General features: G+C 51.0%; 227 protein-coding genes, 4 tRNA genes and 7 pseudogenes (2 of these 238 only partly in view). 151 read left to right on the top strand and 87 right to left on the bottom strand.

Features of this window, described 5'->3' with window-relative positions; translation table 11 throughout:
• Positions 1–1393 carry the 5' end (the start) of a trifunctional transcriptional regulator/proline dehydrogenase/L-glutamate gamma-semialdehyde dehydrogenase gene (gene putA / locus M4I31_RS14585; RefSeq protein ID WP_085048550.1) on the bottom strand. The gene continues 2570 nt to the left of window position 1, outside the view, so the window shows 1393 of its 3963 coding nt (coding positions 1–1393); the start codon lies at positions 1391–1393; the stop codon falls past the left edge of the window.
• Between the two features lie 421 nt (positions 1394–1814).
• Here putA and putP point away from each other — a divergent pair, with 421 nt between their 5' ends.
• From putP to phoH, 5 genes are all read left to right on the top strand, one after another.
• Complete coding sequence (gene putP, locus M4I31_RS14580) at positions 1815–3323, top strand: sodium/proline symporter PutP (protein ID WP_038639556.1); 1509 nt, start codon at positions 1815–1817, stop codon at positions 3321–3323.
• A 950-nt stretch (positions 3324–4273) separates the two neighbouring features.
• Positions 4274–5107 carry an iron uptake transporter permease EfeU gene (gene efeU / locus M4I31_RS14575; RefSeq protein ID WP_085048549.1) on the top strand — a complete coding sequence of 278 codons (834 nt, stop codon included), beginning with the start codon at positions 4274–4276 and terminating at the stop codon, positions 5105–5107.
• Positions 5108–5165: 58 nt separating this feature from the next.
• Positions 5166–6293, top strand: a complete 1128-nt coding sequence (gene efeO / locus M4I31_RS14570) for an iron uptake system protein EfeO (RefSeq protein WP_085048548.1) — start codon at positions 5166–5168, stop codon at positions 6291–6293.
• Between the two features lie 5 nt (positions 6294–6298).
• Positions 6299–7582 carry an iron uptake transporter deferrochelatase/peroxidase subunit gene (gene efeB / locus M4I31_RS14565; protein WP_085048547.1) on the top strand — a complete coding sequence of 428 codons (1284 nt, stop codon included), beginning with the start codon at positions 6299–6301 and terminating at the stop codon, positions 7580–7582.
• Between the two features lie 521 nt (positions 7583–8103).
• The gene (gene phoH, locus M4I31_RS14560; RefSeq protein ID WP_006685183.1) at positions 8104–8892 is read left to right on the top strand and encodes a phosphate starvation-inducible protein PhoH; all 789 of its coding nucleotides are present in this window, start codon (positions 8104–8106) and stop codon (positions 8890–8892) included.
• 50 nt (positions 8893–8942) lie between these two features.
• Here phoH and M4I31_RS14555 read toward each other — a convergent pair whose 3' ends face one another.
• Positions 8943–9236 carry a YciI family protein gene (locus tag M4I31_RS14555; RefSeq protein ID WP_085048546.1) on the bottom strand — a complete coding sequence of 98 codons (294 nt, stop codon included), beginning with the start codon at positions 9234–9236 and terminating at the stop codon, positions 8943–8945.
• Positions 9237–9610: 374 nt separating this feature from the next.
• Here M4I31_RS14555 and ccmA point away from each other — a divergent pair, with 374 nt between their 5' ends.
• From ccmA to torA, 11 genes are all read left to right on the top strand, one after another.
• The gene (gene ccmA, locus M4I31_RS14550) at positions 9611–10234 is read left to right on the top strand and encodes a cytochrome c biogenesis heme-transporting ATPase CcmA (protein ID WP_085048545.1); all 624 of its coding nucleotides are present in this window, start codon (positions 9611–9613) and stop codon (positions 10232–10234) included.
• The gene (gene ccmB, locus M4I31_RS14545) at positions 10231–10890 is read left to right on the top strand and encodes a heme exporter protein CcmB (RefSeq protein WP_069323296.1); all 660 of its coding nucleotides are present in this window, start codon (positions 10231–10233) and stop codon (positions 10888–10890) included. The genes ccmA and ccmB overlap by 4 nt, the downstream gene beginning before the upstream one ends.
• 36 nt (positions 10891–10926) lie before the next feature.
• Positions 10927–11673 (top strand): heme ABC transporter permease, encoded by a 747-nt coding sequence (locus tag M4I31_RS14540; RefSeq protein WP_085048544.1) that lies wholly within the window; start codon positions 10927–10929, stop codon positions 11671–11673.
• A complete protein-coding gene (gene ccmD / locus M4I31_RS14535; protein ID WP_085048543.1) occupies positions 11670–11882 on the top strand; it encodes a heme exporter protein CcmD in 213 nt (70 codons plus the stop codon). Before M4I31_RS14540 ends, ccmD begins: the two co-directional genes overlap by 4 nt.
• Positions 11879–12355, top strand: a complete 477-nt coding sequence (gene ccmE / locus M4I31_RS14530) for a cytochrome c maturation protein CcmE (protein WP_042309391.1) — start codon at positions 11879–11881, stop codon at positions 12353–12355. Before ccmD ends, ccmE begins: the two co-directional genes overlap by 4 nt.
• Entirely contained in the window at positions 12352–14307 is a 1956-nt protein-coding gene (locus M4I31_RS14525) for a heme lyase CcmF/NrfE family subunit (RefSeq protein WP_085048542.1), read from the top strand. Before ccmE ends, M4I31_RS14525 begins: the two co-directional genes overlap by 4 nt.
• Complete coding sequence (locus tag M4I31_RS14520) at positions 14304–14861, top strand: DsbE family thiol:disulfide interchange protein (RefSeq protein ID WP_085048541.1); 558 nt, start codon at positions 14304–14306, stop codon at positions 14859–14861. The genes M4I31_RS14525 and M4I31_RS14520 overlap by 4 nt, the downstream gene beginning before the upstream one ends.
• Positions 14858–15325 (top strand): cytochrome c-type biogenesis protein, encoded by a 468-nt coding sequence (locus tag M4I31_RS14515; protein WP_077223854.1) that lies wholly within the window; start codon positions 14858–14860, stop codon positions 15323–15325. The genes M4I31_RS14520 and M4I31_RS14515 overlap by 4 nt, the downstream gene beginning before the upstream one ends.
• Positions 15322–16188: a c-type cytochrome biogenesis protein CcmI gene (ccmI, locus tag M4I31_RS14510; protein WP_085048540.1), complete on the top strand. Its 867-nt coding sequence runs from the start codon at positions 15322–15324 to the stop codon at positions 16186–16188. The genes M4I31_RS14515 and ccmI overlap by 4 nt, the downstream gene beginning before the upstream one ends.
• A gap of 225 nt (positions 16189–16413) precedes the next feature.
• The gene (locus M4I31_RS14505; RefSeq protein ID WP_069323301.1) at positions 16414–17577 is read left to right on the top strand and encodes a NapC/NirT family cytochrome c; all 1164 of its coding nucleotides are present in this window, start codon (positions 16414–16416) and stop codon (positions 17575–17577) included.
• Positions 17578–17586: 9 nt separating this feature from the next.
• Positions 17587–20106, top strand: a complete 2520-nt coding sequence (gene torA / locus M4I31_RS14500) for a trimethylamine-N-oxide reductase TorA (protein ID WP_087856998.1) — start codon at positions 17587–17589, stop codon at positions 20104–20106.
• 170 nt (positions 20107–20276) lie between these two features.
• Here torA and M4I31_RS14495 read toward each other — a convergent pair.
• A tRNA-Ser gene (locus M4I31_RS14495) sits at positions 20277–20364 on the bottom strand.
• A 235-nt stretch (positions 20365–20599) separates the two neighbouring features.
• Here M4I31_RS14495 and ghrA point away from each other — a divergent pair.
• The 4 genes from ghrA (at position 20600) to M4I31_RS14475 (ending at position 23528) form a co-directional block, all read left to right on the top strand.
• Entirely contained in the window at positions 20600–21538 is a 939-nt protein-coding gene (ghrA, locus tag M4I31_RS14490; RefSeq protein ID WP_085048539.1) for a glyoxylate/hydroxypyruvate reductase GhrA, read from the top strand.
• A 90-nt stretch (positions 21539–21628) separates the two neighbouring features.
• Entirely contained in the window at positions 21629–22366 is a 738-nt protein-coding gene (locus M4I31_RS14485) for a phosphatase (protein WP_038639608.1), read from the top strand.
• Between the two features lie 23 nt (positions 22367–22389).
• Positions 22390–22944 (top strand): molecular chaperone, encoded by a 555-nt coding sequence (locus tag M4I31_RS14480; protein WP_085048538.1) that lies wholly within the window; start codon positions 22390–22392, stop codon positions 22942–22944.
• A gap of 101 nt (positions 22945–23045) precedes the next feature.
• Positions 23046–23528, top strand: a complete 483-nt coding sequence (locus M4I31_RS14475; RefSeq protein ID WP_038639615.1) for a DUF1097 domain-containing protein — start codon at positions 23046–23048, stop codon at positions 23526–23528.
• Between the two features lie 46 nt (positions 23529–23574).
• Here M4I31_RS14475 and csgG read toward each other — a convergent pair whose 3' ends face one another.
• Genes csgG through csgD form a run of 4 tightly spaced genes read right to left on the bottom strand, consistent with a single transcriptional unit; the run spans position 23575 to position 25920 of the window.
• Complete coding sequence (gene csgG, locus M4I31_RS14470; protein WP_003036082.1) at positions 23575–24408, bottom strand: curli production assembly/transport protein CsgG; 834 nt, start codon at positions 24406–24408, stop codon at positions 23575–23577.
• Positions 24409–24433: 25 nt separating this feature from the next.
• Entirely contained in the window at positions 24434–24847 is a 414-nt protein-coding gene (csgF, locus tag M4I31_RS14465) for a curli production assembly/transport protein CsgF (RefSeq protein WP_016152599.1), read from the bottom strand.
• A gap of 25 nt (positions 24848–24872) precedes the next feature.
• Positions 24873–25265: a curli production assembly/transport protein CsgE gene (gene csgE / locus M4I31_RS14460; protein WP_038639617.1), complete on the bottom strand. Its 393-nt coding sequence runs from the start codon at positions 25263–25265 to the stop codon at positions 24873–24875.
• Between the two features lie 4 nt (positions 25266–25269).
• The gene (csgD, locus tag M4I31_RS14455) at positions 25270–25920 is read right to left on the bottom strand and encodes a biofilm master transcriptional regulator CsgD (RefSeq protein ID WP_069323303.1); all 651 of its coding nucleotides are present in this window, start codon (positions 25918–25920) and stop codon (positions 25270–25272) included.
• A 759-nt stretch (positions 25921–26679) separates the two neighbouring features.
• Here csgD and csgB point away from each other — a divergent pair.
• The 6 genes from csgB (at position 26680) to M4I31_RS14425 (ending at position 30555) form a co-directional block, all read left to right on the top strand.
• Positions 26680–27135, top strand: coding sequence for a curli minor subunit CsgB (csgB, locus tag M4I31_RS14450; RefSeq protein ID WP_032939898.1), 456 nt, complete (start codon positions 26680–26682; stop codon positions 27133–27135).
• A gap of 40 nt (positions 27136–27175) precedes the next feature.
• The gene (gene csgA, locus M4I31_RS14445) at positions 27176–27625 is read left to right on the top strand and encodes a curli major subunit CsgA (protein ID WP_006685125.1); all 450 of its coding nucleotides are present in this window, start codon (positions 27176–27178) and stop codon (positions 27623–27625) included.
• Positions 27626–27686: 61 nt separating this feature from the next.
• The gene (gene csgC, locus M4I31_RS14440; RefSeq protein ID WP_038639625.1) at positions 27687–28019 is read left to right on the top strand and encodes a curli assembly chaperone CsgC; all 333 of its coding nucleotides are present in this window, start codon (positions 27687–27689) and stop codon (positions 28017–28019) included.
• A gap of 149 nt (positions 28020–28168) precedes the next feature.
• A complete protein-coding gene (locus M4I31_RS14435; RefSeq protein ID WP_085048537.1) occupies positions 28169–28489 on the top strand; it encodes a type 1 fimbrial protein in 321 nt (106 codons plus the stop codon).
• A gap of 100 nt (positions 28490–28589) precedes the next feature.
• Entirely contained in the window at positions 28590–29132 is a 543-nt protein-coding gene (gene ymdB, locus M4I31_RS14430; protein ID WP_038639630.1) for an O-acetyl-ADP-ribose deacetylase, read from the top strand.
• Positions 29065–30555, top strand: coding sequence for a phospholipase D family protein (locus tag M4I31_RS14425; RefSeq protein ID WP_369711276.1), 1491 nt, complete (start codon positions 29065–29067; stop codon positions 30553–30555). Before ymdB ends, M4I31_RS14425 begins: the two co-directional genes overlap by 68 nt.
• Before the next feature lie 20 nt (positions 30556–30575).
• On the opposite strand, the gene mdoC is transcribed toward M4I31_RS14425, so the two are convergent.
• Complete coding sequence (mdoC, locus tag M4I31_RS14420; RefSeq protein WP_069323306.1) at positions 30576–31736, bottom strand: glucans biosynthesis protein MdoC; 1161 nt, start codon at positions 31734–31736, stop codon at positions 30576–30578.
• Positions 31737–32006: 270 nt separating this feature from the next.
• Between mdoC and mdoG the strand changes: the two genes are divergently transcribed.
• The 3 genes from mdoG to M4I31_RS14405 all read left to right on the top strand — a co-directional run bounded on the left by mdoG (position 32007) and on the right by M4I31_RS14405 (position 36367).
• The gene (gene mdoG / locus M4I31_RS14415) at positions 32007–33542 is read left to right on the top strand and encodes a glucans biosynthesis protein MdoG (RefSeq protein ID WP_087857802.1); all 1536 of its coding nucleotides are present in this window, start codon (positions 32007–32009) and stop codon (positions 33540–33542) included.
• On the top strand, positions 33535–36063 hold the full coding sequence (mdoH, locus tag M4I31_RS14410; protein WP_038639642.1) for a glucans biosynthesis glucosyltransferase MdoH: 2529 nt from the start codon (positions 33535–33537) through the stop codon (positions 36061–36063). The genes mdoG and mdoH overlap by 8 nt, the downstream gene beginning before the upstream one ends.
• 76 nt (positions 36064–36139) lie before the next feature.
• Complete coding sequence (locus M4I31_RS14405; RefSeq protein ID WP_085048535.1) at positions 36140–36367, top strand: YceK/YidQ family lipoprotein; 228 nt, start codon at positions 36140–36142, stop codon at positions 36365–36367.
• On the opposite strand, the gene M4I31_RS14400 is transcribed toward M4I31_RS14405, so the two are convergent.
• The gene (locus M4I31_RS14400; protein ID WP_038643106.1) at positions 36368–36745 is read right to left on the bottom strand and encodes a MysB family protein; all 378 of its coding nucleotides are present in this window, start codon (positions 36743–36745) and stop codon (positions 36368–36370) included.
• Positions 36746–37434: 689 nt separating this feature from the next.
• Here M4I31_RS14400 and M4I31_RS14395 point away from each other — a divergent pair.
• On the top strand, positions 37435–38766 hold the full coding sequence (locus M4I31_RS14395; RefSeq protein WP_069323363.1) for a sensor domain-containing diguanylate cyclase: 1332 nt from the start codon (positions 37435–37437) through the stop codon (positions 38764–38766).
• 64 nt (positions 38767–38830) lie between these two features.
• Here M4I31_RS14395 and mdtG read toward each other — a convergent pair whose 3' ends face one another.
• The gene (mdtG, locus tag M4I31_RS14390; protein ID WP_038639648.1) at positions 38831–40051 is read right to left on the bottom strand and encodes a multidrug efflux MFS transporter MdtG; all 1221 of its coding nucleotides are present in this window, start codon (positions 40049–40051) and stop codon (positions 38831–38833) included.
• Between the two features lie 155 nt (positions 40052–40206).
• Positions 40207–41127 (bottom strand): Kdo(2)-lipid IV(A) acyltransferase, encoded by a 921-nt coding sequence (locus tag M4I31_RS14385; protein ID WP_038639653.1) that lies wholly within the window; start codon positions 41125–41127, stop codon positions 40207–40209.
• Between the two features lie 220 nt (positions 41128–41347).
• Between M4I31_RS14385 and M4I31_RS14380 the strand changes: the two genes are divergently transcribed.
• Complete coding sequence (locus M4I31_RS14380; RefSeq protein WP_085048534.1) at positions 41348–42400, top strand: rhodanese-related sulfurtransferase; 1053 nt, start codon at positions 41348–41350, stop codon at positions 42398–42400.
• Between the two features lie 48 nt (positions 42401–42448).
• Here the strand turns inward: M4I31_RS14380 and M4I31_RS14375 are convergent, their stop codons facing one another.
• The 9 genes from M4I31_RS14375 to mdtH all read right to left on the bottom strand — a co-directional run bounded on the left by M4I31_RS14375 (position 42449) and on the right by mdtH (position 49193).
• On the bottom strand, positions 42449–43024 hold the full coding sequence (locus M4I31_RS14375; protein WP_038639660.1) for a YceI family protein: 576 nt from the start codon (positions 43022–43024) through the stop codon (positions 42449–42451).
• Position 43025: 1 nt separating this feature from the next.
• A complete protein-coding gene (locus M4I31_RS14370; RefSeq protein ID WP_069323308.1) occupies positions 43026–43592 on the bottom strand; it encodes a cytochrome b in 567 nt (188 codons plus the stop codon).
• Between the two features lie 262 nt (positions 43593–43854).
• Positions 43855–43968 carry a YceO family protein gene (locus tag M4I31_RS14365; protein WP_003036148.1) on the bottom strand — a complete coding sequence of 38 codons (114 nt, stop codon included), beginning with the start codon at positions 43966–43968 and terminating at the stop codon, positions 43855–43857.
• 50 nt (positions 43969–44018) lie between these two features.
• On the bottom strand, positions 44019–45137 hold the full coding sequence (solA, locus tag M4I31_RS14360) for an N-methyl-L-tryptophan oxidase (protein ID WP_085048533.1): 1119 nt from the start codon (positions 45135–45137) through the stop codon (positions 44019–44021).
• A gap of 114 nt (positions 45138–45251) precedes the next feature.
• Positions 45252–45506, bottom strand: a complete 255-nt coding sequence (bssS, locus tag M4I31_RS14355) for a biofilm formation regulator BssS (RefSeq protein WP_003036154.1) — start codon at positions 45504–45506, stop codon at positions 45252–45254.
• Between the two features lie 339 nt (positions 45507–45845).
• Complete coding sequence (dinI, locus tag M4I31_RS14350) at positions 45846–46091, bottom strand: DNA damage-inducible protein I (RefSeq protein WP_006685106.1); 246 nt, start codon at positions 46089–46091, stop codon at positions 45846–45848.
• Between the two features lie 66 nt (positions 46092–46157).
• Positions 46158–47204, bottom strand: a complete 1047-nt coding sequence (pyrC, locus tag M4I31_RS14345; RefSeq protein ID WP_085048532.1) for a dihydroorotase — start codon at positions 47202–47204, stop codon at positions 46158–46160.
• A gap of 105 nt (positions 47205–47309) precedes the next feature.
• Positions 47310–47870 (bottom strand): lipoprotein, encoded by a 561-nt coding sequence (locus M4I31_RS14340; RefSeq protein ID WP_038639673.1) that lies wholly within the window; start codon positions 47868–47870, stop codon positions 47310–47312.
• A gap of 114 nt (positions 47871–47984) precedes the next feature.
• Complete coding sequence (gene mdtH, locus M4I31_RS14335) at positions 47985–49193, bottom strand: multidrug efflux MFS transporter MdtH (protein ID WP_038639676.1); 1209 nt, start codon at positions 49191–49193, stop codon at positions 47985–47987.
• 259 nt (positions 49194–49452) lie between these two features.
• On the opposite strand from mdtH, the gene rimJ reads away from it, so the two are divergent.
• From rimJ to murJ, 4 genes are all read left to right on the top strand, one after another.
• Positions 49453–50037, top strand: coding sequence for a ribosomal protein S5-alanine N-acetyltransferase (rimJ, locus tag M4I31_RS14330; RefSeq protein ID WP_006685101.1), 585 nt, complete (start codon positions 49453–49455; stop codon positions 50035–50037).
• 32 nt (positions 50038–50069) lie between these two features.
• On the top strand, positions 50070–50717 hold the full coding sequence (locus M4I31_RS14325) for a YceH family protein (protein WP_069323312.1): 648 nt from the start codon (positions 50070–50072) through the stop codon (positions 50715–50717).
• Position 50718: 1 nt separating this feature from the next.
• Complete coding sequence (locus M4I31_RS14320) at positions 50719–51642, top strand: Gfo/Idh/MocA family protein (RefSeq protein ID WP_085048531.1); 924 nt, start codon at positions 50719–50721, stop codon at positions 51640–51642.
• A 198-nt stretch (positions 51643–51840) separates the two neighbouring features.
• A complete protein-coding gene (gene murJ / locus M4I31_RS14315) occupies positions 51841–53376 on the top strand; it encodes a murein biosynthesis integral membrane protein MurJ (RefSeq protein WP_038639684.1) in 1536 nt (511 codons plus the stop codon).
• 84 nt (positions 53377–53460) lie between these two features.
• Here the strand turns inward: murJ and flgN are convergent, their stop codons facing one another.
• From flgN to flgA, 3 genes are all read right to left on the bottom strand, one after another.
• The gene (gene flgN / locus M4I31_RS14310) at positions 53461–53883 is read right to left on the bottom strand and encodes a flagella biosynthesis chaperone FlgN (protein WP_069323314.1); all 423 of its coding nucleotides are present in this window, start codon (positions 53881–53883) and stop codon (positions 53461–53463) included.
• A 3-nt stretch (positions 53884–53886) separates the two neighbouring features.
• The gene (gene flgM, locus M4I31_RS14305) at positions 53887–54180 is read right to left on the bottom strand and encodes a flagellar biosynthesis anti-sigma factor FlgM (protein ID WP_003832153.1); all 294 of its coding nucleotides are present in this window, start codon (positions 54178–54180) and stop codon (positions 53887–53889) included.
• A gap of 93 nt (positions 54181–54273) precedes the next feature.
• Positions 54274–54933, bottom strand: a complete 660-nt coding sequence (gene flgA, locus M4I31_RS14300) for a flagellar basal body P-ring formation chaperone FlgA (RefSeq protein WP_038643111.1) — start codon at positions 54931–54933, stop codon at positions 54274–54276.
• A 157-nt stretch (positions 54934–55090) separates the two neighbouring features.
• Between flgA and flgB the strand changes: the two genes are divergently transcribed.
• The 11 genes from flgB to flgL all read left to right on the top strand — a co-directional run bounded on the left by flgB (position 55091) and on the right by flgL (position 64972).
• Positions 55091–55507 carry a flagellar basal body rod protein FlgB gene (gene flgB / locus M4I31_RS14295; protein WP_038639692.1) on the top strand — a complete coding sequence of 139 codons (417 nt, stop codon included), beginning with the start codon at positions 55091–55093 and terminating at the stop codon, positions 55505–55507.
• 3 nt (positions 55508–55510) lie between these two features.
• Positions 55511–55915: a flagellar basal body rod protein FlgC gene (flgC, locus tag M4I31_RS14290; protein WP_006685091.1), complete on the top strand. Its 405-nt coding sequence runs from the start codon at positions 55511–55513 to the stop codon at positions 55913–55915.
• 11 nt (positions 55916–55926) lie between these two features.
• Positions 55927–56625 carry a flagellar hook assembly protein FlgD gene (gene flgD / locus M4I31_RS14285; protein WP_038639698.1) on the top strand — a complete coding sequence of 233 codons (699 nt, stop codon included), beginning with the start codon at positions 55927–55929 and terminating at the stop codon, positions 56623–56625.
• A gap of 26 nt (positions 56626–56651) precedes the next feature.
• Positions 56652–57887 carry a flagellar hook protein FlgE gene (gene flgE, locus M4I31_RS14280; RefSeq protein ID WP_085048530.1) on the top strand — a complete coding sequence of 412 codons (1236 nt, stop codon included), beginning with the start codon at positions 56652–56654 and terminating at the stop codon, positions 57885–57887.
• Between the two features lie 20 nt (positions 57888–57907).
• Positions 57908–58663, top strand: coding sequence for a flagellar basal body rod protein FlgF (locus tag M4I31_RS14275; RefSeq protein WP_038639704.1), 756 nt, complete (start codon positions 57908–57910; stop codon positions 58661–58663).
• A gap of 13 nt (positions 58664–58676) precedes the next feature.
• The gene (gene flgG, locus M4I31_RS14270; protein WP_006685087.1) at positions 58677–59459 is read left to right on the top strand and encodes a flagellar basal-body rod protein FlgG; all 783 of its coding nucleotides are present in this window, start codon (positions 58677–58679) and stop codon (positions 59457–59459) included.
• 57 nt (positions 59460–59516) lie between these two features.
• Complete coding sequence (gene flgH / locus M4I31_RS14265; protein ID WP_016152630.1) at positions 59517–60215, top strand: flagellar basal body L-ring protein FlgH; 699 nt, start codon at positions 59517–59519, stop codon at positions 60213–60215.
• Between the two features lie 33 nt (positions 60216–60248).
• On the top strand, positions 60249–61325 hold the full coding sequence (locus M4I31_RS14260) for a flagellar basal body P-ring protein FlgI (RefSeq protein ID WP_087857787.1): 1077 nt from the start codon (positions 60249–60251) through the stop codon (positions 61323–61325).
• On the top strand, positions 61325–62275 hold the full coding sequence (flgJ, locus tag M4I31_RS14255; protein WP_085048529.1) for a flagellar assembly peptidoglycan hydrolase FlgJ: 951 nt from the start codon (positions 61325–61327) through the stop codon (positions 62273–62275). The genes M4I31_RS14260 and flgJ overlap by 1 nt, the downstream gene beginning before the upstream one ends.
• A gap of 64 nt (positions 62276–62339) precedes the next feature.
• A complete protein-coding gene (gene flgK, locus M4I31_RS14250; protein WP_069323316.1) occupies positions 62340–64004 on the top strand; it encodes a flagellar hook-associated protein FlgK in 1665 nt (554 codons plus the stop codon).
• Positions 64005–64018: 14 nt separating this feature from the next.
• The gene (gene flgL / locus M4I31_RS14245) at positions 64019–64972 is read left to right on the top strand and encodes a flagellar hook-associated protein FlgL (protein WP_038639718.1); all 954 of its coding nucleotides are present in this window, start codon (positions 64019–64021) and stop codon (positions 64970–64972) included.
• A 77-nt stretch (positions 64973–65049) separates the two neighbouring features.
• On the opposite strand, the gene M4I31_RS14240 is transcribed toward flgL, so the two are convergent.
• Positions 65050–66249: an MFS transporter gene (locus tag M4I31_RS14240; protein ID WP_085048528.1), complete on the bottom strand. Its 1200-nt coding sequence runs from the start codon at positions 66247–66249 to the stop codon at positions 65050–65052.
• A 21-nt stretch (positions 66250–66270) separates the two neighbouring features.
• Here M4I31_RS14240 and M4I31_RS14235 point away from each other — a divergent pair, with 21 nt between their 5' ends.
• Positions 66271–67296 carry a LysR family transcriptional regulator gene (locus tag M4I31_RS14235; protein ID WP_085048527.1) on the top strand — a complete coding sequence of 342 codons (1026 nt, stop codon included), beginning with the start codon at positions 66271–66273 and terminating at the stop codon, positions 67294–67296.
• Positions 67297–67336: 40 nt separating this feature from the next.
• Here the strand turns inward: M4I31_RS14235 and rne are convergent, their stop codons facing one another.
• Positions 67337–70564 (bottom strand): ribonuclease E, encoded by a 3228-nt coding sequence (gene rne, locus M4I31_RS14230; protein WP_085048526.1) that lies wholly within the window; start codon positions 70562–70564, stop codon positions 67337–67339.
• A 574-nt stretch (positions 70565–71138) separates the two neighbouring features.
• On the opposite strand from rne, the gene rluC reads away from it, so the two are divergent.
• Positions 71139–72092 (top strand): 23S rRNA pseudouridine(955/2504/2580) synthase RluC, encoded by a 954-nt coding sequence (gene rluC, locus M4I31_RS14225; protein ID WP_167371252.1) that lies wholly within the window; start codon positions 71139–71141, stop codon positions 72090–72092.
• A gap of 82 nt (positions 72093–72174) precedes the next feature.
• Here the strand turns inward: rluC and M4I31_RS14220 are convergent, their stop codons facing one another.
• Complete coding sequence (locus tag M4I31_RS14220) at positions 72175–72759, bottom strand: nucleoside triphosphate pyrophosphatase (RefSeq protein ID WP_038639734.1); 585 nt, start codon at positions 72757–72759, stop codon at positions 72175–72177.
• A 197-nt stretch (positions 72760–72956) separates the two neighbouring features.
• Between M4I31_RS14220 and yceD the strand changes: the two genes are divergently transcribed.
• The 14 genes from yceD to ptsG all read left to right on the top strand — a co-directional run bounded on the left by yceD (position 72957) and on the right by ptsG (position 85573).
• Positions 72957–73478, top strand: a complete 522-nt coding sequence (yceD, locus tag M4I31_RS14215; protein WP_003036239.1) for a 23S rRNA accumulation protein YceD — start codon at positions 72957–72959, stop codon at positions 73476–73478.
• A gap of 16 nt (positions 73479–73494) precedes the next feature.
• Positions 73495–73668 carry a 50S ribosomal protein L32 gene (gene rpmF, locus M4I31_RS14210; protein ID WP_003036242.1) on the top strand — a complete coding sequence of 58 codons (174 nt, stop codon included), beginning with the start codon at positions 73495–73497 and terminating at the stop codon, positions 73666–73668.
• Between the two features lie 122 nt (positions 73669–73790).
• Positions 73791–74870 (top strand): phosphate acyltransferase PlsX, encoded by a 1080-nt coding sequence (plsX, locus tag M4I31_RS14205; RefSeq protein WP_074458481.1) that lies wholly within the window; start codon positions 73791–73793, stop codon positions 74868–74870.
• Positions 74871–74947: 77 nt separating this feature from the next.
• The gene (gene fabH, locus M4I31_RS14200; RefSeq protein ID WP_085048525.1) at positions 74948–75901 is read left to right on the top strand and encodes a beta-ketoacyl-ACP synthase III; all 954 of its coding nucleotides are present in this window, start codon (positions 74948–74950) and stop codon (positions 75899–75901) included.
• Positions 75902–75916: 15 nt separating this feature from the next.
• The gene (gene fabD / locus M4I31_RS14195; protein WP_085048524.1) at positions 75917–76846 is read left to right on the top strand and encodes an ACP S-malonyltransferase; all 930 of its coding nucleotides are present in this window, start codon (positions 75917–75919) and stop codon (positions 76844–76846) included.
• A 12-nt stretch (positions 76847–76858) separates the two neighbouring features.
• Complete coding sequence (fabG, locus tag M4I31_RS14190) at positions 76859–77593, top strand: 3-oxoacyl-ACP reductase FabG (protein WP_006685074.1); 735 nt, start codon at positions 76859–76861, stop codon at positions 77591–77593.
• Between the two features lie 155 nt (positions 77594–77748).
• Entirely contained in the window at positions 77749–77985 is a 237-nt protein-coding gene (gene acpP, locus M4I31_RS14185) for an acyl carrier protein (protein ID WP_000103754.1), read from the top strand.
• Between the two features lie 85 nt (positions 77986–78070).
• Positions 78071–79312 (top strand): beta-ketoacyl-ACP synthase II, encoded by a 1242-nt coding sequence (fabF, locus tag M4I31_RS14180; RefSeq protein ID WP_038639753.1) that lies wholly within the window; start codon positions 78071–78073, stop codon positions 79310–79312.
• Positions 79313–79448: 136 nt separating this feature from the next.
• Complete coding sequence (gene pabC / locus M4I31_RS14175) at positions 79449–80258, top strand: aminodeoxychorismate lyase (RefSeq protein WP_085048523.1); 810 nt, start codon at positions 79449–79451, stop codon at positions 80256–80258.
• A 2-nt stretch (positions 80259–80260) separates the two neighbouring features.
• Positions 80261–81283: a cell division protein YceG gene (gene yceG / locus M4I31_RS14170; RefSeq protein WP_038639759.1), complete on the top strand. Its 1023-nt coding sequence runs from the start codon at positions 80261–80263 to the stop codon at positions 81281–81283.
• A complete protein-coding gene (gene tmk / locus M4I31_RS14165; RefSeq protein ID WP_038639762.1) occupies positions 81273–81914 on the top strand; it encodes a dTMP kinase in 642 nt (213 codons plus the stop codon). Before yceG ends, tmk begins: the two co-directional genes overlap by 11 nt.
• A complete protein-coding gene (holB, locus tag M4I31_RS14160; RefSeq protein ID WP_085048522.1) occupies positions 81911–82915 on the top strand; it encodes a DNA polymerase III subunit delta' in 1005 nt (334 codons plus the stop codon). Before tmk ends, holB begins: the two co-directional genes overlap by 4 nt.
• 10 nt (positions 82916–82925) lie before the next feature.
• On the top strand, positions 82926–83723 hold the full coding sequence (locus M4I31_RS14155) for a metal-dependent hydrolase (RefSeq protein WP_085048521.1): 798 nt from the start codon (positions 82926–82928) through the stop codon (positions 83721–83723).
• A gap of 416 nt (positions 83724–84139) precedes the next feature.
• A complete protein-coding gene (gene ptsG, locus M4I31_RS14150; protein ID WP_003036277.1) occupies positions 84140–85573 on the top strand; it encodes a PTS glucose transporter subunit IIBC in 1434 nt (477 codons plus the stop codon).
• A 55-nt stretch (positions 85574–85628) separates the two neighbouring features.
• Here the strand turns inward: ptsG and M4I31_RS14145 are convergent, their stop codons facing one another.
• The 4 genes from M4I31_RS14145 to M4I31_RS14130 form a co-directional block, all read right to left on the bottom strand.
• Entirely contained in the window at positions 85629–87407 is a 1779-nt protein-coding gene (locus M4I31_RS14145) for an aminopeptidase P family protein (RefSeq protein ID WP_085048520.1), read from the bottom strand.
• Positions 87408–87421: 14 nt separating this feature from the next.
• Positions 87422–88876 carry an AMP nucleosidase gene (locus tag M4I31_RS14140; protein ID WP_085048519.1) on the bottom strand — a complete coding sequence of 485 codons (1455 nt, stop codon included), beginning with the start codon at positions 88874–88876 and terminating at the stop codon, positions 87422–87424.
• Between the two features lie 119 nt (positions 88877–88995).
• Positions 88996–90312 carry a shikimate transporter gene (gene shiA, locus M4I31_RS14135; protein WP_085048518.1) on the bottom strand — a complete coding sequence of 439 codons (1317 nt, stop codon included), beginning with the start codon at positions 90310–90312 and terminating at the stop codon, positions 88996–88998.
• A gap of 208 nt (positions 90313–90520) precedes the next feature.
• Positions 90521–90596: transfer RNA gene (locus M4I31_RS14130), tRNA-Asn, on the bottom strand.
• Positions 90597–90921: 325 nt separating this feature from the next.
• Here M4I31_RS14130 and nac point away from each other — a divergent pair.
• Both nac and cbl read left to right on the top strand, forming a co-directional pair.
• Positions 90922–91839 (top strand): nitrogen assimilation transcriptional regulator NAC, encoded by a 918-nt coding sequence (nac, locus tag M4I31_RS14125; protein ID WP_069323332.1) that lies wholly within the window; start codon positions 90922–90924, stop codon positions 91837–91839.
• 101 nt (positions 91840–91940) lie between these two features.
• Positions 91941–92891: an HTH-type transcriptional regulator Cbl gene (gene cbl / locus M4I31_RS14120; protein ID WP_038639784.1), complete on the top strand. Its 951-nt coding sequence runs from the start codon at positions 91941–91943 to the stop codon at positions 92889–92891.
• 105 nt (positions 92892–92996) lie between these two features.
• Here cbl and M4I31_RS14115 read toward each other — a convergent pair whose 3' ends face one another.
• Entirely contained in the window at positions 92997–93869 is an 873-nt protein-coding gene (locus M4I31_RS14115) for a LysR family transcriptional regulator (RefSeq protein ID WP_038639788.1), read from the bottom strand.
• A gap of 108 nt (positions 93870–93977) precedes the next feature.
• Between M4I31_RS14115 and M4I31_RS14110 the strand changes: the two genes are divergently transcribed.
• The 9 genes and pseudogenes from M4I31_RS14110 (at position 93978) to M4I31_RS14070 (ending at position 102137) form a co-directional block, all read left to right on the top strand.
• Positions 93978–95168 (top strand): MFS transporter, encoded by a 1191-nt coding sequence (locus tag M4I31_RS14110; protein WP_085048516.1) that lies wholly within the window; start codon positions 93978–93980, stop codon positions 95166–95168.
• Positions 95165–97027 carry an FAD/NAD(P)-binding protein gene (locus tag M4I31_RS14105; RefSeq protein ID WP_085048515.1) on the top strand — a complete coding sequence of 621 codons (1863 nt, stop codon included), beginning with the start codon at positions 95165–95167 and terminating at the stop codon, positions 97025–97027. The genes M4I31_RS14110 and M4I31_RS14105 overlap by 4 nt, the downstream gene beginning before the upstream one ends.
• Positions 97017–98357 carry a hypothetical protein gene (locus tag M4I31_RS14100; RefSeq protein WP_038639799.1) on the top strand — a complete coding sequence of 447 codons (1341 nt, stop codon included), beginning with the start codon at positions 97017–97019 and terminating at the stop codon, positions 98355–98357. Before M4I31_RS14105 ends, M4I31_RS14100 begins: the two co-directional genes overlap by 11 nt.
• 15 nt (positions 98358–98372) lie before the next feature.
• Positions 98373–98576: a 2-hydroxymuconate tautomerase family protein gene (locus M4I31_RS14095; protein WP_038639801.1), complete on the top strand. Its 204-nt coding sequence runs from the start codon at positions 98373–98375 to the stop codon at positions 98574–98576.
• 157 nt (positions 98577–98733) lie between these two features.
• A complete protein-coding gene (locus tag M4I31_RS14090; RefSeq protein ID WP_085048514.1) occupies positions 98734–99372 on the top strand; it encodes a 2OG-Fe dioxygenase family protein in 639 nt (212 codons plus the stop codon).
• Positions 99372–100604: an acetyl-CoA carboxylase biotin carboxylase subunit family protein gene (locus M4I31_RS14085; protein WP_085048513.1), complete on the top strand. Its 1233-nt coding sequence runs from the start codon at positions 99372–99374 to the stop codon at positions 100602–100604. Before M4I31_RS14090 ends, M4I31_RS14085 begins: the two co-directional genes overlap by 1 nt.
• A 65-nt stretch (positions 100605–100669) precedes the next feature.
• Positions 100670–101695 carry an AbrB family transcriptional regulator gene (locus M4I31_RS14080; protein WP_085048512.1) on the top strand — a complete coding sequence of 342 codons (1026 nt, stop codon included), beginning with the start codon at positions 100670–100672 and terminating at the stop codon, positions 101693–101695.
• Between the two features lie 48 nt (positions 101696–101743).
• Positions 101744–101836: pseudogene (locus M4I31_RS14075) on the top strand (helix-turn-helix domain-containing protein); the annotation flags it as partial.
• Positions 101837–101912: 76 nt separating this feature from the next.
• Positions 101913–102137: a hypothetical protein gene (locus tag M4I31_RS14070; RefSeq protein WP_085048511.1), complete on the top strand. Its 225-nt coding sequence runs from the start codon at positions 101913–101915 to the stop codon at positions 102135–102137.
• A gap of 103 nt (positions 102138–102240) precedes the next feature.
• Here the strand turns inward: M4I31_RS14070 and M4I31_RS14065 are convergent.
• Together M4I31_RS14065 and M4I31_RS14060 are read right to left on the bottom strand one after the other, a co-directional pair.
• Positions 102241–102316: transfer RNA gene (locus tag M4I31_RS14065), tRNA-Asn, on the bottom strand.
• Positions 102317–102415: 99 nt separating this feature from the next.
• Positions 102416–103903 (bottom strand): EmmdR/YeeO family multidrug/toxin efflux MATE transporter, encoded by a 1488-nt coding sequence (locus tag M4I31_RS14060; protein WP_286516864.1) that lies wholly within the window; start codon positions 103901–103903, stop codon positions 102416–102418.
• Positions 103904–104063: 160 nt separating this feature from the next.
• Between M4I31_RS14060 and M4I31_RS14055 the strand changes: the two genes are divergently transcribed.
• The 9 genes from M4I31_RS14055 to M4I31_RS14015 all read left to right on the top strand — a co-directional run bounded on the left by M4I31_RS14055 (position 104064) and on the right by M4I31_RS14015 (position 110621).
• Positions 104064–104139: transfer RNA gene (locus M4I31_RS14055), tRNA-Asn, on the top strand.
• A 436-nt stretch (positions 104140–104575) separates the two neighbouring features.
• Complete coding sequence (hinT, locus tag M4I31_RS14050) at positions 104576–104935, top strand: purine nucleoside phosphoramidase (protein WP_003030826.1); 360 nt, start codon at positions 104576–104578, stop codon at positions 104933–104935.
• Positions 104936–104937: 2 nt separating this feature from the next.
• Positions 104938–105312 (top strand): YcfL family protein, encoded by a 375-nt coding sequence (locus tag M4I31_RS14045; RefSeq protein ID WP_038639814.1) that lies wholly within the window; start codon positions 104938–104940, stop codon positions 105310–105312.
• Between the two features lie 13 nt (positions 105313–105325).
• Positions 105326–105967: a penicillin-binding protein activator LpoB gene (gene lpoB / locus M4I31_RS14040; protein WP_038639817.1), complete on the top strand. Its 642-nt coding sequence runs from the start codon at positions 105326–105328 to the stop codon at positions 105965–105967.
• The gene (thiK, locus tag M4I31_RS14035) at positions 105948–106772 is read left to right on the top strand and encodes a thiamine kinase (RefSeq protein ID WP_069323338.1); all 825 of its coding nucleotides are present in this window, start codon (positions 105948–105950) and stop codon (positions 106770–106772) included. Before lpoB ends, thiK begins: the two co-directional genes overlap by 20 nt.
• Positions 106773–106782: 10 nt before the next feature.
• Complete coding sequence (gene nagZ / locus M4I31_RS14030; RefSeq protein WP_038639824.1) at positions 106783–107808, top strand: beta-N-acetylhexosaminidase; 1026 nt, start codon at positions 106783–106785, stop codon at positions 107806–107808.
• A gap of 21 nt (positions 107809–107829) precedes the next feature.
• Positions 107830–108372: an alpha/beta hydrolase YcfP gene (gene ycfP / locus M4I31_RS14025; RefSeq protein WP_003030817.1), complete on the top strand. Its 543-nt coding sequence runs from the start codon at positions 107830–107832 to the stop codon at positions 108370–108372.
• 236 nt (positions 108373–108608) lie between these two features.
• Positions 108609–109913 carry an NADH-quinone dehydrogenase gene (gene ndh / locus M4I31_RS14020; protein ID WP_038639829.1) on the top strand — a complete coding sequence of 435 codons (1305 nt, stop codon included), beginning with the start codon at positions 108609–108611 and terminating at the stop codon, positions 109911–109913.
• 168 nt (positions 109914–110081) lie between these two features.
• Positions 110082–110621 carry a glycine zipper 2TM domain-containing protein gene (locus tag M4I31_RS14015; protein WP_003030814.1) on the top strand — a complete coding sequence of 180 codons (540 nt, stop codon included), beginning with the start codon at positions 110082–110084 and terminating at the stop codon, positions 110619–110621.
• Positions 110622–110678: 57 nt separating this feature from the next.
• On the opposite strand, the gene M4I31_RS14010 is transcribed toward M4I31_RS14015, so the two are convergent.
• Positions 110679–112859 (bottom strand): TonB-dependent siderophore receptor, encoded by a 2181-nt coding sequence (locus M4I31_RS14010; protein ID WP_038639832.1) that lies wholly within the window; start codon positions 112857–112859, stop codon positions 110679–110681.
• Between the two features lie 247 nt (positions 112860–113106).
• Complete coding sequence (comR, locus tag M4I31_RS14005; RefSeq protein ID WP_038639835.1) at positions 113107–113742, bottom strand: TetR family copper-responsive transcriptional repressor ComR; 636 nt, start codon at positions 113740–113742, stop codon at positions 113107–113109.
• Positions 113743–113985: 243 nt separating this feature from the next.
• Here comR and bhsA point away from each other — a divergent pair, with 243 nt between their 5' ends.
• The gene (bhsA, locus tag M4I31_RS14000) at positions 113986–114243 is read left to right on the top strand and encodes a multiple stress resistance protein BhsA (RefSeq protein ID WP_029139491.1); all 258 of its coding nucleotides are present in this window, start codon (positions 113986–113988) and stop codon (positions 114241–114243) included.
• A gap of 87 nt (positions 114244–114330) precedes the next feature.
• On the opposite strand, the gene M4I31_RS13995 is transcribed toward bhsA, so the two are convergent.
• The 3 genes from M4I31_RS13995 to M4I31_RS13985 form a co-directional block, all read right to left on the bottom strand.
• Positions 114331–115296, bottom strand: coding sequence for a L,D-transpeptidase family protein (locus M4I31_RS13995; protein WP_085048509.1), 966 nt, complete (start codon positions 115294–115296; stop codon positions 114331–114333).
• A 148-nt stretch (positions 115297–115444) separates the two neighbouring features.
• Positions 115445–118891, bottom strand: coding sequence for a transcription-repair coupling factor (gene mfd, locus M4I31_RS13990; protein WP_085048508.1), 3447 nt, complete (start codon positions 118889–118891; stop codon positions 115445–115447).
• A gap of 118 nt (positions 118892–119009) precedes the next feature.
• Positions 119010–120074, bottom strand: a complete 1065-nt coding sequence (locus M4I31_RS13985; protein ID WP_085048507.1) for an acyltransferase family protein — start codon at positions 120072–120074, stop codon at positions 119010–119012.
• Between the two features lie 261 nt (positions 120075–120335).
• On the opposite strand from M4I31_RS13985, the gene lolC reads away from it, so the two are divergent.
• From lolC to cobB, 5 genes are read left to right on the top strand one after another with little or no spacing between them, the layout of a single operon-like run.
• Positions 120336–121535, top strand: coding sequence for a lipoprotein-releasing ABC transporter permease subunit LolC (gene lolC, locus M4I31_RS13980; RefSeq protein WP_038639847.1), 1200 nt, complete (start codon positions 120336–120338; stop codon positions 121533–121535).
• A complete protein-coding gene (lolD, locus tag M4I31_RS13975) occupies positions 121528–122229 on the top strand; it encodes a lipoprotein-releasing ABC transporter ATP-binding protein LolD (RefSeq protein WP_085048506.1) in 702 nt (233 codons plus the stop codon). The genes lolC and lolD overlap by 8 nt, the downstream gene beginning before the upstream one ends.
• A complete protein-coding gene (gene lolE / locus M4I31_RS13970) occupies positions 122229–123473 on the top strand; it encodes a lipoprotein-releasing ABC transporter permease subunit LolE (RefSeq protein WP_085048505.1) in 1245 nt (414 codons plus the stop codon). Before lolD ends, lolE begins: the two co-directional genes overlap by 1 nt.
• Before the next feature lie 18 nt (positions 123474–123491).
• Positions 123492–124403 (top strand): N-acetylglucosamine kinase, encoded by a 912-nt coding sequence (nagK, locus tag M4I31_RS13965; RefSeq protein WP_085048504.1) that lies wholly within the window; start codon positions 123492–123494, stop codon positions 124401–124403.
• A 15-nt stretch (positions 124404–124418) separates the two neighbouring features.
• Positions 124419–125240 carry a Sir2 family NAD+-dependent deacetylase gene (gene cobB, locus M4I31_RS13960; RefSeq protein WP_069323348.1) on the top strand — a complete coding sequence of 274 codons (822 nt, stop codon included), beginning with the start codon at positions 124419–124421 and terminating at the stop codon, positions 125238–125240.
• 142 nt (positions 125241–125382) lie between these two features.
• On the opposite strand, the gene potD is transcribed toward cobB, so the two are convergent.
• Genes potD through potA form a run of 4 tightly spaced genes read right to left on the bottom strand, consistent with a single transcriptional unit; the run spans position 125383 to position 129210 of the window.
• Positions 125383–126429, bottom strand: coding sequence for a spermidine/putrescine ABC transporter substrate-binding protein PotD (potD, locus tag M4I31_RS13955; RefSeq protein ID WP_085048610.1), 1047 nt, complete (start codon positions 126427–126429; stop codon positions 125383–125385).
• Positions 126430–126456: 27 nt separating this feature from the next.
• Positions 126457–127236 (bottom strand): spermidine/putrescine ABC transporter permease PotC, encoded by a 780-nt coding sequence (potC, locus tag M4I31_RS13950; RefSeq protein ID WP_006684943.1) that lies wholly within the window; start codon positions 127234–127236, stop codon positions 126457–126459.
• Positions 127233–128090, bottom strand: a complete 858-nt coding sequence (gene potB, locus M4I31_RS13945; RefSeq protein ID WP_038639863.1) for a spermidine/putrescine ABC transporter permease PotB — start codon at positions 128088–128090, stop codon at positions 127233–127235. Before potB ends, potC begins: the two co-directional genes overlap by 4 nt.
• The gene (gene potA, locus M4I31_RS13940) at positions 128074–129210 is read right to left on the bottom strand and encodes a spermidine/putrescine ABC transporter ATP-binding protein PotA (protein ID WP_038639864.1); all 1137 of its coding nucleotides are present in this window, start codon (positions 129208–129210) and stop codon (positions 128074–128076) included. Before potA ends, potB begins: the two co-directional genes overlap by 17 nt.
• A gap of 250 nt (positions 129211–129460) precedes the next feature.
• On the opposite strand from potA, the gene pepT reads away from it, so the two are divergent.
• Positions 129461–130687: a peptidase T gene (gene pepT / locus M4I31_RS13935; RefSeq protein ID WP_085048503.1), complete on the top strand. Its 1227-nt coding sequence runs from the start codon at positions 129461–129463 to the stop codon at positions 130685–130687.
• A 96-nt stretch (positions 130688–130783) separates the two neighbouring features.
• Here the strand turns inward: pepT and roxA are convergent, their stop codons facing one another.
• The 9 genes from roxA to M4I31_RS13890 form a co-directional block, all read right to left on the bottom strand.
• Positions 130784–131905: a [50S ribosomal protein L16]-arginine 3-hydroxylase gene (gene roxA, locus M4I31_RS13930; RefSeq protein WP_038639870.1), complete on the bottom strand. Its 1122-nt coding sequence runs from the start codon at positions 131903–131905 to the stop codon at positions 130784–130786.
• Between the two features lie 91 nt (positions 131906–131996).
• Positions 131997–133460 carry a two-component system sensor histidine kinase PhoQ gene (gene phoQ / locus M4I31_RS13925; RefSeq protein ID WP_085048502.1) on the bottom strand — a complete coding sequence of 488 codons (1464 nt, stop codon included), beginning with the start codon at positions 133458–133460 and terminating at the stop codon, positions 131997–131999.
• Complete coding sequence (phoP, locus tag M4I31_RS13920; protein ID WP_085048609.1) at positions 133460–134131, bottom strand: two-component system response regulator PhoP; 672 nt, start codon at positions 134129–134131, stop codon at positions 133460–133462. The genes phoQ and phoP overlap by 1 nt, the downstream gene beginning before the upstream one ends.
• 73 nt (positions 134132–134204) lie before the next feature.
• On the bottom strand, positions 134205–135491 hold the full coding sequence (locus tag M4I31_RS13915; RefSeq protein WP_085048501.1) for a site-specific integrase: 1287 nt from the start codon (positions 135489–135491) through the stop codon (positions 134205–134207).
• The gene (gene xisR, locus M4I31_RS13910) at positions 135491–135706 is read right to left on the bottom strand and encodes an excisionase family protein (protein ID WP_085048500.1); all 216 of its coding nucleotides are present in this window, start codon (positions 135704–135706) and stop codon (positions 135491–135493) included. The genes M4I31_RS13915 and xisR overlap by 1 nt, the downstream gene beginning before the upstream one ends.
• A 66-nt stretch (positions 135707–135772) precedes the next feature.
• Positions 135773–138244 (bottom strand): exonuclease, encoded by a 2472-nt coding sequence (locus M4I31_RS13905; RefSeq protein ID WP_085048499.1) that lies wholly within the window; start codon positions 138242–138244, stop codon positions 135773–135775.
• Between the two features lie 141 nt (positions 138245–138385).
• On the bottom strand, positions 138386–138724 hold the full coding sequence (locus M4I31_RS13900; RefSeq protein WP_225622103.1) for an Rrf2 family transcriptional regulator: 339 nt from the start codon (positions 138722–138724) through the stop codon (positions 138386–138388).
• A gap of 45 nt (positions 138725–138769) precedes the next feature.
• On the bottom strand, positions 138770–138985 hold the full coding sequence (locus M4I31_RS13895) for a hypothetical protein (protein WP_032943037.1): 216 nt from the start codon (positions 138983–138985) through the stop codon (positions 138770–138772).
• A gap of 228 nt (positions 138986–139213) precedes the next feature.
• Positions 139214–139603, bottom strand: coding sequence for a helix-turn-helix domain-containing protein (locus M4I31_RS13890; RefSeq protein ID WP_032949520.1), 390 nt, complete (start codon positions 139601–139603; stop codon positions 139214–139216).
• Between the two features lie 101 nt (positions 139604–139704).
• On the opposite strand from M4I31_RS13890, the gene M4I31_RS13885 reads away from it, so the two are divergent.
• The 12 genes and pseudogenes from M4I31_RS13885 to M4I31_RS13830 all read left to right on the top strand — a co-directional run bounded on the left by M4I31_RS13885 (position 139705) and on the right by M4I31_RS13830 (position 148519).
• A complete protein-coding gene (locus M4I31_RS13885) occupies positions 139705–139920 on the top strand; it encodes a YdaS family helix-turn-helix protein (protein WP_032949519.1) in 216 nt (71 codons plus the stop codon).
• A 2-nt stretch (positions 139921–139922) separates the two neighbouring features.
• Positions 139923–140477, top strand: coding sequence for a toxin YdaT family protein (locus M4I31_RS13880; RefSeq protein ID WP_085048498.1), 555 nt, complete (start codon positions 139923–139925; stop codon positions 140475–140477).
• Between the two features lie 252 nt (positions 140478–140729).
• Positions 140730–141641 carry a DnaT-like ssDNA-binding domain-containing protein gene (locus tag M4I31_RS13875; protein WP_233638889.1) on the top strand — a complete coding sequence of 304 codons (912 nt, stop codon included), beginning with the start codon at positions 140730–140732 and terminating at the stop codon, positions 141639–141641.
• Positions 141553–142098 carry a replication protein P gene (locus tag M4I31_RS13870; RefSeq protein WP_123260993.1) on the top strand — a complete coding sequence of 182 codons (546 nt, stop codon included), beginning with the start codon at positions 141553–141555 and terminating at the stop codon, positions 142096–142098. The genes M4I31_RS13875 and M4I31_RS13870 overlap by 89 nt, the downstream gene beginning before the upstream one ends.
• A 15-nt stretch (positions 142099–142113) precedes the next feature.
• On the top strand, positions 142114–142530 hold the full coding sequence (locus M4I31_RS13865; protein WP_085048495.1) for a PerC family transcriptional regulator: 417 nt from the start codon (positions 142114–142116) through the stop codon (positions 142528–142530).
• 5 nt (positions 142531–142535) lie between these two features.
• On the top strand, positions 142536–142874 hold the full coding sequence (locus M4I31_RS13860) for a DUF977 family protein (protein ID WP_085048608.1): 339 nt from the start codon (positions 142536–142538) through the stop codon (positions 142872–142874).
• A complete protein-coding gene (locus tag M4I31_RS13855) occupies positions 142871–143065 on the top strand; it encodes a hypothetical protein (RefSeq protein WP_085048494.1) in 195 nt (64 codons plus the stop codon). The genes M4I31_RS13860 and M4I31_RS13855 overlap by 4 nt, the downstream gene beginning before the upstream one ends.
• Position 143066: 1 nt before the next feature.
• The gene (locus M4I31_RS13850; RefSeq protein ID WP_085048493.1) at positions 143067–143375 is read left to right on the top strand and encodes a hypothetical protein; all 309 of its coding nucleotides are present in this window, start codon (positions 143067–143069) and stop codon (positions 143373–143375) included.
• A 164-nt stretch (positions 143376–143539) separates the two neighbouring features.
• Positions 143540–144553 (top strand): annotated as a pseudogene (locus M4I31_RS13845) (S49 family peptidase); the annotation flags it as partial.
• A pseudogene (locus M4I31_RS13840) lies at positions 144471–146384 on the top strand (host specificity protein J); the annotation flags it as partial. The pseudogenes M4I31_RS13845 and M4I31_RS13840, both read left to right, overlap by 83 nt.
• Entirely contained in the window at positions 146384–147328 is a 945-nt protein-coding gene (locus M4I31_RS13835; RefSeq protein ID WP_161668461.1) for a DUF6453 family protein, read from the top strand. The pseudogene M4I31_RS13840 and the gene M4I31_RS13835, both read left to right, overlap by 1 nt.
• Before the next feature lie 9 nt (positions 147329–147337).
• On the top strand, positions 147338–148519 hold the full coding sequence (locus tag M4I31_RS13830; protein WP_227409299.1) for a tail fiber domain-containing protein: 1182 nt from the start codon (positions 147338–147340) through the stop codon (positions 148517–148519).
• A 220-nt stretch (positions 148520–148739) separates the two neighbouring features.
• On the opposite strand, the gene M4I31_RS13825 is transcribed toward M4I31_RS13830, so the two are convergent.
• The 8 genes and pseudogenes from M4I31_RS13825 to rluE form a co-directional block, all read right to left on the bottom strand.
• Entirely contained in the window at positions 148740–148955 is a 216-nt protein-coding gene (locus tag M4I31_RS13825; protein WP_201746148.1) for a DinI-like family protein, read from the bottom strand.
• 529 nt (positions 148956–149484) lie between these two features.
• Entirely contained in the window at positions 149485–150543 is a 1059-nt protein-coding gene (locus tag M4I31_RS13820; protein WP_233638883.1) for an acyltransferase family protein, read from the bottom strand.
• A gap of 456 nt (positions 150544–150999) precedes the next feature.
• Positions 151000–151667, bottom strand: a pseudogene (locus M4I31_RS13815) (SOS response-associated peptidase); the annotation flags it as partial.
• A 468-nt stretch (positions 151668–152135) separates the two neighbouring features.
• Positions 152136–153506, bottom strand: coding sequence for an adenylosuccinate lyase (gene purB / locus M4I31_RS13810; RefSeq protein WP_038639900.1), 1371 nt, complete (start codon positions 153504–153506; stop codon positions 152136–152138).
• Between the two features lie 3 nt (positions 153507–153509).
• Entirely contained in the window at positions 153510–154151 is a 642-nt protein-coding gene (hflD, locus tag M4I31_RS13805) for a high frequency lysogenization protein HflD (protein WP_032940122.1), read from the bottom strand.
• A gap of 34 nt (positions 154152–154185) precedes the next feature.
• A complete protein-coding gene (gene mnmA / locus M4I31_RS13800; RefSeq protein WP_003832402.1) occupies positions 154186–155292 on the bottom strand; it encodes a tRNA 2-thiouridine(34) synthase MnmA in 1107 nt (368 codons plus the stop codon).
• A 53-nt stretch (positions 155293–155345) separates the two neighbouring features.
• Positions 155346–155807: an NUDIX hydrolase gene (locus M4I31_RS13795; protein WP_038639907.1), complete on the bottom strand. Its 462-nt coding sequence runs from the start codon at positions 155805–155807 to the stop codon at positions 155346–155348.
• Positions 155808–155816: 9 nt separating this feature from the next.
• On the bottom strand, positions 155817–156440 hold the full coding sequence (gene rluE / locus M4I31_RS13790; RefSeq protein ID WP_069325366.1) for a 23S rRNA pseudouridine(2457) synthase RluE: 624 nt from the start codon (positions 156438–156440) through the stop codon (positions 155817–155819).
• 201 nt (positions 156441–156641) lie between these two features.
• Here rluE and icd point away from each other — a divergent pair, with 201 nt between their 5' ends.
• Positions 156642–157892: an NADP-dependent isocitrate dehydrogenase gene (icd, locus tag M4I31_RS13785; protein ID WP_085049549.1), complete on the top strand. Its 1251-nt coding sequence runs from the start codon at positions 156642–156644 to the stop codon at positions 157890–157892.
• A 99-nt stretch (positions 157893–157991) separates the two neighbouring features.
• Here the strand turns inward: icd and M4I31_RS13780 are convergent.
• A pseudogene (locus M4I31_RS13780) lies at positions 157992–158138 on the bottom strand (integrase); the annotation flags it as partial.
• Between the two features lie 47 nt (positions 158139–158185).
• Between M4I31_RS13780 and M4I31_RS13775 the strand changes: the two are divergent.
• The 11 genes and pseudogenes from M4I31_RS13775 to M4I31_RS13725 all read left to right on the top strand — a co-directional run.
• The gene (locus M4I31_RS13775) at positions 158186–158914 is read left to right on the top strand and encodes a MerR family transcriptional regulator (RefSeq protein WP_085049548.1); all 729 of its coding nucleotides are present in this window, start codon (positions 158186–158188) and stop codon (positions 158912–158914) included.
• Between the two features lie 204 nt (positions 158915–159118).
• Positions 159119–159553, top strand: coding sequence for a nuclear transport factor 2 family protein (locus M4I31_RS13770; RefSeq protein WP_038639921.1), 435 nt, complete (start codon positions 159119–159121; stop codon positions 159551–159553).
• The gene (locus M4I31_RS13765) at positions 159550–160269 is read left to right on the top strand and encodes an SDR family NAD(P)-dependent oxidoreductase (RefSeq protein WP_085049547.1); all 720 of its coding nucleotides are present in this window, start codon (positions 159550–159552) and stop codon (positions 160267–160269) included. Before M4I31_RS13770 ends, M4I31_RS13765 begins: the two co-directional genes overlap by 4 nt.
• Positions 160266–161522 carry an NAD(P)/FAD-dependent oxidoreductase gene (locus M4I31_RS13760; RefSeq protein WP_085049546.1) on the top strand — a complete coding sequence of 419 codons (1257 nt, stop codon included), beginning with the start codon at positions 160266–160268 and terminating at the stop codon, positions 161520–161522. Before M4I31_RS13765 ends, M4I31_RS13760 begins: the two co-directional genes overlap by 4 nt.
• Position 161523: 1 nt before the next feature.
• The gene (locus M4I31_RS13755) at positions 161524–162246 is read left to right on the top strand and encodes a DUF1365 domain-containing protein (RefSeq protein ID WP_085049545.1); all 723 of its coding nucleotides are present in this window, start codon (positions 161524–161526) and stop codon (positions 162244–162246) included.
• Positions 162243–163463, top strand: coding sequence for a cyclopropane-fatty-acyl-phospholipid synthase family protein (locus M4I31_RS13750; protein ID WP_085049544.1), 1221 nt, complete (start codon positions 162243–162245; stop codon positions 163461–163463). The genes M4I31_RS13755 and M4I31_RS13750 overlap by 4 nt, the downstream gene beginning before the upstream one ends.
• Positions 163460–163942: a DUF2878 domain-containing protein gene (locus M4I31_RS13745; protein WP_085049543.1), complete on the top strand. Its 483-nt coding sequence runs from the start codon at positions 163460–163462 to the stop codon at positions 163940–163942. Before M4I31_RS13750 ends, M4I31_RS13745 begins: the two co-directional genes overlap by 4 nt.
• Positions 163942–164469: a hypothetical protein gene (locus M4I31_RS13740; protein ID WP_085049542.1), complete on the top strand. Its 528-nt coding sequence runs from the start codon at positions 163942–163944 to the stop codon at positions 164467–164469. Before M4I31_RS13745 ends, M4I31_RS13740 begins: the two co-directional genes overlap by 1 nt.
• Positions 164466–164996, top strand: a complete 531-nt coding sequence (locus tag M4I31_RS13735) for a DUF3833 domain-containing protein (protein WP_161668039.1) — start codon at positions 164466–164468, stop codon at positions 164994–164996. The genes M4I31_RS13740 and M4I31_RS13735 overlap by 4 nt, the downstream gene beginning before the upstream one ends.
• 13 nt (positions 164997–165009) lie before the next feature.
• Positions 165010–165969 carry a DUF523 and DUF1722 domain-containing protein gene (locus tag M4I31_RS13730; RefSeq protein ID WP_085049540.1) on the top strand — a complete coding sequence of 320 codons (960 nt, stop codon included), beginning with the start codon at positions 165010–165012 and terminating at the stop codon, positions 165967–165969.
• A gap of 306 nt (positions 165970–166275) precedes the next feature.
• A pseudogene (locus M4I31_RS13725) lies at positions 166276–166439 on the top strand (NADP-dependent isocitrate dehydrogenase); the annotation flags it as partial.
• Positions 166440–166692: 253 nt separating this feature from the next.
• Here M4I31_RS13725 and yibB read toward each other — a convergent pair.
• The 4 genes from yibB to M4I31_RS13705 all read right to left on the bottom strand — a co-directional run bounded on the left by yibB (position 166693) and on the right by M4I31_RS13705 (position 169140).
• The gene (gene yibB / locus M4I31_RS13720; RefSeq protein WP_085049539.1) at positions 166693–167550 is read right to left on the bottom strand and encodes a protein YibB; all 858 of its coding nucleotides are present in this window, start codon (positions 167548–167550) and stop codon (positions 166693–166695) included.
• 185 nt (positions 167551–167735) lie between these two features.
• Positions 167736–167978 carry a DinI-like family protein gene (locus tag M4I31_RS13715; protein WP_085049538.1) on the bottom strand — a complete coding sequence of 81 codons (243 nt, stop codon included), beginning with the start codon at positions 167976–167978 and terminating at the stop codon, positions 167736–167738.
• Between the two features lie 200 nt (positions 167979–168178).
• The gene (locus tag M4I31_RS13710; RefSeq protein ID WP_085049537.1) at positions 168179–168718 is read right to left on the bottom strand and encodes a cytochrome b; all 540 of its coding nucleotides are present in this window, start codon (positions 168716–168718) and stop codon (positions 168179–168181) included.
• A 149-nt stretch (positions 168719–168867) separates the two neighbouring features.
• On the bottom strand, positions 168868–169140 hold the full coding sequence (locus M4I31_RS13705) for a hypothetical protein (RefSeq protein WP_085049536.1): 273 nt from the start codon (positions 169138–169140) through the stop codon (positions 168868–168870).
• 236 nt (positions 169141–169376) lie between these two features.
• Here M4I31_RS13705 and M4I31_RS13700 point away from each other — a divergent pair, with 236 nt between their 5' ends.
• Together M4I31_RS13700 and M4I31_RS13695 are read left to right on the top strand one after the other, a co-directional pair.
• Positions 169377–170900, top strand: a complete 1524-nt coding sequence (locus M4I31_RS13700; protein WP_085049535.1) for an EAL domain-containing protein — start codon at positions 169377–169379, stop codon at positions 170898–170900.
• Positions 170901–171067: 167 nt separating this feature from the next.
• On the top strand, positions 171068–171274 hold the full coding sequence (locus M4I31_RS13695) for a hypothetical protein (RefSeq protein WP_038639967.1): 207 nt from the start codon (positions 171068–171070) through the stop codon (positions 171272–171274).
• Positions 171275–171402: 128 nt separating this feature from the next.
• Here the strand turns inward: M4I31_RS13695 and M4I31_RS13690 are convergent, their stop codons facing one another.
• Positions 171403–171693 carry a Bor family protein gene (locus tag M4I31_RS13690; protein WP_038643122.1) on the bottom strand — a complete coding sequence of 97 codons (291 nt, stop codon included), beginning with the start codon at positions 171691–171693 and terminating at the stop codon, positions 171403–171405.
• Between the two features lie 332 nt (positions 171694–172025).
• A complete protein-coding gene (locus tag M4I31_RS13685; RefSeq protein WP_038639972.1) occupies positions 172026–174113 on the bottom strand; it encodes a TonB-dependent receptor in 2088 nt (695 codons plus the stop codon).
• 428 nt (positions 174114–174541) lie between these two features.
• Here M4I31_RS13685 and M4I31_RS13680 point away from each other — a divergent pair, with 428 nt between their 5' ends.
• From M4I31_RS13680 to M4I31_RS13635, 10 genes are all read left to right on the top strand, one after another.
• Positions 174542–176128, top strand: a complete 1587-nt coding sequence (locus M4I31_RS13680; protein ID WP_085049534.1) for an ABC transporter substrate-binding protein — start codon at positions 174542–174544, stop codon at positions 176126–176128.
• The gene (locus M4I31_RS13675) at positions 176128–177102 is read left to right on the top strand and encodes an ABC transporter permease (RefSeq protein WP_085049564.1); all 975 of its coding nucleotides are present in this window, start codon (positions 176128–176130) and stop codon (positions 177100–177102) included. Before M4I31_RS13680 ends, M4I31_RS13675 begins: the two co-directional genes overlap by 1 nt.
• Complete coding sequence (locus tag M4I31_RS13670; RefSeq protein ID WP_069324310.1) at positions 177092–177904, top strand: ABC transporter permease; 813 nt, start codon at positions 177092–177094, stop codon at positions 177902–177904. The genes M4I31_RS13675 and M4I31_RS13670 overlap by 11 nt, the downstream gene beginning before the upstream one ends.
• A complete protein-coding gene (locus tag M4I31_RS13665; protein WP_085049533.1) occupies positions 177898–178692 on the top strand; it encodes an ATP-binding cassette domain-containing protein in 795 nt (264 codons plus the stop codon). The genes M4I31_RS13670 and M4I31_RS13665 overlap by 7 nt, the downstream gene beginning before the upstream one ends.
• Positions 178676–179266 carry an ATP-binding cassette domain-containing protein gene (locus M4I31_RS13660; protein ID WP_085049532.1) on the top strand — a complete coding sequence of 197 codons (591 nt, stop codon included), beginning with the start codon at positions 178676–178678 and terminating at the stop codon, positions 179264–179266. The genes M4I31_RS13665 and M4I31_RS13660 overlap by 17 nt, the downstream gene beginning before the upstream one ends.
• 88 nt (positions 179267–179354) lie before the next feature.
• Positions 179355–180005, top strand: a complete 651-nt coding sequence (zinT, locus tag M4I31_RS13655; protein WP_085049531.1) for a metal-binding protein ZinT — start codon at positions 179355–179357, stop codon at positions 180003–180005.
• A gap of 138 nt (positions 180006–180143) precedes the next feature.
• On the top strand, positions 180144–180782 hold the full coding sequence (gene leuE, locus M4I31_RS13650; protein WP_032940118.1) for a leucine efflux protein LeuE: 639 nt from the start codon (positions 180144–180146) through the stop codon (positions 180780–180782).
• Between the two features lie 173 nt (positions 180783–180955).
• On the top strand, positions 180956–181318 hold the full coding sequence (gene yeaR, locus M4I31_RS13645; protein WP_085049530.1) for a DUF1971 domain-containing protein YeaR: 363 nt from the start codon (positions 180956–180958) through the stop codon (positions 181316–181318).
• Between the two features lie 3 nt (positions 181319–181321).
• A complete protein-coding gene (locus tag M4I31_RS13640; RefSeq protein WP_003832433.1) occupies positions 181322–181504 on the top strand; it encodes a DUF1869 domain-containing protein in 183 nt (60 codons plus the stop codon).
• A gap of 218 nt (positions 181505–181722) precedes the next feature.
• A complete protein-coding gene (locus M4I31_RS13635) occupies positions 181723–182367 on the top strand; it encodes a hypothetical protein (RefSeq protein ID WP_085049529.1) in 645 nt (214 codons plus the stop codon).
• Positions 182368–182419: 52 nt separating this feature from the next.
• Here M4I31_RS13635 and fdhF read toward each other — a convergent pair whose 3' ends face one another.
• On the bottom strand, positions 182420–184567 hold the full coding sequence (gene fdhF / locus M4I31_RS13630) for a formate dehydrogenase subunit alpha (RefSeq protein ID WP_085049528.1): 2148 nt from the start codon (positions 184565–184567) through the stop codon (positions 182420–182422).
• Positions 184568–184928: 361 nt separating this feature from the next.
• Between fdhF and M4I31_RS13625 the strand changes: the two genes are divergently transcribed.
• Positions 184929–185177, top strand: coding sequence for a GlsB/YeaQ/YmgE family stress response membrane protein (locus tag M4I31_RS13625; RefSeq protein ID WP_005120370.1), 249 nt, complete (start codon positions 184929–184931; stop codon positions 185175–185177).
• Between the two features lie 48 nt (positions 185178–185225).
• Here the strand turns inward: M4I31_RS13625 and yoaJ are convergent, their stop codons facing one another.
• From yoaJ to M4I31_RS13610, 3 genes are read right to left on the bottom strand one after another with little or no spacing between them, the layout of a single operon-like run.
• Entirely contained in the window at positions 185226–185300 is a 75-nt protein-coding gene (gene yoaJ / locus M4I31_RS13620) for a protein YoaJ (protein WP_099530266.1), read from the bottom strand.
• 2 nt (positions 185301–185302) lie between these two features.
• Complete coding sequence (locus M4I31_RS13615; RefSeq protein WP_038640017.1) at positions 185303–185401, bottom strand: YoaK family small membrane protein; 99 nt, start codon at positions 185399–185401, stop codon at positions 185303–185305.
• A gap of 47 nt (positions 185402–185448) precedes the next feature.
• Complete coding sequence (locus M4I31_RS13610) at positions 185449–186474, bottom strand: sensor domain-containing diguanylate cyclase (RefSeq protein ID WP_085049563.1); 1026 nt, start codon at positions 186472–186474, stop codon at positions 185449–185451.
• A 186-nt stretch (positions 186475–186660) separates the two neighbouring features.
• On the opposite strand from M4I31_RS13610, the gene M4I31_RS13605 reads away from it, so the two are divergent.
• Positions 186661–186903 (top strand): DUF333 domain-containing protein, encoded by a 243-nt coding sequence (locus M4I31_RS13605; protein WP_085049527.1) that lies wholly within the window; start codon positions 186661–186663, stop codon positions 186901–186903.
• Positions 186904–186910: 7 nt separating this feature from the next.
• On the opposite strand, the gene M4I31_RS13600 is transcribed toward M4I31_RS13605, so the two are convergent.
• Positions 186911–187258, bottom strand: a complete 348-nt coding sequence (locus M4I31_RS13600) for a DUF488 domain-containing protein (RefSeq protein ID WP_038640022.1) — start codon at positions 187256–187258, stop codon at positions 186911–186913.
• A gap of 198 nt (positions 187259–187456) precedes the next feature.
• Between M4I31_RS13600 and M4I31_RS13595 the strand changes: the two genes are divergently transcribed.
• Positions 187457–188164, top strand: coding sequence for a CTP synthase (locus M4I31_RS13595; RefSeq protein WP_085049526.1), 708 nt, complete (start codon positions 187457–187459; stop codon positions 188162–188164).
• A 37-nt stretch (positions 188165–188201) separates the two neighbouring features.
• Here M4I31_RS13595 and M4I31_RS13590 read toward each other — a convergent pair whose 3' ends face one another.
• Positions 188202–189389: a CynX/NimT family MFS transporter gene (locus M4I31_RS13590; RefSeq protein ID WP_085049525.1), complete on the bottom strand. Its 1188-nt coding sequence runs from the start codon at positions 189387–189389 to the stop codon at positions 188202–188204.
• Positions 189390–189488: 99 nt separating this feature from the next.
• Between M4I31_RS13590 and M4I31_RS13585 the strand changes: the two are divergent.
• Positions 189489–190281, top strand: a pseudogene (locus M4I31_RS13585) (helix-turn-helix transcriptional regulator); the annotation flags it as partial.
• Here the strand turns inward: M4I31_RS13585 and M4I31_RS13580 are convergent.
• From M4I31_RS13580 to yeaG, 5 genes are all read right to left on the bottom strand, one after another.
• Complete coding sequence (locus M4I31_RS13580) at positions 190264–190710, bottom strand: DUF441 domain-containing protein (protein ID WP_085049524.1); 447 nt, start codon at positions 190708–190710, stop codon at positions 190264–190266. The pseudogene M4I31_RS13585 and the gene M4I31_RS13580 sit on opposite strands and share 18 nt — an antisense overlap.
• A gap of 136 nt (positions 190711–190846) precedes the next feature.
• Positions 190847–191350 carry a YbaK/prolyl-tRNA synthetase associated domain-containing protein gene (locus M4I31_RS13575; RefSeq protein WP_038640035.1) on the bottom strand — a complete coding sequence of 168 codons (504 nt, stop codon included), beginning with the start codon at positions 191348–191350 and terminating at the stop codon, positions 190847–190849.
• Positions 191351–191394: 44 nt separating this feature from the next.
• Positions 191395–192885, bottom strand: a complete 1491-nt coding sequence (gene dgcJ, locus M4I31_RS13570) for a diguanylate cyclase DgcJ (RefSeq protein ID WP_085049523.1) — start codon at positions 192883–192885, stop codon at positions 191395–191397.
• Between the two features lie 154 nt (positions 192886–193039).
• Positions 193040–194323, bottom strand: coding sequence for a YeaH/YhbH family protein (locus M4I31_RS13565; RefSeq protein WP_085049522.1), 1284 nt, complete (start codon positions 194321–194323; stop codon positions 193040–193042).
• Positions 194324–194525: 202 nt separating this feature from the next.
• Positions 194526–196460, bottom strand: coding sequence for a protein kinase YeaG (gene yeaG, locus M4I31_RS13560; RefSeq protein WP_038640044.1), 1935 nt, complete (start codon positions 196458–196460; stop codon positions 194526–194528).
• A 433-nt stretch (positions 196461–196893) separates the two neighbouring features.
• Between yeaG and M4I31_RS13555 the strand changes: the two genes are divergently transcribed.
• The 4 genes from M4I31_RS13555 (at position 196894) to M4I31_RS13540 (ending at position 199852) form a co-directional block, all read left to right on the top strand.
• Entirely contained in the window at positions 196894–197640 is a 747-nt protein-coding gene (locus tag M4I31_RS13555) for a MipA/OmpV family protein (RefSeq protein WP_038640047.1), read from the top strand.
• A 573-nt stretch (positions 197641–198213) separates the two neighbouring features.
• Complete coding sequence (locus M4I31_RS13550) at positions 198214–198456, top strand: hypothetical protein (protein WP_038640050.1); 243 nt, start codon at positions 198214–198216, stop codon at positions 198454–198456.
• Between the two features lie 10 nt (positions 198457–198466).
• A complete protein-coding gene (locus tag M4I31_RS13545; protein WP_085049521.1) occupies positions 198467–198817 on the top strand; it encodes a hypothetical protein in 351 nt (116 codons plus the stop codon).
• A gap of 180 nt (positions 198818–198997) precedes the next feature.
• Complete coding sequence (locus M4I31_RS13540; RefSeq protein ID WP_085049520.1) at positions 198998–199852, top strand: aldo/keto reductase; 855 nt, start codon at positions 198998–199000, stop codon at positions 199850–199852.
• 62 nt (positions 199853–199914) lie between these two features.
• Here M4I31_RS13540 and M4I31_RS13535 read toward each other — a convergent pair whose 3' ends face one another.
• Both M4I31_RS13535 and gapA read right to left on the bottom strand, forming a co-directional pair.
• A complete protein-coding gene (locus tag M4I31_RS13535; protein WP_085049519.1) occupies positions 199915–200799 on the bottom strand; it encodes a D-hexose-6-phosphate mutarotase in 885 nt (294 codons plus the stop codon).
• A gap of 71 nt (positions 200800–200870) precedes the next feature.
• Positions 200871–201866 carry a glyceraldehyde-3-phosphate dehydrogenase gene (gapA, locus tag M4I31_RS13530; RefSeq protein ID WP_003030697.1) on the bottom strand — a complete coding sequence of 332 codons (996 nt, stop codon included), beginning with the start codon at positions 201864–201866 and terminating at the stop codon, positions 200871–200873.
• Between the two features lie 341 nt (positions 201867–202207).
• Between gapA and msrB the strand changes: the two genes are divergently transcribed.
• Together msrB and M4I31_RS13520 are read left to right on the top strand one after the other, a co-directional pair.
• The gene (gene msrB / locus M4I31_RS13525; RefSeq protein WP_006684886.1) at positions 202208–202621 is read left to right on the top strand and encodes a peptide-methionine (R)-S-oxide reductase MsrB; all 414 of its coding nucleotides are present in this window, start codon (positions 202208–202210) and stop codon (positions 202619–202621) included.
• Between the two features lie 42 nt (positions 202622–202663).
• Positions 202664–202939 (top strand): YeaC family protein, encoded by a 276-nt coding sequence (locus M4I31_RS13520; protein WP_003030693.1) that lies wholly within the window; start codon positions 202664–202666, stop codon positions 202937–202939.
• A gap of 43 nt (positions 202940–202982) precedes the next feature.
• Here the strand turns inward: M4I31_RS13520 and yajD are convergent, their stop codons facing one another.
• Together yajD and M4I31_RS13510 are read right to left on the bottom strand one after the other, a co-directional pair.
• Positions 202983–203327, bottom strand: coding sequence for an HNH nuclease YajD (gene yajD / locus M4I31_RS13515; protein ID WP_003832478.1), 345 nt, complete (start codon positions 203325–203327; stop codon positions 202983–202985).
• Between the two features lie 94 nt (positions 203328–203421).
• Entirely contained in the window at positions 203422–204675 is a 1254-nt protein-coding gene (locus tag M4I31_RS13510; RefSeq protein WP_085049518.1) for a glycoside hydrolase family 18 protein, read from the bottom strand.
• 295 nt (positions 204676–204970) lie between these two features.
• Here M4I31_RS13510 and M4I31_RS13505 point away from each other — a divergent pair, with 295 nt between their 5' ends.
• The 8 genes from M4I31_RS13505 to M4I31_RS13470 all read left to right on the top strand — a co-directional run bounded on the left by M4I31_RS13505 (position 204971) and on the right by M4I31_RS13470 (position 213709).
• Positions 204971–206047 carry a zinc-binding dehydrogenase gene (locus M4I31_RS13505; RefSeq protein WP_085049517.1) on the top strand — a complete coding sequence of 359 codons (1077 nt, stop codon included), beginning with the start codon at positions 204971–204973 and terminating at the stop codon, positions 206045–206047.
• Positions 206048–206073: 26 nt separating this feature from the next.
• A complete protein-coding gene (locus M4I31_RS13500; RefSeq protein WP_085049516.1) occupies positions 206074–207453 on the top strand; it encodes an MFS transporter in 1380 nt (459 codons plus the stop codon).
• Between the two features lie 17 nt (positions 207454–207470).
• Positions 207471–208514 (top strand): NAD(P)-dependent alcohol dehydrogenase, encoded by a 1044-nt coding sequence (locus M4I31_RS13495; protein ID WP_069324293.1) that lies wholly within the window; start codon positions 207471–207473, stop codon positions 208512–208514.
• A 20-nt stretch (positions 208515–208534) separates the two neighbouring features.
• On the top strand, positions 208535–209371 hold the full coding sequence (locus M4I31_RS13490; protein WP_038640077.1) for a ketose-bisphosphate aldolase: 837 nt from the start codon (positions 208535–208537) through the stop codon (positions 209369–209371).
• 4 nt (positions 209372–209375) lie between these two features.
• Complete coding sequence (locus M4I31_RS13485) at positions 209376–210323, top strand: carbohydrate kinase family protein (protein ID WP_085049515.1); 948 nt, start codon at positions 209376–209378, stop codon at positions 210321–210323.
• A 9-nt stretch (positions 210324–210332) separates the two neighbouring features.
• A complete protein-coding gene (locus M4I31_RS13480) occupies positions 210333–211316 on the top strand; it encodes an aldo/keto reductase (RefSeq protein ID WP_085049514.1) in 984 nt (327 codons plus the stop codon).
• A gap of 135 nt (positions 211317–211451) precedes the next feature.
• On the top strand, positions 211452–212210 hold the full coding sequence (locus M4I31_RS13475; RefSeq protein ID WP_032943120.1) for a DeoR/GlpR family DNA-binding transcription regulator: 759 nt from the start codon (positions 211452–211454) through the stop codon (positions 212208–212210).
• Between the two features lie 140 nt (positions 212211–212350).
• Positions 212351–213709, top strand: a complete 1359-nt coding sequence (locus M4I31_RS13470) for an MFS transporter (RefSeq protein ID WP_085049513.1) — start codon at positions 212351–212353, stop codon at positions 213707–213709.
• 37 nt (positions 213710–213746) lie between these two features.
• On the opposite strand, the gene pncA is transcribed toward M4I31_RS13470, so the two are convergent.
• Positions 213747–214385: a bifunctional nicotinamidase/pyrazinamidase gene (gene pncA / locus M4I31_RS13465; protein ID WP_085049512.1), complete on the bottom strand. Its 639-nt coding sequence runs from the start codon at positions 214383–214385 to the stop codon at positions 213747–213749.
• Between the two features lie 14 nt (positions 214386–214399).
• Positions 214400–215416: an asparaginase gene (ansA, locus tag M4I31_RS13460; protein ID WP_038640081.1), complete on the bottom strand. Its 1017-nt coding sequence runs from the start codon at positions 215414–215416 to the stop codon at positions 214400–214402.
• A 200-nt stretch (positions 215417–215616) separates the two neighbouring features.
• On the opposite strand from ansA, the gene M4I31_RS13455 reads away from it, so the two are divergent.
• Positions 215617–216552, top strand: coding sequence for a DMT family transporter (locus tag M4I31_RS13455; protein WP_233638358.1), 936 nt, complete (start codon positions 215617–215619; stop codon positions 216550–216552).
• Complete coding sequence (locus tag M4I31_RS13450; RefSeq protein WP_038640083.1) at positions 216549–217640, top strand: GlxA family transcriptional regulator; 1092 nt, start codon at positions 216549–216551, stop codon at positions 217638–217640. The genes M4I31_RS13455 and M4I31_RS13450 overlap by 4 nt, the downstream gene beginning before the upstream one ends.
• On the opposite strand, the gene sppA is transcribed toward M4I31_RS13450, so the two are convergent.
• Entirely contained in the window at positions 217637–219493 is a 1857-nt protein-coding gene (gene sppA / locus M4I31_RS13445; RefSeq protein WP_069324287.1) for a signal peptide peptidase SppA, read from the bottom strand. The genes M4I31_RS13450 and sppA overlap by 4 nt on opposite strands.
• 174 nt (positions 219494–219667) lie before the next feature.
• On the opposite strand from sppA, the gene M4I31_RS13440 reads away from it, so the two are divergent.
• From M4I31_RS13440 to topB, 3 genes are all read left to right on the top strand, one after another.
• Positions 219668–220219: an NAD(P)H nitroreductase gene (locus tag M4I31_RS13440; protein ID WP_038640085.1), complete on the top strand. Its 552-nt coding sequence runs from the start codon at positions 219668–219670 to the stop codon at positions 220217–220219.
• A 116-nt stretch (positions 220220–220335) separates the two neighbouring features.
• Entirely contained in the window at positions 220336–221379 is a 1044-nt protein-coding gene (selD, locus tag M4I31_RS13435) for a selenide, water dikinase SelD (RefSeq protein WP_085049511.1), read from the top strand.
• Positions 221380–221383: 4 nt separating this feature from the next.
• Positions 221384–223330, top strand: coding sequence for a DNA topoisomerase III (gene topB, locus M4I31_RS13430; protein ID WP_038640087.1), 1947 nt, complete (start codon positions 221384–221386; stop codon positions 223328–223330).
• A gap of 89 nt (positions 223331–223419) precedes the next feature.
• Here topB and gdhA read toward each other — a convergent pair whose 3' ends face one another.
• Positions 223420–224763 (bottom strand): NADP-specific glutamate dehydrogenase, encoded by a 1344-nt coding sequence (gene gdhA, locus M4I31_RS13425; RefSeq protein WP_038640089.1) that lies wholly within the window; start codon positions 224761–224763, stop codon positions 223420–223422.
• 252 nt (positions 224764–225015) lie between these two features.
• On the opposite strand from gdhA, the gene M4I31_RS13420 reads away from it, so the two are divergent.
• Positions 225016–225276 carry a YnjH family protein gene (locus M4I31_RS13420; protein ID WP_170973239.1) on the top strand — a complete coding sequence of 87 codons (261 nt, stop codon included), beginning with the start codon at positions 225016–225018 and terminating at the stop codon, positions 225274–225276.
• Here the strand turns inward: M4I31_RS13420 and M4I31_RS13415 are convergent.
• Positions 225236–225649: a pyrimidine (deoxy)nucleoside triphosphate diphosphatase gene (locus M4I31_RS13415; protein ID WP_162620741.1), complete on the bottom strand. Its 414-nt coding sequence runs from the start codon at positions 225647–225649 to the stop codon at positions 225236–225238. The two genes, M4I31_RS13420 and M4I31_RS13415, sit on opposite strands and share 41 nt — an antisense overlap.
• A 79-nt stretch (positions 225650–225728) precedes the next feature.
• Here M4I31_RS13415 and M4I31_RS13410 point away from each other — a divergent pair, with 79 nt between their 5' ends.
• Together M4I31_RS13410 and M4I31_RS13405 are read left to right on the top strand one after the other, a co-directional pair.
• The gene (locus M4I31_RS13410; RefSeq protein ID WP_085049510.1) at positions 225729–226298 is read left to right on the top strand and encodes a carboxymuconolactone decarboxylase family protein; all 570 of its coding nucleotides are present in this window, start codon (positions 225729–225731) and stop codon (positions 226296–226298) included.
• The gene (locus M4I31_RS13405) at positions 226291–226914 is read left to right on the top strand and encodes a CDP-alcohol phosphatidyltransferase family protein (RefSeq protein ID WP_085049509.1); all 624 of its coding nucleotides are present in this window, start codon (positions 226291–226293) and stop codon (positions 226912–226914) included. The genes M4I31_RS13410 and M4I31_RS13405 overlap by 8 nt, the downstream gene beginning before the upstream one ends.
• Positions 226915–226958: 44 nt before the next feature.
• Here the strand turns inward: M4I31_RS13405 and M4I31_RS13400 are convergent, their stop codons facing one another.
• A protein-coding gene (locus M4I31_RS13400) for a sulfurtransferase (protein WP_085049561.1) crosses the window boundary here: on the bottom strand, positions 226959–227640 show its 3' portion. Its footprint extends 626 nt past the window's final position; 682 of the gene's 1308 nt are visible here — the last part of the coding sequence; its start codon lies off the right edge, out of view; it ends in the stop codon at positions 226959–226961.

The raw sequence follows: 227640 nt of genomic DNA, 5'->3' as shown, positions 1-227640 counted from the left end.
AAACGTCGGTATACACCTTACGGGTATAAACCGGATAGCCTTCCAGACCGTCCATTTGCGCACGTTTGATTTCGCTATCCCAGTATGCGCCCTTAACCAGACGGATCATCAGGCGGCGGCGACTGCGGGTGGCGAGATCGATCAGATAGTCGATAACAAATGGGCAGCGCTTCTGGTAGGCCTGGATAACAAAGCCGATACCGTTCCAGCCCGCCAGTTCGGGTTCGAAGCACAGTTTTTCCAACAGATCGAGGGAGATCTCCAGTCGGTCAGCCTCTTCGGCGTCGATATTAATACCGATGTCGTACTGGCGAGCCAGCAGTGTCAACGATTTCAGGCGCGGATAGAGTTCATCCATCACGCGGTCATATTGCGCGCGGCTATAGCGCGGGTGCAGCGCCGACAGCTTAATAGAGATACCGGGCCCTTCATAAATGCCGCGTCCATTAGACGCTTTACCAATGGCGTGGATCGCCTGCTGGTAAGAAACCAGATAAGCCTGAGCATCAGCGGCGGTTAGCGCCGCTTCGCCCAGCATGTCGTAGGAGTAGCGGAAACCTTTTTCTTCCAGTTTACGTGCGTTAGCCAGCGCTTCGGCGATGGTTTCCCCGGTGACGAACTGTTCGCCCATCAGGCGCATCGCCATGTCGACGCCTTTACGCACTAAAGGTTCGCCGCTCTTGCCGATAATACGGTTGAGCGAGCGGGAGAGGCTGGCTTCGTTATGCGTAGAAACCAGACGACCGGTAAACAACAGTCCCCAGGTCGCCGCGTTAACGAACAGAGACGGGCTACGCCCAATGTGCGACTGCCAGTTACCGTTGCTGATTTTGTCGCGGATCAACGCATCGCGGGTTGCCTTATCGGGAATACGCAGCAGGGCTTCGGCCAGACACATCAGCGCCACGCCTTCCTGCGAAGAAAGGGAGAACTCCTGCAATAAACCTTGTACCATTCCGGCGCGACCGCTGGCGGTCTTCTGGTTACGCAGTTTGTCGGCCAGATCGTACGCCAGCTTATGCGCCTGCTCGGCGATGGGTTGCGGCAGACGTGCCTGCTCCATCAGCATTGGCACGGCGTCGGTTTCGGCGCGGCGGTACGCGGCGGTGATTGCCGCGCGGGAAACGGACTGCGGCAGAATTTGTTCGGCAAATTCCAGGAAAGGCTGATGCGTTTCATTCTGCGGCGTGGTTGACTCCTCGCCCTCATTCGCCGCGCCTGCCAGCAGTGCCGGCAGTTCAGGAAGCGCATCGTCATTTTCCAGTCTTTCAAGATAATTAAAGATGGCTTGTTTAATCAGCCAATGCGGTGTGCGATCGATTCGTGATGCGGCTGTTTTAATACGCTCGCGAGTGGCGTCATCCAGCTTAACCCCCATCGTGGTGGTTCCCATGCCGTTTACTCCTGTTGTACTGAAATACGGGTCTGATAGTTACCGAGAAATATCCACTATGTTGCAACTTTGTGCAACTGTGTTAAATGTGACGTGGTTTGCAAGCTTGAAAATGAATGAAATGTTAATAAAGTTGGTGTTCGTGACAGGGCGAATAAAAATTACGGAATCTTTTTCTCTGCGGTAGTTAACACTTTTCAAAGGTGCAACCAAGAAAAGTGTGAGAGAGTGCAACCTACAGAAAAATGCTATCTACTCTGGATCAATTTTGATGTAAATGGTGTGTTAAATCGATTGTGAATGACCATCGCTTCCGGCAGGATACGGTCGCCTGGTAAACATAGATATCTTTGCCACGTTCCGGCAGGGTAATAAAACGGCAAGCCACGGCATTGCTGATACATAATTTTGGAGAGTTTTGATGGCTATTAGCACACCGATGTTAGTGACATTCTGTGTCTATATTTTCGGCATGATATTGATAGGGTTTATTGCATGGCGTTCAACTAAAAACTTTGACGATTACATTCTGGGTGGACGCAGTCTGGGTCCATTCGTGACCGCGTTATCCGCTGGCGCATCCGATATGAGTGGCTGGTTGCTGATGGGGCTGCCAGGCGCGATTTTCCTGTCGGGGATTTCAGAAAGCTGGATCGCCATCGGCCTTATTTTGGGCGCATGGATCAACTGGAAGCTGGTGGCCGGACGTTTACGCGTACACACCGAATACAATAACAATGCGCTGACGTTACCGGATTACTTTACCGGTCGCTTTGAAGATAAAAGCCGCATTCTGCGGATTATCTCCGCGCTGGTTATTCTGCTGTTTTTCACCATCTATTGTGCTTCAGGGATTGTGGCAGGGGCGCGTCTGTTTGAAAGCACCTTTGGCATGAGCTACGAAACAGCACTGTGGGCGGGGGCGGCTGCGACGATCATTTATACCTTTATCGGTGGTTTTCTGGCGGTAAGCTGGACTGATACCGTTCAGGCCAGCCTGATGATCTTTGCTCTGATCCTGACGCCGGTCATGGTCATTATCGGCGTGGGTGGATTCGATGATTCGCTGGAAGTGATTAAACAAAAGAGCATTGAGAACGTAGACATGTTCAAAGGGCTGAATTTTGTTGCCATCATTTCTCTGATGGGTTGGGGCCTGGGCTACTTTGGCCAGCCGCATATTCTGGCGCGCTTTATGGCGGCAGATTCTCACCATAGTATTGTGCATGCACGTCGTATTAGCATGACCTGGATGATCCTGTGTCTGGGCGGCGCAGTTGCCGTTGGTTTCTTCGGTATCGCTTACTTTAATAACAACCCGTCGCTGGCAGGTGCCGTTAACCAGAACGCTGAGCGTGTGTTTATTGAACTGGCGCAAATCCTGTTCAACCCGTGGATTGCCGGTATTCTGCTGTCTGCAATCCTCGCGGCGGTGATGTCGACCTTAAGTTGCCAACTGCTGGTGTGTTCCAGCGCAATCACCGAAGATTTGTACAAAGCGTTCCTGCGTAAAAATGCCAGCCAGAAAGAGCTGGTGTGGATTGGTCGTATCATGGTGCTGGTTGTGGCCCTGGTGTCCATCGCACTGGCGGCCAACCCGGAGAACCGTGTACTGGGTCTGGTAAGCTACGCCTGGGCAGGCTTTGGCGCGGCGTTTGGTCCGGTGGTTCTGTTCTCGGTAATGTGGTCGCGCATGACCCGCAACGGCGCGCTGGCAGGGATGATCATCGGCGCGGTGACGGTAATCGTCTGGAAGCAGTTTGCCTGGCTGGGTCTGTATGAAATCATCCCTGGCTTTATTTTCGGCAGCATCGGTATTGTCGTCTTTAGTCTGTTGGGTAAAGCGCCATCAACCGCAATGCAGCAACGTTTTGCCGAGGCTGACGCGCATTATCACTCCGCGCCGCCGTCTCGTTTACAGGCAGAATAATCTACCTTTGTCCTCAGGCCCGCCGCGTGCGCAATACCGTTCGGTTAAGCAGGTAAGGAGAACGTTTTACCCTGAATTAGTTTCCGTTCACCTTATGTGCATTGCTTCTCTGATATCGCTATACCTGTGAACGTGCAAGGGAGGCTCACCGCCGCCTCCCTTGCATCCCAGGCTCCCGGCGGGAAAATCGTCGCTGCGCGAGCTATTCGTCTTATGCCGTCTGCCTGTCGGGTCGGGGCCGAGCCTGCGTCCCTGCAGGTCGTCCCCTCTGTCCGCATCCCTGCGGACAGACCCGGTCAGCCGTCAACGCCTCATCGATTTTCAGCCGGACCGGGGTCATCGCTTCAACGCTCTGACTTTCAGTAAAATCTTTTTTGCTGTTCAACATATTCAAATAAAAACACAGGGGGTCAGGTGTGGCTGGTCCGGCTGAAAATTGCCGACGTGTTTCCGTAAGGCCGGGAGAGCCAGCATGGATGCTGGCTCAGGGCGCGCTTTGCAGGGACGCTACCTCGCGCCCGGCCCGGTCGCCTGGAGGAATAAACGGAGGGGACCGCGGAGCGGCAATTTTCCCGCCGGGAGCCGGGATTGTAAAGGGCGTGGCGGAGAACGCCCTTTACACGTTCACAGGAATCGGTGTTTCAGAGAAACGATGTACATGAGGTGAACGGAATCCTTTCTCTGAAATAGCATGTTCATTACCTTCGCGAATACAGGTTGATGCTTTCTGATATAGAGGCGTTAACTTAATGACATTGACGCATGTGGGGGGCTTTTATTACCTACGCTGCAAGCTCGCTATAACCATTACCTGCCTAACCTTTTACATTCAGTCATCATTCTCAAAACATTCTGCTTGAGTTTTTCTTTCCTGTAATGATAATCACTATCACTGTAATTTACTTTTCTTTGCATCAATTGACTGAGAATAACGTTTAAGGGTTCTTCGCATGTTTGTTCCATTTCTAATTATGTTGCGCGAAGGGTTAGAGGCCGCGCTGATTGTCAGCCTGATTGCCAGCTACCTGAAACGGACTCAGCGTGGTCGTTGGATTGGTGTGATGTGGATTGGTGTTCTGCTGGCGGCGGGGTTATGCCTGGCGTTAGGGATTTTCATCAACGAAACCACCGGGGAATTTCCGCAAAAAGAGCAGGAGCTGTTCGAAGGCATCGTGGCGGTCATTGCCGTGGTGATCCTCACCTGGATGGTGTTCTGGATGCGTAAAGTTTCACGCAACGTCAAACTCCAGCTTGAACAGGCTGTCGATAACGCGTTGCAGCGCGGCAACCATCACGGCTGGGCACTGGTGATGATGGTCTTTTTTGCCGTCGCCCGTGAGGGGCTGGAGTCGGTGTTCTTCCTGCTGGCGGCGTTTCAGCAGGATGTCGGCATCTGGCCGCCGCTGGGCGCGATGCTGGGGCTGGCCACCGCGGTGGTACTGGGTTACCTGATTTACCTCGGCGGTATTCGTCTCAATCTCGGGGCATTCTTCAAGTGGACCAGTCTGTTCATTTTGCTGGTGGCCGCCGGACTCGCTGCTGGGGCTATCCGCGCCTTCCACGAAGCCGGGTTATGGAATCATTTTCAGGATGTGGCGTTTGACATAAGCAGCATACTTTCGACGCACTCGCTGTTTGGCACGTTGATGGAAGGAATCTTCGGCTATCAGGAGGCGCCAAGCGTGAGTGAAGTGGCTGTCTGGTTTATCTACCTGATTCCGGCATTCATTATTTTTGCGCTACCGCCGCGTTCAGGCACTACGGCATCGCGTACCGCACCTTAAAAACAACGCGATGCGGAATACTTTTTAGTTACAACATACTTATTCAAAGGACCAGGTTATGACGTTTCATTTTCGCCGTAGTGCGCTGCAGTTGGGTATTGCCACGCTGTTTGCATCCGTTTTTTCTGCACAAGCCGCCGATATTCCGCAGGTGAAAGTCACGGTTAACGATAAACAGTGTGAGCCGATGACGATCACGGTTAACGCCGGGAAAACGCAGTTCATCATCCAGAACCACAGCCAGAAAGCGCTGGAGTGGGAGATCCTCAAAGGCGTTATGGTGGTTGAAGAGCGCGAAAACATTGCGCCGGGCTTTACCCAGAAAATGACGGCCAACCTGCAGCCTGGCGAATATGATATGACCTGTGGTTTGTTGACTAACCCGAAAGGCAAATTGATCGTAAAAGGAAGCGCTACAGCGGATGCCGCGCACAGTGATGCTCTGTTGAGTCTGGGCGGCGCGATTACCGAGTACAAAGCCTACGTGACGGCAGAAACCGCGCAACTGGTAGCGGGTACCAAAGCCTTCACCGATGCGATTAAAGCCGGCGATGTGGAAAAAGCAAAATCCTTGTATGCGCCAACGCGTCAGCACTACGAGCGTATTGAACCGATTGCCGAACTGTTCTCCGATCTCGATGGCAGCATTGATGCGCGGGAAGATGATTACGAACAAAAAGCTGCCGATCCGAAATTTACCGGCTTCCACCGTCTGGAAAAAGCGCTGTTCGGTGACAATACCACCAAAGGGATGGACAAGTATGCCGACCAGTTAAACCACGATGTCCTTGACCTGCAAACGCGTATTAGCGAGCTGGCCTTCCCACCGTCTAAAGTGGTAGGTGGCGCGGCAGGGCTGATCGAAGAAGTCGCAGCCAGCAAAATCAGTGGGGAAGAAGATCGCTACAGCCATACCGATCTGTGGGATTTCCAGGCTAACGTTGATGGCGCGCAGAAAATTGTCGATCTCCTGCGTCCTCAGTTACAAAAATCCAATGCTGAACTGCTGGCGAAGGTGGATGCGAACTTCAAAAAAGTCGATACCATCCTGAGCAAGTATCGTACCAAAGACGGTTTTGAAACCTATGATAAGCTGACCGATGCCGATCGCAATGCGCTGAAAGGGCCGATCACGACGCTGGCGGAAGACTTGTCACAATTACGCGGTGTTCTGGGTCTGGATTAAGCACTATGCAGCAAGAAAATGAAAACGGCGTGAGCGAACCGTCACGCCGACGTTTGTTGAAAGGAATGAGCGCCTTGGGTGGCGCGCTGGCGTTGGCAGGTGGATGCCCGGTTGCCCATGCGCAAAAGCCGCAAAGCGCGCCGGGAACGTTGTCTCCTGATGCGCGCAGTGAAGTGCAGCCGTTTTATGGCCAACATCAGGCGGGGATCCTGACGCCGCAGCAGGCATCCATGATGCTGGTGGCGTTCGATGTTCTCGCCAGCGATAAGGCCGATCTTGAACGTCTGTTCCGGCTGCTAACCCGTCGATTTGCGTTTCTGACTACCGGTGGGCCTGCGCCGGATACGCCGAATCCGCGGTTACCGCCGATGGATTCCGGTATCCTTGGCGCATACATCGCACCAGACAATTTGACGATCACGTTGTCGGTCGGATCCTCGCTGTTTGACGAGCGCTATGGTCTGACACCGCAGATGCCGAAAAAGCTGCAAAAAATGACGCGCTTCCCGAATGATTCTCTGGATGCAGCGCTGTGCCATGGCGATCTGCTGTTGCAGATTTGCGCCAACACACAGGACACCGTCATCCACGCGCTGCGCGATATCATCAAACATACGCCCGATCTGCTCAGCGTTCGCTGGAAACGTGAAGGATTTATTTCCGATCACGCCGCGCGCAGTAAAGGGAAAGAGACTCCGGTCAACTTACTTGGCTTTAAGGACGGTACCGCGAACCCGGACGCTACAGATGCGAAGCTGATGCAAAACGTGGTGTGGGTTACGGACGGGCAGGGCGAACCTGCGTGGGCGCAAGGCGGCAGCTATCAGGCCGTGCGGCTCATTCAGTTCCGCGTGGAGTTTTGGGATCGCACGCCGCTGAAAGAACAGCAAACGATTTTTGGTCGCGATAAACACACCGGTGCGCCGCTGGGTATGCAGCATGAGCACGATGTGCCTGACTATGCCAGCGATCCAGAAGGTGAGGTGATTGCGCTCGACAGCCATATCCGTCTGGCAAACCCGCGTACGAAGGAGACCGAGTCCAGCCTGATGATGCGTCGTGGTTATAGTTATTCGCTCGGCGTGACCAATTCAGGTCAACTTGATATGGGACTGTTGTTCGTCTGCTATCAGCACGATCTGGAAAAAGGTTTTCTGACGGTGCAGAAACGCCTGAACGGTGAAGCGCTGGAGGAGTATGTCAAACCAATTGGTGGCGGTTACTTCTTTGCGTTACCGGGTGTCAAAACCGCAGATCATTATCTCGGACAGAGTCTGCTCGAAGCTTGATATCTATGCCCCGCAGCGCGGCGGGGCTTTTACTGACATCTTCATGAATGAACGAATTATTTTTTATGATCGGTCTGTGAATGAAATAATTTTGTCATCTTTCTGCAAGAGACTGTCTGTAGCGACAAGTCAAAATCAAGTTAATAGCAAGTAAAAATATTGTTGCATTAGCGAAAGATTATGATGTACTTATAAGTAACAGCGGTAGTTCCCGGCGGTGATAGTTGTTCACTATGGAGATCGCGAATGGAAAAGTCCTGTACTGGACACGTTTTTCACAGTAACAGCAGTACCTTACGCGGACGTTTCTCTTCCGGTAGCCACTTCGTCACCGCTAAATCTCTCCCCCTTTCACTTTTTATCCTTGTAACTGACGCCCTGTACGGTGCGCGTAGCCGTAGGTGGCGTCTTATCCAAAAGCAAGCAATGGCTTACAAGGAAGCCAACCCTCAGATGTTCGTGCGCATAATCGTGCCGCCAACGGCGCGTGTGATGTATACCTACAACTCAAGGTGCTATCCATGGGAAGACAAAAAGCAGTGATCAAAGCTCGTCGCGAAGCAAAACGGGTGCTGAGGCGGGACTCGCGTAGCCATAAGCAACGTGAAGATGAATCGGTCACCTCGCTTGTGCAGATGGGCGGCGTAGAAGCGATCGGAATGGCGCGTGATAGTCGCGATGCCACGCCAATCACGGCGCGAAATGAGGCTCAGGCGCACTACCTGAATGCTATCGAGAGTAAACAGCTGATCTTCGCCACCGGTGAAGCCGGGTGTGGTAAAACCTGGATCAGCGCGGCAAAAGCAGCAGAGGCGCTGATCCACAAAGATGTGGACAGGATTATTGTAACCCGTCCGGTTCTGCAAGCTGATGAAGATCTCGGCTTCTTACCTGGAGATGTTTCCGAGAAGTTCGCTCCCTATTTCCGCCCGGTGTATGACGTGCTGGTGAAACGTCTGGGAGCCTCCTTCATGCAATATTGCCTGCGACCTGAGATTGGTAAGGTGGAAATCGCGCCGTTCGCCTATATGCGTGGACGAACATTTGAAAATGCCGTGGTCATTCTTGACGAGGCTCAGAATGTTACTGCTGCACAAATGAAGATGTTTTTGACTCGCCTCGGGGAAAATGTGACGGTGATTGTGAATGGGGATGTAACCCAGTGCGATCTACCCGCCCACGTTCGCTCAGGGCTAAGCGATGCGCTGGCCCGTTTCGAAGAAGATGAAATGGTTGGGATCGTTCGTTTCAATAAAGATGATTGCGTTCGCTCGGCGCTCTGTCAGCGAACGCTCAACGCTTACAACTGATGAGTACGCCGTCTTCAAGGCCCGGGAAACCGGGCTTTGTTTTTGCGGTATTACAGAATATCTTTTAAGGCGGCAGTCGTCATGGTCGCTTCAAATGGGATCAACTCAACTTTCGCGACGCCAGCCTGCTGGAAGGGATCCTGACTCAGATAGTGTTCTAATTTCTCAGCGTCATCACATTTTGCCAATATCACACCACCGGAACGTGGAATTTTGCGGCCTGATGCTAGGAATAAACCTTCCGCATAGCCTTTTTGCAGCCAATCCACGTGGGCAGGAAGTAGGCTATCAACGTCATTCAACGGTTTTATATAGGTTAAAACAACAACATAAATAACACTCATTTTATTGTCCCTGCTTTTTGAAAGTGTATTAACGTAGCATACAACCAGGGAGAGAAAAGATTAATATCAGCACTGTCCTTGCTAAGTTTTAATATTAAAAATGCATATGCAGCATTTATGTCTGTTAATTGTACACTTGTAGGGTGCGGGTGGGTTGGCATGGTTGATGGCTGGCGAAAAAATGGCGGCTATCGCTTAATCGGCGAGTTATTATTAATAATCATGAAACATTCGTGATGAGATAAATATTACGATAATGTTCCAGATCATGAGCGTTTTATATTTTTTAACATATTTGGCAAACTGAAACGCATACTTTCGCTATACTGTAGATCCTTGAATACGCTGCGCTCCCGAACTGGATCCGCTTTCTAATGCTTGAATTAAAAAATATTGCGTGCCTGCGGGATGAACGTCTGCTCTTTTGCCGCCTATCATGTTCTATTCAGCCCGGCGAAGTTGTCCAAATATCGGGGCCTAATGGGGCAGGAAAAACCTCTTTATTACAGCTACTAACCGGATTATCAACGCCGAGCGAAGGGCAGATTTTGTGGCAGGGAAAACCGCTGCATCGGATGCGTGACGACTGGCATCGTCAACTGTTGTGGCTTGGCCATCAGGTTGGCGTAAAAGGGGGGCTGACGGCGGAGGAAAATTTGCGTTTTTATCACCCGCAGGCGTCGTTTGAGATGCGCTGGCAAGCGCTGGAGCAGGTCGGACTGGTCGGTTTTGAAGATGTGGCTGTGGCTCAGCTTTCTGCCGGGCAGCAGCGGCGCGTAGCGCTGGCCAGGCTGTGGCTCAGCCGCGCAATGTTCTGGATTTTAGATGAACCTTTTACTGCGCTGGACGTGGCTGGCGTGCAAAAACTGACCACACGACTGGAGCAGCATGTCGTCCATGGCGGCGCAGTTATTCTGACAACCCATCAACCTTTACGGCCTCTCTGCGTCCCGTTGCGCACGATTACGCTCAATGAGTATGAGGCGGCTGTGGCATGATCACGCAGATTTTCTGGCGCGACCTGCGTCTTGCCTTTCGTAACTGTGCCGAAATTATCAACCCGCTGTGGTTTTTCCTGATTATCGTCACGCTGTTTCCACTCAGTATTGGCCCGGAGCCGCAGTTGCTGCGGCAAATTGCCCCCGGCATCGTCTGGGTAGCAGCGCTACTCTCCTCGCTGCTGGCAATGGATCGGCTGTTTCGTGATGACTGGCTGGACGGTTCGTTGCAGCAGATGATGCTAATGCCAGTCCCGCTTTCGCTGGTGGTGCTGGCGAAAGTCGCCGCGCACTGGGTGGTTTCCGGGCTACCGCTGTTAATCATTTCGCCGCTTATCGCCACGCTGTTCGGCCTCTCCGTTGCGGAGTGGCAAGTGCTGGCGCTTACGCTATTGTTGGGTACGCCCACGCTCAGTTTTATTGGCGCGATTGGCGTCGGGCTGACCGTCGGATTGCGGCGCGGCGGCGTATTGCTCAGCCTGCTGGTGCTGCCGCTGATGATCCCTTTATTAATTTTTGCAACCGCCGCCGTGGGCGCGGCGCAGATGCTGCTGCCGGTTGACGGTTATCTGGCGATTCTCGGGGCCTTCCTGGCAGGAAGCGCCACCTTAAGTCCGTTCGCCACTGCGGCAGCGTTACGAATCAGCGTGCAATAACTCCCGTCATCTCCGGGAATATGAGGCAAAGAAAAAATGTGGAAAGCGTTACACCAACTCGCCATTCCAGAGCGGTTGTATAAGGTCTGCGGGCGATTTATTCCGGCAATGGCTCTCCTGAGCGCGCTGTTTCTGGTGGTGGGCTGCATCTGGGGCTTTGTCTACGCCCCAGCGGATTATCAGCAGGGCGAAAGCTATCGCATCATGTATCTGCATGTGCCCGCGGCTATCTGGTCGATGGGGATTTATGGCTCGATGGCGGTGACCGCCTTTGTGGGCCTGATTTGGCAAATGAAAATGGCGGACAACGCGGTGATTGCGATGGCGCTTCCCGGCGCTGTCTATACCTTCATCGCGCTGGTCACCGGTTCGGCCTGGGGCAAACCAATGTGGGGAACCTGGTGGGTGTGGGATGCGCGTCTGACCTCCGAGCTGGTGCTGCTGTTCTTATATGTCGGCGTGATTGGCTTGTATCACGCCTTTGACGACCGCCGCCTGGCCGGGCGCGCCGCTGGGATCCTCGTTCTGGTCGGGGTAGTCAATTTGCCGATTATTCATTTTTCCGTTGAATGGTGGAACACCCTGCATCAGGGGTCGACCAATATGCAGAAAACCATCGATCCATCTATGCGTATGCCGTTGCGTTTAACGATTTTCGGCTTCTTATTCCTTTTTATTACTCTGACATTAATGCGTATGCGTAATTTGATTCTGCTGCAGGAACGTCGTCGCCCATGGGTGGCGCAGCTGGTTTCCGGGCGCAAGAGCGAGGTTAATTCATGACCAGCGCTTTCCACTCCTGGAGTGATTTCTGGCAGATGGGCGGCTACGCCTTTTATGTCTGGCTGGCGGTTGCCGTGACGGCGCTCTCGCTGCTGGTTGTGGTCTGGCATGCCTGCTGGCAGCGCAGGGCGCTGCTGGCTGACGTACAGCGTCAAATGGCGCGCGAGCGCCGGATGCAGGCGGCGCGTAAAAAAGGAGAGGCGTTGTGAATCCGCGTCGTAAGGTACGACTCTGGCTTGCCTGTAGCGTGTTGGGAGGACTGGCGCTGACGGTCGGACTGGTGATGTATGCGCTCAGCGCAAATATCGATCTCTTCTATACGCCGGGGGAAATCATTTACGGCAAGCGGGAAAATGGCCAGAAGCCGGAACCGGGACAGCGCCTGCGCATTGGCGGCATGGTGATGCCCGGCAGCGTGAAGCGTGACGATAAAACGCTGGACGTGACCTTTAAGCTCTACGATGCGCGCGGCGTGGTAGAGGTGAGCTATACGGGAATCCTGCCAGCGCTGTTCAGAGAAGGGCAGGGAGTGGTGGCACAAGGAACACTGCAAGACGGTACCCATATTCGCGCCAAAGAGGTGCTGGCGAAACATGATGAAAACTATACCCCTCCGGAGATTAAAGAGGCGATGGATGAAAATCATCACCCTGCCGGGAATCAACAAGGAGCCGCGCAATGATCCCTGAAATTGGGCATTTTCTGCTGTGCCTGGCGCTGGGTATTTCCTGCCTGCTCGGGCTGTATCCGACCTGGGGCGCGATGCGCCAGGATACGCGGATGATGGCGCTGGCGAAACCGCTGTCGTTCGCCATGTTTGCGGCGATCCTCGGGTCATTCCTGATACTGGTTTATGCTTTTGTGGTGAATGATTTCACCGTTCAGTATGTCGCCAGCAACTCGAATACGCTGCTGCCGGTATGGTATCGCGTGGCGGCTACCTGGGGGGCGCACGAAGGGTCGCTGCTGCTGTGGGTGCTACTGATGAGCGGCTGGACCTTTGCCGTGGCGGCGCTGAGCCGCAACATTCCCCTGGAAGCATCTTCCCGCGTGCTGGCGGTGATGGGGATGATCTCCTTCTGCTTCCTGGTGTTCATCCTGCTGACCTCGAATCCGTTTGTACGTACGCTGCCGGACTTTCCGATTGAGGGCCGCGATCTGAATCCGATGCTGCAGGATATTGGACTGATTTTTCATCCACCGATGCTGTACATGGGGTACGTGGGTTTTTCCGTCGCCTTTGCTTTTGCCATCGCCTCGTTAATGACCGGGCGTCTGGACAGCGCCTGGGCGCGCTGGTCGCGTCCGTGGACGCTGGCGGCGTGGAGCTTCCTGACGGTGGGCATCGTGTTGGGTTCTGCCTGGGCATACTACGAGCTGGGCTGGGGTGGTTGGTGGTTCTGGGATCCGGTCGAAAACGCCTCGCTGATGCCGTGGCTGGCCGGCACGGCGCTGATTCACTCACTGTCAGTAACGGAGAAGCGGGGTAGCTTCAAGTCCTGGACCGTGCTGCTGGCAATCCTTGCCTTCTCGCTCTGCCTGCTCGGTACCTTCCTGGTGCGTTCCGGGGTGCTCATCTCTGTACACTCATTCGCCTCCGATCCGACGCGCGGCCTGTTTATTTTGGCGCTGCTGGTGATCACCATCGGCGGTTCGCTGCTGTTGTTTGCCATTAAAGGCGGGAAGGTGCGCTCTCGGGTACGTCATGAGCTGTGGTCGCGCGAGTCGCTGCTGTTGGGGAATAACGTCCTGCTGATCGCCGCGATGTTGGTGGTGCTGTTGGGCACACTACTGCCGCTGATTCATAAATTATTGGGGCTGGGTAGTATCTCAATTGGTGAACCATTCTTTAATTCGCTGTTTATCGTGCTGATGATTCCCTTCTCGCTACTGTTGGGGATTGGGCCGCTGGTGCGCTGGCGGCGCGATGAATTGCATAAGCTGCGTAAGCGGCTGCTGGTTGCGGCGCTGGTGTCGATTGTGCTGGCCGTGGTGCTGCCGTGGCTGATGCAGGACCGTATTAAGGCGATGACCGTGCTTGGTCTGCTGATGTCGCTGTGGGCGTTGGTTCTGACGGTGATGGAGGTAGTGGAACGCGCTACCGATCGCCATACCTTCTGGCGCGGGCTAACTCGCCTGGGGCGCAGCCACTGGGGGATGGTGGCTGGGCATGTCGGGCTGGTGGTGACGGTGATTGGCATCGCCTTTAGCCAGAACTATAGCATTGAGCGCGATGTGCGTATGAAGCCGGGCGATAGCGTCGATATTCATCAATATCACTTTGTCTTCCGCGACGTTCAGGACATTACAGGTCCGAACTATTTTGGCGGTGAAGCGGTGATTGACGTCTCGCAGGACGGGCGGCATATCAGCACGCTGCGGGCAGAAAAACGCGTCTACAGCAGCAGCCGGATGGAGATGACCGAGGCCGCCATCGACGGCGGGTTGGTGCGCGATCTGTATGCCGCGCTGGGTGAAGAACTGGATGACGGCAGTTGGGCGGTGCGCCTGTACTACAAACCGTTTGTTCGCTGGATCTGGTTTGGCGGAATGTTAATGGCGCTTGGTGGCGTATTGTGCATTCTGGACCCGCGCTACCGCTTACGTAAATCGCTGCCGGAGAACGCACAATGAACCGCAAAGTCCTTTATCTGCCGCTGGTTATCTTTCTGGTTCTGGTGGCGGCGCTGATGTGGCAACTGCTGCGCAATAGCGACGGCGATGACCCGACGGCGCTGGAGTCGGCGCTGGTTGGCAAACCGCTCCCCGCGTTTCATCTGACGTCGCTGGAGAAGCCTGACGTGATGCTGGACGCGTCCAGTATTATCAATGGTAAGCCGGTGCTGCTTAACGTCTGGGCGACCTGGTGTCCAACCTGCCGCGCGGAGCACCAATACCTGCGTTCCCTCGCGGCGCAGGGTATTCGCATCGTGGGCATTAACTATAAAGACGATCGCCAGAAGGCGCTGGACTGGCTGCAGGAGCTGGGTAATCCGTACGCGCAGGGGGTGTTTGATGGTGACGGTATGCTGGGATTGGATCTCGGTGTCTACGGTGCGCCGGAAACCTTTCTTATCGACGGCAAAGGCATTATTCGCTACCGCCATGCAGGCGATCTGAACGAACAGGTATGGCAGCAGGAAATCCTGCCGTTGTGGAATAAATACAGTCGGGAGGGCAGCGCGTGAGATTTTTGCTAATGACGTTGCTGACGGCGCTGCTGTCGTTTCAGGCGCTGGCGGCGATTGACACTTATCCGTTTAAAAATGAGGCTCAGGAGCAACAGTTCCGCCAACTGACCGCGCAACTGCGCTGCCCGAAATGCCAAAACAACAGTATTGCCGACTCCAATTCGATGATTGCCGCCGATATGCGTAAAAAAGTCTGGCAACTGATGGAGGAGGGGCAAAGCAATCAGCAAATTACCGATTATATGGTGGCGCGCTACGGTAACTTCGTCACCTATGAGCCGCCGGTAACGTTGGCGACGCTGATCCTCTGGCTGCTGCCCGCCTGTTTTGTACTGGGCGGCGCGCTGGTCATTTTCCGTTTAAGCCGTCGCCCGCGGGCAGCGCGGGAAACGGAACTTAGTCCGCATGAGCAGGCGCGTTTGCAAGCGCTTCTCGATGAAAACAAAAGGACCCTGAAATGATCGTCGCTTTTCTTATCATGATGATTTTACTGCTGGGGACGGCGGCACTGCTGTTTATTCCCTGGTCAGGCAGACAGCGCGTTGATCGTAATACGATGAATCATATGATTTTTCGTGCGCGTCTTCAGGAGCTTGATGAAGACATTTCTCCGGTAAATGCGGCTCAGCAACAGCAGTTGGTTGACGATTTACGCTTGAATTTATTGGAAGATTTGCCTGAGTCGCCAAAAACGGATAACAAAAATAGTAGCTATTGGGTGTATATTCTCGGGGTTATTATACTAACCTCTTTATGCGTAGGGGTATTCGTCCGAACGAGTTACGTCCCCCGTGTAATTGAGTGGCAGCAGGTCGTGCAGCAAACGCCGCAACTGATGCAGCGCGTGATGGATCCCCAGGGGAAACCGCTGTCGGAAGAAGAGCTGTTTCGCCTGGCGCTGGGGCTACGTACTCGTCTGCAGCAATATCCGGCAGACCAGCTAAGCTGGACGATGCTCGGTAGGCTACAACTGGTGCTGAATAACCCCGGGGCTGCGTTACAGGCATTTGATAAAGCGCGACAGTTGGCGCCGGGAAATGCGGATGCGCAACTGGGCTATACCGAAGCATTGCTGCACTCTACGGATCCGAATGATAGCCGTGAAGCCCAGCAGTTGCTTGATACGTTGCTTAAAAATAACCATAACGATGTACGGGTACTCAGCCTTGTGGCGTTTAACGCCTTTGAGCATCAACAATATGATAAAGCGATAGCAGCATGGCAACTGATGCTGAAACTGTTACCGCCGGACGATAACCAACGAGAGATCATTATTCGTAGTATCGACCGCGCGAAAAAAGAACAAATCGCTACACTGAAATAATCAAAATATATCAACATTTGCGCGAAGGTTTGTTCGATTTGCAATGTGATACCACGCTGAAATTATCGGCTAATCACCCTCTGATGATTAGCCCGCAGAATCAAACTTCCATAAGCATTGTTGGAGTAGAAGATGACGGTAATCGCTATAAATATTTTTATATAGCGATTGTCATGTGGCAAGGACTATTGCGTCTTTATTTTAGGAAAAGGGTTAAATAATAAGATGAGAAAACTTTCACTGGAACGTTCAGGTAGGCGAAAAATTATATTTATCGCCCTGCTGGTTGGGATCATTATTGGTGTCGTGCTGCTGGCGGGTACGGCAACTATCATGCATAAAACCAGCGACACTGAATTCTGCGTGTCGTGTCATACCATGCAACAACCTCTGGCGGAATATCAGGGCAGTGTGCATTTCCAGAACAATAAAGGTATTCGCGCCGAGTGTGCCGATTGCCACGTTCCCCACCAACCGATCGATTATATGCTGACCAAAATTGGCGCCCTGAAAGATGTCTGGGGTGAAATGACCGGCAAAATCGATACCCCAGAAAAATACGAGGCGCATAAGCTCGCGATGGCCCAGAGCGTCTGGGATGGGTTGAAGAAGAACGACTCGGCAACCTGTCGTTCCTGCCACGACTACAAAGCGATGGATATACTGGCGCAAACGCCTGAAGCCCGTAAGCAGCACCCGGTGGCGATCAAAGAGGGCCAAACCTGTATCGATTGTCATAAAGGCGTCGCACACATTCTACCGAACATGAGTGGCCTGGCGGCAGCAGGGGCGAGCGAACTGGCGAATGCGGCAGCGAAAACGCCGGCAACGGCGACCACGTTGTACACCATTCAAACCCAACCGTTCTGGCTTAGTGAGAAAACAACCGATCATAACGACGGTAACCTGATGGCTTCCACCGAAGTGCAGGTAGTGAAACGTGACGGTGATATGGTACTGGCTGACGTCAAAGGTTGGCAGCAGGATGGCGTCACCGAGGCGTTCTACGCCGCGCGTGGTAAACGCATCATGAGCGCCCTGCTGGGTGAGGAAGCGCGTAAAGCGTTGAAAGTGAACAGCACGGTAACCGATGAAGAGACGAAACAGGTCTGGCATGAAGTCGATCTGCAGGTCTGGCTGCCGGCGAAAAGTCTGATTGGCGATCAACAAAAAATCTGGAGCTACGCCTCCGAACTCATGGCTAACAACTGTACCGGTTGCCACGGTCTTACCGAGTTGAATCGCTTTAACGCCAACCAGTGGATTGGGGTGGTTAAAGGCATGTCCGGTCGTACGTCGCTGACGCAGGAACAGGTTCGTCTTCTGACCCAGTACGTACAAAAACACGCGAGCGACATGCCCGCAGCAGCCGATCAGGACAAAAAATAAGGAGCCATGATGAAAAAGAATAATGACCATGACATGGCGCAGCAGAGCCAGGAAGCAGGTATGAATCTGACTCGTCGCCGTTTTCTGGCTGGTGCCGGAGCTTTAATGGCGGCACCGCTGCTGGCGGGAATGTGGCCACGCTCGGCGCTGGCCGAAGCGATAAGCCAGGCGCTGCCGCAGTTTGTAGCGTTACGCCAGGCGGAAAGCGGCATTCTGACCGGCGCCCACTGGGGCGCGTTTGAAGCGATTGTCCGCGATGGCAAAATGGTTGACGTTCGTCCGGTGAAAGACGATCCGTATCCGAACGAACTGATTACCATGGCACCTTATCAGGTGTATGCCGAAAACCGCATCAAGTACCCGATGGTGCGTAAAAGCTGGCTGGAAGGCGGCGCGAAAGACTGTAAACCAGAGCTGCGTGGCCGCGATGAGTGGGTGCGCGTGAGCTGGGATAAGGCGCTGCATCTGGTGGCCGGTGAAATCAGCCGTCTGCAGAAAGAGCACGGACCGTCCTCTATCTATGCGGGCTCTTATGGCTGGAAAAGCGTGGGGATGTTCCACAACCCAAGAACGCTACTGCAGCGCATGATGAACCTGGCAGGCGGTTTTGTCGGCTACTCCGGCGACTACTCGACCGGTGCCGCACAGGTAATTATGCCGCATGTAGTGGGCTCTGTTGAGGTTTACGAGCAGCAGACCGCATGGCCGAACGTCATTGAAAACACCGAGCTGGTGGTGATGATTGGCTGTAACCCTATGATCACGCTTAAAAACAGCTGGAACCTGCCGGATCACGTCAGCCAGACTGGTTTTGAAGCGCTGAAGAAAAAAGGCACCCGGATGATCTGTATCGATCCGGTGCACAGCGACAGCGCCCGCATGCTGGGTGCCGAGTGGATTGGCCCGCACAGCTATACCGACTGCGCGCTGATGGCGGGGATTGCCCATACGCTGTTGGTGGAAAAACTGCATAACGCTGACTTCCTGAAAACCTATACCGTCGGCTTCGATAAGTTTGAAGCGTATCTGACCGGTCAGGACGACGGTATTGTGAAAGACGCCAATTGGGCGGCGGACATCAGCGGTGTTGACGCCGAGGTGATCAAACAGCTGGCGCGCGATATGGCAAAACACCGCACCATGATCATGGGCGGCTGGGGCATTCAGCGCCAACATCACGGCGAGCAGGCGCACTGGATGATGGTGACCCTGGCGTCGATGCTGGGGCAGATTGGTCTGCCTGGCGGCGGCTTCGGCTTTAGCTATCACTACTCTTCCGGCGGTAGTCCGACCGCGCGCGGCGGCATTCTCGCCGGGATCTCGGCGGGTAGCCCAACCTCTCCGGCGGCAAAAGACATTACACCGTTCCCGGTAGCGCGTATTGCCGATGCGCTGGCGAACCCTGGCAAGACCATTGATTATAACGGCACGAAAGTGACCTACCCGGATATTAAAATGGTCTACGTGGCGGGGGGGAATACCTTCCACCAACATCAGGATACCAATAACCTGGTCAAAGCCTGGCAGAACCCGGAGACCGTGGTCGTCAACGAACCTTACTGGACGGCAACGGCGAAACATGCCGATATCGTGCTGCCGGTTACCACGACCTATGAACGTAACGATTTGGACATGGGCGGCGACTACTCGCAGCTCTACGTCTTCCCGCTACGTCAGTGTGTGCCGCCGCAGCATGAAGCGAAAAATGACTTTGATGTTTTTGCCGGTATTGCCGAAATCCTCGGCGTACACGACGCCTTTACCGAAGGTAAAGATGAGATGTTATGGTTAAAAGGCATGTATGACGACATGAAAGCTCAGGCGCGTAACGCACGCGTGGCGCTGCCGCCGTTTGATATGTTCTGGGCGTCCAACAACTATATCCGCTTCCCGATTCCGGAAGAGAATAAACAGTGGGTACGCTTTGCTGATTTCCGCGAGAACCCGCTGCTTAATCCACTGGGTACCCCGTCCGGCAAAATCGAAATCTATTCTGATGCCATTGCCAAAATGGGCTACGAGGACTGTAAAGCGATCCCGACCTGGATGCCGCCTCACGAGTGGTATCGCGGGCCGGAAGCAGCGAAATACCCGCTGTCGCTGAATACCGGTCACCCGATTAACCGTCTACACTCTCAGCTCGACAACACGCCGCTACGTAAGAAGTATGCAGTAGCCGACCGTGAGGCTATCTGGATCCATCCGAAGGATGCCAGCGCACGTGGCATTAGTGCGGGCGATCTGGTTCGTGCCTTTAATGATCGCGGGCAGATCCTGGTTGGGGCAGTGATTACCGATAACGTCCGTGAAGGGGTGGTGCGGATCAGCGAAGGAGCGTGGTTTGACCCGGCCGATCCGTCACAGCCTGGTTCGCTGTGTAAGAACGGTAACGTCAACTGCCTGACCTTTGACGTCGGTTCCTCCAGCCTGGCGCAGGGGAACTGCGGGCAGATGTCACAGTTGCAGATCGAGAAATATACCGGACCGGTGCTGCAAAATACCGCGCATAATGTGCCAGTAGGCGCATAATCGACAGCCGGTTATAACGAACGGCCCCTCTTGCCAGTGGTGAGAGGGGCCGTTTCTTTTAATTCTCACTATGCCAGCAGTCGAACCCCAGTCGGGGCTTCTCATCCCCCCGCAGGCGTGCAATATGCGAAAAAAAAGCCCGTACTTGCGTACGAGCTCTTCTTAAAATATGGCGGTGAGGGGGGGATTCGAACCCCCGATACGTTGCCGTATACACACTTTCCAGGCGTGCTCCTTCAGCCACTCGGACACCTCACCATATTGTTGTTCCTGTGCTACCGGAACGGGCGCTAATTTAGGGAAATACCGTCCCGGCGTCAATCAACTTTTTGAAAAAAACGTGCATTTACACAAACTTCAAACAATCTGGAGCTTAAATAAGCGGGAATTGTTTTTTTTGCCAGCATCCTAAAATTTGCTACTCTGAGGATCCCTCGAAAAATGATGATAATAAGTGCGAGAAAGTTCCGCATAGCAATGCTCAGGAGACAAAATGGATATAATTTTTTATCACCCAACATTCGAAACAACCTGGTGGATTAATGCGCTGGCAAAAGCAATACCAGGCGCGAACGTCCGTGAGTGGAAAGCGGGTGATAATGCGCATGCTGACTATGCGCTGGTTTGGCATCCGCCGGTTGAAATGCTCGCGGGACGAAAATTAAAAGCCGTATTTGCACTGGGTGCTGGCGTCGATTCCATTCTCAGTAAGCTAAACGCTCACCCGGAAATGTTGGATACCTCGATCCCGCTTTTCCGTCTGGAAGATACGGGTATGGGCCTGCAAATGCAGGAATATGCGGTAAGTCAGGTGTTGCACTGGTTTCGTCGCTTTGATGATTACCAGGCGTTAAAAAATCAGGCGAAATGGCAACCATTGCCAGAGTATACCCGCGATGAGTTCACCATCGGGATCATGGGGGCCGGGGTCCTGGGTGCGAAAGTTGCCGAGAGTTTGCAGTCATGGGGGTTCCCGCTGCGCTGCTGGAGTCGTACGCGTAAATCCTGGCCTGGCGTGGAAAGCTTTGCCGGTACCGAAGAGCTGGGTGCGTTTTTGAGTCAAACTCGCGTGCTTATCAATCTTCTACCCAATACGGCAGAAACCGTGGGCATCATTAACGCTGGTTTACTTAGCCAGTTACAGGATGGCGCTTATGTGCTGAACCTGGCGCGTGGCGTTCATCTCAATGAAGACGATCTTCTGGCATCGCTGGACAGCGGCAAGGTGAAAGGCGCCATGCTGGATGTCTATAGCCGTGAACCGCTGCCGGAAACCAGCCCGCTATGGAAACATCCGCGAGTGGCGATGACACCGCACATCGCCGCCGTTACCCGTCCGGCGGAAGCGGTGGATTATATCTCCCGTACAATTTTCAATCTGGAAAGTGGCAAAGCCGTTACGGGTCAGGTCGATCGCGTACGGGGATACTAATGGAAACCCGGCAAGTGCCTGCCGGGTTTCCGCTAATAAATGGCGGCGATACCTGCTATCCTTGACGGAAAATGACTACAGGAGAGAGTTATGTATCCCGTTGACCTGCATATGCATACCGTCGCCAGCACCCACGCCTACAGCACCTTAAGTGATTACATCGCTGAAGCTCGTCGCAAAGGCATCAAGCTGTTTGCCATTACCGATCATGGACCGGACATGGCGGATGCGCCTCACCACTGGCACTTTATTAATATGCGCATTTGGCCTCGTGTCGTGGACGGCATAGGGATCCTGCGCGGAATTGAAGCGAATATTAAAAATATTGAAGGCGAAATTGACTGTTCAGGTCCGATGTTCACTTCCCTGGATCTGATTATCGCAGGCTTTCATGAGCCGGTTTTTGCGCCACACGATAAAGAGACGAATACGCAGGCGATGATAGCCACTATGGCCAGTGGCAACGTCCATATCATCAGCCACCCGGGTAACCCCAAATATCCCGTCGATATCACTGCGATTGCTCAGGCAGCGGCAAAATACCAGGTTGCGTTGGAAATCAACAACTCTTCGTTTTTGCATTCGCGTAAGGGCAGTGAGGACAATTGCCGCGCTGTTGCTGCGGCTGTGCGTGATGCCGGCGGCTGGGTCGCGTTAGGGTCAGATTCACATACCGCTTTCACCTTAGGAGATTTCGGTGAATGTCGTAAAATACTCGATGATGTGAATTTCCCGGAAGACCGAATTTTAAACGTTACGCCAAAGCGCTTGCTGACGTTTCTGGAATCGCGAGGCATGGAGCCGATCGCGGAATTTGCTGAACTGTAATTGTTACTAACTGGAATATATTAATGAACGAGTTTTCTATCCTGTGTCGTGTACTGGGCTCGCTGTTTTACCGCCAACCGCAGGACCCTTTACTGGTTCCTCTGTTTACCCTGATTAGCGAAGGTAAACTCTCCGCCAACTGGCCGCTGGAACAGGACGAACTGCTGGCTCGTCTACAGAAGAGCTGCGATATGCCTCAGTTGGCTGCGGATTATAACGCGTTATTTGTGGGAGACGATTGCGCGGTGCCGCCTTATCGCAGCGCCTGGGTAGAAGGGGCTAAAGAATCGGATGTGCGTGCATTCCTTTCTGCCCGGGGAATGCCGCTGGCAGATACGCCGGCAGATCATATTGGCACGCTGTTGCTGGCGGCTTCATGGCTTGAAGACCAGTCTGCGGAAGATGAAAGCGAAGCGCTTGAAACCTTGTTTGCAGACTACTTGTTACCCTGGTGCGGCACGTTTCTGGGCAAAGTTGAAGCGCATGCGAATACGCCATTCTGGCGTACTATTGCGCCCCTGACACGTGATGCGATTGGTGCGATGTGGGACGAATTACAGGAAGAGACAGACGAATAAATGTGATTTGAATCACGCTAAACTGCAACGCAATTTATCAACTTGCATAATTTGTGTGCGCGATCTCATTCCAATGCCGTTTTTCTGCTAAGATGCGCGGCATGAACATACTTCTCTCAATTGCAATCACAACGGGCATTCTCTCCGGGATCTGGGGATGGGTGGCCGTTTCTCTCGGTTTACTCAGCTGGGCTGGGTTTCTGGGCTGCACTGCCTACTTTGCCTGTCCGCAAGGTGGGCTGAAAGGGCTGTGGATCTCGGCGTGTACGCTGCTAAGCGGTGTGGTGTGGGCGTTGGTGATTATTAACGGCAGTGCGCTTGCCCCGCATATGGATATTGTCGGCTATGTCATGACGGGAATTGTCGCGTTTTTGATGTGTATTCAGGCAAAGCAATGGTTGCTTTCATTCGTGCCGGGCACGTTTATTGGGGCTTGTGCAACGTTTGCAGGGCAGGGGGACTGGCGACTGGTCGTGCCATCTTTGGCGCTGGGGCTGGTATTTGGCTATGCGATGAAAAATAGCGGCTTGTGGCTGGCGTCACGCCGTGAAAACAGGATATCGCCAACCCCGACCAGTAAATAAAACAAGCGTGAGGCTTCCCTCACGCTTTTTATTCTGTAACGACCCATCAGGATTCTGGCGGTACCGACATATGGCGGTATTTAACCAGGATGTCATTATCAACTTGTTTCTTATCCTGCAAATCCCACAACCCGCGATCTATTCCGTCATTAATCAGGAAGATAACGCCGGTTTCAATTGCTGACATCAGACAAAGCATAACCGGTTCGTTAGAGGTATAACCAATTTCACCCTCCAACAGACGCTGGTAGTCAATGAAGCGGAACACCCCTGCCTGCACTTCATAAGACAGAATGGTTTTGCTGGTATTCACCGATGAGAGGATCTCACCGGTACTGACGTTAACCACACGCAGGTTTACCGCTATCTGGTCAAGCTGGTATTGCGTATCGGCGCCTATACCGAAATAGCGTGCGCCGACACCACCTGATTTTACGTTGCTTTCATAACCAATAATGGACCCTTCCACCATGACGTTTGCGGCGGTCAGAGACTGGAGCGGGATCCGGTTGTTAATGGCAACCGTACCGTTTTCCTGAGCCGCACGAATGATTTTTCGTTCGTTAAGCAAGTTCTGTAACCCCTGACGTTCCAGCGGGACGAACCAACGAGAATCCTTCAATGCGGTGACGAGCATAGCCGTGGCGCTTTGCGGGACGGCGGTAGAGAAGTTACTTGCCGGGTAAGGCTTAAACTGGCCAGTCTCATCCTGAATGTTGTATACCGACACAAATATCTTACCTGTAGGCATGGGCAGATGCGTCAAATCTTTATAGCTTTGGGCTCGGGGCATTAATGTCGGCTTAGCGGCCTCTTGAGGCGGGGCGGTTAAGCATCCGCTGAGTAAAATTACTGCCACCATGATAAGTAAGCGCTGCATGATATTTTCCTTTCGTGGCTCTCATTTAGAAATCGGTTGACTGGTTTTGTAAACCTGACACTTCAATAGTCGAAGTTCTTCCCGTTTTCCTGTCAGTGACATTCAATTGCAGTTGCCCATCCCGGTTGGCGATATCAACGATAAAGTCACTGGTTACCATCCTCCCCGGCTTACCTGTATTGATATTGGTGAGTAAGCCGCCGAGTATTTGCGACTGAATTGCCTGGGTAAAGTTATCCAGTGCTGTTGGGGTTTCGATCCCGTAGTCGCCAGCGCTCGGATCTTTATATGAGTTTTGCGCCTGAGCGCTATTTAACAAAAAAGAGCCGTTGTTTGGATTACCACCAAAGTTAGGGTTGCGGAACTGGAACGTCATGTTTCCGGCCCAACTTAATGGCGAAATTAGCATGAGCAAAACCACTGCATGTTTGACACGCATGAAAGCCTCCGGACAAAATCATGTTTTAGAATTCATCACGCGCTAAATCGCTTGTGCTTAATAGTGTTTGATCTATTTGCCGGCGATTTAATGCTTCCTCAGTTTCTGCCAATGCGAAGACCACTATTTTGTCGAAGTCTCTTTTCGTCGGGAATAAAAAGGTCTGGAAGATAACGTCCTGATTAACCGTTATCGTAATCCAACTTCCCCAACGTGCACTGGGCCTTTCATTAATGGTTAAGTTTCCTGTGTACTTGCTTTCCCACTTGTCACTAAAGGCGCGATAAAAATCATGGCCAATGGAAGAGACAGTGTGGTCAGTTAACAGTCCGGGAACCTCCACCTCTACAGCCGCGTGTAGATTCCCGGCAGCAAAGAACAAATTTGCTGCCACAATCCAGTTCAAATAGCGTTTCATGGCTTTATCGCCTGAGGTTATCATTGGCCCACGAGACCGCCTGCGTACGATTTTTGACAGCTATCTTTTTGAAAAGATTATAAAGATGCGTTTTCACGGTATTTTCACTGATAAACAGCGAACGCGCGATTTCAATATTTGAGGCACCGATACGCAGTTTATTAAGGATCTCTTTTTCACGGTGAGTGAGTAGTGCCGACTCCGTGCTGTTATAACGGTAATTTCCGGAATGCGTGATCAGGTAGCTGGCGAGCTTTTGCGAAAAGTAGCATTCACCGCGCAACACACCTTGCAAGCCGCTGACTACACGTTGTTCATCTTCGGTTGCGTAAAATACACCATTGATATGCGGCCAGTTTTCAATATCCCGATAGGGATAATCATCAGGGGTATTCAACAATAAAGTCTTTATATTGTTGTTTTTTCTGCTTAAATTATCTTGCCAGTAATGGATCAGTTTTTTATCTGCCTCCATCATATCCATTAAAACAATACAGCCGGAGGAAATATCATCCAGAGAACGTTGAATATTATGTAGTTTTCCGGTTAACGCCAGTGATTGCTTTAAATGTTGTAATAACGCAGTTGCCTGCAGAGAAGGTTTAGTGATCAACAATAATGTATGACCATGAATACTATGGACTTCATTAAACATGATGAAACTCCACTTTTTAGTCGCACACCTGACAGCTGCCGCTACTAAAATAGAGGCACCAGAAGTACTGACAGATGTTGCACTGCTGTGTAGAAATAAAATATCGACCCAACGGGGTGAAAATATTAAAACAAATGGACTTCAACTGTTTTCAATCTAGCTATTACAAATCTTAAAGCAAGTGTTAAACATGTTACATAATGTAAATTTATATATTAAAATGTGATTTTTGGGTTTTAATTGAGTTTAGATTTGATAGTAAAGTTGTACATTTCAGCATTATTGCATAGATTTAAAAAATCATACAAATTATGTTATCGCATTGATATTAAACAAATAAATTTATGGTTTGTTAGTTTTACATTCCTAATGAATTCGGATTGTTTCGCCTGGATTTAAGTTGGACAATTTTAGATAGAAAAAAATGATGCTTGTCACGACTTGTACCTATGCCTATCGCAGCACTAAGCTGGGAGGCCCGGAAATCGCGGAAAATGCACTTTTTTGTTACTGCATAGAAATTCACTTGCAGGGTTAAAAAATAAATAGAACCTGTTGTCGCAGCCGTGTTTTTTACTGTTAATTAATACTTTGGTGTGAATCAGGATATAAAAATACCACTGGCGGGTGAGTTATTTAAAATGTTTCAACGGACATACTCTTCATCGTAACGTGACGTTAACAAATGTAAGTCATGTTAACAACAATTTGAGTGGTAACTAATTTAACTTCATGTACGACCAGGTCCAGGGTGACAACATGAAAAACAAGTTGTTATTTATGATGTTTACAATACTGGGTGTGCCTGGGATTGCATCCGCAACAAGTTATGATTTAGCTAATTCAGAATATAACTTTGCGGTAAATGAATTAAGTAAGTCTTCATTTAATCAGGCAGCCATTATTGGTCAGGTTGGCACTGCGAACAGTGCAAATACTCGTCAGGGGGGCTCGAAGCTATTGTCGGTCATTTCGCAAGAAGGTTCTGGTAACCGGGCGAAAACGGACCAGACGGGATCATATAACTTTGCATATATTGATCAGGTGGGTAGTTCCAATGACGCGAGTATTAAACAAGGTTCTTATGGTAATACAGCTGTAATTATCCAGAAAGGCTCTGGTAATAAAGCGAATATTACCCAGTATGGTACACAAAAAACAGCAGTTGTGGTGCAGAGACAGTCGCAAATGGCAATTCGCGTAACTCAACGCTAATCCATTATCGACGTTTAAATCAATCCGATGGGGGTTTACCATGAAACTTTTAAAAGTGGCAGCATTCGCAGCAATCGTCGTTTCTGGCAGTGCTCTGGCTGGTGTTGTTCCGCAATGGGGCGGTAATCATCATGGCGGCGGTAGCAACTATGGCCCAGACTCTTCGTTGAGTATCTACCAATATGGTTCAAACAACGCTGCGAATGCTCTGCAAAGCGATGCGCGTAAATCAGATGTCACCATCACCCAACATGGGCGTGGTAATGGCGCGGTCGTAGGCCAGGGGGCTGATGACAGTACTATTAGCCTGAAACAGACTGGCTTCCAGAACAATGCCACCATCGATCAGTGGAATGCAAAAAATGCTGATATTAGTGTGACCCAGTTCGGTGGCCGCAATGGCGCGCTGGTTAATCAGACTGCTTCTGACTCCAATGTGCTGATTCAGCAAGTTGGTTTTGGCAACAATGCAACAGCTAACCAACACTAATTCAGTTTTCTGACTGATAATAAACAGGGCGTGAGCCCTGTTTTTTTTTCGGGAGAATATGATGCATACATTATTACTCATTGCCGCGCTGACAAATCAAATAACATTCAATACGACCCAACAAGGCGATATGTACACCATTATTCCTCAGGTGACGTTAGCCCAACCCTGCGTTTGTGAGGTCCAGGTCCTTGCCGTTCGTAAGGGGGAGGGAGGACAAAGCCAATCGCAGCAGAAAACAAGCCTTTCGGTCCCCGCTAATCGGCCGATTGAACTAACCAAACTGAGCTTTAATATTTCACCGGGGGATTCGGTCAAAATTATCGTTACCGTTTCGGACGGGCAGTCTCTGCATTTGTCACAACAATGGCCTGACTCAACCAGTCAGCCATAATTTTTGCTGTATTTGCATTAAGGGTGTGGCTGGGAATGCGGCGCTGTTCTATGAATATAGAAACGTACAGCGTTTTTATTTGATCGTAACTCGCAGTGGTGAAGGATCATTCAGATCCCTCAAGGATGACTAATCATTGAGGAACCCTTATGTGCACATTTTTTAAACGTATTTTTAGCGCCAGTTTATGTACGTTATCTCTTTTCACTTTTCCCATAATGGCCCAACAGATCTCGCCCGGCGGCGTTATCCATTTTCGCGGCGCAATAGTTGAAGCGCCCTGCGACGTTAACACCCAACAACAACAGGTCGAATTGTCTTGTATGCGCAATGGCACCACCCGTAATAGTCTCTATAATCATCAACAGGTCACGGCTGCCCCTCAGAATGTGCAGCAAATTGCTACTGTGAAAATGCATTACCTCAATGAACAGAAAAACATGGCGATCCTTAACATTGAATATAAATGAACCATTCTGGCTTAGACATGCAAACTTGTGGTTAAAAAGTGAGATTTCAAGGAAATCCCTGCTGTACACTTGATGAATCGTGTTTTGTCAGGGGGAATTTATGCATTCACGCGTGCATGTGTTACACGGCGATATTACGACGATCGCTGTTGATGTGATCGTCAACGCGGCGAATTCATCGCTACTGGGAGGTGGTGGTGTTGATGGTGCAATCCATCGCGCCGCCGGACCCGCATTGCTGGAGGCCTGCAAACAGGTTATCCAGCAACAGGGAGAATGCCCGACCGGGCATGCCGTTATCACGCTGGCGGGGGCGCTTCCGGCAAAAGCGGTCATTCATACCGTAGGACCTGTCTGGCAAGGTGGAGGGCATCATGAGGCTGAACGTCTTGAAGACGCTTATCTGAACTCGCTGCAATTGGCCTTGGCCAATGGGTATCAATCCATTGCTTTTCCGGCGATCAGTACCGGAGTCTACGGGTATCCCCGCGCCGCAGCGGCAGAAATAGCGGTAAATACGGTGTTAAAATTTATTACCCGTCGTACGCTTCCCGATCAAATATACTTTGTTTGTTTTGACGAAGAAAACGCTCAACTCTACAAGAGACTACTTTCCCGGCAAGGTGACAAGAACACGGACTGATATGACACGACTTGAGCGGGCCATCACGCCACTTTGTGCTAACCACCCAGGAGATTGTGGCATTCTTACGTTGGATGACAGCCTGGATGCCTTTGCTGCTCGCTATCGACTAACAGAAATGGCGGAACGTACACTGGATGTGCAGTACTACATCTGGGAGAACGACATGTCCGGTCTGTTGCTGTTTTCAGTTCTGTTGGCGGCGGCGAAACGTGGAGTGAAGGTTCGCTTGCTGTTGGATGACAACAACACGCCGGGTCTTGATGACACGCTGCGGCTGTTGGATAGCCATCCTAATATAGAAATTCGTCTGTTTAATCCCTTTTCCTTTCGCATCCTGCGCGCCCTGGGCTATTTGACCGATTTTGCCCGGCTAAATCGGCGAATGCACAATAAAAGTTATACCGCTGACGGCGTGGTGACCATCGTGGGTGGGCGTAATATTGGTGATGCCTATTTTGGGGCGGGTGAGCAACCGTTGTTTTCCGATCTGGACGTCATGGCTATTGGTCCCGTTGTCAAAGATGTTGCGGATGATTTTGAGCGTTACTGGCACTGCCGCTCTGTTTCAACGTTACAAAACGTACTTGAGATGTCGGAGTCAGATTCTTCGCAGCGTATCGAGCTGCCTGAATCCTGGTATAACGATGATATTACTCGTCGCTATCTGCATAAGCTGGAAACCAGCCAGTTTATGACCAGCCTCGATCAGCAGTCGCTGCCGCTGATTTGGGCGAAAACGCGTTTGCTGAGTGATGATCCTGTCAAAGGTGAAGGGAAAGCGCCGCGCCATTCGTTATTACCGCAGCGTTTGTTTGATGTGATGGGGTCGCCGGGCGAACGCATTGATATTATTTCCGCCTACTTTGTGCCGACTCGGGCTGGGGTGGCGCAGCTGTTGAGAATGGTAAGGAAAGGCGTCAAGATTGCGATTTTAACCAATTCGCTGGCGGCAAATGATGTGGCTATCGTTCATGCGGGCTATGCGCGATGGCGAAAAAAACTGCTGCGCTACGGGGTAGAATTATACGAACTTAAACCTACCCGCGAACGCGTTTCGGTGGTCCACGATCGCGGATTAACCGGTAATTCAGGTTCCAGCCTGCATGCTAAAACCTTCAGTATTGACGGTCGAAAAGTATTTATCGGCTCGCTTAATTTTGATCCCCGTTCAACGCTGCTTAATACGGAAATGGGGTTTGTGATTGAGAGTGAAGTGCTGGCTGAAGTGATCCATAAACGTTTTATGCAGAGCCAGCGTGACATGGCCTGGCAACTGCGCCTCGACCGCTGGGGCAGAATTAATTGGGTGGATCGCGTTTCCGGCAGCGAACAGGTACTAAAAAAAGAACCCGCCACAGGATTCTGGAAGCGGGTTCTGGTGAAGCTTGCGTCGGTGTTACCCATTGAGTGGCTGCTCTGAACCACGCAATGAGAGAAAAATTAACCAGCGACAGCTTTATTTTTATCTTGCTTAACGGCCGGTTTACCCGAAAAGAGAAACTTCAGCACCGGTATGCGCAAATGGAGTTCGTACAGTATCACCGCAATCCCCACCACAAACAGCAGGCCGCACAAAAAGCCCAGTAGATTCGATGAGATATGCGGTGTGATATACGCGCCAAAAAACAGCGTCAAAGGGTGGTGCACTAAATAGATAAACAGTGACGCGTTGACAAAATAGGTCACGCGGGCCGACTGGAAATTCAGCAAACGGTGGCCAAGCGAAAAGACGACGTTCACCATCCACAGTCCCATGACCATGGTGATGACATATTCGGTTTCATACATCCAGGCATCGCCATTGCCATAACGTTGATTGAGCAGGTAAGCGACAAACGCCAATGCGGCGCCTATCGTGCAGCCACGCGATGACCTGGTAAACAGCGCTTTCAGATTAGGGTTGATAAACGCCAGCGCGCCGAGCATAAAGAAAGGTATATAGAACAGCGTTTGCATAACAATAAAATTAAACATGCCATCGCTGAGAATTGAAGGGTAGAGGATGAAAATCGTCCTTCTGACGGCGGCATAACCGACACCCAATAAAATAAAAATCAGCGTTAATTTGGTCATCGACACAGCAGAGGGGTTAGCACCTTCGCTACGCATCGTCTTATTTTTCATCTGGGTAAATACCCACATGCTTACGGTCGTTAAAACCACCAGAACCAGTAAAAACCACAGATGGGAAATAAGCTCCCATGCCAGCGTGTTGTACTTTTCGTACCCGCTGAGAGTATGCCAGCTGTCTGCTTTGCCCTTCACGTATTGCAGCATGATAAATTGCGGCAGCGTAAGCAATGGAATCGCCGTCAGCATCGGGATTCCCACGCGTTCGACACGCACCTTCCACCACCGCTTTAGCGGATAGCGCAAAAATAACATGTACGAAAAGTAACCCGAAATAACAAAGAAAACCTGCATGCGAAATGCATGGATAAAATCGTTAAAAAGGGTCAACCACCATGACGGCTCTGCGCTGTTCACATGCCATGTATGAGTGGAGTAGATCAAAGAAATATGGAAGGGGATCCCTAACAACATTAGCCAGGCACGGATGGAGTCAAGAAAATATTCACGTGGTGGTGATACAGGGCTCATAGACAGTTACGTATTCTCAGACTTTTCGTCTTATCCCTAAGACGAATAATGGTTACATTCGAGGCCAACCCTACACGAAGTCCAACAACCTGTCTCCAGGATAAGCACGCAAAGTGAAAACAGCAGACAAAGCTGCTTAAAGCATGAGCCAGCGCGCGAACAATACAGGGATTCAGTTGTCGGAATACCCGATTATCCATTAAAATGGATCGGATCAATATAAGCACACAAAGGGGGAAGTGCTTACTAATTATGAAACATAAACTACAAATGATGAAAATGCGTTGGTTGGGTGCAGCAGTCATGTTAACGCTGTACACATCATCAAGCTGGGCGTTCAGCATTGATGATGTTGCAAAACAAGCTCAATCCTTAGCCGGTAAAGGCTATGAGGCGCCAAAAAGTAACTTGCCCTCCGTTTTCCGCGACATGAAATATGCGGATTATCAGCAGATCCAGTTTAATCGCGATAAAGCCTACTGGAGCAATCTCAAGACCCCATTTAAGCTCGAATTCTACCACCAGGGTATGTACTTCGACACGCCGGTCAAAATCAACGAAGTTACCGCAACTGCGGTGAAAAGAATCAAATATAGCCCGGATTACTTTAATTTTGGCGATGTTCAGCATGATAAAGACACGGTAAAAGATCTCGGTTTCGCCGGGTTCAAAGTGCTGTATCCGATCAACAGCAAAGATAAAAACGATGAAATCGTCAGCATGCTCGGGGCCAGCTATTTCCGCGTTCTCGGCGCAGGCCAGGTCTACGGTCTGTCTGCGCGCGGTCTCGCGATCGATACCGCTCTCCCTTCTGGTGAAGAATTTCCCCGCTTCCGTGAGTTTTGGATCGAACGTCCGAAACCGACTGACAAACGTTTAACCATATACGCCTTGCTGGACTCTCCGCGCGCAACCGGAGCGTATCGCTTTGTCATTATTCCGGGTCGCGACACGGTTGTTGATGTTCAGTCCAAAGTTTACCTGCGCGACAAAGTGGGCAAGCTGGGCGTGGCGCCATTAACCAGTATGTTCCTGTTCGGCCCAAATCAGCCTTCTCCGGCAACGAATTATCGTCCGGAACTGCATGACTCTAATGGTTTGTCTATCCACGCTGGCAACGGCGAATGGATTTGGCGGCCGCTGAACAACCCGAAACATCTCGCGGTGAGCAGCTTTGCCATGGAAAACCCGCAAGGTTTCGGTCTGTTGCAGCGTGGCCGTCAGTTCTCGCGTTTTGAAGATATTGACGATCGTTACGACCTGCGTCCAAGCGCCTGGATCACGCCAAAAGGTGACTGGGGCAAAGGTAAGATTGAGTTAGTTGAAATTCCGACTAACGATGAAACGAACGATAACATCGTTGCGTACTGGACGCCGGATCAACTGCCTGAAGCGGGCAAAGAGATGAACTTCAAGTACTCCCTGACGTTCACGCGTGATGAAGACAAGCTTCATGCGCCGGAAAATGCCTGGGTACAACAGACTCGTCGTTCTACGGGTGATGTTAAACAATCCAATCTGATTCGTCAGCCAGACGGTACTATCGCGTTTGTGGTGGATTTTACCGGCGCAGACATGAAAAAGCTGCCACAGGATACCCCGGTTACCGCACAAACCAGCATTGGCGACAACGGCGAGATCGTTGAAAACACCGTGCGTTACAACCCGGTCACTAAAGGTTGGCGTTTGATGCTGCGCGTGAAGGTGAAAGACGTGAAGAAAACCACTGAAATGCGAGCAGCCCTGGTCAATGCCGATCAGACGTTGAGTGAAACCTGGAGCTACCAGTTACCTGCCAATGAATAAGACTACTGAGTATATTGACGCAATGCCGCTTTCGGATATCGAAAAAGCGGCTCTGCCGAAAACTGACATCCGCGCCGTTCATCAGGCGCTGGATGCCGAGCATCGTACTTACTCGCGCGAAGATGATTCACCGCAGGGTTCTGTGAAAGCTCGTCTTGAGCAAGCATGGCCAGATTCTCTGGCGAAAGAGCAGTTAGTTAAAGACGATGAAGGACGCGATCAGCTTCAGGCAATGCCTAAAGCAACGCGTACCTCAATGTTCCCCGATCCCTGGCGTACCAACCCGGTTGGTCGTTTTTGGGATCGTCTGCGTGGACGTGATGTGACTCCGCGTTATCTTTCGCGTTTGACGAAAGAAGAACAAGAGAGCGAGCAAAAGTGGCGTACCGTTGGCACAATCCGCCGCTATACGCTGTTGATCTTAACGCTGGCGCAAACGGTGGTAGCAACCTGGTATATGAAGACGATCCTTCCGTATCAGGGTTGGGCATTCATAAATCCGGTCGACATGATGGGGCAGGACCTGTGGGTCTCCTTTATGCAATTGCTGCCCTATATGCTACAGACCGGGATCCTGATTTTGTTTGCCGTGCTTTTCTGTTGGGTCTCTGCAGGGTTCTGGACTGCGCTGATGGGCTTCCTGCAACTGCTGATTGGGCGAGATAAGTACAGTATCTCCGCCTCAACGGTCGGGGACGAACCACTGAATCCTGAACACCGCACCGCACTGATTATGCCTATCTGTAACGAGGACGTTGACCGCGTATTCGCGGGGCTGCGCGCCACGTGGGAGTCAGTTAAAGCCACGGGCAACGCCGAGCATTTTGATGTTTACATCCTGAGCGACAGCTACAATCCTGATATCTGCGTAGCGGAACAAAAAGCGTGGATGGAACTGATTGCCGAAGTGCAGGGCGAAGGGCAGATTTTCTACCGTCGTCGTCGTCGTCGTGTGAAGCGCAAAAGCGGCAACATCGATGACTTCTGCCGCCGCTGGGGGAATCAGTACAGCTATATGGTGGTGCTGGATGCTGACTCCGTGATGAGCGGCGACTGTCTGAGCGGTCTGGTTCGTCTGATGGAAGCGAATCCTAACGCCGGGATTATCCAGTCTTCACCGAAGGCTTCCGGTATGGATACGCTGTATGCGCGTTGCCAGCAGTTCGCGACCCGTGTTTATGGCCCGTTGTTTACCGCCGGGCTTCACTTCTGGCAGTTGGGTGAATCGCACTACTGGGGGCATAACGCCATCATTCGCGTGAAGCCGTTTATTGAGCACTGTGCGCTTGCGCCGTTACCTGGCGAAGGCTCATTTGCAGGTTCGATCCTCTCCCATGACTTCGTGGAAGCGGCATTAATGCGCCGTGCCGGCTGGGGCGTGTGGATCGCTTACGATCTGCCGGGTTCTTATGAAGAGCTGCCGCCAAACCTGTTGGATGAGCTCAAGCGTGACCGTCGCTGGTGTCATGGCAACCTGATGAACTTCCGTCTGTTCCTGGTTAAGGGGATGCATCCGGTTCACCGCGCGGTGTTCCTGACCGGCGTTATGTCCTATCTGTCAGCGCCGTTGTGGTTCATGTTCCTCGCGTTGTCTACCGCATTGCAGGTAGTCCATGCGTTGACGGAGCCGCAGTACTTCCTGCAACCGCGGCAGCTATTCCCGGTCTGGCCGCAGTGGCGTCCTGAACTGGCGATCGCGCTGTTTGCTTCCACCATGGTGCTGCTGTTCCTGCCGAAGCTGCTGAGTATTTTGCTTATCTGGTGTAAAGGGACGAAAGAGTACGGCGGATTTATTCGCGTCACGCTGTCGTTGCTGCTGGAGGTTCTGTTCTCCGTGCTGCTGGCGCCGGTGCGTATGCTGTTCCATACCGTTTTCGTGGTGAGCGCATTCCTCGGTTGGGAAGTGGTGTGGAATTCGCCGCAGCGTGATGACGATTCCACCCCGTGGGGGGAAGCGTTTATGCGTCACGGTTCTCAGCTCTTGCTGGGGCTGGTGTGGGCTGTGGGTATGGCCTGGCTGGATCTGCGTTTTCTGTTCTGGCTGGCGCCGATTGTCTTCTCGCTGATCCTCTCGCCGTTTGTTTCCGTAATTTCCAGTCGTTCTACGGTTGGGTTACGAACCAAACGCTGGAAGCTGTTCCTGATCCCGGAAGAGTACTCTCCGCCGCAGGTGCTGGTGGATACAGATACCTATCTGGTAATGAACCGTAATCGTACGCTGGACGACGGTTTTATGCATGCGGTGTTTAACCCGTCGTTTAACGCGCTGGCTACGGCAATGGCGACTGCTCGCCACCGTGTGAGTAACGTACTTGAGATTGCACGCGACCGTCATGTGGAGCAGGCGCTGAACGAAACGCCGGAGAAACTGAATCGCGATCGTCGCCTTGTGCTGTTAAGCGATCCGGTGACCATGGCGCGTTTGCATTATCGCGTCTGGAATTCACCTGATAAGTATTCTTCGTGGGTGAATTACTATCAGGGCCTGACCCTGAATCCGTTAGCGCTCAGGAAAAAATAAGCGTTCTGTAATGTGAAAATACCGGCCTGGTGCCGGTATTTTTTTATACTGAATAAAAAGAGTCATGGGGTACCAGATGCGAATAGTGGCAGTGGCGATAATGGTCTTGTTGCTGAGCGGATGCGGCAGCATCATTAGCCGGACCATCCCAGGACAAGGGCATGGCAACCAATACTATCCGGGCATACAGTGGGATGTCCGGGATTCCGCATGGCGCTACGTCACCATCCTCGACCTGCCGTTTTCGCTGGTGTTTGATACGCTGTTGTTACCGCTCGACATTCACCATGGGCCTTACGAGTAGTTATCGTTCATCCCATTCATCAGCTGCGGTCTGACCCTCTTCGGTATCAAGGGGAGGCTCCAGCTGAAATTCACCTTCGTCCCATTCGTGAAGCGTGTTTTCTTCCTGCCACTCCTGACGAATTTCAATCTCATCATAATCACCATCAAAAACGCTTTGCGCCGCTTCACCGCTTAGCATTGGCAGACATTCGCCATCGACATCATCCTCATCGGCAAAGAATTCTGCTTGCCACATAATGTCGCCATCCTGTAGCACGTATTTTTGTACGCTTAGCTGCTGAACACTGGCATCGTCAGCCTCCAGACCTGGGTTATCTGCCAGAAACACTTCACGAGCAGCATCAATAGCCTCTTCCAGCGTGGCATAAAAATACATGTCATTCTTTGCCATAATCTTCTCCTAAGGTGAACAATAAATGGTGATGATTCAATCTATAGACCTCGATCCGCGGAGCGTCAAACCCATTGACTGCAGAGCTAACCTAAATGAATGCCAGCCGTTGGTAGCGACGACAGGGTTTTATGATGACGTCTTCGATTGGTATGGAAAAATTTACAATGCGAGATACTGAAGTTGGCGTAATGGACGACCGCGAATTTGAGAAAAAAAGGTAATGTGTGTGGTTAGCAGTGGCGTAATGAAAATCAAATAAATAAACGATACTGTTATATAAATGAATCTTCAGATTTAATACGTATTTACTCGTGTTTTTGCTTGCGGTAATGCCCATTGTACTGATGAGGGGATGTCTAACCTTATTAAAATAAAGGAAAAAATATTTATTAATGTGAAAAAATCACAGAGGTAATTATTGAGAGATACTGAACTCAAGAGCCGGAAAGGTAATGACTAAGTATCCGCTATGTGCAACATCTGTTAATGGCGTGAGGCGTTTTAAAAAAGGACACATAATAATAGATGATTAATACCAGGTGTTATAAATGGATAAAAAATCATTAAATAATAAATGAATAAATATCACTGAAGTTGTACGGCTATATAGATTGCAAATGCTTATGCTTTATTATATAAAATGCCAACTCAAGAATACTCCTAAGGATGTTATGGAAAACAGTAATTCAAATAACAGGAAGTTGATGGCGTTCTATATAACTTGCTTAATCAGCTATATTCTTGGTGGGTTATGTCTTACGCAGTTTAAATTAACAATACAAAGTGTTCCGCAAACAATATATTTGATTATAATAGTAGGTTTATTCTTTTTATATGGAATTATTTTCCTGTTTATGTTGTTTCAGTATTTATGCAGAAAAGATCTAACATGTCTCATAGTCTTAGGTATGGCTTTTCTTAGCAATAATATTTTCTTTGTGGAAACTATCTATATCGTTCAGGATTTAATCAATGATCACACTTCGATAGAAAAAAGAACTAACGATATCGCTATATTCTATTATTTTCGCCAGCTGAGTTTTATTGCTTTATTATTTGTATCCTTGAAATCTTATAAAGCATCTTCGACAATCCTTGAAACCAAAGAAAGAGAACCATGCTATATAGCGGTAGCATTTTTGATCATGTTGGCTATCGCTGTCCTGGCACATAGCCTGGCCAGTTATAACCCGGGCATGACCCTTGAGATTACGAGCTTAAAATCCGACAACATAACCGTACACTGGCATATTGGCTACATTTACTCTCTGATTGTTGCCTGGGGATTGGTTCTACTCTATTTGGTCATTAAAACCAAAACGCATAACATCTTATGGAAAAGTATCGGCTTACTGTGTTGCTCAGGAATATTAACCAATGTGCTGCTATTAAGTTTAGATGAATATAGTATGTATATTTGGTATATCAGCAGAGGGATTGAGGTGATCAGTACCCTTTGTATAATATCGATCTTAATGTATAACACTTTTATCATTCTAAAAAAAGAAACGGATTCGGCTATCAAAGATGCCATGACCAAAATATACAACCGGAAACTGTTCTATAGATCGTTAAAAGCATCGCTAGCGAAAGGCGTGGTTTGCGTAATGGTTTTGGATATCGACAAATTTAAACGCATTAACGATACCTATGGGCATCAGGAGGGGGATCGGGTAATCATTAGTATTGTTGATATAATCAACAAGTCAGTTAGAGATTCGGATATCTTTGCGCGCATCGGCGGCGAGGAGTTTGCGATTCTTCTTAAGTGCAAGGATAAAGATGAAGCTATTGTCGTTGCAGAACGAATCAGAAGAAATGTTGAGCATGGAACGACTATACCCAATGCATATGATTTAAAAGAAAAGATGACGATCAGCATCGGTGTATATTGTACTAAAGTTGATGATGACTCAGCGGATAAAGTTGTTTCTTATGCGGATGCTGCGCTGTATGACGCCAAAAACTCTGGCAGAAATAAGGTGTGTTACTACTATCATTAAAAGTAAAATGAATACTGCCTGAAAACGCAAAGTTTACTCTTCGGATTCAGGCAATATAGACAAATTATCCAGCGAGCTCGGCACTCCGGCGACGGCGCAGACTATTCCACGAGTAGATCGCGTTAAACAGTACAACCCCCGCGGTCACGCAGAAGACCGCGCGAAAGCCGTAGTTGGCGGATATTGCCGCCCCCATTAATGGTCCCGTTACGTTGCCGATGTCGCGAAATGACTGGTTATAACTGAAAATACGCCCGGCTATTTGGTTGGTTGAGTTATAAACCAGCAGCGTTTGCACCGCCGGGAGCAGAGCGCCGTCGGCAGCACCCAATAAAAAACGCAGAACGCCCAATTGCCAGGGAGTTTGTACAAATGACATCGGGATCAGCAGTAGCACGGAAATAATCAGCGCGACGATTAGAATCTTCTCCGGGCCAATCCGGTCACCGAGTTTGCCAAGCCTTGGGGCACTGATTAACGCCGCTACGCCGGGTACGGAGGCAATCATCCCACTAATGAACGCGATATTACTGACGTTCCCGGCTAACTCCCGCACGTATAACGTCAGGATTGGCGCAATAGAACCGGTCGCCACCTGAATGATTAAGGTAGTGACAAACAGGCTCAGCACCAGTTTGGGGTTTTTTAACGAGGCCACGACTTCGCGTATGTGCAGCATCTCTTTCTTGCTTACCGGCTGAAAACGCTCGCGGATAAAAAATAGCGTCAGGATAAAACAGACCAGCAGTACGCTGGCGGTAATGAAGAACACGGGACGCAATCCATAATGGTCCGCGAGTAGTCCACCTGCCAGCGGCCCTAGCAGTGCGCCGCTGACACCGCCGGTAGAGAGCGTTCCCAGCGCCCAGCCGCTTTTATTGCGTGGAACCTGGGTGGCGATCAACGCATTGGCGTTGGGAATGAAACCGCCGAGCAGACCGAGCAGCGCGCGCAGAACCAGGAACTGCCAGATATTTTGCGCCAGGCCCATCAGTAGCATCACAATAGCCATACCCAACGCGGAACGCAGCAGCATGATTTTTCGCCCTTTGCGGTCGGCAAGGCCACCCCAAAAAGGGGAGGCGATGGCTGAAAACAAAAAGGTGATGCTGAAGACCAGACCTGACCACATGTTCAGGGCGCTATGCCCCGTGACGCCGAGACTCTCGACGTACAAGGGTAAAAAGGGCATGACCAGGCTAAATGCTGCGCCGGTTAAAAAACAACCTATCCAGGCAACGGTGAGGTTGCGTTTCCAGTTTATGGGGGCATCTGAGGGTGACATAACGATCCGCAGTGTGATGCGCTGTATGCGCTATCGATTGAATATAAGTAAGCAGACTAATTATGCGCCCGGTTGATAGTTGCTGCAATGCGGATAGCAGTTAAACCTAAAGCGAGTCAGGAGAGGGTTGCAGCCCACTGGACTGCAACCGGGTTTTAGTACAGGGAAGGGGCGCCTTCAGGACGGGTCTTGAAGCGACGATGCAGCCACATATATTGTTCTGGGGCCATCATGATGCATTGCTCAACGATCTTATTCATCCATGCAGCCGTGGTCTCCGCGTCGTCTAACGGCGGTGAACATTCTGGCGGCAGCATAATCAATTGATACCCTTTCCCGTCGGGCTTACGACGAGGAACAAATGGCACCAGGCACGCATTCGACATGCGTGAAAGCATCCAGGTCCCGGAGGTCGTGGCGGCCTGTTCAACGGCAAACAGCGGCACAAACACGCTGGCGCGAGGACCGTAGTCATGATCCGGCGCGTACCAGACCACTTCGCCTTTTTTCAACGCTTTAATCATTCCTTTCAGGTCTTTACGATCAAGCATTGATTTATTAGAGCGCATGCGTCCCCAGGTCTGTAACCAGTCGAGCAGCGGATTGTCATTAGGACGATACACACCGATACCAGGCTCCTGCAGACCAAACTGACGCGCACCCAGTTCCAGGGTCAGAAAGTGCAGACCGACTAACAGGATCCCCCGCTTTTGCGCCTGAACGTCACGGATATGTTCCATCCCGATCACTTCTGTCCAGCGTGAAATGCGCTTATCGGACCAAAACCAGGCCATCCCGGTTTCCATTACGCCCATGCCGACGGACTCGAAGTTCCTGACGACCATCTGCTGGCGTTCCTGCTCACTCATCTGCGGGAAGCACAGCTCCAGATTACGTGAAACGATTTTTGCCCGGCGTTTCATCAAACGTAACGCCAGACGACCTAATGCACAGCCCAACTTATAAAGTACCGGGTAGGGCAACTGTACGATTAACCAAAGGATGCCAATACCCAGCCAGGTTAACCAATAACGTGGATGCAGTAGCGCAGCCGAAAACTTGGGTAAATTCGTCATGTCTATCCTGTCTTCAAACGACCAATTCCCTGTATTGTCGCATTTTTTCGCGCGTATCAAAAATTTGTGACGGGAGAACGGTGATTAAATCGGCAATTGTTGTTGCGTTTTTATCGTGAAGTAAGAAATGTAGCGTAAAATGTGTGGATGTAAATTGGCGATGTTTGCTTTATGATGCCGCCGATTTTCATTTACTCCCTATTTGCAGGATACGTACACCATGCCAGTGTTACACAACCGCATTTCGAACGACGCGCTCAAAGCCAAAATGCTGGCCGAGACTGAGCCGCGCACGACGATCTCGTTTTATAAATATTTCACCATCGATGACCCGCAACATACGCGTGATGCGTTGTACCAACTGTTCACTGCGCTGAATGTGTTCGGGCGTGTATATCTTGCCCATGAAGGCATTAACGCGCAAATCAGCGTGCCGCAAAGCAACGTGGATGCATTCCGCCAACAGCTGTATGCATTCAATCCCGCACTGGATGGATTACGTCTTAATATCGCCCTGGACGATGACGGAAAATCATTCTGGGTGCTACGCATGAAAGTTCGCGAACGTATTGTGGCGGATGGTATTGATGATCCTGACTTTAACGCCAGCGACGTGGGTGATTACCTGAAGGCGGCAGAAGTGAACGCCATGTTGGACGATCCTGAGGCGGTATTCATTGATATGCGCAACCACTATGAATATGAGGTGGGGCATTTCGAGAATGCGCTGGAGATCCCGGCAGACACATTCCGTGACCAGTTGCCGAAAGCGGTTGAAATGATGCAGGCGCATAAAGATAAAAAAATAGTTATGTACTGCACGGGCGGGATCCGCTGTGAGAAGGCCAGCGCCTGGATGAAACACAACGGATTTAGCAAAGTCTGGCACATTGAGGGGGGGATTATTGAATATGCCCGCAAGGCGCGTGAACAGGGGCTTCCGGTACGTTTCATCGGCAAAAATTTCGTTTTTGATGAGCGTATGGGCGAAAGGATCTCTGAAGATGTTATCGCGCATTGTCATCAGTGCGGAACCGCATGCGACAGCCACACTAATTGTAAAAATGATGGCTGCCATCTGCTGTTTATTCAGTGCCCGGCTTGCGCGCAGAAGTATAAAGGCTGCTGTAGTGAGCTGTGTTGCGAAGAGAGTGAGTTGCCGGAAGAAGAGCAACGACGTCGTCGCGCCGGGCGTGAAAATGGCAACAAAATCTTTAATAAATCCCGCGGTCGTCTGAATACCAAACTGGGTATTCCGGATCCCGCGCAATAAAAATGTTGCCGGATGATGGCTATCGCCTCATCCGGCAACATTTATGCGTTACTTCTGCTGCACACCTTCCACTGAGATAATTAAATCGACTTCCTGTGAAGCAGGGCCGAGGTCGGTGGTGATATTGAAGTCTTTGAGTTTAATCTTACCTTGCGCTTCAAAACCGGCGCGCGTACCACCCCATGGATCGCCACCCTGACCGATCAACTTCGCGTCCAGCGTCACTGGTTTGGTGACGCCATTCAGGGTCAGGTTACCGGTGATATCGAGGTCGTTCCCCTCTTTTTTCACGCTGGTGGAGCTAAAAGTCGCCTGCGGGAATTTGGCCACGTTAAGGAAATCCGCGCTACGCAGATGCTTATCGCGTTCGGCGTGGTTGGTGTCAACACTGTTGGTGTTGATGGTGACGTTAACCTTATCGGCTGCAGGATTTTTTTCATCAAAGGTGAACGTACCGTCGAAATCTTTAAAGGTGCCGTACAGCCAGCTGTAACCCAGATGCTGAATACGGAAATTAACAAAGGCATGCTGTCCCTCTTTGTCAATTTTGTAATCTGCCGCCATAGCCGATCCGGTCGTGAATAACAGAGAGGCGAGTGTCAATCCCAGCAGGTTTTTTTTCATTTTAAGCTCCATAGTCAGATGACGATTTTCCCAACATGCGATTCAGGGTATCGTCGTTATCGATAAAGTGATGTTTCAGGGCCATAAGCCCATGAAGAAGCGATAAAACCACCACGGTCCATGCCAGCCACAGGTGCAGGCTGCCGGCAAGGTCGGCCTGAGCGCCCGCGTTGGCAAGGGTGGCGGGAATATCAAACCAACCAAATACGCTTATCGCTTTGCCATCTGCGGTCGAGATCAGATAACCGCTGATAACAATCGAAAAGAGCAGGGCGTAGAGCGCAAGGTGACCCATTGCCGCTGCGATGCGGGTTAAGCGGGAATAGCTTGTCAGCGCAACTGGGGGAGGGGAGAACAACCGCCAGACAACGCGAATGACCAGTCCCATCATGAGCAGGATCCCGATGCTTTTATGCAGTTCAGGGGCCTGGTGATACCAGCCATCGTAATAACTGAGCGTGACCATCCATAAACCCAACGCAAACATGCCATATACAGCAATCGCCATCAGCCAGTGCAATGCGACAGACACCACGCCATAGCGCTGTGGACTATTAGTGAATTGCATAAGTACACCGTTAGATATTTCAGGAGTAAATGAAAATGGCGCGTAAAAGACATTAATGCAACTAATAAATAACAATGATGATGATATTTATTTTCATATTCAATAAAATTGATTGAATATTGATGTCATCATCAAGGTATTAGAGAGAATGAGCAAAAGGTGGGCATCATTACACGGTGTTGATAGGGTTTTCTTATTCAGTTTATTGCAATGAAATTTAAGTAAATATCAGTTTTTGTCAATTAGTGTCAGTGCGATCTGGTCAGAAAAACATAATATATATCACATCCATAATTGCCAGCAGCGACCATAAAATAATGTAGAGCATAAGATGCTCACGAATATTATTAACCAGATAGTGAAAGATGCGCCGCATCGATGTTATTCCTGTCATTAAAAATGGCCTCACCACGAGGCCATTAATCATTATCGCGTAAAGCGACTCAGCCTGAATGGCGTCAGGTCAAAGGCTGGCGGTTTGTCCTGCGCAAAGTCCGCGGCTATTTCCCCCAGTACGGAGGCAAACTTAAAGCCATGCCCGCTCAGTCCGGTGATGATCAGGGTATTGTCATGTTCAGGTAGCGTATCAATGATAAAGTCTTCATCCGGCGAATTATCGTAAGTGCAGGATGCACCGTGCAGACAACAGCCAATGCCGGGCAGAACTGTACGCAGGAATGGGAAAGCTTCGGAGCCATCGCTGGCTACATCGGCAAACGGCTTGCGCTCTTCGGCTGCGTGAATTACCTGTCCGCCGTTGTGCTTACCAATTTTTAGTTCGTCGTTTTCTGCCGGAAAACCGTAGTACTGATCGCCATTTGGCAACTCGCCGGTAAAGGCCGGGAAGTTATTTTTAACGCTATAGCGGCCATCGGCTTGATACCATGCGAACACTTTGCGCACTGGCTGTATCGGCAGTTCCGGTACTAATGCCTGTACCCATGTCCCGGCGCTGACCAGGGCTTTTTTGGCGTGGTAGTCACCGTCGGCGGTTTCTACTGTGACGCCATCTTCACTATGATGAATAGCCGTGACCGGGCATTTAAACAGCTGTGCGCAGCCAGCTTCATCAGCCAGACGAATCCAGGTTTTAATCGCTAACTCACTACGCAAAAAGCCCGACTCAGCTTCAAACAGACCAATATAATTTTCAGGTACGCGAATCTCGGGCCAGCGAGCCATGATGGCGGCGGCATCAAGATGTTCGACGTTGAGTTGCCACTGTTTCGCGCTTTGCGCTGCGGTAGCTAAGAAAGTTGAATCTGCCGGGCCCAGATTGATAACCCCGGTGCGTACAAAAATCGGTTCTTCATTTTGAGTGGAAAGTTCATCCCACAATGTCTGCGCGCGCAGCACCAGCGGAACGTATTTCTCACCTTCGCCATAAGCATGACGAATTAATCGTGTGTCGCCGTGGTGGCTGCCCTGTTGATGTGGTGGCATATGCGCATCGATCATCAGAACGTTCAGACCGGCGCGAGTGGCATAGTATCCGGCTGCGGCACCCACGGAACCGCTGCCAATAATGATTAAGTCGTATTTCATCCGCTTCTCTCTGCAATCGCGATAGTAGCAGGGTAAATAACTGACCTGGAATATTCAACCGGGAAATAAGAAAGGCACCGTTAAGGTGCCTTTTGATGGTTGGATGTATCAGATTTAATGGCGCTGATACTCATTTACCTGGTAATCGCCGGATTCAATTTTGGCGATTCCTGCTTCTAATATCGAAATAAATTGCCTGGCAACATCGGTGGTTAACCAGAGCGTTTGACCAACTTCAGTCCCATCCGGGTCCGGTCGATTCGGGGTCTGGTAGTGCAAACGCAGCATCAGCGCGTCGTAGCTATCAACGGTGCTGATGTCCCATCCTACAAGCGGATGAGTCTGAATGACTTCATTATTCTTTTCCATCATGCCCCCTAATTCGTGTTACTAGACAACGGTTTTCGAGGTTCAATGCATTTTTTTTCTGAAGCAACTTCAGTATATCAATAAATAAGGGTATTCATTGAAAATTTAAAGAGGGCAGCGCATAAATTTATAGTTTTCAGCGTTATCTGACTAATAAAGCAACATGTCATTCATTTTTTTTTAGCAAGTTGCACAATTATTTTGTTGTTTTGGTTAAAAGATAACCAGGAAATTAATATTAAATTAAATGGCCGCCAGGGGGAGTCTGCATTTTTTTAAAACTGCGTGTAAAAAAAAGCCGGGGCGACCCGGCAAACAAACATCACTGCATATCATTATTTATTCATTGATAAACCAGTCATCCGCGCTTTCCCAGGTCTCCTGCAAGATCTCGCTGATGCGTTCTTTGTCCTCTTTGGTCGCGCCAATTACCGACAGATTGTTAGCTCCGGCATAACGGACGGTAACGTTACCCTCGTTATCCGGAAAATGATGATGAATACGGCGGGAGAGTTCACCTGCCAATGCGTCAATCGCACCGGCAGGCAAAGGTGAAGTTTTGGCAATAGTGACTTCAATACGCATAATAGCCCCCTGTTGAATATACTGTTTATTTATACAGTTATTCAGATCGGTTGGCTACACTTTTTTTTAGCTTTTTACTGACCAGCGTACCGTTTCGCCACCCAGGAAAGGCACCAGCGTGTCATCTGTCAGCGTAATGCTCTCCGGGACATGGTACTCCACGCGTTCAAGCTCAATAAAAGTCTCATTCACCGGCAGACCATAGAATTGCGGACCATTGAGTGAGCAGAAGGCTTCAAAATGGCTCAGTGCATTCATCTCTTCAAATACGGTGGCATAGCTGCCCAGCGCGGTCGGGGCGTTAAAACACCCGGCACAGCCGCAACTGGATTCTTTGCGATGACGGGCATGCGGCGCTGAGTCGGTACCAAGGAATGCACGGCTAAATCCGCTGGCGACCAGCTCACGTAGCGCCTGTTGGTGGACGTTACGTTTAAGGATTGGCAGACAATACAGGTGCGGACGAATGCCGCCGACCAGCATGTGGTTGCGGTTAAACATCAAATGTTGTGGCGTAATGGTGGCGGCGAGAAGCTCGTTACCATCCCGCACATATTCGGCAGCATCTTTAGTGGTGATATGTTCAAACACGACTTTCAGCGCAGTCAACCGCTGACGCAGCGGTTCCATCACCGTCTCAATAAAGCGTGCTTCGCGATCGAAAATATCGATATCCGCATGCGTCACTTCACCATGCACCAATAGCGGCATACCCAATTTTTCCATCCGTTCCAGCACAGGCATGATGGCTTCAATAGAGGTTACGCCATGCGTTGAGTTGGTGGTGGCATTCGCCGGGTAGAGTTTCGCGGCGGTAAACACACCTTCGTTGAAACCTCGCTCCAGCTCATTGGGATCCAATGTATCCGTTAAATAACAGGTCATTAAGGGCGTGAAGTCGTGTCCGGCAGGTACCGCATCAAGAATGCGTTGGCGATAAGCGATAGCTGCATCAACTGTGGTGACGGGCGGTGCCAGGTTCGGCATGACAATGGCGCGGCCGTAAATTTCGCTGGTATAGGGCACGACAGTTTTTAACATGTCGCCATCGCGAAAGTGAAGATGCCAGTCGTCTGGGCGGCGGATCTTTAAAACCTGGGATGGTGCAGTCATCAATATGCTCCGGCTGAGGATTGTCTTTTTTGCCGGAAACAAAGGATAAGCGGAAACGTTTTCGTTTGCACGAAAAAAAAAGGCGCATCAGCGCCCTCTGGTTTATTAGTCGGTGAATGGGATGATGATTTCGCCCGGTTTCACTTCTATACCTTTCGCCAGTTTTTTCGCCAGCGCTTCCCCCTGACTGCTGTCGTCCTGCAGAACATAGGCAGGCTGTTGGTTAAAGTAATTACGCAGCGACTGGTTTAAATACGGCATCAGCGTTTGTAGTACCGACTGCATTTTTTCAGGTGTGACGGTCGCGTCCACGACTTCCATCTCTTGCAAGTAAATCGCGCCTTTCTCTTTATTGAAGACCGGTAGCGCTTTAAGTTTCAGCTTCATGGTGGCTTTCTGACTGCCAAACAGGGAATTCATGTCCAGATTGGCATCACCCGTCAGAGTCACTTTATTAGGCTCTTCACGCCCTATCTGACTGGCGAGATTGCTCAGTACGATGTGTGCTTCAGCGACGCCGGGCAAACCGATATCTTTTGAAAAGTTATTATGCTTCGCCAGCGCCTGATTAATCTCTTGCTCGCTAACCGTATATTGCGTGAGTTGATTACAACCAACCAACAGGCCGCCGACAATCAGTGCAGCGGCAAAAAAAAGCTTTTTCATGGGAGTCCTCAACATGATGCATATGGCGTAATCGTGACACAAAGCATCATCGAGTACCAGCGCCCCGGGCACCAGCAGAAAAAACTGAAAAGTGCTCGTGCGCCGGATTAGCTATCAGGCATCGGGTTCCAGCATGCCGCGCGTCGGGCGTTTGTGGCTGAATTGCCAGCCCAAAGCCAGGAAGGTGATGAAGCCGATAATACCGAGCATCATCCATGGCAATTCAGGCTGCGCCAGGGCTTTGCCCATATCAAACAGCCAGCCGCCGCCGACATAACCAATTGCGCCGCCGATGGCGAGCCCAAGTCGGCTGAAGCCCATGTAACTTCCTCGCGCCCGTGCATTGGCCAGCGAGGCGCTCAGGGTTTCACGCGCCGGTTCGGCGATGATCGAGCCGATATAGAAGGTGCAGATCAGCGTGAATAGCTGCTGTAAATTGCCGACCAGACCGATGGGCATCATGCTCAGAGACATCACCAGCAGACCGGCCATCAGGCGATGTTCCAGGCGAAAACGTTTTTCACTCCAGCGGGCAATAGGGTAGAGCAGCGTTAACGAGAGGCATGCTTCGATGGCATACATCCATTTCACGGCGGCAGGCGAGCCAGCGATGTCGTTCACCATGATTGGCAGCATTAACATGACCTGTACCGCCAGCATGTAATAACCCGCCAGCGTCAGCACATAGGTGACAAAACGTTTGTCATGCATCACGTGGCCCATCCCTTCACGCACCGGAATTTTCACCGTCGACAATTTCCATGCCGGGAGTAGCCAGGCGTTAAACGCCGCGCACAGAACAAACAAAATGGCTCCTGTCGCGCAGACCAGGCGGAAATCGTACTGTAACAGCCAACTGCCAAGTAACGCGCCAACCACGGCGCCTGCGCTATCCTGCATCATCAGGATAGAGAAAAAACGCCCGCGCTTTTCCGGGCGGATCAGTTTGACCACCAGCGCCGAACGGGGAGGGTCGAACAGCGTGCCGCCCAGCCCGGAAAGAAAACAGGAAAACCACAGCAGCCACGGCTCGTGGGCAATACCCATGGTGGCGAACCCGGCGGCGCGCATCAGCATACCGGTGACGATCATCGGTTTCGCGCCGAAACGGTCAGCAATAGCGCCGCCAAAAATACCCAGACCCTGCTGAATAAATTGACGCAATCCTAACGCGATCCCGACCATAACGGCAGCCCAGCCCATTTGGTCGACGAAGCGAATTGAGATCAGCGGGAAAACGACGAAGAAGCCCAGCACGACCAGCATATTATCGATGAGAAGGAAGTATTTACCCAGGTTCCTTGCCTGCGAGACTTGCGACATTTCCCCTCCCGGGAAAAACTCGTCACTCTGGTTAGAGTTTAAAAGATAAGCATCTCCTATTCTGCGGTGTCGTCATCGCTTTTCCCACCCTTGGCGGGACAATATTTTTTTATCAAAAGCCCGTCTTGATAGAGAGTTTTCATCAAAATGTGTGAATAATTCAAAAAATGGCAATTTGCTCTTTTCAAAGGGCATATTTGCACAGGTATAGTATCGCGAATAGCGTATTGAAGACGTTACGGGAAGGAGTAGGTATAGAATGTTTGGCTATCGCAGTAACGTGCCAAAAGTGCGCTTAACCACGGACCGCCTGGTCGTGCGTTTAGTGCACGAGCGTGATGCCTGGCGTCTGGCAGATTATTACGCAGAAAATCGTCATTTCTTAAAACCCTGGGAACCTATTCGCGATGAAAGCCACTGTTATCCCTCCGGCTGGCAGGCGCGTCTGAGTATGATCTCTGAGTTTCATAAACAAGGCACCGCGTATTATTTTGCGCTGCTCGATCCGGAAGAAAAAGAGATTATCGGCGTCGCGAACTTCTCGAACGTGGTGCGGGGATCTTTCCACGCTTGTTATCTCGGTTATTCCATTGCGCAAAAGTGGCAGGGGCAGGGGCTGATGTACGAAGCTTTAACCTCGGCCATTCGTTATATGCAGCGCACGCAGCATATTCACCGCATTATGGCGAACTATATGCCGCACAATAAACGTAGTGGTGACTTGCTGGCGCGACTCGGTTTTGAAAAAGAAGGGTATGCCAAAGATTACCTGCTGATTGACGGGCAGTGGCGCGATCATGTGCTGACGGCGTTGACCACATCAGAATGGACCCCAGGCCGCTAAGTTCCAGGTTAGCCTGAGTAATGGAGAAAACGATGAAATACGAATTAACCGCCACCGAAGCACGCGTGATTGGTTGTTTACTGGAAAAACAGGTCACCACGCCGGAACAGTATCCGCTTTCTGTCAATGGCGTCGTCACCGCCTGCAATCAAAAAACGAATCGTGAACCGGTGATGAATCTGTCGGAATCGGAAGTGCAGGATCAGCTTGATAACCTGGTGAAGCGGCATTTTCTGCGTACGGTGAGCGGCTTTGGTAATCGCGTCACGAAATATGAGCAGCGTTTCTGCAACTCTGAATTTGGCAATCTGAAACTCAGCGCAGGCGAGGTGGCGCTGGTCACCACGCTGTTGCTGCGCGGCGCGCAAACGCCGGGCGAACTGCGAAGCCGTGCTTCGCGAATGTACGAATTCCGCGATATGGCTGAAGTGGAGTCGACGCTGGAAAAACTGGCGACCCGTGAAGATGGCCCTTATGTGATCCGTCTGGCGCGCGAGCCGGGTAAACGCGAAAGTCGCTATATGCACCTGTTTTGCGGTGATGTTGATGAGCCCATCGCTGCGGCAGATGAACTCCCGGTCGCGTCTGGTGATCTGCAGGCGCGCGTTGAAGCCCTGGAAACAGAAGTCGCGGAACTTAAGCAGCGGCTGGATTCTTTGTTGGCGCACCTGGGAGACTAACGTGAATAAATTACGTATCGGTGTTGTCGGTCTGGGTGGCATTGCGCAAAAAGCCTGGCTGCCCGTACTGGGCAGTTCCGCAGACTGGACGCTGCAAGGCGCGTTTTCACCTTCGCGGGAAAAAGCGCTGCGTGTCTGTGAGACCTGGCGCATACCCTACGTTGACTCCCTGGTGAATCTGGCGAAAACCTGCGACGCGGTTTTCGTCCATTCCAGCACCGCGACGCATTTTGCGGTGGTCAGTGAACTCCTGAATGCCGGGGTCCATGTGTGTGTGGATAAACCGTTGGCGGAAAACCTGCGTGAGGCTGAACAACTGGTCGAGCTGGCCGCGCGGAAAAAACTGACGTTGATGGTCGGCTTTAACCGCCGATTTGCGCCGCTGTATCAGGATCTCAAAGCCATGTTGGGCAACGCAGCGTCTGTGCGTATGGATAAGCATCGTTCGGACAGCGTGGGGCCGCATGACCTGCGTTTCACTCTGCTGGATGACTATCTGCACGTGGTCGATACTGCGTTGTGGTTGGCAGGAGGGAAGGCGCAGTTAAATAGCGGTACTCTGCTGACTAATGACGCTGGCGCGATGCTCTACGCCGAGCACCATTTTTCTGTCGATCAGCTACAAATTACAACCAGTATGCATCGGCGTGCCGGTAGCCAGCGGGAGTGCGTTCAGGCGGTGACCGATGGGGGACTGATTGACGTCACAGATATGCGGGAATGGCGGGAAGAACGCGGGCAAGGTGTCGTACACAAGCCGATAGCAGGCTGGCAAACGACCTTAGAACAGCGAGGTTTTGCCGGATGTGCGCGGCATTTCATGGAGTGTGTGCAAAATCAGACGGTTCCTCAGACGGCAGGCGAGCAGGCGCTACTGGCCCAGCGTGTTGTCGAAAAGCTATGGCGGGAGGCGATGGCTGAATAACCGCCTGTAACATCTGGCGGTAGTAATTCATTGTAATCCAGGTACTATATGCCAACTCAAAATAACACCTCTTTTCAACCATAGGCTGGCTTGTAGGCCTGATAACACGCTGCGGCGTCGCCATCAGGCACAGTGACATTGCCGGATGGCGATGTTGGTTATACGGGGTTTTGCCTCAGGGTCTGGAATACAACATAGATGAATTTATTAAAGTCGCTGGCAGCCGTCAGCTCGATGACGATGTTTTCACGTGTGCTGGGTTTTGCGCGTGATGCGATTGTCGCCAGAATCTTTGGCGCAGGGATGGCGACCGATGCCTTTTTTGTGGCCTTCAAACTTCCTAACCTGCTACGCCGAATTTTTGCTGAAGGCGCATTTTCTCAGGCGTTTGTGCCTATTCTGGCTGAATACAAAAGTAAGCAGGGGGAGGATGCTACCCGCGTGTTTGTTGCCTATGTTTCAGGGCTGCTGACGCTGGCGCTGGCCGTGGTGACGGTTGCCGGGATGCTGGCTGCGCCGTGGGTGATTTTAGTCACTGCGCCAGGGTTTGCCGACACCGCCGACAAATTTGCCTTGACTACCCAACTGCTGCGGATCACCTTTCCTTATATCCTGCTGATTTCACTGGCCTCGCTGGTCGGCGCAATCCTTAACACCTGGAACCGCTTTTCTATTCCGGCGTTTGCGCCGACCTTTTTGAATATCAGCATGATCGGTTTTGCGCTGTTTGCCGCGCCTTATTTTAATCCTCCGGTACTGGCGCTGGCATGGGCCGTGACCGTTGGCGGCGTGCTGCAGCTGGTGTATCAACTGCCGCATCTGAAGAAAATTGGCATGCTGGTGCTGCCGCGCGTGAACTTCCGCGATGCGGGGGCGATGCGCGTCGTCAAGCAAATGGGGCCGGCGATCCTCGGGGTTTCCGTCAGCCAGATTTCACTGATCATCAATACGATTTTCGCCTCGTTTCTGGCCTCCGGCTCGGTTTCCTGGATGTATTACGCCGACCGTTTGATGGAGTTCCCGTCCGGCGTCCTTGGCGTGGCGCTGGGGACTATCCTGTTGCCATCGCTATCAAAAAGCTTTTCCAGCGGTAATCATGATGAGTATTGTCGTCTGATGGACTGGGGGTTGCGTCTGTGTTTTCTGCTGGCATTACCCAGCGCTGTGGCGTTGGGTATTCTGGCAAAACCGCTGACGGTTTCTCTGTTTCAGTACGGTAAATTTACCGCCTTTGATGCCGCCATGACCCAGCGCGCGCTGGTGGCATACTCGGTCGGTTTGATTGGTTTGATCGTGGTGAAAGTTCTGGCCCCTGGCTTTTACTCGCGCCAGGATATTAAAACGCCGGTGAAAATTGCTATTGTGACGCTGATTATGACTCAGGTGATGAACCTGGCGTTTATCGGCCCGCTGAAGCATGCCGGGCTGTCGCTGTCGATTGGTCTGGCGGCATGTCTGAACGCTTCACTGCTTTACTGGCAGTTGCGTAAACAGAAAATCTTTACCCCGCAACCGGGCTGGGCCTGGTTTCTGGCGCGTCTGGTGATTTCCGTCGTGGTGATGTCAGCGGTCCTGTTCGGGATGCTCTATATCATGCCGGACTGGTCGCAGGGAACGATGTTGTGGCGTTTACTGCGTCTGATGGCCGTCGTGGTGGCTGGGATTGCAGCTTACTTCGCCGCGCTTGCTGTGCTGGGCTTTAAAGTGAAAGAGTTTGTGCGCCGGACGGCGTAACCGATAATTGCCGGATGGCGGCGTTACGCCGGATCCGGCCTGCAGAACGCGCTGGCCTGAAAGCTGTGAGCGATCAGGCTGGCATTAAATAGAGAATTTTTTCCCGCCGCGGTGCGCAGCAGAGGTTTGACCGTTTGCGCCATACAGCGCCGGCTCCTGGTGCGGTTTCAGCACTTGAATCGCTTGTTGATTACGCTCAATTTGCCCTTCCAGCAGCCATCCGTTGTGCTGGTTGAGGTCGCGCAAATGCTGCGTTTTTTGAGTGATCGTCTGCCAGCGTTCAGCAATCTCATCGTTGGCGCTGCGCGTGGCGTCATGCTCCAGACGGCGCTGCTGCTCCAGATAATCAAGGGTTGCCAGCAAAGAGCTTTTTTCTTCTGTAATACGCTGTAGCTGGCTGCCGTTGATATATCCGGCGGAAAGCTGCTGCTGCTCAGCATCCATTACCGTTTTCAGGTCATTGAGGACGGTTGTCATCTGATCAAGTATTTCTGACAAACGAGTCATACTTTATTTACTCTGTAAGTAGCTCTGTGCCTCGCGAATGAGCGAGTCAGCAATTTTTCCGGTATCCATTTTCAACTCACCGTTACGGATCGCGGTTTTTAATGCTTCGACGCGTTCCATATTGATGTCATTGGTGCCGGGCTGCATCAGTTTGGCCTGGGCGTCGCTCAGCATGACGCTGGTGCTGGTGGTCGCGGTGGTTTTTTCCTTCCGCGCTTTTTGTACCGGCGCATCGCTGGTTTCACGTGGCTGAACGGTACTGACTGGCTTCAATGGTGAGGTACGATCAATGCTCATTTTGTTTATCCTCATCGAGGGGTTACGCTATAGCGGCCCGCTGTAATCATTGGTTGTTTATCTATCGGCACACGCTAAAAAATCTTTAACCTATTATAGGTTAATAAGAATATTCCCATCAGAATCGACGATGCCGCTCACCACCTGGCCGGAAATCATCCGCACTCGCGCATTCTGTGCGACGGCGGCATTGTTCAGCGCTTTACCTTCGGCATTCACCCGAAAGCCATCGCCGTTGGCGATAACCAGTACGCGTTGGCCAGCTTTGATCCGCCAGGCCTGGCGCAACATTGAAAGCTGTATCGGCTGACCGGGAACCAGATCGCGCAGACTCACCGCGTCCTGCACCTGATTCAAATCTAACACGGCGCGCGGCGGCAGTTGGTCCAGCCGGCCTCGCTTTAACGTCACGCTGGTCGGGGTTAGCGCACTGCCCCGGGCGACGGGCGCGGCGGCAACCACGTAGTTTCCCGTGGCCTGCACATTCACCTGCAAATAACGTTTCTCGTTGGCGCAGCGGGCCAGCACGTTCACATTCCCCCACAGTTTCGCGTTGCCTGACACGCTTAATGCGGGTTGCTCGCAACTGGGCAGTAGGTTAGGCGACGTACGGATAGTGACGACCACCTCATCGCTAAATCCGGCCAGACGTTGGGAAAACCATGCCGTCAGCTGTGAATTCAGGTCTTGCGCCAGCGTCATAGGGCTGAACAGCAGTGCTGCCACAACTATTCCACGTTTAAACGTTTGCATCAAAACCTCGCGCTTTTTCAGGTAGTGGCAGGATTTTACCTGTGTGACGCAGTCATCAACGCAACAAATAGCGACGCATTTTGCGTTTATTCCGGCGATAACGCGCGCGTAATGGGATTTAAGCTGTCGGCTGAATTTTGTCATTTGCGGAGGAGATATGCTCGATAAGCTCGACGCCGCCTTACGTTTTCAACAGGAAGCGCTGAATTTGCGCGCCCAGCGCCAGGAAATTTTGGCCGCCAACATTGCCAATGCCGACACGCCGGGGTATCAGGCGCGCGATCTGGATTTCGCCAGTGAATTGAAAAAAGTCATGGTGCGTGGACGGGAACAAACCGGCGGCGTCTCGTTGACGCTGACCTCTGCACAACATATTCCGGCCCAAACCGCTTCTGCTCCCGCTACGGAATTGCTCTATCGCATTCCTGACCAGCCGTCTCTGGATGGTAATACGGTGGATATGGACCGGGAACGTACGCAATTTGCAGACAACAGCCTCAAATATCAAATGGGGCTGACCGCGTTGGGCGGACAAATCAAAGGCATGATGAACGTGCTGCAAGGAGGGAACTAATTCGTGGCGCTGTTAAATATTTTTGATATCGCAGGCTCTGCGCTGACGGCGCAGTCTAAGCGTCTGAACGTGGCGGCCAGCAACATGGCGAATGCGGATAGCGTCACCGGACCCGACGGTCAGCCGTATCGCGCCAAACAGGTTGTTTTTCAGGTTGATGCCGCGCCAGGGGCGGCTACAGGCGGCGTAAAAGTGGCTGACGTTATTGAAAGCCAGGCGCCGGATAAGCTGGTGTATGAGCCGGGTAATCCGCTGGCCGATGCGAACGGCTACGTAAAAATGCCGAATGTGGACGTCGTCGGCGAGATGGTCAACACCATGTCCGCTTCGCGTAGCTACCAGGCAAACGTCGAAGTGCTCAACACCGTGAAAAGCTTGATGCTCAAAACGCTTACGTTAGGCCAGTAAAGGAGACGCACATGTCTGTTGCTGTAACCATGAATGACCCGAGCAATGCAGGCGTTAAAGCCGCTACCGGGAATAGCTCCCTGACGGGCAGTAATGCCGCTGACCTGCAAAGCAGTTTTCTGACGCTGCTGGTCGCACAGTTGAAAAACCAGGACCCAACCAACCCGCTGCAAAACAACGAACTGACCACCCAACTGGCGCAAATCAGCACCGTGAGTGGGATTGAGAAACTGAACACCACGCTGGGGTCTATTTCCGGGCAGATCGACAACAGTCAGTCGCTGCAGGCCAGTACGTTGATTGGTCACGGCGTCATGATCCCCGGCACCACCATCCTGACCGGTAAAGGTACGGAAGAGGGCGCGAAAACCACCACCACGCCGTTTGGCGTTGAGCTGCAGCAGCCAGCAGATAAGGTCACTGCAACGATTACCGATAAAGACGGCAAAGTGATACGCACTATTGATATCGGCGGCTTGAAAGCAGGAGTTCATACCTTTACCTGGGACGGCACCATGACCGATGGCACGGATGCGCCAAGCGGTTCTTATAACGTCTCAATTGCTGCCAGCAATGGCGGAACGCAACTGGTGGCGCAGCCGCTTCAGTTTGCGCTGGTGCAGGGTGTTATTCGCAGTAACGGCGGTAATACGCTGGACCTGGGCACCTATGGAACCACCACCCTCGACGAAGTACGGCAAATAATCTAAGCCCTCACACTTATCAGGAGTAAGTCATGGCCTTTTCTCAAGCGGTCAGCGGTCTGAACGCTGCAGCGACCAACCTCGATGTCATTGGTAATAACATCGCCAACTCCGCTACCTACGGTTTTAAATCTGGTACGGCTTCTTTTGCCGATATGTTCGCCGGTTCTAAAGTGGGCCTGGGGGTTAAAGTTGCGGGTATTACTCAGGACTTTACCGATGGTACTACCACCAATACCGGACGCGGACTGGATGTGGCTATCAGCCAGAACGGATTTTTCCGTATGGTAGACAGCAACGGCTCTGTATTCTACAGCCGTAACGGTCAGTTCAAGCTCGATGAAAACCGCAATATCGTTAACATGCAGGGGCTGCAACTGACAGGTTATCCTGCTACCGGTACACCGCCGACAATACAGCAAGGTGCTAACCCGGCACCGATCACTATTCCGAATACGCTGATGGCGGCGAAAACCACGACTACCGCGTCAATGCAGATCAACCTGAACTCCACTGACAAGGTGCCAAGCAAAACGCCGTTTAATCCAAACGATGCGGATTCCTACAACAAAAAAGGCACTGTTACCGTTTTCGATAGTCAGGGTAACGCCCATGACATGAATATTTTTTATGTCAAAAACGCGCAGAGCAACACCTGGGAAATTCACACACAGGATGCCTCAACCGGCGACCCCGCAAAATCAGCCGGGTTTATGCAGTTTAACGAAAATGGTGCGTTTTTAGGGATTAGCGCTACGGCAACCGGTACGCCAGCAGGAACGGACATCAACATCGAAACAGGGCAAATTAACGGTGCAGATACCGCAAAATTCTCCCTGAGCTTCCTGAACTCTATGCAGCAGAACACCGGTGCCAACAACATCGTCGCCACGAATCAGAACGGCTACAAGCCGGGCGATCTGGTGAGCTACCAGATTAACAATGACGGTACCGTGGTCGGTAATTACTCCAACGAACAGCAACAGGTACTGGGCCAGATCGTGCTGGCAAACTTTGCCAACAATGAAGGTCTGGCGTCTCAGGGCGACAACGTCTGGGCGGCTACACAGGCTTCCGGCGTGGCGCTGCTGGGTACCGCAGGCGAAGGTAACTTCGGCAAACTGACCAACGGCGCGCTGGAAGCCTCAAACGTGGATTTGAGTAAAGAACTGGTGAATATGATCGTCGCTCAGCGTAACTATCAGTCGAACGCGCAGACCATCAAAACCCAGGATCAGATCCTCAACACGCTGGTCAACCTGCGCTAAGCGCCTGACGGGATGGCTTAATGGATCACGCAATTTATACCGCTATGGGCGCGGCCAGTCAGACGCTGAATCAACAGGCGGTGACGGCCAGCAACCTGGCAAACGCCTCCACGCCGGGCTTTCGTGCGCAGCTCAATGCGCTGCGTGCGGTTCCCGTTGAAGGTTTGTCTTTGCCGACGCGTACGCTGGTGGTGGCCTCCACGCCGGGGGCCGACATGACGCCGGGCCAGATGGACTATACCTCACGCCCGCTGGACGTGGCGTTGCAACAGGACGGCTGGTTGGCTGTCCAGACCGCAGACGGTAGTGAAGGGTATACCCGTAATGGCGCCATTCAGGTAAGCCCTACGGGTGAACTCACTATTCAGGGGCATCCGGTAATCGGTGAAGCCGGGCCGATAGCCGTACCAGAAGGTTCCGAAGTCACCATTGCGGCTGACGGGACGATCTCGGCGCTTAACCCAGGCGATCCGGCTAATACGGTTGCGCCCGTTGGGCGTCTGAAACTGGTGAAGGCGACGGGGAATGAAGTGCAACGTGGCGACGACGGTATGTTCCGTCTGACTCAGGCCGCACAGGCTACCCGTGGCGCGACGTTACAGGCCGATCCGAGCATCCGCGTTATGTCGGGCGTGCTGGAAGGCAGTAACGTCAAGCCGGTTGCCGCGATGAGCGACATGATTGCCAACGCCCGCCGCTTTGAAATGCAGATGAAGATTATCAGTAGCGTGGATGATAACGCGGGCCGCGCTAACCAACTGCTGTCGATGAGTTAACACAGGACATTTTATGATCAGTTCATTATGGATCGCCAAAACCGGCCTGGATGCGCAGCAAACCAACATGGATGTGATTGCCAACAACCTGGCAAACGTCAGCACCAACGGATTTAAGCGCCAACGTGCGGTGTTTGAAGATCTGTTGTATCAGACGATTCGCCAGCCTGGCGCCCAGTCTTCTGAACAAACCACACTGCCGTCTGGTTTGCAGATTGGTACCGGTGTGCGTCCGGTGGCAACCGAGCGTTTACACAGCCAGGGGAACCTGTCGCAAACCAATAACAGTAAAGATGTGGCGATTAAAGGCCAGGGCTTTTTCCAGGTCATGCTGCCTGATGGTACGTCAGCTTATACCCGTGACGGTTCTTTCCAGGTGGATCAGAACGGTCAGTTAGTGACGGCGGGTGGTTTTCAGGTTCAGCCTGCCATCACCATCCCGGCTAACGCGCTCAGCATCACCATTGGACGTGACGGTATTGTCAGTGTGACCCAACAGGGTCAGGCTGCGCCTGTTCAGGTCGGGCAGCTTAACCTGACCACCTTTATGAACGATACCGGCCTGGAAAGTATTGGTGAGAATCTGTACACCGAAACGCAGTCATCTGGCGCGCCAAATGAGAGCACGCCGGGGCTGAACGGCGCGGGTCTGCTGTACCAGGGGTATGTTGAAACCTCTAACGTCAATGTGGCGGAAGAACTGGTAAACATGATCCAGGTTCAGCGCGCTTACGAAATCAACAGTAAAGCGGTATCGACCACCGATCAGATGCTGCAAAAACTGACGCAACTCTAAAGTGGAGTCCGGTGGGGTGAGAACCTCACCGGCACACTGATTTTGAAGATGACCGCAATGCGAAAATACGCGCTTCACCCATACCCAATTTTAGCTCTGCTGGTGGTTTCACTGACAGGGTGCGCCTGGATTCCAGCCACGCCGCTCGTGCAGGGCGCGACGTCTGCTCAACCGGTTCCAGGCCCGACGCCGGTGGCGAATGGCTCAATCTTCCAGTCGGCGCAGCCGATTAACTACGGTTATCAGCCGCTATTCGAAGACCGCCGTCCGCGCAATATTGGCGATACGCTGACCATCGTATTGCAGGAAAACGTCAGCGCGAGCAAAAGCTCCTCGGCAAACGCCAGCCGCGACGGCAAGACCAACTTTGGTTTTGATACCGTACCGCGCTACCTGCAAGGGCTGTTTGGTAACGAACGTGCCGACGTAGAAGCCTCCGGCGGCAACACCTTTAACGGTAAAGGCGGCGCGAACGCCAGCAATACCTTCAGCGGTACGTTGACCGTAACGGTCGATCAGGTCCTGGTGAATGGCAATTTACATGTCGTGGGTGAAAAACAGATCGCCATTAATCAGGGCACTGAGTTCATTCGCTTCTCTGGGGTCGTTAACCCGCGCACCATCAGTGGCAGCAACTCCGTACCGTCAACTCAGGTTGCGGATGCGCGTATTGAGTACGTCGGCAACGGCTACATCAATGAAGCGCAAAATATGGGCTGGTTGCAGCGTTTCTTCCTTAACTTGTCGCCGATGTAAGCGAGGTACCCGGTGTTTAAATCTCTTGTTGGAATGGTACTGGTACTGGCAACCGCCTTTGCGCATGCCGACCGTATTCGTGACCTGACCAGCGTGCAGGGCGTGCGGGAAAACTCGTTGATAGGTTACGGGCTGGTGGTCGGGCTGGATGGTACCGGTGACCAGACCACACAGACGCCGTTTACGACGCAAACGCTCAATAACATGCTGTCGCAGTTGGGGATCACCGTACCAACCGGCACCAATATGCAGCTGAAAAACGTGGCGGCGGTGATGGTTACCGCGCAGTTTCCAGCTTTTGGTCGCCAGGGGCAAACCATTGACGTGGTGGTCTCTTCCATGGGGAACGCCAAAAGCCTGCGCGGCGGAACGCTGCTGATGACTCCGCTGAAAGGGGTCGATAGCCAGGTATATGCCTTGGCGCAAGGGAATATTCTGGTTGGCGGTGCGGGCGCGGCTGCGGGTGGCAGTAGCGTGCAAGTTAACCAGCTCAATGGCGGACGCATCACCAACGGCGCGACCATCGAACGTGAGTTGCCCAGCCAGTTCGGCGGCGGCAACACTATTAATCTGCAGCTCAATAATGAAGATTTCACTATGGCGCAGCAGATTACCGACACCATTAACCGCTCGCGTGGCTTTGGCAGTGCGACGGCGCTGGATGCCCGGACCATACAAGTGCGTGTGCCAAGCGGCAACAGTTCACAGGTACGCTTCCTTGCCGACATCCAGAATATGGAGGTGAACGTCACGCCGCAGGACGCGAAGGTCATTATCAACTCGCGTACGGGATCTGTAGTCATGAACCGTGAAGTCACGCTGGATAGCTGTGCCGTGGCGCAGGGTAACTTGTCGATTACAGTAAACCGCCAGGCAAACGTCAGCCAGCCGGATACGCCGTTTGGCGGCGGACAGACCGTAGTGACGCCACAAACGCAGATCGATCTGCGCCAGAGCGGCGGCTCGCTGCAAAGCGTACGTTCCAGCGCCAATCTGAACAACGTCGTGCGCGCGCTGAATGCGCTGGGGGCGACGCCGATGGATCTGATGTCCATTCTGCAATCGATGCAGAGCGCGGGTTGCTTACGCGCCAAACTGGAAATCATCTGATGATTGGCGACAGCAAACTGCTGACCAGCGCCGCCTGGGATGCGCAAGCACTGAACGAACTGAAAGCGAAAGCGGGTCAGGATCCGGCGGCGAATATTCGCCCCGTGGCCCGTCAGGTTGAAGGGATGTTCGTGCAGATGATGCTGAAAAGCATGCGTGAAGCGTTGCCGAAAGATGGTGTGTTTAGCAGCGATTCAACGCGTTTGTATACCAGCATGTATGACCAACAAATTGCGCAGCAGATGACCGCAGGCAAAGGTCTGGGACTGGCTGAAATGATGGTTAAGCAGATGACGCAAGGACAAGCGCAACCTGCTGATGATGCGCCACAGGTACCGATGAAGTTCCCGCTGGAAACGGTGACCAGCTATCAAAACCAGGCGCTGACGCAACTGGTGCGCAAAGCCATCCCGAGGACGACGGAAAGTAATGATGAGCCGCTGTCGGGCGACAGTAAAGACTTCCTCGCCCAGCTGTCGCTGCCGGCAAAACTGGCGAGTCAGCAAAGCGGCGTTCCACATCATCTGATTCTGGCGCAGGCGGCGCTGGAGTCCGGATGGGGTCAGCGGCAAATTCGCCGGGAAAACGGTGAACCGAGCTTCAACATTTTTGGCGTGAAGGCTTCGGGAGGCTGGAAGGGACCAACGACCGAAATCACCACCACCGAATATGAAAACGGCGAGGCGAAAAAGGTGAAAGCCAGATTCCGCGTCTATAGCTCTTACCTTGAGGCGCTGTCGGATTATGTCGGGCTGATTTCCCGTAACCCGCGCTATGCGGCGGTGACCGCAGCTGCAACCGCTGAGCAGGGCGCGCAGGCCCTGCAAAATGCCGGTTACGCTACCGACCCTAACTATGCGCGGAAATTAACCAGTATGATCCAGCAGTTGAAATCGATGAGTGAAAAGGTGAGCAAAACCTACAGCACGAACATCGATAATCTCTTTTAAATAGCTCAAGTCTACCGACCTGCTGCCGATAATAACGAGTATTGAAGGATTACAAGGAACCTCCATGTCCAGCTTGATTAATAACGCGATGAGTGGACTCAGCGCAGCGCAGGCCGCGTTGAACACTGCCAGTAATAACATCTCCAGCTATAACGTCGCCGGATATACCCGACAAACGACAATTATGGCGCAAGCGAACAGCACGCTGGGTGCGGGGGGCTGGGTAGGCAATGGCGTCTATGTTTCTGGTGTGCAGCGCGAGTATGACTCGTTTATCACCAATCAGCTGCGGGCAGCGCAAAACCAGAGCAGCGGTCTGACGACCCGTTATGAGCAAATGTCGAAAATCGACAACCTGTTGTCCAGCAAAACCAGTTCGATTTCGACCTCAATGCAGGACTTTTTTACCAGCCTGCAAACGCTGGTCAGTAACGCCGAAGATCCGGCGGCACGCCAGGCGCTGATCGGTAAAGCTGACGGTTTGGTGAATCAGTTTAAAACGACCGATCAGTATCTGCGCGATCAGGATAAGCAGGTTAATACCGCTATCAAAGCCAGCGTCGATCAGATCAACAACTACTCGAAACAAATCGCCAGCCTTAACGACCAGATTTCTCGTCTGACCGGTGTTGGGGCGGGGGCCTCCCCTAACGATCTGCTCGATCAGCGCGACCAACTGGTCAGTGAACTGAACCAGCTTGTCGGCGTGGAAGTCAGCGTTCAGGACGGCGGCACTTACAACGTAACCATGGCGAACGGTTATTCATTGGTGCAGGGCAGCAATGCGCGCCAACTGGCGGCAGTGCCTTCCAGTGACGATCCTTCGCGTACAACCGTTGCGTATGTGGATGGCGTTGCCGGAGCGGTTGAGATCCCTGAGAAACTGCTGAATACCGGTTCATTGGGTGGACTGCTCACCTTCCGTTCGCAGGAACTGGATCAAACGCGTAACACGCTGGGCCAACTGGCGCTGGCGTTTGCCGATGCGTTTAACACCCAGCATAAAGAAGGTTTTGATGCTAACGGCGATGCGGGTAAAGATTTCTTTGCTATCGGCAGCCCGTCCGTACTGAGTAACGCTAAAAATACCGGTAAAGCAGAATTAAGTGCTGAGGTTGATGACAGTTCGAAAGTGCAGGCTACCGACTATAAAGTTGTGTTTAGCGGCGGCAAATGGCAGGTGACGCGTCTGGCCGATAACACCACGTTTGAAGCTAAACCTGATGCGAACGGTAAACTGGATATTGATGGTCTGAAGGTAACGGTTAAGGCTAATCCAACCGGCGCTAACGATAACGACAGCTTTATTCTGAAACCCGTGAGCAACGCTATCGTTGATATGAAAGTCATGGTGACAGACGAGTCGAAAATCGCCATGGCGTCAGAGAAAAGCACTGATCCTGCTGCAGATACAGGTGCAAGCGATAACCGTAACGGTCAGAAACTGCTGGATCTGCAAACCAAGGCAACTGTTGGTAATAAAACCTTTAATGACGCTTACGCCACCCTGGTGAGCGACGTGGGCAACAAAACGGCGACGCTGAAAACCAGCAGTACCACGCAAAACAATGTGGTCAAGCAGCTTTATAACCAGCAGCAGTCGATTTCCGGGGTAAACCTCGACGAAGAATACGGTAATTTGCAGCGTTATCAGCAGTATTACCTGGCTAACGCACAGGTATTGCAAACTGCGAATGCGCTGTTTGATGCATTGATTAATATTCGCTAAGGGAGAGGGACACAATGCGTATCAGCACCCAGATGATGTACCAGCAGAATATGCGTGGCATCACTAACTCTCAGGCTGAATGGATGAAGTTCGGCGAGCAGATGTCGACCGGCAAACGCGTGATCAGTCCGTCTGACGATCCGATTGCCGCGTCGCAGGCCGTAGTGCTTTCTCAGGCTCAGGCGCAGAACAGCCAGTACACGCTGGCGCGCACCTTCGCGACGCAGAAAGTCTCGCTGGAAGAGAACGTATTGAGCCAGGTAACAACGGCTATTCAGGCTGCGCAGGAGAAAATTGTTTATGCCGGTAACGGTACATTAAGTGATGATGACCGTGCATCGTTGGCCACTGATTTGCAGGGTATCCGCGATCAACTGATGAACCTGGCGAACAGCACCGACGGTAATGGGCGCTACATTTTTGGCGGATATAAAACCGAATCCGCCCCGTTTGCCCAGGCCGATGGTTCCTATAGCGGTGGAACAACAAATGTGACCCAGCAGGTTGATGCTTCCCGTACCATGGTCATTGGTCACACGGGCGACAAAATCTTCGCCAGCCTGACCAGCAACGCTGTACCGGAACCACCGGGTAGCACCCAGGAAAAGAACCTGTTCAAAATGCTGGATAGCGCGATAGCAGAGCTAAAAATTCCTATTGCGGGTGATGATGTGGCAAAGGATAAGGCCGCAGCAGCTATCGATAAAACCAATCGTGGCTTGAAAAACTCACTGAATAACGTGCTTTCCGTTCGCGCAGAATTGGGTACCCAACTGAGTGAACTGAGCTCACTGGATTCACTGGGCGCCGATCGTGCGTTAGGCCAAACCCAACAGATGAGCAACCTGGTGGATGTCGACTGGAATGCGGCGATTTCGTCCTACGTCATGCAACAGGCCGCACTTCAGGCCTCTTATAAAGCATTTACCGATATGCAGGGAATGTCGTTGTTCCAGCTTAATCGGTAAAAACTCTTTTTGAACATATCTTGAAACTGGGTATGTTTGTCTGCCCGCTCCCTTAACACCCAGGAGCGGGCATTTTTTTAGGCTACCGTTGTTTTGCTAAGCGACAGATTTCCCGTCAGCCTTATTACCAGCGCAAGCGCACCGCTGATGGTTGCCAGCGTCACCACACCTTCCCAGTTTGCCAGCGCATAGACCTGACTCCCGAGAACGGAACCCAGCGCCATACCAATGAACACCATAGTAAACAGCAGCGCATTCAGACGGCCCCGGGCCTGAGGCTCCAGGCCATAAACCAGGTTCTGGTGGGCAACCAGGCTGGATTGCAATCCGAGATCAAAACCGACCGCCGAAACAGCAATCAGCAGCCACTGCCCCTGTACTGGCAGGGCGGGTAACAAGAACATCAGTGCGAAAGAGACGGTTACCAGCAAAGCACCTAACTGCGTCACTTTTGCTGCGCCCACTTTATCGGCCAGATGACCCGCCAACGGCGCGGCAAGCGCACCGGCGGCTCCCGCGATACCAAACGCGCCCGCCATAGCGCTACCCATGTGATAATGTTCAGATAACATCACCGCCAGCGTGGACCAGAAAGCGCTGAAGGCTATGGACAGAAAGCCCTGTGCCAGCGCCGCGCGGCGCAATGCGGGATACCGTTGCCAGAGCTGCGCCATAGAGAGCATCAATGACGGGTAGCTCAGTGTAGAATGGGCCGTAAAACGAGGCAGTACCTTCCACATAATTACGGTAATCATGGCAATACTGGCGGCGGCAAGTTGGTACATCTCACGCCAGCCAAACGCTTCACCCACCAGTCCGCTAACGGTACGCGAGAGTAAAATCCCCAACAGCAGGCCTGTCATCACCGTGCCCACCGTTTTTCCCTGTTTGCCTTCCGGCGCCAGAATAGCCGCCGCGGGAACGATATCCTGCGCCATTGTTGCCGCCATGCCCATCAACAGGCTCACTATTAGCAGTGAATGTAACTGCCCGGTAAAGCTGCATGCCAGAAGCAGTAAGGCAAGAGAGATACTTTTCAGCAGGATTAATGTCCGGCGGTCATAACGATCGCCCAATGGTAATAAAAACAGAATACCCAGCGCGTATCCCGCCTGGGTCAGCGTCGGAACCAGCCCCATGCCGGTAATACTTAAGTTCAGATCCTGACCCATTAAAGGCAGAAGGGGCTGGGCATAGTAGATAGCAGCGACACTGAATCCGGCACCTGATGCCAGAACGAAAATGACCCAACGGGAAAGTGCGGTGTGTGTGTTCACAAATGATTCCTCAATCACAGGATGTGCGGCTATTTTTATCCTTCTGCGGGTGGTGCGGTAGCGAGCGCAGTGGTAAAACAGTTATACGTCAGGCGTATGAAGAAACTGGTAATGATAAAAACTGAACGTATAGATAGGGTGGAATTGATGCGCACGTTTGTGCGCATCGTTGAAGCAGGATCGCTTTCGGCAGCGGCAAAACAGATGGGGACAACGCAAGCGACGGTAAGCCGACGGTTGCAATCCCTGGAAACTCTGCTGGGTGTGAAACTGATCATGCGTACCACGCATGCGATGAAATTAACCGACGATGGAGAGCGCGGTTACCAGCACGCCAAAAATATCATCGATGCCTGGCTGGCGCTGGAAGATGGACTTAATGTCACGGAAGATGAACCGGTGGGGACGTTGCGCGTACGGGCGCCGCATGCGTTTGGACAGCAACAGCTTCTTGAGCCGCTGTTGCAGTTTCTTTCGCGCTATCCACAGTTATCGGTGGAGTGGATGCTTAACGACAAAACCGTTGATTTCTTGAGCGATAATATTGATTGCGCGATTCGGGTTGGCGCGGAAGTCGATCCGGCCACGGTTTCGGTTTTACTGGCTGAAGTTCCCCGTAGCATGGTGGTGAGTCCTGTATTGCTGGAGCAATATGGCGAAATTTCGCACCCTGAGCAGTTATCCGCGCTGCCGTGGATTGCAGTGAACACGTTTTTTCAGCATAGCGTTTCGTTGCTACACCAGGCGCGTAATGAACCTGTCACGCTGACTATTTCACCCAGATTAAGTACTGACAGTATTTATGTGGCAAGAAATGCCGCGCTGGCGGGGCTGGGGGTGACGATTGTTTCAAGCTGGATGGTTGAAGAAGATATCGCCAACGGACGTTTAGTTATGCTGCTACCCGAGTGGCGGGCAGCCTCGTTGCCGGTGCATCTGGTTTATCCATGGGCGCGTTACTATCCGACACGGTTGCGCAAATTTTTAGCGTTAATGAAGGATGTGATGCCACAATTAACCGGGATGAAACGCGTAGAGCCGATATAAAAAAGCCGACCCTAAGGTCGGCTTTGAGGTTGATTATGGCTTATTCAACCGGCTGCGGGCGTGTTGCTGGCGCAGTGGCTTGATGCGTGGCGCTGTGTCCACCGGCGGCGCCTTTGCCTTCAAAGGCGAATGGCGGGCGCTGCCAGTCGCTATGACGCGGCGCTTCTGGCACATAATCCGGCGCGGGAGCGCGGGTCATCGGCGCAGTCGCATGGCTGTGAAGGTGCTCGGCGTCAACGCTTGTTGCGACAACGTCAGACTTAACGACTTCAGCTTCTACAACCGGCGCAGCAACAACTTCCTGCGGCGCAGCGACTTCTTCCACAACAGGTGCTGCTTGCGCGACTTCTTCAACCACCTCCGGCTTGGAGACGATGATTTCCGCAGGCTCTTCAGCCGGGGTTTCAGCGACCGGTTGAGCTTCAGCGGCGATCTCTTCAGCTACAGGTGCGTCAGATTCAGCGATAATTTGCGGTTGTTCTTCAACCGGGGTCGCAATGACTTCCGGATGCGTGGTTTCAGCAACGGCAATCTGAGGTTCCGCTACAACTTCCTCTGGCTGCACGGCTTCAACCGGCGCAGGAGTGTCCGCAATGTGCTCAACGGCAGCCGCAGCAACCTGAGGCTCTACTGCGACAGAGGCAGTTTGCTCCTGGTGAATTTCCTGCTCGCGTTGTTCTTCAACCTGCTGATCCTGCGGACGAACGACAGGGTAGCTGATCCATACTTTACCGGACGCCAATTCAGGAGAAGCACAGGCGAAGGTCAGCGGCATTGGCGACTGAGCCGGATAACGCTCGTCACGATAACGACGACGACGCTGTCCACTTACGCGCAGATGGCGAGGGGAACGGCGGGAACGACGTGGCATACCGTTGGAGTCACGCGCTTCGCTGTTGTCTTCCTGCTCAGGTGCGACAACGGCTGGCAGATCAACTTTCGACAGTTCGGTACGCGGAGTCGGTACGGACTGCTCAACGGCTTGAGCGACAACGACCTCAGCTGCCGCAGCGGTAGTTGCCACTTCGGCTTCAACCGCCGTGCTGTCTGTATAACGCACTTTCTGGTTCAACTGACGCTGTTTACGACGGGTCTGAGGCTGACGTACGCGCTCTTCCTGCTCGGTATCCTGCGATTGTTGTTCAGCCAGGTTCAGCTCTTTAACTTCCTGCTGCGCCTGACGCTTGTCATCGTTGCGGCGGCGGTTGCGCTCGCGACGCGGGGTCTGCTGCTCATCACCTGATTTCGCTTTGTCAGCGACATCACTGGATTGCTGGCGATTATCGCGCGCTTCCGCATTTTGCTGCTGGGCCTGACGACGGTTACGACGATTGTCATCGCGATTTTCGCCGTTTTCCGCACGTTCGTTACGGTTGTCACGATCGCCACGGTTATCGCGGTTATCACGACGATCGTTACGATCGCGACGATTATTTTGACGTGGTTTACGGCGGTCCTGCTGACGTTCCGTCTTCTCTTCAGCTTTCGGTGCAGGTTGTTCAACCGGCTTCGCTTCTTCGTTACCGCCGAAGATAGACTTCAGTGCGCTGAAGAAACGGCTAATCAAACCAGGCTGAGAGGCTGTTGCTGCGGTGGCAGCAGCAGCTTTAGGCGCTACGGCTTTAACAGCGGGTTCTTGCACGGTTGGTGCTGGCGGCACGTCTGGCATAGCAAAGGTCGCGAGTGCCGGTTGCTCTGGCTGTTTACGCTCGACATACTCTTGTTCTGACGGCAGTTCCATTGCTTCTTCGTGCAGCTTCGGCAGCAAGTAGCTCAGGGTTGGCGTTTCTTCGCCTTTGCGGACGCGCAGCACGGAATAGTGCGGGGTTTCCATTTGATCGTTTGGCACGATTACACAGCGCACGCCATTCTGACGCGTCTCGATGGCGTTGACCGCAGTACGCTTTTCGTTGAGCAGATAAGAGGCAATCGGCACAGGAACGATAGCGTGAACTTCCTGGGTATTCTCTTTCAGCGCTTCTTCTTCAATCAGACGCAGAATAGACAGCGACAGAGATTCATTATCACGTACGGTACCGGTGCCGGAGCAGCGCGGGCAGACGTGATGGCTGGACTCACCCAGCGACGGGCTCAGACGCTGGCGGGACATCTCCAGCAGGCCGAAGCGAGAAATATGGCTGATCTGAATACGCGCTCGGTCCTGACGCACGGCTTCACGCAGGCGGTTTTCAACCGCACGCTGGTGGCGAACCGGCGTCATATCGATAAAGTCGATGACAATCAGGCCGCCGAGGTCGCGCAGACGCAGCTGACGCGCAATTTCATCGGCTGCTTCCAGGTTGGTGTTGAATGCGGTTTCTTCGATGTCGCCGCCGCGGGTCGCGCGTGCGGAGTTGATATCGATAGCGGTAAGGGCTTCAGTGCTGTCGATGACGATGGAGCCGCCGGACGGCAGACGCACTTCGCGCTGGAACGCGGACTCAATCTGAGATTCAATTTGATAGTGGCTGAACAGCGGGATTTCACCGGTGTACAGTTTGATTTTGCTGCTGAAATCCGGACGACCCAGCGCGGCGATGTGCTGACGCGCCATCTCCATGACTTTCGGGTTATCAATGAGGATTTCGCCAATATCCTGACGTAAATAGTCACGGAATGCGCGGACGATGACGTTGCTTTCCTGGTGAATCAGGAACGGAGCAGGGCGGCTGTCGGCGGCTTTTTGAATGGCTTCCCAGTGTTTCAGGCGGAAGCTCAGGTCCCATTGCAGCGCTTCGGCGGATTTGCCGACACCTGCGGTACGCACAATAAGCCCCATACCATCAGGCAGTTCCAGGCTTGCCAGCGCTTCTTTTAATTCGGTGCGGTCATCGCCTTCAATACGACGGGAGATGCCGCCCGCGCGCGGGTTGTTCGGCATCAGAACCAGATAACTACCCGCCAGGCTGATAAAGGTGGTCAGCGCAGCGCCTTTATTGCCGCGTTCTTCTTTATCGATCTGAACAATGACTTCCTGACCTTCGCGCAACACATCTTTAATGTTGGGACGACCATGGGAGTTGTAGTTAGCGGGGAAGTATTCGCGGGCAATTTCTTTTAACGGAAGGAAACCGTGACGTTCAGCGCCGTAATCAACAAAAGCAGCTTCCAGACTCGGTTCAATACGGGTAATTTTCCCTTTATAGATGTTGGCTTTTTTCTGTTCGTGTCCAGGACTTTCGATATCCAGATCGTACAGACGTTGCCCATCTACAAGGGCGACACGCAACTCTTCCTGCTGAGTCGCGTTAATTAACATTCTTTTCATCGTAACTTACTCATTATTCTTACATTGACGACTAAGCTGCGGGCAGAGTAATGCCTTTCCGGGTGTGAACCGATGGCCTCGTGTCTATTCGCGTCGCCAACCTCACGGTTATCGTCAGCTCAAAGAGGCGCAGAGTGTCGGTTGCCTGTATTTCATACGGAAACACAGCGCAATTATCAGGGGAACAGTCTGGGTGTTACTCTCCAGAAAAGCTTCCTTATTACCGGTAAGGACTGCAACCCGCAGCCCGCTAACTGCCTGAAAGATCAATACGTCTTACGCCATTGCTGCGTTGATGATCGGTCGGGCAAAATTGGGTCATTCCGGAAAAGGTCTTGTTTTAACAAGATTCAACACGGAGACAACCTCATTATTCCACTGCTAACCTTGTTATAGCAAGATGACTTTTGCCATTTATCACCCGGTTACTCACAGTTTTTTCACTTCCGCGTAGTGATTGGTTTAATAACCACCAAATCGGTTATGTCAAACTTAAGTAATAGGGTATAGCAGTTAATATAAGCATAGAAAAATGTGTGGCGCGAATCTTGATGGCTATTTAAAATCGGCCCCCATGAAAACAGAGACTCCAGCCGTAAAAACAGTTGCTATCACTGCCGACGAAGCAGGGCAACGCATCGACAACTTTTTACGCACTCAACTTAAGGGTGTGCCGAAAAGTATGATTTATCGCATTTTGCGTAAAGGCGAAGTGCGGGTGAATAAAAAGCGCATTAAACCCGAGTACAAACTCGAAGATGGGGACATCGTGCGTATTCCACCTGTGCGTGTCGCTGAACGTGAAGAAGAGACTATTTCCCCAAATCTGCAGAAGGTTGCGGCGCTGACTGATGTCATTTTATATGAAGATGATCATATTCTGGTGCTTAACAAACCTTCAGGAACGGCCGTACATGGCGGAAGCGGATTAAGCTTTGGTGTTATTGAAGGTTTACGCGCGTTACGTCCGGAAGCGCGTTTCCTCGAACTGGTGCATCGCCTGGACCGCGATACCTCCGGTGTGCTGCTGGTTGCTAAAAAACGCTCAGCCTTACGTTCGTTGCATGAACAGCTGCGTGAAAAAGGGATGCAAAAAGACTACCTGGCGCTGGTGAGAGGCCAGTGGCAGTCGCATGTCAAAACCGTGCAGGCGCCGCTGTTGAAGAACATTTTGCAAAGCGGCGAGCGTATCGTGCGGGTGAATCAGGAAGGCAAACCGTCGGAAACACGCTTTAAGGTGGAAGAGCGCTATGCGTTTGCCACGCTTGTGCGCTGTAGCCCGGTCACAGGGCGCACGCACCAGATCCGTGTGCATACCCAATATGCCGGGCATCCGATAGCCTTTGACGATCGCTATGGCGACCGTGAGTTCGATAAACAACTCGCGGATACCGGACTGAACAGGCTGTTCCTTCATGCCGCGGCGTTGAAATTCACCCATCCGGGGACGGGCGAAGTGATGCGTGTTGAAGCGCCAATGGATAAACAGTTGAAGCGCTGCCTTGAGGTGTTACGTAGCAAAGCCTGATGCGCGTTGCTTATCAGGCCTGCAATCGCGTTATGCGGCGTAGGCCTGATAAGACGCATCGCGTCGCCATCAGGTGGATTAACTAGGCGTTCAGCGGGTTCATCTCTTCCCGGCGCAGCATTTGACACAATGCGATCAGCGGCAGGCCGATCAGCGTATTGGGGTCGCGACCCTCGAGACGCTCAAAGAGAGCAATACCTAACCCCTCACTTTTAAAACTGCCGGCACAATGTAGCGGGCGTTCTTTGCGCAGGTAATCATCAATTTCCGTTTCGCTTAAATGCCGAAAATGAACGTCGAACGGCTCGACCTCAGTTTGTAAATGTCCGGTAGCTGAATTATAAAGCGCCAGTCCGGTGTAAAACGTCACAATATTGCCACGGGCTTTGAGTAATTGTTGGCGCGCATTTTCTTCTGTTAATGGTTTGCCGGTTATTTCACCATCAAGAACACAAATTTGATCGGAGCCAATAATCAGATGCGCTGGATAACGTTGGGCGAGAGATTGCGCTTTTTGTTGCGCCAGTCGCGAGACTAAATGGCGTGGCGCTTCGCCGGGTAACGGCGTTTCATCCACCTCAGGAGCCGCGCATTCAAACGGAATTGCCAGTTTTTCAAGTAAAGCGCGACGCCAGGGAGAGGTCGAGGCAAGTATAAGTTGAGGCATATTTTTCCCCTCGCATATAGCGTATTGATGAGAGCCATTTTAAACTATGGACTTCGTCCTACAAGCTGGCTGTATTGGCTTGTCTTGAGCGATTTTAAGTCGATGACCCGCAATGTGTGCGAATTATTGGCAAAAGGCAACCTCAGGCTGCCTTTTTCTTTGACTATATGACGTTACAAAGTTAATATGCGCGCCCTATGCAAAAGGTAAAATTACCCCTGACTCTTGATCCGGTTCGTACGGCTCAAAAACGCCTCGATTATGAAGGTATCTATACTTCTGATCTGGTTGAGCGCGTCGCCGATTCTGTGGTCAGTGTGGACAGTGATGTGGAATGCTCCATGTCGTTCGCTATCGATAACCAGCGCCTTGCCGTGATAACCGGTGATGCGAAAGTGTCGGTTACGCTCGAATGTCAGCGTTGCGGGAAACCGTTCCCACTTCATGTTCACACAACATATTGTTTTAGTCCTGTCCGTTCTGACGAACAGGCTGAAGCACTCCCGGAAGCGTATGAGCCGATTGAGGTTAACGAATTCGGTGAAATCGATCTGCTTGCAATGGTTGAAGATGAGATTATCCTCTCCTTGCCGGTAGTTCCGGTGCATGATTCTGAACACTGTGAAGTGTCCGAGGCGGACATGGTCTTTGGCGAATTGCCTGATGAAGCGCAAAAACCAAACCCATTTGCCGTATTAGCCAGCTTAAAGCGTAAGTAATTGAGGAGTAAGGTCCATGGCCGTACAACAGAATAAACCAACCCGTTCCAAACGTGGCATGCGTCGTTCTCATGACGCTCTGACCGCAGTCACCAGCCTGTCTGTAGACAAAACTTCTGGTGAACAACACCTGCGTCACCACATCACTGCCGACGGTTTCTACCGTGGCCGTAAGGTAATCGCTAAGTAATCACGCATGACTCAATGGATTTCCCGCTTCGGTGAGAAAGACAGAGAGCGCACGCGTGATGAAGCTTAGTGAGGCTTTCCCCGGGTAACTGGGGAAACACCTAACCGGGCAGCGACGATACCTTGACACATCTAACCCTGGCGTTAGATGTCATGGGGGGAGATTTTGGCCCTACCGTGACAGTGCCTGCAGCATTGCAGGCACTGAATTCTAATTCGCAACTCACACTTCTTTTAGTCGGGGATCCCGATACAATCACGCCATTACTTGCCAAAGCTGACTTCGAACAACGTTCACGTCTGCAGATTGTCCCTGCTCAGTCAGTTATTGCCAGTGATGCCCGGCCCTCGCAGGCTATTCGCGCCAGTCGTGGAAGCTCAATGCGTGTTGCCCTGGAGCTCGTGAAAGAAGGTCGAGCGCAAGCCTGTGTGAGTGCTGGTAATACCGGCGCGCTAATGGGACTTGCGAAGTTATTGCTCAAACCCCTTGAGGGTATTGAGCGTCCTGCGTTGGTGACGGTTTTACCGCATCAGCAAAAGGGCAAAACGGTGGTGCTGGATTTAGGCGCCAACGTGGATTGTGATAGCACGATGTTAGTGCAATTTGCCGTTATGGGTTCCGTGCTGGCAGAAGAAGTCGTTGGGATTGCTAATCCTCGCGTTGCGTTGCTCAACATCGGCGAAGAAGAAACTAAAGGTCTCGACAGTATTCGGGATGCTTCTGCGGTGCTAAAAACAATCCCTTCCATTAACTATATAGGCTATCTTGAAGCCAATGAGTTACTGACTGGCAAAACTGATGTACTGGTCTGTGACGGCTTTACAGGTAATGTCACATTAAAGACGATGGAAGGTGTTGTCAGAATGTTCCTTTCACTGCTGAAATCTCAGGGTGAGGGCAAAAAACGGTCGTGGTGGCTGCTTTTATTAAAACGTTGGTTACAAAAAAGCCTGACAAGGCGATTTAGTCACCTCAACCCCGACCAGTATAATGGCGCCTGTCTGTTAGGATTGCGCGGCACGGTGATTAAGAGTCATGGTGCGGCTAATCAGCGAGCATTTGAGGTCGCGATTGAACAGGCAGTGCAGGCGGTGCAGCGACAAGTTCCTCAGCGAATTGCCGCTCGCCTGGAATCTGTATACCCAGCTGGATTCGAACTGCTGGACGGTGGCGAAAGCGCAAACTCACGACCGCACAGATAATAGCGCGTTTGTGAAAGCTGTCAGCGTACCAGCGTTTTGCTCGTGGCGGTATATAACCAAAAAGTGACTGAGCGTACATGTATACGAAGATTATTGGTACCGGCAGCTATCTGCCTGAACAAGTGCGTACTAACGCCGATTTGGAAAAAATGGTCGAGACATCTGATGAGTGGATCGTCACTCGTACAGGTATCCGTGAACGCCACATTGCAGCGCCAAATGAAACAGTTGCGACGATGGGCTTTGCCGCCGCAAACCGTGCGCTGGAAATGGCGGGCATCGACAAAGACGAAATTGGTCTGATTGTGGTTGCCACCACATCATCCACACACGCATTTCCAAGCGCGGCATGCCAGATCCAAAGTATGCTGGGGATCAAAGGCTGTCCGGCGTTTGACGTTGCGGCCGCTTGCGCCGGTTTTACCTATGCCCTGAGCGTTGCCGATCAGTACGTTAAGTCTGGCGCAGTGAAGCATGCTCTGGTCGTTGGATCTGATGTTCTTGCTCGTACTTGTGATCCAACCGATCGTGGGACGATCATTATCTTTGGTGACGGCGCGGGCGCGGTGGTACTGAGCGCATCCGAAGAGCCGGGTATTCTCTCCACGCATCTGCATGCTGATGGTCGTTACGGTGAGCTGTTGACGCTGCCTAACGCCGATCGCGTAAATCCGGATAATCCGATCCACTTGACGATGGCGGGTAACGAAGTATTTAAAGTCGCGGTGACCGAGCTTGCCCACATCGTTGATGAAACGCTGGAAGCCAATAATCTCGACCGTTCTGCGCTGGACTGGCTGGTGCCGCATCAGGCAAACCTGCGCATTATCAGCGCGACAGCGAAAAAGCTGGGCATGTCGATGGATAATGTCGTCGTTACACTGGACAGACATGGCAATACGTCCGCGGCTTCCGTACCGTGCGCACTGGACGAAGCCGTCCGCGACGGGCGTATCAAAGCTGGGCAGTTGATATTGCTTGAAGCCTTCGGGGGTGGATTCACCTGGGGCTCCGCGCTGGTTCGTTTCTAGTATAAGGATTTTAACATGACGCAATTTGCATTTGTGTTTCCGGGGCAGGGTTCCCAGACCGTTGGGATGTTGTCTGAAATGGCAGCAAGCTACCCAATTGTTGAAGAAACTTTTGCTGAAGCATCAGCTGCGCTGGGCTATGATCTGTGGGCGCTGACTCAGCAAGGTCCGGCAGAAGAACTGAATAAAACCTGGCAGACGCAGCCAGCGCTATTGGCTGCATCTGTCGCGCTGTATCGCGTATGGCAGCAGCAGGGTGGTAAAACACCTGCGCTGATGGCAGGTCACAGCCTGGGCGAATATTCTGCGCTGGTATGTGCGGGTGTAATTGATTTTGCCGATGCTGTCCGTCTGGTTGAACTGCGCGGCAAATTCATGCAGGAAGCCGTACCGGAAGGTACTGGCGGCATGTCTGCGATTATTGGTCTGGACGATGCCTCTATCGCTAAAGCGTGTGAAGAGTCTGCTGAAGGGCAGGTCGTTTCTCCGGTTAACTTCAACTCGCCGGGTCAGGTGGTTATCGCCGGGCATAAAGAAGCCGTAGAACGTGCAGGTGCTGCTTGTAAAGCCGCTGGCGCCAAGCGTGCGCTGCCGTTGCCGGTCAGCGTGCCTTCTCACTGCGCGCTGATGAAGCCTGCCGCTGAGAAACTGGCCGTTGAATTGCAAAAAATCACTTTCAACGCGCCGACTGTTCCAGTTGTGAACAACGTCGACGTGAAGTGTGAAACTACCGCAGACGTGATTCGCGATGCGCTGGTTCGTCAACTGTACAGCCCGGTTCAGTGGACCAAAACCGTTGAGTTTATGGCATCTCAGGGCGTAGAGCACCTGTATGAAGTGGGGCCAGGTAAAGTTCTCACCGGTTTGACGAAACGTATTGTTGACACCCTGACCGCTTCGGCACTGAATGAGCCGGCGGCGCTGTCTGCGGCGCTAGAGCAATAAAAGAGGAAGCCCATGAATTTTGAAGGAAAAATCGCGCTGGTAACCGGTGCAAGCCGTGGAATTGGCCGCGCAATTGCTGAAACACTCGTTGCCCGTGGCGCGAAAGTTATCGGGACTGCAACCAGTGAAAGTGGTGCGCAGGCCATTAGCGATTACTTAGGTGCAAATGGTAAAGGTCTGATGTTGAATGTGACCGATCCGGCATCTATCGAATCTGTTCTGGAAAATATTCGCGCAGAATTTGGTGAAGTCGATATTCTGGTCAATAATGCCGGGATTACTCGTGATAACCTGTTAATGCGCATGAAAGATGACGAGTGGAACGATATCATCGAAACCAACCTGTCATCTGTTTTCCGTCTGTCAAAAGCGGTAATGCGAGCTATGATGAAAAAGCGTCATGGGCGTATTATCACTATCGGTTCTGTGGTTGGTACCATGGGAAATGCGGGTCAGGCTAACTACGCTGCGGCGAAAGCAGGTCTGATCGGCTTCAGTAAATCACTGGCGCGCGAAGTTGCGTCCCGTGGTATTACTGTAAACGTTGTTGCTCCGGGCTTTATTGAAACGGACATGACGCGTGCGCTGTCTGATGATCAGCGTGCGGGTATACTGGCGCAGGTTCCTGCGGGTCGCCTTGGTGGCGCTCAGGAAATCGCCAGTGCGGTTGCATTTTTAGCTTCTGACGAAGCAAGTTACATCACAGGTGAGACTTTGCACGTCAACGGCGGGATGTACATGGTTTAACCACGATTGAAAAATATTTGCGTTATTAGGGGGAATGGCCTCAAAATAACGTAAAATCGTGGTAAGACCTGCCGGGATTTAGTTGCAAATTTTTCAACATTTTATACACTACGAAAACCATCGCGAAAGCGAGTTTTGATAGGAAATTTAAGAGTATGAGCACTATCGAAGAACGCGTTAAGAAAATTATCGGCGAACAGCTGGGCGTTAAGCAGGAAGAAGTTACCAACAATGCTTCCTTCGTTGAAGACCTGGGCGCAGATTCTCTTGACACCGTTGAGCTGGTAATGGCTCTGGAAGAAGAGTTTGATACTGAGATTCCGGACGAAGAAGCTGAGAAAATCACTACCGTTCAGGCTGCCATTGATTATATCAACGGCCACCAGGCGTAAGTGAACATCTCCAGGCGGTCATTCGACCGCCTGAGTTTTATCTTTTTATCCCACTTGAATTATTTTCCCTCCCTGGAGGACAACCGTGTCTAAGCGTCGTGTAGTTGTGACCGGACTGGGCATGTTGTCTCCTGTCGGCAATACCGTAGAGTCTACCTGGAAAGCTCTCCTTGCCGGTCAGAGTGGCATCAGCCTGATCGACCATTTCGATACTAGCGCCTATGCAACGAAATTTGCTGGCTTAGTAAAGGATTTTAACTGTGAAGACATTATCTCGCGCAAAGAACAGCGCAAGATGGATGCCTTCATTCAATATGGAATTGTCGCTGGCGTTCAGGCCATGCAGGATTCTGGCCTCGAAATTACGGAAGAGAACGCTCACCGTATTGGCGCCGCTATTGGCTCTGGTATTGGCGGTCTCGGTCTGATCGAAGAAAACCATACCTCTTTGGTAAACGGTGGACCGCGTAAGATCAGCCCGTTCTTCGTTCCGTCGACGATTGTTAACATGGTGGCAGGTCACCTGACCATCATGTACGGCCTGCAAGGGCCAAGCATCTCCATCGCGACCGCCTGTACTTCAGGCGTACATAACATCGGTCATGCCGCACGTATCATTGCATACGGTGATGCAGACGCGATGGTTGCGGGTGGTGCTGAAAAAGCCAGTACACCGCTTGGCGTGGGTGGTTTTGGCGCGGCACGCGCGCTGTCTACGCGTAATGATAACCCGCAAGCGGCAAGCCGCCCGTGGGATAAAGAGCGTGATGGCTTCGTGTTGGGCGACGGCGCAGGCATGGTGGTACTGGAAGAGTACGAGCATGCGAAAGCGCGCGGCGCGAAAATCTATGCTGAAGTCGTTGGTTTTGGCATGAGCAGCGATGCTTACCACATGACGTCACCACCGGAAAACGGTGCAGGCGCTGCGCTGGCAATGGTCAATGCACTACGCGATGCGGCTATCGAAGCGGGTCAGATCGGCTATGTCAACGCGCATGGTACGTCTACGCCTGCAGGCGATAAAGCTGAAACCCAGGCAGTGAAATCTGTCTTTGGCGATGCGGCGAGCCGTGTGATGGTAAGCTCAACCAAATCCATGACCGGTCACCTGTTAGGCGCTGCGGGCGCGGTAGAGTCTATTTTCTCTATCCTGGCGCTGCGCGACCAGGCTATTCCGCCAACCATCAACCTGGATAACCCGGATGAAGGTTGCGACCTGGACTTCGTTCCTCACGAAGCGCGTCAGGTGAGTGGTTTGGAATATACTCTGTGTAACTCCTTCGGCTTCGGTGGTACCAACGGTTCTTTGATCTTTAAAAAGATTTAAGTCTCGTCAGGTGATGCGTTAGCATCGAAATAAAACTGAAAAGGTCCGCTTGTCGGGCCTTTTTTTATTCGGTTTTTCACCCTTGTCCTGTGTTACTCATCCTGCCAAACTAGCGGACCAGATATAAGGAGCCTCCATGTTCTTAATTAATGGCTGCGAGCAAAATCTGCTGGCCGTAAGCGATCGAGCGACCCAATTTGGCGATGGTTGTTTTACTACCGCGCGAATTATCGACGGCGAAATTTGCCTCTTTGCAGCGCATCTTGCGCGTTTACAAGACGCTTGCCAAAAGTTGCTGATCGCTTTTGAACAGTGGTCAGAACTGCAAGATGAAATGAAAATGCTGGCTCAAGGACACGCGCGTGGTGTATTGAAAGTCATTATTAGCCGCGGTAGCGGCGGTCGGGGATACAGCGGCGCAAATTGTCTCAACGCCACCCGTATTCTCTCTGTTTCAGCCTGGCCCGAACATTACGATCGTTGGCGCCATGAAGGGATTACGCTGGCGTTAAGCCCAGTGCGTCTGGGGCGTAACCCTATGCTTGCCGGACTTAAGCATCTGAATCGCCTGGAGCAGGTATTGATTCGCTCTCATCTTGAGCAGACGGATGCCGATGAAGCGCTGGTTCTTGACAGCGAGGGATGGGTTACGGAATGCTGTGCGGCTAATTTGTTCTGGCGTAAAGGTAATGTGGTTTACACTCCCCGGTTGGATCAGGCCGGAGTGAACGGCATTATGCGACAATTCTGTATCCGTATGCTGGCACAATCACCGTTCAGTCTTGTCGAAGTGTATGCCGGGTTGGAGGAGATTATGCAAGCCGATGAAATCGTCGTCTGTAACGCATTAATGCCGGTTATTCCCGTGCGTACCTGTGGCGACACGATGTTGTCTTCACGTTTGTTATTCGATTTTTTAGCCCCACTTTGTGAGCACCCGAATTAGTCATGAAAAAACTGTTACTCGTTGTCCTGTTATTGCTGGTTGTGCTGGGCATTGCCGCGGGCGTAGGCATGTGGAAAGTTCGCCATCTGGCGGACAGTAAGTTATTGATTAAAGAAGAGACCATTTTTACGCTGAAAGCGGGTACAGGCCGCCTGGCCCTCGGTGAACAGCTGTATGCGGATAAGGTTATCAATCGTCCGCGTGTCTTCCAGTGGCTGCTGCGTGTGGAGCCTGACCTGTCGCATTTTAAGGCGGGTACCTATCGCCTGACGCCCGACATGACGGTGCGAGAAATGCTGCTATTGCTGGAAAGCGGTAAAGAGGCCCAGTTCCCGTTACGTCTGGTGGAAGGGATGCGCCTGAGTGATTACCTCAAACAACTGCGCGATGCGCCCTATATCAAACATACGCTGAGCGACGATAACTACGAGACTGTCGCTCAGGCGCTGAAGCTGGAAAACCCGCAGTGGGTGGAAGGCTGGTTCTGGCCCGATACCTGGATGTATACCGCCAATACGACCGACGTAGCACTGCTAAAACGTGCGCATCAAAAGATGGTTAAAGCGGTGGATACCGTCTGGGAAGGGCGCGCTGATGGCTTGCCTTATCAGGATAAAAATCAGCTAGTGACAATGGCCTCGATTATTGAAAAAGAAACTGCGGTTGCCAGCGAGCGCGACCAGGTGGCCTCGGTCTTTATTAACCGCTTACGTATTGGCATGCGTTTACAAACCGATCCGACGGTGATTTACGGCATGGGGACACGGTATAATGGCAAATTGTCGCGTGTGGATTTAGAAACGCCAACCGCCTATAACACCTACACCATCACCGGGCTGCCGCCTGGCCCGATTGCCATGCCGGGAGAGGCCTCATTGCAGGCTGCCGCACATCCGGCAAAAACGCCGTATCTCTATTTCGTGGCAGATGGTAAAGGCGGCCACACATTTAACACCAATCTTGTCAGCCATAACCGGTCAGTACAGGATTACCTGAAAGTGCTTAAGGAAAAAAATGGGCAGTAACTATATCGTCATCGAGGGCCTGGAAGGCGCCGGAAAAACCACTGCGCGTAATGTGGTGGTAGAGACACTTGAGCAACTCGGTATTCGTGACATGGTTTTTACCCGCGAGCCTGGTGGAACGCAGCTCGCTGAGAAACTAAGAAGTCTGGTGCTGGACATTAAGTCGGTAGGCGACGAGGTCATTACCGACAAAGCCGAAGTCCTGATGTTTTACGCCGCGCGCGTACAGTTGGTCGAAACCGTTATTAAACCTGCGCTGGCGAGAGGCGCATGGGTCATTGGCGATCGTCACGACCTGTCGACCCAGGCGTATCAGGGCGGTGGCCGCGGTATAGATCAAAACATGCTGGCAACGCTGCGTGATGCGGTACTCGGAGATTTTCGCCCGGACCTGACGCTCTATCTGGATGTCACTCCAGAAGTCGGATTGAAGCGTGCGCGTGCGCGTGGCGAACTGGACCGTATTGAACAGGAATCTTTCGATTTCTTTAATCGTACCCGAGCGCGCTATCTTGAACTGGCTGCCAAAGATGCCAGCATTCGTACGATTGACGCTACGCAGCCGCTGGAGGCTGTGATGGCTGATATTCGCAACACCATTACTCAGTGGGTGAAGGAGCAGGGCGCATGAAATGGTATCCATGGTTACGACCTGATTTTGAGAAGCTGGTAGCGAGCTACCAGGCCGGTCGTGGTCACCATGCGTTACTGATTCAGGCGTTACCCGGCATGGGCGACGATGCGCTGATTTACGCGCTCAGTCGCTATTTAATGTGTCAGCAGCCGGAAGGACATAAAAGCTGCGGACACTGCCGCGGCTGTCAGCTGATGCAGGCGGGAACGCATCCGGACTACTATTCGCTGCTGCCGGAAAAAGGCAAAAGCACGCTGGGCGTTGACGCGGTACGCGAAGTCAGTGAGAAACTGTACGAGCATTCACGCCTGGGCGGGGCGAAAGTGGTGTGGATCCCGGATGCCGCCCAGTTAACTGATGCCGCCGCTAATGCGTTACTGAAAACGCTGGAAGAGCCTCCGGCGCAGACCTGGTTCTTCCTCGCCAGTCGCGAACCTGCGCGTTTATTGGCCACGCTGCGTAGCCGCTGTCGGTTACATCACCTTGCACCACCGGCAGAGTCATACGCTATCTCCTGGCTTACCCGTGAAGTGACGGCGTCACCGGAAGCATTGTTGAGCGCATTACGTCTGAGTGCGGGGTCGCCTGGCGCGGCATTAACGTTGCTACAGGCTGAAAGCTGGACGCACCGCACAGATTTCCTCGCCGCGCTGGCGAACACCCTGCAATCAGGCGACTGGTATATCCTGTTAGCGGCGCTCAACCACGATCAGGCTGCCGCTCGTTTACACTGGCTGGCCACGCTGTTGACGGATGCCTTAAAGCGTTCTTATGGGATTTCCCATTTAACCAATCCTGATGCTCAGGATCTCATCTCTTCTATCGCCGAGCGGTTATCCGTCGCCCAGATACAGGCGATACTCGGTGATGTTTGTCATTGTCGTCAGCAGTTGCTGAACGTGACGGGCATAAACCGTGAACTGGTATTAACCGATCTTATTCTCCGTATTGAGCATTACCTGCAACCAGGCACCGTACTGCCTGTTCCTCATCTTTGAGAGAGACATTATGTTTTTAGTCGACTCACACTGCCATCTTGATGGCCTGGATTATCAATCTCTGCATAAGGACGTGGACGACGTGTTGGCGAAAGCGGCCGCACGCGATGTAAAATTTTGTCTTGCCGTCGCGACCACCCTGCCGGGATACCGCAGTATGCGTGAACTGGTTGGCCAACGTGACAACGTGGTTTTCTCCTGCGGTGTGCATCCGTTAAATCAGGATGAAACTTATGATGTTGAAGACCTGCGTCGTTTGGCCGCCGAAGACGGTGTGGTAGCGATGGGAGAAACCGGGCTGGATTATTTTTACACGCCGGAAACGAAGGTGCGCCAGCAGGAATCTTTCATCCACCATATTCAGATTGGCCGCGAGTTACAGAAACCGGTTATCGTGCATACCCGTGATGCCCGAGCCGATACGTTATCAATTCTGCGCGAAGAAAAGGTGACGGATTGCGGCGGCGTACTACACTGTTTTACAGAAGACAGAGAAACGGCGGGCAAATTGCTGGATCTCGGCTTTTATATCTCGTTTTCCGGCATCGTCACGTTCCGTAATGCTGACCAACTTCGTGATGCTGCTCGTTATGTTCCTCTGGATCGTTTGTTAGTTGAGACGGATTCTCCGTACCTTGCGCCGGTGCCGCATCGTGGAAAAGAGAACCAACCTGCCATGACGCGTGACGTTGCGGAGTATATGGCCGTAGTGAAAGGTGTTGCCGTGGAAGAACTGGCGCAGGCAACCACTGATAACTTTGCCCGCCTGTTTCACATCGATGCTTCTCGCCTGCAATCAGTCCGTTAACTGACTTTTTTTAAAGCTCGTAATTAATAACTAAAGCGAGTAAAGTTCACCGCCACAAAATGGGCGGTGAATAACCAGTTAGACACATTCAGAAACTCATTTTATCGGAATGTGCGAATTTTGCGGCCATTCACAACTGAATTGTGATAGCCGTCAAACAAATACAGACTGAATTATTTTACTCTGTGTAATAAATAAAGAGCACTTAGATGCTCTGTCCACGGCGAGGCTCTCCCCCCTTGCCAATGCGTGAGAACGTAGAATACACAAAATCATTCAAGCGGCATCAAGGCGGCAAGTGAGTGAATGACAGGAGCTTACTCGAGTAAGTGACTGGAGTGAATGAGCGCAGCCAACGCTGAGGCGGTTTGAAGGATGAAGTGTATAAGCACAAATACTCAGGAGCACTCCTAATTATGTTTAAGAATGCATTTGCTAACCTGCAAAAGGTCGGTAAATCGCTGATGCTGCCGGTATCCGTACTCCCGATTGCAGGTATCCTGCTGGGTGTCGGTTCCGCTAACTTCAGCTGGCTGCCAGCCGTTGTATCGCACGTAATGGCAGAAGCAGGCGGTTCTGTTTTTGCGAACATGCCGCTGATCTTTGCCATCGGTGTTGCGTTAGGCTTCACCAACAATGACGGCGTATCTGCACTGGCATCCGTTGTTGCCTACGGCATCATGGTTAAAACCATGGCTGTTGTTGCGCCGCTGGTTCTGCATTTACCTGCTGAAGAAATCGCCGCTAAACACCTTGCTGATACGGGTGTTCTCGGGGGGATTATCTCCGGTGCGATTGCAGCGTATATGTTCAACCGTTTCTACCGTATCAAATTGCCTGAGTATCTCGGCTTCTTTGCGGGTAAGCGCTTCGTTCCTATTATTTCTGGTCTGGCTGCCATCTTCACAGGCGTGGTTCTGTCCTTCATTTGGCCGCCGATCGGTACTGCTATTCAGACGTTCTCCCAGTGGGCTGCATACCAGAACCCGGTAGTGGCGTTCGGTATCTATGGCTTCATTGAACGCTGCCTGGTGCCGTTTGGTCTGCACCATATCTGGAACGTTCCATTCCAGATGCAGATCGGTGAGTACACCAACGCTGCGGGTCAGGTATTCCACGGTGATATCCCTCGCTATATGGCGGGCGACCCGACTGCGGGCAAACTGTCCGGTGGCTTCCTGTTCAAAATGTACGGTCTGCCGGCTGCCGCTATCGCTATCTGGCACTCTGCTAAACCAGAAAACCGCGCGAAAGTGGGCGGTATTATGATCTCCGCGGCGCTGACCTCGTTCCTGACCGGTATTACCGAGCCGATCGAGTTCTCCTTCATGTTCGTGGCGCCGATCCTGTACATCATCCACGCGATTCTGGCTGGTCTGGCATTCCCGATCTGTATCCTGCTGGGTATGCGCGACGGGACATCGTTCTCTCACGGTCTGATTGACTTTATCGTTCTGTCCGGTAACAGTAGCAAACTGTGGTTGTTCCCGATTGTCGGTATCGGTTATGCGATTGTTTACTACACCATCTTCCGTGTGCTGATCAAAGCGCTGGACCTGAAAACGCCAGGTCGTGAAGATGCGACCGAAGACAGCAAAGCGGGTGCGTCCGGCGAAATGGCTCCGGCTCTGGTTGCTGCATTCGGTGGTAAAGAAAACATCACTAACCTCGATGCGTGCATTACTCGTCTGCGCGTTAGCGTGGCTGACGTTGCCAAAGTGGATCAGGCTGGCCTGAAGAAACTGGGTGCGGCGGGCGTCGTGGTTGCTGGTTCCGGTGTTCAGGCGATCTTCGGAACCAAGTCCGATAACCTGAAAACTGAAATGGATGAGTACATCCGTAACAGCTAAGCAGTAAGACGTTGGGGAGAACTAAGGCAGCCTGCGGGCTGCCTTTTTTAATGCATTAATTGGCCTGAACGCGAATGGGCGCAGTGGCGGCGAACAGCCATGGACGGGCTTCTGCGTTTACGCGTGGGGACAATGTCTCTCTGACCTGCTGGTGGTAATCATCAATCCACTGTTTCTCAGCATCGCTCAGCAGATGCAGTTCCACAAGGTTCAAATCAATCGGCACCAGCGTCAGCGTTGAGAAACGGCAGAAGCCCGGACGGCTGTTGATAATCTCCACCTGATTCTCAATGCGGATCCCATATTGCCCGGCCAGATAATAACCCGGTTCGATGGTGATGATATTGCCCGCGACCAGAGGCCAAGGGTTAACTTTTTTGGCAATGCGATGGGGTTGTTCATGGATTAGCAACTGATGGCCCACGCCGTGTCCGGTACCATGATCAAAATCCAGTCCCAAATCCCACAACGCCCGCCGACTAAAGGCATCCAGTTGATGGCCCTGAGTACCGCTGGGGAACTGCAGTGAAATAAGTGACAAGAAGCCTTTCAACACGGCGGTGTAGTGCAAGCGTCGCTGCGGATCCTGTGGGCCAAATGCCAGGGTGCGCGTCGTATCCGTTGTACCATTATGATACTGACCACCGGAATCATTCAGGTACATGGCCTGCGAGGTAATTGGCGTATTGGTTTTTTCGCTGGAGTGGTAATGACACATCGCCGCATTGCTGGCAGAGGCTGAAATCGTGCTGAAACTCTGCTCGATAAATCCCGACTGCTGCTGGCGAAACTCCAGCTGTTTAGCCTGTGCTTCCAGTTCGGTGATTGGATTGCCCGCCGCTTCGCGTAAAGGGACCTCATGCGCCAGCCATGCGAGGAAGTTAACCCAGGCTGCGCCATCCTGTTCATGGCATTCCCGATAGCCTGCCAGTTCAACGTCATTTTTGTGCGCTTTCATTAACGTAATAGGGTCGGGGGCCCACAGGACGTGGCCGCCATGTTCTTCTATGGCAAAACGCAATGCCACCGGAGCGTAGTCTTTATCGACCAGAAAGCGCTTCCCATTTGCCAATTGCTGGCAGCGAGCCAGGAAGCTCTCTTGCGGGGCCAGCGTAAGCGTATCCAACAGCGATGCGGGGAGTTGCTGTGTTTTATTACTATCGACAAACCATTCCAGTTCGCCGCTGCGATGGAGCAGGGCAAATGAGAACGGCACCGGAACCATAGCAAGATCCGAACCACGGACATTAAGCAGCCAGGCAATGTTGTCCGGCAGCGTAATCGCCAGCACATCGGCCTGATGTTGAGTGAGTTGCTCCACGACGCGGGCACGTTTCTGTGCGCAGCTCTCACCGCTGATTTCGAGGGGCATTTCGCGAATGATGCCGCAAGGCGCTGCCGGACGATCTAACCATATCTGGTCGAAGGGATCCTGCTCCAGAGGTACCAGCTCGCAGTGGGTAGCCGACAGCGCTTCAAACTGGCTGTTAACCATCAGCAGCGGCTCAAAGCCGATACGTGTACCCGCTGCAACGTGAGACTGCAAATAGTCTGCCAGCGGTTCGTCGTGTAAATGGTGAATTTCAAAATCATCCAGCGAGACTTCATTGCGCACCTGGACCTGATAGCGCCCATCGACAAATATTAATGCGCGGTCGCGCAGGACCAGCGCGAGTCCCGCTGAGCCGCTAAAACCAGTCAGCCAGGCCAACTTATTATCATGCGGCGTACAATCTTCACTTTGGTGAGCGTCGGCGCGCGGGACAATCATACCATCCAGCCCCTGCGCTACCAGCAGGTTACGCAGGGCGGAAAGAGGAGTTGAGTTGTGCATAGTTACCTCAGGCCTTAACGGAACGGCGGTTCGTTGAATGTACGTAATTTACGGGAGTGCAGTCGATCGCCTTCGGCGCGAAGACGATCGATAGCCCGGATACCTATTTGCAGATGCTCGGAAATGGCGCCTTCATAAAAACGGTTGGCCTGACCAGGCAGTTTAATCTCGCCGTGCAGCGGTTTGTCGGAAACGCAAAGCAATGTGCCGTAGGGGACGCGGAAGCGGTAGCCCTGGGCGGCGATAGTGGCGCTTTCCATATCGATAGCTACCGCACGGCTGAGGTTAAAGCGCAGCGCAGAGGCGGAGTAACGTAATTCCCAGTTTCGATCGTCGGTGGTGACAACGGTACCGGTACGCAGGCGCTGTTTGACCTCTTCGCCGGGCATGCCGCTGACCTCTTTGGTCGCGTCATACAGCGCGCGTTGCACTTCAGCGATGCTCGGAATCGGAATATCCGGTGGGAGTACGGCATCCAGCACGTGGTCATCACGCAAATAAGCGTGGGCCAGAACATAATCGCCAATCGCCTGACTTTCACGCAGGCCGCCACAGTGCCCAATCATCAGCCAGACGTCAGGGCGCAGTACGGCGAGATGATCGCAAATAGTTTTGGCGTTAGACGGGCCGACGCCGATATTCACTAGCGTGATCCCCTGACCATCAGCGGTAATTAAATGCCAGGCGGGCATCTGGTGTTTCTTCCAGGCGAGATCGGAGATGGCTTCTTCTGGCGCTTCGGTTTCGGCGGTGATCCAGATCCCGCCCGCGCATGACAGCGCGATATACGGACTGTCCGGGTCGAGGATCTGGCTGCAGCCCCAGCGTACGAACTCATCGACATAGCGGGTGTAGTTGGTGAACAGCACAAAGGGCTGGAAATGTTCAACCGGTGTGCCCGTGTAATGACGCAGTCGCGCCAGCGAAAAATCCACGCGTCGGGCATCGAAGTGAGACAGCGGAGAAAATTCCGCCGGATGAAAAATCCCGTCCGCCGTTTCGTCACCAATCTGCGACAATTCAGTGGTGGGGAAATGGCGCGTTAATCCGGCGCTCATCGAGCGATCCAACGTCAGTTCTGAACCGTCAATCACATAGGGATAGGGGATTTCATGCTGCGATGGCTCAACGGAGATATGCGCATCATAATCCTGATACAGCAGCGTGAGCTGTTCTTCAAGATAAGGACGAAAGAGCGACGGACGGGTAATGGTGGTGGTATAGCAACCCGCATGGGTAAAACGGCCATAGGCGCGCGTTTTTGGCGGATTAGTGGCGCTGCCATCCCAGGTGACACGAAGTGACGGGTAGACAAAAAGACCGTTCTGGCGGGCGATTACGTCAGGGAGGGTCCCTGTTTCAATATACTTACCAATGGCGCAACGCAGTGATTTAACCGACTGTTCGTACAGCGCGTCCAGTTTATCCAGTGCCTGAGCCGGGGTCAGGCTGGCGCCCTTATTGTTCATGTCTGTCTCCTTGTTCCACAGATATACCGCTCTCCCGATAGTATGTCACAGGAATGTGAAACAAAAGTCAGACGTTAAGGAAGATGGTGCGAAGACCGGATGGCCCTCGCACCGGGGGTTTAACCGTGCTGCTTATCCCGCATCAACAGCGCGGTAGTGGCGGAGATAAGACAACCCGCCATCAGATAAATAGCTACGCTGTGCCAGTCTCCGCCTGAAAATGTCACCAGTGCCGCCGCAATAAAGGGGGTAAAACCGCCGCCAACCACGCTGGCCACCTGATAACCAACGCCTGCGCCGCTATAGCGATAGCTTGCGCCAAATAAACCGGTAAACATAGGCTGCTGTACGCAGACCACCATATCGTGTGCGATGTTGGCCAGCATAATCGCGAAGAACACGATCCAGAAAATAGACTGGGCCTCCAGCGCCATAAAGAATGGGAAGGCGCTTAGCGTCCCGACCAGTGCCCCGGTAATGTAGACGCGACGACGACCAAAGCGGTCAGCAAGCCACGCAAAGCAGGGGATGGTCAGACAGCTCAGCCCGCCGACCAGCAATCCGATATTCAGAAACAGCTCGCGTGGCAGGCCGAGGTTTTGTGTCGAGTAGTTAAGAGCAAATGCGGTGACGATATACATCGTCAGCAGTTCACACAGGCGCAGGGCGATAATTTTTAAGAATGCGCCCGGATGTCGGATTAAAGCCTCGATGACCGGAAGCCGCTTTTTCTCGGGCTGTGGTGCCTGTTGCTGTTGTTCGAACTCGGCCGATTCATCCATTCTGTTACGCATCCACAACGCGCCTAATACCAGCACGATGCTGAACAAGAACGGAAGACGCCAGCCCCAACTGAGGAACTGCTCATCGGTAGTTTGAGAGCTAATCAGCGAGACCAGGCCGGTAGAAAGCAGCAGACCGACGCCGTACCCGACCTGTACACCGCTGCTATAAAAGGCTTTTTTATTTTTCGGCGCGCTTTCGACGGAGAGCAACGCGGCTCCGCCCCATTCACCGCCCACGGCGAAGCCCTGAATGGCGCGCAGCGTCACCAGTAGAACAGGGGCCCACCAGCCAATGGTGTCAAAGGAAGGAATAATGCCAATCAGCGCCGTGGCGATCCCCATCATCCAGACGGTGAGCATCAGCATACGTTTACGCCCAAGACGATCGCCGAAGTGGCCGAAGATGACCCCGCCTAGCGGGCGGAACAGAAATCCGACGCCAAAGGTAGCGAAGGCGGCAAGTGTTCCCATCGCCGGACTGACCTGCGGAAAGAACTCGCGGTTAAAGACTAACGCAGCGGTGATGCCATAGAGCAGAAAATCATACCAGTCGACCACGGCGCCCGCGAAGCTACCAAGCGCAGCGCGTCGGGCACGGTTGAGCGAAGAGGCGTCCTGTTGGGGACCCGTGGAGGTGAGGGTGGAATCCATAGTTATCCTGTCTGTACTGTCTTTTAATTATTAGTATTTGAGTTGGGTTACACACATTGCAGCCGATAGATTACCGGACGTTATGAGATTACCGCGACAGGCATGAAGAGGAAACGATTATATCCCTCGCAGAGGGCAACATGAATAATTAGACGAATGAGAAAATTGAAAAGCAAAAAGCCTGCTCGAAAGCAGGCTTTTCTGAATTTGGCTCCTCTGACTGGACTCGAACCAGTGACATACGGATTAACAGTCCGCCGTTCTACCGACTGAACTACAGAGGAATCGTGTGAACGAGGCGCATATTAGCGAGGGTGATGAGGGTTGTCAAAGGACGAAATACAATTGTGCGTTCGTTTGCTGACAAAATCAGCAAAGCGGCGAACTTTCCGCCTTTTTATGCTTTTGCCCCATTCTGGTGCGTATCTACCTTTTCCAGGGCAGCCACAGTTATCTGTATAAGCGTACAAAAAATGTCGTTCTTCACTTTGCTCCTTACCTGACGCGGCGTCAGCGTAAAACGCCGCTGCAGACGAAACTGGCAAGTATCTTGCAATCCTGATTCACATGACTGCCAGCACGGGTTCTGGTATTCCGACAGGAGGCAAAATGAACTTCAGACGACTGAAATATTTCGTAAAAATCGTCGATATTGGTAGCCTGACCCAGGCAGCGGAAGTGTTGCACATCGCGCAACCCGCGCTGAGCCAGCAGGTCGCCACGCTGGAAGGCGAACTGGATCAGCAATTGCTGATTCGTACCAAGCGCGGCGTCACGCCCACGGAAGCGGGGAAAGTGCTGTATACCCACGCCCGAACAATTTTACGTCAGTGTGAACAGGCACAACTTGCGGTCAATAATGTTGGTCAGACTCTGAGTGGTCAGGTTTCCATCGGCCTGGCACCGGGTACGGCGGCATCATCCATCACTATGCCACTGTTACAAACAGTACGTGCCGAACTGCCCGATGTACTGGTCTATTTGCATGAAAACAGTGGGGCAGTGCTAAATGACAAGCTTCTCAGCGGACAATTAGACATGGCAGTGCTCTATGAGCGCTCGCCCGTGGCAGGCATAAGTTGTCAGCCGTTGCTGAAGGAGGATCTTTTCCTGGTGGGGACGCGTGATTGTCCAGGCCAAAGCGTCGATTTAGCCGCAGTGGCGCAGATGAATCTGTTTTTGCCTCGGGATTACAGTGCGGTGCGTTTGCGGGTGGATGAGGCTTTTTCGCTACGTCGCTTAACGGCCAAAGTCATTGGTGAAATCGAGTCTATCTCGACCTTAACGGCTGCCATTGCCAGCGGTATGGGCGTCACTGTGTTACCCGAATCGGCAGCCCGCGCACTGTGCAATGCAGCAAATGGCTGGATGGCGCGGATTACCACCCCATCAATGAATCTGCCGCTCTCATTGAATGTGTCGGCCATGGGGAGCTTGTCGCCACAAGCGCAGGCAGTCAAGGAGATCCTGTTGTCGCTGGTTAGCCGACCGATGCTGGAAAACCGTGAGCTGCAGCTGGTGAGCTAAAGCTTATTCCCAAGAGGAATAAGATGCAGGTTTTTATTATTTGTTATGCCGGGCATCAGACTTTAACAATAGCGTAATGTCTGATGTGCCCGGAGCGAAAAGTGAATTTCCAGCAACTTAAAATAATCCGCGAGGCGGCCCGTCAGGATTACAACCTGACGGAAGTCGCGAATATATTGTATACCTCGCAGTCGGGTGTCAGCCGACATATTCGTGAACTTGAAGATGAACTTGGCATCGAAATATTTATTCGTCGCGGGAAACGCCTGCTGGGCATGACCGAACCCGGTAAGGCCTTACTGGGCATTGCCGAACGTATTCTGAATGAGGCCAGCAACGTCCGCCGTCTGGCGGATCTGTTTACCAATGACACGTCAGGTGTTCTGACGATAGCCACCACGCATACACAGGCGCGCTATAGCCTGCCCGCAGTGATTAAAGCTTTTCGTGAGCTTTTCCCGGAAGTGCGTCTGGAACTGATTCAGGGCACGCCACAGGAGATCGAAGCGTTGTTGCAAAATGGCGGAGCAGATATTGGGATTGCCAGTGAACGTCTGAGTAGCGATCCACTGCTGGTGGCTTTTCCCTGGTTTCGTTGGCACCACAGTCTGCTCGTTCCGCACGACCATCCACTCGTCAAGACATCGCCTTTAACGCTGGAATCCATCGCCCATTGGCCGTTAATTACTTATCGACAGGGAATTACGGGACGTTCGCGTATTGATGAAGCGTTTGCCCGAAAAGGGTTAGTGCCGGATATCATACTCAGCGCCCAGGATTCGGATGTGATTAAAACTTATGTGGCGTTGGGACTGGGTATTGGGCTGGTGGCAGAGCAATCCAGTGGCGAGCAGGAGGAGGGCAGTTTGACCCGTCTGGATACCCGGCATTTATTTGATGCCAACACCGTCTGGCTGGGGTTGAAACGAGGACAACTACAGCGCAACTATGTCTGGCGATTTATCGAGCTATGCAACGCAGGGTTATCCGTGGATGAAATCAAACGCCAGGCAATGGAGCCGGATGAAACGGTGATTGATTATCAGATATAAAGCGGGCTTTTCAATATCAATTACGTTGCCACTGGCGCTCTTTTGAGTGCGCCAGTCTTCCACTGACTCTGCGGCCTGCATTGCGCCGTTGTCGGTAGCGAAAAATTAAGCCTCGGTAATAAATGAGACAAAGCGATTAAGCACCCGGCTGACTTCTCGGTTTTTAAGCCATATCATCATAGTGTTCACGTTACCTATCTGTGGGGTAATCGTATGGCTACGGATAGGGAAATTATGTTCATACTGTCTGACTACGCTCTCTGGCAACAGGGCAATCCCCATTCCGGCACTCACGCAGCCAAGGATCGCCTGAAAAGAGCCGAACTCCAGGGGATCGGCATAATCGACTCCCTGCAGCCGCAGCCATTGTCCCAGACGGGAGCGATAGTTACACCCCTTAACAAAGACCAGCGGTCTTGTCACTTTGAGGTCCGCGCCGGTAATGACATTCCGGTGCTCTGCCGCCGTCACCAGTACCAGCGTTTCCTGACATAAAATGTGCAATTGCAGAGGCGAATTTTCCGTGTGCAGTGCCTGATGATCGGCAACGAAAGCGATTTCCAGTTCATTGTTCAGGATGTGCTGCACCAGTACCTCCGTGGGGGAGGTTTTCAGGTTTAGCTCAACGGAAGGCATTTCGCGGTGGAAATTCGCCAGTATCGAGGGCAGACGTACCGCTGCGGTCGTTTCCATTGCGCCGATGCGTAACGGTCCCGCCACTTTTGTTCCATGCATGGACAATTCCGCTTCGTGTAACAGGGCCAGAATTTTGTTGGCATAGCGAAGAAGAAGCTCGCCTTCAGGGGTGATGTAGAGACGATTTTTCTCACGGACAAACAGAGATACGTCAAGGCTGGCTTCCAGCTGTTTGAGACGGGTTGTGACATTCGATGAAACGCAGTGCAGACTACGCGCAGCAGCAGATATGGAACCCGTTTCCGCAACCGTTTTAAACAAGTTAAGCGAGGTACTGTTCATAGAAGGCATTACCTAAAGTGAATGTTTTCGTCATTTTTATTAACTTTTTATTATCATTTCCTTATGTAAGATAACAATCAAACTTAATTCGTCTTTTGAGGCCAAAAAATGGATATCGATCACAGTGCTGTTGGCCATCGTCAGCTGAGTACTGCTGTATTTGGTATGATCGTCTTGACCTTAGGAATGGGAATTGGGCGTTTTTTATATACCCCTATGCTTCCCGTTATGCTTCATGAAGGGCTTTTTACCTTTTCGCAATTATCCTTAATTGCCAGCACAAACTATGCAGGTTACCTCGTCGGCAGTCTCCTTTTCTCCTTTGGTATTTTCAACGCAGTCAATAAGTTAAGAATGCTGTTACTGGCTTCAGCGTTACTCACAGCCCTGCTGATTTTTTTGATGGCACAAGTGACTCAGCCTGAAATTATTCTGTTAATCAGATTCCTTGCGGGTGTGGCAAGCGCGGGAATGATGATATTTGGTTCAATGCTGGTGCTCCAGCATACCCATAATCCTTTTGTTATCGCCTCACTGTTTTCAGGCGTAGGAATAGGCATTTTTATCGGTAATGAATATGTCATTGCTGGCGTGTCTTACGCGTTAGATTCACACTTGTTGTGGATTGGTGCTTCCATACTTTCAACGATATTTTTCGTCATCCTGGTAATTTTATTGCCGAAAGATAAGCATATGATCCCGCCGGTAAAAGCAGTCGTAAGTGCGGAACCTGAAATCCAGTGGTGGAATTTAGCCTTACTGTATGGTCTGGCCGGATTCGGCTATATCATTGTCGCTACATATTTACCGTTAATGGCCAGGGGGGTTGGCAACACCTTTTTAGCCGACCATATCTGGTCCATTGTCGGTCTTGCCGTTATTCCTGGATGCTATGGCTGGTTATGGGCCGCGCGTAAGTGGAATATATTATCCTGCCTAAGTGTTAACTTAATTGTTCAGGCGATTTGCGTAGTCATGGCCATATTTATTAACTCACCACTGCTACTAACCATTAGCTGTATTGGTTTTGGCGGCACATTCATGGGGACAAGTTCTTTGGTCATGCCGCTGGCAAGAAAAATAAGGGCACCAAAAAAGATTAACCTTCTTGGCCTCGTTACGCTGACTTATGGGGTCGGGCAGATCGTCGGTCCATTAATTGTCAGTGCCTTCCAGAGCAATAAAAATGGAATGACCTATTCCATATTATTGGGTGCAGCCTCGTTATTTATCGCAGCAGGGATTAGCTATTTACAATACAGTAAAGTTAAATATTCAGACAGTTGGAGCAAAGAATGAAAAAAATGACAGTGGCTATACTGGGTATGGGACCGCGTGGTTTAAGTATTCTGGAAAGGATTTGTGCCCTGCATACAGAGTATGCGATTAATGAACATATGCAGATCATTATTATTGATAAAAATGCCATGGGTGTGGGAGCGCATAGTTTGTCTCAGCCCGACCATTTATTAGTTAATACTGTTGCCTGTCAAATAACATTGTTTGGTGATGCGACCGTAAAAAATGCCGGCCCTTTTCGCCCGGGTCCATGTTTTCATCAATGGGCTAACAATCAGGGTTATCGCAAAGTGGGTGATCGCTATATAAAAAGCGAAACAGGTTTAGCTATTGATGCAAATGATTACTTGCCTCGTCGCTTATTGGGAGAATATTTAAATTGGGCGTATGAGAGAATACTAAAAAATCTGCCAGCCAGTCTGACGGTAACGCAAGTAAATCAGCAGGCAACTAATCTTTTTATTCAGCAAGATAAACGATCAGCCATTGTTTTAGAAGATAATCAGAGGATTGTTGCTGACTTTGTTTATCTGACAACCGGCCATGGCGACAATATGAAAACGTTGGAAGATCATTATGTCGAAAAATTTATTGCCAGCAGCAATAAGCAAAATGAACTGCTGGAATATTATTCCACGCCTTATCCGGTTGATAGGTTAAATAATATTCACTCCCGAGCTAAGGTTATCGTCCAGGGCATTGGGTTGACAGCTTATGATGTTATTTCCCAATTAACGCTGGGACGTGGTGGACGGTTTGTGACAGACAATGGGATGCTTCGCTATCACCCTAGTGGCAATGAACCTGATATTTTTATTTATTCCAGACAGGCTCTGCCTTTCAGCAGTCGCGGCATGAATCAAAAAGGTATTTCCGGTCAATACCGACCACGATTCTTAACTTCAGCCGCAATTAATGAATTTCGTGTCCAGAATTTAATCCATAATGCCACATCAAAAATAAATTTCATCGAACAAATTTTCCCGTTGCTGCATAAAGAAATGTGCTACGTCTATCGATCTACCCTGGAGGGGAAGTGGCAGGAACCCACGACATATGTTGCTGATGTGCATGATGCCGCGGTTATCGATAGCATACTTTATCCTCATCGCAATCAGGAACATGCCTCCCTGGAAGAATATAGCCAATGGTTTATTGATTTTTTACGCGATGACTTGCATGAGTCTGACAAAGGCAACGTCAAGGGCCCAGTGAAAGCGGCGACCGACATTATTCGTGACGTAAGAGATATTTTGCGAGGGGCTATCGATAATTGCGGACTTGACGCGAAATCGCATCAATACTTCATTGAGCAGATCAATCCTGTCTTTAATCGTATTGCTGTAGGTCCGCCGAAACTGCGTAATGAACAACTGTTGGCATTAATGCATGCCAACATAGTTCGTCTGGCAGGAGGAAAGGATCCCCGGTTAATGATGAATGAATATGAGGGTAAGTTCGAGGTTCATTCTGAATTTAAAGATGAGAGTAGCGTAGTGAAAGCTGATGTGTTGATAAAAGCCAAAATTGCTAACTTTTCGCCGTTGCACGACGTTTCAACGTTGATGAGGAATATGACTATCAACGGCATTGTGCGTCCCTTTATGAACGATGGTTATCATCCAGGCGGGCTGGATATTGATATCAATCAGCATCCGATTAACTGCCTTGGGGAAACGCAAGAATCGATTTGGGTGTTAGGCAATCCAGCGGAAGGGGCTAATTTTTACACTTACGTATTGCCCCGACCCCTTGTCAATTCGAGGTTCCTGGTCGATGCCGGGCGCTGTGTAACCGATATGTATCAACAATTGCACCATCGCAATGTTCAGCATGAGGTTGTCATTAATGCAGACTGAGCAAATCCAGACGCACGGTAATCTCTGGCAAAATCTGCAATCCTCAATGATTGTGATCTCATTGGGTGTTTTCCTTGCATCCTGTGTGCTTGCCGGTAAATATCCCGTGATGTCTGCTTTTGCACTCGTTGCGTCAATATTGTATATCCTGTCAACTTTTTCATTCTGGTGGAAAAAATCATCGGCAAGAAGTGGGATCCTCATTTTTATCGCTTCGATGATTTTTCTACTGACAGCAAACAAGAGTGGGGAACTTAACCTCCTCGCTGTTTTTGTACGATATTCAGACGTCATGCTCTTGCTGGTGGGGATTGCATTACTCCGGCAGGTGATGAACGCGATAAATTTTAACGCTGCGCTGGGGGCATATTTACTGCAGAAAAAACCGTCTCGAGTCACATTGTCTATAACGTTGCTGACCGCTTTTTTAACCTGGCCAATGAGCCTTGGGGCCATTCCACTCCTGCTTGATAGCCTGAAAAAAGTGGTTCAACCGAAGTTTAACCTGGCGAAGATTGTCACTCGTACGGTATGTATCACGATGGTTTTAATGCCGACGACTATTGGTGCGGCGGCGGTATGGGCAGCTATGCCGGATATCCCTCATGTTCCGGCGATGCTGGTCGGCATTCCCCTGTTTTTATTCAGTATCCTGTTAAACCAGAAATCGCGTGTCCAACTGGTTGCCGAAGATAGTCATACGGTTTCTGACCGCGGCAATATGACCTCGATTCTTGCTTTTATCGGCTTGTTTTGGGGAAGCTTTATTCTATCGTTGAGCGTGCTGGGGTTGAATCCTTTGCAGAGCATCACTTTCACGGCGGTTGTTCTTTTTATCGTCAGCCATTTTGCGAATCGCAAAAAGCAGTGGGCGCAACAACTGTCTGAATCTGCTCAGGGGATCTCCGGCGAAGTGGTATTACTCCTGGCATGTAGCCTGTTAACATCGGTATGTATGATGTTGTTTGCAAACATCCCGCAAGGCATTACAGCGTTTGTTAGCGGTCTTACAACTTTTCAGTGCTATGCCATTATTTTATTTGTTCTGCCCTTGCCTGGTATCCTCGGTATTCATCCCCTAATTATATTTAGCGTGTCGTGGTCGATTTTTTCCGACTATCTTTCCGGCAGCGTGGTGGATTATCAGATTTGGATTTGCCTTTTTATTGCTACGCAACTGCTATCTCCGGTATCGATAAACGCAATTTTTGCTGCCAACAGCCTTAATGTTTCTCCCGGCAGAACCAGTTTCCAGATGCATTATGGTTATGTTCTGCTGTTTAACCTGTTTGCGCTTAGCTACCTCGGCGCATTATCCACAATCATTTAGTTTACAGGAGTTGTTATGCCCTACGTAAATATTAAGATCACTAAAGAAGGTGTGACCGATAAACAAAAGAAACAGCTGATGGAAGGTGCGACTCAGCTACTGGTGGATGTGCTTAATAAAAACCCTGCTACAACCATTGTGGTTATTGACGAAGTCGATACCGATAACTGGGGGATTGGCGGCGTACCGGTGACCGAGTTGCGTAAAAAAAGTCAGTAATAGTGAATGTGATGGCGGGGAACGTGCGTTCCTCGCCTGATATCCGCAGTCATCGTATTTTGCCTGGATGCAGGTAATGATATTGGCCCTTGCCGGTGTCATAAGTTGAGAAAAATAACCAACATACATTATTGTCTCTTTTCTGAGGATGTCATATATGCATGCTTATCATCATATACGTTTGGGTAATACCTCGATTAATGTTAAAAAAAGCTTTGATGAGTTGCTACCTGATCCCTGGCTTAAAGCTGAAGATGGGAAATTTCGTTTTCGAAGTTATCTTCAGGCAAAAGCAGGGTGTGAAAAATATTTTAGTTTGTGCGAGGCTGGAGTTTTCTTTCAGTCTGAAAAACTTAATACGTATTCAGGTGGTATCAGCAGAAAGTATCCAGAAATAAAACAGGATGTTGCCGAAGAAATTATGAATCTGGTATTTAGCAAATTACTGCCATTGCTACCGAAGGATAACTATAACGTTGGTATTCATCAAATAAGAATTACAACACATGATCGACAGCCGGGCTATCCGGCTCCAGAAGGTATACATCAGGATGGCTTTAAGTTCATTGCCGTCTATTGCAGCGAAATGGAAAATATCGCCGGTGGCGATACTACGTTAATCCCTCATCACGACGGCGGAAATGACGCAACAACCTTCAAAATTCTGGCGGGGGAGGCGATCATTTTCAATGATGTTAATTATCTGCATTATACCGCACCTATCGTACCGCTGTTGCCCGGGAAAGGATTTCGGGATGTGTTTGTCATTACGTTTGATATCGAGAGTGAAAAATAATGAACATCTTACTGTGTCCACCCAAAATTCTTTTACAACACTCGCCAAACGCCTGGCATGAACTCCAGCAATCAACGCCGTTAGTGATAGCCACCTGCGCCAGTCAAAAAGCGGCGATCTTGCATCATATGGGGAATGATTTTACCTTTCTGTTTTATGAAAACTTTAACGATAATCCCGTGGTAGAACTGGATATTTATCATTATGCACGTTCGAACAACGCCAGCGGTATTTACTTCCTGGCTGAAATTGATGTGCTCAGGGCGGCAAGGATCAGCGATCGTTTAGGTTTAACGCAGGGGCGTGAGAATGCGGCGATCCTGTTTCGCGATAAGTTTCTGATGAAATCCCGTGTGCAGCAATATCAGTTACCGATTCCAGCAATGGCTCGAGTGGGAAATGCGACGGCAATGGCCTCATTTATTGCGCAACACGGATATCCCTGCGTGATAAAACCAAATGATGGACGTGGATCTCTGGGGGTGGTGGTTTTAAAAAATGAAGGTCAGTTATTTAAATATCTGGCGCAGATGAAATCCTCTGAATACCATAATCTGTTAATCGAGAAGTTTATTGAAGGTGAGGCTTATCAGATCAACGCGTTGTATCTGCAGGGGAAACCCATATTTATTTCCGCCTCTCGGGCCACGGTATCTTGTCTTGATTTTCTATCAGGGCAAACCTTAGGGCTGGTCATGGAAGATGATAATTCACTACATCAGAAGTTGATTGACTATACAAAATACCTTGCGAAAGAAGTCTTCCCTATTGAGAAAAACACCTTACTTCATCTTGAGGTATTTGTGGATCAGGGCGGTAATATTATTTTCGGCGAGCTTGCCTGCCGGTTAGGCGGATGTTTCGTTAATGAAGAATTAGGTGCGGCGTTTGGCCTCGATCCGCGTATGACATGGCTGAAGGCCTGTCTGAACGAAACGTATCCGCGGGATTTAGCGCAAAGAATACCTGTTATCCGGGTTGGACAACTGAATGTGCCGCCTTCTCAAGGAACCTTACAGGCTATTGCGGATAAATGTCCGTTACCTTTTGTGATCAATTATCGGGCTACAGGTGTTGTCGGACGTCATTACGATGTGATGAAACTGACGAATGGTGAGATTGTCAGTGCCATTGTTGAAGGTGAGTCCAGTCGTGAAATTGAGGAACATCTTGCGATGCTAACGCAATGGGTGATCGATAATACGCATTGGGTTAAAGATACGGTGCACTGAATATATTCATGACGGTGCCGGCGAAAACTATTGTTATCTGAACAACCGGCCTGGAGAGGTACTGGATGAGAGTATTGGCAGGTATTATCCTCTGTTTTCTCGTCGGGCAGGGATTCACTTTCTGTAACGTTCCGCTGGGCATGATGTTTGGTGCCCTTTTTACCGTGCTTATGCTCAAACGTATTGGGTTCTCCGTATCCTCAATGCCGGGGAGTATCACGGTTATCCAGCTTTCTCTCGGAATCTCGATAGGGATTATGTTCAGAGATTTTTCATATGGCGAGCATCGGCAGATAGGCCTTTTGTTTGCTTTGTTATTACTCTGCTTATCTTTACAATTTACCTTGAGTTACTTCTGGTGTGTGCGGCGGTTAGGCTGGAGTAAAGAAGAGGCGCTTTTAGGTGCGGTGCCAGGAGCGATGGCGGCGGTACTGGCGTTAGCCTCCCATATTAAGACGCCGCCACAAAAGATTGTGATCTCGCATTCTCTGCGTCTCATCACCCTGACGTTTCTGGCCGGGTATATCACGCGTGGGGCATCTGCAGATATTCTGGCTGCGACTCCAGCCGTTTTTTTCTCCGGGCACAATCTGCTCTGGCTGACCGGAATGGTATTAGCAGGATATATTGCGGGGAAGTTTCTGGAGCGCTTACATTTCCCGGCACCCTTTATGATAACCTCGCTGGTTTGCGCGGCGGCATTGCACCCTTTATCTTCACAACCACTAATTTTTCCCGATCTCTTTAATCAGATTAGCATGGTGTTGATGGGGATCTTGCTGGGGCATCATTTTACGACTTATTCGATGGCTGAATTTAGTCGTCATCTTTGGTCTTCGGTACAGCTTGTTCTGATTGGACTGGGGGTGACGATAATCATGGCATTTATCTCGGCGCGCTTGCTGGATTATCCCTTCCCGGTGTTGATGCTCTCCTGGGTTCCTGGCAGCGTAGAGTCGATGTCATTTGCCGCGCTGGCGTTAAAAGCGGATGCGAGCTTTGTTATGGCGAATCATATTATTCGTATGCTTCTCATTCATACCGTTCCAGCATTGGTTTTCTTTCGCAAAAGACAGATGAAAGTAGATTAATGTCTTCCTTGAAGAGCAAGGCATTGTTGTGGCGTTGCGGTTATTATTGCGCTTATCCGCCGCTGGCCTAAAGGTGAAGGATTGATTGCTGAAGCGTTAGATGTTGCGTCTGAAAAAATCTGGCCTTCGCGTTATCGCTGATGTCCTTCCGGCGCAGCTTGGATATGGAAGCTGCTCCGCAGAGGTTTTATTAAAATATAATATCCGGAGGTGCTCTATGTATACCACTCGTCTGAAAAAGGTGGGCGGATCCATCATGCTGGCGGTCTCTCCCGCCGTGCTGAAAACGCTGGGGCTGTCGACGGACAGCGAAGTGGGCATGACCATTGATGATGGCTGCCTGATTATTGAACCCCAGAAACGGCCCCGTTATTCGCTGCGACTAGCACAGAACTATAGATATGGCGGCCCGGAACGGCAAGCGTCTGGAACGCATACCTGACGCCGTTGTCAATGAGGTGCTTGCCAGGCTGGATGCGATTCTGTGTTAACACCAGAGACGCAAAAAAGCAAAAAGCCTGCTCGAAAGCAGGCTTTTCTGAATTTGGCTCCTCTGACTGGACTCGAACCAGTGACATACGGATTAACAGTCCGCCGTTCTACCGACTGAACTACAGAGGAATCGTGTGAACGAGGCGCATATTAGCGACACCACTCAGCGATGTCAAAGCCTGAATCGATAAATTCAATCGTTTGCCGAAATATTCCCCATTTCGCCGATTATTCAGGCGCAACAGGTTGTTTTATGCACTTTTCCTGTTGGGGACGCGGGTATTTCCATAACCAGCGGCCGGTCACCATACGCCAGTAAAATAATGCGGCGCGTACGGCCCAGTCGAAGAACATCCCTAACCAGACGCCGACTACGCCCCATCCTAAAACGATCCCCAGGGTGTAACCTACCACAACGCGACAGCCCCACATGCCCAGCATAGATACCCACATTGCGAAACGGGCATCGCGTGCGCCCTTAAACCCAGCAGGTAATACCCAGGAGGCTGCCCATATCGGCATAAATGCCGCATTGAGCCAAATCAGAATGACTATGACCTCTTTTACGTCCTGATCCTGGGTATAAAACGAGGCCATTACGCCAGCAAAAGGGGCGGTTAGCCAGGCAATGGCAGTTAAACCAATGGTCGACAGCCAGAATACATGCCGTAACTGAATTTCGGCTTGGGCAATCTGGCCGTTTCCCAAACGCCTGCCGGTGATGATTGTCGACGCAGAGCCTAAAGCATTTCCCGGTAGGTTGATGAGCGCGGCGATAGAAAATGCAATGAAGTTTCCGGCAATTACGCTGGTGCCCATCCCTGAGACAAACATCTGCGTTAACAGTTTACCGCCATTAAACAGCACTGACTCGATGCTGGCTGGAATACCGATCCCCATCACCTCCCAGATAATGGCGAGGTTGAGTGGCTTAAAATAACTTTTGAAAGTGATACGTAACGCCGGATTAAAACCAATCATCAGTACCCAAATAATAGCGATCGCACCTATGTAGCGTGAAATGGTTAGTCCGAGTCCGGCCCCCACGAATCCCAGTCCTTGCCAGGAAAAAATCCCGTAGATCAGTATACTGCTGATGACGATATTCAGAATATTCATGCCGCCATTAATCAACAGCGGTATTTTGGTATTGCCCGCACCACGTAGGGCACCACTACCGATTAACGCAATAGCTGCCGCCGGGTAGCTGAGCACAGTTAGCTCCAGATAGGTAAGTGCCAAAGCCTTAACGTCTGGCGTTGCTTCACCTGCGACAACGTCAATAATCTGTTGACCAAAATAGTGAATGACTGCAGCCAGCACGGTTGCAAAAATCGTCATGATCACCAGCGATTGTCTGGCAGCAGCTCTGGCCCTGCGACGATCTCGTTTTCCCAGGCTAAAGGCGACTACCACCGTGGTACCCAGATCGATGGCGGCGAAAAATGCCATGATAACCATATTGAAACTGTCGGCGAGACCGACACCTGCCATCGCTTCTTTTCCCAACCAGCTCACCAGGAAGGTACTCAGGACACCCATTAACAGCACACAGGTGTTTTCCAGAAAAATAGGGACCGCAAGCGGAGTGATTTCGCGCCAAAAGAGAACTTTATAACTCTTGCGTTTGGCATACCAGGGCGTGCGGGAAGCGACCTGACGTAAGGCAGCGGAGACGTTCAAAGTGGACCTTAAAGAAGAAAGTTGAAACCTCATTTCAAATGATGAGGGAGAATCCAAAAAGCTGCAAAGTTTTTTCCATTTAAAATGTCTGCAAATGCAACAAACTGTCGAGAGAAGCATCAATTGAGCGTTATTCAGGAAAATGGGGTTTGACAAAAAAAATTTCGCCGCTAAGATTAGCCTCCACAACGATTCCTCTGTAGTTCAGTCGGTAGAACGGCGGACTGTTAATCCGTATGTCACTGGTTCGAGTCCAGTCAGAGGAGCCAAATTTAAAAAGCCTGCTTAGGAAACTAAGCGGGCTTTTTTGCTTTTGTTTAGCTGCCAGGCGCAGTTACCTGGCGAGCTGCTTTTTGAGTTGAGTTATACAGTGTTGTTTTTCCACACTGAGTACCGGCGATTAGCACGCCAGTTGATTGCTCCACGTAATCCCTCTCTATGGGAGAATCATTGAGATTCTCTATAACCACTAACATTCCATACGCATACAGATGATACGGCACAAATGAAGCATCGTTTCAGTATTATGCTTAAGCGATAGCATAGGGAAATGGTTATAAGAGCGGCGCTGACCAGGGTTTTTGCTTAAAAAATCGAGGGTTAAAGTTGAAAGAGCGTGAGTAACTCGCTCATACTCTATACTCGCAGTGTTACCCGGCGTAGCATGGCATAACGCTTGGGCTGTTAATGAAAAAGGAAAACGTCGTGGCAGAAGAAACTATATTCAGCAAAATTATCCGTCGTGAAATTCCATCGGATATCGTGTACCAGGATGAACTGGTCACAGCGTTTCGTGATATTTCCCCTCAGGCACCTACGCATATTCTGATCATCCCTAATATCCTGATCCCCACCGTCAACGATGTGACGGCAGAGCATGAGCAGGCGCTGGGCCGAATGATTACCGTTGCGGCGAAAATCGCGGAGCAGGAAGGTATTGCTGCGGATGGATACCGTTTAATCATGAATACCAATCGTCACGGCGGGCAGGAGGTGTATCACATTCATATGCACCTGTTGGGTGGACGTGCGCTTGGTCCAATGCTCGCACATAAAGGTCTTTAAGCATGACCAGAGGATGCATTGCACTTTCACTGGGCTTGCTGTTGCTGGCAGGCTGTCGCTCACACCCCGAAATTCCGGTCAGTGATGAACAGTCTCTGGTGATGGAATCAACGATTCTGGCGGCGGGCATAACCGCAGAACAGCCCGTGTTAACAACATCTGATATTCAGGCCTCAGCATCCTCGCGACTCTATAACGAAAGACAAGAATCCGTCACCGTGCATTATCGGTTTTACTGGTATGACGCCAGAGGGTTGGAGATGCACCCTCTGGAAGCGCCACGCAGCGTGACTATCCCGGCTCATTCGTCGGTCACACTGTACGGCAGCGCCAATTATCTGGGGGCGCACAAGGTTAGACTTTATCTATATTTGTAAGGGGTGAATCTTGATGATCAAAATGAATCGCTACGCATTGCTTGCCGCGCTGGCGATGTTCCTTTCTGGGTGTGTGGCTCAACGTGAACCCGCGCCGGTAGAGGAAGTGAAGCCGGTACCGGAACAGCCCGCGCAGCCGCAACAGCCAGTACCAGTAGTACCAACGGTGCCAAGTATACCGCAGCAGCCGGGTCCGATCGAACACGAGGATCAAACGGCGCAGCCAACACCGCGCCAACGTCACTACGACTGGAACAGCGCAATGCAGCCGATGGTAGGTAAAATGCTGCAGGCCGATGGTGTCAAAGCGGGTGGTGTTCTGCTGGTTGATAGCGTGAATAATCGTACCAACGGCTCGTTGAACGCTGGCGAAGCGACTGAAACCTTACGTAACGCGCTGGCGAATAACGGCAAATTTACCCTGGTTTCCGCCCAACAACTGGCTGTCGCCAAGCAGCAGTTAGGTCTGTCGCCGAACGATAGCCTTGGAACGCGCAGCAAAGCGATTGGTATTGCCCGTAACGTTGGTGCGCAGTATGTGCTCTACTCCAGCGCATCTGGCAACGTCAATTCGCCGGCACTGCAAATGCAATTAATGCTGGTACAAACTGGCGAGATAATCTGGTCAGGTAAAGGTGCCGTTCAGCAACAATAACAGACTGACGCGCGATGAAGTGCTGTCGCGCTACTTTCCGCAGTATCATCCCGTCGTAGCCAGCCACCACGGCCTGAGCGGCGGGAGCTGCATTATCGAATATCAGACCCACCGTTTAGTGCTGCGCTGCCATCACGACCCCGACGCGCCGGAATCGCATTTTCTGCGCCAATATCATGCCTTAAAACACCTACCGGAAAATCTTGCGCCCCGACCTCGTTTTTATACGCGTGGCTGGATGGCAGTCGACTTTTTTCAGGGTAAGGTAGAATCCAGATTACCGGACGCCGACGAACTTGCTGACTTATTGTATTATCTGCATCAGCAACCCCGACTGGGCTGGCGAATCAGTCTGCTGCCGTTACTCGAACAGTACTGGCAGTGCGGTGATCCGGCGCGTCGTACACCACATTGGTTACGAGCGCTGAAGCGGCTAAGAAAAAGCGGCGAGCCCCGACCTTTGCGGCTGGGGCCGCTGCATATGGATGTCCACGGTGACAACATCGTGCGCGGGGCGTCAGGGTTGCGGCTGATTGACTGGGAATATGCCGGAGACGGCGATATCGCCCTCGAGCTGGCGGCGGTGTGGGTCAGTGATGAACTCCAGCACCAACAGCTGGTCAGCGCCTATGGCCGACGAGCACGCATTGAGCCAACCGTTTTGTGGCGACAGGTCAGGCGATGGCGACCCTGGGTAATCATGCTAAAAGCGGGGTGGTTTGAGTATCGCTGGCGACAAACCGGCGATCAACAATTTATCAGGCTGGCCGATGAAACCTGGCGGCAGCTAACAATGAAAGGATGAGGAGAGCAGTGTGGGCCCAGTAATGTTGGATGTCGAAGGGTATGAGCTGGACGCTGAAGAGCGAGAGATTCTGGCGCATCCGCTGGTAGGTGGGTTGATTCTCTTTACCCGAAATTATCATGACCCGGAACAGTTGCGTGAGTTAGTGCGTCAGATCCGTAGCGCGTCACGTAATCATTTGGTCGTGGCGGTTGATCAGGAAGGCGGACGCGTACAGCGTTTTCGCGAAGGTTTTACCCGCCTGCCTGCGGCGCAATCCTTTGCCGCGCTGCACGGTCTGGAAGAGGGCGGCAAACTGGCTCAGGACGCGGGGTGGCTGATGGCCAGCGAAATGATCGCCATGGATATTGATATTAGCTTTGCACCGGTTCTGGACGTGGGACATATCTGTGCAGCGATCGGCGAGCGCTCTTATCATGCCGATCCGTTGAAAGCGTTGGCGATGGCGACCCGTTTCATTGACGGTATGCATGCCGCTGGCATGAAGACCACCGGTAAACACTTCCCCGGGCATGGAGCTGTGACGGCGGATTCGCACAAAGAAACGCCAACCGATCCTCGTTCAGAAGCAGAGATTCGTGCGAAGGATATGTCCGTGTTCCGGACGTTAATTACGGAAAACAAACTCGATGCCATTATGCCTGCGCACGTTATCTACAGCGATGTTGATCCGCGTCCGGCGAGTGGTTCGCCTCACTGGTTGAAGACGGTACTGCGTCAGGAGCTTGGCTTCGACGGCGTTATTTTCTCCGACGATCTGTCGATGGAAGGTGCGGCGATTATGGGAAGCTACGCCGAGCGTGGGCAGGCATCGCTGGATGCTGGTTGCGATATGATCCTGGTCTGCAATAATCGTAAGGGAGCGGTCAGTGTGTTAGATAATCTGTCGCCGATCAATGCAGAACGTGTTACACGTTTGTATCATAAAGGTTCATTTTCACGTCAGGAACTGATGGACTCGACACGCTGGAAGACGGTAAGCGCCCAGCTCAACCAGCTTCATGAGCGCTGGCAGGAAGAGAAAGCAGGTCATTAACGCACGTTTGGCGAGGATGCGATGATTATCTATTTACACGGTTTTGACTCTAATAGTCCGGGCAACCACGAGAAGGTGTTGCAGCTGCAATTTATCGACCCGGATGTCAGGCTGATTAGCTACAGTACACGGCATCCTAAACATGATATGCAGCATCTGCTGAAAGAAGTGGACAAAATGTTGCAGCTTAATGTGGACGACCGTCCGCTGATTTGTGGCGTCGGGCTGGGGGGATATTGGGCAGAACGCATTGGTTTCCTGTGTGATATTCGTCAGGTGGTATTTAATCCTAACCTGTTCCCATATGAGAATATGGAAGGGAAAATCGACAGACCTGAAGAGTATGCTGACATTGCGACAAAATGCGTGACCAATTTTCGTGAAAAGAACCGCGATCGCTGCCTGGTGATCCTCTCTCGCCATGATGAAGCTCTGAACAGTCAGCGCTCGTCAGAAGAGCTGCATCATTTTTATGAGATCGTCTGGGACGAAGAGCAGACGCATAAGTTTAAAAATATCTCCCCGCATTTGCAGCGCATTAAGGCGTTCAAGACGTTAGGTTAAGCCTGATGAGCGTCTAAAAAACCAGCTTTCGGGCTGGTTTTTTTTGTCCTTAACCTTCCGGTTGTCTATCTTTTCAGCATCAAAACTTGATGCACATCAATTTTGGTATGACCAATGCACCGTTCGTGTTATTCTCACTCTCGAAGGACATTTTCATTATCGTAACTTGTTGTTAATTAAAGGCTATGCCAGTAACTTTTAATTAACAATTGGTTAATAAATTTGAGGGGGTCACGTTGACTACACCATTGAAAAGGATCGTGATTGTCGGCGGCGGTGCTGGCGGACTGGAAATGGCGACGCAGCTGGGTAAAAAGCTGGGGCGTAAGAAAAAGGCCAAAATTACGCTGGTGGACAGAAACCACAGCCATTTATGGAAACCGTTACTGCATGAAGTGGCGACCGGTTCTCTGGATGAAGGTGTTGATGCGCTGAGCTATCTGGCGCATGCCCGTAACCATGGCTTCCAGTTCCAGTTGGGCTCGGTGGTTGATATCGATCGCGAAGCGAAGACCATTACTATCGCTGAGCTGCGCGATGAGAAGGGCGATCTGCTGGTTCCTGAGCGTAAAGTGCCGTATGACACGCTGGTGATGGCGCTGGGCAGTACGTCCAACGATTTCAACACGCCGGGCGTCAAAGAGAACTGTATTTTCCTTGATAACCCGCATCAGGCGCGTCGTTTCCACCAGGAGATGCTGAATCTGTTCCTCAAGTATTCCGCGAATCTGGGCGTTAACGGTAAAGTGAATATTGCCATTGTCGGCGGCGGCGCGACGGGGGTTGAACTCTCCGCGGAACTGCACAATGCGGTTAAACAGCTGCACAGTTATGGCTACAAAGGACTGACCAATGACGCGCTGAACGTTACGTTGGTTGAAGCCGGTGAGCGTATCCTGCCGGCATTGCCGCCGCGGATTTCCAGCGCCGCGCACAATGAATTAACCAAACTGGGCGTACGCGTACTGACGCAGACGATGGTTACCAGCGCTGACGAAGGCGGGTTGCATACCAAAGATGGCGAATACATTGAGGCTGACCTGATGGTGTGGGCCGCAGGGATCAAAGCGCCAGACTTTATGAAGGATATTGGCGGTCTGGAAACGAACCGGATTAACCAACTGGTGGTTGAGCCGACGCTGCAAAGCACACGCGATCCTGACGTGTATGCGATTGGCGACTGCGCTTCCTGCGCGCGTCCGGAAGGTGGATTTGTGCCGCCGCGCGCTCAGGCTGCGCACCAGATGGCGACCTGCGCGATGAACAATATCCTGGCGCAGATGAACGGCAAGCCGTTGAAAGCGTATCAGTACAAAGATCACGGTTCTCTGGTCTCGCTTTCTAACTTCTCTACCGTCGGTAGCCTGATGGGCAACCTCACGCGCGGTTCAATGATGGTAGAAGGCCGTATTGCGCGCTTTGTCTACATCTCACTGTATCGTATGCATCAGATTGCGCTGCATGGTTACTTCAAAACCGGCCTGATGATGCTGGTCGGCAGTATTAACCGGGTGATTCGTCCGCGTCTGAAACTGCATTAATATTGACCTCAGGCGTCGGACAATTTCACGCATCCGACGCCTTCCTTCAGAGTTCTCTGAATCATCTCGCTTTATCCCTGCCTTCCGCTATTTTCATCCGTAATCTGATTGGCATTCCTTACCTTCTGTTGCAAAGTTGTTGCTAATAGCAAAAAAGGAGGAAGTCCCGTGAATAAATCAATGTTGGCGGGTATAGGGATTGGCGTAGCTGCTGCGCTGGGTGTTGCAGCGGTGGCCAGTCTTAACGTTTTCGAGCGTGGCCCACAGTATGCACAAGTTGTCTCTGCAACACCGATTAAAGAATCGGTAAAAACGCCACGTCAGGAGTGTCGGAACGTGACGGTCACGCACCGCAAGCCGGTGCAAGATGAAAACCGTATCGCGGGTTCTGTGCTGGGTGCCGTAGCTGGCGGTGTTATCGGCCATCAGTTTGGTGGCGGACGCGGTAAAGATATTGCCACCGTGGCGGGTGCATTAGGCGGCGGCTATGCCGGTAACCAGATCCAGGGTTCGATGCAAGAAAACGATACGTACACCACCACGCAGCAGCGCTGTAAAACGGTGTATGACAAATCAGAAAAAATGCTGGGCTACGACGTGACGTACAAAATTGGCGATCAGCAGGGGAAAATTCGTATGGATAAGGACCCCGGCGCGCAAATTCCGTTGGATAACAACGGACAGTTGGTACTGAATAACAAAGCGTAAAATAGCATTATCCTGAACATTAGCCCCCCATTCGCTCAGGCTGGGGGGCTTTTTTTATCAGAAGGTTAAGGCGTAGTTCAGACCAAAGGTACGACCCCGGCCCTTGTATTCATACAGTGACGGGCTGCCATAAGTTGGGCTGTACAGCAGTGGCGCACGCTGTCCCCATAGCGTGGTGTACTCTTCATTCAGCAGGTTTTCCACACTGAAGGTCAGCTTACCTAACGGGAGCTGGTAGCTGCCGATAAAGTCCATGGTGTTATAGCCGTCCAGCTTATTGCCGCTGGCGTCACTCAGATCAAATGTTTGCTGGCTCTGTACACGCAGCGACCACGGTTCAGGCGCCCAGCCGACCCATGCGGTTGCTTTAGATGGTGAAGCCAGAGTGACATCCCATTTCTGCCATTTACCGTTTTGTTTCACTTCGGATTTAATGACGTTGAAGTTGCCGCCCAGACTCCAGTCAGTATCGGCGATGAAATAATCTACCGCACCTTCCAGACCATAAATCCGACGATCGTCGGGCTGTACGTTTATGGTCATATCACTGCGGTTGATAACGATCGATTTATCCGAAGTGGAGTAATAAGCAGCCAGTTGCGTACGCAGGTTATCGCCCGTGTAACGCCATCCCAGCTCGTACGAGTTAACTTTAATCCCTTCCAGGCGAGAATCCGCCACGTTGACGCTGCGCAGAAGTTGATAATGATCGCCAACCAGAGAATAGGTACCGTTACCGTAATATTTCCCCGGATCCGGAAGCTCAACGCCTTGAGAGAAGTTAAACCAGGTTTGCTGGCGCTCAGTCAGGTGGGCGAGGATCCCGGCGTTAAACAGGAAGTTATCGTAATCGGTTTTGCCGCCCGGAATGGTATCGGCGGAGTTTGCAAGGCCCGTCGCGATTCCCTGCTGTTGGGCATAGCCAACGAAATCATCAACCCTGTTTTCGGTCCATTGATAGCGTACGCCGCCACTGAGAGTGAAGATATCGTTTATGTCATAGCTGTTTTGCAGGAAAGGCGCGAAGTTGGTGATGCTGTAACCAGGATAACGCCCGGTAGTATAAGCGGTACGGTTGTCCATGCCACCGGAGGGCAGAGAGTAAGCCAGATCGAAGAATTTCTGATTGGAATCGAAGGTTTCATGATCCGCATCGATACCCCACGTCAGTTCCCAGTCATCCATCACCTGGCTGTTGAGAGTGATTTTGGCACCGAACTGGTCGGTATCCTGCTGTGAGGCGGAGAAACTGGTGACCTTGCCTTTGCTCAGCGTAGGGAAGGGGTAGAATTTTAGCGATTCGTCGCGGTAATAGATTTGACTGACCAGGTTCTGACCAAAGAAATCTGCATCGGAATACTGCAGACTGATCAGATGGCGCTCGGTGCCGGGAATACGATCGGAGTTCAGTCCGCTGCTGGTATAAGCTTTACCGTTTCCGGTCACGGCGGACATGTTCTCGCCGAGATCCAGCCCGTAATCTTCATCCCCCTGACTCTTGTAGTACTGGGTAACCAGTTGTAATTGACGGTTATCATCCAGCTCAATCGTCCCGGTGCCCATCACGTCCAGACGATCGGAATGCTGCAGGCCGGTTTGGGTGTTATCCAGCAGCAGAGCATCGTGGTTGCCGTCATACCAACCGCCAAACCGTTGATACGCGACGGACATACGACCGGATGCACGATCGGTTCCTCCACTCACCGCGGCGGCGACGCGTTCGTCATGATCGTTACTGTTATTAAACCCGCTTTTACTGCCCAGTTCGAGTTCGACTTCACGCTCAGGCTGACCTTTTTTGGTGACGATGTTGATCAAACCGCCGGTACTTCCTCCGCCATACAAGGATGTTGCGCCTGAGATGACTTCAATATGAGCAATGTTAAACGGGTCAATGGAGTCAAGTTGACGGCTGTCGGTACGGGAGGAATTCAGACGGACACCGTCTATCAATACTACGATGGCGCGACCGCGCATGTTCATGCCGTAATTGGTTCGTCCCTGACTGCTGACATCAATTCCGGGGATTAACTGAGCAAGAACATCCTTGAACTCTTTACCACCCTGAACTTGCTGTTCAATTTCGCTTCCTTCAATAACCCAGGTCGTTTGCGCCATTTCTGCCACGGTGCGTTGGCTGCGGTTAGCGCTGACGATGAGATTCTCTTCCTCCGCTGCGATAGCCGGTAGGGTTAAGGATAATAAGAGCGGATTGAGCACCCAGAGACGCTTATGCATTTGTATTCCTTTTAAAAAAGTCGGTCTGTTTTTGTTATTGCGGTAGAGAAACCGATAGTTACATTGGGAAACAGGTGTTAAAACAAATGCGAATATTGCTGATAATAATTGTCGTTATCAATACATTTTTTAAAAAAGATCTGCTAATGCGATGAAAACAATAAGGAATGAAGGGTTATTGGTACAAAAAACCGAGGGCTTTTAGCCCCCGGCGGTGTCATCTGTTCGTGGAAGAGAGAGGAGAGAGTTAAGCTTTGATGAGTTCAGGCCACAGCCGCAGGGTGGTGTGTGCGATCTGCATCAGTTTCTCAAATGACGCGCCTTCACGGGCGCTAATCGACATACCCTGTAAAATGCAGTTCAGGTATTCGGCCAGCTTTTGCACGTCGCAGTGGGCCGGAATTTCGTCACGCTGCTGGCGCTGACGAAGGAACTGGGTAAGCGTCTGTTCCTGCATCGCATGGCGTGATTTCACCGTGTGGGCGATCTCGCGGGAAGAGGCCGCCAGCGTCGCGGACGTATTAATCATAAAACATCCTGCCGGAGTATCTTTACTGGTAAAGCAGGTCGCTATGGCGGTGAAATAGTCTTCCAGTGCTGACTGAAGGCTTTTTTCTTCGCAAAACAGCTGAGCTTCGTGTTTCGCCGCGAAGCGAGTTATATAGCGGTCCAGCACGGCACGAAACAACCCTTCCTTGTTGGTAAACTCCGCATACAGCGTGGGCGCTTTCGCACCCGTTGCTTCCACGAGATCGGCGAGCGATGTCGCTTCATATCCGTGCTGCCAGAAGAGTGTCATGGCCTTATCAAGCGCGGCTTCCCTGTCGAACACTTTTGGTCGGCCACGGCTTTTTTTTGCACAACCTGTCGTTTCAGTTGTCATGGCGCCGATGTACCTTTGTTGGGTTTATTGAATAATCATTATAAAAATATTCCCCCCCACACTCCAGCGGATTAGCGATAAAAATAATTTATAGCTATTAGCATGAAAAATAAGGTCTTTATCTTTTATATAATGATCATTATAAAAAAACATTGACGTGTGACCTGGATCACATCTATGATTTACCTATCGATCGTTAAGTTAATCATTACGACACCCATTCATCTGCAAAAGGTCACTATTATGAAAAACGTAAAAACTCTGTTTGTTGCTGCTGTTCTTAGCTCACTGTCATTTGCCAGCTTCGCCGCTGTTGAAGTTCAGGCCACGCCTGCAGGTCAACAGAAAGTTGGTACTATCTCTGCAAATGCGGGGACGAACTTAGGTTCTCTGGAAGATCAACTGGCGCAGAAAGCGGATGAGATGGGCGCGAAGTCTTTCCGTATTACTTCCGTTACCGGTCCTAACACCCTTCACGGGACTGCCGTTATCTACAAATAAGATTTAACCCATCGCAATGCCACTGCGAGTTAAATAAAAAACCCCCGCGGAATAAAATCCAGCGGGGGTTTTTTTTATGGGTAATGTTTACATCGGTTGTTGAGCCACGTCGTGATGACGGGTGACATCGACCGGCATGCCTGAGCGAATCTCCATCGCATGTTCCATGACGGCAGGGTCCGTTTGCGCCGCATTCTTAAAGGTCTGCATTGCGGCGTTCAACACGATCGGCAGCAGTTGCGGGTCATCATTGATCTTTTCTGACAGCGGCTGGTGCACTTCCACCAGCCGCATGCCGTTAGGTTCGACTGAGGCTTTGATCGGCGTGTTAATGATATTGACTTTGGTTCCTGGCTTCACTTGACGGAACAGGGTTTCAATATCACCGTCGCGCAGACGAATACAACCGGAACTGACACGCATACCGATACCAAAGTCAGCATTGGTGCCGTGCAGCAGATAAACACCGCCGTATGCGGCTAAGCGAATTGCGTGATGGCCCATCGGGTTATCTGGCCCGGCAGGGACAACGGCAGGAAGATCGATGCCGTTTGCTTTATAGCGCGCGCGGATATTTGCCGTAGGCGTCCAGGTGGGATTAGCGCGTTTATCGGAAATGGTGGTTACCATGGTGGGCGTCAGCGTATCACCACCTAACTGGCCAATGCCAATAGGATATACGGTCACCGAATTTGTCCCCGGCTGGTAATAATAAAGACGCAATTCGGCGAGGTTGATGACAATACCTTCGCGCGGTGCATCCGGTAACAGGGTTTGCAATGGGATAGTCAAAACGCTGCCAGGGCGAGGCACGAAAGGATCAACGCCGGGGTTGGCCTGCAGCAGCGCTAAAAAGCCGACGTTGTATTTTTTCGCAATAGCTTCGAGAGAACCGCCATTGTCTTCGACAACGTGAACGGCATTCTGTCCCACCAGACGGCTTCCCGGCGGCGGCAGCGGCCAGGTGTTTGCCTGAGCCGGAAATGCTAACGCGAAGGTCGCTGCAAGCGTAAAAAACGCTAACCAGCGAGAGAGTCGTTTATTGTTTAACATCACCATAAATCCATTGTTTTTACGTGGTTTTTATTATGTAAAAGTAAACAAGAATTATGGCCGTTTGCTGTGTCGGGAAGTGCAGGGAAGTGCAAAGAGTTTGTAAATTCACAGGCCGGGAGCGTTATGTGCGCTCCCGGCCTGCTCACTATGCTACGGCGTTTTCTTCAAGTTGGCGCATAAACTGGCGTACCCAGTCGATTCGCGTTTTACGCTCGCTCAGATCCTGCATAAATTTCAGCCGGGTTGGACCGTCCAGACGGAAGTGCTGCGGCTGTTTTTGCAGTAAACCAATCAGCCACACCGGGTTAACGTGGTTTTTCTCTGCAAACTCAATCGTGCCGCCTTTTTCATTGCCTTCAAGCTTTCTGATGCCCAGTTTCTGCGCCTGTTGGCGTAACCGGGCAATATCCAGCAACGTACGGGCCGGGTCGGGCAGCAGACCAAAACGGTCTATCAGCTCGACCTTAATTTCTTCCAACTCGTTTTCGCCTTTCGCACTGGCAATACGTTTGTAGAACGACAGTCGCGTGTTGACATCGGGAATATAGTCATCCGGCAGCAGTGACGGCATGCGCAGTTCAACTTCGGTTTGCTGGCTGGTGAGATCTTCCAGCGACGGTTCGCGTCCCTCTTTGAGCGCATCGACAGCATTTTCCAGCAGCTCCATATACAGTGAGAAGCCGATGCTTTCCATGGAACCACTCTGATCTTCACCCAGCAGTTCCCCCGCGCCGCGAATTTCAAGGTCGTGGGTCGCCAGCGCAAAGCCAGCGCCCAAATCTTCCAGCGAGGCGATGGCTTCCAGGCGCTTTTGCGCGTCGGTGGTCATCGCTTTTGGATGCGGCGTCAGCAGCCAGGCGTACGCCTGATGGTGTGAACGTCCCACACGGCCGCGCAACTGGTGTAATTGCGCCAAACCAAAGTGATCGGCGCGTTCGATGATAATGGTGTTGGCGGTCGGGATGTCGATCCCGGTTTCGATAATAGTGGTACATACCAGAACGTTAAAGCGCTGATGGTGGAAATCGTTCATCACGCGTTCCAGTTCGCGCTCGCGCATTTGACCATGGCCGATACCAATACGCGCTTCCGGCACCAGTTCCGCTAATCTGTCAGCGGTTTTCTGGATATTTTCGACGTCGTTAAACAGATAATAAACTTGCCCCCCGCGCAGAACTTCACGCAGGATAGCCTCGCGAACCACCAGATTGTCATATTCACGCACAAAGGTTTTCACCGCCAGACGACGGGCAGGAGGCGTGGCGATGATCGACAGATCGCGCATGCCGCTCATCGCCATATTGAGCGTACGCGGAATAGGCGTTGCCGTCAGCGTCAGGATATCGACATCCGCGCGCATTGCTTTGATGCGCTCTTTATGACGAACGCCAAAACGGTGCTCTTCATCGACAATCAACAGACCCAGATCTTTTAGCTTCACGTCCGCTTGCAGCAGTTTGTGGGTGCCGATGAGAATATCGATTTTCCCTTCGGCCACCTGCTCCAGAATCTGCGCTTGCTCTTTGGCGCTACGGAAACGGGACAGCATTTCAATACGTACCGGCCAGTTGGCAAAGCGATCACGGAAGTTGTCGAAGTGCTGCTGAGCGAGCAGGGTAGTCGGAACCAGCACGGCCACCTGCTTGTGGTTCTCTACGGCGAGGAAGGCGGCGCGCATCGCGACTTCGGTTTTACCAAAGCCGACGTCGCCGCACACCAGACGATCCATGGCCAGCGGCTGGCACATATCGCTGAGCACCGCGTTGATCGCCTGCGCCTGATCGGGCGTAGTTTCAAACGGGAAACTGTCGCAAAACAGTTGGTACTGCTCACGATCATGCTTAAAGGCAAAGCCCTCTTTCGCCGCACGCTGAGCATAGATATCCAATAGTTCTGCCGCGACATCGCGTACCTTCTCAGCGGCTTTCTGACGGGCGCGAGACCAGGCATCGCCACCCAGTTTATGTAGCGGCGCATTTTCTTCCGCGCCGCCAGCGTAACGGCTGATCAGGTGCAACGATGACACAGGCACGTACAGTTTGGCGTCGTTGGCGTAGGTGAGCATCAGGTACTCGCCGGTGATACCGCCCGCTTCCAGCGTGGTCATCCCGGCATAACGGCCAACGCCGTGCTCCAGGTGCACCACCGGTTGACCGGGATGCAGTTCGGCGAGGTTACGAATTAACGTATCAGGATTGATGGTGCGACGAGAATCCTGGCGGCGGCGCGCCACGCGCTCCCCGAGCAGATCGCTTTCGCAAATCAGCGCCAGGTTGCGTTTGCTATCAATGAAGCCGTGTTCGGCTGCGCCAATCATCAGATAGCGACCATTGTCGACGGCTTCGTCGAGACGCAATATGCGCTTCGGCGCGATTTTGATACGGGCGAGCAGTTCGCCAAGCGCTTCGCGGCGACCTTCGCTTTCAACGGAGAAAATCACCGGACCGGTGAAGCCTTCAAGGAATTTACGTAACGCATCTAACGGCGCTTTTTGCTGCGCCTGAACCGCGATATCTGGCAACTTCTGGAAGCCGAGGTTAGTATTCGCGGCTTTGTTCGCCAGAGTCTCAGTTTTCAGTTGAACACGGGGCCAGCGTTTAAGTTCGGAGAACAGCTCATCTACGCGCAGCCACAGCGAGTGCGGCGGCAGAAGCGGGCGCATCGGATCAACACCCCGGTTCTCAAAACGCGACAGGGTATCAGCCTGGAAGCGCTCCGCACTGGTCTCTATATCGCCGGTATTTACCAATAACGTATTGGCGGGGAAATAGCTGAACAGGGGGGGCAGCGGCTCGCTGAAAAACAATGGCTGCCAGTATTCGATCCCGGCAGGTAACGTGCCTTTGCTGACCTGCTGGTAAATATGTTCGGCGTCGCGTTTAACTTCAAAGGTATCGCGCCACTGGCTGCGGAACAGCTCAATCGCCGTTTTATCGGTCGGGAATTCATGCGCGGGCAGCAAATTAATGGCGTCGACTTCTTCCAGTGTGCGCTGGGTGTCGGTATCAAACAGACGCAGGCTGTCGATTTCGTCATCAAAGAAATCCAGTCGATAAGGTAATTCGCTGCCCATGGGGAACAGATCCAACAACGCGCCGCGCGTGGCGTATTCGCCGTGCTCCATCACCTGATCAACATGGCGGTAGCCCGCGCTGTCCAGTTGTTCGCGCAGGGCGTCGCGCGAAAGCCGCTGACCTTTTTTCATCACCAGCGCATGACCATGCAGATAGCTGTGCGGACAGACGCGCTGCATCAGCGTGTTCACTGGCACAATCAGTACACCGCGCTGCATCGCGGGGAGTTGATACAGCGTGGAAAGCCGCGAGGAGATAATCTCCTGATGAGGGGAAAAGCTATCGTAGGGCAGCGTTTCCCAGTCCGCCAGGTTCATTACCATCTGGTCGGTAAACTGACGAATTTCATCGTGCAGTCGCAGGGCATTTTGCATGTCCGGCGCGATCAGTACGACAGGACCCGCATGACGTTCAGCAATTTCAGCGACCAGCGTCGCGCAAGCTGCGCCGGTCAGTTCGCCTAACTGGCGCTGGTCGGAAGCGCTGGCCGGGAGCGTGTAACGATGTTGTTCAGGCATTCGGTTGTCAGGATCTCGTTTAGATATACATCTGATAAGCAATGTTCTTTATTATCCGTGATCGTTTCTCATAAGCAAATTGATTCGCCCCCTGATGGGGGCAAAAAGCGCGTTAAAATTAGCGCGAGGCCGTCGATAAAGACGGTGGAGAAAAGAGCAAGTCGGCAACGGTTTTTTGCGAAATCTTACGCACCAGCAAGCCAAACAGAGTGCACAACAGCAGGCAGGCGAAGGGATAAACCAGCAGCAGGAGCAACTCGCCGTACGCAGGCCAGGCGGCATGATTGATTTTGGGGATTAGCGTTAAGCTGAACAGCTCAACCAAAATACGGTGGGTGGTATAGATGGCGATAGTATTGGATCCAATCACGCTTAACGGGCTGGATGCGCGCATACCAAAGCGCTGCTCGAACTGATAAAACAGCTTCATGATTAGTACAATAGACAGGAGGGAAAGCAGTAGCGAAATATTTGCCAGCCACGCGACCACGGCGGCGACTACGCTAACCATAAATATGAGCGTATGGCGGCGCAGAGGAACCTCTTTGATCCATACCATCAGCGTTGCGCCAAACCAGGCGCCGAGGCTGTACCAGGGCAGGTTGCGAATCACGCTGTTCATTCCCCACCACGGCGTGGGGAAAAAATTGATCGCCACGCTCAGCACGACAAACAGCGCCAACAGCGGTAATGCCCAGCGGTTGAACATCTTACACAGCACAAAATAGACAATCAGCGCATACAGATACCACAAGCTGGTGCTGGCGGTCAGCATCCCGTGGGTAAAGCCAGCGATTGAACCGGCATACGCGGCGTTGGCGGCATGACTCAGATCGCGTTGCGGAGCCAACCAGTCATTGAGCGAGACTAACGCCAGCCATTGCACGACTCCCCATAGCACCAGTACCCAGGCAATACTCCAGATCCGTTTATCCACACAGGTTGTCCAGGGAACGCTATCGATGTAGCGGCGGATCAAATAGCCTGAAATAAAGAAAAATACCGGCATACGAAACGGCGCCAGGTACAGATTGAGGTAAATCCAGCATTTGCTCAGCATCTCTGAAAGCGGATACTGAAAGGTGGTGAGGTGTGGGTAAAACGTAATGACTGAGTGATATATTACCACCAGACAAATGCATAACCCTTTGATTTGATTAATCCATAATTCTTTTTTATTCATTGAGACAGCGTACCCATGTTGTTTGCTATAGCCTGCCATCCTGCGCAACCCGCTGTACGCTGTAATGCGTAACTGTCTGCATTTTGTTTTTTTTAGGATAAAGATCAGGGACCCGGACTGAAGGGGGAGGGGTAACTACAGCGGATTGATTTATCTATCCTTTTAGGAATAGTGCTGACGAACACTTACGGTTCAGTCATTTACCCATTCCGCTTTCGCTTATATACTCGTGACTTTGCTAACAGCAACCAGACGGATTTCATGTACCAACCTGTCGCTCTATTCATCGGCCTGCGTTATATGCGCGGGCGTGCAGCAGATCGCTTCGGTCGCTTCGTTTCCTGGCTCTCCACCATCGGCATTACTCTCGGGGTAATGGCGCTGGTCACAGTATTGTCAGTGATGAACGGTTTCGAGCGCGAGCTGCAAAACAATATCCTTGGCCTGATGCCCCAGGCTGTTCTCTCGTCTGAACAGGGTTCCCTAAACCCGCAGCAATTGCCGGAAAAAGCGGTGGTGTTGAACGGCGTCAACCGCGTTGCACCCATAACAACGGGTGATGTGGTGCTGCAAAGTGCGCGTAGCGTGGCGGTTGGCGTAATGCTGGGTATCGACCCGGCGCAAAAAGATCCGCTCACGCCGTATCTGGTCAATGTGAAGCAAACAGATCTGCAACCGGGTAAGTATAATGTCATCCTCGGTGAGCAGCTTGCCGGGCAGTTGGGCGTTAACCGTGGCGATCAAATTCGCGTAATGGTGCCGTCCGCCAGTCAGTTTACGCCGATGGGGCGTCTGCCTAGCCAGCGTCTGTTTACGGTGATCGGCACCTTTGCTGCTAACAGCGAAGTCGACGGCTACCAGATGCTGACCAACATTCAGGATGCGTCACGCCTGATGCGCTACCCGGTGGGTAATATCACCGGCTGGCGTTTGTGGTTGAACGAGCCGTTAAAGGTTGACACGTTGAGCCAGCAAACGCTGCCGCAAGGTACCAAATGGCAGGACTGGCGCGAGCGTAAAGGGGAATTATTCCAGGCCGTGCGCATGGAGAAAAACATGATGGGGCTGCTGCTCAGTCTGATCGTGGCGGTGGCGGCTTTTAATATTATTACCTCGCTGGGTCTGATGGTAATGGAGAAGCAAGGGGAAGTGGCGATTCTACAAACTCAGGGGCTAACGCCGCGGCAGATCATGATGGTGTTTATGGTTCAGGGGGCCAGTGCCGGGATTATCGGCGCGCTGCTGGGCGCAGGGCTGGGCGCATTGCTCGCCAGTCAACTGAACAACCTGATGCCCATTATCGGCGTGCTTCTGGATGGCGCTGCGCTGCCGGTCGCCATCGAGCCGCTGCAGGTTATCGTCATTGCGCTGGTGGCGATGGCCATCGCGTTGCTGTCAACGCTTTATCCTTCCTGGCGCGCTGCCGCCACTCAACCCGCTGAGGCTTTACGTTATGAATAAGATCCTGTTGCAATGCGACAACCTGTGCAAACGCTATCAGGAAGGCTCAGTGCAGACCGATGTCCTGCACGATGTCAGTTTTTGCGTTGGCGAAGGCGAGATGATGGCGATTGTCGGCAGCTCCGGCTCCGGTAAGAGTACGCTGCTCCATCTGTTAGGTGGGCTGGATACGCCAACTTCCGGCGACGTCATTTTTAACGGTCAGCCGATGAGCAAACTCTCGTCTGCGGCGAAGGCGGAGCTGCGCAATCAGAAGCTGGGCTTTATTTACCAGTTCCACCATCTGCTGCCGGATTTTACCGCGCTGGAAAACGTGGCGATGCCGCTGCTGATTGGCAAGAAAAAACCGGCTGAAATCACCGCGCGCGCGCGCGATATGCTGAAAGCGGTAGGGCTGGACCATCGTGCCAGCCATCGCCCGTCTGAACTGTCGGGCGGCGAGCGTCAGCGCGTGGCGATTGCCCGTGCGCTGGTGAATAACCCTCGTCTGGTGCTGGCGGATGAACCAACGGGTAACCTTGATGCGCGCAACGCGGACAGCATTTTCGAGCTTCTGGGGGAGCTTAACCGCTCTCAGGGCACGGCATTTCTGGTGGTGACGCACGATCTGCAGTTGGCGAAGCGCATGAGCCGCCAGCTTGAAATGCGCGATGGTCGCCTGACGGCTGAACTGAGCCTGATGGGAGCAGAGTAATGGCTTCGCCTTTATCGTTATTGATTGGCCTGCGTTTTAGCCGAGGTCGGCGGCGCGGCGGTATGGTCTCGCTGATTTCGGTGATTTCTACCGTTGGCATCGCGTTGGGTGTGGCGGTGTTGATCGTCGGGTTAAGCGCCATGAATGGCTTTGAGCGTGAGTTGAACAACCGTATTCTGGCCGTGGTCCCGCACGGTGAAATTGAGGCCGTCAACCAGCCGTGGAACAACTGGCAGGAAGCGCTCGATAAAGTACAGAAAGTGCCTGGTATTGTCGCCGCAGCGCCCTATATCAACTTTACCGGACTGGTGGAGAGTGGGGCGAATCTACGCGCGGTGCAGGTGAAGGGCGTTGACCCGAAACAGGAGCAGCATTTAAGCGCGCTGCCATCGTTCGTGCAGAACCACGCCTGGGATAATTTCAAAGCCGGTGAGCAGCAAATCATCATTGGTAAGGGGATTGCCGATGCGCTGAAGGTGAAGCAGGGCGACTGGGTATCGATTATGATCCCTAACGCCAGTGCGGACCATAAGTTACAGCAGCCTAAACGCGTGCGTTTGCACGTGACGGGCATTTTGCAGCTGAGCGGTCAGCTCGATCACAGCTTTGCCATGATCCCCATGGAAGACGCGCAGCAATACCTGGATATGGGATCCAGCGTTTCCGGGATCGCGCTAAAAGTTAACGACGTCTTTAACGCCAATAAACTGGTACGTGACGCGGGTGAAGTCACCAATAACTATGTTTATATTAAGAGCTGGATTGGCACCTACGGCTATATGTACCGCGATATCCAGATGATCCGCGCCATCATGTATCTGGCGATGGTGCTGGTGATTGGCGTGGCCTGTTTTAATATCGTTTCCACGTTAGTGATGGCGGTAAAAGACAAAAGCGGTGATATTGCGGTATTAAGAACCCTGGGGGCTAAAGATGGTTTGATCCGTGCCATTTTTGTCTGGTACGGCCTGCTGGCGGGTCTGTTCGGTAGTCTGATAGGCGTCGTCATCGGGGTGGTTGTCTCGCTGCAGTTGACGTCGATCATCAACGGCATCGAGGCGCTTATCGGCCATCAGTTCCTGTCTGGCGATATCTATTTCATTGACTTCCTGCCATCGGAATTACACTGGCTGGATGTGATCTACGTGCTGATGACAGCATTAGTGCTGAGTCTTTTGGCGAGTTGGTATCCGGCGCGTCGCGCCAGCAATATTGATCCTGCGAGAGTACTTAGCGGCCAATAACAATAAGAAGGAGCGGTGATGTATTACGGATTTGACATCGGCGGGACCAAAATTGCGCTGGGAGTATTTGATAACCAACGCCGTTTGCAATGGGAAACACGCGTCCCTACGCCTCGCGACAGCTATGAAGCTTTCCTTAATGCGGTCTGCAATCTGGTAATGGAAGCGGACCAGCGATTCGGCGTCAAAGGTTCGGTGGGTATCGGCATTCCTGGCATGCCGGAAACAGAAGACGGTACGCTGTACGCGGCCAATGTGCCTGCCGCCAGTGGTAAACCGCTCCGTGCCGATCTCAGTGCCCGCCTTGACCGCGATGTTCGCCTGGACAACGATGCCAACTGTTTTGCCCTCTCTGAAGCCTGGGACGACGAGTTCACTCAGTATCCGCTGGTTATGGGGTTAATCCTCGGCACTGGTGTCGGCGGTGGACTGGTGCTTAACGGTAAATCTATCACCGGACGCAGCTATATCACCGGTGAGTTTGGTCATATTCGTTTGCCTGTCGATGCGCTGACGCTGATGGGATTTGATTTCCCACTGCGCCGCTGCGGATGCGGCCAATTGGGCTGTATTGAAAGCTATCTCTCCGGTGGTGGATTTGCGTGGTTGTATCAGCATTACTACCATCAACCGCTGGATGCCCGTGAAATTATCGCGCTGTGGGAGCAGGGGGATGAGCAAGCGCGCGCCCATGTTGAACGTTATCTGGATTTACTGGCAGTCTGTTTGGGGAATATCCTGACCATCGTTGATCCTGATTTAGTGGTGATTGGTGGTGGTTTGTCGAATTTTTCCGCTATAACGACGCAACTGGCGGACAGATTGCCACGCCATCTGCTGCCGGTTGCCCGAGTGCCGCGTATTGAGCAGGCGCGGCACGGTGATGCGGGCGGAATGCGCGGGGCCGCTTTTTTACATCTTACCGATTAATACAAAGAGGTTGTTATGCTGTCGCGTCGGAGTCATCGGTTAAGCCGCTTTCGTAAAAATAAACGCCATTTGCGCGATCGCCTGCGTCAACGAATCTTTTTCAGAGACAGAGTGGTGCCTGAATTGATGGAAAAACCAAGAGTGCTGGTACTGACGGGAGCGGGGATTTCTGCCGAGTCAGGTATTCGAACCTTCCGCGCGACGGATGGTCTTTGGGAAGAACATCGGGTCGAAGACGTTGCGACCCCGGAAGGGTTTAGTCGCAACCCGGAACTGGTTCAGTCGTTTTATAACGCCCGTCGTCATCAATTGCAGCAACCAGAAATCCAGCCCAACGCGGCGCATATCGCGCTGGCAAAACTTGAAGCCGAGCTGGGTGACCGTTTTTTACTGGTGACGCAGAATATTGATAACCTGCATGAACGCGCGGGCAGCCAGAATGTCATCCATATGCACGGCGAACTGCTCAAGGTTCGCTGTTCGCAAAGCGGACAGATTCTGGAGTGGACGGGCGATGTGACTGCGGAAGACAAATGCCATTGCTGCCAGTTCCCGGCTCCGCTGCGACCGCACGTCGTGTGGTTTGGTGAAATGCCGCTGGGAATGGATGAAATTTATATGGCGCTGGCAATGGCGGATGTGTTTATTGCCATTGGCACATCAGGCCATGTTTACCCGGCCGCGGGTTTTGTGCATGAGGCGCGGCTGCATGGAGCGCATACGGTAGAGTTAAATCTCGAGCCGAGCCAGGTGGGAAGCGAATTCGAAGAGAAGCATTACGGTCCGGCAAGCCAGGTGGTGCCTGAGTTTGTTGAGAAGTTATTGAAAGGGCTGTGATTTTTTTTGCCGGATGGCGGCAAATGCCTTATCGGGCCTACGCTTCGTATTGATGTAGGCCCGATAAGCGTAGCGCCATCGGGCAGTGATGATGCGCCGGATGGCGACGCTGGCGCGTCTTATCCGGCCTACGGGACGGCAATTAGCGTCCTGCTTTCAGCTTCTGATAATACTCTTCATAAATGGCGCTGGCGGAGCCGACGTCATTTTGCCATTCCCCTTTATTGATGGTATCAGCATCAGGGTAGAGCGTTTTATCGTTCGCCACTTCCGGGCTCAGCAGCTTACGTGCCGCAAGGTTTGGCGTTGGATAACCGATAGTTTCTGCGACTTCTTTCGCCACGTCCGGGCGCAGCAGGAAGTTAATCAGCTTCAGCGCACCTTCTTTGTTTTTCGCATTAGCCGGAATAGACAGACTGTCCATCCAGAAAATACCCCCTTCCTTCGGCCACACCACTTCCAGCGGCGTACCCGCCTGGCGCGCGACATATGCGGAGCCGTTCCACACCATCCCCAGATTGACTTCGCCTTCCATATACGGGTTGGCCGGGTTGTCAGAGTTAAATGCCGCGACGTTAGGCATCAGCTTCTTCAACTCGTTATAGGCGGCTTCAATCTCTTTTGGATCGGTGGTATTGCCGGAATACCCCAGCTTGCGCAGCGCCATCTGGAAGACTTCACGCGCGTCATCGGTTAACAACAGGCTACCTTTGTACTCCGGTTTCCACAGGTCGGCCCAACTGGTTACGCTTTTCGGGTCGATGGCATCGCTGTTGATGCCAATGGCCGTTGCACCCCAGATATACGGAATGGAGTAGTCATTGTTGGGGTCAAACGGCTTGTTGAGCATTTCCGGATCGAGGTTGTGGAAGTTGGTCAACGTCGATTTGTCGATCTTCTGGATCATGCCTTCTTTACGCATTTTATCGACGTAATAGGTAGACGGAACCACCAGATCGTACGCACCGTCTTTATAGGTTTTGAGCTTGGCGTACATGGTTTCATTCGACTCATAGGTCGAATAGATAACCTTAATGCCGGTCTCTTTGGTGAACTGCTCCAGCAGTCCTGGCGGCACATACTCAGTCCAGTTATAGAAATAGAGCGTGTTGTTGTCATTCGCGTGAGCGGCGCTCATGCCCAGTGCCAGAGCACCCGCCGCGAGCAGGTGGCGTGACCATTTTTTCATCATTTAACGTCCCCTGAATTAAGGGCCTTAGCGGCCCTTGGTTTTATCACGTGCAATAAGCTGGCTGGCGATCACCATAACCAGCGACAGAACCAACAAAATGGTCGCCAGCGCGTTTACCTCGGGTGATACGCCGACTTTTACCATTGAGTAGATTTTTAAGGGCAAAATTTCATAACCCGGCCCGGTGACGAAGGATGAAACGACGACGTCATCCATCGACAGCGTAAAGCTTAGCAACCAGCCAGCCGCCACCGCAGGCATTGCCAGCGGCAGAATGATCTTGCGCAGGATAGTCACTTCACTGGCACCCAAATCTTTTGCCGCTTCCAGCATTCGCACATCAAAGCCTTTCAGACGTGAATAGACCGTCACCACCACAAAAGGCAGACAGAAGGTAATATGCGAAAACAGCAGCGACCAGAAGCCGAGCTGAATGCCAATTAACATAAACAGAACCAGCAGTGAAATCGCCATTACGATATCGGGCGACATCATCACCACAAACAGCATGCCGCTGACAAAGGGTTTACCGCGAAAACGGTAGCGATAAAGCGCGACCGCGGTGAGTGAACCGATCAGCGTGGCAAACGTTGCGGAGAGCACTGCCATCGTCAGGGAGTGTTGCGCCGCCTGCAGCAGGCTGTCGTTGTTCACCAGCAGACCGTACCACTTGGTAGTAAAACCTTGCCAGTTGATGCCAAAGCGCGAGCTGTTAAAGGAGTTCACAATCAAAATAATGATTGGAATATACAGATACGCGTAGATAGCGGTCATAAAACCGCCACGAAGCAGTCGACCGATCATTCGAGTTCTACCTTCTTGTTCAGCAAGCGGGAGGCGCGCCAGTAGACCAGCAGCATCAGCCCCATCACGATAGTCAGCGTTATGCTGGTGGCTGCGCCAAACGGCCAGTCGCGAATGTTCAGGAACTGCACTTTAATCACGTTACCAATCAACAGGTTTTTCGCCCCGCCCATTAAATCGGAAACGTAAAACAGTCCCATTGCCGGCAGCATAACCAGCAGACATCCGGCGATAATTCCCGGCATCGTCAGCGGAATAATGATGCGGGTAAAGGTCTGAAGTTTGCTGGCGCCTAAATCGCGTGCGGCTTCCAGCAGCGGTTTATCGAGCTTCTCAATGCTGGAGTAGAGCGGCATCACCATAAACGGTAGCAGGATGTACACCAGGCCGATAATCACCGCGCTGGGGGTAAACATGATGCGAATGGGGGTATCAATAATGCCGAGCCACAACAGAAACTCGTTGAGATAGCCTTTGGTACTGAGGAAAATTTTGAGTCCGTAGATGCGAATAAGCGAGTTGGTCCAGAACGGAACAATCAGCAGGAACAGCAGCAGCGGGCGCACTTTTTCCGGCAGCTTTACCAAAAACCAGGCAAACGGATAGCCGAGTACCAGACAGGCGAGCGTGGCAATCAACGCCATATTGAGGGAGTGGACCAGTACCTCAAAATAGAGCGGATCCAGCAGGCGAGTATAGTTTTCCAGCGTAAAGACCATTTTGACGAAATTAGCGTCGTCACGGGTCAAAAAGCTGGTGCCGATGATCATCAGGTTGGGCAGAAAGACAAATAACACAAGCCAACCGACAATGGTGACGATCACCACACTCTGGAATTTACTTGTGTTCTTCATCAGCCAGTACGACCTCCCAGCTTTCTACCCAGTTAATTGCCATTTTCTGGTCGAGCGAGTGGTCGAAGTCAGGATCGTCTTCATTGAAGAATTCACTGACCATCACCATCTTGCCATTTTCCAGTTCCACAACCGACTCCAGCGTCATGCCTTTGTAGTTGCGTTCACGCACGTAGCCGATAAGACCTTCAATATGATTATCGTCGTTGATCTCATCAACGCGCAGATCTTCAGGGCGCAATAATACGTGCAGTTTTTGCCCAGGCACCACCGCGAAGTTGACGTAAATGTTGCACTCGCGACCTTCCACATTAGCACGAACGCGCTGATCGTCCAGACGCTCAATGACCGTCGCGTTAAACATATTGATTTCGCCGATAAACCCGGCGACAAACAGATTTTTCGGCTCTTCGTAGATTTCGCGCGGCGTACCATCTTGCTCAATCTTGCCATCGCGCATTACCACAATACGGTCTGACATGGTCAGCGCTTCTTCCTGGTCGTGCGTGACAAAAACAAAAGTGATACCAAGCTTACGTTGCAGCGCTTTCAGTTCGTTCTGCATCTGTTTGCGCAGTTTGTAGTCCAGCGCAGAGAGGGATTCATCTAACAGGAGCAAACGAGGTTTGTTGACCACTGCACGGGCAATCGCCACGCGCTGTTGCTGTCCACCAGAAAGTTGATGCGGCTTTCGTTGGGCGAATTCTTCCAGTTGTACCATGCGTAGGGCTTCGGTAACACGAGGAGGGATATCAGCAGCGGGTGTTTTCTGCATGCGTAAACCGAAGGCCACATTTTCAAACACGGTCATGTGGGGAAATAACGCATAGCTTTGGAAGACGGTGTTCACGTAGCGATTTTCCGCCGGAACGTGAGTGATGTCCTGGTTGTCCAATATGATATGACCGGAATCAACCGTTTCCAGACCGGCAATCAGGCGAAGAACGGTTGTTTTACCGCAGCCAGAGGGGCCGAGCAGCGTGAGAAACTCGCCGTTTTTGATGGTCAAATCCAGGCTGGAAATCACCTCTTTGCCATCGAAACTTTTGCGAATTCCCGCTAATTGCACCAGTGGAGAAAGCGAACGCGGTTGTTTATTCAATTTTTTACTCTGTCCCATGTAAACGCACCGGATGGCTGACCGATGCGGGGTTTGTGGTTAACCACCTTGATGACTCTTAATGAGGGCCGTTATTCTACGGCAAACCATGGTAATCGCCAATCCTTGTTGCGAATTACTGACTTAGCCCTATAGTCAGAGGGGATGTCATGGCGAAATATTCTTACTTGCGGGGATAAAAGTGACCTGACGCAATATTTGTCTTTTGTTGCTTATTGATAATGTTGTCACAAAAAGTGAGGGTGACTGCATGGATAAACTACTTGAGCGTTTTTTACACTACGTGTCGCTGGACACCCAATCCAAATCGGGCGTGCGGCAAGTACCCAGCACCGAAGGACAGTGGAAGTTATTACAACTGCTCAAACAACAGCTCGAAGAGATGGGGCTGGTCAATATTTCACTCAGCGAAAAGGGGACGCTGATGGCAACGTTGCCTGCTAACGTTGCTGGCAATATTCCCGCTATCGGTTTTATTTCCCATGTGGATACCTCACCGGATTGCAGTGGTAAAAACGTTAATCCGCAAATTGTTGAAAACTACCGCGGGGGCGATATCGCGTTAGGTATTGGCGATGAAGTTCTGTCGCCGGTGATGTTCCCGGTACTGCATCAGCTTTTGGGTCAGACGCTAATCACTACAGACGGCAAAACATTGCTGGGCGCCGATGATAAAGCGGGCATCGCAGAAATCATGACCGCGCTGGCTGTGCTGATCCAAAAAGAGATCCCGCATGGTGATATTCGCGTGGCCTTTACGCCGGACGAAGAGGTCGGTAAAGGGGCGAAGCATTTCGACGTTGCGGCATTCGATGCGCAGTGGGCCTATACCGTTGACGGCGGTGGCGTGGGGGAGCTGGAGTTTGAAAACTTCAACGCCGCGTCGGTTAATATTAAGATCGTGGGCAACAATGTGCATCCGGGCACCGCAAAAGGGGTGATGGTGAATGCGCTGTCGCTGGCTGCACGTATTCACTCGGAGGTTCCGGCCGATGAAAGCCCGGAAACGACGGAAGGCTATGAAGGTTTTTATCACCTGGCGAGCATGAAAGGGACGGTTGATCGGGCGGATATGCACTACATCATCCGTGATTTTGACCGCAAGCAGTTTGAAGCGCGTAAACGCAAGATCATGGATATCGCCAAGAAGGTTGGCAAAGGGTTACACCCGGACTGCTATATCGAACTGGTGATCGAAGACAGCTATTACAATATGCGCGAAAAAGTGATTGAGCATCCGCACGTGCTGGATATTGCCCAGAAGGCGATGCGCGATTGCGATATTGAACCTGTGCTGAAGCCTATTCGTGGCGGAACCGACGGCGCGCAGCTGTCGTTTATGGGGTTACCGTGTCCGAATCTGTTCACCGGCGGCTACAACTATCATGGCAAACATGAATTTGTGACTTTGGAAGGGATGGAAAAAGCGGTGCAGGTCATTGTACGTATTGCGGAGCTGGCGGCGAAACAAAAATAAATGTAGATGCCGGATGGCGCTTCGCTTATCCGGCCTACGGGATGAGATATTTGTAGGCCGGATAAGCGAAGCGCCATCCGGCGCAGTCACAATGATTTACCCTTCGAAGAACCAATACCCGCTGTTAACCAGTGCGGCCAGCATGGCAAGGAAGGATGGATCTTCCAGCGCATCCTCAAAATTCTCGGCCGTCAGTACGATATGACTGGCAAGGGCTTCAAGGGCAGGACGATGCGGCGAGTCAATTTTCTCACCATTGGCGTAGATATCGTCGCCGATGCGTAATACACGCAATCCACCCAGACGCACTAATACATCCCCTTGCTTCAGGGCGTCGTAGATTTCGTCAGGCTGATACGGTGGCTCTGGCGGGGCAATATCCAGTTCATGACGAGACTGAGAAATAAACTCACCAAACCATTGTTGGAAATGTTCAGGTTGATTAATCAGCCCCAGCATCATTTCGCGCAGCTTGTCCATCTCCTGCGGCAGAACGTCAGCCGGATGATCGCGTGGCGGCAGATCCGGATCGCTGTAATACGTGCTGCCCAGTTCACGCTGCAAAACGTAATCGGCAAATCCGCTAATCAGTTCGCGAGTGTTTGGCGCACGGAAACCCACCGAATAGTTCATGGCGTTTTCCAGCGCGTAGCCTTCGTGTGGGAACCCTGGCGGAATATACAGAATATCGCCGGGTTCCAGCTCTTCATCAATGATGGCTTCAAACGGGTCGACTTGCAGCAGATCCGGGTGAGGGCAGTGCTGCTTCAACTGTAGTTTTTCGCCCACACGCCAGCGACGACGCCCGGTACCCTGAATAATAAACACATCGTACTGATCCAGATGCGGGCCAACGCCGCCGCCGGGTACGGAGAAGGAGATCATCAGATCGTCGATACGCCAGTCCGGCAGCTCGCGAAACGGACGCATCAGCGCCGCGGTTGGCTCATGCCAGTGATTGACCGCCTGCACCAGCAGTGACCAGTTGTTCTCACCGAGATGGTCATAGCTTTCGAACGGACCGTGGCTAACCTGCCATTTACCGTCCTGGTGGCTGACGAGTCGGCTGTCGACTTCGCTTTCCATTGCCAGTCCAGCCAGTTCGTCAGGAGAGAGTGGGTCAATAAAGTTGTTAAACCCGCGTTTTAAGACCACCGGGCGTTTTTGCCAGTGGCGTTCCAGAAAATCGGGCCAGTTAAGTGTGAGTTGGTATTCCATAATGAGCATCCGCAGGCTGGTATCTGCAACCGATTATAACGGATACTTAACCTCAAGCGTGAAGTCAGTACATATTTATTACATGCGACGATTACTCGTCTTTCTGCCCCGGCTGCTGGCGACCAAAAATAACTTCCATGCGCGCGCCGCCCAACAGGCTGTCACCTGCAATAATCTGCCCGTCATACTGTTCGGTGATTTCACGCGCTACCGCCAACCCGACACCTTGTCCTGGTCGTAGCGTATCGACACGTTGTCCGCGGTCAAACACCACTTTGCGTTTGCTATGCGGAATGCCGGGGCCATCATCTTCAACCAGAATATGCAGTTGATCCTCTGATAGTCGCGCTGAAATCTCGACGAACTCCAGACAGTATTTACAGGCGTTATCCAGCACGTTACCCATCACTTCGACAAAATCGTTCTGCTCGCCTACAAAGCTGATTTCAGGTGAGATGTCGAGATTAATGTTAACGCCTTTACGCTGATACACCTTATTCAGCGCCGAAGTAAGTTTATCCAGCAACGGCGCGACAGGATGCAGTTCCCGGCTGAGAAGGGCGCTACTGCCACGCATGCTGGCGCGATGCAGGTAATAGCCAATCTGCTGGGAAATACGGCTGATTTGCTCGAGCATGATGGGCTCCGCGTCGCTTACGTTCATTTTTTCGTTACGCATCGAGCGCATCGTACTTTGCAATACGGCCAGCGGTGTCTTCAGGCTATGCGTGAGATCGGTTAACGTGGTGCGGTATTTGTCGTAGCGCTCACGTTCGCTTTTCAACAGCCGGTTGAGGTTGCGGACCAGACTGGTCAGTTCACGCGTGGTGGCGGGATTCAGCATCTCACGATGATGTTCTTCAAGCTCACGAACTTCACGCGCCAGCGATTCAATAGGCCGCAGGCTCCACCAGGCGGCCACCCATAACAGTGGGATGACTAACAACAGATTAGCGACCAGCACATAAATAAACCAGCTCCAGACCATATACGAGCGCTTTAACTCAATAGGAATGGTATCGACAACCACAATGGTCAGTTGGGGCATTCTGGCGGTGGCTGGGTAGACATTTACCGCTACCGAGTGGGTCATTTCAGCGTCGTCGTCGTCTTCTCTGACTTCTTTTAACTGCTGCTGGGCGGAGTGATCTGCACCCAGCAATGTGCTGGTGGCGTCGACATTGGCCTCAATTTCATGAAAACCATTCGTCTTCAGCCAGTCAGGTTGAATACTCTGGGTCAGCCACGGGACGTTGCGCTGCGCCCACAGCAACTTGCCGTTTTCATCATAAATCAGCGACATTGTGGGGCTTTGCATGTCGAGATTTTCGGGCAACTCGACATTAATTTTACCGTTATCCCATTTCGCCAGGGTATAGAACAGATTGCTCTCGCCGCGCAACAGGCGAAACGTGGTTTTATCAAAGCTGACGCTATAACCCACCAGGGCAACGATGCCGTAGGCCAGTGAGAGCACCAATACCACGCCAGCGGTTGCCAGTAAAAAACGTAGCCGTAGCGATAACGGGAAAAAATGACGCAATAGTTTATTCATTAGCGCAATTCAAAAAGATATCCCTGGCCACGCACGGTGGTGATGACGTCGTCAGGATATTGCGCCTGTATTTTTTTGCGCAGACGTCCCATCAGAACATCAATAGTATGACTTTCACGCAGCTCGGCATCCGGATAAAGCTGCAGCATGAGCGAATCTTTACTGACCACTTTGCCGTTATTGCGGATGAGTGTTTCCATTATGGTGTATTCGAACGCCGTGAGCTTGATAACCTCATCATTGACGGATAACTCGCGGCGAGAGAGGTCCACCTGAAAAGGTGGAAGGGAGATAATCTGCGATGCCAGACCGCTGTTGCGACGCATCAACGCCTGCATACGCGCAACCACTTCTTCAATGTGAAACGGTTTGGTGACGTAATCGTCGGCGCCGGCGCTGAGCACTTCCACCTTGTCCTGCCAGCCTTCACGGGCGGTTAATACCAGAATCGGGAGTGAAACATCATTGCTGCGCCAGCGGCGGATCAACGACAAGCCATCTTCATCCGGGAGCCCTAAATCAACGATCGCGATATCCGGCAGATGTTCATTAAGGTAATAGTCTGCTTCCTTAGCGTCCTCTGCATCATCCACCTGATGCCCTAAATCCTGTAACTGAACCTTGAGGTGGTGGCGTAATAAAGCATTATCCTCGACAACCAGTACGCGCATCATCGTTACTCCCTATATGAACGGTATGAATAGTTTAACGCTGATTATGTGGATTGAAAGCAGCGCTATGAAATTAAATAACTTTTCTCATGCTCCCCTGCCCGTGGGGGCGTCCTGGGGGCAATGCCGTTGGCATCTGATTGTTCAGCATGTTGACCTGATCCTGGTTCATGTCGCCAATCCACTTGGAGTAAACCTCGTACACCATTCGCGCATCTTCATGTCCCATCTGACTCGCTATGAATGACGGGTTCGCTCCGGCCATCAACGTCCAGCATGCGTAGGTATGCCGTGACTGATAAGGATTCCTTTCGCGGATATTGGCAAGTTTAGTGCCTCGCTTCCAGCCATAGGCAATCGAGTTCTTGGAGAAGTAACTGCCTTTTTTTGACGAATATGCTGTCGGTGAAAAAACGAAGCGAAGAGATTGCTGCTCAGTTTTTCCGATCTCCCGATGGTGAAATCGAATTTCTTGCTTCGGATTAGTGCCGGTGACTTCGTATTGTTCCTTCAGTGCATCCAGAGCAGGTTTAAGCAACGTTATCGTCCTTATTCCGGCATCTGTCTTAGGGGGTACAAATACTCGCTTATTCGTCAAACTTCTGGATACGTGGATTTCACCTTTTACCAAATCAATGTCTTCCCATGCCAGGGCGCATATCTCGCCCGGCCTCATCCCCGTATGTACGGCAACAATAATGATTAATGCCTGGCTACGGGGAAGGGCGGCTATCAGAGCCTGGTACTCATGAAGTAAAAGTGGGTCGGGATCATTTTTAGATAACTTGAGTCGCGACACTCCTTCATAAGGAGCATGCAATATAAACTGGCTTCGGTTTGCGAGCTTAAGCATTTCTGATAAAACTGCCATCTGTTTATTGACTGTTGAGGGCGCGCGGCCCTGCCTGGTCAGATTCGGCATTGCCGGGTTAATAATTGTCCCGGTCAATAACTCCTTTCGGTAATGCAAAATATCGGCATGCTCAATATCTACCAGACGGGTATTTTCTCCGACTACACGCAGTAACGTATTTACGACCGAAGTAAGCGATAGCAGTGTTGCACCAGATACCTCTAAGGCTTTGGTGTCTGTAAAAAAATCACTTAGTTCTTTAAACGTGGTAATTTTTTTTGTTGTGATGAACTTCTTAAGCGCTTTGGATTCCGGGAAACGTTCCGCATAGTCGAACTTACCGAGCTGTATTTCACTTGTTATGAGCGCACGAAGATTTCCAGCTTTTTTGATGTTGCTGCTGTTCACCGTCCAGCCGCGAAGGACTTCGCGGCAACGTTTGCCGCGATAGGTAAATGTGATCCGTATTTTTCCATTATGCAGCTCAACGCCGGTTGGAAAGTCCATCATGCATCCTGTACTAATTGGTTAATCTTTGGATAGTTGTACCAAAGCAGACCTTTAGAATTGTCAGTTTCCCCGAGAGATGTCAGATGTTTGAAATGCACGCCTTCGATCCACAAATTCAACCGATAACTTTTAATTTGTCTTTCCGACAAGCCGGTCTTTTCTGTTAGTCGCGCTTCAACCATCCACTCTTCGCTGAAAATGAGTTGCGACATACATAACTCCGATGCCGCCAGCCACAACAGTACATGCTGCAGCTGGCTGTAAGTGAAAACCTAAAATCAGTTTTTTGTCAGGCGCTGCAAGATTGCAGATACGTATTTGACCTGATGCCGGGCGTCAGAAAGCGCATTGTGCATGTCGCCTTCAAGCGGGATGTCGAAGCGCGGGTTGATACCGACAGTTTTACCCAGTTCAACCATCGTCCTTACGTCCCTGTCATTCCAGAACGGAACAGCGAAGGGAGTTTCTGTTAATGCATATGCGCGGCGGAGAATGACGTTATCAAACGAGCATCCATTACCCCACAGCTGAACAGTGTGACTACCGTTAGCAGCATTTTCAGCAATAAAGTCAGTCAGTAGTTCAAGGGTTTCACGCAGCCCCATGGCCTCATCAACCAGAATTGCAGAACGGGCTTCAGATGATTGTTTCAACCACCACTGAATTGTTGACGCATCCGGTTTCATGCCAAACGACATCGATGATTCAAGACTGACAACCTGGTAAAATTCGGCACCAGTGTTACCAGTTGAAGGATCAAAATATACGGTGCCGATAGAGACTATTGGTGCATCAGGACCGCTGCCCATAGTTTCCAAATCAACCATCAGGTGAGTATAAAAAGCGTTCAGGTGATCCGTATCTATATGGTGAACGGGTTCATTATTCAGGGAAGCTGGAGGCTCACCAGTTGCATCAGTGCTTTCCACTGGCAAAGCTGCTGCTTCGCCCTGAGGCACATCAGGATTGGCTTTGATTTCGCTGTTGTCAGTTTTTTCCATCTGCACATCGCTGGTGGTTTCCTCGGTATTGGCTTGATGTAATTTTTCTTCGACGGCGCGCTGGCGTACCTGGTCTACGACAGAAAGCGCTGGCGCCGGCTGGTTACCCATCAGGCCATCAATGGAGAAAACACCGTTGCCCATGTTGGCGATTTCTGGTTGTTCGGCTGTTGCCTTCTGTTCAGCTGTGGACTTCTCTTTAATCTCGTTTTCCCAGCTTTTTTCTGGTACGTGACCGGCTGTCGCCAGGATTTCTTCAGTTGGGTGCTGGTGGTCGGTTTCAGTCAGGTTTTTGTTGATGTAACGGCTCAGCAGTTCCGGGAAATGGTGAGTGTTTTCTTCTGCACTACGAATAAGCGCGAAAATAGCGGCGCGGGAATAATCCAGGATGCCAGCGCGTTTGCGCAGGGCGGCGGACCACTCTTTGAACGGGCTTTCGTTTTTAGAAATGATCTCTTTTGCACGACGGAAAACGCCACCAGGAATATCGTAGATGTTGAAATCCATTGGAAGTGTGGCCAGCGCAATATCAATGTCCAGAGTATCCAGCGTGTGGACAAGTTCCGGGTTGCGATCGGTCTTATTGCCTCCACCAGCGTTGGTTCCGGAGTCAGTGCGCTGAATCTGCGACACACGATTGCCCTTACACCACTCTTTAACCAGCAGTCCACGGTCAATGTGTTCAGTGTTGAACCAGGCCTTAAAGAACTGAATAATGGTGACTAGATCAACTCGTTTTCCATCAACCGGAAAAACGGTTTTCAGCGCGCTGACAATCTTCCAGATATCGATCTCTGGCGCCTTCCTGAATGGTTCTACATTCTCGGCGGCAAGCAGCAGGTTCTGCACATAGCTGTTATCCACATCCAGCTCGAGTTCCTGAATGGTTTTCTTCTGCTCAGTATCAATATGGTAAGCATATTCATCAGAAATAAACTGAGCCAAAAGGCGCTGGCGTAGCGGGAGAGTCGCAACTGTAATAAGCTCTGGCGTTACAGGTGGAGTGTCATGTTCATCACCCGCAACTCGTGCTTTCTTATTATTAACCCACTCCTGAACGATAAGATCCCGCTTTTCTGGTTCTTCAATCCATTCGGTAATAAATTGCTCAAATGAAGCAACGGTATAGACCTGCTCACGGTCAAAAACTTCTTTTATTGCATTTGCCAGCTTCCACTCAACATGAGCAGAAAGCTCTTTCACCGCCGGCACATTCGCAACGGCCAGTAACAGGTTTTGTACATAGAGATCATTTTCGTCCAGTACCATTTGTCCGATCTGGATGTGCTGCGCTTCACTGATTTCCTTCTCTTCAGTGTCATTGACCAGGTGCGCAATCAGTCGCTGAGACAGGCGCAGGCGAGATATGGGGCGGAGCAACGTTGGTGCATCGCTGGTGGGTTCATTGGCACTGGTAGTTTCAGGTTTTTGCTGGCAGGAAGTCTCCTGATTCTCATTATCAGGCTTCTGTTTCAGTTGCCACGTTTGCTGGTCTTCTGCCAGTTCGTAACGATCGCACCATGTGGCATCAAGTGTGCTTTCCTCAGGAAGATCGTCAACAACAAACCAGTTGGTGCGGACAGGTAATTGATAGTCGGCGCCACGACCGACGGCAATATCGTTGTCTTCGAGAATATTGAGGATTTCGCGTTCTGCACGGGAATCTGATTTCGCAGAGAACCAGCAAAATAGGTTTTTTGCCTCAGTTGCTTTCGCTTTGGCTTTAATAAGATACGCATACGTTAACATTGCGTTCGGGCTCCATAGGATTGTAAGATACCCGGCAGCTGATGATCGCCGCCTAAGGTAGTGGTTATTGGTCAAAACTCGTTCCGGAAAGCTTTGGTCGGCTGACCGGGTACTTAACCCGCCTTGCGCGGGTTTTGTGCTTTATGGGGTAGGGGATTTTCCCTGCGCCAGTTGTGCGACGGGGACCCACTCCAGAGCATTCAGCACGGGCTCAAATGAATCAGGCGTGTGAGTAACGGCGCGAACGACGTCAGCCACACTGGGGTTTGCTTTGCTAAGGTGGTACCCGCCACCAGCGCCACGCTGGCTGGTGACGATTTCACTGCTGCGCAGCTTCGAGAAAATCTGCTCGAGGTAAGACACAGACAGCTTTGATTCTTTACTGATAGATGCGATGGAAACAGGGCTGCCGTTGTAAATTCTGTTGAGGATGGCAACGACCTGAACAGATGCCACCACACGTTTCATTCCAAACTCCATAGTCACTTCCTTACTGATGCTGGCAACAGCCATTGGTCAAACTCGTTATGAACGAACTGCAGTCTGTTGGTCGGCAGACGGGTCGCCCTTCTGGGCAAGCGTGTAGCAAATCAGTCGAATGATTACTTCAATGCGATTTAGATGTACGGCCTGACACCGCACTGGTTTACGTGCGAAATCGATCATGGATTTATCCTCTTGCGTTGCCCTTGTCGCCAGGCTGGCGGAACGTTGAACCTGCTGCGTGTTAATACTTGTCATCTCATCCGGTGATTCGTATGCCGCCGGCAACTACTTCGTGGGCGTCCTGCCTCGATGACGTTTTCGATAGAATGATTAAATCATTGGTTTAATGTTTGTGTCAATCATCAATTGATATAGAGGCAAACATTTGCTTTATCAGTCGTGAAAAACTAAGGGGAGGGAGATTCTGACAAAAGGGCGAAAAAAAACCGGCAAACGCCGGTTTCAATGGATGGGAATAAACTCTTAGTTCACATCGTTAGCCTTAAAACGACCACGAAGATATTTCTCAACGTAATCATCAATTTCCTTTAACCGCAGTGCAAAGGTATCGATCATTCGCTCTTGCTCTGCCTCTGGTAGCTGCCTAAACAAGTTAAGCATTTTGCTCTCGTTAGGCTTGAGACCTGAATCTTCTGATACTTTCTCACCTAACAACCAAGTAACGGACACGTTGGCGGCTTCCGCAATTGCTATGGCGGACTTCTTACTGATAACTCCCTTCTTAAACCACCCATTCACAGCTTGAGGCGTAACTCCTGCAATGCGAGCCATATCAGCTTTGCTGATCCCTCTTTGAGTAATTTCTTCTAAGCGGGCTACCAGTTGGTTATTGAGATCGTCAGTGTTTTTCATACACCCATTGTAAATGTTTGGTTTATAGTCACAATAAATTTAAAGTTTGCAATTGATGTAAACCTATGGTTTATTACTCCCAATTTAAAAAGGAGATAGTTATGACAGCCATTGATAACGCAATTCGACTAGCTGGCTCGGCCAATAAATTAGCTTGCACGATTGGTGTAAGCGGAATGGCAGTAAGTCAGTGGAAAGCAAAAGGTACTGTTCCTTCGTCACGGGTACTTCAAGTCTTTAGCGCTACAGGGGTTACCCCCCACGAACTTAGACCCGACTTATACCCAAATCCAACGGATGGATTACCTAAGGAGTGACCATGCAAACCATCTCTTTTAAAAACCATACCCCGACGATGGTGCGAACTCAGAAAACAAAAAATCAGTTTTCTGTTTGTCGCCGGGATTGGATGAAGTGCAAAAAAATCTGGGTTGCCGTTCGTGAATGGGAATCGACATTACCAGGACAGGCACAGGAACGGATCACTCAGCTGGTGGCTGAAGAGTGGGCCAAAGCAGATGGACGGGGAATTGCTGTTAATAAGCAGAATTTATTCCGGTATCTGAAAAACGAAGGGGGGTCAGAAAAGTATACGGCTTACGTTATGCAGCTGTCAGGTTCAATTATTGCTGCTATGCCAGTTCAGATCGCCAGAAAGCACGGGTTAAGTAATGCGAGCACAGAAGCAGAGCTGGTGGCGAACGCTATCAAAGAGTGCAGTGAGGCACACCATGCGAAATTAATTGGCGCGCCATTACAAAAGCTCGAGAAGGAGATTCGTGAGGCGGCAATCGCATTGTTCAACATGTTACCTGCTGACGCGGCGGGACCACTACTGGCGAGTATAAGCGCCGTAGCGCCGCAATTGTTTTAATCGAGTTTTGACCAATGACCATTATTACTGCAACTCGCGGGGTGAAGTATGCCTAATCCTTTGGCTAAGGCCATGCCTAAGAGTAAGGCTAGTAACGAGCCTTACCGTAAGGTGAAGATCACCATGTGGGATGATCCTAAGTTTCGAGCCTTATCACCACTCCCGCCAAGTGGGCAGAGTCTGTTTATTTACCTGCTTACGGGTCCATTCACAGGGATTATTCCCGGGCTGTATAAGGCGGGAAGGGCGGCTATGGCTGAAGAATTAAACTGGGATGTCGAAGCCTTCGACTTAGCCTTAGGCGAAGCCATAGCGTTAGGCATGGTGGAAGCAGATCTTAAAGCCAGAGTTTTTTGGTTGCCTAACGCGGTGAAACATAACCCTCCAGCATCAGTGAACGTGATCAAATCATGGGCAAGATCGTTTGAATTACTGCCTGAATGTTCACTGAAAGATAAAGCATATGAAGCTCTCAAAGTCGCCTGCTACGGGGTTTCTGACGCTATGGGGACGGCTTTTGATAAGGTTTTCGCTTTGCCTAAGGATAAGGCTAAGTCTTTGGCTAAACCTTTGCCATCAGGTATCCAGAAAGCAGTTAGCAGTAAACAGATCTTAAACCCCTCTCTTAACGCGGGCGCGATGAAAAATCCGAATGGGGATGAACTGCCATCCCCGGTCATGCCCCGATACCTGGACGGTGTTGATGAACCGATCGGGAAATTCAGCATGACAGATAGCTGGCTTCCCTCCAGAGACTTCCGACAGCGCGCTGCATCGTGGGGTATCTCCCTGCCTGAACCAGATTACCTTCTGACTGAACTCGCAGAATTCACCGCGTATTGGGAGTCGGAAGGGAAAGTTTTTACACAAATCCAGTGGGAACAAAAATTTGCCCGACATGTAGCCCGGGTGAGAACGCAGGTAAAACCAGAAACCGGAGGTAACAGTCATGTGGGAGCAGGATCAGAACCAACAGCATCCCGGGCAGTTCAGCAAATTCAGTCAGCACACGCAGAGTGGCGCCGCAGGAATGGACTTGATGGCGACGGAAACAGCCTGGCGACTGTGGCAGGTCATGGGGGAGGTGTATTCGAACCGATGGACCCAGAAGAACGGGGCGGAGCCTTCGCCTATCTGGATAGCCCAGATAGGTTCGATGACTGAACCTCAAATTCGGCTGGTCTGTCAGCAGTGCATGGAGCGCTGTGCGATGGGAAATACATGGCCGCCTGACCTGGCAGAGTTTGTTTCTCTGGTTTCAGTGAGTGGAGCGAATCCATTCGGACTGACATCGGAGCAGGTTATGACGGAATACCGGCGCTGGCGCAATGAGTCATATCGGTATTCAGGAAGCGATAAATATCCATGGCCTCAGCCCGTGCTGTATCACATCTGCATCGAAATGCGCAGAACGGGCGTTGAACGACAAATGACAGAGGGGGAACTGAAACGACTGGCGGAAAAGTTACTTACGAAGTGGTCGAAGCATGTTGGTAACGGACTAAGTGTGCCACCAATTCGACGTCAACTGGCGGCGCCGCACCATCCGGCGGGACCAACGCCAGCGCAAATACTGATGGAAGAATACAAACGCCGCAAAGCGGCAGGTTTAATTAACTAAAACGAGTATTGACCAATGACCATAGAAATCTCTCAGAAAGACCGGGTAGCGATAGTGGTGCGCCAAACCCCGAACTGCGTATTACGTGACGTATGTGAAGCACTGGATATTCCATCCGGTACCGCTGGTAAGTTTCTGCGCGCGCTGACTGTCAGTGGCACAGTCCTGCGCACTCACAACGGAACTCAGTATGTTTATAACATCGCTCCGGATGCAGAATTACCTGACGTAAAACTGCCCTTCATGGAAGAGAAAAGCGATCCGGTTGAAACGCAATTAGCGGAGAAAATGGCGAAAGACCTGAAGTCCAGAGGACTCTGGCGGCGTGCGGCACAGGTATATACCGACATGTTAGACATTGCCCGTAGTTCATCTGAAGTGTCACGTATAGCGCAGCAACGTAATGAATGTCTGCGTATGGCCCGGAGATGATTAGCATGCCAAGACCAAATACACCAGAAGAGCAGGCGGCACTTGTTCGGGTGATCATCGAAGAGGTGAAAATTCGTGGGCGCTTAACCGTTAGCGAGGCATCACAGATGTTATCGCTGCACCGTCAGACTGCTGAGAAGTATTTCCGCGTAGCAGCCGAACGCGGCGAACTCATTCGTTATGGTCGTCTTGGTTTGTTCAGGGACCAGAAGGCTGTGATTGATTTCGATCTCCAGCGTTTTTCATGCGGCTCAAGTAAGTCTGCGATTGAATTACCAGCCGATTTTCGGGGAAGTGCGGTTATGCGCCGGGTTATAGATATCGTAGGGAGAATGCCAGAATGACAAACGAAAAACGGGCCTTGAATTATGACCCAGCCGATCCCGACAAGATGCGATTACCAATGGGCTTAACATGTGGTAATTGCCACCATATCCATCGTTGTAAAGCAATTTATGGACACACGAAGTCGGACACGTATTGCGATTGGTCACCATCGCGATTTATCGCTGGCATCGGCGTGAAGGGGGAGTGAGATGGATAAATTAATCAAACCTACCACCAAAGGAAAATATGACGGTTCATGTGATTATCTTTGCTCGGACGATGCGCGATTTATTGTAATGCGCGGCGATTATACAGAAGCGGAAATAATTCAGGCTTCGGTGTCACAAGATGTAATCGACTCGGATGGCGCGGAGGATTTTGCAAGTAGCGCCCGATATTACCAGTGCTGGTACAAAGTTAGCCCAATAGGTGGTCAGGATGGCTATTCAGGCTGGCATCATCCTAGTGACACGCCGTGTCGCCGCGCATATTTCGCATCAGTTTTGCAATGGGATTAAGGAGGACCAACCCATGACAACTAACAACCACCCGGCGCACGGTCCTGTATCACTCGAGCGCCTGCACCAGATACGCGAAATACTCAGTAAAGCAGCAGCACAAAGCGATGGCGGCAATCTCGGCTACGCAATGGCTGATGCAGTGAAGGTTATTGATGAGGTCAGACGGCATTCTTCTGGATATGGATACGCCAGGTGGAATGGTGGCGGGTGCTTTTGACTGTGCGGACATCATCGCCCGCATGCGGGATATCAAACCCATATGGGCGTTAGCCAACGATATGAACTGCAGCGCTGGCCAGCTGATTGCCAGTGCGGCATCGCGTCGGCTTGTGACGCAGACGGCCAGAACGGGATCCATCGGGGTCATGATGGCCCACAGCAATTACGGCGCCGCCCTTAAGACCAGCGGCGTTGAGGTCACGTTGATTTACAGCGGCGATCACAAGGTGGACGGGAACCCCTACGAGAAATTACCCAAAGAGGTGCGTGCAGATTTTCAGGCGCATATAGACGCTACCCGGCAGATGTTCGCTGAAAAGGTGGCGGGTTATACCGGCATGTCGGTTCAGGCCGTTCTTGATACTGAAGCAGCTGTGTTTTCAGGCCAGGAATCAGTAGATAACGGCCTGGCGGAACAGCTGGTCAACAACATGGATGCGCTGAACGTTATGCGCGATGCAATTAACAAACGAACGATCATTTCCCGAGGAGGAAGCATGAAAGGTACTACTGCATCCGCAGATACCACTCAACCAGCAGCATCTGCTGACCAGACCGTGACCACCGTTGACGTGCCTGCTGCGGTCGTTACTGACCCTGCAGCGGGTGCAACTGTTGATATCAGCAGCCAGCTGGCAGCGGCGGTCGCAGCCGAAAACGGTCGCATTATGGGGATCCTGAACTGTGAAGAGGCGAAAGGGCGTGAATCACAGGCGCGCGCGCTGGCGGAAACGCCAGGGATGACGGTCGAAAGTGCCCAGCGCATCCTTGCCGCGGCTCCTCAGAGTGCCCAGGCGCGTACGGATACCGCGCTGGATCGTCTGATGGAAACCGCACCCGGCACCGTAACGGCAGGTAGCGCTTCTGCCGAAGCGGGTAGAAATGACAGCCATCGGCTGCACCCGGCAATCAGAAGCGAACCGAAAGGGGCGCTGGGGTATTCTCACCAACAATAAGGATCGCGTTGTTTCGTTTGATGTTGGCCTCGACGGAAACATTCCGCAGCCGGGATACATCATCGCCGTGTCAGATGAGCTTCTGTCCGGCAAAGTTATGGGCGGCCGCATCAGTGCTGTTAACGGTCGCGTGATAAAACTTGACCGCGTAGCTGATGCAGCAGCAGGCGATCGCCTTATTCTCAATCTTCCCTCCGGTGCGTCACAGAGCAGGACTATTCAGGCGGTTAACGGCGAATCAGTCACAGTTACCACGGCATACAGTGAGACACCACAGGCCGAAGCTGTATGGGTGGTTGAGTCAGACGAGCTCTACGCCCAGCAGTATCGTGTTGTCAGTGTCTCCGATAACAATGATGGTACCTTCTCTATTACCGGCGCATGGCATGACCCGGATAAATATGCCCGTATCGATACCGGAGCCATCATTGACCAGCGGCCCGTGAGTGTAATCCCGCCTGGTAACCAGTCGCCGCCGGCTAACATTGTGATCAGCTCGTTTTCAGTGGTGCAGCAGAATATCAGCGTCGAAACCATGCGTGTGAGCTGGGACCAGGCGCAGAATGCTATCGCCTACGAGGCACAGTGGCGCCGCAATGATGGTAACTGGGTAAACGTGCCGCGCAGCTCCACCACGTCATTCGATGTTCCGGGTATTTATGCCGGGCGCTACCTCGTGCGTGTACGCGCCATTAATGCCGCTGAAATATCCTCTGGCTGGGGCTACTCCGAAGAGAAAGCGCTGACGGGCAAGGTGGGAAATCCACCGAAACCTGTCGGCTTTGCGACAACGCCGATCAACTGGGGGATTCGCCTGAACTGGGGATTCCCGGCTAATACCGGGGACACGCTGAAAACGGAAATTCAGTACACCGCGAACAGTGATTTCTCAAATCCTCTTTTGCTGTCGGATGTGCCTTATCCGTCTGCCGAATACACTCAATTGGGGCTGAAGGCTGGGCAGGAATTCTGGTACCGCGCACAACTGGTAGATAGAACGGGTAATGAATCCGGCTGGACCGACTGGGTTCGTGGTGAATCCAACGCGAATGCTGACGACTACCTGGGCGATATTGCCGATGACTTCCTGACGTCTGCTGATGGTGACCGCCTGACAAGCGACATTGATACCAATCTGGAAGCTGCGTTGCAGAACGCGCTGGCCAACCATGCAACCGTGGAACATCAGTGGGCGCAGTACGGCGAGGTGCGCGCGGATATTCTGGTGGTCAAAACGACCATCGCCGATGTGAATCAAGCGATGGCGGAAATGTCCACCCAGGTGCAGGCGCAGTTCAATAATGTAACTGCCGCGCTGGAGGATAAGCTCACCGCCGTGGTTGATGCGACAGGAGCATCTGCAATTTACACCCTTAAAACCGGCGTCCGGATTAACGGCGTGATGTATAACGCCGGGATGTCGATTGCAGTGCTGGCCGAAACGGGTAAGCCAGTAGTCACCCGAGTCGGATTTAACGCCAATCAGTTCGTCCTGATGAGTGGCAGCGGTGATACACAATACTCTCCGTTTGCTGCTGTTAATGGTCAGGTGTTTATCAGTTCTGGCTTCATCCAGGATGGCACCATTACCAATACAAAAATTGGTAATTACATTCAGTCTACCACCTGGGATGGTTCCGGTAATGTTGGTTGGCATATTAACAAATCAGGCTATGCGATATTCAATGATGTCACTGTCCGCGGTGCAATTTATGCCAACAACGGTAATTTTGCATTTAACGGCACCAATAACACCGTCGTCATCAACGGTAATGGACTAACTGTCAATTTATCTGGCGGTGGCAGAGTTGTCGTAGGGAGGTGGTCATAATGCCGGAAGGGATATTAATCGACTATAACGATGGACGTCCGGTAATGGCAATTACTGCGGGGCTGCGTGCCCCAAGTTTTTGCACAACCTTCTCGGGCTGGTCATCCCAGTCAATGCAGTACCCGGTCAATACACCGCTTGTTCCCGGCTCACTGGCTATCGTGGTGCCCACCAATCCGATTTATATCTATTCCTTTGCTGAATTTGACGTGGCCATAATGACAGGGGTCACACGAAACGGGGACGCGGGGGTCATCATTGGTGCTGAGACAATCGGTGGTAAAGCCCTTACTCCGGATTGGTCAGGCTACGTCATGGAGCTGCTGCCCGCGGCGACTTATAACGAAGGGCTGTTTATTTCAAACTCGACAGACTTTACCGCCGTCTCCAATCAGGCCGCGCTGATGACCTGCGCTTATTCCGGGCGCATTACGGTTAACGGCAGTGCTCCGCTTCCGATCAGCGGTATTCCTTTCGGTAAATGGGATAACCCGAATGTGTCTGTAGGGTTTGATGGCAGCAACATCATCGTTCGCGATATTTCCTACTCCGGGCGGGACGACGTGGCCGGAACGGCGACGATTGACCTGGTGATATTCAATCAGACAGCACCTGTCGGCGGCGACGGTATCACAATGACCAACGCCGCAGGCCAGGTCACGTTCTCCACGCTGAAACGCCCTTTTGTGTATGACCGACAAATCCAGATCACCGATGCCTTTCAGGATATTGGCGGCGGGTTCTGCCAGATAGTCTATACCGGCGTTCAGGTACGCATGCTCAGCGGATGGGGAAATATCAGAACTAAAGGCGTGGTCATGTCAGGCGGTAGCGTCAGGTCAGCCTACAACAAAGTATTTGCGGACCGCCACTCTGGTTCATGGGATATGACCCGAAACAGGAATATCGCCATGCCCATTCTTATTCTTCCGAACATGTACTGAGGAAAAACTATGTCAGCAGGAACCTTAACTCTGACGAATAACTCTGCCCAGGTATCAGGGACAGGGACTTCATTCACTACCGAACTGACCGCTGGCGATTTTATTGTTGTCTCTGTCGGCGGCGTCCCCTATACGCTCCCGATTAAATCAGTGGAAAGCGGTACAGCGTTGACGCTGGTCAGTAATTTCACCGGGCCAACACAATCTGGTGCGGCCTGGTCTGCCGTTCCTCGTGTGGCGCTGAACATGGTTACTGCCGCGCTGGTGGCTCAGAGCGCAGAAGCGCTTCGAGGCCTGAACTACGACAAGCAAAACTGGCAGCAGTTTTTCACCGCTGACAGTGATGTAACGATCACTCTGCCTGACACCAGTCAGACGACAGGTCCATCAGCGAAAAAGTTGATCAATAGTGTGGTCAATAAAGCAGATAAGGTTAATGGTGTTGTTCCGAAAGAGCAGGGAGGTACCGGACTTACTCAGCCATTTGGCGATAAAGCGGGACAATTTTGTCAGGGCAATGACTCCCGGCTCAATTCTGTTAATGGAAAGTCCGGGGGAAAAATAACATCAACGATATCAGTGCTCGGAGAAAGTAATTCAGTAAAAGAGACAGCTTCTGAACCCGTTAATGGTGTGACGATTAACGGCGCATCGGTTCTTTCCGTGCATAATATTGCCGGGGTGGACCGGGTTGTAGCGAGCATTGAGGCGCGATACCAGTGGGGGCAACCCGTCTCCGACGCATATATCAATTGCGGATTGCTCTCTGCGCAAGGAGGATGGATCTCAGGATCATCGTATCGATTTAGTGGCAGTGGAGATGCGACCGCCCCTGGCTCCTGGGTCAACGGTGCATCAGACGTCCGCGTTAAGCTTAATGTGAAGCCCATTCAAAACCCCAAATCGACCATGCGTAAGATAACGGCGGCGACCTGGAATCTTGACATTAAGGGGCAGGAAGGCAGATTCGGCATTGGTGTTCTTGCCAACGGTCTTTATGATGATTACCCGGAAGCATCAATAAATGTAGGCGATAAAGAATTGTCTGACGGCACGATTATAAGTGATGTTCTTTCTGTGCAGGCTGGTGATTCTGGGGTACTGGCTGCGGTTCATCATGCAACGATACTTGAGTTGATGGATGACGTGGATGAGCTTAAAAAAATAATTTTATCTTTAAAGTCAAAATAGCAATTATCAGCCACATTGGGGCTATCAATTAAACATTGCAGAAACAAATTACTGAACTTCAGGGCAGAAGAGTGTGATGTCTTTCTTGTGATATGAATTACCGCAACCACACCGTATGCAAGAGCATGATTGCGGCCGACTGGTTACCTTACAATATAGCGAGTTGGGTGGTTCCCAGTCGCAGCGGATTGTACTTAAGCAATATGACTGTTCAAGGCGTTTAATCTGAAACCAGCCACATATCAGCTTCTTCAAACATTTCCTGAACAGTACGGCTTATCTGTTCTTTCTCATGCTTGCTGGCGTCAGTGTTGATCGCCGGCAGTGTCACCATCGGCATAACCCGAACATCAGCATCGGGGAAGATCCGGTGAACCCTCTTGGTCAATTCGCCCAGAATGATATCTTTTGCACTGGGCAGACCATCAAAATTCATTTTGCCATAAATGAGTTCCACGAATATGTTTTAACTTCTTTTTAATGTGTATATTTATAGTGTTAATGTAAGTGAGTTTATCATGATGTTTTATTCACCAACTGAGGTCCGCCAGGCAGTAGCGCTGCCCTTATTCAGTGACCGCATCCCCTGTGGCTTTCCCTCGCCAGCAGCAGACTACTTTGAAGAGTACATTTTACTTAACAAACACTTCATAGCGCACCCTTTCGCTACTTATATGATGATAGAGGAAACCAATTATGTGTGAGCTGAAATCATTCAGGGGGTAATGCTGTTCGTCGATTCGCCTAATTAACCTTGCGATGTGGTGCAGATTGTTTTCGAAGTTAATGATGAGTATAAAAGTTAAGCATCACAGGAAATATCCTCAACCGCATCAGACTACCGTCGCGATAAGAGATCACCGAGCGTCCAATAACTAAATTTATGATAATTACATACATCATAAGCATCTAAGAATTGGTAAGTTAAACGATAATTATGTATAAAGGGGCTTAGCCCCTTTATTTCATTTGATATATATTTTACTTCTTATCTTCCTTACTATTGATATAAGAATTAAAGGAAAGGCAATGCCGAATGTAAAATATGTTATTGTTTCAATGGTTGATCCATTTGATGGGCCTTCAATGCGATGAAGATCATCAATTTGCTTGAGCCCTACAATGGTTAATATGAGAGTGGCTATCTTGAAAAAAAAGAAGTGCATAGCGAGGATGTGCACGGTATTCTCACCTATTGTCGTGAAAATCCTAACAAGGATGTTAGATTTTATGTGGTAAGAAATACCAATCACGAAGGAGATGCTAATAAGCGATAAAAAAATAAAGCAATACGGATCAATGCTTCCATATAAATACATTGTTGGACGTAATATAATGTAACTAAATACTACTGCGATTAGCGCTGGCAGCATAGTGTTTATGTTGCCCAAAAGTTTGAACCCAAATTTTTTAAACGCATAACCTATGTAGAAAAAAGGCAAGTACACAAAGTATTGCGCGTTTGGAATGTGAGAATTTATATATGGATTCTCGGCGATTGCATTGCTTTTTACAATCCACCAACCAATGAAGAATAAAATTAAAACTGAAGACTCAATTAGAAGTTTATTCTCTTTAGTTACTCTATTAAGCCAATAGAAAACAAACTGCATTAAAATCAATACTGGTATGAACCACATCGCACCCGCAAGTGCTTCAGATGGTATTGTTATAGACCGTATAAATGCAGTCACATAATCATAAAGTGAGTAATCAACGTAATTTGTAGGTTGAAATCCATACTCAATGAGTAAATTATGCGCTGCTATTATTATTGCAGAGTAAATAAGATATTGATAAATGAGTTTTGACCTGCTTTTTAAAAATTTACTAAAGCTGTCAGCGTACTTATCGTAATTAAAAAAATAACCTGAAAGCAGGAAAAAACCAGCAACATGATAGTAATAGAATACTTCTCCAAATGGGAAGTTTGCAATGTGTCCAGCAACAACAGACATCATCATAATGCCTTTGGCTATATCAAGGCTTCTGTCTCTGTTGGTACTGCCGGATGGAGTTTGCAATAATTCTGGCGTTAGATTATGCATTTTGTATAAAAAGTGGATTTATCAGTGCGTGAAATCTAACATATTAGCATGGAAAAAAAAATAACTTACGGCTTGTGAACAGAATCAACCTCGCAGAAAATTTACAAACATGAAGAACACATCTTCATTACTAACATAGAAGCGAGGTGGTTAAGTAGAAGCCAGCTTATGTAAGTCAACCATCTTGATTAGTGCTTCATTCATACTTACTGTATATAAAAACAGTTATCAATAGGGCGTATGATGCAAGTTGCAGCCCGGCGAGTCAGACATGACGGCCTTTAGGCATCAACAGCAGCTCGTGTCTGGTAGAGGCTGCTGGTGGTTATGCGATTTTCCAGCCTGACCGGGCTCTTGGTGATGGCAGGCGCTTTTTGTTATGCGCTTTAGGCGTCTGCAGTTCGCTGTTGTTATGGGGGCGCTTATAATTGAAGAGATAGCTTCTATTAACTCTGCCCCCTGATTTTCACATTTCCCACGGCGCGCGATACCACATGCCATATAAATTTATCAGCCGGCACGGAACCGTCGGCTGCAATTTCCGCCGCTTCTTTCCCTCCAGTGCCCTGTCTCATCCATTCGCGAGCGGCTTCTGGTGAAAGTACCAGAGGCCGCCTGTCGTGAATATCTAACAGCCCTTTGTCGGCCGCAGCTGTCACTATCAGAAAACCTTCTGCCTCATCTCCACGTTCGAATGGTATGCTGCCGATCGCTGCCATAAAAATCGGCTGACCGTCTGCCCGGTGAATAAAGTAGGGTTGTTTCCTGTCGCCTTCCTTTTTCCACTCAAACCATCCATCAGCAAAGCAAATTGCGCGGCCATGCTGCCAGAGTGGTTTAAACATTCTGCTGGTGGCCGCAGTTTCAGACCGTGCGTTAATGAGCGGCGGTTTATCCCACCAACCGGGGGCGTATCCCCAGATAACTGGATCAAGATGCAACTGCTCATCACGTTCGCTCAGAAGCAGAACTTTTGTTCCAGGTGCTACGTTGAATCTTCCGATGGGTTCTGGATCGTATGGAATGTCGCGTTCTGATTTATCAGCGAGCAAGGCAAGATAATCTTCACGCGTCATTGACTGTGCAAAGCGTCCACACATAGAAACCTCCAGCCATATGTCAGACTGAAAGTATAGGATATTGACTAGAATGATAGGATTTGAAGCTCCACACCACCAATATTCCATTATGGCTTTTAGCTTCTCGAAGTTGCTAAATGGCCGATAGACCTCTACCCATTTTTACTTTTTTGGGGGCAAATTTGGGGGCAAAAATCAGTTTGGGGCATGATTTGGGGCGATGAAATGGCTTACATTGCCCGCAATTGTCCAAGACGGTTTTTTATTAACTGATTGATTTTATAATAATTAACTGTATTTACTGAATTTACAAAATCAATTTTATAGTTTAACGCTGATTATGTGGCTGTGGGGATAAACATTTAATAAACCGGGGGAAGGGAGGCTATCACTGGCGAAAAAGCCGGAAGGCGCTGACGCTTATCCGGCTTCAATATAACATCAACTGGAGGCCGGAACTGACGAAACCGCCGTCCGGCACAAACCAGATTACTTCAGTTCATCAACCATGGTGATGGCGCGACCAATATAGTTGGCTGGTGTCATCGCTTTCAGGCGAGTTTTCTCGTCTTCCGGCAGGGCCAGGCCATCGATAAACTGTTTCATACCTTCGGCGTCAACGCGTTTACCGCGCGTCAGCTCTTTCAGCTTCTCGTACGGTTTTTCAATGCCATAGCGACGCATTACGGTCTGAATAGGTTCGGCCAGCACTTCCCAGTTATGGTCCAGTTCATCAAGCAGATGCTCGCGATTGACTTCCAGTTTGCTCACGCCCTTCAGCGTGGACTGATACGCGATCAGCGCATAGCCAATACCGACACCCAGGTTGCGCAGAACGGTAGAGTCCGTCAGGTCGCGCTGCCAGCGGGAAACCGGCAGTTTGCTCGCCAGGTGTTGCAGAACCGCGTTAGACAGACCCAGGTTACCTTCGGAGTTTTCGAAATCGATTGGGTTAACCTTGTGCGGCATGGTGGAGGAACCGATCTCACCGGCGATAGTTTTCTGTTTGAAATGGTTCAGCGCCACGTAACCCCAGACATCGCGGTCAAAGTCAATCAGGATAGTGTTGAAACGGGCGATGCAATCAAACAGCTCGGCAATGTAGTCGTGCGGTTCAATCTGCGTGGTGTAAGGGTTCCACTGGATGCCCAGCGACGTAACAAACTCTTCGCTGAACTGATGCCAGTCTACTTCCGGGTAAGCGGCGATGTGGGCGTTATAGTTACCGACGGCGCCGTTGATTTTACCGAGAATTTCGACCTGGTTAAGCTGGCGGTACTGGCGCTCCATACGGTAGGCCACGTTCGCCATTTCTTTGCCCAGCGTGGATGGGGTGGCGGGTTGACCGTGGGTACGGGAGAGCAGAGGGATATCGCGATACTGTACGGACAGATCTTTCACTGCGTCGATAAGCTTACGCCAGTACGGCAGGACCACTTCGTCGCGAGCGGTTTTCAGCATCAGCGCGTGAGACAGGTTGTTGATGTCTTCTGACGTACACGCGAAGTGAATAAACTCGGAAACGGCATGCAGTTCCGGGATATCAGCCACTTTTTCTTTCAGGAAATACTCAACTGCCTTCACATCATGGTTGGTCGTACGCTCAATGGTTTTGATGCGCGCAGCATCTTCTTCATTGAAGTTAGCGACGATCGCATCAAGGAAACCGATTGCGTCGGCAGCAAAAGCAGGAACTTCCTTGATCGCTGCGTGCGCGGCCAGTTTTTGCAGCCAGCGTACTTCAACCTGTACACGGAATTTCAGCAAACCGTATTCGCTGAAAATCCCGCGCAGCGCGCTGACTTTATCGCCGTAGCGTCCATCGACAGGGGAAACGGCGGTCAGTGAGGATAATTCCATAGATCACAACTCCGGGGTTAAATGAGCAAGAATTTGTTTTGCCTGAGTCGTCAGGCGATTACGAGAAAACATGAGTTGCAGACGGCCTCCACCAACCTGATGCCAGAGCACTGCTGCACGAATGCCAGCCAGTAGCGAAGCGCGTACTTTGGCCTGAACCTGCGGGCTCTGAAGGATGGCAGGAGAACCCGTAACCTGAATACGCGGGCCGAGTGGGCTGATGACGTCAACATAAATGCCGGCCATTGCGCTCATCAGCGTTTCTGACTGCAAATCAAAATGGTCCAACTGGCGCTGCAAGCCGTTGATACGGTCTCCCAGCGTGTCCATAGCGCCTTTGGCAGCTGACAGCTTACGCTCCAGTACCATCAGGCTTAACGTGTAGCGGGTGAGTTCCGCATTCAGCCCCTGACGACTGCTGGCGTTGAGCACGCCGAGCAACGTTTCAAGGCCAAGTCGCAGGTTAGCTTCACTCCCGCCAAAAACCCCAAGCGTAGAGCTGGGGTTCATGTCGATGATACTGTTGAGCGAAACGTGTAACGCATCGGCATCACAATGCCCCTGGTGCGCCAGTTCTTGCACCAGGCGTGCCGACTGGCATATACCTGCCAGGGCGAGGGTGATGTCATAATAGTTCTTTGCCACGTTCACTGCTTCCTTGTATCAAATGTGTAAATAATTAGACCGGCAAAGGCAGGCGTTGTTCGATAATTCCGCCGCCGAGGCAGACTTCGCCATTGTAAAAGACAGCCGACTGACCCGGCGTTACCGCCGCGACAGGTTCGTCGAAAATGACTTCAATACGTTCAGCATCCAGCGCTTTAACGGTGCACGGAATGTCGGTCTGACGATAACGGGTTTTCACCGTGCAGCGCATGGTGCCGGTGAACGGTTCGCGATCGACCCAATGCAGCTGTTGCGCCACCAGACCAACGGACATCAGACGTGGGTGTTCGTGACCCTGAGCGACAACCAGAATGTTGTTCTCAACATCTTTATCCACCACATACCATGGATCTTCCGTCCCTTCTTTTGTACCGCCAATGCCCAGACCTTTACGTTGGCCCAGAGTGTGGTACATCAGCCCCTGGTGCTGGCCAATCTCTTCACCGTCAACGGTGATGATTTTACCTGGCTGAGCGGGCAGGTAGCGACCAAGAAATTCGCGGAACTTGCGTTCGCCGATGAAGCAGATACCGGTGGAGTCTTTTTTCTTGGCCGTAATTAGTCCGAGATCTTCGGCAATTTTACGCACCTGTGGTTTTTCCAGTTCGCCAACCGGGAACAGGCTTTGCGCGATTTGCTCATGGCCGAGCGTGTAGAGGAAATAGCTCTGGTCTTTATTGCCATCGAGCCCTCGCAGCAGGCGGCTTTTTCCGTCGACATCCGCGCGGCGTACGTAGTGACCGGTGGCGATGTAATCGGCACCTAAATCTTCGGCGGCAAACTCAAGGAAGGCTTTAAATTTGATTTCTTTATTGCACAGAATATCCGGGTTCGGCGTACGACCCGCTTTGTACTCTTCCAGGAACAGTTCAAAGACGTTGTCCCAGTATTCTGCAGCAAAGTTAACGGTATGCAGTTCAATGCCGAGTTTGTCGCAAACAGCCTGTGCATCCGCGAGGTCGGCAGCCGCTGTGCAATATTCCTCGCCATCGTCCTCTTCCCAGTTCTTCATGAACAGGCCTTCTACCTGATAACCCTGTTGTTGCAACAACCAGGCAGATACGGAAGAATCGACACCGCCGGACATGCCGACGATCACTTTTTTTGGGCTTTCAGACATAGGAATACTCACGACATTGAACTTCAAGGCGGCATATTCTAGCACGCAGCCCTTTACTTGACACCCTCTGTAAACGGCCAGTTAAATTCGCCGATCGTTGCCAGCGGATAGCGCTCTCCACTCTGGTAACAGAGAATACTCTCGGCAACCAGCGGCGAGCGCAGATTTGGCGCTGAAAGAATCTCTTCTGCGCTGACCCAGCGACAGCAATCTATATCACTGTCATGAGGTTCAGTAGCGCACATATTGGCAAGTTCGATAGAAAACAGAAAACGTAAAAAGGGCGTTTTGTCCGGCGCAATCCATTGATGCATTCGAATGAAGTGCTGCGGTTGTGCGTTGATGCCTGTCTCTTCCCATAGCTCACGAGCGGCGGCCTGCACCAGAGTTTCGTCCGCTTCCAGGTGCCCGGCAGGTTGATTCCACAAAGCTTTGCCGTTGATGGTTTCCTCAACCACTAAAAATTTATCTTCTGCATGCACAATGCAGGCGACCGTGACGTGTGGTTTGAACATACAGCTTCCTTATACAGTTGCATCCCGCCATTCGCCGTTAGCGAGATTTTCCAGTGTGTAATCGCCCATGGCATAGCGTATGAGGCGCAGCGTAGGAAACCCAACATGCGCCGTCATCCGACGTACCTGACGGTTGCGGCCTTCATATAAGGTGACTTTTAGCCAACTGGTGGGAATATTCTTCCGTTCACGAATGGGCGGGTTTCTCGGCCACAGCCAGGCAGGTTCTTCTACCATTTGAATTCCTGCGGGCAGTGTAGGGCCATCGTTGAGCGTTACGCCAGTGCGCAGGGCTTCCAGCGCTTCGGGCGTAGGTTCACCCTCAACCTGAACATAATAAATTTTCCCTGTGCGCTTGCCGGGCTGCGTTAACCGCGCCTGTAATGCGCCATCGTTGGTCAGCACTAAAAGCCCTTCACTGTCCCGATCCAAACGACCCGCAGCATACACGCCTTGCACGGGAATAAAATCTTTTAACGTTTTGCGTCCCGCTTCGTCAGTAAATTGTGGCAAAACATCGTAGGGTTTATTGAACAAAACCACGCGTTTTGGCTGGTTTTCTTTACGCTGTTTAGTGACTTGTCGTGAGCTGAATCGCTTAACTTGGTGATTTCTAAAAGAAGTTTTTTGCATGGTATTTTCAGATTATATCAATTGCCGCATTATAGCCTAAGAACGAGTGTCTTTCATGGCGACGAACAATAGGGTAGTATTGACACGATCATTACAAATCATTAACAAAAAATTGCTCTAACGCAGTCGTGCAGCAGGACGCCAATGCACATGCAGCGCGATGACAGACGAGCAAACCAGAAGCGCTCGAAGGAGAGGTGAATGGAAAGCAAAGTAGTTGTTCCGGCGGAAGGTAAGAAGATCACCCTGCAAAACGGCAAACTCAACGTTCCTGAAAATCCGATTATCCCGTTCATTGAAGGCGACGGTATCGGCGTTGATGTAACCCCACCGATGATCAAAGTTGTCGATGCTGCTGTCAAGAAAGCCTATAAAGGCGAGCGTAAAATCTCCTGGATGGAAATCTACACCGGCGAGAAATCCACTCAGGTTTATGGCCAGGACGTCTGGCTGCCTGCTGAAACTCTTGATCTGATTCGTGAATATCGTGTTGCCATCAAAGGTCCACTGACCACGCCAGTTGGCGGCGGTATTCGCTCTCTGAACGTTGCTCTGCGTCAGGAACTTGACCTGTATGTCTGCCTGCGCCCGGTGCGTTATTACCAGGGTACGCCAAGCCCGGTTAAACACCCTGAACTGACCGACATGGTTATCTTCCGTGAAAACTCCGAAGATATCTATGCGGGTATCGAGTGGAAAGCAGACTCCGCAGATGCTGAGAAAGTGATTAAATTCCTGCGTGAAGAAATGGGCGTGAAGAAAATTCGCTTCCCGGAACATTGTGGTATTGGTATCAAACCGTGTTCCGAAGAAGGGACCAAGCGTCTGGTTCGTGCGGCGATCGAATATGCCATCGCGAACGATCGCGATTCTGTTACCCTGGTACATAAAGGTAACATCATGAAGTTCACTGAAGGCGCGTTCAAAGACTGGGGTTACCAGTTAGCGCGTGAAGAATTCGGTGGTGAATTGATCGATGGCGGCCCGTGGGTGAAAATCAAGAACCCGAAATCCGGCAAAGAAATCGTGGTTAAGGACGTTATCGCCGATGCGTTCCTGCAACAGATCCTGCTGCGTCCTGCTGAGTACGATGTGATTGCTTGTATGAACCTGAACGGCGACTACATCTCTGATGCGTTGGCAGCACAGGTGGGTGGTATTGGTATCGCGCCAGGCGCGAACATCGGTGACGAATGTGCGCTGTTCGAAGCGACCCATGGTACTGCACCGAAGTACGCAGGCCAGGATAAAGTGAACCCAGGTTCCATCATTCTGTCTGCTGAAATGATGCTGCGCCACATGGGTTGGACCGAAGCGGCTGACCTGATCGTTAAAGGTATGGAAGGCGCGATTAACGCCAAGACCGTAACCTATGACTTCGAACGTCTGATGGACGGCGCTAAGCTGCTGAAATGTTCAGAGTTTGGTGACGCGATCATCGAAAACATGTAATCCAGATTCTGGGTTGTGTGAGAACGGGAGCCGTGAGGGTCCCGTTTTTTATGCCTGTAACATTGTTCCCCAAAACGTTTCCCCAAAAACCAGGCGTGCTCACCCTGTTTTTACTTCGACAACAGTCCAATCCTTACCCCTGTCGTCGTGATATTTGTCTGTCATTTCTCTTGATTTATGTTCCAATAATTTCTGGATATCAATCCCTTGTGTTTTATATCTTCTTTCTGCAAGTGATTGTTGCTCGAGGTTCGTAGTATATTGAAAGTATTCTTGGTTATTCGGTGCTCTGTATGTCCTATTCCATCGGTGAATTTGCGCGGCTTTGTGGAATAACCGCCACAACGCTGCGTGCCTGGCAACGTCGTTATGGACTTCTCAAACCACAGCGTACGGATGGTGGGCACCGGTTGTATAGCGATGACGATATCCAACAGGCGCTTAAAATTCTCGATTGGGTGAAAAAAGGCGTACCGATAAGCCAGGTTAAACCGTTGCTGTCCCGCCCTGGTGCCCGGCGAACGAATAACTGGCTCGCTCTGCAAGAGAGTATGCTGCAGCGCCTGAACGAAGGGAAAATAGAATCTCTGCGCCAGCTTATTTATGATGCCGGCCGCGAATATCCCCGCCCTGAACTGGTGAGCGAGGTGCTGCGTCCTCTGCGAAGCCAGGTATCAGCTAACGTGCCGGCTATCATGACGCTGCGTGAAATCCTTGATGGTATTATTATTTCTTACACCTCGTTTTGCCTGGAAGGGGATAAGCGTGCGCCGGGCGATAACTACCTGATTACAGGCTGGCATCTTACCGACCCCTGCGAGATCTGGCTTGAAGCGCTTGGTCGCACTGGACAGGGACATCGCATTGATGTGCTTCCTGTACCGCCCGCGATGCTTGCGCCTGAAATTTTCCCCGATCGCAAATGGCTGTTGGTGACGTCCAGCAAACTCACCGTAGCGCGCAAAAAACAGATAGACCTCTGGCAACAGCAGGTCAACTCCCTCGAAGTGATCCCGCTTTAATCCTCTGTCATTACCTTTCTTGTGTGTTGATTGGCCACTACCTTAGTGGCTTACGAATAAATTCTCTCAAAAATAATAAATTTTAATTTGTTGAATTAAATGAATTTATAATTATTTTTTAGTATAAACTTGGACAAATTAAAGTATTTGTGTAAGTTTTAATTATACCGTCTACGTAATGTGGTTCACACAAGGGTAAGAGCTATGCGCGCACCGCCATCCGTTATCGACAGGTTTGTGGATTACTACGCCAGTTTGGATCGCCAGCCCGTCCCCGCGCTTGCCGGGTTGTACGACGTGCACGCGGTACTTGTCGATCCCTTCGGGGAACATAACGGGCTGTTTGCCATTCAGCGCTATTTCTCGCATCTCCTGGCGAATGTGAACGCCTGCCGTTTTGCCATTGACCCTCCACTGTGTGAGACCGGGCGGTTTGCCGTGACGTGGACAATGTACTGGTCGCATCCGCGTATTGCTGGCGGAGAAATACGATCTTTGCCGGGATGTTCAATGGTCGAGACACATGGCGAGAAGATTTTTCGCCAGCGTGATTATTACGATGCCGGTGAGATGCTCTATGAGCATCTGCCGCTGTTGGGTTGGGCCGTTCGCCACGTTAAAAGGAGGGTGCGCGCATGATGACTGTCCTCATTACTGGCGCAAGTTCTGGGATTGGCGCCGGGCTTGCAAAATCATGGGCCGATGACGGCTGTCACGTGATTGCCTGTGGCCGCAATCCCGAAAGGCTGGAACAACTGCGCCAATCCCACGCCAACATCACAGTACGCCTGTTCGATATGACAGACAGGGACGCCTGTCGCCAGGCGTTGGCGGACTGCAAACCCGAACTGGTTATTCTCTGTGCCGGAACTTGCGAATATCTCGACCACGGCTGGATAGATGCAGGGAAGATTGAACGGGTGATGGCGGCGAATTATCAGGGCCCCATCAACTGCCTGGCAGCGCTTCAGCCGCAGTTAACTTCCGGCAACCGCGTGGTGCTGGTCAGTTCGATGGCGCACTGGCTGCCGTTCCCACGGGCGGAAGCCTATGGTGCGTCTAAAGCTGCGCTGACCTGGTTTGGCAATAGTTTGCGTCTGGACTGGGAGCCAAAAGGTATTGCCGTGACCGTCGTTTCGCCAGGATTTGTTGATACCCCGCTTACCCGTAAAAACGATTTTCCTATGCCCGGGCAGGTGAGTGTAGAGCAGGCGGTGAAGGCTATTCGCCGTGGCCTGGCGAAAGGAAAAAAGAGTATTGCCTTCCCGACAGGTTTTGGCGTGTTGCTGCGTCTGTTGGCCGGGCTGCCTGAGAGTCTCCAGCGCGCGTTGCTGCGCAGGATGGTGCGTTCATGAAAATTGCTATCATTGGCAGTGGTATTGCCGGATTAACCTGCGCCTGGCGTCTGGCCGGACATCATCAGGTGACGCTTTTTGAAGCGGCGTCGACCCCTGGCGGCCATACTGCGACGGTAGATATAGCGACTCCACAGGGGAATTTCGCGATTGATAGCGGCTTTATCGTCTACAACGACCGAACTTATCCGCGTTTTATGGGCTTGCTGAGTGAACTCGGTATCCAGGGGCAAAAAACGCAGATGAGTTTTTCGGTGCATAATACGCAAAGCGGTATGGAGTACAGCGGTCATACGCTGACTTCCTTGTTCGCCCAACGTCAGAACCTGCTCAAACCCGCATTTTGGGGAATGCTGAAAGAGATTGTCCGTTTTAATCGTCTGGCTAAACGGGCATTGAATGATGTCGATGCAAACGCCACGCTACAGACCTTCCTCGACCAGCACCACTTCAGCGCGTTCTTTGCGCGTCATTATATTCTGCCGATGGGCGCAGCCATCTGGTCATCTTCGCTACAGGAGATGCGCCGTTTTCCGTTGCCGCTGTTCTTACACTTCTTTGAACACCACGGCCTGCTGGATATCTGGCATCGTCCGCAGTGGTACGTGGTGCCAGGCGGATCGCGCGAGTACATTCGCGTTATGCTGGCGAAGCTGGGTGAGCGTCTGGCATTGCACCTCAATGCGCCTGTTCAGCAGGTTATTCGTCACGACAGCGGCGTCAAAATCCAGTTGGCAGGATCAGTACAGACGTTTGATCAGGTGATCTTCGCTTGTCATTCTTCGCAGGCTCTGGTCGTGCTTGGTGATGCCACCCCCGCAGAACTCGACGTGCTGGGCGCAATTAGCTGGCAGCGTAACGAGGTCGTATTGCATAGCGATCGCCGCTGGTTACCGGTACGCGAACGCGCGTGGGCAAGCTGGAATTACCGCCTGAGTGGGCAAGATCGCGCCAGCGCCTGCGTCACCTATAACATGAATATTCTCCAGGGATTACCCGAAGGAAGCCCGCTATTCTGCGTGACCCTCAACCCGGACACCCCTATTGACGAGCGATACGTCTGGCGACGCTTTGTCTACGAGCACCCATTGTTTAATCCCGACAGCTGGCGCGCGCAGGCGCGCCGCACTGAGATCAACGGCCTGCGTCGGACCTGGTTCTGCGGGGCTTATTGGTACAACGGCTTTCATGAGGATGGCGTGCGTAGCGCGCTCGATGTAGTACACGGCATTGCCGCAGGAGAGGGGGGCTAAGATGAACAGCTGCCTGTACCACGGTGTTTTGCGCCATCGCCGCCTCCAGCCAGCAACACACCAGTTTAGTTATCAGGTGTTTATGGCGTGGCTCGATTTAGATGAACTCGCACAGCTTCCGGGCGTGGGCGTGAAACGTAATCGCTTCGCCGCGGCCGCTTTTCATGATGCGGATTACCCGCTGGGGGCACCGTTAAGAGAGAGCTTGTTGAATAAGCTTGCCTGCCTGACGGGCGAACATCCCGGGGGGCGTGTAATGCTTCTGACACAGCTGCGCTATTTCGGTTTTCATTTTAACCCGGTCAATTTTTACTACTGCTATGACCGTTCACAGCGTCTGCGCTGGGTACTGGCGGAAGTCCGCAATACACCATGGAATGAGCGACATTACTACGCTGTAGACGCACAGGAAAAGCGTCCGTTGGAAAAAGCGTTCCATGTATCGCCATTTAACCCGATGGATATGGTCTATCACTGGCGATTTAACCCGCCGGGTAAAACGCTGCATATGCATATCGAAAACCACCAGGCAGAGAAGATTTTTGATGCCAGCCTGATGCTCAAACGCGAGCCGTTGACGCAGGCGAGTTTACGCGCGTTTCTGCTACGACTGCCGTTAATGACGCTGAAAACGGTGTTCGCGATTTACTGGCAGGCGTTACGCCTGTGGCTCAAGCGAGTCCCTCTCTACAACCATCCCGTCAGCAGGAGTGAACGATCATGACCGATCCCGTCTTTGCGCTTGAACCTGATGTTCCGCGCAACCTGCGTGTGGCGCGTTGGCTTCTTTTCCGCATGCTGAGCGGCCTTCGCCAGGGTTCAGTCACGGTGCGGGAAGGGGAGCAGACCTTACACTTTGGTGATGTTTCAGCTGAATTACGCGCTGACGTACATATTCTCTCGCCCACGGTGTACTGGCGGGTGCTGAAAGGCGGAAGTCTTGCGGCGGCTGAGGCCTGGATGGACGGAGAGTGGGAAACGCAACAGCTCACGCCGTTACTGCAAATATTTGCGCTTAACAGCACCCTACTGGGACGCCTGGAAAGCGGTTTTCGCCTGCTTGGCCGACCCGCCGAGCGTTTACGTCACTGGACGCGTCGCAACCATCGGCAACAAGCAAGAGAAAACATTGCCGCGCATTACGATCTCGGCAATGTATTTTACGCGCACTTTCTTGATGAGGATTTACTCTATTCCAGCGCCTTATTCACCCGCCCCGAGCAGTCTTTAGCGCAGGCTCAGCAGGCCAAAATGGCGCGGCTTTGCGAGCAACTGGCACTGACCGCGAATGACCACCTGCTGGAGATTGGTACTGGTTGGGGGGCGATGGCGGAATACGCCGCCCGCCATTACGGTTGCCGTGTAACCACCACGACCCTGTCTCAGGAACAGTTTGCCTGGGCGAAAGCGCGGATTGCCCGCGCAGGTTTACAGGAGAGAGTCAACGTCCTGCTGTGCGACTACCGCGACCTGACCGGGGAATTCGACAAACTGGTGTCGGTTGAAATGATCGAAGCGGTTGGTCAGCGTTATCTGCCGACGTTTTTCCGTACCTGCCAGGCGCGACTGCGTCGTGGGGGAAAACTGGCGATTCAGGCCATTACCATTCAGGATCAGCGCTATCGCGAATACAGCAAAGGCGTTGATTTTATTCAGCGCTATATCTTTCCAGGGGGCTTTTTACCCAGTATCACCGCGATGAGCGGCCTGATGACAAAGCATACTGACTTTGTGGTTCGTAATCTGTTCGATATGGGGCCCGACTACGCCCGGACGCTTGCGCACTGGCGACAAGGATTTGTTCACGCCTGGCATGACATTGAAAAACTGGGATTTGATGAGCGTTTTCGCCGTATGTGGCTGTACTACTTCGGCTACTGCGAAGCCGGTTTTAACGCCCGCACGATCAGCGTGGTGCAACTGACGGCGGAACGTCCATGAACCGCCATTTACAGGTCTTTATCCTGGCTGTCGGGTTCGATCTGTACTGGCTCATGGTGGTGTTATTTCGTGAGCGCGGCCTGGCGTTATGGCTTGGGCTGGCTATTCTGGCCTGCTTCTTGCTGCCGTCTGCGCAACGTCTGTACGCGTTAATGCTGGCAGCGGTGGGTAGTGGTCTGGATGCGCTGTGGGCGTTGACGGGGTTGATTAATTTTCACGGCGAAGCATTGTTGCCGTTATGGATGGTTGCGCTTTGGCTCATGTTCGCTGTCCTGTGGACACACCTTACCTGCTCGACTACCTTGCCGGGATGGCTGCTGGCCATAATGGCCACCGGTGGTGGGCCGATCGCCTATGTGATAGGAGAGCGTTTGGGGGCCATTACTTTTCTGGAACCAACATTTATTGTTGTTGGCTTAATGGCGGCGGGCTGGCTGGTGTTGATGCTGTTTTTTCATATTTTCATGGGGAAACACTAATGAAACCTGCCTTATTGATACTGCTGGGCGTCATGGCGACGGCGCCTTTTGCCGGTGCCGCTGACTGGTTAAGCTGGCGGAAAGTCGGCGATGCGACGCTCTCCTGGGGACCATTCACGATCTATACCTCACAACTGCGCACGCCGGATGGGCGCTATCGCGGGCTGAAAGAGGATCAAGCACTGATTATCACCTATCAGCGTAATATTGAACGGCAAGAACTGGTTAATGCCACCCGCGATCAATGGCGAGCGCAGGGTATTCTCGGGCGGGAAGCGCAGAGTGAGTCCTGGCTACGCATGTTGAGTGAGATATGGCCAGACGTTGCGCCAGGTACGCAACTGGCTTTTGTATTGCAAGATAAGCAGGGGAAGTTTTGGTATCGCGCTTCAGCGGCTCAAAGGCACTTTATCCCGCTTGGCCCACCGCAGTCGGCGGCATTCAGCGAAAACTTTCTCTCTGTCTGGCTGGGTTCCCGCACGCAATATCCTGAGCTGCGTCAGCAGCTTACTGGAGGTAAAAAATGAAACGTTTATTGGCCCTGAGCCTGCCCTTGCTGATGCAGGTGGCTGGTTGTAGCGCTGAAATTGCCGACTATCGGCAACAGCAGCCGGCGCTGGATATCTTTCAGTATTTTCAGGGAGAAACGCAAGCATGGGGGATGATTCAGGACCGCAGCGGTAAACAGCTTCGTCGCTTCCATGTCGATATTAACGGCGATGTGGTGGGAGACACATTGACCCTCAACGAACGCTTTGTGTACGACGATGGAGAGAAACAGCAGCGGGTGTGGCATATCCGTAAAGTTAGCGCCGATCGTTACGAAGGTACTGCCGGTGACATTGAAGGCGTGGCGAAGGGGCAAGCAGCGGGCAACGCGTTCAACTGGCATTACAGCATGAATGTGAAAGCCAGCGGCAGAACCTGGTTGCTGAATTTTGACGACTGGATGTACATGCAGGATGCTAACCATCTGTTTAATAAAACGGAGATGAAGAAATTTGGCCTCACCGTCGGTACGGTGACGCTTTTCTTCTCCCGTAAAACGCGATAGTGAGGAAGAGGTCATGAAAATGCAACCCATCGTTGGGATCAGCGGCTGTTTAACGGGTTCTGCCGTCCGCTTTGACGGCGGGCATAAGCGGGCAGAATTTGCGATGGAGAAACTAGCCCAGTGGGTGACTTTCCAGCCTGTTTGCCCGGAGATGGCGATAGGTTTGCCTGTCCCTCGGCCAGCGCTGCGCCTGGTGCAAACGACTGTCGGGGATATTCGCATGCGTTTTAGTCACGCACCTCGCGAAGACGTGACCGACGAAATGGCTGACTTCTGCCAGCGGTATCTGGCAGGGCTGGACACACTGTCCGGTTTTATCGTCTGTGCAAAATCCCCCAGTTGTGGCATGGAACGTGTGCGCTTATATGATGATAAAGGCAATCGCGGGCGTAAAGACGGGGTGGGACTGTTTACCGCCGCGCTGATGGAGAAATATCCGTGGCTACCGGTAGAAGAAGACGGGCGGTTGCACGATCCGGTCCTACGCGAAAACTTCGTCGAAAGGGTTTTCGCGCTACATGAGCTCAATATGCTGCGCAAAAATGGCCTGACGCGGCGGGCTCTACTGGATTTTCATAGCCGTTATAAATTGCAATTGCTGGCTCACCATCAGGCCGGATACAGGCAAATTGGCCCATTTGTCGCATCACTGCATGAATGGGAGGATCTGGAGGCTTTCTTTGCGGTTTACCGGGATAATTTAATGACAATTCTGAAGAAACCCGCCTCACGTAAAAACCACACAAACGTGCTTATGCACATTCAGGGGTACTTCCGTAATCAATTAACAATGCGTCAGCGCGGCGAGTTGCGCGAGGTGATCCTTCATTACCGCGCAGGACTACTGCCCATCCTGGCCCCGATGACGTTGCTGAAACATTATCTGGCGGAATACCCGGACGATTATCTGCTGACGCAGAATTACTTTGATCCCTACCCGCAAGAATTAGCATTGCGACTGACTGTTAATTGATCATGACTGAGAAACAGAACCGAGCAGAGTGATAATTTATGTCGTGTTCGAAATCTTTAATTACCACTCTTCGCTCATAGTAGACGTCAGCGACAGTGAAATCTTACCATCGAGGTCTGCCATTAATGGAAGTGTGTTGAAAGTACTGGTGTGAAAAAACATGGATTCTTGGCGAAAATGCTTCCCCAAACTAAAATCAAATTTTTGATAATCAATGAGTTGTAAAAGTAGTTGCGGGTTGTTTTTGATAACAGAAAGCATGATAATTTCAACCTATATTAAATAATTGCTATGATATTTAGCAATATCATGCTGCGCCATATGGGTTGGGTCGAAGCGGCTGACCTGATCGTTAAAGGTATGGACGGCGCAATCAACGACCGTAACCTATGACTTTGAACGTCTGATGGACGGCAGCTAAGCTGCTGAAATGTTCAGAGTTTGGTTATGCGATCATCGAAAACATGTAATCCAGATTCTGGGTGGTGTGAGAACGGGAGCCGAGAGTTTCCCGTTTTTTATGCCTGGGATATTTTTCCAGTAATTTCAATATATTCATGTAATTAATTGATGTTGACTTTATTTTGTTATCTAAAAATATACATAAATGTTATTAGAAAATATGCTATTTGAGGTTTAATCACAATAATAAACGCTGGCTAAAGTCAGCGTTTATATCATAGTGCGGTTATTTGCTACCGATATTAATCATGTCTAGAGGTTTTATTTTCCGCGAATTAAGACTTTACTTCTTAATAATAATGTCTTTAAATCTTTTTTTCCAAACATTCTGAATAAGTACAGCCATCTATTTTTACCGAGATAATTTAATTTCATTAACTCTGGTTTATAATAATAACACATGATAAATATACCTTGATCATCATCTACAATCTTATGTTTTAAGGTTTGTATTTGGCAGCGACAAACAAGGTTGTAAAATTTCAGCCAATTTTCCTGAGTTGCAACAATAGCCCCGCCTATAATGAATGAGCGGTTTTTAATCATGTAATCGTAAACCTGATTAATACTTTTGGGATTAAGCCATCTTTTGATGGTAAAAAGATTTATTTTATTTTTATCAAATGGATAGCTCCATTGTGATAACCCTCTTGTCATTTCTTGTGTACGACAATAGCCAAAATCGACCCATGCGATCATTTCACTATTAATTAATTTGAGATCAATGGCTTTTTTTATAAAGAAAGTTTTGAGATTACAAACTAAAACATAATCGGCGGACCAATACTCAGGATTCCGTAGTTGACGTTCTTCAATTTTTGATTTGAACTCATCGCTGCTCTGAATATCATTAATTCTTTTTTTAATATTTCTAAATTTTTTGTTGATGTCAAGCGTTACAACGGTGGTAGGTTTGCCTTCTCTTATTTTTTCAATTTTGGGTTTTAAATCACTGGAAGTGAAAATGATCATTTCATTTTCAAGGGTTGAAAGGTTCTTAAAATATTCGATATAAGTTTCTGATTTTCGCTCTAAATAAGGTGCAAAGCCTTTTTCGCTGGTCCAGTTTCCCCTCCCGATATCGAAAAATGCTGTAACAATGGTAATAGATGAATTCATTTTTATGTAGTCCGTTTTTCAATCCAATAACTATTTGATTATGGGAAATATATTTTTTACATCTGTAGTAATGTGGTATTCTAACAGTATCAATATGAAGCAGGAAGCATAATGTGCTATGTAAAATGATAAATAATTGTTACCAACCGCGCAGATTGTACTTCTCCGGCAGTGAATTAAGGCGTTTAATCTGAAAGCAGCCACATATCGGCTTCTTCAAACATTTCCTGAACAGTGCGACTAATCTGTTCTTTCTCGTGCTTACTGGCGTCAGTGTTGATCGCTGGTAGAGTCAGCATCGGTTTAACCCGGACATCAGCATCTGGAAAGATCCGCTGCACTCTCTTTCTCAATTCGCCCAGAATGATCTCTTTTGCGCCTGGCAGACCATCAAAATTCCTTTTGTCATAAACGAGTTCCACGAACATTGTTACTTTCCTTTATCTGTATAAACATACAGTACTTATACTGTGTTTTTATCTGATATACAAGGGGCGACGTCAATACGAATTGACGTCGCCTGGCGATGATAATGTAATGAGGAGAGAGAAAGAAACATAAGCATTATGATGACTAATAAATAAACTAATGCTTTCTTGGTGTTTTAGTGCCTATGTTTCTAAGATTATCATTTCAGGTGTTTATGCTCAGGCATCATTCGCAAAAGGGTATTGTCCTTCTGTATGGCGTGGTGAAATAATGCCGCGCCAGCATGGGCTGCAATCAGGAAATACCCTACATTTGCCAAAGTTTCATGAATAGTTTTTACGACGGCCTTTATTTCACCGTTGCTATGAAAGAAAGCGGGAATGTTTAGCCCTAAAAAATACCAACTCTTTCCGCCGTAAGCCATCGTCAAGATACCTAATAACGGTAGCGCCAGAAAAGAGACATAGAGCATGATATGCATTAATTTGGCTGATATCCTCTGCCACTGGGGTGGCGTAGGTACGATCGCTGGATCGTCATACTTATGTTTGAGAATTAAACGTATTATCATTAAACACCAGACAAATACCCCTGCATTATAGTGTGTTTCTTTCATCAACAGATAGAGGGTACTGCCTTTGGGAAACCAACCGCGAAATTCCATTGCGGCATAGGTTATCGCGATAAACACCAGAGTTAACCAGTGCAAGCGAATCTGAAGTCTTGAGAATCTGTTCATTATTTTTCCTCGAATGATACGCCACCACAACCGTATCGTATTAAGCTTAACAAATCCTTATTTTCATTAAGAGATTAGGGTTTTGTTATGTCTGCTTCGGGTAACACGATCGGATAGTTGATTGGTGTTCACTGCGAGTTTGTCAGGATTCAATTTTTCGACGAGATTTTGTACGGGAAAACGTGTAGAGCATTGGCTGCTAATGGGTAAACGCCGAGGCTTTCAGTTCTGGCTTTGATTTCCTCAAAAGGAAGTGAAGGAGACGGTTCCCGTCCTCCCCAAAGATTGATCCCTTCCGGAATGTCGTCTCTGCCGTATTCCTCGGCTATCTCAATCGTTTTGCCATTATTAAGTTCGATGACGACGCTTTTTCCATCGACAGGGATCAGATTTCCGCCATCGTCAGTAATAAAAATTTTCATTGGCTCACCTCCTCGTTACGCCTACATATGATAGCAAATTAAATGTGGTGCAATACTGGTATTGCACTGAAAATGTTCAATGATTATTTACTATTAATCAATACGTTATGATGTGATTTAAAAAATGTGATTGGTTCCATGGCGATTTATGTTGCTGTCTACCATGCTCTGTAGAGACAAACTTGACCCAGTCAACGTTCGTTTTACGTGTTCATTTTTCGCCACAGGATATAAGAATGCGCAAAGCACTGTTACCGATATTTGCTGCGATATGTCTGTTCGTAATCGGCGTTTTTATTCTCAATATGCAGCTTTGGTATTCCTCATCGCAGGAAGCTTTGGGGGGCGCTCGATATGCTGTGAAAAATATGGACAACATACTTAATGAAGCTTTCCAGGCAACGGGCACAGCTAAGCGCATCGCTGAGAAGAAATGCGATCTGGAGAGCCAATATCAGCTCGGAACTGAAGCCGCGCTTCGGCCTCATCTACGAACGTTGATTATTATTCGGCAAGGGAAGGTTTGGTGCACCTCACTGCCTGGTAATCGGATCCTGCTGAAGCAAATACCCGTCATACCTGATACAAATTTGCTGCTGGCCCCTGCGCAATATACGGTGAATGAGATACCTGTTCTGCTTTACCAAACTCATTTTCAAACAAGTAGTATCATTATCACAATAAGTGGAGTGCATATCCGGGGCGCATTGAATGTCCCAATAAAAGGGCTGTCCTATTCGTTGCGGGTGGGCGACAAAGTACTTGGTTCATCGGCGGAAGTGAAAGTCATCAAGGCGAACGCGCGGCAGTCTGGTCAGGTGGATTCTGCAAAGTATCCCTTCAGCATTATTTTCGATCAGCCTCCATTATTTAGCTTAAAAAGGCTTGTCACTAATGGTCTGGGAATACTGATTTTCATCCTGCTGATCTCGGCAGCTGTAGCGTATGCTATCGATAAATATTTGAATAAGAACGATACCCCTGAAGAAACGTTGCGCCGAGCGATAGATAAAGGGGAGATAGTGCCTTTTTATCAACCAATCGTAAATGGTCGCGATGGAACGTTACGCGGTGTTGAGGTGCTGGCAAGATGGAAGCACCCAAGGGCTGGATATATCTCTCCTGCCTCTTTTATTCCGGTTGCCGAAAAATCAGGTCTGATAGTACCGCTTACTCAAAACTTGATGAAGCAGGTCTCTGCGAATATGAACTCCATCGCCAGCAAATTACCATCCGGTTTCCATGTCGGAATTAACTTCAGCGCATCCCATATTACTTCCCCTGCGTTTGTGGAGGAGTGCCTGCGCTACAGAGGTAGTTTCAGTCGTGATGATCTAAATTTGGTGATCGAAGTGACTGAACGAGAACCATTGCATGTGGATGATGATCTTGTGCAGAGGCTTAATACGCTACATGAAAATGGTTTTGTCATTGCGTTAGATGATTTTGGTACAGGTTATTCTGGACTTTCTTACTTGCATGATCTGCACATTGATTATATCAAGATAGATCAGAGTTTTGTGGGACGGGTAAATGACCTTCCTGACTCAACCCGAATTTTAGATTGTGTACTCGATCTGGCGCGTAAGCTGTCTTTAAGCATTGTTGCAGAAGGAGTAGAAACGAAAGCGCAGCTTGATTATCTTAACAAAAACAACATTGTTTTTCTGCAAGGATACTACTTCTATAAACCGGTCACTTTTACTGAGTTTATCCTTATTCTGCTTTCAAAACCCAAAGTGAAGGTTTTTGTCGAATAAAACGGGAGAAATCTTGTTGATAAAGGTGAGAATGGGGGAGAATCGGCCGTAGAAATCCTGTGTTTTTCTTTATCGTGAGATAAATCTCAGATCGCGCTATTCAAAAAACATATCCTTAGTCATGTGGTGGTTATTTGCATTTTTACATACAGCAAACGGATAACAGCATGACTGATATAGCATTTACCAGGGCACGCGATTCAAATCGTGGAGTGAAAGTAGTACATAAGAAAAAATTGGATGTGCGCAGTAACGGTAAGTATACAAACCGCGACCAACTAGCAATTGCCGCTGTTCTGTTTTTAGGCGGTATCGCCGGAGCTATTGTTTTGGCAATGTACTTAATGATGCAGGAGGGCGTTTTTCTGTACTGATTGTTTAATTTTTCTTATGTTTTATTACGGCGTGTATTGAGTCGCTACTACCATCTCTCAGTAATGTTCAATATTATTAACCATCAATTAAGTTAAGCAGGTATTCCTGAAAATACCTGCTTAAAATATCATTTAGAACAATACACTCTGGCTTCACGAGGGGTATAGATGCCAATCGTGATGATGCGCAAGAAAACATCCATACCCGACTCCTGAACTTCAGTGCGAACAACCTTGTCTGCACCGCCGCAAACAGAAGCTGCATCGATGGTTTGTGACTGGCCAATACCATTAATAAAAAAATTCTGTCTGGTTTCCTGTGTGGGTTTTTCTGCAATACCGTTGTTGATTTTAAAGGTTTGTTGAGCGCAACCGGATAAAGCTGTTGCAGCAATTATCGCAATCATTAACTTTTTCATTTTTACCATTCTCAAGTGTTGGATAGTGAGAAAATGATCTTCTTTAATGTCGCTGGTACATATCCGACCAGCGTTTATGCATGGCAGTATTGTGCTGGCTGTTTATCTATTATTTAGTTAGATAAATTTTTTGTTTATGCTTTGTAGGTCATTGTTGATAACTTACGGTATCAACTCACATTTTATTAATATCAACATTAAGCACGCACAAAAATAGGGGTGTGTTAATGTTGTTTAGACGGGAATATCGAATTCATATACGCGAGGATGATATCAGTTGCATATTGGAACAGGACTATCAGAGATAGTCCTGCCAATAAAACATTTTAAAATTAGAACTGATAGTTTAACGAAACCCAGTAGTTACGACCCGGATTTACGTAGCCGGTAGTGGATTGTGCAGTCTGATAGTAGTCACCTGCGTAGGTGCTATTGCGACCAACCTGATACAGTTTAACTTCGCTGAAGTCTTTATCCAGTACGTTATTGACTGCCGTATTCAGCGTCAGGTCTTTGGTCAGCTTATAAGACATTCCCATATCGAGAACGGTCCAGGCTTTTAAATTCGCGCCTTTGTCGTCATACACCGCCTTTTGTACCGCGCTGAGGTTCTCGTAATTTTCGGTAAAGCGTGGCGCCTTACCGCGATAACGGGCGCTCAACCAGGCGTTCATATCTTCTGTAGCCTGCCAGTTCAGGCGGGCGTTAGCCATATGTTTGGGGGTATAGCTCAACGGTGCGCCTTTATTATCACCATCTTTTTGCTTGCTCTGTGTGTAGGTGTAGTTAAGAGATAAACTCAGTACGTCCGACCAGAGAGGGAAGGTGCTGGCGAATTCAATACCATCGGTCCTTGCCTTACCGCTATTGGTATAGCTGTTGGTATTATCATCGATAGAATACGAGACAATTTTATTTTTATATTCGGTATAGAAGCCGGTAACGTTGGCGTTCAGTCCGGCCTCGTTTTCATAATATAGCCCGGTTTCGTAGCTGATACTTTCTTCCGGCTTGAGGTCAGGGTTACCGACAGTATTAACGGTTCCTTGCGCAGTTACGCCGCTAATGCCGTTATGCAACTGGCTGAGTGAGGGCGCTTTATAACCTGTAGTAACACCGCCTTTGAGCGTCCACTCATCGGAGACATCCCAAACCATATAGGCGCGAGGACTCAGGTGGCCGCCAAAGACATCATTATGTTCATAACGTGTACCTGCGGTTAACGCCAGTGAGTCTAGAATATGCCATTCATCTTCCGCATAGGCAGCCCACGTTTTTTGGTGGAACGTCTCGCCGGTATTGGCCAGTACGACACCGTCTTTCATTCGCGCATCCCAGTATTCCCCACCAAGGGTTAACAGGTGTGAGTCACCTAATGGCGTCAGCAGCACCGAGTCCAGAATGACGTTAGTGTTCTTGAGTTCTCGCGCATCACCGGCACGGCCCGCGTTTTCCGGCGTGAGCGCGGAGGAGACCAGTTGTCGGCCTTTGTTCTCGGTTTCATTCCAGCCGAGGGAAGATTTCCAGGTGCCGAACGTTAAAGCGGTATCGTGGCCGAGAGTCACTTTGTTGCGCTCATAGCGCAGCGTTTTATCATAACCTCCCGTCAGGTTGCCCAACTGTCCATCGTCATTGTCATAGCGCTGTCTGGCAGAGTCGAGATCTAACCACAACGTGTTGTTCTCATTGGTTTTCCAGTCCAGGCGCGTGCCGATATTATAGTTCTCAGATTCAGTTGGATAGGGTACGCGAGTAGAGGCGGTATCGCTCAAAGAGGTGACACTTGAGCCCTGGCGCTGCGTTGTGCTCCCGCGAACCTGCATATCCAGCACGCCTGCGATTAACGGACCGCTGGACCAAAAGTTGGCCACCGTACTGTTACCCCATTTATTACTCTCTTGCAGGTTAACGCCGGTATTGATGGAGGTGCTCCATTTATCGGTACTTTTTTTGGTAATGATGTTCACCACGCCACCGATTGCGTCGGAGCCATACAGCGTCGACATTGGGCCGCGGATCACTTCGATATGATCGATTGCCGCCAGCGGGGGCATAAAGCTGGTATTCATGGCAGAGAAGCCGTTTGGCGTTACATCGCTGCTGCCGTTTTGACGAATACCGTCAATCAGTATCAGGGTATAGCTCGCAGGCATGCCACGGATGCTGATCTCCAGACCACCGGTTTTACCGGTGCTGCTTTCGACATCCACGCCCTCTACTGAACGCAGGGCTTCACCTAAATCATTATATTTATTGGTTTGTAACTCTTGCTGCGAAATCACGGAAACACTGGCTGCTGCATTGGTAATTTTCTTTTCGTAACCGGAGGCGGTGACTACCATGACATCTTCGGCAAAAACCAGGGGGCTGGTAAAACCCATACAGGACAGAACGACAGAGGCAATCGGTTTTAAACGCATAGTCAAACTTCCTTTGTTAAAATTCAAAGGCAGTAAGATAATTGATGAAAATGATAATACAAATAATTATCATTATGGATTTACATAACTTGTCATTTCTGGTGTTTTTCTTGAATAAATATACATAAATTGTCATTGATTTAGCGTAAGGGAATGGTGGTTAAGACAATAGTCTTAATGGTAATTATTAGAATTGAATTAATATGTTATTGAATGAATGGTTGAATTTTAAACAATTTCTGGGGTTCACATCGTACTCATAACGGAGTATCAGAAAAAAGTATGATAATTTTAGAAAATCGTCATACTTTTCTGCGCCGCATCATTTTTTTCGCCAATTCTCTTCGCCATAATCCCTTTCCCAGGAGACTGCTTAACGACGATGCATCGTTAAGCGGCATAAACATAACGCAAATCTGGATAAAATAATGATCAAAGGCAAGCTGGCACTCCTGACGTGTGCATTAACTCTCGCATTAACCTCACCACTCCTCGCCGCGCAGAATGCGGGCGCAGGTCAGACGTTAAAACTGGCGATTGGACCGGAGCCAACGGAAGGGTTTGACCCAATGTTGGGCTGGAGTCATGGCAGCTATTTGCTTTTGCATGCGCCGTTATTAAAACAAAATGCAGATATGAGCTGGGGAAACCTGCTGACGGAGAAGGTGGTGACCAGTGCTGACGGCAAAACCTGGACGCTGACGTTAAAACCTGACCTTAAATTTTCTGATGGGTCGCCGCTAACCGCTGAAGATGTTGTGTTCACTTATAACAAAGCAGCAAAAAGTGGTGGAAAAATTGACATGGGGAACTTCGCTCATGCCAGTTTGAAAGATAACCGCACGGTCGAAGTGACGCTGAGCAGCCCGCAGAGCACCTTTGTGAATGTGCTGGGATCTTTAGGGATTGTTCCGGCAGAGCTTTATAACGAAAAAACATTCGCCAAACATCCGATTGGCGCAGGTCCTTATCGGTTGGTGAGTTTCCAGCCTGGGCAGCAGCTGATTGTGGAGGCTAATCCCTGGTATGCCGGTAAGAAAAATGATTTCAGTAAGCTGGTGTTTGTTTTCCTTGATGAAGATAACGCTTATGCCGCAGCACGCAGTGGGCAACTGGGATTAGTACGTATTGCGCCTTCGATGGCGGTTGCCCCTCAGCAGCAGAATTTGAAACTGTGGGTGCGTGACAGCGTGGAGAATCGGGGCATTGTGTTCCCGATGATTCCTGCAGGTAAAAAAGACGCCAATGGTTATCCGATTGGTAACGATATTACAGCCGATGTCGCGATCAGACGCGCCATCAATTACGCCATTGATCGTAAGCAGCTCGCCGATCAGGTTATGGAAGGTCATGCGATCCCCGCCTATAGCGCGGTTCAGGGCCTGCCATGGCAGGGGCAGTCAGTCGCGTTCAAAGATGGCGACAGCGAAAAAGCACGGACGATTCTGGAAGACGCCGGCTGGAAAGTGGGTAAAGACGGTGTACGAGTGAAAGATGGCAAAGAGGCGCGCCTGACTTTATGGTATGCCAGCGGTGACAGTACGCGTCGGGATTTAGCCGAAGCCGTACGTGCGATGCTGGAGCCTGTGGGTATCCAGGTATCATTGCAATCCGGAAGCTGGGAAACCGTTGAGCGTCATATGCATGCCAACCCGACGCTGTTTGGCTGGGGAAGCCTGGATCCCATGGAGCTGTTCCATCATTACAGCAATCAGGCTGCGGGCGTGGAGTATTACAACCCCGGTTACTACAGTAATTCTGTCGTTGAAGAGCATCTCAAACAGGCTATTGATGCACCGGACTGGCAAAAAGCGCTGCCTTTCTGGCAACAGGTTGAGTGGGATGGCAAGCAAGGCGCTGGTGTACAGGGCGATGCCGCATGGGCATGGTTATTGAATATTCAGCACACTTACCTGGCAAATCCATGTATTGACTTAGGCAAAGGCGCACCGGAAATTCACGGGAGCTGGTCACTGCTCAATAATCTGGATGAATGGACCTGGACCTGCCGTTGATGAAGTCTGTAGTGGGCCATTTTCTCCGGCTGATGGTGTTATTAGTGCTGGTTGCGGCTGGCACTTTTGTGCTGCTCAGCTTTTCTCCGGTCGATCCGATTCGTGCTTATATTGGCAACGATCTCCTGCACGTGCCACCGGAACAATATGCACGTATCGCCGCACGCTGGGGATTGGATCAGCCGCTGTGGGAGCGTTTTGGTAACTGGTTTATACGGGTATTGCAGGGCGATCTCGGCTACTCGATGTTGTTTAATGCGCCGGTTGCCAGCGTGATCAAGGAGCGCTTTGCTACCTCGTTTGCGCTGCTTAGCGGCGCATGGCTGCTCTCCGGTATAGTGGGGACGGCAATGGGATTTGTCGCCGGACGCTACCTGAATCGCTGGCCGGATAAAGCAATTTGTCGCCTCAGCTATCTGCTTTCCTCGTTACCGACCTTCTGGATTGGCATGCTGCTGCTGGCGTTATTTGCCGTTCGTTGGCCGGTATTCCCGGTCTGCTGTGCGTGGGAGCCGGGCAACAACAGCGATATGGCGACACTAACCGAGCGTCTGCGCCATCTGGTGCTTCCCGTTTGCGCGCTAAGTTTACTGGGGCTGGGGCAGATTACACTTCATACGCGGGAAAGTATCGCCAGCGTAATGAAGAGTGAATTTGTCCGTTTTGCGCGCTCTCAGGGCGACAAAGGTTGGTCACTGTTACGCCATCAGGTTCTGCGCCACGCTATCACGCCCGCGCTGTGCCTGCAGTTCGCCTCGCTGGGAGAACTGTTGGGGGGCGCGCTGCTGGCAGAAAAGGTCTTTGCTTATCCCGGACTTGGGCAGGCGACCATTGATGCCGGCTTGCGGGGCGATCTACCGTTACTGATGGGGATCGTCTTGTTTAGCACCGTGCTGGTTTTTATTGGCAATTCACTTTCTACCTGGTTTGTTCACGTGTTGAACCGTGCTCTGGAGCGACCCGATGCTCTATAATCCGACGCCGACGCTTATTCGTCTGGTGCTCTCTTTTAGTTGTCTGCTATTCATTGCGGTTTATGGCGCGGCCACGCTGGATAACCCGTTGAATGTGAATCTGCTTGCCCGTCATCTGCCTCCTGATGCGCTGTACTGGTTTGGCACCGATAACCTCGGTCGCGATCTGTGGGTGCGTTGCTTTCAGGGGGCGTTAACCAGTCTGCAAATTGGTATTGGCGCAGCCTTGTGCAGCGGCTTCATTGCGTTAATGATGGCGGCGTTGTCGCGCCTGCATCCACGTCTGGACGTGCTTATGCGTCTGATAACTGATGCCATGCTGTCGATGCCGCATCTGCTGCTGCTTATTTTGATTTGTTTTACGCTGGGCGGTGGGAAAAGTGGGGTGATCATGGCAGTAGCGCTAACCCACTGGCCGCGCCTCGCACTGATTCTGCGTGCAGAGGCCGAGCGCGTTGCCCATAGCGACTATCTGACGCTGACATGGCGTCTGGGACATGGTCATTTTTACTGCTGGCGACATCACTATCTACCGGCATTGTTACCCCAATGGCTCACGGGGACATTGCTGATGTTCCCCCATGCGGTGCTGCACAGCGCGGCGTTGAGTTTCCTCGGTTTTGGACTGGCGCCGCATGAACCGTCGCTGGGGCTGCTGCTGGCGGATGCGCTGAGGTTTATCAGTCATGGGGACTGGTGGTTAGTGCTGTTTCCGGGGCTGATGTTATTCAGCCTGGTGATGTTATTCGATCAGCTCGCGAGGGCAGTGCATCGTTTATGGTTGCGAGGTGACATATGTTGAGTTTAAGACAGGTCTCGCTGGACGTGGCGCGTTATCGTTGGTTCGGGGCGAGAAAATGGTCTCCGATGTTGCAGAATATCTCTTTCGACGTTGCGCCCGGTCAGATGGTGGCCTTAGTTGGGGGAAGTGGTGAAGGGAAAAGTCTGCTCCTGCAATGTCTGCTCGATCTGTTACCGGAAAATTTGCGTCTGCACGGCGCCATAACCCTTGATGGCAAAATGCTGAACAGTCATGACATCCGCGAATGTCGGGGCAATACCTTCAGCTATGTCCCGCAAGGCGTTCAGGCCCTGAACCCGCTGCTCTCAATTGAAAAGCATTTGCGCAGAGCAAGTCAGCTCTCCGGCCAAACCTGGAATGCCGGAAAAATAGAAAAATTGCTCCAGCGTAGTCAACTGGAAACCAGCGTATTAGATGCCTTCCCGCGTCAGCTTTCAGGCGGTATGGCGAAACGTGTTCTGGCCTGTCACGCGTCGCTGAGTCAGGCCCGCTATATTCTGGCTGACGAAATTACCGCCTGGCTTGATGTGCCATTGGCTAATCAACTGCTTGAGCAGTTGCGTGGTTTATGTGAGCAAGGGGCTGGTGTTTTATGGGTGACGCACGATCTCACGCTGGCGGCCCAGCATGCGGATCGCATCGTCGCGCTGTATCAGGGAAGCGTGTCGGATAACGTTAGTCGTGAACAGCTGTTACGCGGGGAAATTAGCGAGCATCTGCAACGTCAATGGCGGGCTCTGCCTGAGAGAAATCAATTATTTGGAGTGCGCGATGCTGTGCTGTCGTGATGTCGTGATTCGCCAGGGAGGAAAGGTGCTGTGGCAAAACCTTTCTTTCTCTTTGTATCCCGGTGAACGTATTGGGATTTGTGCGCCCAGCGGAACCGGCAAAACGACGTTGGGGCGCGTGCTGGCGGGCTGGCAAAAGCCGACCTCGGGCGACATTCTTATCGATGACCAGCCGCTACCGATGCATCAATATTGCCCGGTGCAACTGGTACCGCAGCATCCGGAATTAACTTTTAACCCACGGCGTAGCACCGGCGATGCGGTTTATGACGCCTGGCGGCCCGGCGCGGAACTCCTTATCCGTCTGCATATCAAGCCGGAGTGGCTAACCCGTCGCCCCGGACAGCTTTCTGGTGGTGAACTGGCGCGAATCGCCATACTTCGCGCGCTGGACCCGCGGACCCGTTTTCTTATTGCCGATGAGATTACCGCTCAGCTCGATCCTTCCATTCAAAGAGATATCTGGGGGCTGCTGCTCGAAGAATGCCAGCGTCGATCGTTAGGCATGCTGATTATCAGCCATCAGCAGGCGCTGCTTGATCAGATTTGCACGCGAGCGCTACTCACGCCGTGATTTTCCCCGTTCCGGTAAGTTACGACGTTGATTAAATGGTTATGTTATATTATAACATTTCACTCGCAAACGATTTGAGGGTGAAATTTTGGCTATTCATTTTAAAAAACTGGCAATTGCTCTGGGGATGATTTTGGTCAGTGGTCAGGTTTTGGCTCACGGTCACCATTCACATGGTGTTCCGATGAGTGAAACAGAACAAAAGGCGTCAGAAGGCATGTTTGATGATGATCAGGTACAGAACAGAGCGCTGACTGACTGGGATGGCATGTGGCAATCTGTCTATCCGTATCTGGTCAGTGGCGAACTTGATCCGGTATTCAAAAAGAAAGCGGAGAAAGATAAAAGCAAAACGGCAGAACAGATTAAAGATTATTACCGTCAAGGCTATGCAACTAACGTAGACACCATCGGCATTGAAAATGGTGTGATGGAATTTCATACCGGTAATCAGGTTACATCATGCAAATACGATTATGCCGGATATAAAATCTTGCACTATAAATCAGGCAAGAAAGGTGTACGTTATTTGTTTGAGTGTAAAGCTGCTGATAGCAAAGCGCCTAAATACGTCCAGTTCAGCGATCATATCATTGCTCCGCGCAAGTCAAGCCACTTCCATATTTTTATGGGAAATACCTCGCAGGCAGCCTTGCTCGAAGAAATGGAGAACTGGCCTACCTACTATCCTTATCAGTTGAAAGGCGAAGAGGTGGTGGATGAGATGCTGCACCATTAATCCGGCCTAAGTTAACGGTACATACCCGCCGCCGGTGGCGGGTATTTTAATTAACAACCTTCTCTTTCCATCCCCTTGCGCATTCGTTAGCATATTGTCTTGCAGCAAGTGCATGTGTTTTTTCAGGAAGAGGTTAACGTGTTTGCAGAGTATGGAGTTCTGAATTACTGGACATATCTGGTGGGGGCTATTTTTATCGTGCTGGTTCCCGGGCCAAATACGATATTTGTGTTGAAGAATAGCGTTGGTCGGGGAGTGAAGGGCGGTTATCTCGCCGCAAGCGGTGTGTTTATCGGTGATGCTGTGTTGATGTTTTTGGCCTATGCCGGTGTTGCCGCCTTGATCAAAACCACGCCTGTTTTATTCAATATCGTTCGTTATCTCGGCGCTTTTTATCTGCTGTATCTCGGTGCGAAGATCCTGTACGCCACACTGAAATCAAAGGCAAGCGACGCCGCGGCTGAGGAAGTCCCGTTTGGCGCCATTTTTAAGCGCGCCTTAATTCTGAGCCTGACTAATCCGAAAGCAATTCTGTTTTATGTTTCGTTCTTCGTGCAGTTCATTGATGTCAATGCGCCGCACTCAGGGCTGTCATTCTTTATTCTGGCTATAACGCTTGAGATAGTGAGCTTTTTCTACCTGAGTTTCCTTATTTTTTCCGGCGCGTTTGTGACCCAGTACATTCGTACCAAGAAGAAGTTGGCTAAGGTGGGTAACTCCCTTATCGGTCTGATTTTCGTTGGTTTTGCTGCCCGTCTGGCGACGCTTCAGTCGTAATCATTGGCCCGCTGAATATGGCGGGCTTCAATATTAAGCTTTTCTTCCCCACACATATCAGCTAATGGTTATAACCAATAAATGGTATTTTAAATGTATATTTTGAGGCGTACTCTGTACACAGCAGCGGTTCAATAAGACTCGCTGGTTGTCGACTGGAAAAGGGAAGAAAAATGCTTCAAATTCCACAGAATCATATCCATACACGCTCAACTCCGTTCTGGAACAAACAAACTGCACCTGCCGGAATTTTCGAACGCCACCTTGATAAAGGCACCCGTGCCGGGGTTTATCCTCGACTGTCAGTTATGCAGGGGGCGGTCAAATATCTCGGCTACGCAGATGAACACAGCCCAGAGCCAGTAGAGGTGATGGTTATTGAGGCCGGTCAGTTTGGCGTTTTTCCGCCGGAAAAATGGCATTACATCGAAGTGATGACCGACGACACTTACTTTAATATCGATTTTTTCGTTGCCCCGGAAGTACTGATGGAGAGTGCAAATCAACGAAAAGTCGTGCGCACTGGCAAGGAGTAAATCATGGGCAAAGCAACTTATACCGTCACAGTAACTAATAACAGCAACGGTGTGTCTGTTGATTACGAGACCGAAGCGCCGATGACATTATTGGTTCCGGATGTCGCGGCAGAAGTGGTCAAAGACCTGGTCAATACCGTCCGTTCATACGATACCGAGAATGAGCATGAAGTCTGCGGATGGTAGTGCTTTCACTTCTGATACCGCTTGAACTGATTGATTCTTAACTTGAAAACCGCACTGCATTTTGATAACGCAGGGCGGTTTTTTATTTGCGTCGGATAGATCGCAGTCCGGAAAAAGATTTCTTAAGAATACCTTAAGAAATTCGCATCGTTTGCTAATAGTTGAACATTCATAGGGGTTATGATCGTGAAATAGTAACAATACAGAACTTCGCGCTTATGAAATTGAATACCCGACTTACATTATCCGCATTCATTCTTGGACTGGTCCTCGTCGCGATCCCGTTCACCGCAAACTGGCATCTTCCTCTGCTTAATGGCGCGGTTGTCACATGGATTGAAAATGGCCAGGCGCTATGGTTATTGTTTGGTGCTGTATTTACTTTCTGCTACATCCGGCCTTTATCGCGTCCTGCAGGCGAGAAGCAATTTTGGCTTTGGGCGGCGGTATGGTGGCTGGTATTGCTGGGCCGAAGCACCAGTTGGGGCCGTGATTACTTCCCGGAGCATCCTAAACTGCTGTTCAGAGCTATCTCAGTCGTGTTAATTGCGATGATTATTCTGCCGGTCCTGCTGTCGAAGCACTTACGCCAGGATATTGCCCGGCGCTTGCGTAATGAACCGCTACCGCTGTGGCTACTGGCGATCACCGTCTGCGCATTTTTGATTTCCGATACAGTGGAGCATCATCGCCTGCTGGCGCCTGTCTTTTTGCATAACGCCAGTTACGGCGATTTGATTGAAGAATTGTACGAACTGCCGTTTATGGTGGGATTGTTTCTGATGAACCTCGGTTTTATGCAGCGGGATAAACAGCATGAGTCTGCCGCTATTTGCTTCAGTGAACCACATCTGGCGAAGTAGTTGGAAAAGGCCTGAGTCTGGAAGGCCAGACTCAGGCGGTCAGGGCGATAATTTACGCAATGGCCTCACACAAGCGTGATTTCATTTCGCTGTACGTTTGTGCGGCATACTTCTCCGCCCATCCCTGATCGGTAATGTGCTCAATTTTGACAGCACAATATTTGGTTTCCGGCGTTTTCGAGATCGGATCAAGGTTATCCTGTGTTAACTCATTACACGCGCCAATCCACCATTGATAGGTCATATACACTGTGCCGGCATTAATACGCTCGGAGACATCCGCACGGCTGATGACCTTGCCTCGGCGCGAGCTTACCCACACCAGGTCACGATGACGGATACCCAGTTTTTCTGCATCATCGGTGTTGATTTGAACATACCCTGGCTCATCAGCCAGCGCCTGTAATGCCGCGCAGTTGCCGGTCATGGAGCGGCAGGAGTAGTGTCCGACCTCGCGCACGGTACACAACACCAGCGGATAGTTCTCATCAGGGACTTCAGCAGGAGCGCGCCACGGAGCGGCAAACAGTTTGCCTTTGCCATTCGCGGTATCAAATTGGCTGTGTGCGTAAAGATACGGTGTGCCCGGGTGATCGAGATCCGGACAAGGCCACTGAACATGGCCCATCTCACCCATTTTCTCATAGGTCACGCCATAGAATAGCGGGCACAGTTTGCGCATCTCATCCCAGATTTGCTGATTATTTTGATACTGCATCGGATAGCCCATTTCGCTGGCCAACAGACTGATAATTTCCCAGTCACGTTTAACATCCCCGTGGGGTTCAATCGCTTTCTCAAAACGCTGGAAGCCACGATCGGCGCAGGTAAAGACACCGCCGTGTTCGCCCCATGATGTTGCAGGCAACAGGACGTCGGCCATCTCTGCCGTTTTGGTCATGAAGATATCCTGCACGACGATAAAATCGAGCGCGTTAAATCCTTCCCGGACCAGCCCCAAATCAGCCTCGGTTTGCAGCGGATCCTCACCCATGATGTAGTAGGCTTTTATTTTGCCCTCAATCGCCAGATGCGGAACTTCGGTGATGCGCGTTCCGACCTTGTCATCCATCTGATTAACGTCAATCCCCCAGGCGGTGGCGAATTTCTCCCTGACGGCAAAATCGGTCACGTCCTGATACCCCGGAAACTGGTTAGGCAGTACGCCCATATCACATGCGCCCTGCACGTTATTTTGCCCGCGTACCGGGCCAACGCCGACGTTTGGACGTCCCAGATTCCCGGTCAGTAAGGCCAGGCTCGACAGTCCACGCACCACATCAACGGCCTGGCCAAACTGCGTGACGCCCATCCCCCACATCACGGTTGCCGATGGCGCCGCGGCAAATGTACGCATCGCCTGACGAACCTGTTGTGCAGGGACGCCTGTTAAATGTTCTACGGCTTCAGGGGCATAGTCCTTAACGGTTTCCCAGTATGTTTCCAGACCTTCGGCATGTTTATGCACGTACTCGCGATCGTAAAGCTGCTCTTCAATAAGCACATGGCCAAAAGCGTTGACCAGCGCCATGTTGCAGCCATTTTTTAACTGCAAATACTGATCGGCGATACGGGCGGTTTCAATACGGCGAGGGTCGCAAACAATGATTTTCGCGCCGTTCTGACGAGCTTTAATCACCCGACGGGCCACTATGGGGTGTGAGTCCGCGCAGTTATAACCAAAGATGAGCAGGCATTTTGAGTTTTCAATGTCGCTGATGGAGTTGCTCATTGCGCCATTGCCCAGCGTTTCCTGTAGACCCGCAACGGAAGGGCCGTGACAGACGCGGGCACAGCAGTCGACATTGTTGGTATTGAGCACCCCACGGGCGAATTTTTGCATCACGTAGTTGGTCTCATTGCCTGTTCCCCGGGAGGAACCTGTCGTCATGATGGCGCGAGGACCATAGGTATTTTTGATTTCAGATAAGCGTTTAGCGGTGTAACGAATGGCCTCATCCCAGCTAACGGGAGTGAATTTTCCACCTTTTTCATAACGGATCATCGGGCGAGTCAGACGGGGAGTCAGAAGGCGGGTGTCGTTCAGAAAGTCCCAACCATAATAGCCTTTCAGGCATAGCTGATTTTGGTTCGTTACACCCTCAGCGGCTTCGGCGCGGATGATTTTGTTATTTTCAACAACAAGCTTGAGCTTGCACCCGGCCCCACAGTATGGGCATACACTGGTGATTTTTTTCATCAATAACAGACCTGTTAAATGCTGAAATAGCGCGAATTGTAGACGAAGCCACGTGAATAGATATCACGGGCTACGATGTGTCGTAGTGACGGGTTGTTAAAGCATAAAGCATGCCAAAAATGAAAACCCAGCATTGGCAGGGGGGCTGCCCAGAGAGCAGAGAGGAATGACTGTCGATTCGTCACTATTGACGAGAAGCGTCATAAATATCACCGTTTTGTCGTTGGTCTAACTCTATGAAACATCAGAAAAAGATGAAAATTACAGGTGATGCCGATCACAAATTATAATTTTTCAGCGCTATGCTATGCTTTTATACAACGAGTCAATCGTTAACTTAAAAACATAAGTGAGGAAAATAATGGGCATTATTTCATGGGTGATTTTCGGTCTTATCGCGGGGATTTTGGCAAAATGGATTATGCCGGGTAAAGATGGCGGCGGATTCTTTATGACCATTATCTTGGGGGTTGTTGGTGCGGTGGTTGGCGGCTGGATCAGTACCTTCTTTGGCTTTGGCAAAGTTGATGGTTTCAACTTCGGCAGTTTCGTCGTAGCGGTTATCGGCGCGATCGTGGTGCTGTTTATCTACAGAAAGATCAAAAGCTAACTCAATATACAGAGATGAAAGGCCACTGATATGTGGCCTTTTTATTAGTTACCACCAGCCCAGTTCCGTTCCCAGAACCACGATGATAGCCACGCCAATCATAATGAGCGTTGTTTTTTTCATCGTTATGCACCCGGCGCAGCGTAGCCGCCAACAAAAAACCAGGATAAGAAAACGACAGCGGAAATGAAAATAATGACGGGGAAAATAATACCGAGTCGCATAGGATTATCTGCCAGAGTTATTTAAAGACGAGCCAGCATAGCAGGGCTTAATGTACGACAAAAGTGGTTTTATCCTGTCGCTTTTTATCTTTGTACATTGCGCTGTCTGCCATGTGGAGCGCACAGTTTACATCGGTCTCATGCGGATCAATTTCCACCACGCCCAGGCTGGCGCCAGGATAAAACAGATGGACGCTGCCCAAGTGATAGTCGCCGCAAATGCGCTGTTGCAGCTGATTTTTCACCTTTTGCAGGCGCTCGTACCGATCGCTTTCATCTTCCGGCGACAGGCTAACGACTAAAAATTCGTCACCGCCCAGTCGACCAAGGATATCATTGTCGCTGCATTCGTGGAGCAGGCGCTGTCCGATCTGGATCAGGAACTGGTCGCCAACTTCATGACCAAAGCGGTCATTAATCAGTTTGAAATCATCCAAATCAATATAGGCAACGACGACCTTCTGCCGGAGATGTCGGGCAAGCGAAAATAGGGTTTCAACATTTTCAAAAATCGAGCGCCGGTTCGGTAACCCGGTCAGCGCATCGGTGTAGGAATACGCAATCAGCGCGGCGTTGGCTTCGCGTAACTGAGCGACCAGCGACTCTTTTTGAATAGACTGGGCGATCAGGCCGGCAAACAGATTCAGCACCTGTTCACCTCGCTCGCTCAATGCCTGCTGGCGGCGACTGGTGGCACAGAGCGTACCGTAAAACGTTCCGTCCGGAAGATGAACAGGCGTGCTGAGAAACGTAGTGATTTCCAGCGCGCGGGCTGCGCTGCATTCCGGCCAGCGTGCGGGCACGTTGTCGCTATACAGACAGTTATCTTCGATGGCGCGTTTGCATAGCGTCTCATCCCACGGGACGGACAGCCCTTCCGGGATCTGCATTTGTTTGCTATTGCGCGCGTACAAAATATGCTGCAGGCGAGCATCTAAATCGACCTTGGTTAAATAGGTTGATTCCATCTCTGTCACCACCTCCAGCATCTCCAGAAGTTGCCGAACCAGACTCTCAACAGACTGCTCCGTGGCTAAGGATTGTGAGACTCTGGCGAGGATCATGTCCGACATGAGGTGTAAATACTCCTGAATAATGACAAGGCTGGCGTTGCCCGCATGATAGAACATCAAGGTGAAAGATGAAACACGTGCTCCCGGTTAAAATGTAAACATAAAATTGAAGCCCGGTGGTAAAACATGGAGATATATGAGGAGTCGGGGTAATCTTGCCGGATAACGTTCTTAGCAGGAGTTGATATGAAACTGGCGTCTGTTATTTTGCCCGGCATGCTGGTGCTGGCAGGGTGTAGTACCCCACAACCGGAAGCGCCAATGCCGCCGAAAATTGGCATGGCAAATCCGGCATCGGTGTATTGCGAACAAAAGGGCGGCTCGCTGATTGCGGTGCAGACTCCGCAAGGGGTAAGGTCTGACTGCAAACTCCCCGGAGGGGAAGTGATAGATGAATGGGAACTCTGGCGTAGAGAAGCGGGGAAGTGATCCGCTGTTAGCATTGACGTAGCCATTCAGCCAGCACCAGCGCGTGGTTTTGCTGAGTATTCTTCGCCGCATACAGTAGCGTTAAGGTTTGCTGCCGGGCAATTTCTGCGAGGCGCTTCCCTTCCTGCTGCTGTTGGGCCAGTTCGCTACGGTACTGCTGGGAGAAGTGAGAAAAATCAATCAGCTCTGCGTGGAATGCTTTACGTAAATCTGATGACGGCGTCAGCGCTTTATTCCATTCATTGAAAGCAAGGTCGGTCTTTTTTATCCCCCGTGGCCACAACCGATCGACCAGAACGCGATAACCATCGCTTGTTTCTGCCGGGTCATACACGCGTTTACACTGAATATTCATCTTTTCATCCGCTCCATTAAGCCGCCGCGTTGGTATTTAGCATCATTTTTATGACGGTTAAATAAGATCCTAAAACGTGACCATTATAGCATTTTGCCAGCCTGGACTCCCAATTTAAGGGATTGTGATACCGATGAAAAGTCGGTAGGCTGAGGCTCCTTATGTTGTCCCTTATTGTCTGGACATAAGGAAACCTTAATGGACATTTCCCCGATAAAAGATACGCTTCGCATTGCGCTGGTGGGCGATTACAACCCCGATATTGTGGCGCACCAGGCGATTCCCCTTGCCATTGATGATGCTGCTGCCGTGCTGGAGTTGGTGGCTGATTATGACTGGCTAACCACTTCTGATATCAATAGCCGTGAAGACCTGATTGGCTATGATGCCATCTGGGTCGTGCCAGGCAGCCCCTATCGACACCCGGAAGGGGCGCTGATTGCGATACGCTACGCACGCGAGAACAGCATTCCATTTTTAGGCACCTGTGGTGGTTTCCAACACGCCATACTGGAGTATGCCCGAAACGTGCTGGGCTGGAGTGATGCCGCGCATGCTGAAACGGATACCGCTGGGCGAATGGTGATCGCGCCGTTGACCTGCTCGTTGGTTGAAAAAACGGATGATATTGAGCTCCGGGCCAATACGCTGATTGCGAAAGCCTATGGACGCGATGCTATCACGGAGGGGTATCACTGCAACTATGGTGTGTCGGACGCTTTTGCCACCGAGCTTGAGAGCGGCGATCTCCGGGTGACCGGTTGGGATGACGCCGGGGATATTCGCGCCATTGAACTGGTAACGCATCCTTTCTTTGTTGGCACACTCTTTCAACATGAACGTGGCGCGCTGGCGGGAAAACCCGTGCCGTTAGTCCAGGCGATGCTCCGCGCGGCGCGGGGATAAAATGCCGGGCAGGACGTTAGCTAACCTGCCCGCGACATTATGCGTTCGCGATCTCCCGATCGCGCCCAGCGCACAGACCAAACACGGCCATCAGCATCGCTAACACGGCGACACCCGCTAATGGAATCAGCCAGCTACCGTTGAGGTCGTGAATTTTACCCATCAAGGGCGGCCCGCAGGCGGCCAGTAAATAGCCGACAGACTGCGCCATTCCGGACAACGCCGCGGCCTGATGTGCGGAACTTGCGCGCAGGCCAATGAAGGTCAAGCCGAGGATCATGGTCGCACCTGAGCCAAAGCCAAACAGAATGGTCCACAGTAAAGCCTGGTCGGGCATTATGGCAAATCCCGCCGCGCCAACGGCGCACATTACTGAAACCAGGGCGGCGATGGCACGCTGATCCTTAAATCTGTTCAGGACGAGGGGAATCAATAACCCTGGCGCGGCGGTCGCCAGTTGCAGTAAACCGTGCAACGAACCGGCCTGCGCCTCGCTGTAGCCGTGGCTGATTAAAATGGCGGGCAACCAGCCGATGATCACGTAATAGATAAGCGAGTTGATTCCCAGAAACAGGGTCACCTGCCAGGCGAGGCCGGAGCGCCAGATAGCACGGGAATGTAATGCGCGTGAGTTACTCAGGCTGGCATTGCCCGTCTGACGACACTGGGGCAACCAGATAACCAGCGCCAGCAGCGGAAAAACCATCAGTACCATCAGTGCGCCGCGCCAGCCAAATCCATTTAACGCCAGCGGAACAACCATGGCTGAACCCAGCGCCGCCGCTGCGCCCATGGTCAGCGAGTAAGCGCCAGTAAGTTTTGCTACATGCTGGGCATAATCACGCTTAATCAGCCCTGGCAACAGGACATTTCCCAGGGCTATTCCGCACCCGATGATAGCGGTTCCGCTAAACAGCAATCCCGGTGAGGGCAGCGAGCGTATCGTAATACCTGCGCAAATCAGCAGCATAGCGGCAAACAGGCTGCGTTCGATGCCCCAGCGGCGCGCAACGGCTGCGGCCAGAGGGGATACCAGCGCGAAGGCCAGCAGCGGAAGGGTGGTCAAGAGTCCCGTTTGGGCAGTGCTCAGACCGTAGTCGGCACGAATTGCATCTAACAGCGGGGCGGCGCCGGTAAAGGTAACGCGCAGCGTGGTGGCAATCATCAGGATACCCGCGATCAGCAAAGCAGCGTTTTTACCGCGGGAGGAAGGCGTATTTATCATTTTTTTCTCATCTTGTCAGGCGAGGCGATACCTTAGCGTTTTTACGCCATGAGTGAATCAAGCTAAAATGACAGTTTATCGCTAAAATCGGACATTCTTATGTTGGGACTAAGATTGGATGGGTATGAACCTGACCTTCACCATGATGCCGCGGTGGCGTTCTGCATTCAGGCCCGGGAAGATGAACTCTTTAGTCCGCTGCATCAGCATCGTAAGGGGCAGTTGATTCTGGCTTTGCATGGCGCGATTACCTGCGAGGTCGAAAATGCCATGTGGATGGTACCTCCCCAATATGCGGTGTGGATCCCTGGTGAAATTCCGCACAGTAACCATGTAACCGTAGGCGCACAATTGTGTTTCTTGTTTATTGAACCTCATGCCGTCGTGATGCCTGAGCGTTGTTGTACGCTAAAGATATCTCCCTTGTGCCGGGAGCTCATTCTCTCGCTGGCGTCGAAAACGGACGACCAACGACTGGAACCGTCAACTCAGCGACTGACGCAGGTGTTGTTTGATGAACTCCCGCAGCAGCCGCAGGAGCAACTGCAGTTACCGGTTTCCGATCATCCGAAAATCCGCAGAATGGTCGCGACAATGGCGCGAGAGCCTGCCCAATGGCAGACGCTGGGGCAGTGGGCCGACGTATTTGCGATGAGTGAGCGCAACCTTGCCCGGCTGGTCGTCAAGGAAACGGGATTGAGCTTTCGCCGCTGGCGTCATCAGTTGCAGTTGATTCTGGCGCTGCAGGCGCTGATCGATGGTCATAATGTGCAGCAGGTCGCGCAAATGCTCGGTTATGATTCAACCACCGCATTTATCACGATGTTCAAAAAAGGCCTGGGGCAGACCCCAGGCCGTTATCTGAGCTGACTTGCTACTGCTTCCCAACAATCAACGAGACCAGACCTGCCGCAATAAGCGGCCCCACCGGTACGCCGCGAAACAGCGCCACGCCCAGCACCGTACCGACCAGTAAACCGGCCACAAGCTGGGGCTGGCTGCCCATCAGCGTGACGCCGCGCCCGCCAAGCCAGGAGACAACCACGCCGACGGCAATTGCGACCAGTGATTTCCAGTTTACAAAGGAGTGAATGAGCGTGGAGGGCGGTAGCGTTCCGCTGGCGATCGGTGCCATTACGCCGATAGTCAGAATAATAATCCCGATGGTCAGTCCCTGTTTTTCAATCCACGGAAAGAACGTATTCAGAGGGGTTACACGGACGATGATCAGCACCAGAATTGAAACAGCGACAGTGGTGTTGTGGCTGACAAAGCCCAGAGCTGCCAGTCCGAGGAGGATCAGCAAAGTGACATCAAACATCGTAGTTTCCTTGCCAAAAGAAAAAATAAGCCTGCTTACTGTACGCGTAAACGCGTGACGGAACAGGCTTTATTTAATAATTATGATTTTTTTGAGCTAATGCACGATGCGGCGTTATTTACTGCTAACTCGGCTGTTATTGAACGCGGCGGAACGAAATTAATTCCGGTTGTGCAATTCGCAGGTAATCAGCAGTATCCATGATCACGGATTTTTCCAGCATTCCGGCATTGAACGCAATTTCAGTAAAACGTTCAAACAACAGCGGATCGGCGACCAGTTTGAGATTCGGATGGAAACTAAATGGTGGGATTGCGCCAAATACGCAACCCGTCAGTTCATCGACTTCCGCCGGGCTGGCGAGCGACGCTCTCAACCCGCCGATATGGCCGGCCAACAGGCTCAGGTCGGCCTGCTGGTCGGCAGAGAGAATCGCCAGAACATGCTGATTAACGCCGTTACCCTTTACTTTACAGACCAGCGCTTTTGCGCCCTGGCCCAGTGCAGTACCGCGAATTTCAGAGACCGCTTCACATTTGCCGACGGCTTCATGGCTAACCACGCGATACGTCGCGCCTTGTTCTGATAATAACGAAATTAAACGCTGATGCGTTGCGTTACCTTTGTTCACTTCCGTCATGACTTGCTCCTGGTACAACAATGAAAATCCTGGCTGAAAAATGATTACGCATCGGTGCGTTTTTTCTGTTTGTTCAGATAGAGTTGGGCATCCGATGCTTTGTAAGCATCATCAATGGTGTCGTTTGGTTGCATATTATAAATCCCGGCAGAGAAGCTGATTGATATATCTTGCGCAATAATTTGTAAGTTGTAGCGAATCCGTTCCAGCACGCGGTGCGTTAATTCACTGGGATGATCGATGAGGATAATGCAAAATTCATCCCCGCCGAGTCGGATGGCATAGTCGCTTTTGCGAATCGAGGTTTGAATGGCTTTAGCCAGAAGGGTGATAATGCGATCGCCTTCCTTATGCCCCAATGTGTCATTAATGACTTTTAGCTTATCGCAATCAATGGCGATAAAGGTCACGAGGGTTCCCGTGTTGACCAACTGCTGCAAACGCTGTTCGAGCATCGGCGTCAAAATTTTACGGTTATAGAGTCCGGTCATCGCATCGCTGATATTTTCCCGCGTGACGTTGTGATACAACCGAAAATGAGTTCTGACCATATTCAGCAGCAATATCGTTGCCAGAAGATAAAAGGCGAATATTTTCCATGATGAGACGATAAAGTACATAAAATCAAGAGATAACGTGACGTGTATGCCGCCAGGGATGTCCTTCTCGTAGTGAACGTAGCGGAATAAATGGGTCTCACTTTGGTGAACAATAATCTCTTTTCCTGAGCTGATATCCGAGAGCGTCACGTTAAGAAAACGCCAGACGAGAGGGCGATCGCTGGTATAAAAGATATTTTTTAAATTTTCTTTGTTAATATCCACCATCACCACGCCTTTTAGCTTACCGGCATAGTAGACCGGCGTTAAAAAACTCATCACCTTTTTCTCGGTCAGGTTATCCTCATAAATACTGGAGATCACCGTACGACCAGTGAAAATACCGTCAATATCATTCTGATCGATTCCCAGCGAGCCTTTTTGCAAAAATGTCCAGTTGTGTATCGCAAATTTCCGTGAATCGATCAGGTCATAGAAATAGACGTAGTTATTTTTCAGATCGACGTAGTAGCGAAATTTATACTCCAGCGTCCCTAATCCCTGCCCATAATCCTTTTGCAGGCGATTGACGTTCACCGCCCGGTCAAAAGAGGGTAACAGGAATACGTCTTCAAGTTGCCCGCTACATTTCGTGGAGGTGGTCTGCAACGTACCGTGTAATGGCAGATAATTATGCGCTGTGAGATTGAGCCCATGTGTACCGTTAACGCTATCGAAAGCATCGCAGAACGCTTTTTGTTGTTCGACAGATGCGGGTCCCTTAGGGGATGAAAATGTGCGCATCAGATGGGCTGCAATACTCTGATTGGTGTACTTATCATAGAGAAAGGAGGAGTCGGCTTTCTCATTGATATAGCGCATATAGGCATTCATTGCCTTATCGCTGGCAATGAGTTCATAAACTAAAAAAGAAGATGTCAAAACAACAACGCTGACTGAGATAAAGAGCCTGAGCGCTTTATGATGCAACTTCATAATGAATTACAGCCCATAGGTTAGAGATGCGATTTTACCACATGCTCCACATTCGCTCTAACGAAGCGGCGGGATAAACCATTGCAAAATGTCACGATCATGATACAGGGTAATGTAATCAGCCGAAGCCTGAGCCTCGGCCGAAAGTGGTTACTTAATTATTGCTGGTGGTACTTTGCTTATGAAACAGTTCGCGGAATACCGGATAAATATCATCCTGATCGCGGATATGCTGCATCGCAAAATTTTCAAAGGTTGATTGTAGATGTTCATATTCACGCCATAAGGTCTGGTGCGCGCGGCGAGTAATTTCGATATAGCTGTAATATCGCACTACCGGCAACAGTTTTTTCGCCAGAATCTCATGACACAACGGTGAATCATCCGCCCAGTTATCACCATCCGACGCCTGCGCGGCATAGATATTCCACTGAGCAGGGTCGTAGCGGTCTTTCACCACTTCATCCATTAACTTCAGCGCGCTGGAGACAATAGTTCCCCCGGTTTCCTGAGAGTAGAAGAACTCATGCTCATCTACCTCTTTCGCCTGGGTGTGGTGGCGAATATAAACCACTTCCACGTTCTTATAGGTGCGGCTTAAGAACAGATACAGCAGAATATAAAAACGCTTTGCCATATCTTTGGTCGACTGATCCATCGAACCGGAGACGTCCATCAGACAGAACATCACCGCCTGGCTGGAAGGATCGGGCCGTTTTTCATAATTCTTGTAGCGTAAGTCAAAGGTGTCGATAAACGGCACGCGTTCGATTTTTGCCCGTAGTTCGGCAATTTCTTTGCGTAACCGTTCTTCTTCCAGCAACTGAGCCGGTTCACTTTTCTCGATGGTCTCAAGATCCGCTTCGAGCGCATGCAGTTCGCGACGCTTACCTGCCGTCATTGCCGTGCGACGCGCCAGTGAATTTTGCAGGGAGCGCACCACGCTGATGTTGGCCGGCACACCGTTAGAGGTAAAACCAGCCCGGTGCGTTTTGTACTCCGTTAGCTGACGCTGCTGATTCTGTTTAAGGTTTGGCAGTGCTAAATCTTCGAAAAGCAGATCGAGATATTCATCTTTAGAAATCTGGAAGACGAATTCATCCTGACCCTCGCCATCCTGACTCGCCTGGCCTTGCCCGCTTCCCGAACCGCCGCCTCCGCCCTGTGGACGTTCAATACGGTCATTCTGCACAAAATGGTCATTACCCGGATGCACACGATGGCGCAAGCCACCGCGCCCCTGATGAAACATCGGTTCGCTAATATCATCAGTCGGAATAGAGACAGATTCGCCGCTATCCACATCAGTCACCGAACGCTTGTTAATGGCCTCGGAGATCGACTGTTTAATTTGCGATTTATAACGGCGTAAGAAGCGCTGGCGGTTTACCGTGCTCTTGTTTTTGCCGTTAAGACGCCGGTCAATAAACCAGGTCATAAGCCCCCCGTACTGCATTTGCCAACTTACGCTTCATCCTTCAAGTTGTCTCCGCGTTGGCTGTATTCGCTCACCCAGTCACGTACTTATGTACGCTTCTGGGAATTCACTCATTTGCCGCCTTGATACCTCTTGAATGATTTCGCGTACAGAAGAAATATTGGCCCGGTAAACGGATAAATTTTCCGGGCCATTTATGCTCTTAAGACGATTTACGTACGCGCAAATACCATTCGCACAGTAAACGCACCTGTTTACGCGTGTAGCCTTTTTCCATCATACGGTCGACAAAATCGTCGTGTTTTTTCTGCTCGTCAGTCGAGGTTTTGGCGTTGAACGAAATAACCGGCAGCAACTCCTCGGTATTGGAGAACATTTTCTTCTCAATCACCGTGCGCAGTTTTTCGTAACTGGTCCAGTTTGGATTGCGACCGCTGTTATTCGCTCTGGCGCGCAGAACAAAGTTGACGATCTCGTTACGGAAGTCTTTCGGGTTACTGATACCCGCTGGCTTCTCAATTTTTTCCAGCTCTGCGTTCAGCGACTCGCGATCGAACAGTTGACCGGTATCCGGGTCACGGTACTCCTGATCCTGAATCCAGAAATCCGCATAGGTGACGTAACGGTCGAAAATGTTCTGTCCGTATTCGGAATAGGATTCGAGATAAGCTGTCTGAATCTCTTTGCCAATAAATTCAGCATATTTCGGGATCAGGTAGCCTTTCAGGAACTCAAGATAACGTTCTGCCTGCTCCTGAGGGAACTGTTCACGCTCGATTTGCTGTTCCAGGACGTAGAACAGATGCACCGGGTTCGCCGCGACTTCGGCATGATCAAAGTTAAAGACGCGAGAGAGGATCTTAAACGCGAAACGCGTGGACAGACCGTTCATTCCCTCATCGACCCCGGCGTAATCCCGATACTCCTGATAGGATTTCGCTTTTGGATCGGTATCTTTCAGACTTTCGCCATCGTAAACGCGCATCTTCGAGTAAATGCTCGAGTTCTCAGGTTCTTTCAGACGAGAAAGAATGGTGAAACGGGAGAGCGTTTCCAGCGTGCCTGGCGCGCAAGGCGCATGGGTCAGCTCACTGTGATTAAGCAATTTCTCGTAAATTTTGATCTCTTCGGAGATCCGCAGGCAATAAGGCACTTTGACAATGTAAACACGGTCAAGGAACGCCTCATTGTTTTTGTTGTTGCGGAACGTCACCCATTCGGACTCGTTCGAGTGGGCAAGAATAATTCCGTTAAACGGCAGGGCAGAGATACCTTCCGTCCCGTTGTAGTTTCCTTCCTGGGTGGCGGTCAGCAGAGGATGCAACACTTTAATCGGTGCTTTAAACATCTCTACGAACTCCATAATCCCCTGGTTAGCGCGGCACAACGCCCCCGAGTAACCGTAGGCATCAGGATCGTTCTGGGCGTGGTGTTCGAGTTTACGAATATCCACTTTCCCGACCAGCGCAGAGATATCCTGGTTGTTTTCATCGCCAGGTTCCGTTTTGGCGATAGCGATCTGCTCCAGAATAGACGGCCAGACTTTGACGACGCGGAATTTTGTAATGTCCCCGCCAAATTCGTGCAGGCGTTTCGCCGCCCATGGCGACATGATCGTCCCGAGGTAGCGACGCGGGATCCCATACTCTTTTTCCAGGATCTGCGCATCTTCCTGTGGATTAAACAGGCACAACGGATGATCGTTAACCGGGCTACGTTCGCCATTGGCGCTCAGGACATAAATCGGAACTCTCTGCATCAGCGACTTGAGTCGCTCAGCGAGAGATGATTTCCCCCCTCCCACAGGCCCCAACAGATACAGAATCTGTTTCTTCTCTTCTAACCCCTGAGCCGCATGTTTCAAATAAGAAACAATCTGCTCAATGGCATCTTCCATGCCGTAAAACTCTTCGAAAGCGGGATAGCGTGCAATTACCCGATTCGAAAAGAGTCGAGAAAGACGAGGTTCGTGGGCAGTGTCAACCATGACAGGCTCACCAATAGCCATTAATAGCCGCTCTGCCGCGTTGGCATAAGCACTGCGATCTTGCCGACAAGTGGTAAGAAACTCCTGCAGCGTGAACTCTTCGTCCTTGGCAGCTTCGTAACGCTGGCGATAGTGATCGAATATATTCATGGTATGCCGTCCTTTCGTTTTTTAGCACATGTTAAGAGCCGTTCATATGAATAGTAGAGGCCCCTGAAGAGGTAAACTGAACGACGTCGCTGCTGAAGAAATAAGCAACTCTCATGCCATTTTGATGGTCAGGAGATCAACGTATTCGGTGATACACCTTCTAAAATTAAGCGTAGATGGCATTTGCAAAACTTGCCTGGGTGCGCAAATGAATTTCAATGGCATATCAATAACTCATCAGCAAAAAAAGCACATCTTATGTAAAGAAATGGGGCGGGATTCATGTGGTGTTCACTATCCTGCAAGCAAAATGTCATCACTCGCTGAGAAATTAGGGGGTTACATTCCTGGACTAATACGTAAAATAGTTGGGCTGAAGCGTATTGGCGGTTACACTTTGACCGCTACACATTTGAATAAGGAATTATGGATTGTGACCAAACTCAAACTTCTGGCACTTGGCGTGCTTGCCGCAACCGCAGTTAGCACCGCACACGCGGAAAGTCAGTGGACTGTTGGTGCAGGTGTCGGCGTGATTAACAGCCCGTACAAACAGTATGACCGCGATGTTTATCCCGTTCCGGTTGTCACCTATGAAGGCGATAACGTCTGGTTCCACGGTCTGGGTGGCGGCTACTATCTGTGGAATGATACGGCAGATAAGCTCTCCATCATGGCGTACTATGATCCGACGCATTTCAAGCCGGGTGACAGCGACAGCCATGCTTTGCGCCAACTCGACAAGCGTAAAAGCAGCCTGATGGCTGGCCTCTCGTATGTACATAACACCCAGTATGGTTTCCTGCGTACCGCTCTGGCGGGTGATACCCTGGATAATAGCAACGGCTTTATCTGGGATCTGGCCTGGCTCTACCGTTACACTAACGGTGCGCTGACTTTGACGCCGGGTATCGGTGTGCAGTACAGCAGCGAAAACTACAACGACTATTATTATGGCGTGTCCAATCACGAGTCTCGCCGTAGTGGTCTGAAAAGCTACAGCGCTGACGATGGATGGGATCCATACCTGGAGTTGACTGCAAGCTATAACTTCCTTGGCAACTGGAACGTATACGGCACTGGCCGTTATGTGCGTTTGAGTGATGAAGTGAAGGATAGCCCGATGGTCGATAAATCCTGGTCTGGCATCTTCTCGGTGGGTGTAACCTACAAGTTCTGATGCTATTGCGTGTCAAATAAAAGCCTGCAGAGATGCGGGCTTTTTTATGCTTCGTGGGGATGAATATTGATCTAAAACATGAGATTGCATTTTTATAGTGGTTTTATGTTTCGCCTGGCCGTAACGATTATTTAACCTGGTATTTCTTTTGCCGTTACTAAAAATAAACCTCTCATTTTATTAGCCTGATAGCTATTGTTTTTTTTTCATGAGGTAATATCGTCATGTCTTAATGATTTATTGTTGTGGGCTGTCGTTTTCTGGGTTTATAATTTATTGATAATACTGTGGTTTATTGTATTGCGATGCGCGGGATATTTATTCTCAAGTGGCATAAGGATAACTGATAACTATTTTGGCTTATTTCGAATGTTAACTTTCAGGTGAAAAAATAAAAAATTAATCATTTGTTTTTATTTTACATCCTTTAGGTATTTGTCTGAAAAAATTAAAATTGACATTAAATATCCTATTGCCGATATTCATTAAACTTTAAAAGTAGTGATAGCAACTCTCGTGGTAAGGCCATAAATATGCCACGGGGATATCTTGAGTAAAAACCTGGTATAAATAATGAAAAAGTTAATCATGATAGCTGTGATGGGCGGGGTCCTGGCTGGATGCACCAGCGAGGCTTCACGCATGAGTGCATGCGAAAACAAAGGGATCAGCCGCGATGCCTGCTACATCGCCGAACAAAACCGTCAGGCGACAATCAATGCCGCGGCTGAAAAACAGGCCCTGGAAAACGCGCAAAATCTGTATAGCTCTGATGGCACCCATCCCGACCATCACCACAAACACGATAAATACTAAGGTTTAACTCATGAAGAAATTGATTATTATCGCTGCGCTGGTGGCTTCATCTGCTGCGCCTGCTTATGCTATCAGCGAAGCATATCGTCAGCAATTACAGCATGAACACAAAACTCAGGTCAGCGACGCTAATGCCCCGGTGCACGCCAGCAAAACCACATCCGTGCATATGAATAAGCTGGGCGTGGACTTTAAACGTGGCGCTGATGGTATTGCATATATTAATGGCAACCCTGCGGCAAATGATGAAAATAATGCCGATGCACAAACTTACAGTGCGGGTTTGATTTCCGTCATTGTCTATAAAAACGGAAAAATTAACGCCATGAAAGAGGGCAAATATTTAGGTCGGTTGAAATAAGCGCTGGCTAGTGAAAATTTTGCATTATTTAGGTCCGTGATCTGCATCAGATCCCGGGCCTTTGACTTTAATAGCATTAACGGGCGACACGCCAAACTATGATGGTGCAATTTGTGCACCATAACAGGACACATGTCTGTTGTTTTGCTTTACTGTGGTGCATTAACACAGGAGGGTGCGATGACAGCGAAACAGGTGATGTTTACGGAGCAGGTATCGCTTCCTGCGATTGGGCAGGGAACATGGTACATGGGTGAGGATTCAGCCCGACGTCGGGATGAAGTCGCCGCGTTACGGGCTGGGCTGGATCTTGGCCTGCGATTGATTGATACAGCCGAAATGTACGCAGATGGTGCAGCGGAAGAGGTTGTTGGCGAGGCGCTGTCAGGTCGGCGTGATAGCGCTTTTTTAGTTTCGAAGGTTTACCCATGGAATGCCGCGGGCAACAAAGCGATTGCCGCCTGCGAAGCCAGCCTGCGTCGTTTGAAAACCGATTATCTGGATCTCTATTTGTTGCACTGGACGGGAGACTTTTCATTTGCTGACACCGTCGACGCTATGGAAACGCTGATTGCGCAGGGCAAAATCCGCCGCTGGGGCGTCTCTAATCTTGATTACGATGATATGCAGGCATTATGGCAGGTTGCAGGTGGACGACACTGTGCAACTAATCAGGTGCTCTATCATTTAGCATCGCGCGGCATTGAATATGATTTACTGCCATGGTGCCAGCAACAGCAGATGCCGGTTATGGCCTACAGTCCGCTGGCTCAGGCAGGGCGGCTACGGGGGGACTTGCTTTTTAACCCAGTGGTCAATGACATTGCGCGCGCCCACAATGCCAGCGCTGCGCAGATTTTACTGGCATGGGTTATTCGTCTTTCGGGGGTGATAGCCATTCCGAAAGCCGCGAATGTGGCGCATGTCGAACAGAATGCCGCGGCACTGGAGATAACGCTCTCTGCCGATGAGCTGACGCAGTTAGATAAGGAATATCCGGCGCCAAAAGGTAAAACGGTGCTGGATATGGCCTGATTTGCTGCATGTCGCGCTGAGTTGCCTGATGGCGCAAACACTATCAGGCAACTGACACGATCTTAGCGCTTAGCAACACGAATCGTTTGTGCCAGGCGAGACGGTTTTTCTTCGGTGGTTTTCTGCGGTGCCGTGGCGTAAGCCGTTTCTACGCAAACAAATGTTTTGTAACCGTCATCCGGCATGTCGCCCATGCTGACAGACAGCGCCGGGCCTGGGTTCCAGCCCACGACATTCAGATGGTGGTGGTGGATTACGTCAATATTGCGATTCAGCGCATCATCATGAATGACGCTGCACGCTTCCGGATTCAGATAGACACGATCGGTACGGTCCGGGAAGGTCTGGATACCATCAGCCAGTACGTCTTCTTTGGCATCATTCACTTTATCGATCAGACGATCGCCAAGACCGCTGACTTTCACCGCCGCAATATCACCCACATTGAAATAGGTATGCAGCGCGGAGGTGGTTTCAAACTCACCGTGCGCTTCCAGCTCCATCTCGCAGGTGGCGCCCACTTTGAAACGGGCCAGCAGGCAGAACTCGTGCGGCCAAAGCTGATGCGTTTCAGCGCTGCTTTGCAGTTCGAACGTCAGTACGACACCTTTCTCGTCTTCGTTATGCGCCTTCAGCGTCCAGGGCAGGTTACGTGCAAAACCATGAGACGGCAGGCCAGGCTGAGCGGCAGGGCCAAACCACGGCCAGCAAATCGGTACGCCGCCACGCAGCGCAACACCGGTTTTAAACGGCGTATTGTTACTTAACCACAGGACTTCTTCTTCACCGTTTGGTTTCCAGGAAAGAAGATGTGCGCCCTGCAGCGCAAAAGAGGCTTTAACCTGCGGGTGATCGACAACAATGACCTCAAGCTCATCAAGCTGACGGCGGGAGAGTACCGGGGCAATTTGTTCGACTACCGGAAGTGCAAAAATTTTATTAATCATTACGCAATCCTTTCTTCAGGCAAAAAAAGAGCGACCGTAGTCGCTCTTACAGATTACTGTTTCATCTCAACTTATTTGGAGATGTGAGCAATCAGATCCAGAACTTTGTTGGAGTAGCCGGTTTCGTTGTCGTACCAGGATACCAGTTTCACGAAGTTGTCGTTCAGTGCGATACCTGCTTTAGCATCGAACACGGAAGTGCAAACTTCACCGTTGAAATCGGTAGATACTACGTCGTCTTCGGTGTAACCCAGAACGCCTTTCATCGGGCCTTCGGAAGCAGCTTTGATTGCTTTCTTAATTTCTTCGTAAGAAGCAGCTTTTTCCAGACGAACGGTCAGGTCAACAACGGATACGTTCGGGGTAGGAACGCGGAACGCCATACCAGTCAGTTTGCCGTTCAGTTCTGGCAGTACTTTACCTACAGCTTTAGCAGCGCCGGTAGAGGACGGGATGATGTTCTGGGATGCGCCGCGGCCGCCGCGCCAGTCTTTGTGAGACGGGCCGTCAACGGTTTTCTGAGTAGCGGTGGTCGCGTGAACAGTAGTCATCAGACCTTCGATGATGCCGAAGTTGTCGTTGATAACTTTAGCCAGCGGAGCCAGGCAGTTAGTGGTGCAGGAAGCGTTAGAAACGATGTCCTGACCTTCGTATTTGTCAAAGTTAGCGCCTTTAACAAACATCGGAGTGTTATCTTTGGACGGACCAGTCAGAACCACTTTTTTCGCGCCAGCAGTGATGTGCTTACGAGCGGTTTCATCTGTCAGGAACAGGCCAGTAGCTTCAGCTACTACGTCAACACCAACTTCGTCCCATTTCAGGTTAGCCGGATCACGTTCAGCGGTAACACGGATTTTTTTACCGTTTACGATCAGATGACCGTCTTTCACTTCAACGGTACCGTTGAAACGGCCGTGAGTGGAGTCATATTTCAGCATGTAAGCCATGTAGTCAGCGTCTAACAGGTCGTTGATTGCAACGATCTCGATGTCAGAGCGTTCTTGAGCAGCACGGAAAACAATGCGACCGATACGGCCAAAACCGTTGATACCTACTTTGATAGTCATATATTCCACCAGCTATTTGTTAGTGAATAAAAGGTTGCCTGTAAAATTACAAAAACCTTACGCAGCGTCAAGCGGAATCGTGTCAATCATTGCGACAAATCAATCTGCTGCCTAAGCTTTGCGCAACTGACTCGCCTCACTCTTCCTTTGGGCTTGAAACCACATGGGGTCGGCGGCCCGAATTTTAAAGGGCAATCAAGATAAAAACGTGATTCTGATCACGAATTGCAGGTTGCCATTTCGCAAGGATCAAGTTTAGAACAAAAGTTCGCACTCCGGTGTTAATGTTTTGTTAGAATCTGTCTCGCGATGTGAGTTTAGATAAAGCGAGATGTGAGCAAATGGCTAATCAACCTTCTCCAGAAGAACTGAAAAAAAATTTAACAGAAATGCAGTTCTACGTGACGCAGAATCACGGGACAGAACCGCCATTTACCGGGCGTTTGCTGCATAACAAGCGTGACGGCATCTACCACTGTTTGATCTGCGATAAACCGCTATTTCGTTCCGAGACAAAATATGACTCTGGCTGCGGCTGGCCCAGTTTTTACGAGCCGGTCAGCGAAGAGGCTATCCGTTACATAAAAGATACCTCGCATGGTATGCAGCGCATTGAAATCCGCTGTGGGAACTGTGATGCGCACCTGGGACACGTCTTCCCGGATGGCCCAAAACCTACCGGTGAGCGCTACTGTGTCAACTCAGCCTCTTTGAACTTTACCGATGGCGAAAACGGTGAACAAATTAAGGGCTGAAGAAACGATTCAGCAAATTATTCTACGGAGGGGGGATTTAACATGAATCTTGATGAGATGATCAACAGCATGACGCCGGAGGTTTATCAGCGCTTATCTACCGCCGTTGAACTCGGAAAATGGCCGGATGGCGTGGCGCTAACGGCAGAACAAAAAGAGAACAGCTTACAACTGGTGATGTTATGGCAGGCGCGCAACAACATTGATGCGCAACATATGACGATTGATACCAACGGTGAGATGGTGATGAAGAGCAAGCAGCAGCTAAAGGTTGAATTTGGTATTACGCCTGAGCCTATAGCAACGTTCAAATCCTGATAATCCTGGCCCGGCAGTCATGATGTCGGGCCCGCAGTCGCTGTTATTTTTTGTTCATCATCGCCTTCAGATCGGCAAACGGATTATATTTCGCTTCGCCAACAGCCTTCTGCGCATCTTCTCCGGCAACCACCGTTGAACCATACTGGTCCGCTTCCGTATATTTAGAATGCTCGTGATCGTGACAATACAGGCACAACATTTCCCAGTTGCTACCATCTTCCGGGTTATTGGAGTGATCGTGATCGATATGGTGTACCGTCAACTCGCGCAAATTTGAATAGACAAACTCGCGGGAACAGCGTCCGCAGACCCAGGGGAAGAGCTTAAGGGCTTTTTCACGGTAACCAACTTCCAGACGAGCGTAATTTTTAGGGATAAAAGCCATAAAAGCTCATGCCTCCAATAGAAAATGAATAGCTGCGCCAAAGGCTGGCGCAGCGGAATTCGGTAATCATAACCTATTGTGTCAGGCGTTGGGATCAGTGTTTGATGCCCAATGAATCGGCTAACTGTTTAGCCAGTTGATTGTTGTCATCCGCACCGTATTCCCAGAACATAGCGCCTCCCAGCCCCTTATTCTTGATGTAGTCGGCTTTGATCGCCACCGAGCGCGGGTTTTCATAGGAGAGGGCAAAGAGCGCTTTCCCGTCTGCTGACTGTACCGACAGCCACGGTACTTTCGCCTCATCATCCCAATGCTGGCTAAAGCGCTTCTGCGGATCGTTGATCAGCTTCGCCACGATATCGTTGTACTTCACATAGGTATCTTTGCTCAGATCGATGCCCAATGATTTGAACAACGCAATTTGTGCTGCTTCGAAATAGGGCTGGGTGGCAGGGTTCTTCTGCGCGTCAGGTTTGCTCCAGTCAATTCCCGGTTCAACGGCGCGTTTTGGTACGCGTCCATAAAAACCAATACCCAGATTCATCTGGCTCGGCTTTAACCCGGCGGCGAGATAGTTATTGACCACAAAATCCGCACTGTACTTATCTGCGGCGGCGACGGTCGGCCATTTCGTCGAATCATACAGGTTTGAGTTGAAATATTGAGTGCCGTAGGCCATGTCATAGGTCATCAAATTGATGTAGTCGAGTGATGGCGCAATGGCTTTTACATCCACCCAGCTTTTCGAACTTTCCGCATTCGCACCCACGGCAATGGTCAGTAGCTTTTTATGCCCTAATGCTGCCCGCAGCTCTTTTAACAGCGCGGTAAAGTTAGCGCGATCGGTTGGTTGGCTTTCGACCAATCCCCATGCGCCATTGACCGGATATTCCCAGTCGAGGTCGATGCCATCCAGACCGTATTTCTCAATGATTTCCTGCGCAGACTGAATGAATACCGCTCGTGTTTCTTTCGTTGCTGCCGCGCCTGAGAATCCACGCGCCCCCCAACCCCCGACAGAAAGCAGAACTTTCAGATTCGGATTCTGCTTACGCAGCTCCGGGATTTTCTGCAAATCAGCCTGCACTTTCTCTGAAAGCCAAATCTGATGCAGCTTGCTGGCGTCTTTTAAGGCGTCATTGGTTTCGTCTTTCTCGTTGTTGTAGACAAGACCAAACGAATAGTTGAGGTGGGTTATCTGGCGCACATCCAGTTTATTGATATCGCCGCCTGGACCGGCAGTGACATCGCCACCGCCATTAAAGTAGCCAACTGACATCAGTGAATTGGCGGAAACAACGCTGGCGCAGAGCAGGGGGAATGCTGCCAACAAAGGCAATAGTTTCATCGGTGTTCCTCTTTGACATTTAAACAAGTAAACACGCCACGGAAAGGCGTGGCGAAAAAAACAGCTCTTACAGATTAGCCGTTTCATAACAGAAAAAATGCGAAGGGGTTCACGGCGTACAGGCGAAGCGGCCTCCACGTTTCTGTAGGTTTCAGTACATCTTTGCACTTATTTGTGATCTGAGTTGTGAAATGCAGATCTTAATCTGTGTTTTAAAGATTTTGTGTTGACCTCAAAAATTACATGGATAAGTATGATGACCACTGATGTAAAACTAAACACAAAGGAAAATTCAATGAAAGCACTGGCAAGATTTGGCAAGGCCTTTGGTGGCTACAAGATGATTGATGTTCCGGAGCCGGTATGTGGTCCGGATGACGTTGTGATTGAAATCAGGGCAGCTGCTATCTGTGGCGCGGATATGAAGCACTATAACGTTGACAGTGGTTCCGACCAGTTTAATTCGATTCGTGGTCACGAATTTGCCGGTCGAATTGTCCAGGTCGGCGACAAGGTTAAGGACTGGAAAGTGGGTCAGCGCGTGGTTTCTGACAACAGCGGGCACGTTTGCGGCGTCTGTCCTGCCTGCGAACAAGGTGATTTTCTTTGTTGTACAGAAAAGGTGAATTTAGGCCTGGACAACAATACCTGGGGCGGTGGGTTTTCGAAATATTGTCTGGTTCCTGGGGAAATCCTCAAAATTCACCGTCATGCGCTGTGGGAAATCCCGCCTGGTGTTGATTATGAAGAGGCGGCAGTCCTGGACCCCATCTGTAATGCTTACAAATCTATCGCCCAACAGTCCAAATTTCTCCCAGGTCAGGACGTGGTGGTTTTCGGTACTGGCCCGCTAGGTCTCTTTTCCGTGCAAATGGCACGCATTATGGGGGCCGTTAATATCGTCATGGTCGGGCTGGAAGAGGATGTCGCGGTGCGCTTTCCTATCGCCAAAGAGTTGGGGGCGACGGCGGTCGTCAACGGTTCGAACGAAGATGTGGTCGCCCGTTGTCAGGAAATCTGCGGCAAAGACAATCTGGGATTAGTTATCGAATGTTCCGGCGCCAATATTGCCCTGAAACAAGCTATTGAAATGCTGCGTCCCAACGGTGAAGTTGTCCGCGTAGGGATGGGTTTCAAACCACTCGACTTCTCCATTAATGATATTACCGCGTGGAACAAAAGCATTATTGGTCATATGGCTTACGACTCCACTTCCTGGCGTAACGCCATTCGTCTGCTTGCGAGCGGTGCGATTAAAGTCAAACCGATGATCACTCACCGTATCGGCTTATCGCAATGGCGCGAAGGTTTTGACGCCATGGTCGATAAAACCGCGATTAAAGTCATCATGACTTACGACTTTGATGAATAACATGTTTATTAAAGGGACGTTATCGCATGGAACAGATTGCAAAACCGCACTGCGGCGCCAGGCTGGACAGGCTGCCTGACTGCCGCTGGCATACGTCGATGTTCGCTATGGTAGCCTTCGGATTACTGGTTTGCTGGAGTAATGCCGTTGGCGGATTAATTCTCGCGCAGCTAAAAGAACTTGGTTGGACCGATAATTCTACCACCGCCACGTTTTCCGCCATTACTACGGCGGGTATGTTTCTTGGTGCGCTGGGTGGCGGAATTATCGGTGATAAAACCGGGCGTAAAAACGCGTTTATCCTGTATGAAGCGATTCATATTATTTCCATGGTAATTGGCGCGTTTTCACCCAATATGACCTTTCTGATCGCCTGTCGTTTTGTTATGGGGGTGGGTTTAGGCGCGTTGCTGGTAACCCTTTTTGCCGGGTTTACCGAATATATGCCAGGACGGAATCGTGGCACCTGGTCCAGTCGGGTCTCGTTTATCGGCAACTGGTCTTATCCGCTCTGTTCACTGATTGCGATGGGGTTAACGCCACTGATCAGCGCGGAATGGAACTGGCGCGTACAGTTGTTGATTCCGGCTGTGCTGTCGCTCATTGCAACCGTTATTGCATGGCGCAGTTTCCCGGAGTCGCCCCGCTGGCTGGAGTCTCGTGGACGCTATCAGGAAGCTGAACAGGTGATGCGGGCCATTGAAGACGGTGTCATTCGACAGACAGGTAAGCCACTACCGCCGGTCGTGACAGAAGATGATGACAAACAACCGCGTTCAGTGCCGTACTCCGCCTTATTAACGGGAGTTTTATTAAAGCGGGTGATTCTGGGCTCCTTTGTTCTGATTGCCATGAACGTTGTGCAGTACACCTTAATTAACTGGTTACCGACAATATTTATGACTCAGGGGATTAATCTGAAAGACTCCATAGTCTTAAATACCATGAGTATGTTCGGTGCGCCGTTTGGGATTTTCATCGCCATGCTGGTAATGGATAAAATTCCGAGGAAAACGATGGGGGTGGGGTTATTAGTGTTAATTGCCGTGCTGGGTTATATCTATTCGCTGCAAACCAGCATGTTGCTAATCACATTAATTGGTTTCTTCCTGATTACCTTTGTGTATATGTACGTTTGCTATGCCTCCGCGGTATATGTTCCAGAGATATGGCCGACTGAAGCGAAGCTGCGCGGGTCTGGGCTTGCTAACGCGATAGGGCGTATCAGCGGTATCGCCGCTCCTTATGCGGTCGCTGTATTACTTAATAGTTATGGCGTGACGGGCGTATTTGTACTGCTGGGCGCAGTCTCAATTATTGTCGCTGTTGCTATTGCCACCATTGGAATTGAAACAAAAGGCGTCTCTGTCGAGAGTCTCGGTATTGATGCCGTTACCAGCAAATAATATTGACGGGAAATAAAATGAAAAATTCAAAAGCGATATTAAAAACGCCGGGCACGATGAAAATCATTGCCGCCGATATTCCGGTACCTAAAGAGCATGAAGTGCTAATTAAAGTTGAATATGTTGGTATTTGCGGTTCAGATGTTCACGGTTTTGAATCGGGCCCCTTTATTCCGCCGAAAGATCCCAATCAGGAAATAGGTCTTGGGCATGAATGCGCCGGTACGGTGGTGGCAGTGGGAAGTCGCGTTAGTAAATTTAAACCGGGCGACCGGGTCAACATTGAACCCGGCGTGCCGTGTGGCCACTGCCGCTACTGTCTGGAAGGGAAATACAACATCTGTCCTGACGTCGATTTTATGGCCACACAGCCAAATTATCGCGGTGCGCTAACGTACTATCTGTGCCACCCGGAAAGCTTTACTTACAAGCTGCCGGACAATATGGACACCATGGAAGGCGCTCTGGTAGAGCCTGCGGCGGTAGGGATGCATGCCGCAATGCTGGCGGACGTTAAGCCGGGCAAGAAAATCGTCATTCTGGGAGCTGGCTGTATTGGTTTAATGACCCTGCAAGCCTGTAAATGTTTGGGGGCTACCGACATCGCTGTTGTTGATGTCCTGGATAAACGTCTGGCGATGGCCGGGCAGCTTGGCGCGACGGTCGTGATTAACGGTGCGAAGGAGGACACCGTTGCCTGCTGCCAACAGTTTTCCGGCGATATGGGGGCAGACATTGTTTTCGAAACTGCCGGTTCGGCCATCACGGTTAAGCAGGCGCCATATCTGGTAATGCGCGGTGGGAAAATCATGATCGTGGGCACGGTGCCTGGCGATTCAGCGATTAACTTCCTCAAAATTAATCGTGAAGTCTCAATACAAACTGTTTTCCGCTATGCCAATCGCTACCCGGTCACCATTGAAGCCATCTCCTCCGGGCGTTTCGATGTGAAGTCGATGGTGACGCATATTTATGATTATGCAGATGTTCAGCGCGCGTTTGACGAATCCGTCAATAACAAACGCGAGATTATTAAAGGCGTTATTAAAATTAACCATTAATTTAAATAGGGAGAAACACCATGCTGGCAGATATTAAATATTGGGAAAACGATGCTCAGAATAAACATTATGCGATTGCTCACTTTAACGTGTGGAATGCGGAAATGCTAATGGGGGTCATTGATGCGGCAGAAGAGGCTAAATCGCCGGTAATTATCTCTTTTGGCACCGGATTTGTGGGGAATACCTCGTTTGAAGATTTTTCGCACATGATGGTTTCGATGGCGAAAAAGGCCTCGGTACCGGTTATTACTCATTGGGATCACGGACGTAGCATGGAGATTATTCACAACGCCTGGGTTCATGGCATGAACTCTCTGATGCGCGATGCCTCCGCCTTTGATTTTGAAGAGAATATTCGTCTGACCAAAGAGGCTGTGGACTTCTTTCATCCGTTAGGCATTCCGGTCGAAGCGGAGCTGGGCCACGTGGGCAATGAGACGGTCTACGAAGAGGCGCTGGCGGGTTATCACTATACCGACCCGAGCCAGGCGGCGGAATTTGTCGAGCGTACCGGCTGTGACTCTCTGGCGGTGGCGATTGGCAACCAGCATGGCGTATATACCTCCGAGCCGAAACTCAATTTCGAGGTGGTTGAGCGCGTACGCCGAGCGGTTTCTGTTCCGCTGGTGCTGCACGGGGCATCCGGCATTAGCGATGCGGATATTAAAAAAGCCATCTCATTAGGCATCTCTAAAATCAATATTCATACCGAACTGTGTCAGGCGGCAATGGTGGCGGTGCAGGAGAACCAGAACCAGCCATTCCTGCATGTTGAACGTGAAGTTCGTAAAGCAGTAAAAGAGCGAGCGTTGGAAAAAATCAAACTGTTTGGCTCTGACGGTAAAGCGGAATGACAATATGGATAATATCGAGGTTATTTGTATAGGGGCTGCAATTGTTGATATCCCCTTACAGCCAGTGAGTAAAAATATCTTTGATGTAGATTCTTATCCGTTAGAACGTATTACCATGACCACCGGGGGCGACGCGATTAATGAAGCGACTATTATTTCTCGCCTTGGGCATCGTACTGCGTTAATTAGTCGGGTAGGGGATGATGCGGCAGGTCATTTTATTCTCGACCACTGTCGTCGGGAGAACATTGATATTCAAAGTCTGAAACAGGATGCGGATATTGATACTTCTATTAACGTGGGTTTGGTTACAGCTGATGGCGAACGCACCTTTGTCACCAACCGCAATGGTAGCCTGTGGAAGCTGAATATAAACGATGTTGATTTTGACCGCTTCTCTCAGGCAAAGCTGCTGTCGCTGGCGAGTATTTTTAACAGCCCGCTACTCGACGGCGAAGCATTAACGACGATCTTCACTCAGGCGAAAGAACATCGGTTAATTATTTGTGCCGATATGATTAAGCCACGACTTAATGAAACGCTGAACGATATTCGCCAGGCTTTGAGCTACGTAGACTATCTGTTTCCTAATTTTGAGGAAGCAAAACAGCTTACCGGCAAAGAGACGCTGGATGAAATTGCCGACAGTTTCCTGAGCTGTGGCGTAAAAACGGTAGTGATTAAGACCGGTAAAAGAGGCTGCTTTATCAAGCGTACCGATATGAAAATGGAGGTGCCGGCGGTTTCAGGAATTACCGCTATCGACACCATCGGCGCGGGAGATAATTTTGCCTCGGGATTTATCTCCGCGTTACTTGAAGGCAAGTCGCTGCGCGAGTGCGCACTGTTTGCTAACGCAACGGCAGCAATATCGGTACTGAGCGTGGGCGCCACAACGGGCGTAAAAAACAGAAAGCTGGTTGAACAACTTCTTGATGAATATGAAGGGTAATAACGGCAGATGAAAAAGATTCCTTTAGGCAGTACGGATATTATGCTTTCCCGCATGGGATTAGGGACATGGGCCATTGGTGGCGGTCCGGCATGGAACGGCGATCTCGATCTGCAGGTTTGTATCGATACCATTGTCGAGGCGCATCGCTGCGGTATTAATCTGATTGATACCGCTCCAGGCTACAACTTTGGTAATAGTGAAGTCATTGTTGGGCAGGCGCTGAAAAAGTTACCGCGTAAAGATATCGTGGTTGAAACTAAATGCGGCATTGTCTGGGAGCGGACAGGCAGCCTTTTTAACAAAGTGGGCGATCGCCAGTTGTATAAAAACCTCACGCCCGAGTCGATTCGTGAAGAGGTCGATGCCAGTTTGCAAAGGTTGGGTATAGAAAGCATTGATATCTATATGACCCACTGGCAATCGGTCGAACCCTGTTTTACACCGATTGCGGAAACCGTAGACACGCTGAACGCACTTAAGAAAGAAGGCAAGATTCGATCTATCGGTGCTGCCAACGTGGATGCAGGGCATATCAGGGAGTATCTCAAACACGGTGAGCTGGATATCGTGCAGGCTAAGTACAGCATCCTTGATCGCGGACTGGAAGCTGAATTGTTGCCGTTATGTCAGCAGCATGGCATCGTCGTGCAGGTTTATTCACCGCTCGAACAGGGTTTACTGACTGGAACAATCGCGCGGGATTATATTCCTGGCGGCGCACGGGCCAACAAAGTCTGGTTCCAACGGGAAAATATGCTGCGGGTGATTGATATGCTCGAGCAATGGCGGCCATTGTGTGAAAAATACCGTTGCACGATCCCCGCGCTGGCGTTGGCGTGGATTTTGAAGCAAAGCGATTTAATCACCTTACTGAGCGGGGCGACCGCGCCTGAACAGGTTCGCGAAAACGTCGAGGCGCTGACCGTTTCCCTGACTGATGGCGATTCATCATTGATGAGACAAATGGCAGAAGCGTTGGATATAAAATAATCCAGCTGGCAATGACCTCTGTTTCTGTGTAAAAGAGTACTAAATCTGTGATTCAGACATGTTCTTTTGAAAATAAACATAGCCTGTGAGATACTAGGGTCTTATTATTACTTTGCAGGAAACAGAGGTGTCATTGTGGCGGCAAAAGACAGGATTCAGGCCATTAAGCAAATGGTGGCTAATGATAAGAAAGTGGCGGTATCTAATTTAAGTTCCATCTTTCAGGTAACTGAGGAAACAATTCGCCGCGATCTCGAGAAGCTGGAAGATGAAGGTTTTTTGACCCGAACATATGGTGGTGCGGTACTTAATACCACCGCGTTGTCTGACAATATTCATTTTTATAAACGTGCAAAGTCTTTTTTTGAAGAGAAGCAGATCATTGCTCGTAATGCATTACCGTTTATTAAAAATAAGACCACAATGGCCGCTGACTCCAGCAGTACGGCGATGGAATTATTAAAGCTGTTGAAGGAAAGAAACGATCTGACGCTGCTAACCAACTCGGCTGAAGCATTTCATGAACTGGCGCAGTCAGAAATTAACGTCGTTTCTACTGGCGGCGAGCTGAATAAGAATACGTTGTCGTTGCAGGGAAGGATCACCAAGGAGATCATCAGTCGCTATCATGTTGATATTATGGTGATGAGCTGCAAAGGTCTGGATATGCAAAGTGGGGCGCTTGACTCTAACGAAGCAGAAGCGGAAATCAAAAAAACCATGATCCGCCAGGCGACTGAGGTGGCCCTGTTGGTTGATCACTCAAAGTTTGATCGTAAAGCTTTCGTCCAGCTCGTGGACTTTAGCCATATTAACTACCTTATAACCAATAAGGCACCGGGTGCAGAGTGGATTGCGTTTTGTAAAGAGAATAATATTCAACTCGTTTATTAATTTTAACGTTACTCGTGTCGATATTATTTTAGTTTGCACCTGGATAATGCCATAAAAATCTAATGATGATGGATGGCGCGGCAAAATTACTACTGCCGCGATCGCCATACTTTCTGTTTAGTTGAATTTGAGGCATCCAGATGGAACAATGTGACCCTATCGGTGCAAGATTAGATCGTTTACCCTTATCGCGATTTCATTTTCGTATTTTTGGCATTATTAGTTTTAGTTTATTAGTCACCGGTTTCCTCAGTTATTCCGGGAATGTGGTATTGGCAAAATTAGTCAGTACTGGTTGGTCTAACAATTATCTCAACGCAGCATTTACCTCGGCGCTGATGTTTGGCTATTTTGTCGGTTCGCTAACCGGGGGCTTTATTGGTGATTATCTCGGTCGACGCAAGGCATTCCGCATTAATTTGCTGATTGTTGGGGTCTCTGCTTGCGCAGCAACCTTTGTGCCCAACATGTACTGGCTTATTTTTTTCCGTTGCCTGATGGGGATCGGAATGGGGGCGCTGATTATGGTGGGCTATGCTTCATTTACCGAATTTATTCCGCCTGCAGTACGTGGAAAGTGGTCTGCCCGCCTGTCATTTGTTGGTAACTGGTCGCCGATGCTGTCCGCGGCTGTTGGCGTCGTGGTTATTGCCTGGTTAAGCTGGCGGGTGATGTTTCTGCTCGGTGGCGCGACAATGCTATTGGCCTGGTATCTGTCCGGAAAGTACTTTATCGAATCTCCCCGTTGGCTGGCTGGTAAGGGACAGAGAAGTGAAGCTGAAAAACACCTGATACTGGTGGAGTCGCAGATTGAGACAGAGAAAAATATCACCTTACCCTCCTGTCAGAGCCAGTGCCTGGCGGTGCACTGTGGCGTGGAAAGTGGTTCATTTTGGCTACTGTTCAAGGGGCCGATGTTGCGCTGTACGCTGGTGGCGATCACCGTGCTTATCGCGATGAATATTTCGCTCTATACCATCACAGTATGGATCCCAACGATTTTTGTTAATTCGGGAATCGATGTGACGAAGTCTATCTTTATGACCGCGATAATTATGATTGGCGCGCCCGTTGGAATATTTATTGCCGCGATGATTATCGATCGTTTTCCACGGAGGCTGTTTGGTTCATTCTTACTCGTTATTATCGCGCTGCTCGGATATTTCTATTCGATTCAAACTGAAGAGTGGGCCATTTTGAGCTACGGGTTGGTGATGATCTTTTTTCTGTATATGTATGTTTGCTTTGCCTCTGCGGTATATGTCCCGGAGTTGTGGCCGACACATCTGAGATTGCGAGGATCGGGTTTTGTGAATGCGGTGGGCAGGATTGTCGCGGTGTTTACGCCTTATGGCGTCGCTATTCTGTTGACACGCTACGGCTCGAGCACTGTCTTTATCGTGCTGGGCGTTATGCTGGTGCTCTGCGCACTGATTCTGTTGTGCTTTGGCATCGAAACACGCAAAGTTTCTCTGGAAGAGATTTCAACCCTGGCCTGAAATAACGTGCCGACAGGAGCGATCCTGTCGGCGTCGCTTACGGTTGGGTTTCCAGCCAGTCATCCAGCGTATACAACGTCGCACCCGCCGCCGCCATTTCCATAAAGGCGTTTGCACTGTCATGGGGGTGAATATTGACGCCACGACAACCGTCGGTAATGACGCTGACGGCGTAACCCAGATCGAGCGCATCCAGAACGGTAAATTTTACGCAATAATCGGTCGCCAGCCCCATGATGATGAGCTCGGCAACGCGATGTTCGAGCAGCCATGCGTTCAGTGCGGTTGCCTGACGACGACCATTATCAAAAAACGCACTATAACTGTCGACCAGCGGGTTTTCGCCCTTAGTGAAGGTTTGCGCAATCGCACGCTGGTTCAGCAAAGGATGCAGGGCTGCCCCTTCGCTGTTTTGCACGCAATGGTCGGGCCAGAACGTCTGCGCCAGGCCGTCCAGTTGCCCCTGACTGTAAGGTTCAACCTGGTGCTGGCTGGCAAAACTACCATGATTAGCCGGATGCCAGTCCAGACTGGCGACGACGGTGTCGCCGCGCGGGGCGCACCAGTCGATCAGGCGGTTAGCAATATCGATGGTGCTGTCGCCTTGCGGGACGGCGAGGGCGCCGCCGGCACAAAAGTCATTCTGTAAATCGACCAACAGTAAGGCTCGGGCCATGGGCATTGACTCCTTTATTCGTCTGGCGTGAGCTCGCCACGCAGGTTTTGCGACATTGCTTGACGAATGCTCTGCGTGTCCAGCCCCTGACTCAGCAAATAGTGCAGTTTGGTGAGCGTTGCTTCGACCGTCATATCCGCACCGCCGATAACGCCAGCATGCGCCAGCGCGTTCCCCGTCGCGTAACCCCCCATGTTCACCTTGCCGGACATACACTGCGTAAGGTTAACCACTACGATGCCGCGTGAGCTGGCATCTTCAAGCTCTTGCAGAAACTCTTTATTTTGCGGCGCATTGCCCACGCCGTAAGAGCGTAAAATTAACGCTTTAACCGGCTGGCGCAAGAAGTTGCGTACCACATCGGCAGAAATCCCAGGATAAATAGTCACCACGCCAATCGGTTGTGGCGTGATAGGGTGAACAATCAGTTCGCCCGTACCGTGTGGCGCAGGTGGTGTTCCCAGTCGACGGATATGGATACCCGCTTCCAGTAGAGGGGAAAGATTGGGTGAGGCAAAGGCGTCAAAACCATCGGCATGCGCTTTGGTGGTACGGTTGCCGCGAAACAGTCGATTATTGAAGAACAGGGTCACTTCGTTAATCGGATAATTCGCTGCAACGTAGAGCGCATTCAGCAAATTAATTTGTCCGTCGGAGCGTAATTCTGCCAGTGGTATTTGTGACCCTGTCACAATCACCGGCTTGCCGAGATTCTCCAGCATGAAAGAGAGTGCCGAAGCGGTAAACGCCATGGTGTCGGTGCCGTGGAGAATGACAAAACCATCGTAATCGTCATAGTGCGATTTAATGTCTTCCGCAATATGCTGCCAGTCTTCCGGCGTCATATCGGAAGAATCCATCAGCGGATCGTATTCATGGATGGTGAAGTCTGGCATCTCAGGGCGGTGGAATTCAGGCATCAATGCCAGTTGGCGCTGAAGATGACCAGAAACGGGGATATAACCCTGTTCTGAGCGCTGCATACCAATGGTACCGCCGGTATAGGCAACGTAAATCGATTTCTTTTGCATGGGCGTCACAGATTAAGTTGTGCATGAACAGGCGCAGTATAAAGTCCCTCCTGAAAAAAGACAGCGCAAATGACGCATACCGGTTGTCTGATCAATATGTCATTTACGTTCAGTGCGTTGTCCCGATTATACAGTGTGGTTCTCCCCCCTCAGTCCTACAGTATCGACCTTCTTTTACGCGTACTTTTACGGATCGAGAAATGATCAGAAAGAGAATTGATAATGCCGCTATTTTGCTGATGGTGGTGATTTGCGGTGTCTGGGGCAGTCAACAGGTTGCGATTAAATCCGCGGCTGATGATATGTCGCCGTTTCTTCAGGTGGGGTTGCGTTCTGCAATCGCCGCGCTGCTGATTGGACTGCTTTTTCACCGCCGGGATAATATATTTGGCCGCCTGCGTGAGCGCAGTATTGCCAGAATGGGTACTATCGTTGGGCTGCTTTTTGCGCTTGAGTTCGTGTTGGTTTCTGTCGGAATAACACTGACGACTGCCTCTCATATGGCGCTTTATCTGTACACCGCGCCGTTGTTTTCCGCTGTCGGGTTACATATTATTTTGCCTGAGGAACGCCTGAGCCGCCTGCAGTGGTGCGGGTTGGGCATCGCCTTTTTCGGGATTGCCGTCGCCGTGATGTGGGTTGCGCATGACGGGAATACGCAGTGGAGTCTGACAGGCGATTTGTGCGGGCTGTTTGCGGGCATTGCCTGGGGAACGTCCAGCGTTGTGATTCGCTGCAGTCGTCTTGCTACCATTCCTTCATCGTGTACGTTGTTTTATCAACTCGTTATCACCGGTATTGTGTTATTGCTTATTGGTTTGATGCTGGGTGAAACGACGATACATATGACCTCGACATTGATGGCTAGTCTGACTTTCCAGACGCTGGTCGTCGCATTTTCAAGCTATCTAATCTGGTTTACTCTGCTGCGTAATTATCATGTTGCTTCGCTGGGAACGCTGGTTCTGATGACGCCTGCGATGGGGATTATCGCCGGCGTGATGTTTCTGGGAGAATCGCTACAGCCTGCGTTTATCGTAGGGGCGCTGTTGATACTGACAGGATTGCTTTGTGTGTCATTACCGTCCCGGGCAATTTTGCGCCATCGCCCGGGTTTAAACCGGAGCCTGAAGTGAAGAAAAACAACATTGCGTTGCCCCCAGGTGGAAAAGCGGATCGCGATATTATCACCGCCATTGATGCGAACCAGACAGCGATGCCCCTCAGGCCGCAATTAAATGTCGGGATTGTACTATGGCCTGAATTTCCTTTACTGGCACTGGCGGGGTTGACGGATGCGCTGCGTCACGCGGCGGATATGGGGGATGACAGCCAGAAGATCCGCTGTTCCTGGCGTCTGATGAGCGCTACGCCAGAACAGCCTGTTTTAAGCAGTTCGGGCATGGCGATGATGCCGGATAGCGCATTCGTTACCCCGGAACAGTTCGATTATATCGTGGTGATCGGTGGGCTATTGCGCAGTATGGCAAAAGCGGACCCTGCCGCGCGGCGTTATCTGCATCTTGCCCATCAGCGGAATATCCCGCTGGTCGGTGTTTGTACGGGCAGCTTTGTTCTGGCGCAGGAGGGTTTTCTACAGGGATTAACTGCGGCGGTTCATCCCTGGCATCTGAACGATTTTAAGACGCAATTTCCTCTGTTGACCGCCCGAACCGGCGTCGATTTCCATGAAGAAAAGGGGATACTGACTTGCCCGGGCGGTATCTCAACGATCGGACTGGCGACGGAGCTTATTCGCCGACACTGTGGCCCCGACAGAGCGACAAAAGCCATTTTCCAGATGTCAGTGCCTAACCGAATAGACGGCACTTCCGTGGCGGTTTCCAGAGCGATAGGCTTTACGCATGTGAGCGATAGCCGCTTACGTAAGGCCGTATTTTTGATTGAGAAAGGGTTGGTTAAACCTATCTCCACCCAATGGCTTGCCGCAGAAGTCAATCTGAGTCCACGGCAGTTGACCCGGTTGTTTAATGCTGAGTTTTCTCAGTCGCCGGGGGAGTTTATCCGTAGCGCCCGATTGCGTTATGCCCATTGGCTACTGATAAATTCTGGAGAGAGCGTAACGGAGATTGCGCTGCGTCTGGGGTTTAGCGACTGCGCGCACTTTATTCGCATGTTTAGTCGGGAATTTGGCTGTACGCCTGGGGATTGTCGGAATACCCGAATCAATGCTGCCCCATCCGGGGCAGCATTTGACGGTTAACGAACGTTGGCGCAGGTCAGGCAAAACGCATAGCGGTTTTGCGGATCGTTAAACGCGGCCAGCTTATCGCTTTCAGCTTTTACCGTACTTGCCGCAGAAGCCAGCGGAGCCGGAAGCATTGCCTGAATGGCGGCGGGCAGCATGGCGCGAACCGAACCTGACATACTGTCCATGACCATATCCACGAATGTGGGTTCGTCCTGGTAATACTCAATGTGCCATTGTTTCAGTTTGGCCAGTTCAGCCGCTTTCGCGACGGCGTCGTCAAAATCCCCCAGACTGTCGACCAGACCGTTGGCTTTCGCATCCTGGCCGGTCCAGACGTGGCCCTGAGCGATTTTGTCAATCTGCTCTGGCGTTGTCTTACGTGCATTCGCGACCAGCGTGATAAAGCGCTTATAGCCGTTCTCGATGCTCAGTTGCATCATTTGCTGTACTTCAGGCGGTAACGCTTTAGTGATGGAAATGTCCGCCAGCGGGGAGGTGGCTACGCCGTCGGTATGTACGCCAATGGAATCCAGACTGTTTTCCACGGTGTTGATCACGCCAAAGATCCCGATTGAACCGGTCAGTGTGCTGGGGTTAGCCACAATGTAACTGGCTGGCGTGGAGATCCAGTAACCGCCTGATGCCGCCATACCGCCCATCGACACGACGACCGGTTTGCCCGCTGCTTTGGCCGCAGCCAGTTCAGCGCGGATCACTTCGGAGGCGCTTACGCTGCCGCCAGGACTGTTCACTCGCAGAACAATGGCTTTCACCTTCGGATCAAGACGCGCTTCGCGGATTTGTGCGGCAGTGGTGTCGCCGCCCACATTCCCTGGGGTTTCTTCACCGTCCATAATCGCGCCATTCGCGAAGATGACGCCAATGCTCTCTCCGGTATCCGCCGGGGTTTTCAGCGAATAATCGTAATAGCTGATGGCGCGGAAGTTTTTATCCGCTTTGCTCCAGCCGAACTGTTTGGTCAGCATTTTTTCGACTTCAGCGCTGGAGGCGAGTGCATCCACCAGTTTGTTGTCGAGCGCGTATTTTGCGGTATCACCCTCGACTTTTGTCAAACCGTCCAGCATCGCTTGCGCGCCGGGGAACACCTGTTGGGCCGGGATCTGACGGTTTGCGGCTACCGTATCGAGATAGTTCTGCCACAGCTCGCCGATCCAGCGGCTATCGGCCTCGCGCGCGGCAGGGGACATATCATCGCGGATGAAGGGTTCTACCGCAGACTTATAGGTACCGACGCGGAACACGTGCGTTGAGACTTTCAGTTTATCCAGCAGGGACTTGTAGTACAGACCGTTAGTGGCAAAACCGTGCAGATCAACGGAACCCTGCGGAGAAAGGTAAATTTTGTTGGCAAAACTGGCGAGGTAATATTGCCCCTGGCTGAAGTTATCGCCCACGGCAAAGACCGGTTTGCCGCTGTCGCGGAATTCCCGCAGCGCTTTACCGATGTACTGCATTGAAGGCTGGTCGGCCCCGGCAAAGTTTTTCAAATCCATCACGATGCCGGTGATGTTGCGGTCATCTTTCGCCTGGCGAATGGTATTCACGATATCAAACAGGGAGTTTTCCTGCAGTCGGTCAGAACTGGCGCCAAACAGCTGACGACCAATGGCGCTCAAGCGACTGGTGCTTGAAGGCTTGTCGACAATCACGCCCGAGATATCCAACAGCAGCGCGCCACGTTCAGCATGTTCACTGGTGTTGCTGCTACTGACCTGCATCCAGATCCCCACGCCAACCAGCACCAAGAAGATAAAGAACAGGTTAAGCACAAATTCACGGACGAAATTGAGTAATCGCCATGTCCATTTAAAAAATCCGGCAATAAATCGCCACAGGGTTCGCATGTATTCTCCCTACCGATTAACAACACGCCACCCGGTTATCCCGAAAAAGGCGTTAAGATGTGGCTATCGTAATGACCCAACGGGCACTTGTCAGCAGGAATCACCGCCTGTGCTGTAACAAAATCCGCTCACGTGTTAATTTTGTGAATAAATCTCATTGTTGGAGTTAAACAAATGGATGCACTCGAATTACTCATCACCCGTCGTAGCGCTTCTCGTCTTGTCGAACCGGCACCGGCGGGAGAGCAACTGCAAAACATTCTGCGGGCGGGAATGCGCGCGCCAGACCACAAAACGCTGCAACCGTGGCAGTTCTTTGTCATTGAGGGCGAAGGGCGCGAGCGCTTTAGCGCCGTGCTTGAAAAAGGCGCTATTGCCGCAGGCAGCGACGAGAAAGCTCAGGAAAAAGCGCGGACGGCGCCGTTTCGCGCCCCGCTGATCATTACCGTCGTCGCGAAATGTGAAGAAAACGACAAGGTTCCGCTGTGGGAACAGGAAATGTCTGCCGGTTGCGCGGTAATGGCCATGCAGATGGCCGCTGTTGCTCAGGGCTTTGGCGGTATCTGGCGTAGCGGCGCATTAACGGAAAGCGCGGAAGTTCGCGAAGCGTTTGATTGTCGTCCGCAGGATAAGATCGTCGGTTTTCTCTATCTGGGTACACCGCAGCTAAAAGCGTCCACGACCATTAGCCTGGCCGATCCGAGCGCTTTTGTTCGTTATTTCTGATATCAACGGCAAAACTGTCTGGATTATGAGCAAAGACACCTGAATTCAGACAGTCACTCTTACCACATCATGGAATGAGCGCTACCATATCCGAATTGCAATGACAGGAGATGTCCATGAGCGAGCAAGCTATTCGTTTAACGCAATACAGCCACGGAGCCGGTTGCGGTTGTAAAATTTCCCCTAAAGTGCTGGAAACCATCCTGCACAGCGAGCAGGCGAAGTTCGTTGATCCAAACTTACTCGTGGGTAATGAAACCCGCGATGACGCCGCTGTCTACGATTTGGGTAATGGCACCAGCGTTATCAGCACCACCGATTTCTTTATGCCGATTGTCGATAATCCGTTTGATTTTGGCCGTATTGCCGCCACCAACGCCATCAGCGATATTTTTGCTATGGGCGGCAAACCGATTATGGCAATTGCTATTCTGGGCTGGCCGCTGGATAAGCTGGCGCCGGAAATCGCCCGTGAAGTGACCGAAGGCGGACGCTTTGCCTGCCGTCAGGCGGGTATCGCGCTGGCGGGCGGTCACTCTATCGATGCTCCTGAGCCTATCTTCGGTCTTGCGGTTACCGGCGTTGTGCCGACTGAACGCGTGAAGAAAAACAGCACCGCCGAGGCGGGATGCAAGCTGTTCCTGACCAAACCTTTGGGCATTGGCGTCCTGACAACCGCAGAGAAAAAATCGCTGCTGAAGCCGGAGCACAAAGGGTTGGCGACGGAAGTGATGTGTCGGATGAACATTGCCGGTGCGGCATTTGCCGATATCGAGGGCGTGAAAGCCATGACCGACGTTACCGGTTTTGGTCTACTGGGACATCTGAGCGAGATGTGTCAGGGCGCAGGCATTCAGGCGCAGATTGTCTACCAGGATATTCCTAAGCTTCCTGGCGTTGAAGAGTACATCGCGCAGGGCGCGGTGCCGGGCGGTACCCAGCGTAACTTTGCCAGCTACGGACACCTGATGGGTGAAATGCCGCAGCCGGTTCGCGACCTGCTCTGCGATCCGCAAACTTCCGGCGGTTTGCTGCTGGCGGTAACGCCGCAAGCGGAAGCCGAAGTGAAAGCGGCAGCGGCGCAGTTTGGTATCGATCTCACTGCGATTGGTGAGTTAGTGGAAGCTCGTGGCGGTCGCGCCATGGTTGAGATCCGTTAACTCGATGCGGTTGTTTATTGCCGAAAAACCGAGTCTGGCGCGCGCTATCGCCGATGTGCTGCCAAAGCCACATCGCAAAGGTGACGGCTTTATTGAATGCGGAAACGGACAAGTGGTGACCTGGTGTATTGGTCACCTGCTTGAACAGGCGCAGCCAGACGCCTACGACAGCCGTTATGCGCGCTGGAGTTTGGTCGATCTGCCGATTGTCCCGGAAAAGTGGCAACTGCAGCCACGTCCTTCGGTGACCAAACAGCTCAACGTTATCAAGCGCTTTTTACATGAAGCCAGCGAGGTTATTCACGCAGGAGACCCCGATCGTGAAGGACAACTGCTGGTGGATGAAGTGCTTGATTACCTGCAACTGGCTCCCGAAAAGCGCCAGCAGGTGCAACGTTGTCTGATTAACGACCTCAACCCGCAGGCCGTTGAACGGGCTATTGAGCGACTGCGGGCCAACAGTGAGTTCATCCCGCTGTGCGTGTCGGCCCTGGCGCGGGCGCGGGCAGACTGGCTGTACGGCATCAATATGACCCGTGCTTACACCATTCTTGGGCGAAACGCAGGCTATCAAGGTGTGCTCTCGGTCGGGCGCGTACAGACGCCGGTGCTCGGCCTGGTTGTGCGTCGCGATGAAGAGATTGAAAACTTCGTCGCCAAAGATTTCTTTGAAGTGAAAGCGCATATCGTGACGCCCGCCGATGAGCGGTTTACCGCTATCTGGCAGCCCAGCGAAGCATGTGAGCCGTATCAGGACGAAGAAGGGCGCTTGCTGAATCGTACGCTGGCCGAACACGTGGTGAACCGTATTAGCGGGCAGCCGGCGCTCGTTACCAGCTATAACGATAAACGGGAATCAGAATCCGCGCCGCTGCCGTTTTCGCTGTCGGCGTTGCAGATTGAAGCGGCGAAACGCTTTGGTTTGAGCGCGCAGAACGTTCTGGATATCTGCCAGAAACTGTATGAAACCCATAAACTGATTACCTATCCGCGTTCGGATAGCCGTTATCTGCCGGAAGAACATTTTGCCGGACGTCATGCGGTAATGAACGCAATTAGCGTTCATGCGCCGGATCTGCTTCCGCAACCCGCGGTGGATCCCGATACGCGAAACCGCTGCTGGGACGATAAAAAGGTGGATGCCCACCACGCCATCATTCCTACCGCGCGCAGTTCGTCCATCAACCTGAATGACAACGAAGCGAAAATTTACAACCTGATTGCCCGTCAGTATCTGATGCAGTTTTGTGCGGATGCGGTATTCCGCAAGTGCGTTATTGAGCTGGATATTGCCAAAGGCAAGTTTGTCGCCAAAGCGCGTTTTCTGGCGGAGGCCGGATGGCGCACGCTGCTTGGCAATAAGGAGCGCGATGAAGATAACGACGGGACGCCGTTGCCGGTGGTGGCTAAAGACGATGAATTGCTGTGCGAAAAAGGCGAAGTGGTTGAACGTCAGACTCAGCCGCCACGCCATTTTACCGATGCGACGTTGCTGTCAGCGATGACCGGGATTGCGCGCTTTGTGCAGGATAAAGATCTGAAAAAGATCCTGCGCGCCACGGATGGATTAGGTACGGAAGCGACGCGCGCCGGGATTATCGAGCTGCTGTTTAAACGCGGATTCCTGGTGAAAAAAGGGCGCTATATCCATTCGACCGATGCCGGAAAAGCGTTGTTTCACTCGCTGCCGGAAATGGCGACGCGTCCGGATATGACCGCGCACTGGGAATCTATTCTGACCCAAATCAGCGAAAAACAGTGTCGTTATCAGGATTTCATGCAGCCGCTGGTGGGAACGCTGTATCAGCTCATCGATCAGGCGCGCAGTACGCCGGTACGCCGCTTCCGGGGAATTGTCGCGCCGGGTGGCAGTGGTGGCGATAAGAAAAAGAGCGCGCCGCGTAAACGCCCGGCGAAAAAAAGCCCGCCATCCGAAGAGGCAGGCGTGTAAGTCTGTAGGCCTGATAAGCGTAGCGGCATCAGGCTTTGCCGGATGCGGCACCCGTGCCTTATCCGGCCTACGGTTCTACAGAGACAATATTAAATCACACCCTGGCCCAGCATCGCGTCGGCAACCTTCACGAAGCCCGCGATATTGGCGCCACGTACGTAGTTGGTTTGTTTGCTTTCGCCGCCGTATTCAACGCAGGCATGGTGAATATCCAGCATGATGTGGTGCAGGCGCGCGTCCACTTTCTCCGCTTTCCAGCCCAGACGTGCGGCGTTTTGCGCCATTTCCAGACCGGAGGTCGCTACGCCACCGGCGTTGGCGGCTTTACCCGGCGCGAACAGAACGCCCGCTTCGAGGAACAGGTCGGTGGCTTCGATGGTGGTCGGCATGTTTGCCCCTTCGGCGACAGCTTTCACGCCGTTGGCGATCAGTACGCGCGCCGCGTCGACATCAAGTTCGTTCTGGGTGGCGCACGGCAGGGCGATATCGACCGGAACCGACCACGGCTGCTTGCCTTCGAGATAGGTCAGGCCAAACTCCCGGGCGTAATCCGCCACGCGACCGTCACGGCTGTCTTTGATCGCGCACAGACGCGCCAGTTTTTCTTTGGTAAATCCACTTTCGTCGACCACAGTGCCGCTGGAGTCGGAAGCGGTCACCACCCGGGCGCCAAATTCCATGGCTTTCTCAATGGCGAATTGTGCAACGTTACCGGAGCCAGAGACCGCCACGCGCATGCCTTCAAAGCTGAGGCCATGACGTTTAAGCATCGCTTCGGTGAAGTACACCAGGCCATAGCCGGTCGCTTCCGGGCGGATCAGGCTGCCGCCGAAAGAGAGACCTTTACCGGTAAAGACGCAGGCGCTGTTGTTGGACAGTTTTTTCATCATCCCGGCCATAAAGCCGACTTCACGACCACCCACGCCGATATCGCCCGCCGGAACGTCGGTATCGGGACCTAAATGGCGGAACAGCTCGGTCATCAGCGCCTGGCAGAAACGCATCACTTCACCTTCGCTTTTACCTTTCGGGTCGAAGTCACTCCCGCCTTTACCCCCGCCCATCGGCAGCGTGGTGAGGGCATTTTTAAAGGTCTGCTCGAAACCGAGGAATTTCAGGATCGACAGGTTTACGGAAGGGTGGAAACGCATACCGCCTTTGTATGGGCCAATGGCGGAGCTAAACTGCACGCGCCACGCACGGTTAACCTGCACCTGATTACGATCGTCGAGCCAGACTACGCGGAACTGGATCACGCGCTCCGGCTCAACCAGACGCTCCAGCAGCGACATCTGGCGATAACGTGGGTTTTGCTCAAGGAAGGGCCACAGCGTCGTCATCACTTCACGAACGGCTTGCGCGAACTCGGTTTGGTTTGGGTCGCGCTTTTGTACATGGTTAAGAAACGACTCCAGAGAACATGTCTGATCCATAGATATAAAAACCTCTTATGTATTGATATGGTTATATTTTTGATATTTGTGTTAAGTGTTTTGCAGTTTTTGACTATACCACCAGCAGCGTGACGGGACGCAAGAAAAAATTAACCCCGCTAAGTAAATTAATATCGCGGCGTGGGTCATAACCAAAAACGATGACGGGCGGGACTAAAGTTTCTGCCGATTTATACCGTTATACTGAGCATAACTGTCAGTCACAAAGGAAAGAATATGCGCCGTTTAATCATGGCAGGAGCGTTGGTACTGGTGTCCAGCGCGACGCTGGCAAATCAGCTTTATCGCCCGGATGTGCAGGTGAATGTGCCGCCGGAAGTGTTCAGTTCCAGCGGGCAGCGAGCGCAGCCTTGTAGTCAGTGCTGTATTTATCAGGATCAAAACTATTCCGAAGGGGCGGTGATCAAAGCGGATGGTGTGCTGCTTCAGTGCCAACGCGATGATAAAACGATCAGCACGAATCCGCTGGTCTGGCGGCGCGTAAAAGAATAAAGGCTTCTAACAGCGGGATATCGGCAGGCGCCAGCGGATAACGCCGCGCCTCTTCGGGTGAACACCAGACCATATCCTGGTGTTCATACGCATTCAGTTCTCCCTGAAAAGACGGTACATGCCAGGCATGTAAATGAATCAGCCGGCCTGAAACCTCACGTTGATGGCTGGCGATATAGCGCCCAACGACTGCGTCGATGCCTAATTCTTCACGCAGTTCACGCACCAGAGCCTGAGACTGACTTTCGCCCGACTCAACTTTACCGCCAGCAAATTCCCACATGCCTGGCTGATCCGCATCCGGCGAACGCTGAGCCAGTAAAATTTTGCCATCACGTTCAATGATAGCGGCGACCACGTCGAGGGTTTTCATCATATTCATCAAGATCTAACAGCAGAAAATGACATACTATATTTATCTTTGAGTTATCTAAAGTATTCAGGAGTCATCGTTGAACGATCCTCACTCGTGGGTAAGTCCGTTAACGCGTATTCCCTCCAGTTTGCAACCGCTCGTCGCGACGCAGAAAAAACATTATGGCGATGTGCTGCATCCCACGCGTTGGTGGGGGCGGATGCCGTTTCTGTTCTGGCTGGTGGCGCTGTTTGTCGGGTTTCTGGAGCGTAAAAAGGCGCGCTTAACGCCGGTGATGCGCGCATTGTTAATGACCCGCGTTTCTCAGGTATGTCATTGCGCCTTCTGTGTTGATGCCAACAGCTTACGGCTGGCGGAACGCTGTGGCGCGCTGGATAAAGTCTTGCAGGTCGCCAACTGGCAAGAATCAGCGCTGTTTAACGCAGAAGAGCGCATAGCGCTGGCCTATGCGGATGCGGTGACCGCCACGCCACCGCAGGTAGACGATGCGCTGAAAACGCAAATGAAGCAGCATTTTACCGATGACGTCATTACTGAAATGACCGCGCTGATTGCGTTTCAAAATCTCTCGGCGCGTTTTAATGCCGCCCTCGATATTCCTTCGCAAGGATTGTGCGACAGTTTTAAAGGACGCCCGCATGCTTGACCGTCATCTTCATCCACGGTTAAAACCGCTGTTGCATCGCTGTGTGGGCATTATTGATAAACCTGCGATTACCCCGGATGGCCTGACGCTGGTTGGTTTTGCTATTGGCGTGTTGGCCCTGCCATTTCTGGCGTTAGGCTGGTATCTGGCGGCGCTGGTGGTCATTGTGCTTAATCGCTTGTTTGACGGGCTGGACGGGGCGCTGGCGCGGCGCAGAGGGCTAAACGACGCGGGAGGATTTCTCGATATCTCACTCGATTTTCTGTTTTACGCCTTAGTACCGTTTGGTTTTATTCTTGCCGCACCTGCTCAGAATGCACTGGCTGGGGGCTGGCTGTTGTTTGCGTTTATTGGCACTGGCAGCAGCTTCCTCGCCTTCGCGGCCCTGGCAGCGAAACACGATATTGATAACCCAGGCTACGCGCATAAATCGTTTTATTATCTCGGGGGGCTAACCGAAGGCACTGAGACTATTTTGCTGTTTGTTTTGGGCTGTTTGTTCCCGGAATCTTTTGCCGTGCTGGCGTGGGTCTTTGGCGCGCTGTGCTGGATGACGACGTTTACTCGGATCTGGAGCGGATATCTGACGCTGAAAGCGGTTCAGCGTCAGGCGTAATGTCTTGTGTTGCCGGATGCGCTTATCCGGCAATGGTGACCATTTTACTTGCTGCTGTCCGGACCCCGTTCACCGCTGGCGACCGGGTTTTTCGGATTGCTGCTCCACTCATACCAGCCACCGTCGTAAACAGAGACGTTTTTCCAGCCCATCGCGCGGGCATACATAAACGTTTCTGAAGCACGCCAGCCGGTGCCGCAGTAGAAAGAAACCTGCTGGTCTGGCGTGATATTCCACTGTTTCCACATGGCGGCGATATCATCCGCGCTGCGCATGGTGCCGTCCGGGTTATGGAAATCTTCCATATGCGTGGAATCACTCCCCGCGTGGCCCCAGCGTGCGCCTGCGATCTCACCTTTTGGCTTGATGTAGCTATAGCCGCTGGTGGTACCAATAAACTCAGGCCACGAGCGGATGCTGACCAGCGACGCATCCTGGCGATGCAGCAGGCCGCGAGCCTGTTCCGTATTCAGCATTAGTTGTGGTTGGGCAGGGATAGCAACGCCAAAATCAGGAGCCGCTTTCACCGTCGGCGGCGTTCCGCGTTCCACCGGTAAACCTGAATCTGACCAGGTTTGCCACCCGCCGTCGAGCAGACGCACATCTTTCACGCCTGCATACAACATGATTTGCGCCACGCGCGCGGCGGCATAGACATCACGACCGTATAAAATCACCGTGGTGTCGTGGCGAATACCATGTTTTGCCAGCATGGCTTTGAGTTGC

The sequence above is a fragment of the Citrobacter sp. XT1-2-2 genome (assembly GCF_023516235.1).
Classification (GTDB): Bacteria; Pseudomonadota; Gammaproteobacteria; order Enterobacterales; family Enterobacteriaceae; genus Citrobacter; species Citrobacter werkmanii.
The sequence above is the reverse complement of the archived record's forward strand: the minus strand, read 5'-3'. Positions and strand labels throughout refer to the sequence as shown.

What these genes read in the sequence shown, in the direction of transcription:
- flgK (WP_069323316.1), top strand. Translation starts at nt 62,340, where the DNA reads ATGTCCAGCTTGATTAATAACGCGATGAGTGGACTCAGCGCAGCGCAG.
- dinI (WP_006685106.1), bottom strand. Translation starts at nt 46,091, where the DNA reads ATGCGTATTGAAGTCACTATTGCCAAAACTTCACCTTTGCCTGCCGGT.
- ccmA (WP_085048545.1), top strand. Translation starts at nt 9,611, where the DNA reads ATGCTTGAATTAAAAAATATTGCGTGCCTGCGGGATGAACGTCTGCTC.
- M4I31_RS14505 (WP_069323301.1), top strand. Translation starts at nt 16,414, where the DNA reads ATGAGAAAACTTTCACTGGAACGTTCAGGTAGGCGAAAAATTATATTT.
- selD (WP_085049511.1), top strand. Translation starts at nt 220,336, where the DNA reads ATGAGCGAGCAAGCTATTCGTTTAACGCAATACAGCCACGGAGCCGGT.
- M4I31_RS14480 (WP_085048538.1), top strand. Translation starts at nt 22,390, where the DNA reads ATGAACGAGTTTTCTATCCTGTGTCGTGTACTGGGCTCGCTGTTTTAC.
- yibB (WP_085049539.1), bottom strand. Translation starts at nt 167,550, where the DNA reads ATGAATTCATCTATTACCATTGTTACAGCATTTTTCGATATCGGGAGG.
- M4I31_RS13505 (WP_085049517.1), top strand. Translation starts at nt 204,971, where the DNA reads ATGAAAGCACTGGCAAGATTTGGCAAGGCCTTTGGTGGCTACAAGATG.
- M4I31_RS13500 (WP_085049516.1), top strand. Translation starts at nt 206,074, where the DNA reads ATGGAACAGATTGCAAAACCGCACTGCGGCGCCAGGCTGGACAGGCTG.
- M4I31_RS13540 (WP_085049520.1), top strand. Translation starts at nt 198,998, where the DNA reads ATGACAGCGAAACAGGTGATGTTTACGGAGCAGGTATCGCTTCCTGCG.
- M4I31_RS13680 (WP_085049534.1), top strand. Translation starts at nt 174,542, where the DNA reads ATGATCAAAGGCAAGCTGGCACTCCTGACGTGTGCATTAACTCTCGCA.
- flgE (WP_085048530.1), top strand. Translation starts at nt 56,652, where the DNA reads ATGGCCTTTTCTCAAGCGGTCAGCGGTCTGAACGCTGCAGCGACCAAC.
- phoH (WP_006685183.1), top strand. Translation starts at nt 8,104, where the DNA reads ATGGGAAGACAAAAAGCAGTGATCAAAGCTCGTCGCGAAGCAAAACGG.
- M4I31_RS14110 (WP_085048516.1), top strand. Translation starts at nt 93,978, where the DNA reads ATGGATATCGATCACAGTGCTGTTGGCCATCGTCAGCTGAGTACTGCT.
- rluE (WP_069325366.1), bottom strand. Translation starts at nt 156,440, where the DNA reads ATGCAAAAAACTTCTTTTAGAAATCACCAAGTTAAGCGATTCAGCTCA.
- M4I31_RS13705 (WP_085049536.1), bottom strand. Translation starts at nt 169,140, where the DNA reads ATGAAAATTTTTATTACTGACGATGGCGGAAATCTGATCCCTGTCGAT.
- M4I31_RS13995 (WP_085048509.1), bottom strand. Translation starts at nt 115,296, where the DNA reads ATGTTAAACAATAAACGACTCTCTCGCTGGTTAGCGTTTTTTACGCTT.
- M4I31_RS13885 (WP_032949519.1), top strand. Translation starts at nt 139,705, where the DNA reads ATGACAGCCATTGATAACGCAATTCGACTAGCTGGCTCGGCCAATAAA.
- M4I31_RS14095 (WP_038639801.1), top strand. Translation starts at nt 98,373, where the DNA reads ATGCCCTACGTAAATATTAAGATCACTAAAGAAGGTGTGACCGATAAA.
- mdoG (WP_087857802.1), top strand. Translation starts at nt 32,007, where the DNA reads ATGATGAAAATGCGTTGGTTGGGTGCAGCAGTCATGTTAACGCTGTAC.
- mdtG (WP_038639648.1), bottom strand. Translation starts at nt 40,051, where the DNA reads ATGTCACCCTCAGATGCCCCCATAAACTGGAAACGCAACCTCACCGTT.
- M4I31_RS13860 (WP_085048608.1), top strand. Translation starts at nt 142,536, where the DNA reads ATGCCAAGACCAAATACACCAGAAGAGCAGGCGGCACTTGTTCGGGTG.
- solA (WP_085048533.1), bottom strand. Translation starts at nt 45,137, where the DNA reads ATGAAATACGACTTAATCATTATTGGCAGCGGTTCCGTGGGTGCCGCA.
- M4I31_RS13485 (WP_085049515.1), top strand. Translation starts at nt 209,376, where the DNA reads ATGGATAATATCGAGGTTATTTGTATAGGGGCTGCAATTGTTGATATC.
- comR (WP_038639835.1), bottom strand. Translation starts at nt 113,742, where the DNA reads ATGACAACTGAAACGACAGGTTGTGCAAAAAAAAGCCGTGGCCGACCA.
- M4I31_RS14380 (WP_085048534.1), top strand. Translation starts at nt 41,348, where the DNA reads ATGCCAGTGTTACACAACCGCATTTCGAACGACGCGCTCAAAGCCAAA.
- M4I31_RS14070 (WP_085048511.1), top strand. Translation starts at nt 101,913, where the DNA reads ATGTATACCACTCGTCTGAAAAAGGTGGGCGGATCCATCATGCTGGCG.
- csgG (WP_003036082.1), bottom strand. Translation starts at nt 24,408, where the DNA reads ATGCAGCGCTTACTTATCATGGTGGCAGTAATTTTACTCAGCGGATGC.
- pepT (WP_085048503.1), top strand. Translation starts at nt 129,461, where the DNA reads ATGGATAAACTACTTGAGCGTTTTTTACACTACGTGTCGCTGGACACC.
- M4I31_RS13770 (WP_038639921.1), top strand. Translation starts at nt 159,119, where the DNA reads ATGCGCGCACCGCCATCCGTTATCGACAGGTTTGTGGATTACTACGCC.
- yajD (WP_003832478.1), bottom strand. Translation starts at nt 203,327, where the DNA reads ATGGCTTTTATCCCTAAAAATTACGCTCGTCTGGAAGTTGGTTACCGT.
- M4I31_RS13765 (WP_085049547.1), top strand. Translation starts at nt 159,550, where the DNA reads ATGATGACTGTCCTCATTACTGGCGCAAGTTCTGGGATTGGCGCCGGG.
- phoP (WP_085048609.1), bottom strand. Translation starts at nt 134,131, where the DNA reads ATGCGCGTACTGGTTGTCGAGGATAATGCTTTATTACGCCACCACCTC.
- pncA (WP_085049512.1), bottom strand. Translation starts at nt 214,385, where the DNA reads ATGGCCCGAGCCTTACTGTTGGTCGATTTACAGAATGACTTTTGTGCC.
- M4I31_RS13665 (WP_085049533.1), top strand. Translation starts at nt 177,898, where the DNA reads ATGTTGAGTTTAAGACAGGTCTCGCTGGACGTGGCGCGTTATCGTTGG.
- M4I31_RS14340 (WP_038639673.1), bottom strand. Translation starts at nt 47,870, where the DNA reads ATGAAAAAGCTTTTTTTTGCCGCTGCACTGATTGTCGGCGGCCTGTTG.
- M4I31_RS13745 (WP_085049543.1), top strand. Translation starts at nt 163,460, where the DNA reads ATGAACCGCCATTTACAGGTCTTTATCCTGGCTGTCGGGTTCGATCTG.
- M4I31_RS13755 (WP_085049545.1), top strand. Translation starts at nt 161,524, where the DNA reads ATGAACAGCTGCCTGTACCACGGTGTTTTGCGCCATCGCCGCCTCCAG.
- M4I31_RS13405 (WP_085049509.1), top strand. Translation starts at nt 226,291, where the DNA reads ATGCTTGACCGTCATCTTCATCCACGGTTAAAACCGCTGTTGCATCGC.
- M4I31_RS13565 (WP_085049522.1), bottom strand. Translation starts at nt 194,323, where the DNA reads ATGACCTGGTTTATTGACCGGCGTCTTAACGGCAAAAACAAGAGCACG.
- dgcJ (WP_085049523.1), bottom strand. Translation starts at nt 192,885, where the DNA reads ATGAAGTTGCATCATAAAGCGCTCAGGCTCTTTATCTCAGTCAGCGTT.
- msrB (WP_006684886.1), top strand. Translation starts at nt 202,208, where the DNA reads ATGGCTAATCAACCTTCTCCAGAAGAACTGAAAAAAAATTTAACAGAA.
- M4I31_RS13915 (WP_085048501.1), bottom strand. Translation starts at nt 135,491, where the DNA reads ATGGACTTTCCAACCGGCGTTGAGCTGCATAATGGAAAAATACGGATC.
- lolE (WP_085048505.1), top strand. Translation starts at nt 122,229, where the DNA reads ATGGCTTCGCCTTTATCGTTATTGATTGGCCTGCGTTTTAGCCGAGGT.
- M4I31_RS13420 (WP_170973239.1), top strand. Translation starts at nt 225,016, where the DNA reads ATGGCAGGAGCGTTGGTACTGGTGTCCAGCGCGACGCTGGCAAATCAG.
- M4I31_RS13520 (WP_003030693.1), top strand. Translation starts at nt 202,664, where the DNA reads ATGAATCTTGATGAGATGATCAACAGCATGACGCCGGAGGTTTATCAG.
- M4I31_RS13750 (WP_085049544.1), top strand. Translation starts at nt 162,243, where the DNA reads ATGACCGATCCCGTCTTTGCGCTTGAACCTGATGTTCCGCGCAACCTG.
- M4I31_RS13835 (WP_161668461.1), top strand. Translation starts at nt 146,384, where the DNA reads ATGCCGGAAGGGATATTAATCGACTATAACGATGGACGTCCGGTAATG.
- xisR (WP_085048500.1), bottom strand. Translation starts at nt 135,706, where the DNA reads ATGTCGCAACTCATTTTCAGCGAAGAGTGGATGGTTGAAGCGCGACTA.
- flgG (WP_006685087.1), top strand. Translation starts at nt 58,677, where the DNA reads ATGATCAGTTCATTATGGATCGCCAAAACCGGCCTGGATGCGCAGCAA.
- M4I31_RS14475 (WP_038639615.1), top strand. Translation starts at nt 23,046, where the DNA reads ATGAACATACTTCTCTCAATTGCAATCACAACGGGCATTCTCTCCGGG.
- yeaR (WP_085049530.1), top strand. Translation starts at nt 180,956, where the DNA reads ATGCTTCAAATTCCACAGAATCATATCCATACACGCTCAACTCCGTTC.
- ccmB (WP_069323296.1), top strand. Translation starts at nt 10,231, where the DNA reads ATGATCACGCAGATTTTCTGGCGCGACCTGCGTCTTGCCTTTCGTAAC.
- M4I31_RS14140 (WP_085048519.1), bottom strand. Translation starts at nt 88,876, where the DNA reads ATGAACAATAAGGGCGCCAGCCTGACCCCGGCTCAGGCACTGGATAAA.
- potC (WP_006684943.1), bottom strand. Translation starts at nt 127,236, where the DNA reads ATGATCGGTCGACTGCTTCGTGGCGGTTTTATGACCGCTATCTACGCG.
- M4I31_RS13905 (WP_085048499.1), bottom strand. Translation starts at nt 138,244, where the DNA reads ATGTTAACGTATGCGTATCTTATTAAAGCCAAAGCGAAAGCAACTGAG.
- M4I31_RS13545 (WP_085049521.1), top strand. Translation starts at nt 198,467, where the DNA reads ATGAAGAAATTGATTATTATCGCTGCGCTGGTGGCTTCATCTGCTGCG.
- M4I31_RS13825 (WP_201746148.1), bottom strand. Translation starts at nt 148,955, where the DNA reads ATGAATTTTGATGGTCTGCCCAGTGCAAAAGATATCATTCTGGGCGAA.
- M4I31_RS13875 (WP_233638889.1), top strand. Translation starts at nt 140,730, where the DNA reads ATGGCTGAAGAATTAAACTGGGATGTCGAAGCCTTCGACTTAGCCTTA.
- fdhF (WP_085049528.1), bottom strand. Translation starts at nt 184,567, where the DNA reads ATGAAAAAAATCACCAGTGTATGCCCATACTGTGGGGCCGGGTGCAAG.
- M4I31_RS14325 (WP_069323312.1), top strand. Translation starts at nt 50,070, where the DNA reads ATGAAATACGAATTAACCGCCACCGAAGCACGCGTGATTGGTTGTTTA.
- M4I31_RS13625 (WP_005120370.1), top strand. Translation starts at nt 184,929, where the DNA reads ATGGGCATTATTTCATGGGTGATTTTCGGTCTTATCGCGGGGATTTTG.
- yceG (WP_038639759.1), top strand. Translation starts at nt 80,261, where the DNA reads ATGAAAAAACTGTTACTCGTTGTCCTGTTATTGCTGGTTGTGCTGGGC.
- mnmA (WP_003832402.1), bottom strand. Translation starts at nt 155,292, where the DNA reads ATGTCTGAAAGCCCAAAAAAAGTGATCGTCGGCATGTCCGGCGGTGTC.
- M4I31_RS14540 (WP_085048544.1), top strand. Translation starts at nt 10,927, where the DNA reads ATGTGGAAAGCGTTACACCAACTCGCCATTCCAGAGCGGTTGTATAAG.
- acpP (WP_000103754.1), top strand. Translation starts at nt 77,749, where the DNA reads ATGAGCACTATCGAAGAACGCGTTAAGAAAATTATCGGCGAACAGCTG.
- M4I31_RS14145 (WP_085048520.1), bottom strand. Translation starts at nt 87,407, where the DNA reads ATGCACAACTCAACTCCTCTTTCCGCCCTGCGTAACCTGCTGGTAGCG.
- M4I31_RS13615 (WP_038640017.1), bottom strand. Translation starts at nt 185,401, where the DNA reads ATGCGACTCGGTATTATTTTCCCCGTCATTATTTTCATTTCCGCTGTC.
- holB (WP_085048522.1), top strand. Translation starts at nt 81,911, where the DNA reads ATGAAATGGTATCCATGGTTACGACCTGATTTTGAGAAGCTGGTAGCG.
- csgB (WP_032939898.1), top strand. Translation starts at nt 26,680, where the DNA reads ATGAAAAACAAGTTGTTATTTATGATGTTTACAATACTGGGTGTGCCT.
- potD (WP_085048610.1), bottom strand. Translation starts at nt 126,429, where the DNA reads ATGAAAAAATGGTCACGCCACCTGCTCGCGGCGGGTGCTCTGGCACTG.
- lolC (WP_038639847.1), top strand. Translation starts at nt 120,336, where the DNA reads ATGTACCAACCTGTCGCTCTATTCATCGGCCTGCGTTATATGCGCGGG.
- csgE (WP_038639617.1), bottom strand. Translation starts at nt 25,265, where the DNA reads ATGAAACGCTATTTGAACTGGATTGTGGCAGCAAATTTGTTCTTTGCT.
- M4I31_RS13590 (WP_085049525.1), bottom strand. Translation starts at nt 189,389, where the DNA reads ATGATAAATACGCCTTCCTCCCGCGGTAAAAACGCTGCTTTGCTGATC.
- M4I31_RS14385 (WP_038639653.1), bottom strand. Translation starts at nt 41,127, where the DNA reads ATGACGAATTTACCCAAGTTTTCGGCTGCGCTACTGCATCCACGTTAT.
- sppA (WP_069324287.1), bottom strand. Translation starts at nt 219,493, where the DNA reads ATGCGAACCCTGTGGCGATTTATTGCCGGATTTTTTAAATGGACATGG.
- mdoC (WP_069323306.1), bottom strand. Translation starts at nt 31,736, where the DNA reads ATGAGCCCTGTATCACCACCACGTGAATATTTTCTTGACTCCATCCGT.
- M4I31_RS13610 (WP_085049563.1), bottom strand. Translation starts at nt 186,474, where the DNA reads ATGTCGGACATGATCCTCGCCAGAGTCTCACAATCCTTAGCCACGGAG.
- M4I31_RS13735 (WP_161668039.1), top strand. Translation starts at nt 164,466, where the DNA reads ATGAAACGTTTATTGGCCCTGAGCCTGCCCTTGCTGATGCAGGTGGCT.
- M4I31_RS14155 (WP_085048521.1), top strand. Translation starts at nt 82,926, where the DNA reads ATGTTTTTAGTCGACTCACACTGCCATCTTGATGGCCTGGATTATCAA.
- M4I31_RS13595 (WP_085049526.1), top strand. Translation starts at nt 187,457, where the DNA reads ATGGACATTTCCCCGATAAAAGATACGCTTCGCATTGCGCTGGTGGGC.
- M4I31_RS14555 (WP_085048546.1), bottom strand. Translation starts at nt 9,236, where the DNA reads ATGAGTGTTATTTATGTTGTTGTTTTAACCTATATAAAACCGTTGAAT.
- ptsG (WP_003036277.1), top strand. Translation starts at nt 84,140, where the DNA reads ATGTTTAAGAATGCATTTGCTAACCTGCAAAAGGTCGGTAAATCGCTG.
- M4I31_RS13440 (WP_038640085.1), top strand. Translation starts at nt 219,668, where the DNA reads ATGGATGCACTCGAATTACTCATCACCCGTCGTAGCGCTTCTCGTCTT.
- M4I31_RS13890 (WP_032949520.1), bottom strand. Translation starts at nt 139,603, where the DNA reads ATGAAAAACACTGACGATCTCAATAACCAACTGGTAGCCCGCTTAGAA.
- M4I31_RS13730 (WP_085049540.1), top strand. Translation starts at nt 165,010, where the DNA reads ATGAAAATGCAACCCATCGTTGGGATCAGCGGCTGTTTAACGGGTTCT.
- M4I31_RS13715 (WP_085049538.1), bottom strand. Translation starts at nt 167,978, where the DNA reads ATGTTCGTGGAACTCGTTTATGACAAAAGGAATTTTGATGGTCTGCCA.
- flgM (WP_003832153.1), bottom strand. Translation starts at nt 54,180, where the DNA reads ATGAGCATTGATCGTACCTCACCATTGAAGCCAGTCAGTACCGTTCAG.
- M4I31_RS14375 (WP_038639660.1), bottom strand. Translation starts at nt 43,024, where the DNA reads ATGAAAAAAAACCTGCTGGGATTGACACTCGCCTCTCTGTTATTCACG.
- M4I31_RS14045 (WP_038639814.1), top strand. Translation starts at nt 104,938, where the DNA reads ATGACCAGAGGATGCATTGCACTTTCACTGGGCTTGCTGTTGCTGGCA.
- M4I31_RS13830 (WP_227409299.1), top strand. Translation starts at nt 147,338, where the DNA reads ATGTCAGCAGGAACCTTAACTCTGACGAATAACTCTGCCCAGGTATCA.
- lolD (WP_085048506.1), top strand. Translation starts at nt 121,528, where the DNA reads ATGAATAAGATCCTGTTGCAATGCGACAACCTGTGCAAACGCTATCAG.
- M4I31_RS13510 (WP_085049518.1), bottom strand. Translation starts at nt 204,675, where the DNA reads ATGAAACTATTGCCTTTGTTGGCAGCATTCCCCCTGCTCTGCGCCAGC.
- M4I31_RS14115 (WP_038639788.1), bottom strand. Translation starts at nt 93,869, where the DNA reads ATGAACAGTACCTCGCTTAACTTGTTTAAAACGGTTGCGGAAACGGGT.
- tmk (WP_038639762.1), top strand. Translation starts at nt 81,273, where the DNA reads ATGGGCAGTAACTATATCGTCATCGAGGGCCTGGAAGGCGCCGGAAAA.
- ccmI (WP_085048540.1), top strand. Translation starts at nt 15,322, where the DNA reads ATGATCGTCGCTTTTCTTATCATGATGATTTTACTGCTGGGGACGGCG.
- ymdB (WP_038639630.1), top strand. Translation starts at nt 28,590, where the DNA reads ATGCATTCACGCGTGCATGTGTTACACGGCGATATTACGACGATCGCT.
- M4I31_RS13675 (WP_085049564.1), top strand. Translation starts at nt 176,128, where the DNA reads ATGAAGTCTGTAGTGGGCCATTTTCTCCGGCTGATGGTGTTATTAGTG.
- M4I31_RS14395 (WP_069323363.1), top strand. Translation starts at nt 37,435, where the DNA reads ATGGAAAACAGTAATTCAAATAACAGGAAGTTGATGGCGTTCTATATA.
- mdtH (WP_038639676.1), bottom strand. Translation starts at nt 49,193, where the DNA reads ATGTCGCAAGTCTCGCAGGCAAGGAACCTGGGTAAATACTTCCTTCTC.
- efeU (WP_085048549.1), top strand. Translation starts at nt 4,274, where the DNA reads ATGTTTGTTCCATTTCTAATTATGTTGCGCGAAGGGTTAGAGGCCGCG.
- M4I31_RS13865 (WP_085048495.1), top strand. Translation starts at nt 142,114, where the DNA reads ATGACCATAGAAATCTCTCAGAAAGACCGGGTAGCGATAGTGGTGCGC.
- bhsA (WP_029139491.1), top strand. Translation starts at nt 113,986, where the DNA reads ATGAAAAACGTAAAAACTCTGTTTGTTGCTGCTGTTCTTAGCTCACTG.
- yceD (WP_003036239.1), top strand. Translation starts at nt 72,957, where the DNA reads ATGCAAAAGGTAAAATTACCCCTGACTCTTGATCCGGTTCGTACGGCT.
- csgF (WP_016152599.1), bottom strand. Translation starts at nt 24,847, where the DNA reads ATGCGTGTCAAACATGCAGTGGTTTTGCTCATGCTAATTTCGCCATTA.
- mdoH (WP_038639642.1), top strand. Translation starts at nt 33,535, where the DNA reads ATGAATAAGACTACTGAGTATATTGACGCAATGCCGCTTTCGGATATC.
- phoQ (WP_085048502.1), bottom strand. Translation starts at nt 133,460, where the DNA reads ATGAATAAACTATTGCGTCATTTTTTCCCGTTATCGCTACGGCTACGT.
- M4I31_RS13685 (WP_038639972.1), bottom strand. Translation starts at nt 174,113, where the DNA reads ATGCGTTTAAAACCGATTGCCTCTGTCGTTCTGTCCTGTATGGGTTTT.
- M4I31_RS13795 (WP_038639907.1), bottom strand. Translation starts at nt 155,807, where the DNA reads ATGTTCAAACCACACGTCACGGTCGCCTGCATTGTGCATGCAGAAGAT.
- ccmD (WP_085048543.1), top strand. Translation starts at nt 11,670, where the DNA reads ATGACCAGCGCTTTCCACTCCTGGAGTGATTTCTGGCAGATGGGCGGC.
- M4I31_RS14100 (WP_038639799.1), top strand. Translation starts at nt 97,017, where the DNA reads ATGCAGACTGAGCAAATCCAGACGCACGGTAATCTCTGGCAAAATCTG.
- M4I31_RS13470 (WP_085049513.1), top strand. Translation starts at nt 212,351, where the DNA reads ATGGAACAATGTGACCCTATCGGTGCAAGATTAGATCGTTTACCCTTA.
- M4I31_RS13880 (WP_085048498.1), top strand. Translation starts at nt 139,923, where the DNA reads ATGCAAACCATCTCTTTTAAAAACCATACCCCGACGATGGTGCGAACT.
- M4I31_RS13660 (WP_085049532.1), top strand. Translation starts at nt 178,676, where the DNA reads ATGCTGTGCTGTCGTGATGTCGTGATTCGCCAGGGAGGAAAGGTGCTG.
- csgA (WP_006685125.1), top strand. Translation starts at nt 27,176, where the DNA reads ATGAAACTTTTAAAAGTGGCAGCATTCGCAGCAATCGTCGTTTCTGGC.
- pabC (WP_085048523.1), top strand. Translation starts at nt 79,449, where the DNA reads ATGTTCTTAATTAATGGCTGCGAGCAAAATCTGCTGGCCGTAAGCGAT.
- ansA (WP_038640081.1), bottom strand. Translation starts at nt 215,416, where the DNA reads ATGCAAAAGAAATCGATTTACGTTGCCTATACCGGCGGTACCATTGGT.
- M4I31_RS14525 (WP_085048542.1), top strand. Translation starts at nt 12,352, where the DNA reads ATGATCCCTGAAATTGGGCATTTTCTGCTGTGCCTGGCGCTGGGTATT.
- mfd (WP_085048508.1), bottom strand. Translation starts at nt 118,891, where the DNA reads ATGCCTGAACAACATCGTTACACGCTCCCGGCCAGCGCTTCCGACCAG.
- M4I31_RS14060 (WP_286516864.1), bottom strand. Translation starts at nt 103,903, where the DNA reads ATGAGGTTTCAACTTTCTTCTTTAAGGTCCACTTTGAACGTCTCCGCT.
- shiA (WP_085048518.1), bottom strand. Translation starts at nt 90,312, where the DNA reads ATGGATTCCACCCTCACCTCCACGGGTCCCCAACAGGACGCCTCTTCG.
- potA (WP_038639864.1), bottom strand. Translation starts at nt 129,210, where the DNA reads ATGGGACAGAGTAAAAAATTGAATAAACAACCGCGTTCGCTTTCTCCA.
- M4I31_RS13855 (WP_085048494.1), top strand. Translation starts at nt 142,871, where the DNA reads ATGACAAACGAAAAACGGGCCTTGAATTATGACCCAGCCGATCCCGAC.
- M4I31_RS14405 (WP_085048535.1), top strand. Translation starts at nt 36,140, where the DNA reads ATGCGAATAGTGGCAGTGGCGATAATGGTCTTGTTGCTGAGCGGATGC.
- M4I31_RS13710 (WP_085049537.1), bottom strand. Translation starts at nt 168,718, where the DNA reads ATGAACAGATTCTCAAGACTTCAGATTCGCTTGCACTGGTTAACTCTG.
- murJ (WP_038639684.1), top strand. Translation starts at nt 51,841, where the DNA reads ATGAATTTATTAAAGTCGCTGGCAGCCGTCAGCTCGATGACGATGTTT.
- M4I31_RS14370 (WP_069323308.1), bottom strand. Translation starts at nt 43,592, where the DNA reads ATGCAATTCACTAATAGTCCACAGCGCTATGGCGTGGTGTCTGTCGCA.
- M4I31_RS14090 (WP_085048514.1), top strand. Translation starts at nt 98,734, where the DNA reads ATGCATGCTTATCATCATATACGTTTGGGTAATACCTCGATTAATGTT.
- M4I31_RS13640 (WP_003832433.1), top strand. Translation starts at nt 181,322, where the DNA reads ATGGGCAAAGCAACTTATACCGTCACAGTAACTAATAACAGCAACGGT.
- flgN (WP_069323314.1), bottom strand. Translation starts at nt 53,883, where the DNA reads ATGACTCGTTTGTCAGAAATACTTGATCAGATGACAACCGTCCTCAAT.
- M4I31_RS14275 (WP_038639704.1), top strand. Translation starts at nt 57,908, where the DNA reads ATGGATCACGCAATTTATACCGCTATGGGCGCGGCCAGTCAGACGCTG.
- M4I31_RS14520 (WP_085048541.1), top strand. Translation starts at nt 14,304, where the DNA reads ATGAACCGCAAAGTCCTTTATCTGCCGCTGGTTATCTTTCTGGTTCTG.
- flgH (WP_016152630.1), top strand. Translation starts at nt 59,517, where the DNA reads ATGCGAAAATACGCGCTTCACCCATACCCAATTTTAGCTCTGCTGGTG.
- M4I31_RS13480 (WP_085049514.1), top strand. Translation starts at nt 210,333, where the DNA reads ATGAAAAAGATTCCTTTAGGCAGTACGGATATTATGCTTTCCCGCATG.
- M4I31_RS13550 (WP_038640050.1), top strand. Translation starts at nt 198,214, where the DNA reads ATGAAAAAGTTAATCATGATAGCTGTGATGGGCGGGGTCCTGGCTGGA.
- flgL (WP_038639718.1), top strand. Translation starts at nt 64,019, where the DNA reads ATGCGTATCAGCACCCAGATGATGTACCAGCAGAATATGCGTGGCATC.
- roxA (WP_038639870.1), bottom strand. Translation starts at nt 131,905, where the DNA reads ATGGAATACCAACTCACACTTAACTGGCCCGATTTTCTGGAACGCCAC.
- M4I31_RS14085 (WP_085048513.1), top strand. Translation starts at nt 99,372, where the DNA reads ATGAACATCTTACTGTGTCCACCCAAAATTCTTTTACAACACTCGCCA.
- M4I31_RS13695 (WP_038639967.1), top strand. Translation starts at nt 171,068, where the DNA reads ATGACTGATATAGCATTTACCAGGGCACGCGATTCAAATCGTGGAGTG.
- M4I31_RS13740 (WP_085049542.1), top strand. Translation starts at nt 163,942, where the DNA reads ATGAAACCTGCCTTATTGATACTGCTGGGCGTCATGGCGACGGCGCCT.
- flgB (WP_038639692.1), top strand. Translation starts at nt 55,091, where the DNA reads ATGCTCGATAAGCTCGACGCCGCCTTACGTTTTCAACAGGAAGCGCTG.
- M4I31_RS13895 (WP_032943037.1), bottom strand. Translation starts at nt 138,985, where the DNA reads ATGACAAGTATTAACACGCAGCAGGTTCAACGTTCCGCCAGCCTGGCG.
- M4I31_RS14235 (WP_085048527.1), top strand. Translation starts at nt 66,271, where the DNA reads ATGTGCGGCTATTTTTATCCTTCTGCGGGTGGTGCGGTAGCGAGCGCA.
- M4I31_RS13775 (WP_085049548.1), top strand. Translation starts at nt 158,186, where the DNA reads ATGTCCTATTCCATCGGTGAATTTGCGCGGCTTTGTGGAATAACCGCC.
- topB (WP_038640087.1), top strand. Translation starts at nt 221,384, where the DNA reads ATGCGGTTGTTTATTGCCGAAAAACCGAGTCTGGCGCGCGCTATCGCC.
- efeO (WP_085048548.1), top strand. Translation starts at nt 5,166, where the DNA reads ATGACGTTTCATTTTCGCCGTAGTGCGCTGCAGTTGGGTATTGCCACG.
- M4I31_RS13700 (WP_085049535.1), top strand. Translation starts at nt 169,377, where the DNA reads ATGCGCAAAGCACTGTTACCGATATTTGCTGCGATATGTCTGTTCGTA.
- cobB (WP_069323348.1), top strand. Translation starts at nt 124,419, where the DNA reads ATGCTGTCGCGTCGGAGTCATCGGTTAAGCCGCTTTCGTAAAAATAAA.
- M4I31_RS14105 (WP_085048515.1), top strand. Translation starts at nt 95,165, where the DNA reads ATGAAAAAAATGACAGTGGCTATACTGGGTATGGGACCGCGTGGTTTA.
- M4I31_RS14365 (WP_003036148.1), bottom strand. Translation starts at nt 43,968, where the DNA reads ATGCGGCGCATCTTTCACTATCTGGTTAATAATATTCGTGAGCATCTT.
- efeB (WP_085048547.1), top strand. Translation starts at nt 6,299, where the DNA reads ATGCAGCAAGAAAATGAAAACGGCGTGAGCGAACCGTCACGCCGACGT.
- csgC (WP_038639625.1), top strand. Translation starts at nt 27,687, where the DNA reads ATGCATACATTATTACTCATTGCCGCGCTGACAAATCAAATAACATTC.
- torA (WP_087856998.1), top strand. Translation starts at nt 17,587, where the DNA reads ATGAAAAAGAATAATGACCATGACATGGCGCAGCAGAGCCAGGAAGCA.
- M4I31_RS13605 (WP_085049527.1), top strand. Translation starts at nt 186,661, where the DNA reads ATGAAACTGGCGTCTGTTATTTTGCCCGGCATGCTGGTGCTGGCAGGG.
- M4I31_RS13535 (WP_085049519.1), bottom strand. Translation starts at nt 200,799, where the DNA reads ATGATTAATAAAATTTTTGCACTTCCGGTAGTCGAACAAATTGCCCCG.
- ycfP (WP_003030817.1), top strand. Translation starts at nt 107,830, where the DNA reads ATGATTATCTATTTACACGGTTTTGACTCTAATAGTCCGGGCAACCAC.
- rluC (WP_167371252.1), top strand. Translation starts at nt 71,139, where the DNA reads ATGAAAACAGAGACTCCAGCCGTAAAAACAGTTGCTATCACTGCCGAC.
- M4I31_RS13690 (WP_038643122.1), bottom strand. Translation starts at nt 171,693, where the DNA reads ATGAAAAAGTTAATGATTGCGATAATTGCTGCAACAGCTTTATCCGGT.
- fabH (WP_085048525.1), top strand. Translation starts at nt 74,948, where the DNA reads ATGTATACGAAGATTATTGGTACCGGCAGCTATCTGCCTGAACAAGTG.
- icd (WP_085049549.1), top strand. Translation starts at nt 156,642, where the DNA reads ATGGAAAGCAAAGTAGTTGTTCCGGCGGAAGGTAAGAAGATCACCCTG.
- M4I31_RS13870 (WP_123260993.1), top strand. Translation starts at nt 141,553, where the DNA reads ATGGGGGAGGTGTATTCGAACCGATGGACCCAGAAGAACGGGGCGGAG.
- M4I31_RS13580 (WP_085049524.1), bottom strand. Translation starts at nt 190,710, where the DNA reads ATGTTTGATGTCACTTTGCTGATCCTCCTCGGACTGGCAGCTCTGGGC.
- potB (WP_038639863.1), bottom strand. Translation starts at nt 128,090, where the DNA reads ATGAAGAACACAAGTAAATTCCAGAGTGTGGTGATCGTCACCATTGTC.
- fabD (WP_085048524.1), top strand. Translation starts at nt 75,917, where the DNA reads ATGACGCAATTTGCATTTGTGTTTCCGGGGCAGGGTTCCCAGACCGTT.
- M4I31_RS13495 (WP_069324293.1), top strand. Translation starts at nt 207,471, where the DNA reads ATGAAAAATTCAAAAGCGATATTAAAAACGCCGGGCACGATGAAAATC.
- rne (WP_085048526.1), bottom strand. Translation starts at nt 70,564, where the DNA reads ATGAAAAGAATGTTAATTAACGCGACTCAGCAGGAAGAGTTGCGTGTC.
- M4I31_RS14400 (WP_038643106.1), bottom strand. Translation starts at nt 36,745, where the DNA reads ATGTATTTTTATGCCACGCTGGAAGAGGCTATTGATGCTGCTCGTGAA.
- bssS (WP_003036154.1), bottom strand. Translation starts at nt 45,506, where the DNA reads ATGGAAAAGAATAATGAAGTCATTCAGACTCATCCGCTTGTAGGATGG.
- M4I31_RS14435 (WP_085048537.1), top strand. Translation starts at nt 28,169, where the DNA reads ATGTGCACATTTTTTAAACGTATTTTTAGCGCCAGTTTATGTACGTTA.
- M4I31_RS14010 (WP_038639832.1), bottom strand. Translation starts at nt 112,859, where the DNA reads ATGCATAAGCGTCTCTGGGTGCTCAATCCGCTCTTATTATCCTTAACC.
- M4I31_RS13900 (WP_225622103.1), bottom strand. Translation starts at nt 138,724, where the DNA reads ATGGAGTTTGGAATGAAACGTGTGGTGGCATCTGTTCAGGTCGTTGCC.
- M4I31_RS13490 (WP_038640077.1), top strand. Translation starts at nt 208,535, where the DNA reads ATGCTGGCAGATATTAAATATTGGGAAAACGATGCTCAGAATAAACAT.
- M4I31_RS13600 (WP_038640022.1), bottom strand. Translation starts at nt 187,258, where the DNA reads ATGAATATTCAGTGTAAACGCGTGTATGACCCGGCAGAAACAAGCGAT.
- M4I31_RS14260 (WP_087857787.1), top strand. Translation starts at nt 60,249, where the DNA reads ATGGTACTGGTACTGGCAACCGCCTTTGCGCATGCCGACCGTATTCGT.
- fabG (WP_006685074.1), top strand. Translation starts at nt 76,859, where the DNA reads ATGAATTTTGAAGGAAAAATCGCGCTGGTAACCGGTGCAAGCCGTGGA.
- csgD (WP_069323303.1), bottom strand. Translation starts at nt 25,920, where the DNA reads ATGTTTAATGAAGTCCATAGTATTCATGGTCATACATTATTGTTGATC.
- lpoB (WP_038639817.1), top strand. Translation starts at nt 105,326, where the DNA reads ATGATCAAAATGAATCGCTACGCATTGCTTGCCGCGCTGGCGATGTTC.
- ghrA (WP_085048539.1), top strand. Translation starts at nt 20,600, where the DNA reads ATGGATATAATTTTTTATCACCCAACATTCGAAACAACCTGGTGGATT.
- M4I31_RS14485 (WP_038639608.1), top strand. Translation starts at nt 21,629, where the DNA reads ATGTATCCCGTTGACCTGCATATGCATACCGTCGCCAGCACCCACGCC.
- putP (WP_038639556.1), top strand. Translation starts at nt 1,815, where the DNA reads ATGGCTATTAGCACACCGATGTTAGTGACATTCTGTGTCTATATTTTC.
- M4I31_RS13415 (WP_162620741.1), bottom strand. Translation starts at nt 225,649, where the DNA reads ATGAAAACCCTCGACGTGGTCGCCGCTATCATTGAACGTGATGGCAAA.
- gdhA (WP_038640089.1), bottom strand. Translation starts at nt 224,763, where the DNA reads ATGGATCAGACATGTTCTCTGGAGTCGTTTCTTAACCATGTACAAAAG.
- M4I31_RS13575 (WP_038640035.1), bottom strand. Translation starts at nt 191,350, where the DNA reads ATGACGGAAGTGAACAAAGGTAACGCAACGCATCAGCGTTTAATTTCG.
- M4I31_RS13670 (WP_069324310.1), top strand. Translation starts at nt 177,092, where the DNA reads ATGCTCTATAATCCGACGCCGACGCTTATTCGTCTGGTGCTCTCTTTT.
- M4I31_RS13760 (WP_085049546.1), top strand. Translation starts at nt 160,266, where the DNA reads ATGAAAATTGCTATCATTGGCAGTGGTATTGCCGGATTAACCTGCGCC.
- flgA (WP_038643111.1), bottom strand. Translation starts at nt 54,933, where the DNA reads ATGCAAACGTTTAAACGTGGAATAGTTGTGGCAGCACTGCTGTTCAGC.
- rpmF (WP_003036242.1), top strand. Translation starts at nt 73,495, where the DNA reads ATGGCCGTACAACAGAATAAACCAACCCGTTCCAAACGTGGCATGCGT.
- rimJ (WP_006685101.1), top strand. Translation starts at nt 49,453, where the DNA reads ATGTTTGGCTATCGCAGTAACGTGCCAAAAGTGCGCTTAACCACGGAC.
- flgD (WP_038639698.1), top strand. Translation starts at nt 55,927, where the DNA reads ATGTCTGTTGCTGTAACCATGAATGACCCGAGCAATGCAGGCGTTAAA.
- M4I31_RS14080 (WP_085048512.1), top strand. Translation starts at nt 100,670, where the DNA reads ATGAGAGTATTGGCAGGTATTATCCTCTGTTTTCTCGTCGGGCAGGGA.
- M4I31_RS13850 (WP_085048493.1), top strand. Translation starts at nt 143,067, where the DNA reads ATGGATAAATTAATCAAACCTACCACCAAAGGAAAATATGACGGTTCA.
- M4I31_RS13985 (WP_085048507.1), bottom strand. Translation starts at nt 120,074, where the DNA reads ATGAATAAAAAAGAATTATGGATTAATCAAATCAAAGGGTTATGCATT.
- M4I31_RS13635 (WP_085049529.1), top strand. Translation starts at nt 181,723, where the DNA reads ATGAAATTGAATACCCGACTTACATTATCCGCATTCATTCTTGGACTG.
- nac (WP_069323332.1), top strand. Translation starts at nt 90,922, where the DNA reads ATGAACTTCAGACGACTGAAATATTTCGTAAAAATCGTCGATATTGGT.
- gapA (WP_003030697.1), bottom strand. Translation starts at nt 201,866, where the DNA reads ATGACTATCAAAGTAGGTATCAACGGTTTTGGCCGTATCGGTCGCATT.
- M4I31_RS14220 (WP_038639734.1), bottom strand. Translation starts at nt 72,759, where the DNA reads ATGCCTCAACTTATACTTGCCTCGACCTCTCCCTGGCGTCGCGCTTTA.
- yeaG (WP_038640044.1), bottom strand. Translation starts at nt 196,460, where the DNA reads ATGAATATATTCGATCACTATCGCCAGCGTTACGAAGCTGCCAAGGAC.
- purB (WP_038639900.1), bottom strand. Translation starts at nt 153,506, where the DNA reads ATGGAATTATCCTCACTGACCGCCGTTTCCCCTGTCGATGGACGCTAC.
- flgJ (WP_085048529.1), top strand. Translation starts at nt 61,325, where the DNA reads ATGATTGGCGACAGCAAACTGCTGACCAGCGCCGCCTGGGATGCGCAA.
- nagK (WP_085048504.1), top strand. Translation starts at nt 123,492, where the DNA reads ATGTATTACGGATTTGACATCGGCGGGACCAAAATTGCGCTGGGAGTA.
- pyrC (WP_085048532.1), bottom strand. Translation starts at nt 47,204, where the DNA reads ATGACTGCACCATCCCAGGTTTTAAAGATCCGCCGCCCAGACGACTGG.
- M4I31_RS13455 (WP_233638358.1), top strand. Translation starts at nt 215,617, where the DNA reads ATGATCAGAAAGAGAATTGATAATGCCGCTATTTTGCTGATGGTGGTG.